This window comes from Pseudomonas sp. WP18 (assembly GCF_036689585.1).
Lineage (GTDB): Bacteria > Pseudomonadota > Gammaproteobacteria > Pseudomonadales > Pseudomonadaceae > Aquipseudomonas > Aquipseudomonas chlororaphis_E.
The window spans coordinates 4671909-4902594 of the sequence record NZ_CP144758.1; the positions used below are offsets into that span (position 1 = coordinate 4671909).

The 230686-nt window shown below is 61.7% G+C and carries 196 protein-coding genes, 8 tRNA genes and 2 riboswitches (2 of these 206 only partly in view); of the genes, 78 read left to right on the top strand and 126 right to left on the bottom strand.

Translation table 11 applies throughout. The features are described from left to right. The 6 genes from V5F23_RS20695 to V5F23_RS20720 all read left to right on the top strand — a co-directional run. Positions 1-229, top strand: the 3' portion of a protein-coding gene (locus V5F23_RS20695; RefSeq protein WP_042728949.1) for an ABC transporter substrate-binding protein. The gene continues 839 nt to the left of window position 1, outside the view; only the last 229 of its 1068 coding nucleotides appear in the window; its start codon lies beyond the left edge, outside the window; the stop codon is at positions 227-229. A 186-nt stretch (positions 230-415) separates the two neighbouring features. Next, positions 416-1222: an alkaline phosphatase family protein gene (locus tag V5F23_RS20700; protein ID WP_047736487.1), complete on the top strand. Its 807-nt coding sequence runs from the start codon at positions 416-418 to the stop codon at positions 1220-1222. A gap of 5 nt (positions 1223-1227) precedes the next feature. Then, on the top strand, positions 1228-2064 hold the full coding sequence (locus V5F23_RS20705) for an ABC transporter permease subunit (RefSeq protein WP_338498975.1): 837 nt from the start codon (positions 1228-1230) through the stop codon (positions 2062-2064). Beyond that, entirely contained in the window at positions 2051-2851 is an 801-nt protein-coding gene (locus tag V5F23_RS20710) for an ABC transporter permease (RefSeq protein WP_047736488.1), read from the top strand. Before V5F23_RS20705 ends, V5F23_RS20710 begins: the two co-directional genes overlap by 14 nt. Further along, positions 2848-3837, top strand: a complete 990-nt coding sequence (locus V5F23_RS20715; RefSeq protein ID WP_338496400.1) for an ABC transporter ATP-binding protein — start codon at positions 2848-2850, stop codon at positions 3835-3837. The genes V5F23_RS20710 and V5F23_RS20715 overlap by 4 nt, the downstream gene beginning before the upstream one ends. 34 nt (positions 3838-3871) lie before the next feature. Further along, a complete protein-coding gene (locus V5F23_RS20720) occupies positions 3872-4525 on the top strand; it encodes an HAD family hydrolase (protein WP_042728944.1) in 654 nt (217 codons plus the stop codon). Between the two features lie 147 nt (positions 4526-4672). Here V5F23_RS20720 and V5F23_RS20725 read toward each other — a convergent pair whose 3' ends face one another. Then, positions 4673-5635: a zinc-binding dehydrogenase gene (locus V5F23_RS20725; protein WP_042728943.1), complete on the bottom strand. Its 963-nt coding sequence runs from the start codon at positions 5633-5635 to the stop codon at positions 4673-4675. Between the two features lie 139 nt (positions 5636-5774). Between V5F23_RS20725 and V5F23_RS20730 the strand changes: the two genes are divergently transcribed. Beyond that, on the top strand, positions 5775-7853 hold the full coding sequence (locus tag V5F23_RS20730) for a carboxy terminal-processing peptidase (RefSeq protein WP_185057641.1): 2079 nt from the start codon (positions 5775-5777) through the stop codon (positions 7851-7853). Positions 7854-7980: 127 nt separating this feature from the next. Then, the gene (locus tag V5F23_RS20735; RefSeq protein ID WP_123578377.1) at positions 7981-9756 is read left to right on the top strand and encodes a bifunctional diguanylate cyclase/phosphodiesterase; all 1776 of its coding nucleotides are present in this window, start codon (positions 7981-7983) and stop codon (positions 9754-9756) included. A gap of 71 nt (positions 9757-9827) precedes the next feature. Here V5F23_RS20735 and V5F23_RS20740 read toward each other — a convergent pair whose 3' ends face one another. The 7 genes from V5F23_RS20740 to V5F23_RS20770 form a co-directional block, all read right to left on the bottom strand. Beyond that, positions 9828-10139, bottom strand: coding sequence for a contact-dependent growth inhibition system immunity protein (locus tag V5F23_RS20740; protein ID WP_080922035.1), 312 nt, complete (start codon positions 10137-10139; stop codon positions 9828-9830). Beyond that, entirely contained in the window at positions 10136-14809 is a 4674-nt protein-coding gene (locus V5F23_RS20745) for an RNase A-like domain-containing protein (protein ID WP_042728940.1), read from the bottom strand. Before V5F23_RS20745 ends, V5F23_RS20740 begins: the two co-directional genes overlap by 4 nt. Positions 14810-15029: 220 nt before the next feature. Further along, positions 15030-15431, bottom strand: a complete 402-nt coding sequence (locus V5F23_RS20750; RefSeq protein ID WP_042728939.1) for a hypothetical protein — start codon at positions 15429-15431, stop codon at positions 15030-15032. Next, positions 15432-15803, bottom strand: coding sequence for a hypothetical protein (locus tag V5F23_RS20755; RefSeq protein ID WP_003179080.1), 372 nt, complete (start codon positions 15801-15803; stop codon positions 15432-15434). Continuing rightward, the gene (locus tag V5F23_RS20760) at positions 15800-16141 is read right to left on the bottom strand and encodes a helix-turn-helix transcriptional regulator (RefSeq protein ID WP_042728960.1); all 342 of its coding nucleotides are present in this window, start codon (positions 16139-16141) and stop codon (positions 15800-15802) included. Before V5F23_RS20760 ends, V5F23_RS20755 begins: the two co-directional genes overlap by 4 nt. Positions 16142-16256: 115 nt before the next feature. Next, entirely contained in the window at positions 16257-16712 is a 456-nt protein-coding gene (locus tag V5F23_RS20765; RefSeq protein ID WP_053145990.1) for a YkvA family protein, read from the bottom strand. A gap of 290 nt (positions 16713-17002) precedes the next feature. Continuing rightward, complete coding sequence (locus V5F23_RS20770; RefSeq protein ID WP_003204577.1) at positions 17003-17716, bottom strand: FKBP-type peptidyl-prolyl cis-trans isomerase; 714 nt, start codon at positions 17714-17716, stop codon at positions 17003-17005. Positions 17717-17986: 270 nt separating this feature from the next. Here V5F23_RS20770 and V5F23_RS20775 point away from each other — a divergent pair, with 270 nt between their 5' ends. Further along, positions 17987-19792 (top strand): di-heme-cytochrome C peroxidase, encoded by a 1806-nt coding sequence (locus tag V5F23_RS20775; RefSeq protein WP_338496407.1) that lies wholly within the window; start codon positions 17987-17989, stop codon positions 19790-19792. Between the two features lie 31 nt (positions 19793-19823). Beyond that, on the top strand, positions 19824-20960 hold the full coding sequence (locus V5F23_RS20780; RefSeq protein ID WP_123578381.1) for a catalase family protein: 1137 nt from the start codon (positions 19824-19826) through the stop codon (positions 20958-20960). 140 nt (positions 20961-21100) lie between these two features. Here the strand turns inward: V5F23_RS20780 and V5F23_RS20785 are convergent. The 4 genes from V5F23_RS20785 to V5F23_RS20800 all read right to left on the bottom strand — a co-directional run bounded on the left by V5F23_RS20785 (position 21101) and on the right by V5F23_RS20800 (position 21616). Continuing rightward, positions 21101-21177: transfer RNA gene (locus V5F23_RS20785), tRNA-Asp, on the bottom strand. Positions 21178-21193: 16 nt separating this feature from the next. Continuing rightward, a tRNA-Val gene (locus tag V5F23_RS20790) sits at positions 21194-21269 on the bottom strand. Between the two features lie 175 nt (positions 21270-21444). Next, a tRNA-Asp gene (locus V5F23_RS20795) sits at positions 21445-21521 on the bottom strand. 19 nt (positions 21522-21540) lie between these two features. After that, positions 21541-21616: transfer RNA gene (locus V5F23_RS20800), tRNA-Val, on the bottom strand. A gap of 160 nt (positions 21617-21776) precedes the next feature. Here V5F23_RS20800 and rdgC point away from each other — a divergent pair. The 3 genes from rdgC (at position 21777) to sugE (ending at position 24255) form a co-directional block, all read left to right on the top strand. After that, the gene (rdgC, locus tag V5F23_RS20805; protein ID WP_042732579.1) at positions 21777-22697 is read left to right on the top strand and encodes a recombination-associated protein RdgC; all 921 of its coding nucleotides are present in this window, start codon (positions 21777-21779) and stop codon (positions 22695-22697) included. Between the two features lie 145 nt (positions 22698-22842). Further along, positions 22843-23811, top strand: a complete 969-nt coding sequence (locus V5F23_RS20810; protein ID WP_042732580.1) for a bile acid:sodium symporter family protein — start codon at positions 22843-22845, stop codon at positions 23809-23811. Between the two features lie 129 nt (positions 23812-23940). Continuing rightward, a complete protein-coding gene (sugE, locus tag V5F23_RS20815; protein WP_338496409.1) occupies positions 23941-24255 on the top strand; it encodes a quaternary ammonium compound efflux SMR transporter SugE in 315 nt (104 codons plus the stop codon). Positions 24256-24360: 105 nt separating this feature from the next. Here the strand turns inward: sugE and V5F23_RS20820 are convergent, their stop codons facing one another. From V5F23_RS20820 to V5F23_RS20830, 3 genes are all read right to left on the bottom strand, one after another. Further along, positions 24361-26235, bottom strand: coding sequence for an MFS transporter (locus tag V5F23_RS20820; protein ID WP_047736499.1), 1875 nt, complete (start codon positions 26233-26235; stop codon positions 24361-24363). Positions 26236-26336: 101 nt separating this feature from the next. After that, a complete protein-coding gene (locus V5F23_RS20825; protein ID WP_212802917.1) occupies positions 26337-27485 on the bottom strand; it encodes a TDT family transporter in 1149 nt (382 codons plus the stop codon). Positions 27486-27588: 103 nt separating this feature from the next. Continuing rightward, positions 27589-28785 (bottom strand): MFS transporter, encoded by a 1197-nt coding sequence (locus tag V5F23_RS20830; RefSeq protein ID WP_042732027.1) that lies wholly within the window; start codon positions 28783-28785, stop codon positions 27589-27591. A gap of 100 nt (positions 28786-28885) precedes the next feature. Between V5F23_RS20830 and V5F23_RS20835 the strand changes: the two genes are divergently transcribed. Continuing rightward, entirely contained in the window at positions 28886-29425 is a 540-nt protein-coding gene (locus tag V5F23_RS20835; protein ID WP_042732026.1) for a TetR/AcrR family transcriptional regulator, read from the top strand. A 245-nt stretch (positions 29426-29670) separates the two neighbouring features. After that, a complete protein-coding gene (locus tag V5F23_RS20840) occupies positions 29671-33141 on the top strand; it encodes a PAS domain-containing hybrid sensor histidine kinase/response regulator (RefSeq protein ID WP_212802918.1) in 3471 nt (1156 codons plus the stop codon). Positions 33142-33331: 190 nt separating this feature from the next. Here V5F23_RS20840 and rmuC read toward each other — a convergent pair whose 3' ends face one another. Continuing rightward, positions 33332-34708 (bottom strand): DNA recombination protein RmuC, encoded by a 1377-nt coding sequence (gene rmuC, locus V5F23_RS20845; RefSeq protein WP_338498978.1) that lies wholly within the window; start codon positions 34706-34708, stop codon positions 33332-33334. Between the two features lie 189 nt (positions 34709-34897). Beyond that, positions 34898-35221 carry a sel1 repeat family protein gene (locus V5F23_RS20850; protein ID WP_338496414.1) on the bottom strand — a complete coding sequence of 108 codons (324 nt, stop codon included), beginning with the start codon at positions 35219-35221 and terminating at the stop codon, positions 34898-34900. 954 nt (positions 35222-36175) lie between these two features. On the opposite strand from V5F23_RS20850, the gene V5F23_RS20855 reads away from it, so the two are divergent. The 3 genes from V5F23_RS20855 (at position 36176) to V5F23_RS20865 (ending at position 38639) form a co-directional block, all read left to right on the top strand. Further along, the gene (locus V5F23_RS20855) at positions 36176-36400 is read left to right on the top strand and encodes a hypothetical protein (RefSeq protein WP_016773719.1); all 225 of its coding nucleotides are present in this window, start codon (positions 36176-36178) and stop codon (positions 36398-36400) included. A 331-nt stretch (positions 36401-36731) separates the two neighbouring features. Further along, positions 36732-37214, top strand: coding sequence for a hypothetical protein (locus V5F23_RS20860; RefSeq protein WP_338496416.1), 483 nt, complete (start codon positions 36732-36734; stop codon positions 37212-37214). A 144-nt stretch (positions 37215-37358) separates the two neighbouring features. Next, complete coding sequence (locus V5F23_RS20865) at positions 37359-38639, top strand: outer membrane protein transport protein (RefSeq protein WP_042730079.1); 1281 nt, start codon at positions 37359-37361, stop codon at positions 38637-38639. Between the two features lie 89 nt (positions 38640-38728). On the opposite strand, the gene V5F23_RS20870 is transcribed toward V5F23_RS20865, so the two are convergent. The 3 genes from V5F23_RS20870 to V5F23_RS20880 all read right to left on the bottom strand — a co-directional run bounded on the left by V5F23_RS20870 (position 38729) and on the right by V5F23_RS20880 (position 41127). Beyond that, the gene (locus V5F23_RS20870; RefSeq protein ID WP_047736510.1) at positions 38729-39280 is read right to left on the bottom strand and encodes a glutathione peroxidase; all 552 of its coding nucleotides are present in this window, start codon (positions 39278-39280) and stop codon (positions 38729-38731) included. Positions 39281-39461: 181 nt separating this feature from the next. Next, positions 39462-40670, bottom strand: coding sequence for an MFS transporter (locus V5F23_RS20875; protein WP_042730081.1), 1209 nt, complete (start codon positions 40668-40670; stop codon positions 39462-39464). A 52-nt stretch (positions 40671-40722) separates the two neighbouring features. Beyond that, positions 40723-41127, bottom strand: a complete 405-nt coding sequence (locus tag V5F23_RS20880; protein ID WP_042730082.1) for a MarR family transcriptional regulator — start codon at positions 41125-41127, stop codon at positions 40723-40725. Between the two features lie 235 nt (positions 41128-41362). Here V5F23_RS20880 and V5F23_RS20885 point away from each other — a divergent pair, with 235 nt between their 5' ends. Continuing rightward, on the top strand, positions 41363-41638 hold the full coding sequence (locus V5F23_RS20885; protein ID WP_042730083.1) for a LuxR C-terminal-related transcriptional regulator: 276 nt from the start codon (positions 41363-41365) through the stop codon (positions 41636-41638). Positions 41639-41733: 95 nt separating this feature from the next. On the opposite strand, the gene V5F23_RS20890 is transcribed toward V5F23_RS20885, so the two are convergent. The 6 genes from V5F23_RS20890 to V5F23_RS20915 form a co-directional block, all read right to left on the bottom strand. Continuing rightward, positions 41734-43395 carry a fibronectin type III domain-containing protein gene (locus V5F23_RS20890; protein WP_148049541.1) on the bottom strand — a complete coding sequence of 554 codons (1662 nt, stop codon included), beginning with the start codon at positions 43393-43395 and terminating at the stop codon, positions 41734-41736. A 6-nt stretch (positions 43396-43401) separates the two neighbouring features. Next, positions 43402-47055 carry a sugar-binding protein gene (locus tag V5F23_RS20895; protein WP_338496420.1) on the bottom strand — a complete coding sequence of 1218 codons (3654 nt, stop codon included), beginning with the start codon at positions 47053-47055 and terminating at the stop codon, positions 43402-43404. A gap of 126 nt (positions 47056-47181) precedes the next feature. Next, positions 47182-50076, bottom strand: coding sequence for a hypothetical protein (locus V5F23_RS20900; RefSeq protein WP_338496422.1), 2895 nt, complete (start codon positions 50074-50076; stop codon positions 47182-47184). Positions 50077-50117: 41 nt separating this feature from the next. Then, positions 50118-52517: a hypothetical protein gene (locus tag V5F23_RS20905; RefSeq protein ID WP_338496424.1), complete on the bottom strand. Its 2400-nt coding sequence runs from the start codon at positions 52515-52517 to the stop codon at positions 50118-50120. 34 nt (positions 52518-52551) lie between these two features. After that, positions 52552-54945, bottom strand: coding sequence for a hypothetical protein (locus V5F23_RS20910; protein WP_338496426.1), 2394 nt, complete (start codon positions 54943-54945; stop codon positions 52552-52554). Positions 54946-54991: 46 nt separating this feature from the next. Further along, complete coding sequence (locus tag V5F23_RS20915; protein ID WP_338496429.1) at positions 54992-56797, bottom strand: hypothetical protein; 1806 nt, start codon at positions 56795-56797, stop codon at positions 54992-54994. 173 nt (positions 56798-56970) lie between these two features. On the opposite strand from V5F23_RS20915, the gene V5F23_RS20920 reads away from it, so the two are divergent. The 3 genes from V5F23_RS20920 to V5F23_RS20930 all read left to right on the top strand — a co-directional run bounded on the left by V5F23_RS20920 (position 56971) and on the right by V5F23_RS20930 (position 63120). After that, entirely contained in the window at positions 56971-57456 is a 486-nt protein-coding gene (locus tag V5F23_RS20920) for a hypothetical protein (RefSeq protein ID WP_123578393.1), read from the top strand. Positions 57457-57656: 200 nt separating this feature from the next. Next, entirely contained in the window at positions 57657-58130 is a 474-nt protein-coding gene (locus V5F23_RS20925; RefSeq protein WP_212802926.1) for a hypothetical protein, read from the top strand. 49 nt (positions 58131-58179) lie between these two features. Continuing rightward, the gene (locus V5F23_RS20930) at positions 58180-63120 is read left to right on the top strand and encodes an RHS repeat-associated core domain-containing protein (RefSeq protein WP_338496433.1); all 4941 of its coding nucleotides are present in this window, start codon (positions 58180-58182) and stop codon (positions 63118-63120) included. Positions 63121-63276: 156 nt separating this feature from the next. Here the strand turns inward: V5F23_RS20930 and V5F23_RS20935 are convergent, their stop codons facing one another. The 13 genes from V5F23_RS20935 to cobO all read right to left on the bottom strand — a co-directional run bounded on the left by V5F23_RS20935 (position 63277) and on the right by cobO (position 78520). Further along, positions 63277-64773 carry a hypothetical protein gene (locus V5F23_RS20935; RefSeq protein ID WP_212802928.1) on the bottom strand — a complete coding sequence of 499 codons (1497 nt, stop codon included), beginning with the start codon at positions 64771-64773 and terminating at the stop codon, positions 63277-63279. Positions 64774-64939: 166 nt separating this feature from the next. Continuing rightward, positions 64940-67144 carry an autotransporter outer membrane beta-barrel domain-containing protein gene (locus V5F23_RS20940; protein WP_042732427.1) on the bottom strand — a complete coding sequence of 735 codons (2205 nt, stop codon included), beginning with the start codon at positions 67142-67144 and terminating at the stop codon, positions 64940-64942. A 198-nt stretch (positions 67145-67342) separates the two neighbouring features. After that, on the bottom strand, positions 67343-69310 hold the full coding sequence (locus tag V5F23_RS20945) for a hypothetical protein (protein WP_338496438.1): 1968 nt from the start codon (positions 69308-69310) through the stop codon (positions 67343-67345). Between the two features lie 197 nt (positions 69311-69507). Then, complete coding sequence (locus V5F23_RS20950; protein ID WP_047736525.1) at positions 69508-70239, bottom strand: adenosylcobinamide-GDP ribazoletransferase; 732 nt, start codon at positions 70237-70239, stop codon at positions 69508-69510. A 4-nt stretch (positions 70240-70243) separates the two neighbouring features. Then, the gene (gene cobC, locus V5F23_RS20955) at positions 70244-70819 is read right to left on the bottom strand and encodes an alpha-ribazole phosphatase family protein (RefSeq protein WP_042728550.1); all 576 of its coding nucleotides are present in this window, start codon (positions 70817-70819) and stop codon (positions 70244-70246) included. Then, positions 70816-71871 (bottom strand): nicotinate-nucleotide--dimethylbenzimidazole phosphoribosyltransferase, encoded by a 1056-nt coding sequence (gene cobT / locus V5F23_RS20960; RefSeq protein WP_338496442.1) that lies wholly within the window; start codon positions 71869-71871, stop codon positions 70816-70818. The genes cobC and cobT overlap by 4 nt, the downstream gene beginning before the upstream one ends. Then, a complete protein-coding gene (gene cobU / locus V5F23_RS20965; RefSeq protein ID WP_338496443.1) occupies positions 71868-72389 on the bottom strand; it encodes a bifunctional adenosylcobinamide kinase/adenosylcobinamide-phosphate guanylyltransferase in 522 nt (173 codons plus the stop codon). The genes cobT and cobU overlap by 4 nt, the downstream gene beginning before the upstream one ends. 131 nt (positions 72390-72520) lie before the next feature. Beyond that, positions 72521-73972 carry a cobyric acid synthase gene (locus tag V5F23_RS20970; protein ID WP_338496444.1) on the bottom strand — a complete coding sequence of 484 codons (1452 nt, stop codon included), beginning with the start codon at positions 73970-73972 and terminating at the stop codon, positions 72521-72523. Continuing rightward, the gene (cobD, locus tag V5F23_RS20975; RefSeq protein WP_047736527.1) at positions 73969-74961 is read right to left on the bottom strand and encodes a threonine-phosphate decarboxylase CobD; all 993 of its coding nucleotides are present in this window, start codon (positions 74959-74961) and stop codon (positions 73969-73971) included. The genes V5F23_RS20970 and cobD overlap by 4 nt, the downstream gene beginning before the upstream one ends. Next, entirely contained in the window at positions 74954-75862 is a 909-nt protein-coding gene (gene cbiB, locus V5F23_RS20980) for an adenosylcobinamide-phosphate synthase CbiB (RefSeq protein WP_042728545.1), read from the bottom strand. Before cbiB ends, cobD begins: the two co-directional genes overlap by 8 nt. Further along, the gene (gene bluB, locus V5F23_RS20985) at positions 75859-76509 is read right to left on the bottom strand and encodes a 5,6-dimethylbenzimidazole synthase (protein ID WP_212802935.1); all 651 of its coding nucleotides are present in this window, start codon (positions 76507-76509) and stop codon (positions 75859-75861) included. The genes cbiB and bluB overlap by 4 nt, the downstream gene beginning before the upstream one ends. Beyond that, positions 76506-77882 (bottom strand): cobyrinate a,c-diamide synthase, encoded by a 1377-nt coding sequence (locus V5F23_RS20990; RefSeq protein ID WP_338498980.1) that lies wholly within the window; start codon positions 77880-77882, stop codon positions 76506-76508. Before V5F23_RS20990 ends, bluB begins: the two co-directional genes overlap by 4 nt. Positions 77883-77893: 11 nt before the next feature. Continuing rightward, on the bottom strand, positions 77894-78520 hold the full coding sequence (gene cobO / locus V5F23_RS20995; RefSeq protein ID WP_338496447.1) for a cob(I)yrinic acid a,c-diamide adenosyltransferase: 627 nt from the start codon (positions 78518-78520) through the stop codon (positions 77894-77896). A gap of 81 nt (positions 78521-78601) precedes the next feature. Beyond that, a riboswitch (cobalamin riboswitch) is annotated at positions 78602-78839 on the bottom strand. Positions 78840-78988: 149 nt separating this feature from the next. Here cobO and V5F23_RS21000 point away from each other — a divergent pair. Both V5F23_RS21000 and V5F23_RS21005 read left to right on the top strand, forming a co-directional pair. Continuing rightward, on the top strand, positions 78989-79573 hold the full coding sequence (locus V5F23_RS21000) for a hypothetical protein (protein ID WP_047736529.1): 585 nt from the start codon (positions 78989-78991) through the stop codon (positions 79571-79573). A 67-nt stretch (positions 79574-79640) separates the two neighbouring features. Then, on the top strand, positions 79641-80951 hold the full coding sequence (locus tag V5F23_RS21005; RefSeq protein WP_047736530.1) for a sorbosone dehydrogenase family protein: 1311 nt from the start codon (positions 79641-79643) through the stop codon (positions 80949-80951). Positions 80952-81118: 167 nt separating this feature from the next. Here the strand turns inward: V5F23_RS21005 and V5F23_RS21010 are convergent, their stop codons facing one another. The 5 genes from V5F23_RS21010 to V5F23_RS21030 all read right to left on the bottom strand — a co-directional run bounded on the left by V5F23_RS21010 (position 81119) and on the right by V5F23_RS21030 (position 85688). Next, the gene (locus V5F23_RS21010; protein WP_338496451.1) at positions 81119-81652 is read right to left on the bottom strand and encodes a C40 family peptidase; all 534 of its coding nucleotides are present in this window, start codon (positions 81650-81652) and stop codon (positions 81119-81121) included. Positions 81653-81817: 165 nt separating this feature from the next. Next, on the bottom strand, positions 81818-82444 hold the full coding sequence (locus tag V5F23_RS21015; RefSeq protein WP_042728539.1) for an NlpC/P60 family protein: 627 nt from the start codon (positions 82442-82444) through the stop codon (positions 81818-81820). Between the two features lie 212 nt (positions 82445-82656). Continuing rightward, complete coding sequence (gene hda, locus V5F23_RS21020) at positions 82657-83361, bottom strand: DnaA regulatory inactivator Hda (protein WP_042728538.1); 705 nt, start codon at positions 83359-83361, stop codon at positions 82657-82659. A gap of 156 nt (positions 83362-83517) precedes the next feature. Then, complete coding sequence (locus V5F23_RS21025) at positions 83518-84591, bottom strand: AI-2E family transporter (protein ID WP_042728537.1); 1074 nt, start codon at positions 84589-84591, stop codon at positions 83518-83520. A gap of 32 nt (positions 84592-84623) precedes the next feature. After that, positions 84624-85688 (bottom strand): DUF2066 domain-containing protein, encoded by a 1065-nt coding sequence (locus V5F23_RS21030; RefSeq protein ID WP_338496454.1) that lies wholly within the window; start codon positions 85686-85688, stop codon positions 84624-84626. A gap of 365 nt (positions 85689-86053) precedes the next feature. Between V5F23_RS21030 and purM the strand changes: the two genes are divergently transcribed. From purM to V5F23_RS21050, 4 genes are all read left to right on the top strand, one after another. Beyond that, complete coding sequence (purM, locus tag V5F23_RS21035) at positions 86054-87112, top strand: phosphoribosylformylglycinamidine cyclo-ligase (RefSeq protein WP_338496455.1); 1059 nt, start codon at positions 86054-86056, stop codon at positions 87110-87112. An 11-nt stretch (positions 87113-87123) separates the two neighbouring features. Next, positions 87124-87774 (top strand): phosphoribosylglycinamide formyltransferase, encoded by a 651-nt coding sequence (gene purN / locus V5F23_RS21040; protein WP_042728552.1) that lies wholly within the window; start codon positions 87124-87126, stop codon positions 87772-87774. 8 nt (positions 87775-87782) lie between these two features. Continuing rightward, positions 87783-88496: a DUF3108 domain-containing protein gene (locus V5F23_RS21045; RefSeq protein ID WP_042728534.1), complete on the top strand. Its 714-nt coding sequence runs from the start codon at positions 87783-87785 to the stop codon at positions 88494-88496. Between the two features lie 384 nt (positions 88497-88880). Then, the gene (locus tag V5F23_RS21050) at positions 88881-89075 is read left to right on the top strand and encodes a hypothetical protein (protein WP_042728533.1); all 195 of its coding nucleotides are present in this window, start codon (positions 88881-88883) and stop codon (positions 89073-89075) included. A gap of 132 nt (positions 89076-89207) precedes the next feature. Here the strand turns inward: V5F23_RS21050 and V5F23_RS21055 are convergent, their stop codons facing one another. The 7 genes from V5F23_RS21055 to V5F23_RS21085 all read right to left on the bottom strand — a co-directional run bounded on the left by V5F23_RS21055 (position 89208) and on the right by V5F23_RS21085 (position 97704). Further along, entirely contained in the window at positions 89208-89747 is a 540-nt protein-coding gene (locus V5F23_RS21055; RefSeq protein ID WP_042728532.1) for a DUF2058 domain-containing protein, read from the bottom strand. 26 nt (positions 89748-89773) lie between these two features. Then, positions 89774-90607: a nucleoside triphosphate pyrophosphohydrolase gene (mazG, locus tag V5F23_RS21060; RefSeq protein WP_047736534.1), complete on the bottom strand. Its 834-nt coding sequence runs from the start codon at positions 90605-90607 to the stop codon at positions 89774-89776. Between the two features lie 111 nt (positions 90608-90718). Beyond that, positions 90719-92965, bottom strand: coding sequence for a GTP diphosphokinase (relA, locus tag V5F23_RS21065; protein WP_338496457.1), 2247 nt, complete (start codon positions 92963-92965; stop codon positions 90719-90721). Between the two features lie 101 nt (positions 92966-93066). Then, positions 93067-94437, bottom strand: coding sequence for a 23S rRNA (uracil(1939)-C(5))-methyltransferase RlmD (gene rlmD, locus V5F23_RS21070; RefSeq protein WP_338496460.1), 1371 nt, complete (start codon positions 94435-94437; stop codon positions 93067-93069). After that, positions 94437-95339, bottom strand: coding sequence for a cysteine synthase CysM (gene cysM / locus V5F23_RS21075; RefSeq protein ID WP_042728528.1), 903 nt, complete (start codon positions 95337-95339; stop codon positions 94437-94439). Before cysM ends, rlmD begins: the two co-directional genes overlap by 1 nt. A gap of 225 nt (positions 95340-95564) precedes the next feature. Next, positions 95565-96995: a sensor histidine kinase gene (locus tag V5F23_RS21080; protein ID WP_338496463.1), complete on the bottom strand. Its 1431-nt coding sequence runs from the start codon at positions 96993-96995 to the stop codon at positions 95565-95567. Next, positions 96982-97704: a response regulator transcription factor gene (locus V5F23_RS21085; RefSeq protein ID WP_338496465.1), complete on the bottom strand. Its 723-nt coding sequence runs from the start codon at positions 97702-97704 to the stop codon at positions 96982-96984. The genes V5F23_RS21080 and V5F23_RS21085 overlap by 14 nt, the downstream gene beginning before the upstream one ends. 207 nt (positions 97705-97911) lie before the next feature. Here V5F23_RS21085 and V5F23_RS21090 point away from each other — a divergent pair, with 207 nt between their 5' ends. The 4 genes from V5F23_RS21090 to V5F23_RS21105 all read left to right on the top strand — a co-directional run bounded on the left by V5F23_RS21090 (position 97912) and on the right by V5F23_RS21105 (position 102674). Next, complete coding sequence (locus tag V5F23_RS21090) at positions 97912-100662, top strand: response regulator (protein ID WP_047736539.1); 2751 nt, start codon at positions 97912-97914, stop codon at positions 100660-100662. A 66-nt stretch (positions 100663-100728) separates the two neighbouring features. Further along, positions 100729-101718 (top strand): 2-hydroxyacid dehydrogenase, encoded by a 990-nt coding sequence (locus V5F23_RS21095; RefSeq protein ID WP_042728523.1) that lies wholly within the window; start codon positions 100729-100731, stop codon positions 101716-101718. Between the two features lie 117 nt (positions 101719-101835). Next, positions 101836-102273, top strand: a complete 438-nt coding sequence (locus V5F23_RS21100) for a hypothetical protein (protein ID WP_123578410.1) — start codon at positions 101836-101838, stop codon at positions 102271-102273. Then, positions 102270-102674 (top strand): META domain-containing protein, encoded by a 405-nt coding sequence (locus V5F23_RS21105; protein WP_042728521.1) that lies wholly within the window; start codon positions 102270-102272, stop codon positions 102672-102674. Before V5F23_RS21100 ends, V5F23_RS21105 begins: the two co-directional genes overlap by 4 nt. A 203-nt stretch (positions 102675-102877) precedes the next feature. Here the strand turns inward: V5F23_RS21105 and V5F23_RS21110 are convergent, their stop codons facing one another. Continuing rightward, positions 102878-103345 carry a TlpA disulfide reductase family protein gene (locus V5F23_RS21110; protein WP_047736541.1) on the bottom strand — a complete coding sequence of 156 codons (468 nt, stop codon included), beginning with the start codon at positions 103343-103345 and terminating at the stop codon, positions 102878-102880. Between the two features lie 112 nt (positions 103346-103457). On the opposite strand from V5F23_RS21110, the gene arsC reads away from it, so the two are divergent. The 3 genes from arsC to V5F23_RS21125 are packed head-to-tail and all read left to right on the top strand — an operon-like array spanning position 103458 to position 104831. Then, entirely contained in the window at positions 103458-103811 is a 354-nt protein-coding gene (arsC, locus tag V5F23_RS21115; protein WP_047736542.1) for an arsenate reductase (glutaredoxin), read from the top strand. Next, the gene (wrbA, locus tag V5F23_RS21120) at positions 103808-104413 is read left to right on the top strand and encodes an NAD(P)H:quinone oxidoreductase (protein ID WP_047736543.1); all 606 of its coding nucleotides are present in this window, start codon (positions 103808-103810) and stop codon (positions 104411-104413) included. Before arsC ends, wrbA begins: the two co-directional genes overlap by 4 nt. After that, positions 104406-104831: a DUF2069 domain-containing protein gene (locus V5F23_RS21125; protein WP_047736544.1), complete on the top strand. Its 426-nt coding sequence runs from the start codon at positions 104406-104408 to the stop codon at positions 104829-104831. The genes wrbA and V5F23_RS21125 overlap by 8 nt, the downstream gene beginning before the upstream one ends. Before the next feature lie 99 nt (positions 104832-104930). On the opposite strand, the gene V5F23_RS21130 is transcribed toward V5F23_RS21125, so the two are convergent. Both V5F23_RS21130 and ttcA read right to left on the bottom strand, forming a co-directional pair. Next, positions 104931-105605, bottom strand: a complete 675-nt coding sequence (locus V5F23_RS21130; RefSeq protein ID WP_047736545.1) for a DNA-3-methyladenine glycosylase I — start codon at positions 105603-105605, stop codon at positions 104931-104933. A gap of 67 nt (positions 105606-105672) precedes the next feature. Further along, positions 105673-106497: a tRNA 2-thiocytidine(32) synthetase TtcA gene (ttcA, locus tag V5F23_RS21135; protein WP_042733005.1), complete on the bottom strand. Its 825-nt coding sequence runs from the start codon at positions 106495-106497 to the stop codon at positions 105673-105675. A 424-nt stretch (positions 106498-106921) separates the two neighbouring features. Between ttcA and V5F23_RS21140 the strand changes: the two genes are divergently transcribed. Both V5F23_RS21140 and V5F23_RS21145 read left to right on the top strand, forming a co-directional pair. Then, positions 106922-107524, top strand: a complete 603-nt coding sequence (locus tag V5F23_RS21140) for a Yip1 family protein (RefSeq protein ID WP_047736546.1) — start codon at positions 106922-106924, stop codon at positions 107522-107524. 159 nt (positions 107525-107683) lie between these two features. Continuing rightward, positions 107684-108178 (top strand): SprT family zinc-dependent metalloprotease, encoded by a 495-nt coding sequence (locus V5F23_RS21145; RefSeq protein ID WP_053145879.1) that lies wholly within the window; start codon positions 107684-107686, stop codon positions 108176-108178. A 120-nt stretch (positions 108179-108298) separates the two neighbouring features. On the opposite strand, the gene V5F23_RS21150 is transcribed toward V5F23_RS21145, so the two are convergent. Both V5F23_RS21150 and V5F23_RS21155 read right to left on the bottom strand, forming a co-directional pair. Further along, positions 108299-109480 carry a CaiB/BaiF CoA-transferase family protein gene (locus V5F23_RS21150; RefSeq protein WP_047736547.1) on the bottom strand — a complete coding sequence of 394 codons (1182 nt, stop codon included), beginning with the start codon at positions 109478-109480 and terminating at the stop codon, positions 108299-108301. A 205-nt stretch (positions 109481-109685) separates the two neighbouring features. After that, positions 109686-111017, bottom strand: a complete 1332-nt coding sequence (locus V5F23_RS21155; RefSeq protein ID WP_042731781.1) for a dicarboxylate/amino acid:cation symporter — start codon at positions 111015-111017, stop codon at positions 109686-109688. Between the two features lie 332 nt (positions 111018-111349). Here V5F23_RS21155 and V5F23_RS21160 point away from each other — a divergent pair, with 332 nt between their 5' ends. Beyond that, the gene (locus tag V5F23_RS21160; protein ID WP_042731782.1) at positions 111350-112348 is read left to right on the top strand and encodes an AraC family transcriptional regulator; all 999 of its coding nucleotides are present in this window, start codon (positions 111350-111352) and stop codon (positions 112346-112348) included. A 124-nt stretch (positions 112349-112472) separates the two neighbouring features. Here V5F23_RS21160 and V5F23_RS21165 read toward each other — a convergent pair whose 3' ends face one another. From V5F23_RS21165 to V5F23_RS21175, 3 genes are all read right to left on the bottom strand, one after another. Beyond that, entirely contained in the window at positions 112473-113819 is a 1347-nt protein-coding gene (locus tag V5F23_RS21165; RefSeq protein ID WP_042731783.1) for an ATP-binding protein, read from the bottom strand. Beyond that, positions 113816-114493: a response regulator gene (locus tag V5F23_RS21170; protein WP_047736550.1), complete on the bottom strand. Its 678-nt coding sequence runs from the start codon at positions 114491-114493 to the stop codon at positions 113816-113818. Before V5F23_RS21170 ends, V5F23_RS21165 begins: the two co-directional genes overlap by 4 nt. A 105-nt stretch (positions 114494-114598) precedes the next feature. Next, complete coding sequence (locus V5F23_RS21175) at positions 114599-115198, bottom strand: membrane protein (RefSeq protein ID WP_042731785.1); 600 nt, start codon at positions 115196-115198, stop codon at positions 114599-114601. Positions 115199-115350: 152 nt separating this feature from the next. Between V5F23_RS21175 and V5F23_RS21180 the strand changes: the two genes are divergently transcribed. Beyond that, positions 115351-116142: a dienelactone hydrolase family protein gene (locus tag V5F23_RS21180; protein ID WP_042731786.1), complete on the top strand. Its 792-nt coding sequence runs from the start codon at positions 115351-115353 to the stop codon at positions 116140-116142. Positions 116143-116318: 176 nt separating this feature from the next. Next, positions 116319-117044 (top strand): 4'-phosphopantetheinyl transferase, encoded by a 726-nt coding sequence (locus V5F23_RS21185; RefSeq protein ID WP_202595572.1) that lies wholly within the window; start codon positions 116319-116321, stop codon positions 117042-117044. Between the two features lie 114 nt (positions 117045-117158). On the opposite strand, the gene V5F23_RS21190 is transcribed toward V5F23_RS21185, so the two are convergent. Then, complete coding sequence (locus V5F23_RS21190) at positions 117159-118769, bottom strand: ATP-binding protein (protein WP_212802942.1); 1611 nt, start codon at positions 118767-118769, stop codon at positions 117159-117161. Further along, on the bottom strand, positions 118766-119488 hold the full coding sequence (locus V5F23_RS21195) for a response regulator transcription factor (RefSeq protein WP_042729792.1): 723 nt from the start codon (positions 119486-119488) through the stop codon (positions 118766-118768). The genes V5F23_RS21190 and V5F23_RS21195 overlap by 4 nt, the downstream gene beginning before the upstream one ends. A gap of 858 nt (positions 119489-120346) precedes the next feature. Between V5F23_RS21195 and V5F23_RS21200 the strand changes: the two genes are divergently transcribed. Continuing rightward, a complete protein-coding gene (locus V5F23_RS21200; protein WP_047736553.1) occupies positions 120347-123238 on the top strand; it encodes a ribonucleoside-diphosphate reductase subunit alpha in 2892 nt (963 codons plus the stop codon). 350 nt (positions 123239-123588) lie between these two features. On the opposite strand, the gene flgE is transcribed toward V5F23_RS21200, so the two are convergent. The 6 genes from flgE to V5F23_RS21230 form a co-directional block, all read right to left on the bottom strand. Further along, positions 123589-124887, bottom strand: a complete 1299-nt coding sequence (flgE, locus tag V5F23_RS21205; RefSeq protein WP_042729794.1) for a flagellar hook protein FlgE — start codon at positions 124885-124887, stop codon at positions 123589-123591. Positions 124888-124917: 30 nt separating this feature from the next. After that, on the bottom strand, positions 124918-125640 hold the full coding sequence (gene flgD, locus V5F23_RS21210; protein ID WP_042729795.1) for a flagellar hook assembly protein FlgD: 723 nt from the start codon (positions 125638-125640) through the stop codon (positions 124918-124920). Positions 125641-125655: 15 nt separating this feature from the next. Then, entirely contained in the window at positions 125656-126099 is a 444-nt protein-coding gene (flgC, locus tag V5F23_RS21215; RefSeq protein WP_042729796.1) for a flagellar basal body rod protein FlgC, read from the bottom strand. Positions 126100-126102: 3 nt separating this feature from the next. Then, on the bottom strand, positions 126103-126510 hold the full coding sequence (gene flgB / locus V5F23_RS21220) for a flagellar basal body rod protein FlgB (protein ID WP_042729797.1): 408 nt from the start codon (positions 126508-126510) through the stop codon (positions 126103-126105). Positions 126511-126862: 352 nt separating this feature from the next. Further along, complete coding sequence (gene cheR, locus V5F23_RS21225) at positions 126863-127690, bottom strand: protein-glutamate O-methyltransferase CheR (RefSeq protein WP_042729798.1); 828 nt, start codon at positions 127688-127690, stop codon at positions 126863-126865. 54 nt (positions 127691-127744) lie between these two features. Next, positions 127745-128671, bottom strand: a complete 927-nt coding sequence (locus tag V5F23_RS21230) for a chemotaxis protein CheV (protein WP_042729799.1) — start codon at positions 128669-128671, stop codon at positions 127745-127747. A gap of 78 nt (positions 128672-128749) precedes the next feature. Between V5F23_RS21230 and flgA the strand changes: the two genes are divergently transcribed. The 4 genes from flgA (at position 128750) to V5F23_RS21250 (ending at position 131350) form a co-directional block, all read left to right on the top strand. Beyond that, a complete protein-coding gene (gene flgA / locus V5F23_RS21235) occupies positions 128750-129514 on the top strand; it encodes a flagellar basal body P-ring formation chaperone FlgA (RefSeq protein ID WP_042729800.1) in 765 nt (254 codons plus the stop codon). A 172-nt stretch (positions 129515-129686) separates the two neighbouring features. Beyond that, positions 129687-129995: a flagellar biosynthesis anti-sigma factor FlgM gene (gene flgM, locus V5F23_RS21240; RefSeq protein WP_042729801.1), complete on the top strand. Its 309-nt coding sequence runs from the start codon at positions 129687-129689 to the stop codon at positions 129993-129995. Positions 129996-130043: 48 nt separating this feature from the next. Continuing rightward, entirely contained in the window at positions 130044-130511 is a 468-nt protein-coding gene (locus tag V5F23_RS21245) for a flagellar protein FlgN (protein WP_042729802.1), read from the top strand. Between the two features lie 92 nt (positions 130512-130603). After that, positions 130604-131350, top strand: a complete 747-nt coding sequence (locus tag V5F23_RS21250) for a flagellar brake protein (protein WP_042729803.1) — start codon at positions 130604-130606, stop codon at positions 131348-131350. A 60-nt stretch (positions 131351-131410) separates the two neighbouring features. Here the strand turns inward: V5F23_RS21250 and V5F23_RS21255 are convergent, their stop codons facing one another. From V5F23_RS21255 to V5F23_RS21310, 12 genes are all read right to left on the bottom strand, one after another. Continuing rightward, entirely contained in the window at positions 131411-132784 is a 1374-nt protein-coding gene (locus V5F23_RS21255; RefSeq protein WP_123578415.1) for an MFS transporter, read from the bottom strand. A gap of 70 nt (positions 132785-132854) precedes the next feature. Beyond that, entirely contained in the window at positions 132855-134096 is a 1242-nt protein-coding gene (locus V5F23_RS21260) for a glutamine synthetase family protein (RefSeq protein ID WP_185057643.1), read from the bottom strand. A gap of 333 nt (positions 134097-134429) precedes the next feature. Beyond that, positions 134430-135122 (bottom strand): HAMP domain-containing sensor histidine kinase, encoded by a 693-nt coding sequence (locus V5F23_RS21265; protein WP_042729806.1) that lies wholly within the window; start codon positions 135120-135122, stop codon positions 134430-134432. Further along, a complete protein-coding gene (locus tag V5F23_RS21270; protein WP_042729807.1) occupies positions 135115-136722 on the bottom strand; it encodes a tetratricopeptide repeat-containing response regulator in 1608 nt (535 codons plus the stop codon). Before V5F23_RS21270 ends, V5F23_RS21265 begins: the two co-directional genes overlap by 8 nt. Positions 136723-137042: 320 nt before the next feature. Next, the gene (locus V5F23_RS21275; protein WP_042728501.1) at positions 137043-137939 is read right to left on the bottom strand and encodes a PoNi-like cognate immunity protein; all 897 of its coding nucleotides are present in this window, start codon (positions 137937-137939) and stop codon (positions 137043-137045) included. Between the two features lie 74 nt (positions 137940-138013). Beyond that, positions 138014-138928 (bottom strand): hypothetical protein, encoded by a 915-nt coding sequence (locus tag V5F23_RS21280; protein WP_234407984.1) that lies wholly within the window; start codon positions 138926-138928, stop codon positions 138014-138016. Positions 138929-139112: 184 nt separating this feature from the next. Beyond that, positions 139113-139709 carry a DUF1629 domain-containing protein gene (locus V5F23_RS21285; RefSeq protein ID WP_042728502.1) on the bottom strand — a complete coding sequence of 199 codons (597 nt, stop codon included), beginning with the start codon at positions 139707-139709 and terminating at the stop codon, positions 139113-139115. Positions 139710-139770: 61 nt separating this feature from the next. Further along, positions 139771-140667: a PoNe immunity protein domain-containing protein gene (locus tag V5F23_RS21290; RefSeq protein WP_042728503.1), complete on the bottom strand. Its 897-nt coding sequence runs from the start codon at positions 140665-140667 to the stop codon at positions 139771-139773. Next, a complete protein-coding gene (locus V5F23_RS21295; RefSeq protein ID WP_338496476.1) occupies positions 140668-149745 on the bottom strand; it encodes a hemagglutinin repeat-containing protein in 9078 nt (3025 codons plus the stop codon). 47 nt (positions 149746-149792) lie between these two features. Beyond that, entirely contained in the window at positions 149793-150311 is a 519-nt protein-coding gene (locus V5F23_RS21300) for a toxin-activating lysine-acyltransferase (protein WP_042728505.1), read from the bottom strand. 9 nt (positions 150312-150320) lie between these two features. Beyond that, positions 150321-152102, bottom strand: a complete 1782-nt coding sequence (locus V5F23_RS21305; RefSeq protein WP_042728506.1) for a ShlB/FhaC/HecB family hemolysin secretion/activation protein — start codon at positions 152100-152102, stop codon at positions 150321-150323. Between the two features lie 280 nt (positions 152103-152382). Continuing rightward, positions 152383-152459, bottom strand: a tRNA-Arg gene (locus V5F23_RS21310). A 525-nt stretch (positions 152460-152984) separates the two neighbouring features. On the opposite strand from V5F23_RS21310, the gene V5F23_RS21315 reads away from it, so the two are divergent. Next, on the top strand, positions 152985-153311 hold the full coding sequence (locus V5F23_RS21315) for an Arc family DNA-binding protein (protein WP_003178899.1): 327 nt from the start codon (positions 152985-152987) through the stop codon (positions 153309-153311). Positions 153312-153442: 131 nt separating this feature from the next. On the opposite strand, the gene mgtE is transcribed toward V5F23_RS21315, so the two are convergent. Then, complete coding sequence (gene mgtE, locus V5F23_RS21320; protein ID WP_042728507.1) at positions 153443-154885, bottom strand: magnesium transporter; 1443 nt, start codon at positions 154883-154885, stop codon at positions 153443-153445. Between the two features lie 322 nt (positions 154886-155207). On the opposite strand from mgtE, the gene V5F23_RS21325 reads away from it, so the two are divergent. Next, positions 155208-155711 carry a SmpA/OmlA family hypothetical protein gene (locus V5F23_RS21325; RefSeq protein ID WP_042728508.1) on the top strand — a complete coding sequence of 168 codons (504 nt, stop codon included), beginning with the start codon at positions 155208-155210 and terminating at the stop codon, positions 155709-155711. A gap of 40 nt (positions 155712-155751) precedes the next feature. On the opposite strand, the gene V5F23_RS21330 is transcribed toward V5F23_RS21325, so the two are convergent. From V5F23_RS21330 to ltaE, 7 genes are all read right to left on the bottom strand, one after another. Beyond that, a tRNA-Arg gene (locus V5F23_RS21330) sits at positions 155752-155828 on the bottom strand. Between the two features lie 72 nt (positions 155829-155900). After that, positions 155901-155977: transfer RNA gene (locus tag V5F23_RS21335), tRNA-Arg, on the bottom strand. 106 nt (positions 155978-156083) lie between these two features. Continuing rightward, positions 156084-156174 (bottom strand) — tRNA-Ser (locus V5F23_RS21340). A gap of 62 nt (positions 156175-156236) precedes the next feature. Then, entirely contained in the window at positions 156237-156425 is a 189-nt protein-coding gene (gene csrA / locus V5F23_RS21345) for a carbon storage regulator CsrA (protein WP_003178872.1), read from the bottom strand. A gap of 183 nt (positions 156426-156608) precedes the next feature. Further along, positions 156609-157850 (bottom strand): aspartate kinase, encoded by a 1242-nt coding sequence (locus V5F23_RS21350; RefSeq protein WP_042728509.1) that lies wholly within the window; start codon positions 157848-157850, stop codon positions 156609-156611. Positions 157851-157937: 87 nt separating this feature from the next. Further along, entirely contained in the window at positions 157938-160559 is a 2622-nt protein-coding gene (gene alaS, locus V5F23_RS21355; RefSeq protein WP_338496481.1) for an alanine--tRNA ligase, read from the bottom strand. 145 nt (positions 160560-160704) lie between these two features. Further along, complete coding sequence (gene ltaE, locus V5F23_RS21360) at positions 160705-161709, bottom strand: low-specificity L-threonine aldolase (RefSeq protein ID WP_042728511.1); 1005 nt, start codon at positions 161707-161709, stop codon at positions 160705-160707. A gap of 266 nt (positions 161710-161975) precedes the next feature. Next, positions 161976-162143, top strand: a riboswitch (FMN riboswitch). Positions 162144-162243: 100 nt separating this feature from the next. On the opposite strand from ltaE, the gene V5F23_RS21365 reads away from it, so the two are divergent. Further along, a complete protein-coding gene (locus V5F23_RS21365; RefSeq protein WP_042728512.1) occupies positions 162244-162750 on the top strand; it encodes a 6,7-dimethyl-8-ribityllumazine synthase in 507 nt (168 codons plus the stop codon). Between the two features lie 252 nt (positions 162751-163002). On the opposite strand, the gene astE is transcribed toward V5F23_RS21365, so the two are convergent. The 13 genes from astE to acs all read right to left on the bottom strand — a co-directional run bounded on the left by astE (position 163003) and on the right by acs (position 178159). Then, positions 163003-164010 carry a succinylglutamate desuccinylase gene (astE, locus tag V5F23_RS21370; RefSeq protein WP_042728513.1) on the bottom strand — a complete coding sequence of 336 codons (1008 nt, stop codon included), beginning with the start codon at positions 164008-164010 and terminating at the stop codon, positions 163003-163005. 12 nt (positions 164011-164022) lie between these two features. Then, positions 164023-164310, bottom strand: coding sequence for a hypothetical protein (locus tag V5F23_RS21375; RefSeq protein WP_042728514.1), 288 nt, complete (start codon positions 164308-164310; stop codon positions 164023-164025). A 69-nt stretch (positions 164311-164379) separates the two neighbouring features. Further along, positions 164380-165726: an N-succinylarginine dihydrolase gene (gene astB, locus V5F23_RS21380; RefSeq protein ID WP_042728515.1), complete on the bottom strand. Its 1347-nt coding sequence runs from the start codon at positions 165724-165726 to the stop codon at positions 164380-164382. Between the two features lie 130 nt (positions 165727-165856). Beyond that, positions 165857-167326 carry a succinylglutamate-semialdehyde dehydrogenase gene (gene astD / locus V5F23_RS21385; protein WP_185057644.1) on the bottom strand — a complete coding sequence of 490 codons (1470 nt, stop codon included), beginning with the start codon at positions 167324-167326 and terminating at the stop codon, positions 165857-165859. Further along, on the bottom strand, positions 167323-168348 hold the full coding sequence (astA, locus tag V5F23_RS21390) for an arginine N-succinyltransferase (protein WP_042728517.1): 1026 nt from the start codon (positions 168346-168348) through the stop codon (positions 167323-167325). Before astA ends, astD begins: the two co-directional genes overlap by 4 nt. A 43-nt stretch (positions 168349-168391) precedes the next feature. After that, positions 168392-169411, bottom strand: a complete 1020-nt coding sequence (gene aruF, locus V5F23_RS21395; protein ID WP_042728518.1) for an arginine/ornithine succinyltransferase subunit alpha — start codon at positions 169409-169411, stop codon at positions 168392-168394. Positions 169412-169623: 212 nt separating this feature from the next. After that, complete coding sequence (locus V5F23_RS21400; protein WP_042728519.1) at positions 169624-170844, bottom strand: aspartate aminotransferase family protein; 1221 nt, start codon at positions 170842-170844, stop codon at positions 169624-169626. 412 nt (positions 170845-171256) lie between these two features. Next, positions 171257-172237: a transcriptional regulator ArgR gene (argR, locus tag V5F23_RS21405; protein WP_042732895.1), complete on the bottom strand. Its 981-nt coding sequence runs from the start codon at positions 172235-172237 to the stop codon at positions 171257-171259. 113 nt (positions 172238-172350) lie between these two features. After that, positions 172351-173115 (bottom strand): ATP-binding cassette domain-containing protein, encoded by a 765-nt coding sequence (locus tag V5F23_RS21410; protein ID WP_042732894.1) that lies wholly within the window; start codon positions 173113-173115, stop codon positions 172351-172353. Between the two features lie 56 nt (positions 173116-173171). After that, entirely contained in the window at positions 173172-173870 is a 699-nt protein-coding gene (locus tag V5F23_RS21415) for an ABC transporter permease (protein ID WP_042732893.1), read from the bottom strand. Further along, complete coding sequence (locus tag V5F23_RS21420) at positions 173867-174556, bottom strand: ABC transporter permease (protein WP_047736556.1); 690 nt, start codon at positions 174554-174556, stop codon at positions 173867-173869. Before V5F23_RS21420 ends, V5F23_RS21415 begins: the two co-directional genes overlap by 4 nt. A gap of 90 nt (positions 174557-174646) precedes the next feature. Beyond that, positions 174647-175420 carry an ABC transporter substrate-binding protein gene (locus V5F23_RS21425; protein WP_047736557.1) on the bottom strand — a complete coding sequence of 258 codons (774 nt, stop codon included), beginning with the start codon at positions 175418-175420 and terminating at the stop codon, positions 174647-174649. Positions 175421-176203: 783 nt separating this feature from the next. After that, complete coding sequence (gene acs / locus V5F23_RS21430) at positions 176204-178159, bottom strand: acetate--CoA ligase (protein ID WP_042732387.1); 1956 nt, start codon at positions 178157-178159, stop codon at positions 176204-176206. A 427-nt stretch (positions 178160-178586) separates the two neighbouring features. On the opposite strand from acs, the gene V5F23_RS21435 reads away from it, so the two are divergent. The 3 genes from V5F23_RS21435 to V5F23_RS21445 all read left to right on the top strand — a co-directional run bounded on the left by V5F23_RS21435 (position 178587) and on the right by V5F23_RS21445 (position 181019). Further along, positions 178587-178850, top strand: a complete 264-nt coding sequence (locus tag V5F23_RS21435) for a DUF2790 domain-containing protein (RefSeq protein ID WP_042732386.1) — start codon at positions 178587-178589, stop codon at positions 178848-178850. A 497-nt stretch (positions 178851-179347) separates the two neighbouring features. Then, positions 179348-180595, top strand: a complete 1248-nt coding sequence (locus V5F23_RS21440) for a ribonucleotide-diphosphate reductase subunit beta (protein WP_042732385.1) — start codon at positions 179348-179350, stop codon at positions 180593-180595. 265 nt (positions 180596-180860) lie between these two features. Continuing rightward, positions 180861-181019 (top strand): hypothetical protein, encoded by a 159-nt coding sequence (locus V5F23_RS21445; RefSeq protein ID WP_042732384.1) that lies wholly within the window; start codon positions 180861-180863, stop codon positions 181017-181019. 97 nt (positions 181020-181116) lie between these two features. On the opposite strand, the gene V5F23_RS21450 is transcribed toward V5F23_RS21445, so the two are convergent. Further along, the gene (locus V5F23_RS21450; protein WP_047736558.1) at positions 181117-181467 is read right to left on the bottom strand and encodes a helix-turn-helix transcriptional regulator; all 351 of its coding nucleotides are present in this window, start codon (positions 181465-181467) and stop codon (positions 181117-181119) included. Further along, a complete protein-coding gene (locus tag V5F23_RS21455; RefSeq protein WP_047736560.1) occupies positions 181464-182780 on the bottom strand; it encodes a HipA domain-containing protein in 1317 nt (438 codons plus the stop codon). The genes V5F23_RS21450 and V5F23_RS21455 overlap by 4 nt, the downstream gene beginning before the upstream one ends. Positions 182781-182984: 204 nt before the next feature. Between V5F23_RS21455 and V5F23_RS21460 the strand changes: the two genes are divergently transcribed. Continuing rightward, positions 182985-183974 carry a hypothetical protein gene (locus V5F23_RS21460; protein ID WP_047736562.1) on the top strand — a complete coding sequence of 330 codons (990 nt, stop codon included), beginning with the start codon at positions 182985-182987 and terminating at the stop codon, positions 183972-183974. A gap of 46 nt (positions 183975-184020) precedes the next feature. On the opposite strand, the gene V5F23_RS21465 is transcribed toward V5F23_RS21460, so the two are convergent. After that, positions 184021-184716 carry a hypothetical protein gene (locus V5F23_RS21465; protein WP_047736563.1) on the bottom strand — a complete coding sequence of 232 codons (696 nt, stop codon included), beginning with the start codon at positions 184714-184716 and terminating at the stop codon, positions 184021-184023. Positions 184717-184738: 22 nt separating this feature from the next. Then, entirely contained in the window at positions 184739-185089 is a 351-nt protein-coding gene (locus V5F23_RS21470) for a hypothetical protein (protein ID WP_047736565.1), read from the bottom strand. A 148-nt stretch (positions 185090-185237) separates the two neighbouring features. Between V5F23_RS21470 and V5F23_RS21475 the strand changes: the two genes are divergently transcribed. Then, on the top strand, positions 185238-185555 hold the full coding sequence (locus V5F23_RS21475; RefSeq protein WP_042729484.1) for a helix-turn-helix transcriptional regulator: 318 nt from the start codon (positions 185238-185240) through the stop codon (positions 185553-185555). Between the two features lie 20 nt (positions 185556-185575). Here the strand turns inward: V5F23_RS21475 and V5F23_RS21480 are convergent, their stop codons facing one another. Then, complete coding sequence (locus V5F23_RS21480; RefSeq protein ID WP_047736567.1) at positions 185576-186634, bottom strand: MBL fold metallo-hydrolase; 1059 nt, start codon at positions 186632-186634, stop codon at positions 185576-185578. Between the two features lie 186 nt (positions 186635-186820). Between V5F23_RS21480 and V5F23_RS21485 the strand changes: the two genes are divergently transcribed. After that, positions 186821-187429: a TetR/AcrR family transcriptional regulator gene (locus V5F23_RS21485; protein ID WP_047736568.1), complete on the top strand. Its 609-nt coding sequence runs from the start codon at positions 186821-186823 to the stop codon at positions 187427-187429. Between the two features lie 31 nt (positions 187430-187460). On the opposite strand, the gene V5F23_RS21490 is transcribed toward V5F23_RS21485, so the two are convergent. After that, a complete protein-coding gene (locus V5F23_RS21490) occupies positions 187461-187994 on the bottom strand; it encodes a DUF1003 domain-containing protein (RefSeq protein ID WP_042729487.1) in 534 nt (177 codons plus the stop codon). An 86-nt stretch (positions 187995-188080) separates the two neighbouring features. After that, positions 188081-189028, bottom strand: coding sequence for a LysR family transcriptional regulator (locus V5F23_RS21495; protein WP_042729488.1), 948 nt, complete (start codon positions 189026-189028; stop codon positions 188081-188083). 14 nt (positions 189029-189042) lie between these two features. Here V5F23_RS21495 and V5F23_RS21500 point away from each other — a divergent pair, with 14 nt between their 5' ends. Continuing rightward, a complete protein-coding gene (locus V5F23_RS21500; RefSeq protein WP_047736570.1) occupies positions 189043-189753 on the top strand; it encodes a CTP synthase in 711 nt (236 codons plus the stop codon). Positions 189754-189788: 35 nt separating this feature from the next. On the opposite strand, the gene V5F23_RS21505 is transcribed toward V5F23_RS21500, so the two are convergent. Next, entirely contained in the window at positions 189789-190118 is a 330-nt protein-coding gene (locus V5F23_RS21505; protein WP_047736573.1) for a DUF2025 family protein, read from the bottom strand. 243 nt (positions 190119-190361) lie between these two features. On the opposite strand from V5F23_RS21505, the gene V5F23_RS21510 reads away from it, so the two are divergent. The 3 genes from V5F23_RS21510 to V5F23_RS21520 all read left to right on the top strand — a co-directional run bounded on the left by V5F23_RS21510 (position 190362) and on the right by V5F23_RS21520 (position 193126). Beyond that, on the top strand, positions 190362-191489 hold the full coding sequence (locus V5F23_RS21510; protein WP_047736575.1) for a glycerophosphodiester phosphodiesterase: 1128 nt from the start codon (positions 190362-190364) through the stop codon (positions 191487-191489). 138 nt (positions 191490-191627) lie between these two features. Beyond that, positions 191628-191933 carry a PepSY domain-containing protein gene (locus V5F23_RS21515; protein WP_047736577.1) on the top strand — a complete coding sequence of 102 codons (306 nt, stop codon included), beginning with the start codon at positions 191628-191630 and terminating at the stop codon, positions 191931-191933. Between the two features lie 170 nt (positions 191934-192103). Next, positions 192104-193126, top strand: a complete 1023-nt coding sequence (locus V5F23_RS21520; protein ID WP_042729493.1) for a transporter — start codon at positions 192104-192106, stop codon at positions 193124-193126. On the opposite strand, the gene V5F23_RS21525 is transcribed toward V5F23_RS21520, so the two are convergent. Continuing rightward, positions 193120-193251, bottom strand: coding sequence for a hypothetical protein (locus V5F23_RS21525; protein ID WP_338496490.1), 132 nt, complete (start codon positions 193249-193251; stop codon positions 193120-193122). The two genes, V5F23_RS21520 and V5F23_RS21525, sit on opposite strands and share 7 nt — an antisense overlap. Before the next feature lie 182 nt (positions 193252-193433). Between V5F23_RS21525 and V5F23_RS21530 the strand changes: the two genes are divergently transcribed. From V5F23_RS21530 to V5F23_RS21540, 3 genes are all read left to right on the top strand, one after another. Then, positions 193434-193577 carry a hypothetical protein gene (locus tag V5F23_RS21530; protein ID WP_185057640.1) on the top strand — a complete coding sequence of 48 codons (144 nt, stop codon included), beginning with the start codon at positions 193434-193436 and terminating at the stop codon, positions 193575-193577. Between the two features lie 36 nt (positions 193578-193613). Beyond that, complete coding sequence (locus tag V5F23_RS21535; protein ID WP_080964305.1) at positions 193614-193844, top strand: hypothetical protein; 231 nt, start codon at positions 193614-193616, stop codon at positions 193842-193844. A gap of 104 nt (positions 193845-193948) precedes the next feature. Further along, entirely contained in the window at positions 193949-195148 is a 1200-nt protein-coding gene (locus tag V5F23_RS21540) for an MFS transporter (RefSeq protein ID WP_042729495.1), read from the top strand. On the opposite strand, the gene arfB is transcribed toward V5F23_RS21540, so the two are convergent. Together arfB and V5F23_RS21550 are read right to left on the bottom strand one after the other, a co-directional pair. Then, positions 195145-195558, bottom strand: coding sequence for an alternative ribosome rescue aminoacyl-tRNA hydrolase ArfB (arfB, locus tag V5F23_RS21545; RefSeq protein ID WP_042729496.1), 414 nt, complete (start codon positions 195556-195558; stop codon positions 195145-195147). The two genes, V5F23_RS21540 and arfB, sit on opposite strands and share 4 nt — an antisense overlap. A gap of 220 nt (positions 195559-195778) precedes the next feature. Further along, positions 195779-197194: an amino acid permease gene (locus V5F23_RS21550; protein ID WP_047736580.1), complete on the bottom strand. Its 1416-nt coding sequence runs from the start codon at positions 197192-197194 to the stop codon at positions 195779-195781. 756 nt (positions 197195-197950) lie between these two features. On the opposite strand from V5F23_RS21550, the gene V5F23_RS21555 reads away from it, so the two are divergent. Both V5F23_RS21555 and V5F23_RS21560 read left to right on the top strand, forming a co-directional pair. Beyond that, positions 197951-198088 carry a hypothetical protein gene (locus V5F23_RS21555; RefSeq protein WP_042729498.1) on the top strand — a complete coding sequence of 46 codons (138 nt, stop codon included), beginning with the start codon at positions 197951-197953 and terminating at the stop codon, positions 198086-198088. Positions 198089-198180: 92 nt separating this feature from the next. Further along, complete coding sequence (locus V5F23_RS21560) at positions 198181-199146, top strand: leucyl aminopeptidase (aminopeptidase T) (protein WP_042729499.1); 966 nt, start codon at positions 198181-198183, stop codon at positions 199144-199146. Positions 199147-199416: 270 nt separating this feature from the next. Here V5F23_RS21560 and rluB read toward each other — a convergent pair whose 3' ends face one another. The 5 genes from rluB to V5F23_RS21585 all read right to left on the bottom strand — a co-directional run bounded on the left by rluB (position 199417) and on the right by V5F23_RS21585 (position 204320). Next, entirely contained in the window at positions 199417-200652 is a 1236-nt protein-coding gene (gene rluB, locus V5F23_RS21565) for a 23S rRNA pseudouridine(2605) synthase RluB (protein ID WP_042729500.1), read from the bottom strand. A gap of 371 nt (positions 200653-201023) precedes the next feature. Then, entirely contained in the window at positions 201024-201971 is a 948-nt protein-coding gene (gene scpB / locus V5F23_RS21570; RefSeq protein ID WP_047736581.1) for an SMC-Scp complex subunit ScpB, read from the bottom strand. Between the two features lie 11 nt (positions 201972-201982). Next, positions 201983-202681 (bottom strand): ScpA family protein, encoded by a 699-nt coding sequence (locus V5F23_RS21575; RefSeq protein ID WP_172679738.1) that lies wholly within the window; start codon positions 202679-202681, stop codon positions 201983-201985. 132 nt (positions 202682-202813) lie between these two features. Beyond that, on the bottom strand, positions 202814-203443 hold the full coding sequence (locus V5F23_RS21580; protein ID WP_042729509.1) for an L-threonylcarbamoyladenylate synthase: 630 nt from the start codon (positions 203441-203443) through the stop codon (positions 202814-202816). A gap of 13 nt (positions 203444-203456) precedes the next feature. Beyond that, on the bottom strand, positions 203457-204320 hold the full coding sequence (locus V5F23_RS21585; protein WP_042729503.1) for a PHP domain-containing protein: 864 nt from the start codon (positions 204318-204320) through the stop codon (positions 203457-203459). 87 nt (positions 204321-204407) lie between these two features. Here V5F23_RS21585 and V5F23_RS21590 point away from each other — a divergent pair, with 87 nt between their 5' ends. The 11 genes from V5F23_RS21590 to V5F23_RS21640 all read left to right on the top strand — a co-directional run bounded on the left by V5F23_RS21590 (position 204408) and on the right by V5F23_RS21640 (position 216859). Further along, entirely contained in the window at positions 204408-205004 is a 597-nt protein-coding gene (locus V5F23_RS21590) for a septation protein A (protein WP_042729504.1), read from the top strand. A 1-nt stretch (position 205005) separates the two neighbouring features. Next, positions 205006-205305: a YciI family protein gene (locus tag V5F23_RS21595; protein WP_042729505.1), complete on the top strand. Its 300-nt coding sequence runs from the start codon at positions 205006-205008 to the stop codon at positions 205303-205305. A gap of 107 nt (positions 205306-205412) precedes the next feature. Further along, positions 205413-205823: a translation initiation factor 2 gene (locus tag V5F23_RS21600; protein WP_042729506.1), complete on the top strand. Its 411-nt coding sequence runs from the start codon at positions 205413-205415 to the stop codon at positions 205821-205823. Positions 205824-205830: 7 nt separating this feature from the next. Further along, entirely contained in the window at positions 205831-206508 is a 678-nt protein-coding gene (locus V5F23_RS21605; protein ID WP_042729507.1) for a response regulator transcription factor, read from the top strand. Positions 206509-206787: 279 nt separating this feature from the next. Continuing rightward, positions 206788-207225, top strand: a complete 438-nt coding sequence (locus tag V5F23_RS21610; protein ID WP_338496496.1) for a Spy/CpxP family protein refolding chaperone — start codon at positions 206788-206790, stop codon at positions 207223-207225. A gap of 66 nt (positions 207226-207291) precedes the next feature. Continuing rightward, complete coding sequence (locus tag V5F23_RS21615; protein ID WP_042731588.1) at positions 207292-208632, top strand: HAMP domain-containing sensor histidine kinase; 1341 nt, start codon at positions 207292-207294, stop codon at positions 208630-208632. 245 nt (positions 208633-208877) lie between these two features. Beyond that, a complete protein-coding gene (locus V5F23_RS21620) occupies positions 208878-210305 on the top strand; it encodes a di-heme oxidoredictase family protein (protein WP_212802953.1) in 1428 nt (475 codons plus the stop codon). Between the two features lie 28 nt (positions 210306-210333). Then, positions 210334-211398, top strand: coding sequence for an imelysin family protein (locus V5F23_RS21625; protein ID WP_053148091.1), 1065 nt, complete (start codon positions 210334-210336; stop codon positions 211396-211398). A 2-nt stretch (positions 211399-211400) separates the two neighbouring features. Continuing rightward, complete coding sequence (locus tag V5F23_RS21630; protein WP_212802954.1) at positions 211401-212498, top strand: DUF1513 domain-containing protein; 1098 nt, start codon at positions 211401-211403, stop codon at positions 212496-212498. Positions 212499-212652: 154 nt separating this feature from the next. Further along, positions 212653-213801 (top strand): efflux RND transporter periplasmic adaptor subunit, encoded by a 1149-nt coding sequence (locus V5F23_RS21635; protein ID WP_042731592.1) that lies wholly within the window; start codon positions 212653-212655, stop codon positions 213799-213801. A gap of 13 nt (positions 213802-213814) precedes the next feature. Further along, positions 213815-216859, top strand: coding sequence for a multidrug efflux RND transporter permease subunit (locus V5F23_RS21640; RefSeq protein WP_338496504.1), 3045 nt, complete (start codon positions 213815-213817; stop codon positions 216857-216859). Between the two features lie 297 nt (positions 216860-217156). Here V5F23_RS21640 and V5F23_RS21645 read toward each other — a convergent pair whose 3' ends face one another. The 5 genes from V5F23_RS21645 to colR form a co-directional block, all read right to left on the bottom strand. Beyond that, positions 217157-217384, bottom strand: a complete 228-nt coding sequence (locus V5F23_RS21645; RefSeq protein ID WP_042729372.1) for a hypothetical protein — start codon at positions 217382-217384, stop codon at positions 217157-217159. Between the two features lie 2 nt (positions 217385-217386). Continuing rightward, complete coding sequence (locus V5F23_RS21650; RefSeq protein ID WP_042729371.1) at positions 217387-218097, bottom strand: lipopolysaccharide kinase InaA family protein; 711 nt, start codon at positions 218095-218097, stop codon at positions 217387-217389. Positions 218098-218101: 4 nt separating this feature from the next. Then, positions 218102-218770: a class I SAM-dependent methyltransferase gene (locus V5F23_RS21655; RefSeq protein ID WP_123578439.1), complete on the bottom strand. Its 669-nt coding sequence runs from the start codon at positions 218768-218770 to the stop codon at positions 218102-218104. A 115-nt stretch (positions 218771-218885) separates the two neighbouring features. After that, a complete protein-coding gene (locus V5F23_RS21660; protein WP_042729369.1) occupies positions 218886-220163 on the bottom strand; it encodes a HAMP domain-containing sensor histidine kinase in 1278 nt (425 codons plus the stop codon). Further along, entirely contained in the window at positions 220153-220836 is a 684-nt protein-coding gene (gene colR, locus V5F23_RS21665; RefSeq protein ID WP_024779529.1) for a two-component system response regulator ColR, read from the bottom strand. The genes V5F23_RS21660 and colR overlap by 11 nt, the downstream gene beginning before the upstream one ends. A gap of 231 nt (positions 220837-221067) precedes the next feature. Here colR and V5F23_RS21670 point away from each other — a divergent pair, with 231 nt between their 5' ends. Next, positions 221068-221811, top strand: coding sequence for a phosphatase PAP2 family protein (locus V5F23_RS21670; protein WP_338496509.1), 744 nt, complete (start codon positions 221068-221070; stop codon positions 221809-221811). Between the two features lie 235 nt (positions 221812-222046). On the opposite strand, the gene groL is transcribed toward V5F23_RS21670, so the two are convergent. The 4 genes from groL to V5F23_RS21690 all read right to left on the bottom strand — a co-directional run bounded on the left by groL (position 222047) and on the right by V5F23_RS21690 (position 225553). Beyond that, a complete protein-coding gene (groL, locus tag V5F23_RS21675) occupies positions 222047-223693 on the bottom strand; it encodes a chaperonin GroEL (protein ID WP_042729367.1) in 1647 nt (548 codons plus the stop codon). Between the two features lie 50 nt (positions 223694-223743). After that, a complete protein-coding gene (locus V5F23_RS21680) occupies positions 223744-224037 on the bottom strand; it encodes a co-chaperone GroES (protein WP_042729366.1) in 294 nt (97 codons plus the stop codon). Positions 224038-224278: 241 nt separating this feature from the next. Then, the gene (locus V5F23_RS21685) at positions 224279-224755 is read right to left on the bottom strand and encodes an FxsA family protein (RefSeq protein WP_047736591.1); all 477 of its coding nucleotides are present in this window, start codon (positions 224753-224755) and stop codon (positions 224279-224281) included. Between the two features lie 66 nt (positions 224756-224821). After that, entirely contained in the window at positions 224822-225553 is a 732-nt protein-coding gene (locus V5F23_RS21690) for a HugZ family protein (RefSeq protein WP_338496510.1), read from the bottom strand. A gap of 158 nt (positions 225554-225711) precedes the next feature. Between V5F23_RS21690 and V5F23_RS21695 the strand changes: the two genes are divergently transcribed. Beyond that, a complete protein-coding gene (locus V5F23_RS21695) occupies positions 225712-226470 on the top strand; it encodes an SDR family oxidoreductase (protein ID WP_338496512.1) in 759 nt (252 codons plus the stop codon). A 126-nt stretch (positions 226471-226596) separates the two neighbouring features. On the opposite strand, the gene apbC is transcribed toward V5F23_RS21695, so the two are convergent. Continuing rightward, positions 226597-227691, bottom strand: a complete 1095-nt coding sequence (apbC, locus tag V5F23_RS21700; protein ID WP_042729362.1) for an iron-sulfur cluster carrier protein ApbC — start codon at positions 227689-227691, stop codon at positions 226597-226599. Positions 227692-228005: 314 nt separating this feature from the next. On the opposite strand from apbC, the gene metG reads away from it, so the two are divergent. Then, positions 228006-230051: a methionine--tRNA ligase gene (gene metG, locus V5F23_RS21705; protein ID WP_123578443.1), complete on the top strand. Its 2046-nt coding sequence runs from the start codon at positions 228006-228008 to the stop codon at positions 230049-230051. A gap of 128 nt (positions 230052-230179) precedes the next feature. Next, positions 230180-230686 carry the 5' portion of an Rnf-Nqr domain containing protein gene (locus V5F23_RS21710; RefSeq protein ID WP_338496515.1) on the top strand. 66 nt of this gene lie beyond the right edge of the window, so the window shows 507 of its 573 coding nt (coding positions 1-507); it begins with the start codon at positions 230180-230182; its stop codon lies beyond the right edge, outside the window.

Below are 230686 nucleotides of genomic sequence, written 5' to 3' on the forward strand. Positions count from 1 at the left end.
GACCCGCGAATACATCTTCAGCGACGCCGGCCAGATCAACCTGGCCAAGGGCAACGCCCGGCCGATCCGCGCCGAGCACCTGACCCTGCCGGAAGAGGTCAAGGCCAAGCTGCTGCCGAACGAGCAGTACAAGCACGTCACGCCGATCAAGGACGCCGACGCCTGGGAGAAAACCTCCAAGGCCCTGCCACAGAAATGGCAGGAAGAAGTGATCATCAATATGCAGTGAGGCGCTAGTCAGCCCCGCTCGGATATCCAACGAAGATCCAATTGTGGGAGCGAGCTTGCTCGCGATAGCGGTGTATCAGCCAGCATTGATGTCGACTGACACGCCCTCATCGCGAGCAAGCTCGCTCCCACATTGGACCTGCGGTGAATCCGAGTTTTCTGGTGTCCATCCGGAGTTTTGGTATCCATGAAGCACAACGTCATCCTGGTGCTGCTCGACGGCCTCAATTACGAAGTCGCCCGGCACGCCATGGGACATTTGCAGGCTTATGTCGGCGCAGGACGCGCGGCGCTGTACAAACTGGAATGTGAACTGCCGGCCCTGTCCCGCCCACTCTACGAATGCATCCTCACCGGCGTCGCGCCCATCGACAGCGGTATCGTGCACAACAACGTCTCGCGCCTGTCCAACCAGCGCAGCATCTTCCACTACGCCACCGACGCGGGCCTGAGCACGGCGGCCGCGGCCTACCACTGGATCAGCGAGCTCTACAACGCCTCACCGTTCGCAGCCGGTCGGGATCGGCATGTCGAGAACCCCGGGCTGCCCATTCAATACGGGCATTTCTACTGGAATGACCACTACCCCGACTCGCACCTGTTCGCCGACGCCGAACACCTGCGCCAACGCCACCAGCCGAACTTCCTGCTGGTGCACCCGATGAACATCGACGACGCCGGGCACCAGCATGGCCTCGACACGCCGCAGTACCGCAACAGCGCCCGCTCGGCCGACATCAACCTGGCGGTCTACCTGCAAGCCTGGCTCGACGCCGGCTACCAGGTGCTGGTGACCGCCGACCACGGCATGAACAATGACCGCTCCCACAACGGCCTGCTGGCCGAAGAACGGGAAGTGCCGCTGTTCGTCCTCGGTGACGGCTTCAGCCTCGACCCCGCCGCAACGCCCCGGCAGCTCGAACTGTGCGGCACCGTGTGCCAGTTGCTCGGCATCGACCACGACAAACCCTATTGCCAGGAATTACTCAAGTGAACGCCATGACGCGCGGCAAATGGCTGGCAGCGTTGTGCCTGGTGCCCTTCGCGATTTTCTTCATCGTGTTCCAGATCGCCCCGCTGGTCTGGGTGCTGGTCAACAGCCTGGAATCGGAAGAGTTCGGCTGGGGCCTGGCCAACTTCAGCAAGATCTTCAGTTCCAAGTTCTACCTGCAGGCGATCCAGCACAGCCTGGAGATCAGTTTCTGGTCCAGCGTATTCGGCATCATCATCGCCGTGCTTGGCAGCTACTCCCTGCGCCGGGTCGATTCGCGGCTGCGCAACTTCGTCAACGCCTTCGCCAACATGACCAGCAACTTCGCCGGCGTGCCCCTGGCCTTCGCCTTCATCATCCTGCTCGGCTTCAACGGCAGCATCACCCTCATGCTCAAGCAGGCGGGGATTATCGAGGACTTCAACCTGTATTCGAAAACCGGGCTGATCATCCTCTACACCTACTTCCAGATCCCCCTGGGCGTGCTGCTGCTCTATCCGGCCTTCGACGCGTTGCGCGAAGACTGGCGCGAGTCCGCCGAACTGCTGGGCGCCAACGGCTGGCAGTTCTGGCGGCACATCGGCTTGCCGGTGCTGACCCCGGCGTTGCTGGGCACGTTCGTGATCCTGCTGGCCAACGCCCTGGGCGCCTACGCCACGGTCTATGCGCTGACCACCGGTAACTTCAACGTCCTGCCAATCCGCATCGCCGCGATGGTTTCCGGCGACATCTCCCTGGACCCGAACCTGGCCAGCGCCCTGGCCGTGGTGCTGGTGGCGCTGATGACCCTGGTGACCATCGTCCATCAGTTGCTACTCAAGAGGAGCTACCATGTCTCGCGCTGAATCGAGCCCCGCCGGGCTTTATCATCGGGCGGTGGTGTACCTGCTGTTCGCCGTCCTGCTGCTGCCCCTGGCCGGCACGCTGGTGTACTCCATCGCCAGCAGTTGGTCGGCCACCGTGCTGCCGGCGGGCTTCACCTTCAAGTGGTACGTGCAGCTGTGGAGCGACCCGCGCTTTCTCAGCGCCTTCGGCCAGTCGCTGATCGTCTGCGTGGGCGCGCTAGTGCTGTCGGTGGTGCTGATCCTGCCGCTGCTGTTCGTGGTGCATTACCACTTCCCGAAACTCGATGCGCTGATGAACATCCTCATCCTGCTGCCCTTCGCGGTGCCGCCGGTGGTGTCGTCGGTAGGGCTGCTGCAACTCTACGGCTCCGGACCGCTGGCGATGGTCGGCACGCCCTGGATCCTGATCGGCTGCTACTTCACCGTGGCCCTGCCGTTCATGTACCGGGCGATCACCAACAACCTGCAAGCCATCAACCTGCGTGACCTGATGGACGCCGCCCAACTGCTCGGCGCCAGCACGTTCCAGGCGGCCGTGCTGGTGGTGCTGCCAAACCTGCGCAAGGGTTTGATGGTAGCGCTGCTGCTGTCGTTCTCGTTCCTCTTCGGCGAGTTCGTGTTTGCCAACATCCTCGTTGGCACCCGCTATGAAACCTTGCAGGTTTACCTCAACAACATGCGCAACAGCAGCGGACACTTCACCAGCGCGCTGGTGATTTCCTACTTCTTCTTCGTACTGGTCCTGACCTGGGCGGCCAACATCTTGAACAAGGACAAAAGCCAATGAGCTACGTCAGCGTCCAACACCTGCAAAAGACCTACGCCGGCACGCCGGTGTTCAGCGACATCAACTGCCAGATCGGCCAGGGCGAGTTCGTCACCCTGCTCGGCCCGTCCGGCTGCGGCAAGTCCACGCTGTTGCGCTGCATCGCCGGCCTGACCGCCGTGGACGCCGGCCAGATCCTGCTGGACGGCCAGGACATCGTCCCACTGAGCCCGCAGAAGCGCGGGATCGGCATGGTGTTCCAGAGCTACGCCCTGTTCCCCAACATGACCGTCGAACAGAACGTCGCCTTCGGCCTGCGCATGCAAAAGGTCGAGGCCCAGGACAGCCGCCAGCGGGTGCTGGAGATCCTGCGCCTGGTGGAGCTGCACGATTTCGCCGCGCGCTATCCCCATCAGTTGTCCGGTGGCCAATGCCAGCGTGTCGCCCTGGCCCGCTCCCTGGTGACCCGCCCGCGCCTGTTGCTGCTGGACGAACCGCTGTCGGCCCTGGATGCGCGGATTCGCAAGCACCTGCGCGAACAGATCCGTCAGATCCAGCGCGAACTCGGCCTGACCACGATCTTCGTCACACACGACCAGGAAGAAGCACTGACCATGTCTGATCGGATTTTCCTGATGAACCAGGGAAAGATCGTACAGAGCGGCGATGCCGAAACCCTGTATACGGCGCCCGTCGATGTGTTCGCCGCCGGCTTCATCGGCAACTACAACCTGTTGGACGCCGACAGCGCCAGCCGCCTGTTGCAGCGGCCAGTGAACGGGCGCATCGCCATTCGCCCGGAAGCCATCGAGCTGAGTCGCAACGGCGAACCGAACGCACTGATCCGTAGCCACAGCCTGCTCGGCAACGTGATCCGCTATCGGGTCGAGGCCCGTGGCGTGGAATTGGTGGTGGACGTGCTCAATCGCTCGGCCGCCGACCTACACCCCGATGGCGCCCGCCTGGCGCTTTCCATCGATCCGTCGGCCCTGTGTGAGGTAGCCTGATGGCCTTGTTGATTCTGAAGAGAGAAGCGCGCTGATGGCCCTGGCAATTTTTGATCTGGACGAAACCCTGATCCACGGCGACTGCGCCACCCTCTGGAGCGAACAGATGGGACGCCTGGGCTGGGTCGATCCCGAGTCGTTCATGCGGCGCAACAACGAACTGATGGACGCCTACAGCCACGGCAAGCTGCGCATGGAAGCGTACATGGACTTCAGCCTGGAACCGATGATCGGCCGCACGCCGGAGGAAATCGAACACCTGGTGGCGCCGTGGGTGGAGGACGTCATCGAGCCGATCATCTTCAGCGACGCCACCCGTACCATCGCCGAACACCGCAAGGCTGGCGACCGGATCCTGGTGATCTCGGCCTCGGGCACGCACCTCGTCAAGCCGATTGCCGAACGCCTGGGCATCGACGAGGTCCTGGCGATCGAGCTTGAAGTGGCCCATGGGGTCTACAGCGGCAAGACCGTGGGCACCCTGACCTACCGCGAAGGCAAGATCACCCGGCTGCTGGACTGGCTGGACGCCGAGGAAGAAAACCTCGAAGGCGCCAGCTTCTACTCCGACTCACGCAACGACCTGCCGTTGTTGCAGCGGGTGGACCATCCCCATGTGGTCAACCCGGACCCGGTCCTGAAGGCCCATGCCGAAGCCGCCGGATGGCCGATTCACACCTGGAAATAACCCGGCCCACGTTGGGAGCAGTGAACGCAATACAACCTGAATCGCCCTGTGGGAGCGGGCTTGCTCGCGAAAGCGGTGGGTCAGCCTGAATCGATTTCGGATGGACCGCCGTCTTCGCGAGCAAGCCCGCTCCCACAGGCGCCAAACTCAACTCAAGCTCGCATCAACCACCAACACCACCTTCCCGGACACTTGGTTGGTCGCCAACTCCGCAAACGCCGCCTCCGCATCCTGGATGGCAAAGGTCTTGGCCAACTGCGGACTCAAGCGACCCTCGGCGAACAACGGCCAGACCTGCTGGCCCAACTCGCTGATCAGGTCGGCCTTGAACTGATCGTCGCGGCTGCGCAGGGTCGAGCCGAGCAACTGGATGCGCTTGCCCAACACCTGGCCCAGGTCGAACTCGGCCGTGCGACCGCCCATGAGCCCGATCATGACCCAGCGCCCGTCAACTGACAAAAGTTTCACGTTGAGCTGGGCATAGCTCGCCCCCACCGGATCGAGGATCACGTTGAAGGGGCCAAGGTCGTTCAGCCGCTCGATATCATCGGTGCGCACCACGCCGCCCTGGGCGCCCAACGCTTGGCAATAGGCCAGTCGATCAGCCGAGCCGACACTGACCCAGCACGGGTTGCCGAACGCCTTGCACAGCTGGATCGCGGCCGAACCAACGCCGCTGGCGCCCGCGTGCAACAGCACTTTTTCACCCGGCTTGAGCGCCGCCAGTTGAAACAGATTCAGCCACGCGGTGCTGTAGACCTCAGGCAGCGCGGCGGCTTCAGCCAAAGACAGGCCTTCGGGCACCGGCAACACATGGCGACCGTCGACCACCACTTCCTCGGCCATGCCGCCGCCGGCCAGCAACGCGCAGACGCGGTCGCCCACCTGCCAGGAGGCGCCCGGGCCGACCTCGCTGATCACCCCGGAACATTCCAGCCCCAACACCTGGCTGGCACCGGGCGGCGGCGGATAATGCCCGGCTTTTTGCAACAAATCGGCTCGATTCAAGCCAGCCGCCGCCACACGAATGCGCACTTGTCCTACATCGCACACGGGACTTGGCTCATCTGCCCATACCACTTGGCCTTCAACGCCTTGCAATGCTTTCACGGTGCCTCCATAGTGAGTCTCGACTGGGCCCGCTGCTGTAACGCCGGGCTTTCTTGCATTATGCGCCCGGGCCACATGGAACCGGCGACTTCAAAGACGGCCTAATATGCGTTATCAATTGTCCCTGCGTCGAATCAGCATGAAGCAACTGTTCCCCAGCACCGCCCTCGCGCTTGTCATTGGCCTCGGCCTGTTGCCACTGTCGAGCGATACGTTCGCAGCCAACAGCTGGGACAAGCTTCAGCCTGATCGCGACGAGGTGATCGCCAGCCTTAACGTCGTCGAATTGCTCAAGCGTCATCACTACAGCAAACCGCCGCTCGATGACGCGCGCTCGGTCATCATCTATGACAGCTACCTGAAGCTGCTTGATCCCTCGCGCAGTTATTTCCTGGCCAGCGATATCGCCGAATTCGACAAGTGGAAAACCCAGTTCGACGACTTCCTCAAGAGCGGCGACCTGAACGCCGGGTTCATCATCTACAAGCGTTATCTGGACCGCGTGAAGTCGCGCCTGGACTACGCCTTGGCCGAGCTGAACAAGGGCGTCGACAAGATCGACTTCAATGCCAAGGAAACCTTACTGGTGGACCGCAAGGACGCCCCTTGGCTCAAGAGCACCGCCGAACTCGATGACCTGTGGCGCAAACGCGTCAAGGACGAGGTGCTGCGCATGAAGATCGCCGGCAAGGAGCCCAAGCAGATCCAGGAAACCCTGACCAAGCGCTACAAGAACCAGTTGGCCCGCCTGGACCAGACCCGTGCCGAAGACATCTTCCAGGCGTACATCAACACGTTCGCCATGTCCTACGACCCGCACACCAATTATCTGTCGCCGGATAACGCGGAAAACTTCGACATCAACATGAGCCTGTCCCTGGAAGGCATCGGCGCCGTGCTGCAAAGCGACAACGACCAGGTCAAGATCGTGCGCCTGGTACCAGCCGGTCCGGCGGACAAGACCAAACAGGTCGCCCCGGCGGACAAGATCATCGGCGTGGCCCAGGGCAACAAGGAAATGGTCGACGTGGTCGGCTGGCGCCTGGACGAAGTGGTCAAGCTGATCCGTGGCCCGAAAGGCTCGGTGGTGCGCCTGGAAGTCATCCCGGCGAGCAATGCGCCGAACGACCAGACCAGCAAGATCGTGTCCATCACCCGTGAAGCGGTGAAGCTGGAAGAGCAGGCGGCGAAGAAGTCGATCCTCAACCTCAAGCAGGACGGCAAGGACTACAAGCTCGGCGTTATCGAGATCCCGGCCTTCTACCTGGACTTCAAGGCGTTCCGCGCCGGCGACCCGAACTACAAGAGCACCACCCGCGACGTCAAGAAGCTGCTGACCGAGCTGCAGAAGGACAAGGTCGACGGCGTGGTCATCGACCTGCGCAACAACGGCGGCGGCTCCCTGCAGGAAGCCACCGAGTTGACCAGCCTGTTCATCGACAAGGGCCCGACCGTACTGGTGCGTAACGCCGACGGCCGAGTGGATGTGCTGGAAGATGAAAACCCAGGTGCGTTCTACAAAGGCCCGATGGCGTTGCTGGTCAATCGCCTGTCCGCCTCGGCCTCGGAGATTTTCGCCGGCGCCATGCAGGACTACCACCGCGCATTGATCATCGGCGGCCAGACCTTCGGCAAGGGCACGGTGCAGACCATCCAGCCGCTCAACCATGGCGAGCTGAAACTGACCCTGGCGAAGTTCTACCGGGTTTCCGGCCAGAGCACCCAGCATCAGGGCGTGCTGCCTGACATCGATTACCCGTCGATCATCGACACCAAGGAAATCGGTGAAAGCGCCCTGCCCGAGGCGATGCCGTGGGACACCATCAAGCCGGCGATCAAGCCCGAGCTTGACCCGTTCAAGCCGTTCCTGGCCCAGCTCAAGGCCGAGCATGACAGCCGCACGGCCCAGGACGCGGAGTTCGTGTTCATCCGTGACAAGCTGGCCCTGGCGCAGAAATTGATGCTGGAGAAAACCGTCTCCCTCAACGAAGCCGACCGTCGCGCACAACACGCCGATATCGAGGCCAAGCAACTGGCCATGGAAAACCTGCGTCGCAAGGCCAAGGGCGAAGAGCCGCTCAAGGAACTGAAGAAAGAAGACGAGGACCTGATCACCGAGCCGGAAAAAACCAAGCCGGAAGACGATGCCTACCTGAGCGAGACCGGGCGGATCCTGCTGGATTACCTGAAACTCAACACGGCGATCGCCAAACACTGAAGATGATGGCCATTTAATGGTGACACTCGTCGAGCTGTCATCAAAATGACATCAGTCTGTCGTGAAATACAGGACGGGGCGCCCCGGCAGGGGTCGCCCGGTCCTTTTTTTATCGCCAGAGATCGCCATGACCACGACAGAACAGCTGAGTGCCTTGAGTTCAATTCTGGCTCAAAGCGGTTTGCACAGCCTGTTCCAACCCATCATCTGCCTCTCTGAACGACGCATCATCGGCTATGAAGCCCTGACGCGCGGCCCCTCGAACAGCCCGCTGCACTCCCCCATCGCCCTGCTCTCCGTCGCCCGCCAGGCCGGGCGTCTCAGCGAACTGGAACTGGCCTGCCGCCGCAGCGCCTGCCAGCGCTTCAACGAGCAAAAGCTGCCGGGCAAGCTGTTCCTCAACGTCTCACCCGAATCCCTCCTGGAATCGGCCCATGAGACCGGGCGCACGTTGCAACTGCTACAGGATTACGGCATCCCGCCCAGCCAGGTGGTGATCGAACTGACCGAACAAACCCCCATCGATGATTTCCAACTGCTGCAGACCGCCCTGCATCACTACCGGGCGATGGGGTTTTCCATTGCCCTGGACGACCTGGGCGCCGGCTATTCGAGCCTGCGGCTGTGGTCCGAATTGCGCCCCGACTATGTGAAGATCGACCGGCATTTCATCGACGGCATTCACCAGGATGCGCTCAAGCGCGAGTTCGTCGGCTCGATCCTGAAGATCGCCCGCACCTCGCGGGCCCAGGTGATTGCCGAAGGGATAGAACTGCCGGAAGAACTGGCGGTGCTGATCGAAATGGGCGTCGACCTGGTCCAGGGTTACCTGCTCGCCCGTCCCCATGAACAGCCTTCGCGCGATGCCCGGGCGTTGATGCCCCGCCAGGACGGCGGCGCGGTGACGCTGACCGATGAAGTCAACGACCTCGGCGCGTTGCTCAACGAACAACCGGCCGTGGCTCACAACACACCGACGGCCATCGTGCTGGACGCGTTCCGGCGCCAGGCCAATCTCAATTCCCTGGCCGTGCTGGACGACCAGGGCCAGCCCTGCGGCATCGTTCATCGCCATTCACTCTCGGACGCCCTGCTCAAGCCCTTCGCCACCGACCTGTTCGCCCGCAAGCCCATCAGTCGGCTGATGAGCGATGATTTTCTCGCGGTGGAGTTGAACCAATCGCTGCAGCAAGTCAGCCGCCTCATCACCAGCCGGGCCCGACAGCGCATCGAAGAAGACTTCATCATCACCCTCAATGGCGGCTACATGGGCCTGGGCCGGGTGATCGACGTGCTTAAGCTGATCACCGAACTGAAGATCCAACAGGCTCGCTACGCCAACCCGCTAACCCTGCTGCCGGGCAACGTACCGATCCAGCAATGCCTGACGCGCCTGCTCCAGCAGCGCCAAGAGTCGGTGATCTGCTACGTGGACATCGACAGCTTCAAACCCTTCAACGACATCTACGGCTACGGCCGCGGCGACGAAGTGCTGCTGTGCCTGGCCCAATGCCTGAACGAACGCATCGACCCCAGTCGCGACTTCGTCGGCCACATCGGCGGCGACGACTTCCTCCTGGTCCTCGGCCCGGAAGACTGGCGCAAACGCCTGGACCAACTCCTGACCGACTTCCAGACCCACTGCCGCCGCTTCTACCGCCCGGAACACCTGGAAGCCGGCTGTTTCACAGCGTTGAATCGACAGGGCGTACGCCAGGAGTTTGCACTGCTGTCGTTGTCCATCGGCGTCGTGCACCTGCGTTCGGACGCCTGCGAGGCGTTGGATGCCAGCCAACTGGCGGAACTGGCTTCGCAGGCGAAGCATCATGCCAAGGAGATTTTGGGGGGGAGTTTGTATTTGGTTGAGGCTGAGGCGTCAGAATGCATCGAAGCCACGGTGTAAGAAGAGTTACTGATCCGCGGTCCCATAACGCTATTTAGCAACCAAACTCAACATTACTCAGCGGATTCAGGCTACACAAAATGGTTAATCTTATCACTCAGCTTCCGAGCAATATGTTGCAGCCAAGCCTTCCCCGTCTTCCATGCGTTCCAATAGCTGTAATAACAACTCAGCTCCCTCAACAGATACTTCCGCAATTCCTCTTCACTCCACCTACGCTGAAGAAAAAAATTGAGCTCTAGCTGAACTGCCCTCAAACTTTCGAGATCAGATTCCGCTAAAAATGCATCAAGAACTTGCTCAGCAGTTTCATGTTCGACTGTCCAATCTTGGTGAAAATAAGCACCGAAAAAATCATGCAGCTCTGGAAATTCAGCATTCATACTTCTGGAAACCCTGTTAACAGAAAATAGCCTATTGGTCTTTGTGAATCCTTTTTCAAGACCAGCAACACTTTCGATGCAGGTAGATATTCACCATGCCCATTGAGCAAACTATTCCCTACTGGCTGGCCAAAAGTATGGGAAATCGTCATTTTTCCTTTCTTACTAGCTAAGAACTTATCTATTTTCTTTTCGTTTGCTGCTAAAGCTCTCGCAGCGGAGGACTCAGCCGTAGCTCGATCAGGGAACGTAGAAGCTGCTGGAATGTCTGGCTCCGCCTCTATCCTTTTAGCTAGTTGCGCATGGGTTCTACCTACATGTTTCTCAATCAGATGCCCACCTCTAGCCTCATGGGCAGCCAAACCGCCTCCCGGCACGATTTCGCTGAATGGACCATCGGCATCCACATCACCGGGACAATGACACTGCAACCCCAACGGATCCACCCACCCCGTCGGGTTCAGGGTGTATCGATACCCATTGAGCCCGCCCGCCAACTTACTCGGGTCGGGTGTCAGGTAGCGGCCGGTCTCGGGATTGTAGTAGCGATGCCGGTTGTAGTGCAGGCCGCTTTCCGGGTCGAAGTATTGACCCTGGAAACGCAGGGGCTGCTCGAGTTGTTGGCCGCCGCCGTGCTCGATTGCGATGAGTTTGCCGTAGCCGGTGTAGCGCGCCGACCAGACCACTTCGCCGGCGTGGTTGGTCAATTCCTGGGGGGTGCCCAGGTGGTCGAGGTGGTAGTAGAACGGGCAGGCGTTCAGGCCCTTGCCGTCGAGCATCGCCAGAGGGCGGAAGGTGCCGGGTTCGTAGAGGTAGCTGCGGTGGTGGCGCGGGCTGCTTTCGGCGACGATCTGGTCGCCTTGCCAGAAAAACTCCGTGGTCAGGCCGTCCACGGTCTTGCTGATGCGTCGGCCGAAGGCGTCGTAGCGGTAGGACGTTTCGCGACCGTCCGCCGTGGTAACGCCGATCAGGCGATGCTGGCAATCGTAGCGATAGTCGGCGACAAGGTTGGGGACGTTGCCACGGCGCTCGCGGATCAGGTTTCCAAAGGCGTCGTAGTCGTAGTGGCGGTCCCCCTCCGTCAGCAGGCGGTTGCCCTTGAGGGTGGTCGGGCCCGGACGGTCGTGCAGCAGCACGTTGCCGGCCGGGTCGTGGGCAAAGCGTTCCGGCGGGTCGGTGTGGGAATACTGGATGCTGATCAGGCGATCCAGCGGGTCGTACTGGTAGTGGCGGCGATTGCGGTGGTTGGCCAGGCTTTCAAGGTTGCCCTTGGCGTCGTAGGCATAATCGCGCCAGAACAGCTGCTGCTGGTGTTGCCACACAGTCTGGGCCTTGAGGCGACCCTGCTCGTCGTAACCGTATTCGCTGAGCAACAGGCCCTGTTGGCGTTGCACTTCCCGGCCGCCCTGGAATCGATGGTCGGTGAGTCGCTTGCCATTGAGGTCGATGGCGGTCAGCGCACCGCCCTTGGCGTGGTGGAAGTCGAGCTGGCTGTGATCCGGCAGGCGCAGGTGGTTGAGGCGCCCGCAGAGGTCGTAGCGATAGCGCAGGGTGCCCCAGCCCTGGTGTTCGGCGACCAACCGGTCCTGGGCGTCGTATTCGAAGGCCAGCGGATGATCGGTGCCGTCATCGACCTGCACCAGCCGGCCCCGGCCGTCGTAGCGATAGTGGATCGCCTGGCCGTCGGCCAAGGTCTTGACCAGCAATCGCCCGGTCGCATCGCGCTGGTAAGCGGTGACCCATTGCGTGCCGTCCTCGCCGTGCTCGGTTTTCTCTAGCAGGTGGCCGTTGAGGTCATAGACGTAGGCAGTACGCTGCCCGTCGAAACCGACTTGTTGTCGGATCAAACCGTTGGGCGTGTAGTCCAGCTGATATTTTTCGCCGGATTCGTTTTCGATTTCCGTCAGCAACAGCCGCGCCGAGTCGTAGCGGTACTTCAGTTCGCTGCCATCGGGATTGCGCCGGCGGCTGACCAGGTGCAGGTCATCGGCGTATTCGTAACGGGTGACACGCCCCAGTTCGTCGCGCTCGGAGGTAACCTTGCCGTAGGCGTTGTAGGTCCAGGCCCGGTTGGCGCCGTTGGGCAGGGTCGTCTTGAGCAGACGGCCCACGGGGTCCCACTGGTAATGCGTGAGGGCGCCGTGTTCGTCCTGGCGGGTCAGTAAGCGCCCCAGCACATCGTAGGAAAAACGCCGGCGACTGCCGTCGGGCATGACCTCTTCCGTCAGTTGGCCGAGCGGGTTCCAGGCGAAGTCATGAAAACTGCCGTCAGGGTGGCTGATCTCCACCAGGCAGCCGCGGGCATCGTATTTGTAGAAAGTGCTGTTTCCTTCGGGGTCGATGGACCTGACCACGTCGCCCTGGGCGTTACGCCGGTAAGTCCAGACAGACCTGTCGCGGCCTGTGCCTTGGGTGCGGGCGTGCAGGAAACCGTTGCGGTACTCGTAGGAGGTGGGCTCATCCACAGGCGGAATCAGCGCCACCAGTTGACCGACTTCGTCGTAGCGGTATTCGGTGACGGCCCCTAGCGGATCCTGCTCGGCCACCAATCGGCCTTGTTCGTCATAGGCCTTGAGATGTTCGCCACCATCGGGCTCGACCTTGCGCACCAACCGCGCGCGGTCATCGTGGACGTACACTTCTTCACTGCCGTCGAGGTGCCGGACCGTGACGCTGCCGTCGTCGCCCCAGGTGTAGCGGCTGTCCATCTGTGCGAACGAAGCCCAGTGCCGTACGCAGCGGGCCGCTTGCCCGACGCCCTGCCACTCCCAGTAGAAACTCGCGCCACCGGCCAGTTGCCGCTGGAGGATGATGTGCTGGTCGTCGTAGTCGTAGCGTTCGCTTTCACCTGCTGCATTGGTCGCCTCGATCAGTCGGAAACGTCCGTCATAGCGGTAGGACGCCAATGTCTGCTCAGTTCGCCAAGGGTCATCCAGGGTGGTGGCCGGCTGAAAAGACTGGTAATCGACGGCCATCAGGTGCCGCTGTTGATAACGCAGGCGCAGCGCGCGGCCGGCGCCGTTGTCCAGGCGGCAGATGTCGCCGTAAATGTTGCGCTGGATCGTCAGGCGGTTGTCGTAGCGGTCGCTGAGGGCGGCCAGGTGACCGTCGCGAAAATGCAGGAAAGGCGCCCGTTCGCCCGGTTGGGCGATGATCAGTTCGTCGGGCTCGCTGCCCAGGTAGATGGCCGCCCGCGCCAGGCTGTTATGGATGGCCGGGCGCCGGGCATTGGGCCGTGGGAACGTGGTGCGGCGGTTTTCCTGATCGATCCAGGTGACCTGCTCATCCTCCAGTTGCAGGCGATGCGCCAGGGCATGGCTCCAGCCGCGCCCCAGGCCGATGTCCAGTTCAACGGCGCTGGTGCGGTACAGGCGGGTGAAGATAAACGGCAAGCGCCCCTCGAGCGTGCCGTCCTCCAGGGTCAACAGCTCTTCGCCAGTGACCATCGACACCGGGCACCCGCTGGTACGGGTCAGGGCCGCGCTGTCGGCGCTGTCACCGTTGGGGTTCTTCGATTGGGCGGGGACATCGTCGTGGACTTCGTTTTTTTTCAGCGTGGTGTTGCGCTGGGCGTCCCAACGCAGTTGCATCCGGCCCTTTTTCACCGCGCTGGCAACGCCTCGGGCCGCGACGGTCTTGTAGCGGTCCACATAGACGATGAAGCCGTTGACCACGGCGAACATCGCGCTGACGAAGCGCTGGGCGGCTGCCAGCACACGTTCCCCCACGCGAACCAGGCGCAGCGACAGGTAAGCGATTGCGGCACCCGCGCCGGCAAAGGTCAGGACGACCCCGATCAGCAGGTCAATCACCAGTTGCACCGCCCCCATCGCCATGGCCTCGGCGGTTGCGCCGGCGACTTCGCTGGGCGGCAACATCTCCAGCCAGAGGCTGGCGGTGCGCACCAGCAGAAACAGCGCCGCTTCGTCGCTGGCCAGCATTTGCAGCTTGGCCATCACCTGCGGCGCGTCCTGCGCCAGGTCTTGCAACTGCGCGGCACTGGCGCCCAGGCGGTCAGGGAACCGGGCAGGATCCTTGAGGATGTCGCTGAGCAGGGTGATGCTGTCCCACACGCTTTCAATCGCTGCCCAACTGCCGGCAAGCAGGCCATTGCCGACCGCCGCCGCCGAGTTGGCCGCAGACTGCTGCGCCCACTGAGGCTTGAACCCCTGCCACTCGCCGCGCAGCCAGTCCGTGAGCTCCTTGCTCAGGCCATCGTAGGAAGAAAACAGGGCCTGGAGCTGCGCCGGTGAAACCTCGTCCTGGACATGCACCCGATAGCGCTTGCCCGCCTCGCCGTTGAAGGTGCCCAGGCCCTGGGCATCCAGGGTGACCGGCGTGACCTCGCCGGTGTCCACCGCTACCACGTGCACCACGATGTCGCCCAACGGAATGTCGTACACCGACTCCAGCTTGCTCTCGATGGTCATCACCCCGCCCTGTGGGCATTGGGTGACCGTGGAGAGAAAATCTTCGTCGCCGGTGCTCACCGCGGTGAGGCTGTCGCCGAAGCGGATCAGTCGCTCCATGCCCATCAGCGAGGGCACGTCGGCGGCATGACTGGCCCGGTCCGCAGCCCGGCTGTACCAGCGTTCGAGCTGTTCGCGGTAGACCGTCAGGGTGTCCTTGAAGCTGTCGAGCGCCCGCTCGACGCGACTCACCTGGTCCATCAGGCCATCGCTCGTTCAAGGATCAGCAGACAAAAACAGTCGAACATGGGCAGACGTCTCGCAGCGCTCAGGGAGCGCGAGACTTTGCCGGGGATAAAAAGGGAAATAAGTCAGGAAATACAGCAGGGACTGTAGGCCGATTCTCTAAATACACGCATCCAGAACAACCCGCAGTGGGGCGCTCGCGCAAACGGCGAGCGCCCGGCAAGCTGTGGATAACCTAACGGTCGCCGGCTTCGAGCGCTTTGAGCTTGTCCTCGGCCAACGGGTGCCCGGCCTTGGCTGCCAAGGTCCACCAGCGGGCGGCTTCGGCCGGATCCGGCGCCTTGCTGGCGCTGCCGGCCAGGCTGATCACGCCAACCTGATAGGCCGCCTTGCCATCCCCCGCCAGGGCCGCCAGCCGCAGCAGGCGCAGGCCTTCCTCACGTGCGCCAAGCCCCTGGCCACGGAACGTCAGGATATGCCCGTAAAAACTTTGCGCCCCTGCGTCACCCAGGTTCGCCATGCGCGCGAACTGGCCTTCGAGCCAAGCCCAGCCACGCGGCTGGCGGACGAACCATGACCAGTGAAACAAGCGTCGCGCCAGCCAATAGCCGGCCCGCGCCTTGAGTCGCCAGAGCACTCAGGCCTCCGCCGATTCGGGGTATTCGTATTCAAACACTCGGACCACTTCCGAGGCGTGCCAGGACGCGGCGGCCACACCATCGGAAGGCCCGGAAAACCGGCCCAGGCGCTCGACGCACTCGAAGAAACCGGTGCGCGGCAACCGGCTGGCGCCCTGGCTGATCACCAGCGAGCTGCGCAGCGGTTGTTCCGCCCGGGCGTCCAGTGCCGCCAGGTGCTCCAGGGCGGCGGTCAAGGTCTGCATTGCCGGGCTGGGCAGCTGCAGGCGCTCCAGCAAGGCGCGGTACGTCAACAAATGGCGCTGGCGGCGCGCCTGGTCCAACTCCCCCAACAACCCATCCCAATGCTGCCGACTGATGCGTACACTCACGACTCGTCCCTCCAACCCGGCACCGTCAACTCCCAGGCCAGACTGCGCCGAATCGCGGCATCGGGCTGACGCTCGCCGCTCTCGATCAAGGCCAGATAAGACGGGCTGATACCTACCGTGCGGGCCAGCGCCTCGATGGCGATGCCCTTCCCTTCGCGCAAACTGCGTAATTGATCCAGGCCAGGGAGAACCTGGTCGGGTGCCGCCGCGTGCCGGACAGAAGCTTCGCGCGACGGTGCTTGATCGAGGCCGGCGGCCTTCAACAACGACTGATACTGATCCCACGGCAAAACCGCGTACTCGGGCTCTCCGTCGCGGGTGATTATTTGAATATCCATGTCTACCCCGTAGGACAACAACACTTAGCGAGTCAGCCTTTTTCCTTGGAAGTGTAATCCTAAATGACGGCTGAGGTCGCGGGGCGATGAATTCTCTGGGGCAAGCGGCGCGGGATCAAGATTTTTCGTGGCGCTGGAGCTGGAGTTGCTCCGGCGTATCGGGCAGCCTTTCGACCCGGGCCAGCTTCTCGGGGGATTGTCGGTAACGCCAGGCCCGGAACGCTTCGAGTTCGGTGTCGAGGGTTTTCATGACCCAGGCCAGCACGGCGATGTCGTCGAACATGCCAAACATCGGCAGGATGTCCGGGATGGCGTCCAGCGGGCTGAGGAAATACATGAGCCCCGCCACCACCGACAACATCGACTTGGCGCTGACGGCCCGGTACTCGCCCCGCCAATAGGCCAGGCACAAGGCCTGCAACAGGCGCAGGTCCTCTTTGAGCTTGCCTAGCCGGCCACCCTCCCGGGCGCCTTTGCTGGCGACGGCGAACAACAGGGTGGGCAAACGACCACGGGCCAGCAGACGCCCGGCCAGCGGTAGAAATCGCGCAAAATTCCACGGCGCCTTCATTTTTTCTCCCACTGAAATGTTATCCACACAAATTGTGGATAACCTTGTGAACAGAGCTGCATTTCGCCGCTGAAGCCCCCGTATCATAAGGCCCCGGCTCAGATCGGGCGTTTTTTACTCACTAAAAAAAACCCAATATTTCATTGACTTGACCGGCTGTCTACGGCTAGCACAGCGCCCGTATTGCCTATGACTGTAGCCTGCGAGGTGCGTTCGGTTTTTTTACATTTCCAATGCCCGGATGCAACAACGCCCCGCATGAGCGAGGCGTTGTCTTGGCGCAGACGCGATTACTTGGCAGCGTCTTCCTTGGCCGGATCCTTGATCGCCAGCAGCTCCAGGTCGAACACCAAGACCGAGTTGGCCGGGATCGCCGGGCTCGGGCTCTGGGCACCGTAGGCCAGGTCACTTGGGATGTACAGCTTGTACTTCTCGCCGACGTGCATCAATTGCAGGCCTTCGACCCAACCCGGGATCACGCCGCTGACCGGCAGATCGATCGGGCTGCCACGCTCGACGGAACTGTCGAACACGGTGCCATTGGTCAGCTTGCCGGTGTAGTGCACTGTCACCACGTCAGTCGGCTTAGGCTGCGGGCCATCGGCTTTCTTGACCACTTCATACTGCAGGCCGGAAGCGGTGGTGGTCACGCCAGCTTTCTTGCCGTTTTCCTCGAGGAATTTCTTGCCGGCCGCTGCCGACTCCTCGCTCATCTTGGCCATGCGCTCTTCGGCACGTTTTTGCAGTGCGGCAAAAGCCTCGACCAGTTCTTCGTCTTTCAGCTTCTGTTCTTTCTTGCCGACGGCATCTTCAATGCCCTGGGCAACCGCTTTGGAGTCCAGGTCATCCATACCTTCCTGAGCCAGGCTCTTGCCCATGTTCAGGCCGATCCCGTAGGAAGCTTTCTGCGCCGGGGTTTTCAGCTCTACGCTGGTCTGCGAATCGCAACCCGCGAGTACCAGGCCAACCAGGGCCACCGCCGCCGCCAACCGATGCTGTTTCATGCTATTTCCTTGTTCATGCGCCTAAAGGGCAATCGAGTAAAGCCGCGAGCTTATCAGGCGGCCACGACCAATGGCTACCGGCATGTGAGCCACAAAGCGAGGATAAGTTCAGGTCGGCAAACGCTTTTTAATCCTCGGCAGATGAAGGCTCTGTCATCTGTTACCTACACAGACAAATGAGCACCTCGCCGCAACGCAAAGGATAATGGCCACTTGCCCGTAAAGCGGCACTGAGGCATAAGGGCATATCAAAAAAACAAGGACGTTATCGTGCGCCTTCTCTCTCGTCTTCTCTGGCTGCTCCTCGCGCTGCTGGTCATTGCCGTGGCCGTGGTGCTGTACTACGTTGCCAACCCTCGCCTGCCGTTCTACACGCCCGTCGAAAAGGTGCACTACCTGGATCAATGGAGCGCCGCCGAGCGTCAGACCTACTACTTCACCCCCCAAGGCACCCAGGTGAAAGGCCTGCGCTACAACTGGTTCACCGCCCTCGAACTGCCGTTTTCGCAACAGCGGTTCGCTTCGCCTGAGTACCTGGCGCGTTTCGGCTTCCTGGTGGACCCGGCGCAGAAAGCCTCGCCCGATAACCCCGGCAACCTGCCAGTGGGTTTCGCCCGGCACCAGAACCCGGGCGTTACCGACGAATACCTGGACATCACCTGCGCGGCCTGCCACACCGGTGAACTGCGCTTCAAGGGCCAGGCGATACGGATCGATGGCGGTTCGGCACAACACGTCCTGCCCTCCAGCGTGCCGACGTTGCGCGGCGGCAGTTTCGGACAGGCACTGGTCGCCAGTCTTGTTTCTACTTATTACAACCCGTGGAAATTCGAACGTTTCGCCCGCCAGGTCCTGGGTAACGACTACGACGCCGGTCATGAAGACCTGCGCAAGGCGTTCAAGGCCTCCCTCGACACCTTCTTGCGGGTGGCCTGGAATGACACCCATCGCGGCCTCTACCCGACCGAAGAAGGTCCCGGCCGTACCGACGCCTTTGGCCGCATTGCCAACGCCAGCTTCGGCGACGCCATTTCGCCGGCCAACTACCGGGTGGCCAACGCCCCGGTGGATTACCCGCAGTTGTGGGAAATGTGGACGTTCGACTGGGTGCAATGGAATGGCTCGGCCCAGCAACCGATGGCCCGCAACGTCGGCGAGGCGCTGGGCGTTGGCGCCACGTTGAGTTTCTTCGACGCCCAGGGCAAACCGCTGCAAGGCGACGCGCGCTACCCTTCCAGCGTACGCGTACGCGACCTGAACAAGATCGAAGAGACCTTGCAACTGCTCAAGCCACCCGCGTGGCCGGAGTCGCTGCTGGGCGCGATCGACAAACCCCTGGCCGCCAAGGGCCGCGCCCTGTTCAACGAAAATTGTGCAGGCTGCCATGTGCCCCAGGTGATCCAGGGGCCCGACCGGCCGGTGCAACAACTGCACATGCTGCCCGTGCAGGTGATCGGCACCGACCCGGGCACCGCCAATAACATCGCCGACCACCGCTTCGACCTGACCAGCCTGCAGTGGGATCCGGCCGAGCTGGCGAAGCTGGAGGTGCAACTGCACCCGACCCCGAAAGAGCCGCTGGACCTGAGCCAGCTCTCGGTCGCCAAGGGCTTGGCTTATGTCACCGCGTTCGTCGAGAACCGCGCCTACCGCGACGCCGGCGTCACCCCCGCCGAGCGTCCGGCCCTGGACGGTTTCGGCCTGCCCATCGGCGTGCGCGAGCTGCGCGCTTACAAGGCCCGGCCACTGGCGGGCGTCTGGGCCACGCCACCGTTCCTGCACAACGGCTCGGTGCCGACGATCTACCAACTGCTGTCGCCCCAGGACGAGCGGGCCACCACCTTTTATAAAGGCAACTTCGAGTACGACCCGCGACACCTCGGTTATCGCACCGAAGCCTTCACCAACGGTTTTCTCTTCGACACCCGCATAACCGGCAATCACAACAGCGGTCATGAGTTCCGCGCCGGTGAAAAGGGCAACGGCGTCATTGGCCGGCTGTTGCAACCGCAGGAACGCTGGGCTTTGCTGGAATACCTGAAAGTGCTGGGCGGACCGCTGGAGTCGCAACTGTAATGATGAACCTCACCCGCAAAAGGATTTCTCCATGTTGACCACGCTCTGGCTGCGCCTCGGCGCCTTCTTGGGCAAGACGCTCCTGTGGCTGCTGGGCCTGGGGCTGCTCGGCTGGGCACTGGCGACGGCCTGGTACGCCTGGCACCACAGCGGCCCGGTGCCTGACCAGGAGCAGGTACCGCCCGGCGAAGCCGCCATGACCCAGGAAATCATCCAGACGGCGATCCGCATCGTCGATCAACACCGCGAAGGCACGCGCTACCTGCGCGACGCCCACGCCAAGGCCCACGGCTGCGTCATGGCCGAGGTGCAGGTGCCGAACGATCTGCCGGCCGTGTTGCGCCAGGGTGTGTTCGCCGAGCCGGGCAAGGTCTGGCAAGCGACGATGCGCCTGTCCAATGGCAACGCTTACCCTCAATTCGACAGCCTGCGGGATGCGCGCGGGATGGCGATCAAGCTGCTGGACGTGCCCGGCAAGCAACTGCTGGATGACCGCCAATCACACGGCGAACAGGATTTCGTGATGTTCAACCATCCGAACTTCTTCGTCAGCGATGTCGCCGAGTACCGTCAGAATGTGGCTGCCCAGGCCGATGGAAAGAAAGCCATGGCCTTCTTTCCGAGCGTGGACCCGCGCAGTTGGCAGATTCGCCATCTGTTCATCGCCCTGGCGACCCTTTCACCACCACCGGCCAGCCCGACTCAGACCACGTACTTTTCGGTATCGCCCTACAAGTTCGGCGCGGCCAATGCGAAGTTTCGCGTGGCGCCAGACCCGGACAGTTGCCCGACCTATACCCTGCCCGCACAGAACCAGGCATTGCCCAACTTCCTGCGCAGCGCCCTCAATCAGCAGTTATCCACAGACCGCGTGCCGGCGTGCTTTGTCTTGCAGGTCCAGCGCCAGGACCCGCGCAAGTACATGCCGATCGAAGACACCAGCATTGAATGGCGCGAAAGTGATGCCCCGTTCGAGACCGTTGCGCGCATCAAGGTGCCCGCCCAGGACTTCGACACCCCCAAGCTGAACCTGGCCTGTGATAACCAGTCGTTCAATCCGTGGTTCGGCCTGGAGGCGCACCGCCCCATCGGTGGTATCAACCGTCTGCGCAAAGCGGTGTATGAAGCCGTCAGCGATTACCGGCACAGTCGCAATGCCGAGCAGTAGACACGCAAAGCATTCTGTCGAGGCGCTCCCGCGCTGGGCGTGGGAACGCCCTCTTGATAAACGCTAGGCAACAAAAAGCCCGCTCAATGAGCGGGCTTTTTGTGGGTGACCTGGCGTTCAGTGCTCCAGGTGACCGAATATGGCGCAGCGGACGGGACTCGAACCCGCGACCCCCGGCGTGACAGGCCGGTATTCTAACCGACTGAACTACCGCTGCGCGTAACATTGAAAGTTGGTGGGTGATGACGGGATCGAACCGCCGACATTCTGCTTGTAAGGCAGACGCTCTCCCGGCTGAGCTAATCACCCTGCACTTTCGATGCGGGGCGCATTCTCTCACAGTTTTTTGTAACGTGCTGATTTAATTGCAAAATTCAGCAAAAAAACTGAAGAACACGCACCGCGTAAACCACAGACAGCAAAAAGCCCGCGTTAGCGGGCTTTTCGGGGTGACCTGGCGTTCAGTGTTCCAGGTAACCAAATATGGCGCAGCGGACGGGACTCGAACCCGCGACCCCCGGCGTGACAGGCCGGTATTCTAACCGACTGAACTACCGCTGCGCGTAACACTTGAAACGAATGGTGGGTGATGACGGGATCGAACCGCCGACATTCTGCTTGTAAGGCAGACGCTCTCCCGGCTGAGCTAATCACCCTTCGCTTTCGGTGTGGCGCGCATTCTACGGAGCACTCTTCAAGCTGGCAAGCACTTTTTAAATTAATTTTTTCAGGCCTTCCAAAGGCTTAGCGAAGGGTTGGCCTATGGCGCCGCGCAGAGAATAATGCCCCCCTTTGTATAAAGGAGAGACTCACCCCATGTGGTTCAAGAACCTGCTTATCTATCGCCTGACCCAAGATCTGCCTGTTGATGCCGAGGCGTTGGAAACTGCACTGGCCAGCAAACTGGCGCGTCCATGTGCAAGCCAGGAGTTGACCACGTACGGTTTCGTCGCGCCGTTTGGCAAAGGCGAAGACGCGCCGCTGGTGCATGTCAGCCAGGACTTCCTGCTGATTGCCGCTCGCAAGGAAGAACGCATTCTGCCGGGCAGCGTCGTACGCGATGCCCTGAAGGAAAAGGTCGAGGAAATCGAGGCCGAGCAAATGCGCAAGGTCTATAAGAAGGAGCGTGACCAACTCAAGGATGAAATCATCCAGGCGTTCCTGCCACGTGCCTTCATTCGCCGCTCGTCCACCTTCGCCGCCATCGCGCCGAAGCAAGGGCTGATCCTGGTGAACTCCGCCAGCCCGAAACGCGCCGAAGACCTGCTGTCGACCCTGCGTGAAGTCATCGGCACCCTGCCCGTGCGCCCGCTGACGGTCAAAATGGCCCCGACCGCCATCATGACCGACTGGGTCAAGACCCAGAAGGCTGCCGACGATTTCTTCGTGCTGGACGAATGCGAACTGCGCGACACCCACGAAGACGGCGGGATCGTGCGTTGCAAGCGCCAGGACCTGACCAGCGACGAGATCCAGTTGCACCTGAACACCGGCAAGGTGGTCACGCAACTGTCCCTGGCCTGGCAGGACAAACTGTCCTTCGTGCTCGACGACAAGATGGTGGTCAAGCGCCTGAAGTTCGAAGACCTGTTGCAGGACCAGGCCGAGCAGGATGGCGGCGACGAAGCCCTCGGCCAATTGGACGCCAGCTTCACGCTGATGATGTTGACTTTCGGCGAGTTCCTGCCGGCGTTGGTCGAGGCGCTGGGCGGGGAAGAGATTCCGCAGGGAATCTAACGGCGGGTGATCTCAACGGTGGGAGTGGGCTTGCTCGCGAACGCGGTGTATCAGTCGACATAATGGTTAACTGATACACCGCGTTCGCGAGCAGGCCCGCTCCCACAATTGTTTGTGGGTTTCATTTGATAACAAGGATCTGGCCATGCGCGCATTGGCAGCATTGAGCCGCTTCGTCGGCAATACCTTCGCTTATTGGGTACTGATTTTCGCGGTGGTGGCGTTCCTGCTACCGGCCTGGTTCATCGGCCTGAAAGGCGCCATCGTGCCGCTGCTGGGGCTGGTGATGTTCGGCATGGGCCTGACCCTCAAACTCGAAGACTTCGCCGAGGTCGCCCGTCATCCCTGGCGCGTGGCCCTGGGCGTGGTGGCGCATTTCGTGATCATGCCCGGCGTGGCGTGGTTGCTCTGCCAGGTGTTCCACCTGCCGCCGGAAATCGCCGTCGGCGTCATCCTGGTGGGGTGCTGCCCGAGCGGCACCTCGTCCAATGTCATGACCTGGCTGGCCCGTGGCGACCTGGCCCTGTCGGTCGCCATCGCCGCCGTCACCACCCTGCTCGCGCCGCTGCTGACGCCGGCACTGATCTGGCTGCTGGCTTCGGCCTGGCTGCCGGTGTCGTTCATGGAGCTGTTCTGGTCGATCCTGCAAGTGGTGTTGCTGCCGATCGTCCTGGGCGTGGTCGCACAACGCCTGCTGGGGGACAAGGTTCGCCACGCGGTGGAAGTGTTGCCCCTGGTGTCGGTGGTGAGCATCGTCATCATCGTCACTGCGGTCGTTGCCGCCAGCCAGGCGAAAATAGCCGAATCGGGCCTGCTGATCATGGCGGTGGTGATGCTGCACAACAGCTTCGGCTTCCTGCTGGGCTATTTCACCGGCCACCTGTTCAAGCTACCGCTGGCCCAGCGTAAATCCCTGGCGCTGGAAGTGGGCATGCAGAACTCCGGGTTGGGAGCAGCCCTGGCCAGCGCGCATTTTTCGCCGTTGGCGGCGGTGCCCAGTGCGTTGTTCAGCGTCTGGCACAACATCTCCGGGGCCTTGCTCTCCACTTATTTCCGGCGCATGAGCGAAAAGCAGGACCGCGAGGCGCTCGCCGCGAAGCAGGCGGTGGATTGAACGCAGGCTTGATCGAGTGCTCGAGAATGGGCACTCTACCCCTTGAGCGCGGGGACGACCCCGCCACTTGAATCGTCCGTCGATCAAGTCTCAATCCGGGGACGACCCCATCTTCGATGGAGGTTTGCGATGTCCTGGATCATTCTGTTTTTTGCCGGCCTAGCCGAAGTTGGCTGGGCAGTCGGCCTGAAGTACACCGACGGTTTCAGCCGCCCGCTCCCCACTGCACTGACGATTGCCGCCATGGTGATCAGCCTCGGCCTGCTCGGCCTGGCCATGAAGGAACTGCCCCTGGGCACGGCCTATGCGATCTGGACCGGGGTCGGCGCCGTGGGCACGGTCATCGCCGGGATCATTCTGTTTGGTGAGTCGATGGCGCTGGTTCGGTTGGCCAGCGTGGCGTTGATCATTGCGGGGCTGATCGGGCTGAAGGTCAGCGCATAATCGTTGTGGGAGCGAGCTTGCTCGCGAACGCGGTGTATCAGTTAACCATTATGTCGACTGATACATCGCTATCGCGAGCAAGCTCGCTCCCACAGGAGCTCTGTGCTACCTGACACTCCCGCGCAACTCGCCTACCAACGCCTGCAACTTGGCCGGCTCCGCCAGCTCCACCGCCACTGCCGGCCCTGCCACCAGGGTCACCCGCGACCACAACCGGCGAAACAGCCCCTTGGCCGGGTCACGACTGAAGAAGCTGCCCCACAGGCCCTGCAATGCCAGCGGAATCACCGGCACCGGGGTTTCCTGGAGAATGCGGGTCAGGCCGCTCTTGAACTCATTGATCTCACCATCGGCGGTCAGTTTGCCTTCCGGGAAGATGCACACCAATTCGCCCTCCGCGAGGTACTGGGCGATGCGCTTGAAGGCCTTTTCGTAGATGTGGATGTCTTCCTGGCGCCCGGCAATCGGAATCGTCCCGGCCGTGCGGAAGATGAAGTTCAGCACCGGCAGGTTGTAGATCTTGTAGTACATCACGAAGCGAATCGGCCGACGCACCGCGCCGCCAATCAGCAAGGCATCGACGAACGACACGTGGTTGCAGACCAGCAACGCCGCGCCTTCATCGGGAATCGCGTCCAGGTTGCGATGCTCCACGCGGTACATCGAATGGCTCAGCAGCCAGATCATGAAGCGCATGCTGAACTCGGGCACGATTTTGAAGATGTAGGCGTTTACGCCGACGTTGAGCAGCGACACCACCAGGAACAGCTGCGGGATCGACAGCTTGGCGACGCTCAGCAACACGATGGACACGATGGCCGACACCACCATGAACAAGGCATTGAGAATGTTGTTGGCGGCGATCACCCGGGCCCGCTCGTTTTCGGCGGTGCGGGACTGGATCAGCGCGTACAACGGCACGATGTAGAAGCCACCGAAGACACCGAGGCCGAGGATGTCGATCAGCACCAGCCAGGCATGACCGAAGCCGAGCACCTCGAGCCAGCCATGCCCCTGGACGCTGTCGGGAATCCCGCCGGAGTGCCACCACAGCAACAGCCCGAACACCGTCAACCCGAACGAACCGAACGGCACCAGGCCGATCTCGACCTTGCGCCCGGAGAGCCGCTCACAGAGCATCGACCCCAGCGCGATCCCCACCGAGAACACCGTCAGGATCAGGGTGACCACGGTTTCATCACCGTGCATCCACTCTTTGGCGTAGGCCGGGATTTGCGTCAGGTAGATCGCCCCGACGAACCAAAACCACGAGTTGCCGACAATCGAACGGGACACCGCCGGGGTTTGCCCCAGGCCCAGTTTCAGGGTGGCCCAGGATTGGCTGAAGATGTTCCAGTTCAGGCGCATCTGCGGCGAGGCCGCCGCCGCGCGCGGGATGCTGCGGCTGGCCAGGTAGCCGAGCACGGCGATGCCGACGATGGCGCTCGACACCACCGGCGCGTAATGCGCCGAGGACATCATGATCCCCGCGCCGATGGTGCCGGCGAGGATCGCCAGGAAGGTGCCCATTTCCACCAGGCCATTGCCGCCGACCAGCTCATCCTCACGCAAGGCTTGCGGCAGGATCGAATATTTCACCGGGCCGAACAGCGCCGAATGGGTGCCCATGGCGAACAGCGCCACCAGCATCAGCGACAGGTGATCGAACAGAAAACCCACCGCGCCGACCGCCATGATGACGATCTCGCCCAGCTTGATCAGGCGGATCAACGCATCCTTGGCGAATTTTTCCCCAAACTGCCCAGCCAGAGCCGAGAACAGGAAGAACGGCAGGATGAACAGCAACGCACACAGGTTGACCCAAATCGAACGGTCGCCCTCGATGGTCAGCCGATAAAGGATCGCGAGAATCAGCGACTGCTTGAACACGTTGTCGTTGAACGCACCCAGGGACTGGGTGATGAAGAACGGCAGGAAACGCCGCGTGCGTAGCAAGGTGAACTGCGAGGGGTGACTCATCTTCCGTGTTCCTGAGTGGCCTGGACGCTTATTGGAATAACGTTTTTCGATCCAGGCCACACATTACCCCACGCCATGCATGGCTTGGAGAGGCGCGGCGATTATTTTGCCAATCCGGCAATGCACGGTGACACAAACAGCTCGCCGTGCCAGGCCCCCATCACCGTGCGCCGGCCGACAATCAGCCACATCAGCGCCAGCAACACCACCAGCACGCTGCCGAACACGTCGAAGAAACCCAACCCCAACAGGTCCGCCAGTTTCAGGGTGGTCAGCGCATACACCCCCAAGGGAAAGGTAAAGCCCCACCAACCGAGATTGAACGGGATGCCCTCACGCAGGTATCGCGCGGTGATCAGCAGGGCCATCAACATCCACCAGAACCCCAGCCCCCACAGGGTGATGCCGGCCACCAGGCCCAGCCCGGCAGCGATTTCACCCACACCCGACAGGCCATTGGCGGTGAAGATCAACGGAGCCTCGCCCCCCAGCAGCAACATGCCCAAGGCACCGGTGCCGATCGGGCCAAGGGCCAGCCAGCTCGACGCCGCCATGTTCTCGTGAGGCAGTTTGTGCAAGGCCATGCGCAGCAGCAGGATCGTCAGGATGCTGAACGCCACCGGCAGGGAAAAGGCCCAGAGCACGTAGCTGGTGATCAACATGATCAGTTGCGCGTGGGCGTCGGCCAAGTGCGGCGCCAACAGCCCGCCGCTGGCGGCGGCGACTTCAGCGGCCACCACCGGCAGCAGCCATACCGCGGTCATCTGGTCGATCCGGTGTTCCTGGCGAGTGAACATCAGGAAGGGAATCAGCACACCGCAGGCCAGGGACATGGCTACGTCAACCCACCACAGCGCTTGCGCCAACGGCACCACGGCGTCACCCCAGCGTGGCAGCCCGAACACCAGCAAGCCGTTGATGAGGGTCGCCAGCCCCATGGGAATGGTACCGAAGAACATCGAGACCGTTGAGTGGCCGAAAATCCTTCGCGCTTCATCGAAGAACAACAGCCAACGGGCCGCATACAGCCCGGCGAACAGGATGAACAGCAGCGTATTGAACACCCACAACCCTTCACCCACCACACGCAAGGCCGGCACGCTCCCCGGCCATTGCGCCAAGGCCAGCGCCAGCACGCCGGTGCCCATGGTGACGGCGAACCAGTTGGGGGTGAATTGGCGAATGGCTTCCAGTGGCCTGGGCAAATGGCTCAGGGGACGCAAGCGGGTCTTGGCGGCACAGCATGGCATGGCAGAACTCCTGTCCTCGGTTGAGGTGAGGCCATGCTATAGCCGACTCGAATATCTATATAACGGGTAATTTCTCTATCTGTTATCGATTTTGCAAATACCTTCAGGCACTGCTTCCAGTCTTTATGGCCACGGTTTGCGATTGGCGCAGCAAACCCCACAGTGCAGCGACCGCCAGCACGATCAACACAGCGCCATAGCCATCGGTGGTCGGGATCAGTCCGAACACGCGCACCAGGTTTCCGGCCAGCAGCGAAGGTAGGCTGAATGCCAGGTAACTGAGGACATAGAACGCCGACATCAAGCCGGCGCGTTCATGGGGCAAGGCCAGTGGCATGAGGCTGCGCAGCGCGCCGAGAAAGCCCCCGCCAAAACCGCTGCCGGTCACTAGCGTGCCGATGAAGAACAGCGCCAGGCTGGCGCTGTGAGCCGCGAGTAATACCAAGGTCAGGCCGATCACCAGCAAACCGGCCGACAGGCGCAGGATTCTCTCGGCCGCCTGGTTACGCAGCGTGAAGATGGACAGCGCGCCGCTGAGTGTCAGGACGGCCACCAGTGCACCACCGATCAGGTTGGAGGTCGATCCCGTCGCGGCCCGCACCAGGGACGGCGCCAAGGACAGGTAGAACCCGCCCACCGCCCAGGCCGACAGGTTCAAGGGCAGCGTCAACCAGAGGGCTCGACGCGCTTGCACCGGCACATGCAAGCTCGGGCGCAGGGAACGCCAGGCGCCCGGTTGTGGGCTGACACTTTCGACCAGGCGCCAGAGATAGATCGCCTGGCCCAGGAACAGCCCCAGCAGCAGCCAGTACGTCAATTGCAGCGGCAGCGGCGCGAACTCCGCGAGCAGGCCGCAGCCCAATGCCCCGCACGCCATGCCCAGCAAGGGCGCGACACTGGTGATCAGCGGCCCCTGGCGACGGTCGAAGTCCAGCAACGCAGCGCCCAGCACGCTGGTGGCCATGCCCGTGGCGAAACCCTGGATCAACCGGGCGCCGATCAGCCAGCCGATGCTGCCGGCATTGATGAACAACAACATGGCCACGATGTTGAGCAGCAGGGCCGCGAAGATCACCGGCTTGCGCCCCAGGTAATCCGACAGCGACCCTACGGTCAGCAGGGCCGCCAGCAGACTGAACGCGTAGACCCCGAAGATCAGCGTCAGCACCGCCGCAGAAAACTGCAATTGTTCTTGATAGAGGTGATACAGCGGCGTCGGCGCGCTGGACGCGGCGAGAAAACCGAGCAAGGTAAGCGCCAGGAACATCAGGCTCGCTCGCGTTGAAGCTGGACGGGACATGGGCACGCTCCATCAAATCCACAAAAGCTAATAATTTGCTTTTGTGGAGTCTGCACTCGCCCCCTGCTTAAAGCAAATTCTTTGTGTTAAGGTCCGCCTCATGGCTATCAAAGAAGGTTTACGCCCCGGCGGCAGAAGCGCCCGGGTACAGGAATCGATTCATTCGGCGGTCCGCGACTTGCTGCAAACGCAGGACCGCGCCACCCTGACCGTGCCGCAAATTGCTGCGCGCGCGGGGGTGACGCCGTCTACCATCTACCGGCGCTGGGGAGACCTGGCGGCGCTGCTGGCCGACGTTGCCATCGCCCGCATGCGGCCCGACAGTGAGCCGGCCAATACCGGCAGCCTGCGCGGCGACCTACGCGCCTGGGCCGAACAGTACCTGGACGAAATGAGCTCCGAACCGGGTCGCAACATGATGCGCGACATCCAGGCCTGCGCCACGCCGGGGCACTGCGTGGGCATCATCGGCGCTCAGTTGCAGGTCATCTTCGACCGCTACCCCGACGAACCCAACCCGGGTGTCGAACGGTGGATCAACCTGGTGGTGGCACCGACAGTGTTCCGCATCCTCTTTGCTACCGCGCCACTTGAGGTTGGGGAGTTGTATCGGTTAGTGGATATGGCTTTGGCTCAGTAAGACCGCCATCGCGAGCAAGCTCGCTCCCACATTTGATCTGCCGCGAACGCAAAATCTATGTTCGCCCAGGACGCAATGTGGGAGCGAGCTTGCTCGCGATGAGGCCCTCCCCTGCATAACCTAAGAGTCCCCCCGCCCGCGACAGCCCGCCACGCCTCGACCTTGGTCGACACTGACGAACCCGAGCGGGCATGCGAGACTGTCCTGCCGGGCCCGAGTCCCGGTGTCTTTGTCCGGGAGTCTCCATGTCGTTGTCCAGCGGGCTGATCGCCGTTGTCGCCCTGGCCTATATGGCCATCATGTTCGCCATCGCCTTCTACGGCGACCGCCGCAGCACGCCGCTGCCGCCGCGGGTGCGCGCCTGGGTCTACAGCCTGTCGCTGGCGGTGTACTGCACCAGTTGGACGTTCTTCGGCGCCGTGGGCCAGGCCGCCGAACAGCTCTGGTCGTTCCTGCCGATCTACCTCGGGCCGATCCTGCTGCTGGTGCTGGCGCCGTGGGTCTTGCAAAAGATGGTGATGATCAGCAAACAGGAGAACATCACCTCCATCGCCGACTTCATCGCCGCCCGCTACGGCAAGTCCCAATCCCTGGCGGTGGTGGTGGCGCTGATCTGCCTGGTGGGCGTGCTGCCGTACATTGCCTTGCAGCTCAAGGGCATCGTCCTGGGTGTGAACCTGTTGATCGGCGCTGGCGCCGACGCCATGGGCACCCGCGCCCAGGACACCGCGCTGATCGTCTCGCTGATCCTGGCGCTGTTCACCATCGTGTTTGGGACCCGCAACCTGGACGCCACCGAACACCACCGCGGCATGGTGCTGGCGATTGCCTTCGAGTCCCTGGTGAAGTTGTTCGCCTTCCTGGCGGTCGGCGCGTTCGTGACGTACGGCCTCTACGACGGCTTCGACGACCTGTTCGACCAGGCGATGCTCGCACCACGGCTGGAGCAATACTGGAAGGAAACCATCAACTGGCCGTCCATGGTGGTACAGACCGGCGTGGCGATGATGGCGATCATCTGCCTGCCGCGACAATTCCACGTGACCGTGGTGGAGAACATCGAGCCCCAGGACCTGCGCCTGGCCAAATGGGTGTTCCCCGCCTACCTGGCCCTCGCCGCGCTGTTCGTGGTGCCCATCGCCCTGGCCGGGCAAATGATGCTGCCGCGATCGGTGCTGCCGGACTCATTCGTCATCAGCCTGCCTTTGGCACAGGCCCATCCGGCGCTGGCGTTGCTGGCGTTCATCGGCGGCGCCTCGGCAGCCACCGGCATGGTGATTGTCGCCAGCGTGGCGCTCTCCACCATGGTCTCCAACGACATGCTGCTGCCCTGGCTGCTGCGCCGCAACAACGCCGAGCGGCCCTTCGAGGTGTTCCGCCAGTGGATGCTGTCGGTGCGCCGCGTGAGCATCGTGGTGATCCTGTTGCTGGCCTATGTCAGCTACCGGTTGCTGGGCTCGACCGCGAGCCTGGCGACCATCGGCCAGATTGCCTTCGCCGCCGTCACGCAACTGGCCCCCGCCATGCTCGGCGCGCTGTACTGGAAACAGGCCAACCGGCGCGGTGTGTTCGCCGGCCTCGCCAGCGGGATTTTCCTGTGGTTCTACACCCTGGTGCTGCCGATCGCCGCCCACAGCCTCGGCTGGTCCCTGGACAGTTTCCCGGGCCTGGCCTGGCTGCACGGCAACCCGTTGAACCTGCCGATCAGCCCGTTGACCCAGGGCGTGGTGCTGTCCCTGGCCGGCAACTTCACCCTGTTTGCCTGGGTCTCGGTGCTGTCGCGCACCCGCGTGTCGGAACACTGGCAAGCCGGACGCTTTATCGGCCAGGAAATCAGCGCCCGCCCCAACGCCCGCTCGATGCTGGCGGTGCGCATCGAAGACCTGTTGCAACTGGCCGCCCGCTTCGTGGGCGAGGAACGGGCCCGGCAGAGCTTCATCCGCTTCGCCTACCGCCAGGGCAAGGGCTTCAACCCGAACCAGAATGCCGACAACGAATGGATCGCCCACACCGAACGCCTGCTGGCCGGTGTCCTCGGTGCCTCGTCGACGCGGGCGGTGGTCAAGGCCGCGATCGAAGGCCGCGAGATGCAACTCGAAGACGTCGTGCGCATCGCCGACGAAGCCTCGGAAGTGCTGCAATTCAACCGCGCACTCTTGCAAGGCGCCATCGAGAACATCACCCAGGGCATCAGCGTGGTCGATCAGTCGCTGCGGTTGGTGGCGTGGAACCGCCGCTACCTGGAACTGTTCAACTACCCGGACGGCTTGATCAGCGTCGGTCGGCCCATTGCCGACATCATCCGCTACAACGCCGAACGCGGCCTTTGCGGCCCCGGCGAGGCGGAGGTGCACGTCGCCCGGCGTTTGCACTGGATGCGCCAGGGTCGCGCCCACACGTCCGAACGGATGTTCCCCAACGGGCGGGTCATCGAGCTGATCGGCAACCCGATGCCTGGCGGCGGCTTCGTCATGAGCTTCACCGACATCACCGCGTTCCGCGAGGCCGAACAAGCGTTGACCGAAGCCAACGAAGGCCTGGAGCAGCGGGTGGCCGAGCGCACCTGGGAACTGTCGCAACTGAACCTGGCGCTGACCGACGCGAAAAGCACCGCTGAAGCGGCCAACCAATCGAAGACCCGCTTCCTCGCCGCCGTCAGCCATGACCTGATGCAGCCGCTCAACGCCGCACGCCTGTTCTCCGCCGCGCTGTCCCACCAGCACGACGGCCTGCCGAGCGAAGCCCGGCAACTGGTGCAACACCTGGACAGTTCGCTGCGCTCGGCCGAAGACCTGATCACCGACCTGCTGGACATTTCCCGCCTGGAGAACGGCAAGATCAATCCCGAGCGCAAGCCGTTCGTCCTCAATGACCTGTTCGACACCCTCGGCGCGGAGTTCACCGTCCTGGCCCAGGAACAGGGCCTGAAGTTCCGGGTGCGCGGCTCGCGACTGCGCATCGACAGCGACATCAAGCTGCTGCGGCGCATCCTGCAAAACTTCCTCACCAACGCCTTCCGCTACGCCAAGGGGCCGGTGTTGCTGGGCGCCCGGCGACGCAACGGCGAGCTGTGCCTGGAAGTCTGGGACCGCGGGCCGGGTATCGCCGAGGATAAACAGCAAGTCATCTTCGAAGAATTCAAACGCCTGGACAGCCACCAGACCCGCGCCGAAAAAGGCCTGGGGCTGGGCTTGGCGATCGCCGACGGGCTATGCCGCGTGCTCGGCCACACCCTGCGCGTGCGCTCCTGGCCCGGCCAAGGCAGCGTATTCAGCGTCAGCGTGCCCCTGGCCGCGGCCCAGGCCAGCGCACCTGGCGCGGTGGTCGAACCCAACGGCCATCTGCCCAGCGGCGCGCGGGTGCTGTGCGTCGATAACGAAGACAGCATCCTGATCGGCATGAACAGCCTGCTGACGCGCTGGGGTTGCCAGGTGTGGACCGCGCGCAACCGTGACGAATGCGAGCATTGGCTGGCCCAGGGAGGCCGGCCGCAACTGGCGCTGGTGGATTTTCACCTGGACGGCGGTGAGACCGGCACCGAGCTGATGGCCTGGTTGCGCACGCGCCTGGGTGAACCGGTGCCTGGGGTGGTGATCAGCGCCGACGGTCGGCCGGAAACGGTGGCCCAGGTGCACGCCGCAGGCCTGGATTACCTGGCCAAGCCGGTGAAACCGGCGGCATTGAGGGCGTTGTTGAGTCGGCATTTGCCGTTGTAGGTACTGGAGTTCTCCAGCCGAGCACTGAGCCTGTGGCGAGGGGATTTATCCCCGTTGGGTTGCGCAGCGACCCCAGTCCTGGGCACTGCGATGCAGCAGATGAACCATACAAGCCGGTTTACGACTGCTGCGCAGCCGAACGGGGATAAATCCCCTCGCCACAGGTTTTGCACCAAACTCAAGGAGTTCATCAACCCTGGGTTTCTTCCGGCAACTCCGGCAACCCATCCCCATCCGTCATCGCCCGCTCCAGCAAATCGGCCGGCAGGTTCTTGCTGGCCCGGGCGCCGAGGAGCTTGAGTTGTTCGCTGCGGCTGATCAGGTTGCCGCGCCCTTGCGTCAGCTTGTTGCGTGCCGCGCTGTAGGCCTTGTCCAACTGCTGCAGACGACTGCCGATCTCGTCCAGGTCCTGGATGAACAACACGAACTTGTCGTACAGCCACCCGGCCCGTTCGGCGATTTCCCGGGCGTTCTGGCTCTGGCGTTCCTGTTTCCACAAGCTGTCGATCACCCGCAGCGTCGCCAGCAAAGTGGTCGGGCTGACGATCACGATGTTGCGGTCGAAGGCCTCCTGGAACAGGTTCGGCTCGGCTTGCAGGGCAGCGGAAAACGCCGCCTCGATCGGCACGAACAACAACACGAAATCCAGGCTGTGCAAACCGTCCAGGCGCTTGTAGTCCTTGCCGGCCAGGCCTTTGACGTGGGCCCGCAACGACCCCACGTGTTGCTTGAGGGCGAGCAGGCCAATGGCGTCATCCTCGGCGGCCACATACTGCTGGTAAGCCGTGAGGCTGACCTTGGAATCGACCACCACTTGCTTGTCGCCAGGCAGATAAATCAGCACATCAGGCTGGAAGCGCTCGCCATCCGGGCCCTTGAGACTGACCTGGGTCTGGTACTCACGACCTTTCTCCAGGCCGGCGTGTTCGAGTACCCGTTCCAAGATCAGCTCGCCCCAGTTGCCTTGGGTTTTCTGGCCCTTGAGCGCGCGCGTGAGGTTGGTGGCCTCGTCGCTCAGGCGCAGGTTCAGCTGTTGCAGCCGCTCCAGCTCCTTGCCCAGCGAGAACCGCTCCCGCGCCTCGGCCTGGTAACTCTCCTCGACGCGTTTTTCGAAGGACTGGATGCGCTCCTTCAAGGGGTCGAGCAATTGGCCCAGGCGTTGCTGGCTGGTTTCGGCGAAGCGCTGTTCACGCTCGTCGAAGATTTTCCCGGCCAGCTCGGCAAATTGTGCCCGCAGTGCGTCCCGCGAACCTTGCAGGTCATCCAGGCGTTGCTGATGGCTTTCCTGTTGCTCACGCAGCTCGGCTTGCAGCGACGCCGCCTGGGCATCGAGGCGGCGCAGTTCCGCTTCCTTGTTGGCACGTTCCAGGTTCCAGGCGTGGGCTGCGTCGCGAGCGTTGTCCCGCTCGATCTGCAACAGCTCGACTTCCCGGGACGCGGCGGCAAGCTCGGCCTGCTTGGCGGAGTTGGCCTGGCTGAGGTCGCTGATCTCGTCGCGGCAGGCATCAAGCTGGGCGTTGAGGCCGTCGTGGGCCATGTGCGCGGTGGCCAGGCGCTCTTCCAGCAAGGCCTGTTCGGCCTGCGCGGCGCTCGCCTGGCGTTGCAGGTGCCAGGCCAGACCCAGCAACGGCACCGCCGCGCCCGCCAGGCCAAACAACAGGCTGGTCAAATCCATCGCCATGACAATTCCCGCGTAAGAGATAAAGCCCGAAGGTTACCCAAGCTGGCGGGGCGTTGCCCAGCGCGGTCTTGGATTTCAGTCGTCGATTTCACCGAGGGCCTGACGGGCGCGAGAATCGCCGGCCCGGGCAGCCTGGCGCAACAGGTCATGCCCGATCCGCCGATCCCGGGCGTTTCCGCATTCACGGCACATCAACTGCCCAAGACGACTTTGCGCGGCGACCACACCTTCACGGGCCGGTTGCTTGAGCAAACGACCGGCCAAGTGCTTGACGCTGGGGTTTTCTCCCAGGCGCGGGCTGTCGAGCAGCCATTCGGCGACCCGCATCGAAATGCGCTTGGTTGGGGTAACACTGGAAGGGGTACCGGTAACAGGATTTGATACGGAGCGAAACTTCATAAAGCACTGCGGGACAGATCGAAAGGCGCGCCACTCTACTCCTTTTTTCCCACGGGTAAAGTCGAAAAAAACCGGCACGCCCGTGCTAGAGCAAGCGCTTGGGACAATCCACAGAAGCTGTGGATAACTCAGTGGACAACCCCCCTCGAACTCGCCGAAAGCCCTGTGGAACGGGGCCTGCGCTCAAACTGACGATTTTTTCACCAGTAAAAAAAAGCGATGTTTTTCATTGACTTAAATTTTCGATGCAGGCACTGGCAAGGGTTTGTTTCGACATGACAGTACGGTGACAAGTGGTGCAGCAAGTGTGCACAAGTAACACCCGAAGCGGTTATAAGCGCCTGCTTTTTTGTGTCATCGCGCAGTGGAAGCTGGGGATAACCCTGGTGTAACCCACGGCGGGCATGGCCTCGAGCCATCAGCGAACACTGCGCCGTTTGTGCTAGAGTTAGTGCCCCTTCGCCCTGTCTCTGCGGGCATTTGAATATTTTTTAACCAATTTCCTTTCCTTCGGTCATTCGATCCGTTACTATCCGCGGCGTTAGTACCAAGCTGAAAGTCAATTCCGGGTCGAACACTTCTCTGCGGTCAGCCATCCCAACACGGACGCCTGACCGAAAAAAAGAGACCGGCCCCCTCGATGGTTTCCAGGTAACGCTTGCGCCAACACAGCCTTTGATCGAATGCGAAGGGTGTTGCCAGGCTCACTGCTCTGACCGAACCAACCTGCAAATTGATCAGGATCTTCACCCCGGGCCCAGAACCTTTGCCCCTGATGTGTTGCCTGCCCTCCTAAGTACCTACCTGCCAGCCCAAGCGCGCACTGTCTATAGCGCTCAAACTGGCTGCTTTGTTCCAGTCGGGTTCTTCGTTCGACCAATGGTGGTCGACGTTACTGGAACGTTTTAACGTTGCACGGTTCTTAACCGTGTCATTTGTAGGAACACCCATAACATGTCGACTCAAATCCAGACCCAGGATGCCATCCGCACCCTAACCAACGCTTTTGCCCCAATGAACTGCCTGATCATGGCCGCTCGCAAAGGCTGCTTCAGCTTCACCGTAGTCAACGAACACGGCATCGCCCGTCACAGCGAACGCCTGTATCCCGATCAGTACTCCAGCGCAGAACCGCTGCAGGCCGTGATCGAGCGTACTCGTCAGGCACTGGTTGCCTGATTCGCCGCCAAGGCTGACACCCCAAAGGCCCCGCCCAGAAAGCGGGGCTTTTTATTGCCTCATCATTCCCACGCTGGGCGCGCAAACGCCTCGGCCAATGCCCAACATTCGGCCGTGCAAGGCCGGGAAAAGCGAAACGGCGTAAGCACCAAGGGATATAAGGGTTATAACCGTTGGCCGAAGATGTTTTAAAAACAGTCCTTTACAGCGCAAATATGACACTAGACTTCAACTCAAGCGGCATGATCCGCTTCCGGCGGAGCCTGAACCGATCCACCGCTGCCAAGCCCACACCCTTCAGGCTCCGCCCTTTTCACGCTTCGAGGGTCTTATGGGTATCGCTGCCAGCGAACTGTGTCGATATGTGATCCGCCCGACGCTCCTTTACCTGGAGCGCCACAGCGCAACGGCGGAATCCTTGTTACTGGGCATTGCCGCCAGCCAATCGGCCCTCGGTTCTGCACTGCACGACCGGCGCGGGCACGGCCTGTATCGCATCACCGAACCCCGCCACCGGGCGCTGTGGGACCATTACCTGGCGCTGGACCCGGAACGCGCCAGCCTGGTCCGTGGCCTGGCCAGCCAGCACGCCTTTCTCAGCGGCCCGCACCTGGAACTGACCGTCAACCTGCGCTACGCCACCGCCATCGCCTGGCTGCTGGTGGAAGAACAGAACACCGCCCTGCCCGACGCCGACGATCTGCTCGGCATGGCCCGCATCTGGCGCCAGACCTTTCACCCGCAGGGGCGCCTGCGAGACTTCACCTTCGCTTGGCAAAGCTGCGTTTCATCCATGAATCCGGTCGCTTGCTGATGGGGAATTTGGAAACTTCCTACAACGGACGTGAATCTGGTCGGATTGTCCTACAAAACCGCTCTAAATCAAGCCATACAGGCTATAGCGCTTGGACGAAAATGTTGGTAATTTTCGCCCCGGTGACCATCAGGAGTTCTAACAATGAAAAAAATCATGCTCAAAACCACCCTTGGCCTTGCCGTTACCTTGGCATCCACTCAACTTTTCGCCAGTGGCTTTGCCTTGAACGAACAAAGCATCAGTGGCATGGGCACTGGTTTCGCCGGTCGTTCTTCTGCTGCCGATGATGCGAGCACCGTGTTCGGCAACCCTGCTGGCATGTCGCGCCTCAAGCGCCAGCAAGTGACCGGCGGCTTCGCGGCTATTGATGCCTCCACCGATATCGACGATGCCAGCGGCACTCACGCCGGCACCAACAAGGGCGACATGGTCCCGCTCACCGGCGTTCCGATGGGCTTCTACGTCAAACCGATCGATGACCAATGGGCCTTCGGCCTCGGTGTGTACGCACCGTTCGGCCTCATCACCGATTATGAAAACGGCTTCCAGGGCGGCAACTTCGGCAGCAAGAGCGAAGTGAAGGTCGTGACCTTCCAGCCTACCGTCAGCTATGCCTTCAACGACAAGGTCTCGATCGGCTTCGGCCCGACCGTCAACCGTATTTCCGGCGCGCTGGAATCGACCCTGACCACCCCACTGTCGCCGAATGACGGTGATGTGAAAATCAAGGGCGACGACATCGGCTACGGCTACAACATCGGCTTGCTGGTCCAGGCGACCGACACCACGCGCGTCGGCCTGACCTACCACTCCAAGGTCAAGTACAAGCTCGAAGGTCACACTGAAGTGAACCCAGGCGCCGGTACCCCTGCCTTCCTGCTCAACAATGGCCGCTACGACGCCTCGCTGGACATCACCACCCCGGAATCGGTGGACTTCTCGGTGACCCAGGAGATCAACGATGCCTGGAAAGTCTATGCCGGCAGCACCTGGACCCGTTGGAGCCGCCTGAAAGAAATCACCGTGAACAACGAAGGCGTAACGGCAGCCGGCGGCGCCCTGGCCCCTGCGTTCCTGGGCAGCATCACCGAAGAACAGAACTGGCACGACACCTGGGCCTACGCCATCGGTACCTCCTACCAGTTGAACAAACAGTGGGTCCTGCGTACCGGCCTGTCCTTCGACCAGTCGCCTACCAACAATGAAGACCGCTCGCCACGCATCCCAACCGGCGACCGGACCATCTTCAGCCTGGGTGCTGGCTGGAGCCCGACTGACGACCTGACCATCGATGTGGCGTATTCCTACCTCAAGGAGGAAAAAGTCAGCATCAATCAAACCAACGCCCTGGGCCAATCCTACAGCGCTGAATACAAAAACAGCGCCAACGGCTTCGGTGTCGGTGCAACCTACCGCTTCTGATGGTTCACGGCGAAGCTGAACCCTCCGCCGACTGAAGCAAAAAAAGCCCCGCACTCTGCAAAGACGCGGGGCTTTTTCGTGGCCGGCGATCAGGGCTTGGAGGCGATGGCGGCTTCCACGGCCTTGATGAACTCGGGGTCATCGGGCTTGATGCGGCTGGAGAAACTGGCGACGACCTTGCCCTGGCGGTCGACGACGTACTTGTAGAAATTCCATTTCGGCGCGCCAGACTGTTCCGCCAGGTGCCTGAACAACGGGATGGCGTCGGCGCCGCGCACCGGTTGCGGCTCGGTCATGGTGAAGGTCACGCCGTAATTGACGTAGCACACCTTGGCCGTTTCAGCGCCGTCCTTGGACTCCTGCTTGAAGTCATTGGAGGGCACGCCCAGCACTTGCAGCCCTTGGTCCTTGTAGCGCTGGTTCAGCGCCTCGAGGCCTTTGAACTGTGGGGCGAAACCGCAGAAGCTGGCGGTGTTGACCACCACCAGCGGCTTGCCGGCGAAGCGCTGGCACAGGTCGATGGTTTCCTTGGCCCGCAGCTTGGGCAAGGAGCCCTCCAGCAACGGTGGGCAATCGGCGGCCCATAGGGGGCCGGCTACGGCCAGTAGGAGCGTCGGAACAGCAAGCCAGCGCATCAGCATGTCGGCATTTCCTTATAGGCATTCAGCCTACGACGTTACTCGCCGAGCCCGACCTCGTCCATCGTTCAACAGGTTCCCATGCCCAATTGCATCAACGCCAGGCCGCCCTGCTGCCAGCCCCACCAGGCGAAGGTCAGCAGCAAGCCGGCGCCGAGCGCCACCAACCACGGGCCGACGCGGCTCATGCGGCACCGGCCTGAACTTGCAGGCGCGCCACCGGACGTTCACGCACAGGCCAGTTCAATGCCGCCGCCAGCAGGCTGAGGAGGATCGACACCTGCCAGATCAAGTCATAGCTGCCGGTGCGGTCGTATACCACCCCACCCAGCCAGCCGCCGAGGAACGAACCCAACTGGTGGAACAGGAACACGATCCCACCCAACATCGAGAGATTTCGCACACCGAACAAGGTGGCGACGGTGCCGTTGGTCAACGGCACCGTGGACAGCCACAGCAAGCCCATCGCCATGCCGAACAGATAGGCCGTGGTGGTGGTCACCGGCAGCCACAGGAACAGGCCGATCACCACGGCCCGCAACAGGTACAACCCGGTCAACAAGCGCGGCTTGGACATGCGCCCGCCCAGCCAACCGGCGGTGTAGGTGCCGAAGATGTTGAACAGGCCCACCAAGGCCAGCACCGTCGTGCCAACGCTGGCGGCCAAATGCTGGTCCACCAGGTAGGCCGGCAAATGCACGCCGATGAACACCACCTGGAAACCACAGACGAAAAACCCCAGGGCCAGCAGCCAGAACCCCGAATGACTGCACGCCTCGCGCAGCGCTTCGGACAAGGTTTGCTCGGGGCCGGTCACCGGCAACGGCGCGTCCTTGAGCATGCTCACCAACGGCACGATCAATGCCACCAGCAGGCCCAGCACCAACAAGGCAGCCGACCACCCCAGCCAACCGATCAGCCCCAACGTGCCCGGCAACATGGCGAACTGGCCGAAGGAACCGGCGGCACTGGCGATGCCCATGCCCAGGCTGCGTTTCTCCGGCGGTACGGCCCGGCCGACCACGCCCAGGATCACCGAGAACGAGGTGCCGGACAGGCCGATGCCGATCAACAATCCCGCGCTCAACGACAACGACCAGGCCGAATCCGACAGCCCCATGAACACCAGGCCGAGGGCATACAGGACGCCCCCGACCAGCACCACTTTCGCCGCGCCGAAACGGTCGGCCAACGCCCCGGTGAAGGGCTGCGCCATGCCCCAGATCAGGTTCTGCAAGGCGATGGCAAAGGCGAACACCCCACGCCCCCAGCCGAACTCGGCGCTCATGGGTGAGAGGAACAGGCCGAAGCCATGCCGCACGCCCAGGGACAACGCCAGGATCAGCGCGCTGCCCACGAGGACCCAACCACAGGTACGCCACATCGATGTCATTATTATTCTCCGCTCGCGGGTATATACCCGCTTGTATTCGAACGAACCGGCGTTACGCCAGTTCGTCCAGCAAGGCCAGCAACGCCGTGCGCTTCTCGGCGCCCAGCTTATCGATCAAGCGTTGTTGCGCCGCCTCCCAGGCCGGCAGCGCCGCCGCCAACCGGGCATGCCCGGCGTCGGTCAGCACGACAATACGGTTACGCAGGTCCTCGCCCTCGGCCAGCGCCACCAACCCCTCGCCCTCCAGCACCCGTAGGTTACGCCCCAAGGTGCTGCGGTCCAGACCCATGGCCTCGGCCAGGGAAGAAATACTCGGTTGATCCAGGCGGGCCAGGTTGCTCAGTAAAGAATACTGGGCAACGTTGATCCCGAAGCCATCGAGGGCGCCGTCGTAATACCTGCTGACGCCACGGGCGGCGCGACGCAGGTTGATGCACAAGCATTGGGAAGCAAGCATGGGTGCGTGTATATACCCGCGTTGGACGGAATGCAAATTTTAACGACAGCAATCATCTGACCGAACACCACGACCTGTCATGTCTGACAGGTTTCAGGGGGCTTGAATCGGGATATAACAAACCCGTGCCTCAGCCCTGGCCAGGGGCCTGGAGAAAGGTCGTGCGAACCCAGCCATCAAACGGCAGGAAGACTTCGCCGGCCCACGTCATTAATGATGATTGGGAGTTGCAGTCATGTACCACACCACTGCGCATTCTGGACATTCTTCGTCGTATCAGACCCCCTTCGCAGCCACCGAAAGCAAGCCATCCCAAGTCGTCCGACTCACCAACCGGGAGAAGGAGTTCCTGCAATGGAGCGAGGTGGGCAAATCCTCCTGGGAGATTGCGGTGATCTTCGCCTGCAGCGAAGCCAACGTGAACTATCATTTCAACAACATTCGCCGCAAATTCGGCGTCAGCTCCCGTCATCTCGCGGGGAAGATTGCGCGTGAGCAGGGGTTGATCTAAGTGCCCTGCTGCCATTTTCCATGCAGGTCCGGACACCTGTGACGATACGCAAGTGTCGCACAGGCCTCTTCCCACCCGAACATCGCCTAGAACCATTAGCCCCCGACTTCAAACACTCTCGAAGCAGGCTCCGAAGCATTCCCGGAAGTGTCCAACGCACAGACGCCAAACGTATAGGAACCGGGAAGCAGGTCGACAACAGTGTAGTGAGTGAGCGGGGTGGTATCGAAATACTCGCGATCGTTGTAGATGACATAGCCGCACACACCGATGTCGTCCGTTGACGCATCCCAAGACAATGTCACCGAGTCGCCGGTCGAAGCCGTTTCTCGCAGATTTGCCGGGACGCTGGGCGGTGTTGTGTCCCTGGGTGTGTAGGTCAATGTAAAGGGTTCGGACAACTGCCCGAAATAGTCGAACGTTTGCAGTGTTATCGAATACTCGATGTCGGGGGTCAGGTCATCCAATCTGCACTCCCTGGAAAACCCTATATTTCTGTACTCTTCATTGATGCTGATCCTGGTTCCCGTCACCATTTCACCCTCGCCCTGCGTCCACTGCAACTGGGCTGAAGTCGACGTCAGCGGGGCGATGCTGACCGCTGTCGGCGCAAAGGGTGGCGGGACCGGTGCCTCGCCGGCGGTCTTGAATACCGTCACCGGCCCTGGCGTCGAAAGATTTCCATCGGCATCCAGCGCGCGCACAAACACCCAGTAATAGGCACCGTTGATCAATCCGAGGATTCGCTGGCTGGCAACAGGACTTGGGAAGATATAAGGAAAACCATTCACGAAAACCCTGTAGCCGGTCACCCCGACATTGTCGCTGGACGGTGGCCATTGCAGGTCCACCGAATGATCCGTGATGTTGATAGCCACGGGCTTTCCAGGCTGGGTAGGCGGCTCGACATCATTGAGGATCGTTTCGAACGTCGTGGTTTGCGACACCTGCTCTTCAAGCTTGGCATACACCTCGAATCTGAAGGCATGCGGCGGAGCACCGGGAGACAGTTCATCGAGATCGAAATTCAACCCGAGCGCCCCCGCTGAAAAATGCCTGCCGTTAATCGAAACCTCGTGGGTCGGCCAGGCACCGAACATGGGATCCCAGGACAGCCTGCACACACCGGCGCGGTGTTTCAGTTTCAGATTCGAGGGCGGCTTGAGCTGGGTTTTAAACGTGACAAAAGCAGGCTCTGATGAACCGGCTGCATTGAAAGCCACGACCTTCACGCGATAGAGCACGCCACTGCGCAGGTGCTGCAGGTTGAAAGTGGGTCGAGCAACCTGCCCGACAATGAAATCATTCAGATAAACCCGGTAACGAGCGGTATCGACGTTGCTACCGGACGGCACCCAATCAAGCTTCGCCGACCCAAACGACACTTCAGTGACCCTGAGATCTTCCGGTTGGCTGGGAGGCGCAGGCCTTATGCGCATAAAGTGCGCACTAGGCTCGGAAACAATATTCCCGGCTGCAATGGCCCGGATGTGAACGATGTAGGAAACATCCGCAATCAATCCCGTCATTACACAGGGCGAGCGCGCCACCGTTTTTACAGGAAAACCTTCTACGGCCACTTCATACCCAATTGCATTGGGGCACAAAGGGCACGTGGCATAAGGCTCATCCCAGCTCAGCGTGACAGCGGTCGGTGCCTGCGTGTGCCTGACAAGACCTGGCGCGCAGATCCTGGTCGGTGCTGCCGTGGCGACGACAGCACGCTGGCAAGGATCGTTGGTGGACGGGCGATCCATGGTTGCTCATCCGGCGACGCTGATTTGCGTCAGGCGCCCCAAGGCGTCGTACTCCAGATGACGACCTTCCTCGTCCTGAATCATATGCCCGTCTGCGTCGTATTCGAGCAGTATTTCGGGTGGATACCCGGGAACACCGGTATTGGTCACCTTGCGCAATTGCGCGGGGTCCCCCGCCGGGTTCTGGGTGTCGTAGGTATAGCGGGCCGTATTGATACCTTCGGGGGACGTCGTAATCACACGGGTCAGGTTGTCGATCGCATCGAAGCCGAATACCTGCGAGAGAATGATTTTGCCGTAAGGATCGACAGGCGGTTCACTGCCTTCACAGGTGTAGAGCACCAAACGCCCCCGCGGATCGTACTCGTAAACTTCCTTGCGCAATAACACCTGTCCCTGGCGCAAGGTTCGCTCGGTCAACGCATCCACTTCGTTGTACACCTGGGTCAGTTGCTGCTCGACGCCATCAAGGTCAAACGTGCGCTGTATTTCTCGCCCCATCCCGTCGTACTCCAGGCGGATGGTCACGCTTTGCCCGCTGCTACTGTCCTCGGTGCGGATCGAACTGAGCTGCGCCAGGCTATCGAAGGTAAAGTCCGAGGATGTCGTGCCCAGACGCGTCCGCTCAAGCAGGTTCGTTGTCCTGTCATAGGTGTATGACTGGGTTTGTGCCAGTACATCGGTGTAATTCAACAGCAGGCCCAGTCGGCTGTATTCATAGTTCATCGCATAAGTATTGCCCTCTTGCACGCGCGTCTCGGCCTTCAAGTCGCCGGTCGAAAAGTACTCGCGGGAGAGTTCCAGCCCACTTTCCTTGCAACTGACGAGTCGAGCGTTTTTTCCATCGCGTATGTATTCGGCCGTGACATCGCCGGGCAAGCGCCGCTGGCTGGGCTCCTCGCCCAACTGAGGTTGATAGACATAATGGATCAATTGATTGCTGGCAGTGGTCAGGGTCGCCGGTTGGGACTGCCCGGGCTCGTAGGTAAAACGCTGCGTGCGGCCACCCGTGGTCGATTCGACCATGCGCCCCAATCCATCGAAAACCTGTTGGCCCAATTCGATACCGTCGACACTTATTTCGGTCGGCAGGTCATCTGTACTGTGCAGTGCGTAACCGCGTCGGACGGTCGCGCCGCCGGGCAGGACGGTGGTCAGCATGCGATCGAAGGCATCGTAGGTGTACTCGGTCGTTGCATCACGGGCATCGGTCTCCTTGACGGTTCGCCCGAGACCGTCGTAACCGTATCGGTGCCGACTGATCAGCGTTCCATCGGTCTCGAAGCGCTCTATGCGATCAGGTTTTTCCAGCAGGTTCAGGTAGGTCACCGTCCTGCCACTGACTTTGGCATCGCTGCCACGACCCTCGCGCCATTGGATCTGGATGGGGCCTGACCATTGCGCAGATCCCATAGGGTTGGTTTCTTCATGGACCGTGACCCCGTCCGGCCCGGTGACACTGCGTTGCATGGCCCACCCGTCGTACTCGTACGTGGAGGTCAGCGCCACCTGTAGCGCCCCCCGCCAATCGTATTGCGTTTCCTCGATCAGGTTCCCCAATGGGTCATACTTGGCCGAGTACGTCTGCCGGTACTCCTGGGCACGCAGCGGGTTGTCGGCGTCATCGCGCTCTTCATGCACCGGGCGGTTGAGCCCGTCGACGAGGGTCCGGGTCCTGACGCCCTTGACGTCGGTCACCACTTGCTCGGCCCGTTGCCCATCCATCGCCGTCAGCAGGTACGAGTAACGGCGCGTGGCTTCGAACGCCGGTTCATCCGGTGCAACGGTTTCAGTTTCGACACGATTCAGCGCATCGTACGTGTAGCGGATCTTCACGCCATTGTCGTCGCGGGTCAGCAGAGGCTGCCCGTGAAGCAACGAGTCTTCGCTGACAACCTTTTTACGAACTTCGAAACCGGGCGCATCATCGTGCCCAATAAAGGTTTCGGTGGTCTCCAGCACCGTCTCACCGGCCATCACGCTGGTGAGGGTCGCGTACTCGTATCGTTGCATACGGGTGGTGCCATTGAGCATGACTCGCTGGTTGAGCAGCCGACCATGCAGGAAAGCGTCCCCTGGCAACTCGTGGTATTCGAACAGGGTCTGTTGCAAGGTCGTTTCCTGGGTGCCTTGCACCTGTACCAGGGTTTCACTGTCGACCGCCAGCCAGGCGTCCATCCCACTGTTGATCAGCGGCGGATGGCCCGTGTAGCGCAGGCGAGTGCGCAAGGTCGGTGCCCCAGGCTCGCCCTGGGACGAAGGGAACACGGTGGTGTCTTTGAGGTTGCGGGTAAAACGGTCCGGCGGACAACCGTCTTCCCCATTTTTCAAGTAGTAGGTGTAGACGGTCTTGATGCCATTGGGCTCGACCTGCTCGGTCTGGTTACCGTTTTCATCATAGGCACTGAGTGCGGTTTCGGCGCGGTACTGACTCGAGTCGTTGTCCAGCGCCCAACTGGTGTCGACCGCCTTGGGCATCTGGAACTGCGGAACCTGGCGCTCGAACGCCACGTTCTCAGCGTAATACTGGGTCGCAACACGCATGACGCAATGGTCCTGCGTGGTTTTTTCTTCGGTCAGCAAATGGAATCGGTTGTAGCGGCGCTCCACCTGGCGTACCGCGTTGCCACCGATCATCAGGCTGGCGGTACTGCCGTATTCGTAGCTGGCGCTCAGTTTGTACAGCGGGTCCATTCCTTCTTCCCAACTGACGGTTTCGCCGGCACCCAGGAAGTTGTGGGCGGTGTAGCTGTAAACCGTTTCGATCCGCGTGTCATCGGCGTGCCCTTGGCCAAAATCGGGGTAACTGCGATGGCGGGTGACCCGTGGCAGGTTGGGGCGCGTAACGCCACCGGGGTAGGGATGCCCGCTGTCGGCGTACTCGATGGTTTCACGGCCGCCGACCGGGGTCTTGACCTCGTGCAGGCAGAGGATGTTGCGAATCGGCCCGTTGCCGTAGCCAAAGCGCCAGGAGCCCTTGTCGGGGGTGGGCAGGATAATTTCGGTGACCCAGCCGCTGGCGTTGAGCTTCACTTCATAGCGCGCCAGCGCCGCGCCGCCGGGGCCGGCGTCGGGGCGCACGAGGATCTCCACCCACTCATCGCCGCCATGACGATTGATGCGCAGCAGTTCGCCCTGGGCGTCGCTGATGCTCTGCAGGCGCTGGCCACCGCGGAACAACACGTAGGCCAGGGTCAGGCTGTGGCCGGTGGGCGCGGTGATACTCACGGGCAAGGCCACCCGGTCGTTCTGGCTGCCACCGACCTGCAGGTGTTCGACCATGCCCGACTTGTGCAGCACGCGATAGCGTTCGTTGCCGAGGTTTTCGAAGTGGAAGGTGTCGAGTTTCTTCTCGCGAATGTCGGGAGTCGTCCCGCTGCCGGTGACCTTGAAGGTTTCGCCGGTGCTCAGGGCGAGGATGCCGTCATGGGGCGTGAATTGGGTCAGGTTGAGGTTCCAGCCGACCCCAAAGCCGGAGTCCAGGGTGTTGATCGGGTTGAAGGCCAGGCTCAATGGAAAGGCCGGGCCGTTCAGCCAATTGCTCTTGACCTCGGGCAAGTCGATGGACACGGTGTACTGGCCGGTGCGAGGGTCAACGCCACCTTGTACATAACTCATGAAACTGAATGCCTGGGAGTGCACGGCACTGGAAGTGGTCATGGTTTATCTTCCTCATTAAAGGCAACTACCGACATGCTTTATTCACACGAAAAAGAAAGGCGATAGCCGGCCTGTCTTGAATGGCAAACCGACTTGCATCAAACACCCACAAGCCATTCGGGCCGATCATCTTCGTGTCAGCACCAACTTGTTACGGCTGTCTTCATTAGTCGGTGATTCGAACGAAACCGCCAGCGAATGTCGATTGCCTTCTTCATCGAGCAGGACAAGATGGAGGCCGGGGTCCAGTTTCTGGCGATACAGTTTTCGCTTATCGCCGCCCGCCCGTCCGTCATACCAATATTCCACGTCATCCGTGCGGTGCAGGCTGATCACCAGTTCGCCTTGGGCCGGCCGTTCCCCGTCGAATGCGGTCTTCAGGTTCTTCTGCAAGCCCCTCATCATCCCCCACAAGTAAGGATCGAAAGACAACCCGTCGGGCGCCGGGCTGTCGCTATTCTCGAAGTTGGCGGGATTGAAGGCGTAACCGGTGTAGCTAAAGTAAGTCTCATCGATCAATTCACTTTCCCACTGTATCGTTGAAATATTGTTTTCAATCTGCAGCGTGCTGAAGAGAATCGGATCGATTCCGCGCCGCAAATAACTGAGGTACCAGTAATCAACGGATTGACGGTAATAGCCGAAGTAATCCCATTCCGGATTTGTCTGACTGGGCGGTTCATCATGCCCGTCGCTATCCTGCCACCTGCGCTCACGTTTAAACTCATAATTCGACAGCGCGGGAGTCGCGGGCCTGATGCCCTGCACCGTCACCTCATGGTTTTCCCCCCTATCGTCCGTGGAGTTATGGGTGCCATAGGGCGAATCGAATCGCGCAAAGAAGGTATGACTGCCTTCTCGTGCAACATGGATATAAAGCTCGCGATAACGCACGCCATTATTCTTGGGTGTAGGAGGCGCCAGCGCCTGCGTTCTGGCGGCGGTGGCCGAAAAGAACCTGAAACGATTCCTGGCCTTGCTGACCGCCCAGGGGATGTCGCTGCCATATTCAATGCCTTCCTGGCCTACCGGAATGAACGGCACGGTGTTGTTGGTCAATTTATCGACCAGCCTGAGCGTCGCCAGCTCGGCATCGCTCACTGGAATGTAGACTTCCTGGCCGCCGATGGTGACTGAACTGGTTGCAATGGTGACGATGACAGGTATCTGTTGAAAGCCGTTGCTGAAACAACGGTCCAGGCCGTTGTTGACCGCAACTGAAAATTCCGCAAGTTCCAGCCAGCGCGGTTCCGGTTGCACCTGTTGGGACAGCTGGATGATGCTGAAGCCGGCCGCCCTGGCCACGCCGTTGACCAGGTAGGAACACCTCACCACACTGACCCGGAATCGGGGTTGGGCCGGGGGGGTGAATACGCCATTGCCGTCCACACTCCCCTCACCGACCACCTCCCATAAAACATCATCCTCAGGGTGCACGTCGGCATACAATTGAATCGGATCGCTGGCGGTGATGGCGGCAACATAGGCCGGTTCGACCGGCAGTGTGTGCACGGCCCTGAGCAACACGATGCTCGCTTCAATCGTTTCGCCGGTCTGTGTATCGGTGACCAGGATTCTCTGGACGGCCAACGGGTCGGTCTGGCTGGCAGGCGGTGTGTAGGTGGCGTGGTTGTTATCAATGACCTCCAGCCTGCCTTGGTCCGGCGAAAGCGAAGGCCAGCGCAAACTCCCAGTGCCCAGGGTCGTCACAGTCAGCGCAACAGGCGTTGGGTTGCTCCCTACGCCACGCACGGACACCCGTGGCGAAATGTTCATGCTTTCAAAAACACTGAGTACCAGGGCTGAACTCTTTTGCGGCCTGCCCTCTTTCATGTATTGCGCGGTCACGACGACCGGTTGCTGCTCCTTGCCCATGCGTGTCTGGCTTGGCGGCGTATAAACCCCACTCGATGTGATATCGCCCACCGACAATGGGCTCAAGGGATTGCTGACACTCCATTGGGCGCTGACGCTGGACCCGTTGCTCTTACGCGCGACAAACGTCTGCGGGCCGCTACCACTTTTCAGGCTGACGAACGCCGGCTCGACGGTCACCGTTTCGGAGGTCGACTCGATATTGCCCAACACCAAGAGATCATGGGGCGTATGGCGGCCATTGGTACTTTCGACGAACACATTGTCGTTTGGAAAAAGCAGGTTCTTCAGCACGTCCAGCTGCACATCGTCGAGCAGTTCGATCCACTCACTGTTGAGCACCAGCGAAGCCGAGTACAGCGGCTTCCCTGCGGCTTTGTCGTCCGGGATCAGGTAAGGGAAATCGCTGCCTTCAACGGGCAGCCCGTCGCCGTTTTCGTCATGGATCTTCAGCCGAACGAACAGCAGGACCGCGCCATCTTCCGGGTTGGCGGACGCCGGGGCTTTTTGTGTGCGAATGTAGAAGCCGGTTGGGCTCAAGGGGTTATACCCACTGAAATCGAACAGCCCCAGTTCAAAAATTCGCTGGTCCTCGGGCAGCACGGCCAGGCGACTTTGGATCAAGGCCGCCAGGTGCTTATCGACCCCGGTCATGCCGCCCAGGTTACAGGTCATTTGCAGGTCGCTGGCCACATCCAGCGTCACCCGCCCGCGCTTATCCACTTCCCCCACGATGGGGTTGAGGCTGAGCTTCATCTGGATGTGGTAGCCCATCGCTTCAGTGATGGTGAAACTGGACAACAAGCGCACCGCACCGCCACCGACCGGATGACTCTTGGCGGTATAGGTGCCGCTGACGATGTTCATGGTCAATGTCACCATGGACTGGTTCAACGATGCCGAGGCGAATGACAACACTGGTTTGCCCAGGAGCAAACCGTCCAGCGTCATCGACTCCGTTCGATCATCGATGTACGCCACACCGCTGATGGGCGGGATGAAACGCCCCTCGTGCAACCAGGTCAGGTATTGCGTTTCCAGCAAACGATTGAGTTGCTCGCGACCAAACGCGACGATCGCCCCCCATCCATTCGTGATGGAGCGCCCCGTCATGCGAGTCAACAAACTTTCCAATGAGTTCGACATCATTATTCTCCAGCAATTAGCAGGAACGGTCGGTGACTGGCTCAGCCATCGGCGCGGAGCATCCGGATCGTCTCGGGCACGGTGAATAACGGCAGCGGTAGGATGATGTAGCCATCATCCGAAGCCATTTCCGGTCTAGGAGGGGGGGCTAGGACTGTGATGACCACAAACCTGTCCGGCCCCGCAGGGTCCAACGTCAGCACGCCGGTCACGGCATCAATTCGCGCAGAACCTCCGCCCAGCAACACTTGCCACTCCTCGTTCCAAGCACCGGGGTTGATTGGGCCGTTCACCCCCATGATCGACAACTGGAGTTGATTCTCCGGCAAAGTAACCGCCTCATTGATCACTACTTGAAGAAGCGCCCGCCGGTGCAGCACCAGCACACTGGTCGTCTCGCTCACCCGGGTCCGTGGGTTGGTGACCACAATCGTATCGACAGTAGGCGATGAATCGCCGATGGCAGGACCAGGCACATAGCTGTGGTCCTTGCCCTCGGCAGGGTTCGGCCGCACCTCGGCCCCCGAAGTCGGATCCTGGATGCTCCAGTCCAACCGCCCGCCATCCACGGCGCCGGCCGAGACGTCGTGGCCCAGGGAATCACCGGCCGTGGCGATCATGATCAGCGGGTTCACCGACAGGCTGCGTTTCGTGACGCTCACCAGCGCCGAGCTGGTGTGGCTGCCGTCGGTGGCGGTGATGACCACCCGGACGGAACTGCGCTGGATTTCAGCGGCGGTGGGCGGGGTGTAGAGGCCACTGGAAGTTATGACGCCCTTGGGCACGTTCTCACCGAGGATGTTTCGCACTGACCAGGTCAGGTCGTTGCGCGGCGGCTCGGTCCGAAATTGCAGCGGAACGGTATGAGGGATGATGGGCTCCAGCTCGGTGATGCTGAAGGCTGATTGATTGGGGCCGACATGGCCGAACAAGGCCCAGTCGGTCGGTGTATGCGCACTTTGAAGACTGATCGAGTTTTCGCCACGAAAAAGCAGGCTGTTCAGCGTGAAGACGTTGAGGATTGGCAAGTTAGAGATAAAACGCTCATAGGCGGGTTCCAAGGTAGCGACCATCTTGTTCTGGTAAATCTCTTCGAGCAGGGCCCAATCATCATCCGTAAAATACTCTCTCAGTTCACCCGAACTCAGCATGGATTGGTACGCACCGACCATCTCGGTCCGTCTTTCAAAGACCAAACTCCCATCCTTAATCAAAAGCTCAAAACTCAGTCCCCCACCGTACACGAAAAAAATGTTCGCAGGCACATTGTATGAAACACCTTTATACTTGCGCAAAACAATGTCAGTCTGAATTTGTGAGCCCACCACAGCCAAACCGCAATATTTTATCTCTCCGGGCCCTCCTAACCATGACGGATGACCGGGCGTCACAAACGAAAAATAGGACTGAAAAGGCTCAAACACGTCATAAAATTTTATTTCAAGATTAGGAATTTCAATATCAAACCTAGAATTACTCACCATCCCCCATGGTTCTTTTATCCCACCCTTCATCCCGCGAATACCATAAAACACATCATTAAGAACAATATCCCTGTACTCAAACTCAGGCAGCTGATTAACCTTTCTCAAACCATCGACCATGATTTTTTCTTTGACCATATCGCAAGCAAGCAACACCGTCACAGTATGGCCTTCTGGCAATAGATACTTCAGATCCGCATTATCGATAGGCACATAGCCATTCTCTTCCCCCTCCATGGCGACAAACACGACTACGGCACCTTCACCCTCGTCTTCGTCGGCCAACAGCCTGACGCCCGAGTCCTTTTTATTATGGGTGCGAATATAAAACTTAGAAGGTTTCAAGAACTGGTCCGGTTCAAACCTCAGCTCGTTCAACACGAAGACTCTCTGCGTTTCCGGCAACCCCTTGAAATGGTTCTTGAAGCGTTCGCCCGCCACCCGTTGTAAATGCTCGGAGGGCATATCAATCAAGCGGTAATTGCTGCCATTGGATATGTCCAGTTCCACCCGCCCCGCAGAGGTGACCGAGCCAGCGCTTGCCGTGAGATCAATGTCGAACTTCAACCCAGGCCCATCCAGTACATCTTTTTCGGACACCCGGGTGAGCGACCATTGTTGGGCACCTTCTTGCTTGGTGAAAGACAGGTGGGTGCCGCCCACTTCTTTCATTGTCAACTTGGCTGCAGACTTTTGCAGGTTGGAACCGGCAAATGACAGCCGTGGTGCGTCCATTTGATAATTGTGCAGAAAGTTCTTCTGGGTCGGTGTGGTACTGTCGCGTACCTCTTCGGTGATGGGCTGCATGAAGTCGCCGGTACTGAACCGGGTGATGTATTCCTGCAACAGGACCTTGTTGGTTTCGCTGCGCCCATACGCCAGAATCGCGCCCCAACCTAATGTCCGGGGTTTTTCCTTGAGCCAGTCCAGCAAGGTATCGACGGAATTGATGTCCATGACTGAATCCTCTCGTTGAGCATCGACCAGCTATTTATGGGTTATCGCGCAGCATCCGGACTGTTTCGGGGACGCTGAACAGTGGCAACGGCAAGATGATGTAGCCATCCTTCGAAGGGCTGTTCGGTCTCGGAGGCGGTTCCAGAACGGTAACCACCACAAACTTGTCTGGGCCGTCAGGGTTGAGCGTCAGCACGCCGGTCACGGCATCGATTCGCGCGGAACCGCTACCCAGCAGCACCTGCCATTCCTCCTCCCAATCACCAGGATTGATCGGGCCATCCATGCCCATGAGCGACAGTTGGAGTTGGTTCTCCGGCAAGGAGACCGCCTCATTGATCACCACCTGAAGCATTGCCGGCCGGTGCATGACCAGTACACTGGTCGTCTCGCTAACCCGGGTCCGTGGGTTGGTGACCACGATCGTATCGACGGTGGGTGATGACTGGCTAATGGCGGGCCCGGGCACATAGCTGTGGTCCTTGCCCTCGGCGGGGTTCGGCCGCACCTCGGCCCCCGAGGCCGGATCCTGGATGCTCCAATCCAACCGCCCGCCATCCACAGCACCGGCCGAGACGTCGTGGCCCAGGGAATCACCGGCCGTGGCGATCATGATCAGTGGGTTCACCGACAAGCTGCGTTTCGTGACGCTCACCAGCGCCGAGCTGGTGTGGGTGCCGTCAGTCGCGGTGACCACCACCCGTACGGAACTGCGCTGGATTTCAGCGGCGGTAGGCGGGGTATACACGCCCGTGTTGGTGATCGTTCCCTTGGGAACAGTCTCACCGAGAATGTTGCGCACCGACCACGTCAAATCGTTTCGACGCGGCTCAGTGGTGAACGTGTGTGCAACCGTATGAGGGATGATGGGCTCCAGCTCAGTGATGCTGAAGGCCGATTGTCTGGGGCCGACGTGGCCGAAAGCTGCCATGTCGCCAGGGCAATGAACACTGTCGAACCGGACGGCGTCTTCGTTGCGGAACAACAAGCTATTAAGCGTGAAGACATTAATTTCTGTCGTCGGGCTTATAAACGTTTCAATCGTCTGCCGTAGAAACGGAGCAATCATCCCCTCGAAACTTGCCTTGATCCGCGGAAAGTCTTGGATTAAAAGCGGCTGATCTTGATAGGTCCCAACACTTACATCGACCTTAAACAGCTCATTGCTTTCATCAACCGCCAACATTATCCTTCCGGTTTGCGGCTCCAGCTTATATTTAAATCGCCAAACACACTCCCATGCAGACCCCAGATTCCCACTGATAGTGGGTGGAAAGGTACTATAGAAAATAATGCATGATTGCTCTTTGGTCCCTCGCCAATCCAATACAATTTCTCCAGCCTCACGACGGACACGAAACGAAGCAAGACCTGGCTGCGGCCCTCCCCCGTGATCGGAGAAATTGGTAATCAAGGACACCACCTGGATAAATTTAATATAGCGATCAGCTGTAGGCGTACCGTCGTAAAAATGTTCAGCGTATTTCCCTTTCCCCCCAAAACCGATCATCTCAGTGAAACCGTTTACGGTTTCAAACTCTGCACGAAAGGCGTCTTCCAACGTGTGCGTCCGCCTGACGCCTTCAGCGATAATTCTTTTAAACAACATTTCGCTTCCCAAAAGCACCGTAGCCGAGTGCCCCTCCGGCAACAAATACCTCAGGTCCGCATTATCGATAGGCACGGTGCCATTCCCATCGCCTTCCATGGCGACGAACAGCAATACCTCGCCCTCGCCTTCATCTTCGTCAGCCAATAAGCTGACCCCCGACTCCTTCTTGCTACGGGTGCGGATATGAAACTTCGAAGGTTTCAGAAACTGATCCGGTTCGAACCTCAAATCGTTCAACACGAATACTCTCTGCGCTTGCGGCAACCCCTTGAAATGGTCTTGGAAGCGTTCCCCCGCTACCCGCTGCAAATGCTCGGACGGCATATCGATCAAGCGATAATCGCTGCCATTCGAAATGTCCAGTTCCACCCGCCCCGCCGAAGTGACCGAGCCGGTGCTCGTCATGAGATCGATGTCGAACTTCAACCCCGGCCCATCCAGTACATCCTTTTCGGACACCCGGGTAAGCGACCATTGCTGTGCGCCCTCCTGCTTGCTGAAAGACAAGTGGGTGCCGCCGACTTCTTTCATCGTCAACTTGGCCGAAGACTTCTGCAGTTTGGAACCGGCAAATGAAAGTCGCGGTGCGTCCATTTGATAGTTATGCAGAAAATCCTTATGGGTCGGCGTCATATTGTCGCGAATCTCTTCAGTGATGGGCTGCATGAAGTCGCCGGAACTGAACCGGGTGATGTATTCCTGCAACAACACCTTGTTGGTTTCACTACGCCCATACGCCAGAATTGCCCCCCAACCTAATGTCCGGGGTTTTTCCTTGAGCCAGTCCAACAAGGTATCGACGGAATTGTTGTCCATGATAAGTCCCTCTCTCACTAAAGCGGATCGGCAACGGCAGTTCGATTTATCTAACCAGCGTCGCCGTGGTATCTCTAAAGACCGTGAACGTTTCACCGCCGTCAAAACTGACACGTGCTTTTAATGAAAACTGTTCATTGAGCTGTAAGATTTCCAAAAAGCTTTTCGGTAACTTTTCCGTAATTTTCTTGTTTCTGAATTCGGCCTCTGACACAGGCAGGGCGTTACGCACCGGCAATACGACCGGGCCGGCATCGCTGATACCCGCGGCTTCCATCGTCAACAGTTGCCCCTCGGCCATGAAGGGCCAGGCGTCGTAGCCCGAGGACTCAATGACCAGATCGGCCCCGCTGAAGGGGACGTTGCTCCGAGACATCTGGTTGCCCGTAATATGCACGGAGCTCGTCGAGGGGTAGCGGTTGGCGTCCAGCGGCGTGACGAGCAGGTTGAAATGGACGGAGTCCTCGCCGTTCACTCGATAGAACACTGGAAAGTAACGACCTTGCGCGACCGTCGACATATTGGCCGCAATGGCGGTGGAGGGAATCTGAAAACACCTGCCCGAGACAGGTGTCGTTGTAACGTATCGCCCCCCATTGGGGTGACCCTGCCAATGCACTTCCACCGTGCCCGAGCCGATTTCCGCCGTGTCGGGCACGGTGACGAAAGTGCCGTTGGTGCTTGCCGGCCATGTGCCCTGGTTTTCCCCATTCGCGGTGGCGCCCTCGACACTCGGAGCCGGCAAATGCAGAGGCTTGCTGATCTCCAGCACCAGGGGTTCGGCCGTTTGGGCCGTGCCGGCTCGCGCGTACTGGTAAAGCACCTTCACCTGGCCATTGCTGTTGGCTGCCAGCCATTGAGGCTCGATGTGAAATTCGATGCGTGTGCTGTCCACGATCGAGGGATCGACCCGTAGCGCTTGAGTGACACTCTTGGCCGATTCGCTTCCCGTCCAGTACAGCACCACCCAGTCGTCTTCCTGGATGTCCGGATAGACCGGTTCGACCAGCAGCGTCAGACCGTCGGGATAGTGCCCGGGGTTGATCGGGCCACCGGTGTAGTCCTTGACGGTAATGGCGGGCAACAAGGCGGAGCCGGGCGCCACGATATCGATTCGCTGCTGTTGCGACTCGCTGTACCGGGCAGGCGCAGACTGCCCAGCGTACTCGACGCGGTAACTGACATCGGCGTAGTCACCCGCGATGCCGATAATTTCGATAAAGGGCACGGTAAACGTCAATGGCTGGCGCACGTGCTCGGCCCTGATTGCCCTGGTGTCCTCGTGCACGGGTTCCGGGCTGTCTGCAAAGTAGCCTTGCCAACGGAAGGTCACGGTATCCCCGACACTCATGGCCTGGTAAGGCGGTATCACCGCGATGGCACCTGACGAACCGATGGTCGCAGCGTCTATCGAACGGTCATGAGATTCCTTTATGTGCGGGACGGGAAGCTTGTTGACGGCTTCAGGGTGCCTTCCCACGTAGCAGAATACGCGAAGCGATTCCGGCCCCTTTGCATTGGGGTCGTTGGGGGCATCCAGCGAACCCACGGCATAGGAATAGAGCACCCATCCCTGGTCCAGGCGTTGAAGCAGCTCATTGGGCAGATTCACCGGCATGCCCCGCTCCGGGGTGTACCCACCCTCGCTACTCACCTGCACTCGAAAATCAATGAGATCGACCGCTTCGCCCTGGGCGCCGCACCCTTGCCAGTTCAGCCAAAGCGTGTCGCCGATGCCCATGCCGGGAAACTTGATATAGCTGAGCAGCGGAGCGCCGCGCATGTGCTCCAGATCGATCCAATCACCCGGTTGTAACGCCGGTATTTCCGGGCGAGGGTTCACATCCGCCATTTGATAGTCCTCGAAAATTCGAGTGCAACAGGACATCGGAGATCACACTCTAGGTTTCCAGGCGAGACACTGTCCACTAACAGAACTGCTAGGTTCCAGATCACCATGAAAGTGTTAACGTGAGGCTAATTACTGTTGTGCCGCCTTCTTTCATGATTGATATGGAACGTGCTATGCCTTCTATCAAAGCGATCGCTGTCGGCTTATTGCTAGGCAGCCAACTGCTTTATTCAGCCGCCGCCTTTTCAACGACGGGCACAATTATATTGAGGGATAACGAAAACGCTATTTGCTCTTTACCCGTGCCGGAACCTGGTAACACTAAAGCCTACAGTTTTGTCAACGCGCCACTGCAATGCGAGAGATGGAACGATAGAGCCCGCTCCATTCAACTGACGAACGTCCCTTCTGCCACGACCATTATCATGAGTGAATCAGGCGATTGCGGGCGATACTCCAGCAATTCATGGCTGGTCATGAAAACCACAAAAAAGCAGACCAACTCGACCATCATTGCCATTGAATACCTGACGACCTTTCAAAAGAACCAGATCATAGAACCAGGCTTGCAGATGATCGACCTGCAAATAAAAAACGAATTCAGGGACAAGGTTTCCTGCATCCATATCACCACCTCGGCCACACCGCCCTCGCCTTGATTGGACTGGGTAACCGGACGCTTTATGCGGCCCTTGGCGGCGGCTCAACCTCCAGGACATTGGAGACCACACTCTAGATTTCCAGGCGCGACACTGTCCACTAACAGAACTGTTAGGTTTCAGATCAACTTCGAGGTGATACCGTTGAGGCTAATGTTGCTTGTGCACTTTCCTTCTCTATCGATATGGACATGTCAATCATGAACCACATCAAAATAATGGCTGCCGGTTTATTATTAGGCAGTCAACTGATCTATTCGACCGCGGCCTTTTCAGAAATCATATTGAGGGACAAGGACAATGCGATTTGTTCCTTACCCGTACCGGGGCCTGGCGAAACCAAGACCTACAGCTTTCTTAGTGGACAGCCGTGCAAGGATTGGAGCGATAGGGCGCGTACAATCGAACTGGCAGAAGTACCGTCGGCCACCACTATTCTTCTGACCGACAACGTCTCATGTGCACTATTGGATAACTCTTCCTGGGTATTATTGAAAACCAAAAAAAAGCAGTCTAACACTACCATTATTGCCATTGAATACCTGACCACCTTTCAAAAAAGCGAGATCATCGAACCCGCCCTGCAAATGGTCGACCTGAATATAAAAACCGAATTCCGCGATAAAGTTTCTTGTGTCCAAGTCAAAACATCGGCCGCACCTCCTTCACCTTAAATCTTAAATCATGTTCAAGCATTGACTCTTAATAGTTGAGAAACGGACCATGACCACATCAAAAGCCGTGAACTCCCAGGCGTTCGGTTTCATGAGTTTTGTACAGGGCGGCGTTGACCCGCGCACCGGCCAGTACACCGTGTCCATCGACTTGCCCGAGGTCAAGAACAATTGGCTAAATGGCCCGGCCTTTCCATTGAGCCTGGCCTTCAACCCAATCAACACCCTGGACTCCGGCTTTGGGGTCGGCTGGAACCTCAACCTGACCCAATTCACGCCCCATGACGGCATCCTCGCCCTGAGCACCGGCGAAACCTTCAAGGTCACCGGCAGCGGGACGACTCCCGACATTCGCGAGAAGAAACTCGACACCTTCCACTTCGAAAACCTCGGCAACGAACGCTATCGCATCCTGCACAAGTCGGGCATGGTCGAACACCTGCAGGTCGGTGGCAGCCAGAACGACCGGGTGGCCTTGCCCGTGAGTATCACCGCGCCCACCGGCCACAGCCTGACCCTGGCCTACGTGTTGTTCCGCGGTGGCCAGCGCCTGCAGAGCATCAGCGACGCCCAGGGCGAACTGCTGCGCATCAATCGTCACGGCGGCAATGAATGGGTGGAGATCCTCGTGCGCCCCGACGCCGGCCCCGGCGGCGCGGCGCTGGCGCGCTATGAAATGAAGCTCAATGCCAGCGGCTGGGTCACCGAAATTATCCTGCCCACCCCCGACAAGGGCTCCTGGCGCTTTGGCTACGGCAACGGGCCGATTCGCAATATCCTCTGCCTGCACGAGGTCAAGACTCCGGTCGGCGGCCGTGAAACCATCGAGTACGCCGACACAGGGCACCCCTACCCCGGAGGCGTCGTGCGGCCCAACCTGCCACGGGTGACCCGTCATCGTAGCTACCCTGACTTTGGCCAGGATAACGCTGATGACACAATGATCGAGATCATGTTCAGCTACACCAGCCATAACTTTCTCGGCGCCGGTGAAACCGTCAGTTGGGAAGAGGGCATGGATCCGCTGTACAAGCTGAGCGCGCGCTATGAATACGGCAGCACCGCCAGCTTAATGGTCGGCGGCCACTCGGCGCGCCGGGTGGAACGCACCTACAACCGCTTCCACTTGCTGACTGAAGAAAAAACCACGCAGGAACATTGCGTCATGCGTGTTGCGACCCAGTATTACGCCGAGGACGTGGCGTTCGAGCGCCAGGTGCCGCAGTTCCAGATGCCCAAGGCTGTCACCACCAGTTGGGAGCTGGACAATGACGCAAGCCAGTACCGCGCCGAAACCGCCCTCAGTGCCTACGATGAAAACGGCAACCAGACCGAGCAGGTCGAGCCCAGCGGCATCAAGACTGTCTACACCTATTACTCGAAAAACGGGGAAGACGGTTGCCCGCCGGACCGTTTTACCCGCAACCTCAAAGACACCACCGTTTTCCCCTCTCCCCAGGGCGAGTCCGGCGCGCCGACGTTGCAGACTCGGTTGCGTTATGACGATCACGCTCCGCTGGCCAACAGCGAAGTGGACAATTGGCTAGCGGTTGACAGCGAAACCCTGGTGCAAATCGACGGTACCAGCGAAACCACCTTGCAACAGACGGTGCTCATTTACCACGAGCTGCCGGATGACGCGTTTCTGCATAGCCGCCTGCTCAGCCAGCAAACCACCCTCAATGGCACCACCAGTACGCAGCGCTATGAGTATGACAAGCTCAGCAGCGTACTGGCCGGCGAGACGGTGTTGGAGACCCGCGAACTGTTCACCGGTTTTGACGGCCTCGAAAAAATGCTGTCCCGGCAGGATTCACTGATCACCGGCGAAACCCTGCTGTCCGGTGACCTCGATGGCGTGCAGCTGCTTCGCGAGTACGATGCGCTGGGCCGGGTGATCAAGGAAACGGTCTCGCCAGGGTCAACCGACGCACAAGCCGAACGCAGCTTCACCTATACGTTGGTCAATGCCGACGGGCAAAAGTCCTCGCAGAGCGTGACCGACGTCAAAGGCGTTACGACCCGCAGCCGCTTCGATGGTCTGGGACGCATGGTTTATCAGGAACGCGCCGAGAAGGCAAAATTGCCGCGCCAGATCTTTGCCGCTGCTTACGACAAGCTCGACAACCTGATTGAAGAGGTCAACTACGACTGGCTGGAAGACAACCCCATGCCCCTACGCCAGGGCTTTGAATACGATGCGTGGGGTTTCGCCCACCGGGTGACCATGGCCGATGGTGTCGTGAGGTGCCGCCTCTGGTCGCCGTTCAGTAGCAAAGGGACGATCGAACACCACTGGCTGGAAACACCGGCGACAGAATCGACGATGATCATCAGCAACCTGAGTTCCAGCGAGTACAACGTATTCGGCAAGCCCGACCGCACCCAGCGATTCGACGCGCAGCCGCTGATCGAACGATGCAACGCAAACCCCGAGCGCCCGGTCACAGAGCATCTGCGTCAATTGCTTGAAACGACGGGGCTGCCGGTCGTAGGCGCGGTCGAATACGCCTACGACGGCAAGAGCAATTGCGTCCAACAAAAAGAGCTGCATGATGGAGAGGAACGTACGACACGCTTTACCTACGATGCCTATGACCGGGTGAAAACCACCACCCTTCCTGACAACACGGCCTTCAGCCGGACGTTCGCCGCGCACAGCGTTGACGAGCAAACCACCAGCCTGCGGGTAAAACCCAGCGCCAAGCCGGAGGTGGTGATGGGGGTGCAGTCATTCGATAGTTTGCAACGCCTCACTGAACGCCATGTCGGCTCGATGGGCAATCCGCGAATCGAAACGTTTCGCTACACCGGCAGCCAGATGCAGCCCCGTCAGCGGATCACACCGGCGAATGAAGTTTTCGATTACGAATACAAGCCCGAACTGACCCAACAGCCTTTAGCGATTACCACCTCCAAGGATGAGTCGGCGACCTATGTCTATGACCTCAAGACCGGCGCGATCATCCGTACACAAAACACCCATGGCCAGCGCGAATATCGCTACAACGACACCGGTGAGTTGGAGTATGAAAACTGGACCGACACCGACGGCACACGGATGGAAACCATTTACCGAACCTCCCTCCATGGGCGTCAGATCCATCGAAGCCACACAAATGGCCTGGATACGCTGTATACCTACGACGCCGCCGGGCGGGCCAAAACGGTCGTTCAAGGTGCGCTGCAAGGCGACTTCGACTACGACACACTCGGCCGCCTGTGCCGCACCACGACGCGCAGTCCGCACTCGACACTGACCGCCGACGTGGAATACGACACCCACGGACGGGAGATCGAGCGAACACTGCGACTCGACAATCAGCCTGCGCGAGTCATTACCCAGACCTGGCAAGACGACAATCAACTCAAAAACCGCCAAGTATTCCTGGACGGCCAAAGCCTGCTCCACGAAGCATTTGTCTATGATTCACGAAACCGGCTCGTCCAGCACACGTGCACGGGCAGCGTCCTGCCCAAGGATGCCTATGGCAACAGCATTATCGGCCAGCTGTTCAGGTTCGATGAGCTGGATAATATCCAGCGCGTGACCACGCAATTCGCTGATGGCCTTAGCGACATGGCGGTGTTCACTTATGCCGATGATCCTTGTCAGTTGGAGCGCATCACCCATACCTACACCAGCGGCGGCTATCCTGCACTCCTGGAATTCAGCTACGACGCCAATGGTCATATGCTCAACGACGACCAGAATCGACAGTTGATCCACGACAACCATGGACGCCTGATAGCGGTCAAGGATGCCCAAGGGCAAACCCTCCTGAGTTATCGCTATGACGGGCACAACCATCTGGTCGGCGTTCGCCGGGGCGATGAACAGGAAACCTTGAGGTTTTACCAGGGCTATACCCTGAGCCACACCCTGCAAAACGGCACCGGCACCCAATACCTGTTCCACGACGAGCGCCCTCTCGGCCAGCAATCCATCGATGATCATGACCAAGCCGTCTTGTTGATGACCGATGCCAGCCCTAACGTCATTAGCGAATGCTCGGAAACAGGGATGCGCGCAGCCGTCTACACCGCCTACGGTATCCGCAGCAGCGATGATGTCTTGCAAAGTCTGCTGGCATTCAACAGCGAGGTGTGCGAAGACAACGACTGGTACCTGCTGGGACGCGGTTACCGGGTCTACAACCCCAACCTGATGCGTTTCCACAGCCCGGATTCGTTCAGCCCGTTCGGCTCGGGCGGGGTCAATCCCTATGCGTATTGCCTGGGGAATCCAATTGCGTTCCGTGATCCGACCGGGCATAGAATCAGAGGGGGTCGTCCGGATAATCCGGATTATATCGACCCGATTGAACAGCCCAAGCAATCCATCTGGGGGAAAATAGCCACTTACGCCTTTGCAGCGATCGCCTTGGTTGGCGCGGTGGCAGCAATTATTGTTACCGGGGGAACAGCATTAGCAGTGGTCGGTTTCGCCATAGTTGCGGTAGGCGCAGCACTAACTGTATGGGGAACTGAAACAGGCAACGAGGCGATGAGTACAATTGGTATAATATTAACCGCTGTGGGTGGGCTTATAAGTGGTGGGGCTTACTTTACCCGGCCAGGCGCTGCCAAAGGTTCTCCCACGCCCTCGCCCTCACCTAGATCAAGCAGTTCAAGTAGCGGCAGTTCTAGATCCTTCCATATTCCCCGCCCCAAGTATGATGCGCCTACTAGTAGAGGCGCTACTTCGGGCCAGCCACATAATAACATCCGTAATACGAAGCCCACTCCCCAAGCTTCTGATAATGAGCCAATCGATTTAAATAACGCCCAACGTGGTCTCTACCTACCGCCGATGGAAGAAGGCCCTAACCGTAGGCCTTCGACCGCTTCTAGCGATTATGTTCCAGGTCCACCAGCACTAGAGGTATCCAATCGAAACTTAACACCCGAAAACTCAATACGCAGAAAGCAAGCACTAAGAGGGGTCGTTACCACTGACGGTTATTTTAGAAGAGCTCTATTTAACTGAATCAAAACTAGCGCAGCCCACCAAGTATGCGATAAAAACAATCACATACTTGGTGGCAACTACCTCACAGTATTGATAGACGAAAGCCATCACGATTTTCCACCCCACCTTATTTCCAATGGCTTACCTTGAATAGAGAGGCGCTCTTAGCGTTCCTCACCCCACCAACGTCAACTGCAACAACGGAAAATTAGGCGCCGCCAACGGCGGCCATGTCTGCCCGCCATCGAAACTCACATAAACCTTTCCGGTTAACGGCCTGTTGCGCTGCAGGGTGTTCAAGAAGACCTTGGACACCCTGACATCCGTGCTGAAACCAATCCCGGCAACCAGCTCCTGCGTCGTCACCGGGCGTTTTCTCACCGCTTCGAACGACGAGTCCTGGCCTGTCGTGCTGACGCCGGTCATCGTGATCAGGACCCAATGATCCGTGGTGATAAGCGGCCATTTCTTCAGTGTCAATCGAGCGCCTTCAGGCGCCACTGAGGTGTAGCTCAGGTTGCCACCGGAAAGGCCGTCGCACTGGACGGCCTCGAGTCGCTGGCTGGGAAGGGTTTGCACTTGCAACTGACGTATTGCGGACAGGTGTTCCTGCTCCCTGGCGTCAATCACCCCATAGGACACCGGTAACGCCCTGCCGATATGGGCGGCCAGGTACGGCATGTCGACCTGATAACGACGTGAACCGGAACTGACAGGCTGCTCCACCCGGGTCGCGCCCAGGGTCCCCGGTTCGCCCCACTGCACCCAGACTTTTTCGCCAGGGTAGATCACCGCCTCTGGCGGGACCTGCACAATGACCACGCCGTTAAGCGGCACCAACGGGTCCAGTGTCTGTTGCTGCCCGGCCCCCACGGCACCTTCGACGGCAGGCCACGGCAACACTCGCGGCACAGGCGTCGCGGAAACATCCAACTCGACCGGCTCGGAACGCAAGCTCAGGTTACCCGCACGGTCCTGCACCTGATACCACACGTAGCGCCAGCCCTCTCCCCTGTCCCGGATCAAGTCGCCCGGGATCGTGACGACCACCGGGTCGGAAAAATTCCGGTCATCCAGCTCGATGACGCCGGCCTGATCCTGGGTGCCCGGGGTGGTGCCCCAGTACCAGGTGATCCGGTCCCAGGGTCGCGGGATTGTGTAGGCTGGCAGATCGACCCGCACCTCGTCGTTGTTCAATTCGAGGTAATGGGCGGTGAGCTTGTTGGGAGGCAGGACTTCAGAGGGGAAAACCAGTTCGCTGTCGGCAGCCAGTATGGGAGGGGTTTTATCGATGGTGACGTTCACCGGGACGCATTCACGAGGTACCGAACCATTCCAGGGCAACACTTGGTAGTACAAGGAATGGACGCCCTCATCCAGCTCGGTGACAGGCACCCTCAACCAGAGGTCCGCCTCCTGGACCGGGCCCTGCAGGAATTTTTCGTCGACCTTAGCCCCTCTCCAAAACAACCGAACGGTATCGGTCATCCCGGGTTCTTGAGCGGCGTCACTCCATAGGTCGAACTCAACCCGTAGCGGCAACAGCCAGGCGTCCTTGCGCAGCAGGTTCTCTTCACCACCGGGAGCCGGGTCGAGCACTCCGATGATATCGGGCGGAGAGAGGTCCACTTTAGGTTCATTGAAACGCTGCTGGTCTCTGGAACTCGACATGGCTGTTGCCTCACTAAAAAGCGAGCCGGCTCATTAGCGTGGTCGGCCTGGCCGGCGGGCGTTGAAATATGAAATTCAGTTCTCACCCATTCACGTCTGGCCCTCATGACCGCACTTACAAACCACGCGGGCGGCCCCTGAGGCCCTCCCCTCGTGAGCGCTCAGATCACCAGTTGTAACGAACACCAAAATTGACACCCCACGGCTGTTCGATCTTGTCACCGTTGCTGTAGTCCAGATCCGCGTGCATCGAGACCTTGTCGGTCAGCGTCATGGACACGCCCGCGCCCAGCTCGCCCCGAGATCCCGACAAGTCGTTGTTGAACTTGTTATCGTTGACCCTGACTTCGTTGTTGTTGGCGAACTCATGGGCATAGGCGACACGCACATACGGCTGCACCACCTTGCCTTCGCCCAGATTGAAATTGCGTCCGGCTGTTGCCCCCAATTTGCCGAGCAGCGAATGAGCGCGGTCACCTTCAGCGGACAGACCGTTATCCAGGTCATAATCCTTGCCCTGGATAATCACGCCCGAGAGTTGGGTATAAGGTTCGACGAAATAATCGTCGGCCAGGGCAATGTGCCGGCCGAACTCCAGGGACCCACCGACGCCATGGTTGTCATAGTTGCCCTTGGTTTTCTTGCCGTCGCTCAGCTGCACCTTGGATTCATTCTGGAAGCGGTTGAACTTGATCACGCCGTCAAAGTAGTAGCCGCTTTCGTCATCCAGCCAGGTGGTGTAGGCGCCCAGGTAATAACTATCGACCGTACCGCTGGTGCCACGGCTCAAATCCAGGTCGGATTTGCTGTAGCCGCCCAACAAGCCGACCAGCCACTGTCCGTCCCCCATCGGCAACGGCGCATCTGCACCGAACGACAGCCCCTGTTGGGTCTGCTGATAGCCCACGCCGGAGCTGGCGCTGACATCGAACTTGTTGCCATAGGCACGCACCCAGCCACCCGCCTTGTTGGCATCCCTGCGTACTTCACCCATGCGACTGCGCAACGTGCTGAGCTCGCCATACCAGACCGTCGGCGCGGTGTTGAACAGCGCCAGCACCGACCGAGTGCCAGGGCTGATGATCCGCGAGGCAATGTCCAGGTACCAGTCATTGTCGCCCTGTTTGATCAGGTCGTAGGAATAGGCGCCCAGATCCACCGGCCCGTTCAGCATGGAGAACTGGGCATCACCGGCGGCAATATGGATAACCGGTATGGCGCCCGCTCCGGTCGGGTCGGCGCCACTGCTGCCCATTAGCACCGTGTGGTTGCCGGTGGCCGTACCGGTGACCTCAAGCGTATCGACCTGGCCGGTGGCGAAGTTGGCATCCATGATGAACGTGCCGTTGCCCGACAGATCACCGACCGACAGTTTATAGAACTCGGTCGGGCTGCCGAACTTGATCGACCCGCCATCCATGGACAGATTGCCCACGGCGCCGTTATCAACCATGTTCCATTGGGCCTGGCTATTGATTGCCAGGTTAGCGACATTCTCCAGCCGGCCGGTCAGGGTTGCCTGGTTTTGCAGAGTGACATTGGCCGTGGCCCCGCCGTCAGCGACGACATCACCGACCAACTGACTGTTGTCGACGGTCATGTTGGCGGTCGAGGAGCCTTTGACTTCCAGGATTCTGCCGTTGCCACCGATCAGGGTCGAACCGTTGCCGACATGAATGTCGGCCGTCGTGGCCGGCAGGCCAAAATCATTGACAACGATCGCTGAACCGGTCTGGCCCTGGACCGTCGTGCCATCGAGCACCAGCCGCCCGGGGGTCGATACGTTCTGGTCCGTGGTCATCACAATGCCATTGAGCCCACCACGAATCGTACTGGCGGTGGCCGATACCCGGCCATTGGCCAGTTGCAGCCCAAAACTGTTCGCGTTGGTGCCCGTCAGCACGGTTTGGTTCAGGTCCAACTGACTCAACCCACCGACCAATGCCCCCACATTACCGCCGGAAATAGTGCTGCCCGTGACGGTGGCTGCGGACCCTTGCAGACTGCCCGTCGCGTTGCCCAACGACAGCCCGGTGCCAGTGCCGGTGATGTTGCTGCCTTGGATGGTTGCGTTGCTGTCGAGCAAGTCGATGCCGATGCTGCTGGTACCCGAGGTCACGACCGAGCCGTTGAGCGTCAGGGACGATCCGCGCTCAGCCCGAATCTGATTCGTCGTCGCACCGTTGGCCGTCAGGCTGGCATTGTTTCTGAGCAGGTAGTTATCGGTGGCGACGCTGCCGTCGATCGCCAACGTGTCGTTGTCGATGATCCGCGCCAGCAAAGGCGTGCTGCCCATCAACAATGGCAGGAGGGCTACCCACTTCAAAGATATCGATAATGGGCTCAATACGAAGGAGTTCTTAGCTTTCATCAGACACCGCAAAAGTAAACTGTCAAAGAGTAGGTTCGCCGTGCCCGACGATCTGTGCTTGAACTTGCAAAGGCGGCGAATAATAGAGAGACAGCTCCTCAGGGTATGTAGGAATAATCCGAATTCAACCAGGAAGAATTACCCTGTCATCAGCAACAGGAGGACAACCGCCCTCCTGCTACCGAACGAGGCAACACGTCACAGCCTGGGAATCACACAGTGCCCCCCGTTTTCGAATACGGCGATCATCACGGTCACCAGATCAGAACTGACGTCCTGACCGCGGATGTTGATCGTGTACTTCACTTTTCCATAGCCGTACTGATCGCCGGTGTCATAGGTCGGTTTCAGATACTTGTCATACTCAATGAACCAATGAATGCCGTCTCTTTCCTGGTCCTCCGTCACGGTGATGTCTTCTTTAAGATCGGTGTTCGGCAACTCTACACTGCCGCTCTTATCGTAGGTTTTCCATTCGGCCTTGACCTCTACATCCTTCTTCACATGGACGGAGGGTGGAATAAGAACCCGGATCCCCCATACGCCGTTTTGCTCAACCAGCGCCTCGCAATTCAACGGATAAGGAACGTCTTGATCCGGGAAGGTAGGCTCTTCGAGATCAATAACTTCGACATTGACATCGACGAAGGTACGACGCGACTCCGGTTTGTTCGTGAAACCCGTCCGAGTCAGGGTGTAGTACATCGGCAATTGGGACATCACGGGCGTCTGTTGTATGACGCTCCAGGGAATGATTCTTTCAACTTCCTGGTTAGGCGTTTCACTGCCATCGACGATATAAGGGGAGGACACCGCCACGCCGTTCCAGTAAAGCGTCAACGTGTCGCCCACCTGCGGATCATCGTATAGCGTTATGAAAGCCGAGGCGGGTTCACCAATATCAGCCTCGATCAACTCGGTATCGCTGTTCGAGTGGCTCTTGAACCTGATCAACTCCAACGCTGGGTTAATGGGCCCCGGATCCCCGGTTCCCGGGCCAGGGATTGCCAAGTCCACGTTGACGTCGATTTTGCCCGGAGACGCAGTCGGGTACGGACCTCGCAGCACCTCATAATCCACTTCCGTCACCTGCACATTAGTGCCGTTAAAGTCATATTCATCCCTTATATGCGTCCAGGGCACGGTGATTTGCAGCGGGAACGGAAGGTGCGAGCCAACCGGCGTCTCAGCAAGCTTGGTGGTTCCCCATCGGATGACAATTCCGTCGTAGGCGTCCCAGTTCGTGTATTCGCCAATCTCCACCTTGGTTGGAAAACCCGCATCGACCCAATCAATGAGGTTGTCGGCAGCCAACGGGACGCTGGGAGCACGTAAATTGGTCGGTAGATTGCCCAAGGCGACCACGACTTCAACCGGGAACGGCATATCGCTGCGGTTACCCGCCTTGTCGAACAGGAAATACACGACATAGTGAAGTTTCGAGCCCAGGCGCGTCACGATATCTTTAGGCACCAGTATCTGCCGAGTCGGAGGGAGCAATCCCAGATACGCCAAGTCCGCAGGATCCATGTCCGAAGTCGGTGGCTTATCCAGCCAGGCTACGGCAACAGTGACAAACTCTTTCTTGTCTTCAGTGAAATCAGGAATCTCGCATCTGACGCCACCATCCTGATCCAGGATGGCCGTCGTGATCGGCTGTTGGGGCAGGATGATGATGCGCTCCGGTACGTCGGGCCTGATGGGCCCCGTCCTATCGATCGTAATCGGCGCCGTGAAAGATAGCGTTTCTGTGGACGAGTTCCACTCCTTCACTCGGTACCTGAGCTGAAACGTCCCTTCATAGCTTTCAAAGATCGTCAGCGGAATTTGCCGGTCCAGAGGAAATTGATCAGAGGGCAGCGCACCGCTGTCGGGAACATCTTCACTGTGAAACTCCAAAAACTCCGACGAACTGGCAGGTTTCCAATCCAAGTACAGCTTATTGAAGAACGGAAGTCCCGGATCCGGACGATTTGGCCATTCAGGAATCTTGATCTGCAAGGGCGCGTCGATTTTGCTGATGGGTATCAAACCGTCGGCGTCGCCGGGGATGGCATCCACCACGATGGGCGCTCTGAACTCCAGCGTCTCGCCTCCTTTGAAGAGTTGTTTGCGATAGTTGGCCCGTACCTGTTCCGCCGTTGGACGTGTGCTTGAACCTGCCATGCTCGCCGCTCCAAAACCGTTTGGGTTTAGCCATGAAGGGATTTCATGGCCTGTCAAAACGCGTTCGGCGGTTCGACTCACGGCCCAAAGGAAACACCAGCCCTGTCGCTCCGCCCGGCTCTAGAAGCCTGAGCAAAATTAAGCGCCGATTTTTCGAAGCACGATACTGTCAGAGTTGACAGGTCACCCAGCCCGGTTCAACCCAACACCACCCCCACTAACACCGCCACCTCCAGCAACTCCAACAACGCCCCCGCCGTATCCCCGGTGCAGCCCCCCAGCCGGTTGACCATCATCCGGCGCACGCCGATGAACGCTGCCGCGGCCACCAGCAGGGCCAGTACACCCAACCATCCCGCCAGCCACACGCAGCCCAGCGCAGCGCCTAGCAACACCTGCCAACCGGCGCGCCGTGGGAGATGATCGGCCAATGCCTGCCCCAACCCACCGGCGCGCACGTAAGGCGTGGTCAGAAACAAAGCGAGCAACGCGCCGCGCCCCAATACCGGGACGATGAGCAGCGCCAGGGACTGGCCTTGCTCGATCAGCGCCAGCAGCGCGGTGAATTTGAGCAGCAGTACCAGCACCAGCGTGATGACGGCGATAGGTCCGCTGCGTGGGTCTTTCATGATGAGCAAGGTGCGTTCACGGTCGCCGAAGCCGCCGAGCCAGGCATCGGCGCTGTCGGCCAGGCCGTCGAGGTGCAGGCCGCCGCTGAGCAGGACCCAGGCGCTCAACAGCAATGCGGCATGAAGCAGTGGCGGCGACCCGCCCAGCAGCGCATCGAGCAACCAGAGCAGGCCGCCGAACAACAACCCTACCAACGGATAGAACAGCAATGAGCGGCCCAGTTGTTCGGGCTCGGGCATGCCCGGCAAGCGCACTGGCAGACTGCTGAGAAATTGCAGGGCGATCCAGAACGGCAGCATCGGCTCAGGCCTCTTCCGTCAAGGTCGGGCCGGACGTCACCCGCAGGGCGAACAACGCGCCGTGGCCGACCTCGACATTGAGCAGTTGTTCGCGCGGCAGGCCCCGGGCCTGGGCCAGCAGCAAGCGCATCACGCCACCGTGGCTGACCAGCAGGACCCGCTGTCCGGCATAGGCGCAGTGCAAGCGTTCGATGGCCGCCAGGACACGACTGGAAAACGCCAGCACCGGCTCACCGTCGGGGGGCGTGAAGCCATAGGGGTCGGCCCAGAATCGGCCCAGGGCGTCGGCATCGGTGTCCATCAACGCCGCCGCGCTGCGCCCTTCCCAGGCGCCAAAATGCAGTTCCTGCAGGTCTTTGTCCACCTGCACCGGCACGCCGAGGCGGGCACCGAGCTGCTCGGCGAAACGGGCGCAACGTTGCAGTGGCGAACTCACCAGCCGATCCCACGGGCCGCCCGTTTCGACCGCCGCGTGCATCTGCGCCCAGCCCTTGGCGGTCAGGGCATCGTCGAGGCTGCCGCGCAAGCCGCCACCCAACTCGGTTTCGCCATGGCGCAGCAGGTCCAGGTGCAAGATCATGCCGGGCGGTCCGCCACGGCCGCTTCGGCAAACGTCGCCATCTGCCCGTGCAGGTCACAGGCCAGGCGCAACAACGGCACCGCCAGCGCCGCGCCACTGCCCTCGCCCAGGCGCAGGCCGAGGTCGAGCAGCGGTTCGGCGCCGAGGGTTTCCAGCACATGGCGATGGCCGGGCTCGGCGCCGCGATGGCTGAACAGCAGCCATGACCGACATTCGGGGTTCAGGCGCACCGCCAGCAACGCGGCGACGCTGCAAATGAAGCCGTCCACCAGCGCCGCGACACCCTGCTGGGCGCAGGCCAGGTAAGCCCCGACCAACGCGGCGATTTCAAACCCGCCGAGGTTGAACAACGTCTGCAACGGGTCGTGGCGCTGGGCCGCGTGCAACGCCAGGGCACGTTCGATCACCTGGGCCTTGCGATTGACACCGGCTGCGTCCAATCCGGTGCCGGGCCCGACCAGATGCGCCACCGGGCAATCGAGCAAGGCGCAGGCCAAGGCGCTGGCGGCCGTGGTGTTGCCGATGCCCATCTCGCCGCCGATGAACAACTGGCTGCCGGCGGCGACAGCCCGCAACACACTGTCGCGTCCGGCCTGCAATGCCTGCTCACCCTGGGCCACGGTCATGGCCGGGCCCAGGGCGAAGTTCGCCGTGCCAGGCCCGACGCGCAGATGGAGCACACCGGGCAGGTCCAGCGCCGGCGTCACCGTGCCCAGGTCCACCACCTCCAGCGTGGCTCCCAACTGCCGCGCCAGGACGCTGATCGCCGCCCCGCCGCTGACGAAGTTGAGCAGCATCTGCCCGGTGACTTCCTGGGGAAACGCCGACACACCTTCGGCCACCACGCCATGGTCACCGGCGAAGATCGCGATCGACACGGCCTCCAGCGTCGGCTTGACCCGCCCTTGCAGCCCCGCCAGCTGCACCGCGACCGTTTCCAGTTGCCCAAGGGAGCCGGCCGGCTTGGTCAATTGTTGCTGACGGGCCGCGGCCTGTTCCAGGGCCAGAGTGTCGAGGGGCTTGCACGGGTCCAGCCACCAGCGGTGATTCATAACGCACTACCTTTGAGAGTCAGGGGCAGGCCGGCGACGGTCAGCACGACGCGCTGACAACGTTCGGCCAGGGCTTGATGCAGCCAACCGGCTTCATCGACATAACGGCGAGTCAGCTCGCCCAGCGGCACGACACCCATGCCGGTTTCGTTGCTGACAAAAATGATTTCACCGGGCAGCGCGGCCACGCCATCGAGCAAGGCTTCGCGCTCGGCATTCAGGGTCTGCGGGTCGTCGAGCATCAGCAGGTTGGTCAGCCACAGGGTCAGGCAGTCCACCAGCAGGCAGCGACCAGGCGCGGCGTGTTCTCGCAGCACTCGGGCCAGGGCCAGCGGTTCCTCCACCAGCGCCCATTCGGCCGGGCGCCGGGCACGGTGCTGGGCGACGCGAGCGTTCATCTCGCCGTCCAGGGGTTGGCTGGTGGCGATGTAGGTCACGGGCAATTGGCTGTCGGCGGCGAGTTTTTCTGCCAGGCGGCTTTTACCGGAGCGGGCGCCGCCCAGGATGAGTTGGAGCATGGTGCATTACCTTCAAAAATTGGCGCCGTGGCGGCTGGCCTCATCGCGAGCAAGCTCGCTCCCACAGGAGATTGTGAACACCGTCCCATTGTGGGAGCGAGCTTGCTCGCGATGAGGGCCTCACAATCACCCTAAATCCCACAGAGTTCACGCAACACCCCAATATCCAGATGCTGCTCCACCAGGTCCGCCAACCGCTCGATGTCCCGCTCGCGCAACCTGTGGTAATCCACCGTCTGCACCTCCGCCAAACCGGCCCAACGCAACAAGGCGCTGCTGGCCGCAGGCGATTCGAACAATCCATGCAGGTAGGTGCCGAAAATCTGCCCGTCGAGGCTCTGGGCGCCATCGCAACGGCCATCATCCAGTTGCACCGCTGGGTGTTCCAAGGCTGGGCCTGTGGTCACGCCCGCGTGGATCTCATAGCCGCGGACCTCGGCGTCTTCCAGAGTCAGCCGTCCTCGCACATTGCGCAGTTGCTTCTCGCATTCCAGCGTCGTTTCAACGTCCAGCAAACCCAGGCCGGCACTGGAGCCCGCCGCACCTTCCAGGCCCAACGGGTCGTGGACCTGCTCGCCGAGCATCTGCAAGCCGCCGCAAATGCCCAACAGCTTGCCGCCGTAACGCAGATGCCGCTGCAACGCGGCTTCCCAGCCGTTGGCGCGCAGGTAGGCCAAGTCGCTGCGCACGCTTTTGGAGCCCGGCAGGATGATCAGGTCGGCCGGCGGGATCGCCTGGCCGGGGCCAATGAATTGCAGGTCGACCTGCGGGTGCAGGCGCAGCGGATCGAAGTCGGTGTGATTGCTGATGCGCGGCAGCACCGGCACCACCACTTTGAGCACCTGTTCGGCCTTGTCGGCCTGGCGCTGGTCGAGGCCGTCCTCGGCTTCCAGGTGCAGGTCCATCACGTAGGGCAACACGCCCACCACCGGTTTACCGGTACGCGCTTCGAGCCAGTCCAGCCCCGGTTGCAACAAGGCGATGTCGCCGCGAAAGCGGTTGATGACGAAGCCCTTGACCCGCGCCTGTTCGCTGGGCGACAGCAACTCCAGGGTGCCCACCAGATGGGCGAACACCCCGCCACGATTGATATCGGCGATCAGCAGCACGGGGCAGTCCACCGCCTCGGCAAAGCCCATGTTGGCGATGTCGCCGGCGCGCAGGTTGATTTCCGCCGGAGAGCCCGCGCCTTCCACCATCACGACGGGGTAGGCCGCGCTCAAGCGCGCGTGGGAGGCCAGCACCGCCTGCATCGCGATGGCCTTGTAATCGTGGTAGGCCACGGCGTTCATGCTGGTGACGGCGCGGCCATGGATGATCACCTGGGCGCCGGTGTCGCTGTTGGGCTTGAGCAGCACCGGGTTCATGTCGGTGTGCGGCTCAAGGCCGGCAGCCTGGGCCTGCACCGCCTGGGCGCGGCCGATCTCGCCGCCGTCGGCCGTCACCGCGCTGTTGAGGGCCATGTTCTGCGGCTTGAACGGCACCACGCTGATGCCTTGGCGCCGAACCCAGCGGCACAGCGCCGTGACCAGGGTACTTTTGCCGGCATCGGAGGTGGTGCCTTGCACCATCAGGGTGGTCATGGAGTGTCCTTGGCGTAGGCCTCTAAAGCCTGTTCGAGGCGCAGGAATTCGCGGTCATCGGCCGGGAGCCCGAAGCGAAGGCTGCTGGTGTTCACGAACACGCGCAGGAGAATGCCGCGCCGGGCCATGAACCCGTGAAGCGGTTGGGCGTGTTCGGTCACCAGCCATTGGAACAATCCGCAACCGCCCTGGGGCTTGAAGCCATGCCGCTCCAGCGTGGAGGCCAGGCGCTGGCTGGTGTGCTCGCAGCGTTGGCGCTGGCGCAGTTGGGCGGCGGTGTCCAGCAGGCACGTCTGGCCCAGCACCCGGGTCGGCCCGCTGACGGCCCACGGCCCGACTTGTTCAGCGAGCAGCCTGAGCAAATGCCGCTCGGCCAGGACAAACCCCAGGCGCACCCCGGCCAGGCCAAAAAACTTGCCGAAGGAACGCAGCACGATCAGCCCGACCTGATGGCTGTGCCTGGCCAGGCTGTGTTGCGGGGTGACGTCCATGAAGGCTTCGTCCACCACCAGCCAGCCACCGCGCTGGGCCAGCCGGGCGTGCCAGTCCAGCAGGCGCTCGGGGTCCAGGCTCACGCCGGTGGGGTTGTTCGGGTTGACCACCACCAACACGTCGAGGCTGTCGAGGAAAAAATCCACTTCGGCTTCGAGCACTTCGCGCACGATGTAGCCGCTGCGACGCCAGGCTTCGGCGTGCTCGGCATAGCACGGCGACAACACGCCGACCTTGCCGGCCCGGCGCAAGCGCGGCAGCAGTTGGATCGCCATCTGCGAACCGGCCACCGGCAGAACCTGCGCCGCGCCATAGTAGTCGCAGGCTGCCTGCTCCAGGCCGTCGTCGGTCTCCGGCAAACGAGCCCAGGCGCGCGGCGGTATCGGCGGAATGTCGAATGGCCACGGCGCAAGGCCACTGGACAAGTCGAGCCAGTCAGCCTCGGCGATGCCATAGTGCAGGGCCGCGTTGCGCAGGCGCCCACCGTGCTCAAGCATAGAACTCAGCTCCCAGGCAAAGAATCAGCAACCACAACCATACCCCCCGCTGGACCAATTGCCAGCCGCGATCGATGGAGTCGGCACTCGCCGGCACGCCCTCGCCCAGCGGCGGGCGCTGGTGCAGTTCGCCGTGATACACCGCCGCCCCGCCCAGCTCGACCCCCAGGGCACCGGCACCGGCGGCCATCACCGGCCCGGCATTCGGGCTGTCCCAGGTCGGGCCCTGGCGGCGCCAGCACGTGAGGGCCAGGCGGGTCTTGCCGAGCAGCGCGTAGGTCAGCGCCACCAGGCGCGCCGGAATGTAGTTGAGCAAGTCATCGATTTTTGCCGCCGCCCAACCGAAGCGCTCGAAGCGTTCGTTGCGGTAGCCCCACATGGCGTCGAGGGTATTGCTCAACCGGTACAACACCACGCCAGGCGCGCCGGCCACGGCGAACCAGAACAGCGCGGCGAACACCGCGTCGCTGCCGTTTTCCAGGACCGATTCGGTGGCGGCGCGGGCCACGGCGGTTTCGTCCAGCTCGCGGGTTTCGCGGCTGACCAGGTAGCCGACGCGCTGGCGCGCCTTTTCGAGATCGCCGCTGCGCAACGCCTGGGCCACCGGTTCGACGTGCTCACCGAGGCTGCGCAGGCCAAGGGCGCAGTACAACGCCAGGATCTCCACCAGCCACCCCACCATCGGTGCCCAGGACAGTGCCGTGGCGAGCAATGTCAGCGGCACCACGGCGATGATCCAGGCCGTCACCCCATGGCTGCGCCAGCCCCGCCCTCCAGCATTGAAACGCCGTTCGATACGCTCGGCGAAACCGCCGAACGCCACCAGTGGATGGCCGCGCCGGGGCTCGCCCAGCAGCGCATCCAGGGCCACCGCGGCGGCACTGAGCAACGCCACGCTCATGGGCTCACTCCCCAACGGTTTTCATACAGCAGTTCATTCAGCGGACGCGGCTGCGCCCAGCCTTCGAGGGCGAGCATCGGCGCCGGATAAAACCCCTCGACCGGGCCCAGGCAGAGGATCGCCAGCGGCTTGGCGCCGGCGGGCAAGCCCAGCAGATCGGCCAGGGCCTGGGGCTCAAACAGCGACACCCAGCCCATCCCCAGCCCTTCGGCGCGGGAGGCCAACCACAGGTTCTGGATCGCGCAGGACAGCGAGGCCAGGTCCATTTCCGGCAAGGTCCGGCGACCGAAGATGTGCCGCTCACGGTCGTCCATCAACGCTGCCACCAACACTTCGGCGCAATCGTTGATGCCTTCGACCTTGAGTTTCATGAATGCATCGCTGCGCTCGCCCAGGGCCTCGGCGGTGCGCACACGCTCCTGCTCCACCAGCCGATGGATGTCGCGGCGCAAGGCGCGGTCGCTGATGCGGATGAAGCGCCAGGGTTGCATCAGGCCGACGCTGGGCGCCTGGTGCGCAGCCTCCAGCAAGCGGCGCAACAAGGCCGGCTCGACCGTGCCGCCGCTGAAATGGCGCATGTCGCGGCGCTCGGCGATGGCGCGGTAGACAGCGTCGCGTTCGGCCTGGGAGAAAGCGGTGTCGGTCATGAGCTCTTCGCGAGCAAGCCCGCTCCCACAGGGGTCAGGTGTTCAAATGTGGGAGCGGGCTCGCTCGCGAAGGCGGCCTCAAGATCAGGCGCAAACAACGCGGCAATCGCCCGCGGATTGGACGGAAAATAAAAATGCACATAGGAAGCCGTCATCCGCCCTTGCCGGAAAACCGCTTCCGCGCCACGCCCGCCATTGGGACTGTGCCCCCGGGCAATCGGCGCAAGCTCCGTGCTGGTCAACGAATGATGATAAGTGTGCCCGCGCAAGGTGCCTTCCGGCAGTTCCACCGATTGCAGCGCCAGGGCCGCCAGGCGTTTTTGCATCTGCGCTTCGCCGGCCAGCAAGCCCAGCAGTTCAGCGCGGGTGCCGTCGACGTCGGTCAAGGAATCCAGCAGATACAGCATGCCGCCACACTCCGCGAGCAATGGCTTGCCGGCTGCATGATGAGCCCGGATCGCCGCCAGCATCGCGGCATTTTCAGCCAACGCAACGTGGTGCAGCTCGGGGTAACCGCCGGGCAAGTAAAGGCTGTCAGCCTCAGGCAGCTCGGTGTCATGAATCGGCGAAAAGAAGTGCAGTTTCGCGCCCATGGCCCGCAACAGGTCCAGGCTCGCGCCGTAGGTGAACGCAAACGCTTCGTCGCGGGCCACAGCGATGCGCACGCCGTCGAGCCAGGGCTCGGGGTTGATGACTTCAGGCGCGGCGAACTCGACGGCGGGCGGCAACGCGACCTCGCAACTGCCGGCCAGGGCATCGGCGGCGGCATCGAGGCGCAGGTCGAGGTCATTCAATTCGCTGGCCTGGACCAGACCGAGGTGGCGGCTGGGTAACTCGATGCCGGTTTCCCGCGAGAGCGCCCCGTACCAACGCAGGCCTTCGGTCAAGCTGCCTTCGAGCAACTGCGCGTGGCGCAAGGTGCCGACACGGTTGGCCAGCACTCCGGCGAATGGCAGGTCCGGCTGGTAGCGCGCCAAGCCCAGGGCCAGGGCGCCGAACGTCTGGGCCATGGCCGTGCCGTCGATGACCGCCAGTACCGGCACGCCGAAATGCCGCGCCAGGTCGGCACTGGACGGGGTGCCGTCGAACAAACCCATCACCCCTTCGATCAGGATCAGGTCCGCCTCGGCGGCGGCTTCCCATAGCAGTCGCCGGCTTTCCTGCTCGCCGACCATCCACATATCCAACTGGTAGACCGGCGCGCCGCTGGCACGCTCGAGGATCATCGGGTCGAGGAAGTCCGGGCCGCACTTGAAGACGCGCACCTTGCGCCCTCGATTGCGATGCAGGCGCGCCAGGGCGGCGGTGACGGTGGTCTTGCCTTGGCCCGAAGCGGGGGCCGCGATCAGCACCGCCGGACAATGGCGGTTCAGGGCGACATCACTCACAGTTCGACGCCCTTCTGCGCCTTGATCCCGGCCTGGAACGCATGCTTGATCATGCCCATCTCGGTCACGGTATCGGCCAGCTCGATCATCTCAGGCTTGGCGCCGCGTCCGGTCACTACGACATGCTGCATCGGCGGACGCGCCTGCAAATCACTGAGAACCTGATCGAGGTCGAGGTAACCGTGCTTGAGGGCGATGTTCAACTCGTCGAGCACCACCAGGCCGATGGCCGGATCGCTGAGCAATTGCCGCGAGACGGCCCAGGCCGCTTCGGCGGCGGCGATGTCGCGCTGGCGGTCCTGGGTTTCCCAGGTGAAGCCTTCGCCCATGACGTGAAAGCGCACCTGCTCGGGGAAACGGCGGAAAAACAGTTCCTCGCCGGTGCTGTTGCGCCCCTTGATGAACTGCACCACGCCGCATTGCATGCCGTGGCCCATGGCCCGGGCCAGCATGCCGAACGCCGAGCTGCTCTTGCCCTTGCCGTTGCCGGTCAGCACCAGCAGCAGGCCACATTCATTCGGCGAGTTGGCGATGCGTTCGTCGATCACCGCCTTCTTGCGCAGCATGCGCGCCAGGTGGCGCTCGTCGCGATCGGGCGCGTCGGTGGGGGGGGAACCGGACATGGGGGAAGCCTCCGTTGGGATGGAATAACGGCGGGCAGGCACGAAAAAGGACGGCAACAAAGCCTGGCATCGCCCACCGTGACGCCGTTGGATGAATCAGGCCGGTCTCCGGGCTCATGAGTGGCGTGTGCCGGGCTGCGCGCCTTCCCATGGCTAGGCTATGTAACTATTTCGTACACATCCTAGGACACAGTGGCTTGTGGGCAACCTTGACTCATTTACCGTTGCGGGGGCAGCGCCGGGTTCGTGTGCACTCACCGGCTTCCCTGTTTCACTCTGTCGGCCATGGCCACAAAGCACCTGAAACAAGCGGCGAAGGTTAGAGGGTTGGGGGTGGAGCGTCAATTAAAGCTGGTTCACCGGTCATTGGCCCGGATCAATAAAGTGACGCCAATCTTGTGTCAGGCTGCAGCAAGTGATATCAAATAGACATTACCCCGATATCACAAGAATAAGAGGGCAAAATGTATGCAAGGCATGATCATCAGCAATCCGAAGCTGGAATTCCTGCGCCCGATGCTGGAGCGCTGGTTTGACTGCATCGACCGCTACAACGCCCTGCGCGGCGATAACGACACGCCCTACTGGCACGATGAAAAGGCCAACCTCGGATTGCTGTCGGCCGCGGCTTGGATGGCCGAGATGGTCACGCTGCAAGACACTCCCACCCGCAAGCAGAACGAAGAAGGCGAACGCAACGCCAGCGCCGATCTGTTCATTGCCAGCAGCGAGGAGCGCGCCTTCATCCAGGCCACCCAGCGCTGGCCCAAGGTCAGCCACCTGAACCTGACCCAGCCTCTGGCCGAAATCACCAGCGATGCCAAGCGCATCAGCTATGCCAGCGACTTGAAGCTCGGCTGCCTGTTCGTGGCGCCGCAAAAAGCCCAGCAGAGCGCCACGCCGGAAGAATTGCAGGACATGCTCGACGACCTGCAGAAGGAAAACACCTGCGCCGTGGCCTGGTACTTCCCCTACGCCTATCGCAAGTTGCGCAACGAGAGCGGCCATTACCATCCGGGCATTGCCGTGCTGTTCAAGCAGGCCCACGGCTGATGGGTTGAACCATACGGGCATCTACGCTTCTCTATGAATAACCACATGCATTCATAGGGAAGCCAGCATGCTCAAGCCACCCCATTTACTGATCCTCGCCCTTGCCGTCGGGCTCGCCGCCTGTGGCGAGTCTTCTACCTTGCAGGTGTCCGACGGCACCGGCCCGGCGCCGAAACTGCCCGAGCCGAACAAGACTCTGATTCCCACCGTCAACATTGCCGAAGCCATCGGCTGGCCACAGGGCGCCAAGCCGACCGCGGCACCGGGCCTGCAAGTGGGCGCGTTCGCCGAAGGGCTGGACCATCCGCGCTGGCTCTACGTCCTGCCCAATGGCGATGTGCTGGTGGCCGAGACCAACGCCCCGCCCAAACCGGATGACGCCAAGGGCATCCGTGGCTGGGTGATGAAGAAGGTCATGGGCCGCGCCGGTGCCGGGGTGCCCAGCCCCAACCGCATCACGCTGCTGCGCGACGCCAATCACGATGGCGTCGCCGAGACCCGCACCGTCTTCCTGGAGAACCTCAACTCGCCGTTCGGCATGACCCTGGTGGGCAACGACCTGTACGTGGCCGACACGGACCGGCTGATTCGCTTCCCCTACAAGGAAGGCGACACGCAAATCACCGCTCAGCCGACCAAGGTCGTCGACCTGCCCGGCGGCACCCTCAACCATCACTGGACCAAAAACGTCATCGCCAGTCGCGACGGCAGCAAGCTGTACGTCACCACCGGCTCGAACAGCAACGTGGCGGAGAACGGCATGGAGGCCGAAGAAGGCCGGGCGGCGATCTGGGAAGTCGATCGGGCCAGCGGCAGCCACCGCATCTTCGCTTCGGGCCTGCGCAACCCCAACGGCCTGGCCTGGGAGCCGAGCAGCGGCGCGCTGTGGACGGCGGTGAACGAGCGGGATGAGATCGGCAGCGACCTGGTGCCGGACTACATCACCTCGGTCAAGGACGGCGCCTTCTATGGCTGGCCCTACAGCTACTACGGGCAGAACGTCGATGTGCGCGTCGAACCGCAGAACCCGGCGCTGGTGGCCAAGGCCATCGCCCCGGACTACGCCGTCGGCCCCCACACGGCGTCACTGGGCCTGACCTTCGCCGAAGGCAGCCGCTTGCCCGCGCCCTTCACCGAAGGTGCCTTCATCGGCCAGCACGGTTCCTGGAACCGCAAGCCTCACAGTGGCTATAAAGTGATTTTCGTACCGTTCAGCGGCGGCAAGCCGGTAGGACAACCGGTGGATGTGCTGACCGGGTTCCTCAATGCCGACGAAAAAGCCCAGGGCCGGCCGGTAGGCGTGGTAATCGATAAACAGGGCGGGCTGTTGGTGGCTGACGACGTGGGGAACAAGATCTGGCGGGTGTCGGGTAAGTAACGCCGCTCACCTTTGTGGCGAGGGGATTTATCCCCGTTGGGCTGCGCAGCAGTCCTAAAGCCGGAAACCCCGTTGTGTCGGGTTCTCGCGGTTAGGCAGCTATTTTTAGGGCTGCTTCGCAGCCCAACGGGGATAAATCCCCTCGCCACAAAGGTCAGCGCAACCACTCAGGGATTACGCGCCAGATGCTCCGGCTGCAATACCCGCTTGGCACCCAGGTAGGCTTTCTGCCAATAGGCCTTGGACAGGCTGTCGAGCTTGACCGTCCCGCCTGTGGCCGGCGCATGCACGAAACGCCCCTCCCCCACATAGATCCCCGCATGGCTGACCTGTGAGCCGCCATTGGTGGCGAAGAAAACCAGGTCACCGGACTGCAACGCCTCCTTGCCGACGTCCGGCGCGCGCATGCCGATCATTTCGCGCGTGGAGCGCGGCAACAAGATACCGGCGGCGTCGCGGTAGACGTAGCCGATCAGGCCACTGCAATCAAACCCCGAATCCGGCGTATTGCCGCCCCAGCGATACGGCGTGCCCACCAGGCCCAACGCCCGGAAGAGCACGTCTTCAGCGGCCGGGGAAAAGGTTTGTGAGGGGGCAAAGACCACCGGAGCCCGTACCGGCACGGGTGGCGGAGTACGGCTGGCGCAAGCGCTGAGCAGCGCGGCGAGACACATGAGAGCAAGGCGGGCCGACGTCGACATATGCAGAACAATCCTGATCTGGATGCGGCTTTTCTGCCGTGGGCATGAAAACAAATCCGCCTGCGAGGTACGCAGGCGGATTGCCATCAATCAATGATCATGGATTCTAGCGGCTATGAGGCAAACTTCAAGTAAGACTTTAAGTTTGCCTTACAAACTGTGCGCTTACTTGCGAGCGGTGACCACAGTCGGAGCCATGGCGAGGGCGCGCTTGGCTTCGATGAAGGTCTTGCTCCAGTAGCTGTCGCCCAGGCTGTCGATTCGCACGCCGCCGCTGCGGCGGCTGCTGGAATGGATGAACTGGTTGTCGCCCAGGTAGATACCGGCGTGGCTGACGCGCCCGCGACGGCCGCTGGTGCTGAAGAACAGCAGGTCACCAGGTTCCAGTTGATTGCGCGCTACCAGCGGGGCGTTCACGTTGATCATTTCCCGCGTCGAACGTGGCAGGCTCATGCCGGCCTCTTCGCGGAACAGGTAGCCGATGAAACCGCTGCAATCGAAGCCGGCTTCGGAGGTGCCGCCAAAGCGGTAACGGGTGCCGATCAACGACATGCCGCGTTCCAGGATGCTGTCGGCCAGCACCGGAAGCTGGTAAGGCTTGTTGCCGGCGAACGCTGCCAGCTCTTTGTCGTTGGCCATCTCTTCCTGGAAGGACACGGAGGAAGACTGGGCGGTAACGGTGTTCTGAACCTGTGGTTGTTGTACTTGCTGAGACACTGGAGTGTGGGCAGCGCAACCGAACAACAGGGTAACGAGTGCGAGAGGCACGAGGGGTGCGAAGCGATTTAGCATGGGCACGACCGTGGCTGAAGTAGTAAAGATGGCGAGACTATGCCCTCTATCAACCTCATTTGCAAATTCAATCGATGAAAATGTGACTTCCCGGTTTTGCTTTTACATCTAAGAGCTTAAGCCCATTTTGAATGTCACGTAGCCTGCAACCCAGCAGGACCGCGGGTTTCGTCGCGTCCGGACACGGCCAAGGGCCACTACAGACAACGGTTCTACCAGCCCAAAGTTTCTTTCAAAAAAGGAATAGTCAGCTTGCGCTGAGCCTGGAGGGAAGCCTGGTCGAGACGTTCGAGCAATTCGAACAGCGCGCTCATGCTGCGGGTGCCACGGGTGAGGATGAAATGCCCGACTTCGTCGGTCAGGTGCAGGCCACGACGGGAAGCTCGCAGTTGCAAGGCACGCAGCTTGTCTTCATCGGACAGTGCGCGCATCTGGAAAATCAGTGCCAGGGTGAGCCGGGACTTGAGATCCGCCAGCTTCACCGGCAGCTCCCGTGGCGACGTCGAGGCGGCGATCAGCAAGCGCCGACCGCTGTCGCGCAAGCGGTTGAACAGATGGAACAGGGCTTCTTCCCAGTCGGCCTTGCCGGCAACGGCCTGGAGATCATCCAGACAGACCAGTTCGTACTGCTCAAGGTTGTCGAGGATTTCCACACCGCGGTCCAGCAACTCGGCCAGCGGCAGGTACACCGCCGGCTCGCCCAACTGCTCGAACCGCAGGCAAGCGGCCTGCAACAGGTGCGTGCGCCCTACTCCGTCCTTGCCCCACAGATAAATCAGACTCTCGGTCCAGCCAGCGTCGGCTTCGCAAAGCCGCTCGACATAGCCGAGTGCAGCGGCATTGGCGCCTGGGTAGTAGTTGATAAAGGTGGCGTCATCACGCAGACGCACACCTAGGGGCAGCTGAATCGGTTTCATGCTGACTGAACGGCTGCGGGGAGCCGCGAGTGGCCTCTGTGTAAAGTTGGCAAAGTTTATACCCGTGGCGCGGACCGCACAATGCGCCGGACCACGAGCAAAATCAAAGGTTTGCAGCGACAGCACCAGGGATCGACGGTTTTCCTGACGTTGCTCCTACAGCTCGGGGTCTTCGGTGCCGCTGTAGATGTCCGAATCCTTGTACAGGTCGTGCATGTGTCGCACCAGCACCATGATCACCGCCGCCACCGGTAGCGCCAGCAGGATCCCGGTGAAGCCGAACAACTCGCCGCCCGCCAGGATCGCGAAGATCACTGCCACCGGATGCAGGCCGATCCGGTCGCCCACCAGCAACGGTGTCAGCACCATGCCTTCCAGCGCTTGGCCCACCATGAACACCGCCACAATGCCCACCATGGGGTACAGGTCGCCGCCGAACTGGAACAACCCGGCAATCAATGCCGCGCCGATACCGATCACGAAGCCCATGTACGGCACGATGGCCGCCAACCCGGCGATCATGCCGATCAACAGGCCCAGTTCCAACCCTACCAGCATCAACCCGGCCGCATAGATGAAGCCCAGCGCGACCATCACCAGCAGTTGCCCACGCACGAACGCCCCCAGCACCTCGTGGCATTCGCCGGTCAGGGCCATGATGTGTTCTTCGCGATGACGAGGCAGCAGGCTGCGGATCTTCGCCATCATCAGGTCCCAGTCCCGCAACAGGTAGAAGGCCACCACCGGAATCAGCACCACGTTCGCCAGCCAGCCGATCAGCGCCAGGCTCGAGGCCGTGGCCTGGCTCAGCACCACGCCGACGATGTCGGTGGTCTGGCCCATGTGCTCGCTGATCGCCGCCTTGACCTTGTCGAACTTCCAGAAGCCGTCCGCCAGCCCCAGCTTCGACTGCACCCAAGGCATCGCGGTGTGCTGCAACCAGTCCAGCATCTGCGGGGCCAACTCATACAGGCGCACCAACTGCTTGGCGAGCATCGGGACCAGCACCAACAACAAGGCGCTGACAATCAAGGTGAACAGGGCGAACACCGCCACCACGCCCCAGGTTCGCGACAGGCCGAATTTTTCCAGGCGATCGACCACCGGATCGAACAGATAGGCCAGCAGCAACGCAACCAGGAACGGCGTGAGGATCGGGTGTAGCAGATAGATGAATGCAAACAGCAGGGCGATCCCACCCAACCAGAACCAACGCCGCGTATCGCCCATGAACCACTCCTAGCTATATAAAGAAAGAAAACCTACCAGCGGAAACGCAGATTGGCGGTTGGCGCCGGCGCCGCCACCGGGGCCGCGCCATCGACGGCGGGTGGCGTCTGCGTCTGCGTCTGCGGTGCGGGTGCAGGGGCTTCACCGGCCGGGACCTCTTGCAGTTTCGCCAGGGCCAATTGCGCCTTCAACTGGTCGGCACTGCCGTTGACCCGATAGAGGACCCGGTCAGCGTCGACCCGCTGCAACTGCCCAGCGAACGGTTCGAGCAGGCGCGACAGCGCCGCGTAGCGCTCAAGGTTCATGCCCTGCACTTCCAGCAGTTGCTCGCTGGCCAGGCCCGGCTTGGCGACGAAGCGCGGCGCCAGGCGTTGGCTCACCGCCAGCATGACCGCGTCGGCCAGCGCCGCCGGATCGGCCCCTTGGGCCGTGCCTTGCTCGCGCTGGTCGCCCAGCCACAGGCGCCAGGTGCCGTGCCACTGCCCGCCCTCTTCCTTGGCATGGACTGCCAGCAACGCATCCGCCGCGTAACGCTCCGACGCTGCCTGCAACGGCGCCGGGTCGGTGCCTTCCAGGTTCGGCGCGGTGGCGACGATCTGCTCGCTCAGGTCCGCCAGCGGCAGGTGCAACGCCAGGCCCCGATGTTGCGCGGCACGCCGTAGTGGCGCCGCGCTGGCCTGGCCATCACCCACCAGGCTGGAGCCCTCGACCGAATCGTTCAGCCACCAGCCCAGGATCGACGGCCGGTTCGCGCTCCACAGCGACAACCCCGCCGAGCGCAACGCACGGTCGGTGCTCGCCGGGTCGAAGTCGACCTTCAGGCTTTCCGGAGGGCCTGCGTCGTAGCCGTACTGGAGAATGATTTGCTGCGGGTCCTTGCGGACCGCCGCCAGGCCGGGATTCTGTGCGGCCTTGGCGTCGCCAGTCAGGCGCAGCACCAGCGTGTCCAGGGCGCGCAGCGTCGCCTGGTTGCGCTCCTCCGGCGTCTGGTTGCTGACCGGTTCGAACACTTGATAGAGGCCATTGACGGTTTCGGCATGGCTCGCCAGGCTGATCAGCGACAGGCAACCCACGGACAAGAATTTGAACAAACGCATGGAAGATTCCCGGACATAACGGCTGGAACAGGCCGTGTGGAGAAGATTGAGCATGGCTGTGACCACGGCATCGGGCAAAACATTCACCCACCCGATGGAAGTTTCGCACTGTCATCACCATAGCCGGTTACCGCTACACCTTATACAGCCGCGTCGCGCAGTACCAAAATAAGAAATATCGGTTTTTTTCCGTGGATATGTCCCTGCCCGTCGGCGCGAGGATGGCCGCTGCCCCACAAGCCTGATAAAATCGCGCGCCTTCGCAGACCGGCAACCGTCGGGCATCCGGAATAATTCGTACAACGGTTATTCAATGGCCCCGGCAGTCGGTCGTTACCCAGAAATCCCCCCTAAAGGCCTGGATCATGAGCAAGCAACCCTCCCTGAGCTACAAGGACGCCGGTGTAGACATCGACGCCGGTGAAGCATTGGTCGAACGCATCAAGAGCGTCGCCAAGCGCACTGCGCGCCCGGAAGTCATGGGCGGCCTGGGCGGTTTCGGCGCCCTCTGCGAGATCCCGGCCGGCTACAAGCAACCGGTGCTGGTGTCGGGCACTGACGGCGTCGGCACCAAGCTGCGCCTGGCCTTGAACCTGAACAAGCACGACAGCATCGGCATCGACCTGGTCGCCATGTGCGTGAACGACCTGGTGGTCTGCGGCGCCGAGCCACTGTTCTTCCTCGATTACTATGCCACCGGCAAGCTGAACGTCGACACCGCCGCCCAGGTCGTGACCGGCATCGGTGCCGGCTGCGAACTGTCGGGTTGCTCCCTGGTGGGCGGCGAAACCGCTGAAATGCCTGGCATGTACGAAGGCGAAGACTACGACCTGGCCGGCTTCTGCGTCGGCGTGGTCGAGAAAGCCGAGATCATCGACGGCTCGAAAGTCGCCGCCGGCGATGCCCTGCTCGCCCTGCCGTCTTCCGGCCCGCACTCCAATGGCTACTCGCTGATCCGCAAGATCATCGAAGTCTCGGGTGCCGATATCGAGAACACCCAGCTCGACGGCAAGCCGCTGACCGACCTGCTGATGGCCCCGACCCGCATCTACGCCAAGCCTCTGCTCAAGCTGATCAAGGACACGGGCGCCGTCAAGGCCATGGCCCACATCACCGGTGGCGGCCTGCTGGACAACATCCCGCGCGTGCTGCCAAAAGGCGCCCAGGCCGTGGTCGACGTGGCGAGCTGGACCCGCCCGGCGGTGTTCGACTGGCTGCAGGAAAAAGGCAACGTCGACGAAACCGAGATGCACCGCGTGCTGAACTGCGGCGTGGGCATGGTCATCTGCGTGGCCCAGGAGCACGTCGAAACCGCCCTGAACGTGCTGCGTGAAGCCGGCGAACAGCCTTGGGTGATCGGCCAGATCGCCACCGCCGCCGAAGGCGCTGCCCAGGTCGAGCTGCAAAACCTCAAGGCGCACTGATGCACGAACGGATGCCTGCAACCTGTAACGTCGTGGTGCTGCTGTCCGGCACCGGCAGTAACCTGCAGGCCCTGATCGACAGCACGCGGACCGGCGACAGCCCGGTCCGTATCCGCGCGGTGATTTCCAACCGCGCCGACGCCTACGGCCTGCAACGCGCCCGGGACGCGGGTATCGACACCTGCGTCCTCGATCACAAGGCCTTCGAAGGCCGCGAAGCCTTCGACGCCGCGCTGATCGAACAGATCGACACCTTCAATCCGCAACTGGTGGTGCTGGCCGGCTTCATGCGCATCCTCAGCGCGGGCTTCGTGCGGCACTACCAGGGCCGCTTGTTCAACATCCATCCCTCGCTGCTGCCCAAATACAAAGGGTTACACACTCACCAGCGTGCCCTGGAGGCCGGAGACACGGAACACGGCTGCTCCGTGCACTTCGTCACCGAGGAACTCGATGGCGGACCACTGGTCGTACAGGCAGTAATACCGGTAGAGTTGCACGACACGCCGCAAAGCCTGGCGCAACGGGTTCACGCCCGGGAGCACCAGATCTACCCGATGGCCGTGCGTTGGTTTGCCGAAGGACGGCTTACCCTCGACGATCGTGGGGCCTCACTGGACGGCCAGTTGCTCGCCGCCAGCGGCCATTTGATTCGACACTAGGAGATTTTATGCGTCGCGCCCTGCTCTTCGCTTGCGCTCTGCTTGCCCTGCCCCTGGCACAGGCTTCGGAACTTCAACCGTTCTCCGCCAGCTACACCGCCGACTGGAAACAGCTGCCCATGAGCGGCACCGCCGAACGCAGCCTGACCAAGGAAGCCAACGGCACCTGGAAGCTGAGCTTCAAGGCTTCGATGATGATCGCCAGCCTGACCGAAGAAAGCACCCTGACCCTGGACAAGGACACCCTGCTGCCCCAGTCCTACCACTTCGAACGCGGTGGCCTGGGCAAGGCCAAGAAGGCCGACCTGGACTTCGACTGGAACACCAAGATGGTCACCGGCACCGACCGTGGCGATGCGGTCAAGCTGCCGCTCAACCGGGGCATGGTCGACAAGTCCACCTATCAACTGGCCTTGCAGCACGACGTCGCGGCCGGCAAGAAAAGCATGAGTTATCAGGTGGTCGACGATGGCGAAGTCGACACCTATGACTTCCGCGTGCTGGGTTCGGAAAAAGTCGAGACCAAGGCCGGCCAGATCGACGCCATCAAGGTCGAGCGCGTGCGCGACCCGACGCAAAGCAAGCGCATCACCGTGCTCTGGTTCGCCAAGGACTGGGACTACCTGCTGGTGCGCCTGCAACAGGTCGAGACCGACGGCAAGGAGTACAACATCATGCTCCAGGACGGTACGGTCAACGGGAAGGCTGTGAAAGGCAGCTGATCCACACCGCGATCAAGAGAGCCCCGCCAACGCGGGGCTTTTTGTTGCCTGGATTTCATGACCACCCAATGACCCTGTGGGAGCGGGCTTGCTCGCGAAAGCAGTGTGTCAAACAACATTGAGGTCGACTGACACTCCGCCTTCGCGAGCAAGCCCGCTCCCACAGGGTTGCGCTTTCACTCAAGGTTTACCGCTGCAACATGAAAACTTCTTCATGAAAAACCACCTGCGACCGAATGCCGCGCCCTGCCTGGCCTGCAGGATTGCTGCACTTTTCATGAAAACTTCTTAACGCTTCCAGGCATTTACTTAGCTGGCTATCAAAATCTATAACAAAGTCCTGCACACGCCTTGCTGCAGATGATCGAGATTGGAGCTTGCAAGATGACTGTGAAAGTAAATGAACGCGACGACGCCCACATGTCCCACGAAGCCATTGCGGCGGGTATCCGGATCTGGGATGTGCATCAACAGGATTTGCTGGTGGGGATGTTCCACTCGGAGACCGAGGCCAACCGTTACAAGGCCGAGCTGGAATACCAGGAAATGACGCGCTCGCGGGAGACGGCTGAATCCTGAGGTCAGCACTGAACTTGTGGGAGCGGGCTTGCTCGCGATAGCAGTGGGTCAGTCGACACAATCGTTGCCTGACACACCGTCTTCGCGGGCAAGCCCGCTCCCACAGGCTCCGCGTTTACCTCGCCGTCCGGCTTACCACATCAAATCATCAGGAATCTGATACGCCGCGTACGGATCGTCCGCGTCCACTTCTTCGGTCTGGGTGTTGAGCTGGACGATGCGCTTGGGGTCGCGCTCCTGAATCTTCAGGGCCGCCTCGCGCGGAATCACTTCGTAGCCGCCGGCATGATGGACGATCGCCAGCGAGCCGCTGCTCAGCTTGTTGCGCATCAGGGCGTTGACCGAGAGGCGCTTGACCTTCTTGTCGTCGACGAAGTTGTAGTAATCCTCGGTGTTCAGCTTCGGCAGGCGCGAGACTTCGATCAATTGCTTGATCTGCGCGGCCCGGGCCTTCTGCTCGGCTTTTTCCTGCTGCTGGCGATTAAGCTCCTGGTCGCGCTTGACCTTCTCGGCCATGGCTTCCTGGGCGGCACGCTGCTGGGAGTCATCGAGCTCGATCTGGCCTTTGTGGGCCAGGCGCTGCTGCTTCTGTTTCTCTTTGCCGACCTGCTTGGCCTGCTTTTGGTTGACCAGCCCTGCTTTGAGCAACTGGTCGCGAAGGGAAAGGCTCATGGTGCTTACTCACTTAGGCAACGGCCTCAGCCACAGCTGGGCAAATTCTTTTCCTGACGTTTGGCTTCGCCCCACAAGGCGTCCAACTCTTCGAGGGTGCAATCTTCCATGGGACGGCGGGTGTCGCGCAATGCCTGTTCGATAAATCGGAACCGCCGCTCGAACTTGCCATTGGCACCGCGCAAGGCTGTTTCCGGGTCCACCTTGAGGTGGCGGGCCAGGTTCACCACGCTGAACAGCAGGTCGCCGATCTCGTCGCTGATGGCCGCCGCGTCGTTGTCGGCCATGGCTTCAAGCACTTCGTCCAGCTCCTCCCGGACCTTGTCGAGCACCGGCAACGGGCCGGGCCAGTCGAAACCGACCTGGGCGGCACGCTTCTGCAATTTCGCCGAGCGCGACAGCGCCGGCAAGGCACCGGGCACATCGTCGAGCAACGACAATTGCTCGGGCGCCGAGGCTTTCTCGGCCCGCTCCTCTGCCTTGATCGCTTCCCAACGCTGCTTGACCTGTTCTTCATTCAGGCGCGGCACATCCAGCGGTGCGTACAGGTCGCCAGTGGGAAACACATGGGGATGGCGACGAATCAGCTTGCGGGTGATGCTGTCGACAACGCCGGCGAATTCGAAACGGTTTTCTTCCCGCGCCAACTGGCTGTAATACACCACCTGGAACAGCAGGTCGCCCAACTCTCCCTGCAAATGATCGAAGTCCCCGCGCTCGATGGCATCGGCCACTTCATAGGCTTCTTCCAGGGTGTGGGGGACGATGGTTGCGTAGGTTTGCTTGACGTCCCACGGGCAGCCGTATTGCGGATCCCGCAGGCGGTTCATCAGGTGGAGCAGGTCTTCAAGGCTGTACATAAGTAACCCTGTGGGAGCGGGCTTGCTCGCGAAGGCGGTGGGTCAGTCAACATTAGTGTTTCTGACATACCGCCTTCGCGAGCAAGCCCGCTCCCACAATCAGTGAGGGGCTCAACCCGGCGTCCGATTACGCCGGGTCTCGATGATGTTCGGCAACTGGGAAATCCGCCCCAACAACCGCCCCAGCGCATCCAGCCCCGGAATCTCGATGGTCAGGGACATCAGCGCCGTGTTGTCCTCCTTGTTCGAGCGGGTGTTGACCGCCAGCACGTTGATCCGCTCATTGAGCAACACTTGAGACACGTCACGCAGCAGACCGGAGCGGTCGTAGGCGCGGATGACGATGTCCACCGGGTAGGTGAGCACCGGCACCGGGCCCCAACTGACCTGAATGATCCGCTCCGGCTCGCGGCCGGCCAGTTGCAGCACCGAGGCGCAATCCTGGCGGTGGATGCTGACGCCACGGCCCTGGGTGATGTAGCCGACGATCGCGTCCCCCGGCAACGGCTGGCAGCAGCCGGCCATCTGTGTCATCAGGTTGCCCACGCCCTGGATCTGGATGTCGCCGCGCTTGCCGGGCTTGTAGCCGGTGGCCTTGCGCGGGATCAGCTCCAGTTGCTCGTTGCCGCGTTCCGGCTCCACCAGTTGCTGGGCCAGGTTGACCAGTTGCGCCAGGCGCAGGTCGCCAGCACCGAGGGCGGCGAACATGTCTTCGACGGTTTTCATGTTGGCCTTTTCGGCCAGCTTGTCGAAATCCACCTGGGGCAGGCCCAGGCGACTGAGTTCGCGCTCGATCAGGGTCTTGCCGGCGGCGACGTTCTGGTCGCGGGCCTGCAACTTGAACCAGTGGACGATCTTCGCCCGTGCCCGCGAAGTGGTGATGTAGCCCAGGTTCGGGTTCAGCCAGTCGCGGCTCGGCGTACCGTGCTTGCTGGTGATGATCTCGACCTGCTCGCCGGTCTGCAGGCTGTAGTTGAGCGGCACGATCCGCCCGTTGATCTTGGCGCCACGGCAGTTGTGGCCGATCTCGGTGTGGACCCGGTAGGCAAAGTCCAGCGGCGTCGCGCCCTTGGGCAGGTCGATGGCGTGGCCGTCGGGGGTGAAGATGTAGACCCGGTCCGGCTCGATGTCCACGCGCAGTTGTTCCGCCAGGCCACCGATGTCGCCCAGTTCCTCATGCCACTCAAGGACCTGGCGCAGCCAGGAGATTTTCTCTTCGTAGTGGTTGGACCCGGACTTGACGTCGGTGCCCTTGTATTTCCAGTGCGCGCAAACACCCAGCTCGGCTTCCTCGTGCATGGCGTGGGTGCGGATCTGCACTTCCAGCACCTTGCCCTCGGGGCCGATCACCGCGGTGTGCAGCGAGCGATAGCCGTTTTCCTTGGGGTTGGCGATGTAGTCGTCGAATTCCTTGGGGATGTGCCGCCACAAGGTGTGGACGATCCCCAGCGCGGTGTAGCAATCGCGCATTTCCGGGACCAGCACCCGAACGGCGCGAACGTCGTAGATCTGGCTGAATTCCAGGCCCTTGCGCTGCATTTTGCGCCAGATCGAATAGATGTGCTTGGCCCGGCCGCTGATGTCGGCTTCCACGCCGGTGGCCTGCAGCTCTTCGCGCAACTGGGTCATCACGTCGGTGATGAAGCGCTCGCGGTCCAGGCGCCGCTCATGCAACAGCTTGGCGATCTGCTTGTACTGATCCGGCTCCAGGTAGCGGAAAGACAGGTCTTCCAGCTCCCACTTGATATGACCGATGCCTAGGCGGTGGGCCAGGGGCGCATAGATGTCGAACACCTCCCGGGCGACCCGGTTGCGCTTTTCATCGTCCGCCGCCTTGACGGCGCGGATGGCGCACGTGCGCTCGGCCAGCTTGATCAGCGCGACGCGCACGTCATCGACCATCGCCACAAGCATCTTGCGCAGGTTCTCCACCTGGCCCTGGGTGCCCAGGACCATGGAGTGGCGCGGGCTGAGACTGGCGCTGATAGCGGCCATGCGCAACACGCCGTCGATCAGCTTGGCGACCACCGGGCCGAAGCGCTGGCTGACCACCGAGAGCTGGATCTGGCCTTCGCGCACGCCACGGTACAAGACCGCCGCCACCAGCGAATCCTGGTCGAGCTTGAGGTCGGCAAGGATCTCGGCGATCTCAAGCCCCGTCTGGAAACTCGAGGTGCCCTCGGACCAGAGGTTCTTCGCCGCATTGTGTTGTTGCTCGGCCTCACGAGCGAACTCGCAGGCCTCTTTCAAGGCTTCACGATCGAGCACCATGTCGATACTGACCGTGTGATCGAGCCAAGCCTCGAGATTGATACTGCCGTCGGTGTTGATCGGCTGGTGCGCTCTCACCTGTACCATCTTTGCTTACCTTCCCTACGACGCAGATTCAATGCGTCAACATCGCTGACCTTCATTGCCCGTGTGTCCGCCCAGGACCGTGGCGGGGTGGCACGAACGGGTCAGTCGGACAAGCCATCCTGGCTCGCTTCAAATAACGCCATGGCCTCGACATGCGCCGTCTGAGGAAACATATCGAGAATCCCGGCACGTTTTAACCGGTAGCCCTGCTTGATCAGTTCGACCGTGTCCCGGGCCAAAGTTGCCGGGTTGCACGATACATAAACCAACCGTTTGGCGCCCAGGGACGCCAGCTTGCGTACCACCTCGAAAGCGCCGTCACGGGGTGGGTCCAAGAGTACCGCAGAAAAGCCTTCGCCGATCCACTGCGCAGCCATCAGGGGCTGGGATAAATCGGCCTGAAAAAAGGCAGTGTTATTCAAATTGTTGCTGACAGCGTTGGCCGCCGCACGGTCCACCATGGTCTGCACGCCTTCCACGGCTACCACTTCACGCACCGTCCGGGCCAGCGGCAAAGCGAAATTGCCCAGGCCGCAGAACAGGTCCAGCACCCGCTCATCGGGCTGCGGCGCCAGCCATTGCAAGGCCTGAACGATCATCGCCTCATTGACCTGGGCGTTCACCTGGATGAAATCCCCCGGCCGGTAGGCCAGCTCCAGCGCCCAGGTGTCCAGGCGGTAACCCAGGGCCTGGCCCGGCGCCACCGGTTGCGGCTCGCCCTCGCCGTGCAGCCACAGCTGGGCCTGATGGAAGTCGCAAAAATCCTTGAGGATCGTCAGGTCGGCCTCGGACAGCGGCGCCATGTGCCGCAGCAGCACTGCCAGGGACGAACCGGCGAACAACTCCACATGTCCCAGCGCCTGGGGTTTGCTCAAGCGCCTGAGCATGTCCGGCAAGCGGCTCATGATCGGCTGCAAGGGCTGTACCAGCACCGGGCAATCATCAATGGCGACGATGTCCTGGCTGCCAGCGGCGCGAAACCCCACCTCGAGTCGTTTCGCCTTCTGATCCCAGCGCACGGCCACGCGGGCACGGCGCCGATAAGCGAATTCGGCGCCACTCAGTGGCGCGGCCCATTGCTCCGGTTCCACACCGGCCACCCGCGACAATTGCTCGGCGAGCATGCGCTGTTTCAGGGCAAGCTGTTCGGCGTGGGGCAGATGCTGGACGCTGCAACCGCCACAGCGACCGGCGTGCACGCAAGGCGCCGGGCGCCGCAGTTCACTGGGCAGGAACACCCGCTCGGTACGGGCCTCGACCACTTTGCCGTGGGCCCCCAGCACCCGTGCCTCGACCTCTTCGCCGGCCAGCGCGCCGATGACGAACCAGGTGCGCCCGTCGACAAAGGCGATGCCCCGGCCATCGTTGGCCAGGCGCTCGATGGTCAGGCGCTGCTTCTTACCGGTGGGCACTTGCGGGGCCCGGCTTCCACCGCTGGGCTGGAAGCGCAGGCCTCTTTCTTGCTTGGCCATCAGTTGGGCGCGTCGAAAATGCCGGTCGACAGGTAGCGGTCGCCGCGGTCGCAGATGATCGCGACGATCACCGCGTTTTCAACCTCCTTCGACAAGCGCAGCATGCCTGCCACGGCACCGCCCGAAGAAACGCCGCAGAAAATGCCCTCCTCGCGCGCCAGGCGACGAGTCACGTCTTCGGCTTCGGCCTGGGCCATGTCGATGATGCGGTCCACACGATCGGCCTGGTAGATCTTCGGCAGGTATTCCTCGGGCCAGCGACGGATGCCGGGGATGGCCGCGCCTTCCATCGGCTGCAGGCCGATGATCTGCACGTTCGGGTTCTGTTCCTTCAAATAGCGCGAGGTGCCCATGATGGTGCCGGTGGTGCCCATCGAGCTGACGAAATGAGTGATGCTGCCGCCGGTCTGGCGCCAGATCTCGGGGCCAGTGGTGGTGTAGTGGGCCTCGGGGTTATCGCCGTTGGCGAACTGGTCGAGCACCTTGCCACGGCCCTCGGCCTGCATGCGCTCGGCCAGGTCCCGGGCACCTTCCATGCCTTGCTCCTGGGTGACCAGGATCAGCTCCGCACCGTAGGCGGTCATGGCCGCCTTGCGCTCGGCGCTGGAGTTGTCGGGCATGATCAGGATCATCTTGTAGCCCTTGATCGCGGCCGCCATGGCCAGGGCGATGCCGGTGTTGCCGGAGGTCGCCTCGATCAGCGTGTCACCCGGCCGGATCTGCCCGCGCAATTCACCACGGGTGATCATCGACAATGCCGGCCGGTCCTTGACCGAACCCGCCGGGTTGTTGCCTTCGAGCTTGAGCAAAAGCGTATTGCTGGTGGCGCCGGGCAAGCGCTGCAAACGGACCAGCGGAGTGTTGCCGACGCAATCGGCGATGGTGGGGTACTGCAAAGTCATGGCGTATTCGCAATCCGGGCTGCGGGGGCGCCTATCATACCGGCAAACCCGGCGAGGCCATATCACGCAAAGTGAGGTGGTTATGGCTTATGGGAATAAGCGCATAAGCTGCAAGCTGCAAGCTGCAAGCAAGGAGCGCAGTGCACACATTTTTTTGTGGCGAGGGGATTTATCCCCGTTGGGGCGCGAAGCGGCCCCCGATAACCGATCTGACACACCGAGGACTCAGGCCTGAGGGCTGCTTCGCAGCCCAGCGGGGCGGTGCGACGTTTCGCTAAATCCCCTCGCCACAGGGGCCGTGCAGGGCTCACTGGCGATTAGCAGCAGGTTAAGGCGTAATCCCTTTCTCGCGTTCTCGGCCCACATCCCCCCGCCCTGACGCAGCACCGCATTGCGCGCGATGCTCAGGCCCAACCCGAAACCACCGTCCCCCGGACGGGAGCCGTCGAGGCGGATGAAGGGGTCGAAGATGCGTGAAAGATCCTGCTCGGCCACCCCGCCGCCCTCGTCCTCCAGCCACAGATGCCAGTGGGCGCCGTCGCGTTGGCCGGCCAACCGCACGACGCCGCCGGGCGGTGAGTGGCGGATGGCGTTGCGCAAGACGTTTTCCAGGGCCTGGGCCAGGGTGTTGAGGTTGCCCTGGACCCAGCAATCGGCAGGCACGCTGCAATGCAGTTGGTCAGCGGGCCAGCCGCTTTCGTAGCAGGCATTTTCGCTGAGCATTTCCCACAGCGCCTGGACCTGGATCGCCTCGCCTGGCAACGGCGCGCGCTCGGTGTCGAGCCAGGCCAGTTGCAACGTGTCGTCCACCAGCCGCTGCATGCCGGCGACTTCCCGCGCAACGCGTTCGCGCAGTTGCGGCAGCGCCTGCTCGCTTTCGCTGGCCACCTGCAAGCGGCTGAGCGGCGTGCGCAGTTCATGGGACAGGTCGCGCAACAGCTGTTGTTGCAGGGCAACCGTGGATTGCAGGCGCTCGGACATGTGATCGAAGGCGCGTCCCAGCTCGCCCAGTTCATCGGTCCGGTTGGTCGTGTGGCTGGACAGGCGCACGTTCAATTGGTCGGCCCGCCAGGCGTTGGCCTGTTCGCGCAGTTGGTTGAGCGGCACCACCAGCAGGCGATACAGGCCCACACACAGCAGCAGGGTGAACAAGCCCGGAATCACGCCGTTGGTGATCACACGCCAGAACACCCGGTACTGCCCTGGCAGGAAACGCTCGGGCAGTTCGATCACCAGGCTACCGACGGACGGGTCACCGGGAAACGGCACCCGCAGCCACGGACGGCCCTTCTTGTGAATCGGCCAGTCGAGCCCGCGCAGGAACGTCAGGCGTTGGGTTTCACTGTCGGTCAGCGGGCGGTCGCCGAGCGATTGCAAGTCACCGCCAATGACCCCGACCCAACTCGCTTCCCGCTGCTGCATGCCTTGCAGCCATTGCTCGACGCCCGCCTGCTGGCCGGCAGACCAGGCTTGCTCGGCCTCGGCGGCATAATGGCTCAGTGTGTGGCGGGCTTCGTCAGAGAGGAACTGGTTGCGCACCTCCATGTAGCGGCCCCAGGACCAACTCAGCCAGATCATCAGCAGACAGAACGCCATCAGCAGGCACGCCAGTTTCCAGAACAGCGAGTGCCGGCCCGGCAGGTCAGACCATTTCATCGTCGGCACTCAACACGTAGCCCTTGCCCCACACCGTGCGCACCTGGCGCGCGCTGTAGTCGATCGCCTTGAGCTTGCGCCGGATCTGGCTGACGTGCATGTCCAGGCTGCGGTCGTGGGGGGCGTAGCCGCGTTGCAACACATGCTGATAAAGGAAGGCCTTGCTCAACACTTCATCGCCGCTGCGCTGCAGGACATCGAGCAGGCGGTATTCGCTGCGGGTCAGGCCGGCCCATTGCCCGCCGACGTGTACATCGCCACGCTCTTCGTCGAAGGCCAGGTCCCGGGCCTGGCGACCGCTCGCCGCCAGCGCCGGTCGTCGGTCCAGCGCCACCCGCCGCAGGATGGCTTCGATACGCACGTGCAGCTCTGCCATGCTGAAGGGCTTGGGCAAGTAATCGTCGGCGCCCAGGCGAAAACCACTGATGCGATCGGCCTCGGCCCCCAGCGCCGACATCAACAGCACCGGGGTCGAGTGGCTCTGGCGCAGGCGGGTCAACGCCGCGAGGCCATCCAGGCCCGGCAACAGGATGTCCATCAGCACCACGTCGAAAACCTGCTGACAGGCGATGTCCAGGCCTTCCTGGCCATTCTGGCACCAGGTCACGTCGAACCCGCTGCGGCCCAGGTGCTCATGCACGTAGGCGCCCAGCACGGGATCGTCTTCGATGGACAGGATGCGCGGGTGAACGGCGGAAGTGGGAGTCATGACTATCTGCAAATAATTCTCAGTTGGCGATTATTCAAGATCACCCCCAAAGAGGCAACCATCGCCTACGCCCTTCGCCCGGCGGCCGCGATGCGCGGCGACTTGAATTTTACGAAGATTGCCCGCCTGCAAATCGCTACACTGCGCAGGTACTGCGTGCCGGATGCGCGCAACGCTTAATCGAACCGCTGGATGCAGGAGACAAGTGTGCTCAAGAAACTGGGAATCAAAGGCCGCGTGCTGTTGCTGACCCTGTTGCCGACCAGCCTGATGGCGTTGGTTTTGGGCGGCTATTTCACCTGGATGCAGCAATCTGACCTGCATGCCCAGTTGCTGCAACGTGGCGAAATGATCGCTGAACAACTGGCCCCGCTGGTCGCCCCCGCCATGAGCCGGCAAGACACCGAGCTGCTGGAGCGCATCGCCACCCAGTCGTTGGAACAAACCGACGTACGCGCCGTGACCTTCCTCGCCCCCGACCGCTCGCCGCTGGCCCACGCCGGCCCGACCATGCTCAACCGGGCGCCTGAGGGCAACAGCACGCAATTGCTGCAACGCACCGGTAACGACGCCACGCGCTACCTGCTGCCGGTCTTCGGCAAGCACCGCAACCTGGCGGGCGAACTGATTCCCGAAGAAGCCGACCGCCTGCTGGGCTGGGTCGAGCTGGAGCTGTCCCACAGCGGCATGTTATTGCGCGGTTATCGCAGCCTCTTCGCCAGCCTGTTGCTGATTGCCGCCGGCCTGGGCCTGACCGCGCTGCTGGCCCTGCGCATGGGCCGCACGATCAACCGCCCGTTGAGCCAGATCAAGCAAGCCGTGGCCCAGCTCAAGGACGGTCACCTGGAAACCCGCCTGCCGCCCTTGGGCAGCCAGGAGCTGGACGAACTGGCGTCGGGCATCAACCGCATGGCCGGCACCTTGCAGAACGCCCAGGAAGAACTGCAGCACAGCATCGACCAGGCCACCGAGGACGTGCGCCAGAACCTGGAAACCATCGAGATCCAGAACATCGAGCTGGACCTGGCGCGCAAGGAAGCCCTGGAAGCGAGCCGGATCAAATCCGAATTCCTGGCGAACATGAGCCATGAGATCCGCACCCCGCTCAACGGCATCCTCGGCTTCACACACCTCTTGCAGAAAAGCGAGCTGACCCCACGCCAGCTCGACTACCTGGGCACCATCGAAAAATCCGCCGACAGCCTGCTGGGCATCATCAACGAGATCCTCGACTTCTCGAAGATCGAGGCCGGCAAGCTGGTGCTCGACAACATCCCGTTCAACCTGCGGGACCTGCTGCAAGACACCCTGACCATCCTCGCCCCCGCCGCCCATGCCAAGCAGCTGGAGCTGGTGAGCCTGGTGTACCGCGACACGCCGTTGTCGCTGGTGGGCGATCCGTTGCGCCTCAAGCAGATCCTCACCAACCTGGTGAGCAACGCCATCAAGTTCACCCGCGAGGGCACCATCGTCGCCCGGGCCATGCTCGAAGACGAACACGAAGACAGCGTGCAGTTGCGCATCAGCATCCAGGACACCGGCATCGGCCTGTCCGCCCAGGACGTGCGGGCGCTGTTCCAGGCGTTCAGCCAGGCCGACAATTCGCTGTCGCGCCAGCCGGGCGGCACCGGGCTGGGCCTGGTGATTTCCAAACGTCTGGTGGAACAGATGGGCGGCGAGATCGGCGTGGACAGCACGCCGGGCGAAGGCTCGGAGTTCTGGATCAGCCTGCGCCTGCCCAAGACCCGCGACGACGCCGAGGACCTGCCCGGCCCGCCGTTGCTGGGCCGACGCGTGGCGCTGCTGGAAAACCACGAGCTGGCGCGCCAGGCCTTGCAACACCAGCTCGAGGACTGCGGCCTGCACGTCACGCCCTTCAACACCCTGGAAAGCCTGACCAACGGCGTCACCGTCGCCCACCCGACCGACCAGGCGTTCGACCTGGCCGTGCTGGGCATCACCAGCAACGACATGCCGCCGGAACGCCTCAACCAGCACATCTGGGACCTCGAACACCTGGGCTGCAAGGTGCTGGTGCTGTGCCCCACCACCGAACAGACGCTCTACCACCTCTCGGTGCCCAACCCCCACAGCCAGTTGCAGGCCAAGCCCGCCTGCACCCGCAAGTTGCGCCGCTCGCTGTCCGACCTGGTGAACCCACGGCCAACCCGCAGCGAGCCGAACGAGCCGGTGGCCAGCCGCGCGCCCAAAGTGCTGTGCGTGGATGACAACCCGGCCAACCTGTTGCTGGTGCAGACCCTGCTCGAAGACATGGGGGCCAAGGTGCTGGCGGTGGAAAGCGGCTATGCCGCGGTCAAGGCCGTGCAAAAGGAAACCTACGACCTGGTGCTGATGGATGTGCAGATGCCCGGCATGGACGGGCGCCAGAGCACCGAGGCGATCCGCCAGTGGGAAAGCGAGCGCCACTGCACGCCGTTGCCGATCGTAGCCCTCACCGCCCATGCCATGGCCAACGAAAAGCGCGCCCTGCTGCAAAGCGGCATGGACGATTACCTGACCAAGCCCATCAGCGAGCGGCAACTGGCCCAGGTGGTGCTCAAATGGACCGGCCTGGCCTTGCGCAATCAGTCGCCGGAGCGCCACGGCGACGCCCAGACCGGCGGTGAACTGCTGGTGCTCGACCACGAGGAGGGCCTGCGCCTGGCCGCCGGCAAGGCCGACCTGGCGGCGGACATGCTGGCGATGTTGCTGGCGTCCCTGGAAGCCGACCGCGAAGCGATCCGCCAGGCCAGCGAGGCCAACGATCACAACGCCTTGATCGAACGAGTCCATCGCCTGCACGGGGCGACGCGCTACTGCGGGGTTCCGCAACTGCGCGCCGCCTGCCAGCGCAGCGAAACCCTGCTCAAGCAACAGGACCCCAAAGCCGCCGCCGCCCTGGAAGAACTGGAGCGCGCCATCAATCGGCTGGCGAGCGAGGCCCGTATCAGCGCCTGACCCAGCGCAATAACCGTCGGGGCCATCACGGCTAAGCTGATGCCATCCAAGCCTCAGGAGGCCGCCATGCGTGTGATTCTTTTCAGCAGCCAGACTTACGACCGCGACAGTTTCAGCAAGGCTGTAGCCCCCGCCGGCCTTGAACTGCAGTTCCAGCCGGCGCGCTTGAACCTGGACACCGTCGCCCTGGCCGAACACCACGAAGTGGTCTGCGCCTTCATCAACGACGACCTCAGCGCCCCGGTGCTGGAGCGGCTGGCAAGCGGCGGGACCCGGCTGATCGCCCTGCGCTCGGCCGGCTACAACCATGTCGACCTGATGGCCGCCCAGCGCCTGGGGCTGGCCATCGTCCGGGTGCCTGCCTACTCGCCCCACGCCGTCGCCGAACATGCGGTGGCGCTGATCATGGCCCTCAATCGCTGCCTGCACCGCGCCTACAACCGTACCCGCGACGGTAACTTCAGCCTGCATGGCCTCACCGGCTTCGATCTGGTGGGCAAGACCGTCGGGGTGATCGGCACCGGGCAGATCGGCGCGACGTTCGCGCGAATCATGGCCGGCTTCGGTTGCCGGTTACTGGCTTACGACCCCTACCCCAATGCCCAGCTCGAAGCGCTGGGCGCCCATTACTTGCCGCTGCCGCAACTGTTGGAACAGGCGCAGATCATCAGCCTGCACTGCCCGCTCAACGAACAGAGCCGCCACTTGATCAACGCCCAGTCCCTGGCCGCGATGCAACGCGGCGCCATGCTGATCAACACCGGGCGCGGCGGGCTGGTGGATACGCCGGCGCTGATCGAAGCGCTGAAGAGCGGTCAGTTGGGCTACCTGGGGCTGGATGTCTATGAAGAAGAGGCCCAACTGTTCTTCAAGGACCGCTCCGACCAGCCCCTGCAGGACGATGTCCTGGCCCGGCTGCTGACCTTTCCCAACGTGATCGTCACCGCCCACCAGGCCTTCCTGACCCATGAAGCGCTGGCGGCGATCGCCACCACCACTCTGGACAACATCGCCGCCTGGGCGGCTGGCACGCCACAGAACCTGGTAGATGGCTGACCTGCTCTATCAGCCAACACATAACTCCCACAGGATGGAGTTTCGTCGGCAAGACTCGTGGTTGCCCATCCCCAGCCATGCCCCCGTGCTAGCATGTCGCGCCTATTTGGAGGACCCATGGCCGAACACGATTTCCGCTACACCCTGATGAACCCGCAGCACACCCTGACCGAAGTCCGCGCCTTGGCGCCGGGCCGCTATCAGGTGACCGGTAATGGCGGCTCGATCCAGGCCAACGATGTCTTGCTGGTCACCCTCAAGGGCAGCAAGGACCTGTCCATGCGACTGACCGTGGACACCGTCCGGCACCTGCTCAAGCCCATGGGCCAATGGACTGCCATGACCACCGGCCCAGTGTTCGGCGAACTGGCGATCCACACCTGGCAGGTCAACTGCGACGGCTGCGCCAAGGCACTGAGCTTCGAGTTCGCCGTCGATGCCCAGCTGGGCGTCAAGGCCCAGAAGCCAGCCGCCAACGCGCGTATCGCCGAGTTGGGCTGGACCACGGTCGGTGAAAAACACCTGTGCCCGAAATGCCAGGAAGCAGCCCGATGAAACACACGGCCCTGGCCGCGTTGATCGGCATGAGCCTGATGGGTTGCGCCGCTGAACCTGTGCAACTGCAGCACAATCGCAGCTACATCCTGGAGTGGATCGGCGAACGGCCGTTGATGGACTACAGCCACCTGACCATCACCCTCGGCGACGATGGTCGCGCCTATGGCAACGGCGGCTGCAACCACTGGTTTGCCGCCTACACCCTGGAAGGCCACCGCTTGAACTTCGGCAAGATCGGCAGCACCCGCAAGCTCTGCGCCCCGGCCGTGATGGAGCAGGAAGGCCGCTTCTTGCAGGCGCTGGAAAAGGTCGAGCGCTGGGACATCGCGCCCAACGAGCAGATGCGCTTCTGGCCCGCCCAGGGCAAGCCGCTGCGCTGGTGGCTAGAAGAAGGCTGAGACCGCCCCCCCTGTGGCTAGCAACACTAATGAGCTGATGTAGATGCGATGATTGTGGCGAGGGGATTCATCCCCGCTGGGCTGCGTAGCAGCCCCCTTGCGTTTGGTCTGATATATCGCGGTGGCATTGATATATGGGGGCCGCTTCGCAGCCCAACGGGGATGAATCCCCTCGCCACAAGGTATCCACCTTGCAACAGGTCTTATTTGAGCGCCTGCAACGCCTCCAGCTTCGCCATCACCCCCGCCGCCGTCTGCTCCCCGAGCAACTGCTCGCGCAGCTTGCCCTGGTTGTCGATGATGTAGGTCACCGGCAGCCCTTCACTGCGTGGCAGGTCGAAGATCTCGGCCGGGTCGCGAGCCAATACGGTGAAGCGGATGCCCATCTTGTCGCTGGCGCTCTTGAGCTCCTCGCCCTGCACCTGGTCGAAATTGACCCCGAACACGCCGACGTTGCGGCCCTTGAGCTGGTCGGCCAGGGCATTGAACTCGGGAATTTCGGTGCGGCACGGCGCGCACCACTCCGCCCAGTAGTTGAGCACCAGCCATTGCTTGTCCAGCCGCTGCGAGGCGACGGCCTGGCCGTTCTGGTCTACCCCGTAGTCGTTGCCGCAGCCGGCGAGCAACAAAATGCCCATGAATGTCATTGCCGCCGTCAGTCGCCTTACCATGTGCCGATCCTTGTCTGAATGTGAGCTGCCGCGACCCGTTGCCTCTGTTGGGTGCTTGGGGCCTCGCGGCACAGTAGAATAGCCGCCACCTTACGCAAGATGCGACCCGCTCATGACCGATCTGACGCTTTATCACAACCCGCGCTGCTCGAAATCCCGCGGTGCGCTGGAACTGTTGGAGGCCCGCGGCCTGACGCCCACCGTGGTCCGCTACCTGGAAACCCCACTGGACGCCGCGCAACTGGAACGCCTGCTGGGCAAGCTCGGCATTACCGCCCGGCAACTGCTGCGCACCGGTGAAGAGGCCTACACAGACCTGAACCTGGCCGACGAAAGCCTGAGCCAGGCGCAGTTGATCGCCGCCATCGCCGCCCACCCGAAACTCATGGAACGGCCCATCCTGGAAACCGCCGACAAGGCCGTGATAGGTCGTCCGCCGGAGAAAATCCTGGAGATCCTGCCGTGAGCACACCGTACATCCTGGTGTTGTATTACAGCCGCAGCGGCTCGACCCATGAGATGGCCCGGCAGATTGCCCGTGGCATCGAGCAGGCCGGGCTGGAAGCCAGGCTGCGCACGGTGCCGGCGATTTCCACCGAATGTGAAGCGGTGTCGCCGGACATCCCCGAGCAAGGCCCGCTTTACGCCACTCTCGATGACCTCAAGCACTGCGCCGGCCTGGCCTTGGGCAGCCCGACCCGTTTCGGCAACATGGCCGCGCCGTTGAAGTATTTCCTCGACGGCACCAGCAACCTGTGGCTGACCGGCGCCCTGGTGGGCAAGCCGGCCGGGGTGTTCACGTCCACGGCCAGCCTGCATGGCGGCCAGGAAACCACCCTGCTGTCGATGATGCTGCCGCTGTTGCACCACGGCATGCTGATTACCGGCCTGCCCTACAGCGAGTCGGCGCTGATCGACACCGAAGGCGGCGGCACGCCCTATGGGCCGAGCCATCACGCGGGAAGCGACGGCAAGCGCGGCCTGAACGAACACGAAGTCGCGCTGTGCCGGGCCCTGGGTTCGCGCCTGGCGAAGACGGCACAGTTGCTGGAGAAAGGCCGTGGCTAAGAAGCCCAAGATCCTGCCGCCCATTGCGTGGCTGGAACCGCGGGTGCGCATCGCCCGCCTCCTCAGCCTGCTGTGCTTCTTTGGCCTGGTGGGGTTACTCAGCGCCTATTACCTGCTGATCGCTGACCTGCACGGTGCGCGGCCCTGGGTCATCCTGCTGATCGAGCTGGTGCCGCTGCTGATCCTCGCCCCCGGCATGCTCACCGGCAGCGCCCGCGGCCACTCGTGGATGTGCTTCGTGGTGAACCTGTACTTCATCAAGGGCGCGCTGGCGGCCTATGACCCGAACCGGCAACTGTTCGGCCTGCTGGAAATGGCGGCGAGCCTGGCGGTGTTCTGCTCGGCGTTGTTGTATGTGCGGTGGCGGTTTCAGTTGAACCGGCGGTTGGCGGGGGAAGGCGAGGTCCCTGTCGCCTGAGAGGCCGCCATCGCGAGCAAGCTCGCTCCCACATGAGGTCTGTGGTGTTCACAAATCCCCTGTGGGAGCGAGCTTGCTCGCGATGGGCGCGACGCGGTCTCAATGATTGACGGTGTAGGCCAGCATCATCGAAATCTGCGACATCGGCCGCCCGCCGCTCTCTTCATGCCAGCGGTTGAAAGCATTCTGCACCGTCGCCAGGTCCCGCAGGCTGGTGGGGACTTTGTCGATGATCTCCTGGGCATTGAGCGCGGCCACCACGTCATAGCTCGGCACAAAGGTGTCCTTGCCCATCATCCGCAGGAAGCGCGGCGCCGACAGGCCGCCCAGTTGATGGCCGTGTTTCTTCAGGTAGGTCCACAGGCCGACGATGTCGGTCACCGGCCAGTCGGCGATCAGCGCGCCGAAGCTGCCTTTTTCGTGGGCCACATCCAGGATCAGTTGGGCGTTGCGCGGCACGCTCTTGAGCTTGCCCAGGTGGCGGATGATCCGTGCGTCCTGCATCAGTCGCTCCAGGTGCTCGGCACTCATGAGCACGACTTTTTCCGGGTCGAACTTGAAGAACACCTCTTCGAACGCCGGCCACTTGGCATCCACCAGGCTGTGCTTGAGGCCCGCGCGAAAGACCCGCAGCGCCATGGTCGAGAGGTAGCGGTCGTCACTGATCTTGCGCAATTGCGCCGGGGTCTTGGGAACAGGCAGGTGGGCTTCCAGTTCAGCCGCCGAACCGAAGCGGTTCAGACAATACTCGTGCAGCCACTTGTAATCGCGCATGCCCTCTCCTGGGGTCAGAAATGAAAACGGCGCTCGCGAGCGCCGTGAAATAGAGGCCTTGGTCGCGTCAGAGGTTCACCACGTTGACGAAGCGCGGCGTGGCGTTTTCGTCGATGCGCAGGTTGGTGAAGTCGAACAGGTTGCGATCCGCCAGTTGCGATGGGACAACGTTCTGCAGGCCACGGAAGATGCTCTCGGTACGCCCAGGGGTCTTGCGCTCCCACTCCTGGAGCATTTCCTTGACCACCTGGCGCTGCAGGTTCTCCTGGGAACCGCAAAGGTTGCAGGGGATGATCGGGAATTGCTTGAAGTCCGAATAGGCCTGGATGTCCTTCTCGTTGCAATAGGCCAGCGGCCGGATCACCACGTTGCGCCCGTCATCGGCCCGCAGCTTGGGCGGCATGGCCTTGAGGGTGCCGTTGTAGAACATGTTTAGGAAGAACGTCTCGACGATGTCGTCGCGGTGGTGCCCCAGGGCCATCTTGGTCGCGCCGATCTCGTCGGCAAAGGTGTAGAGCGTCCCGCGCCGCAGGCGTGAACACAACGAGCAGGTGGTCTTGCCTTCGGGAATCAGTTCCTTGACCACCGAATAGGTGTCTTTCTCGACGATGTGGTATTCCACGCCCAGCGACTCGAGGTAGGCCGGCAGCACGTGCTCGGGGAAACCGGGCTGCTTCTGGTCCATGTTCACGGCGACGATGTCGAACTTGATCGGGGCAACCTTCTGCAAGTGCATCAGCACATCGAGCAAGGTGTAGCTGTCCTTGCCGCCGGACAGGCAGACCATGACCTTGTCACCGTCCTCGATCATGTTGAAATCGGCGACCGCCTCACCGGCCAGGCGGCGCAGGCGCTTTTGCAGTTTGTTCTGGTTGACCGTAAGAGTGCCCATGACGCGAAATCCGTGAGGTGTGACGAAAGGCCGGCATTTTACGCAAAAAATCCACTTTCGGCGAAGGCTCATGACGGGCGCTATTGTGGCGAGGGGATTTATCCCCGTTGGGCTGCGCAGCAGCCCCTCATTAACGACTGGGTTACTGGGGGAGCCAATGGATGGGGGGTGCTTCGCACCCCAGCGGGGATAAATCCCCTCGCCACAGGCGGATTCTTCCAGCCGGAGCGGTGCACAGACCCATCGGCGATTAACCCGCCAACCGACAGCGCAATTTGCTCTAAGCCTCCCATCCCGCTGGCGATAACTCCTTTCTATACTGCGGCATAAGGTCGCACACACATACAGACCTTTACTTACTTGGCCATTTGGCCCGTAGGCGCTCCGTTGGGGGGCGATGGCAATAACAAAGGAGTGACTGACTATGATCCATCATGTCGTGGGACTCTTTACCCACCCTGATCAAGAATGGAAGGAGATCCGTGGCGATCAGGAGGAAAGCATCAGCCACATGTACCTGACCCACACGCTGATCCTGGCGGCCATCCCCGCCATATCGGCGTTCATCGGTACCACGCAGGTGGGCTGGGTCATCGGCAACCGCCCTCCGGTGATGCTGACGCAGGAAAGCGCGCTGTGGATGACGGTCATGTCATACCTGGCGATGCTGGGCGGCGTGGCGGTGATGGGCGCCTTCATCCACTGGATGGCCCGCACCTACGACGCCAACCCGAGCCTGGCCCGTTGTGTCGCGTTTGCCACCTACACGGCAACCCCTTTGTTCATCGGTGGCCTGGCGGCGCTCTACCCGCACATGTGGCTGGGGATGATCGTCGGCACGGCGGCCATCTGCTACACGGTCTACCTGCTGTACGTGGGCCTGCCGACCTTCATGAACATTCCCCAGGACGAAGGCTTCCTCTTCTCCAGCTCGGTGCTTGCCGTCGGCCTGGTGGTGCTGGTCGCCATCATGGCGTTCACGGTGATCGTCTGGGGCCTGGGCGTTGGCCCGGTGTATACCAATTAACCGCAAGAAGCCCCTCCGATAACAAGCAATCCTGCCAACACAGGCCGCCGCAAGGCGGCCTTCCTGTGTTGGCAATGGCGAAAACGACCGCTGGGCGCCCCGGCGATTCGCAACGGTCGATGCTTGCGGCATACTCGGGTTTCTGGAGATCCGTACAGCATGCTCGAGCAACTCAATACCCGCGTCGAAGAGTGTTACCAACAAGCCGAAACCTTTTTCAAACGTCCTTTCAAACGCCCGGTGGTCAGCTTCAAATTGCGTGGCCAGAAAGCCGGGGTCGCTCACCTGCATGAGAACCTGCTGCGCTTCAACCCACAGTTGTACCGGGAAAACGCCGATGACTTCCTCAAGCAGACCGTCGCCCACGAAGTCGCACACCTGATCGCCCACCAACTGTTTGGCGAGCGCATCCAGCCCCATGGCGAAGAGTGGCAACTGATCATGCGCGGGGTGTACGAACTGCCGCCCAATCGCTGTCACACCTACGCCATCAAACGCCGCAGCGTGACCCGCTACATCTACAAATGCCCGTGCGACGGCAGCGACTTCCCGTTCTCGGCCCAGCGCCACAGCCTGGTACGCCAGGGACGCAGGTACTTGTGTCGCAGTTGCCGGGGGACGTTGGTGTTCAGTGGGGAGACGCGGGTGGAATAGCCTGATTTTGCGGTGCCTGGACTGACCTCTTCGCGAGCAAGCCCGCTCCCACAGGGGACTTGTGTACACCGTAGGTCCGATGTGGGAGCGGGCTTGCTCGCGAAGGGGCCCTAAAAAGCACTACAAAATCACCTTGTCACCGCGCAATTGGGCAATCTGCTGCGCACTAAACCCCAGCTCCCCCAACACCTGGTCCGTATGCTCCCCAACCTTCGCGCCAATGTGCCGGGGCGCGGGCAGCCCATCCGAAAACTTCAGCGGACACGCCATCTGCGCCTGGCGCGAACCATCGCCCCGAGGCACCTGGGTCACCACCTCGCGCGCCTGCAACTGCGGGTGTTGCAACGCTTCGTCCAACCCCAGCACCGGCTCGACACAGGCATCGATGCCCGCGAACAACTGGCACAACTCGGCGAAATCATGTTTTTCGAACTCGACCTGCAGCGCCTGCTTGAGCGCCCGCTGTTGCGCGGGGTCGGGCGAGAGGCCCTGGGTCGCCAGTTCCGGTCGCCCCAAGGCCTCGCACAGGGCCTGCATGAAGCCCGGCTCCAGGCTGCCCACCGACATCCAGCGGCCCTCCCGCGTGCGGTAATAGTCATAGAAACTGCCGCCATTGAGCATCTGGCTTTCAAACCCTGGCACCTGACCGCAGGCCAGGTACCCGGCACCGGCCAGGGCGTTCAGGCTGAAGACACAGTCGGTCATGCTGACGTCCAGGTGCTGGCCCCGCCCGGTCTGCTGTCGGGCAATCACCGCCGCCAACAGCCCGATCACTCCATGCAGCGAGCCACCGGCGATATCGGCTGCCTGGATCCCCAGCGGCAGCGGCCCGCTGTCGGCGCGACCGGTGTGGCTGGCCAAGCCTGCCACGGCCAGGTAGTTGATGTCGTGGCCGGCACGTTCCTTGTACGGCCCGGTCTGGCCGTAGCCGGTGATCGACACGTAGATCAGCCGCGGATTGATGGCCTTTAGCGCTTCGTATCCCAGGCCCAGTCGCTCCATGACCCCGGGCCGGAACTGCTCCAGCAGGATGTCATGGTCGGCGAGCAAGGCCTCGATCACCGCCAGCGCCTGTGGTTGCTTGAGGTCCAGGGCGAGGCTGCGCTTGTTGCGGTTGAGGTACGCGTGGCTGGCAGACACCCCGTGGTCATGGGGCGGCAGCATCCGCAACAGATCCGCACGGTTCGGCGACTCGATGCGCAGCACCTCGGCGCCCATGTCGGCCAGCAGCAACGAGGCGAACGGGCCGGGCAGCAGGGTCGAAAAGTCCAGAACCTTGAGCGATGCCAGTGGGCCTTGCATGAGCGATCTCCGAGGGGTGATGGCTCAAGCCTAGGCAGGGATGAGAGGCGGGGCAATTACCGCGGGTGTTGTTTGGGGTGACCAATGCGCTCAAGAAGCGAGCCGTGGCGAGGGAGCAAGCTCCCTCGCCACAGGGGATGCAGTGGCCTTTTCGTCAGTCATGAAAAAACCCGCCGAGGCGGGTCTTTTCAGTGCAGGCTGACGCTTACTTCACAGCGCCCGGTGCTTCGGCTGCCGCAATCTGCTCGTCCTCTTCGCGGACGTCGGAGATGCCGCGACCACCGGAAGCCAGTTCGGCGTGCAGTTGGTCTTCGTCCAGTTCCTTGACCCACTTGGCAACCACGACCGTGGCAACGGCGTTGCCCACCAGGTTGGTCAGGGCGCGGGCTTCGGACATGAAGCGGTCGATACCCAGGATCAGCGCCAGGCCAGCCACCGGCAGGTGACCCACGGCCGACAGGGTGGCGGCCAGTACGATGAAGCCGCTACCGGTCACACCGGCGGCCCCTTTGGACGACAGCAGCAACACCAGCAGCAGGGTGATCTGGTGGGTGATGTCCATGTGGGTATCGGTGGCCTGGGCGATGAACACCGCGGCCATGGTCAGGTAGATCGAAGTACCGTCCAGGTTGAACGAGTAGCCGGTCGGGATGACCAGGCCAACGACAGACTTCTTGGCGCCCAGGCGTTCCATCTTGATCAGCATGCGTGGCAGGGCCGATTCCGACGAGGAGGTGCCCAGCACGATCAGCAGCTCTTCACGGATGTAGCGAACCAGCTTGATCACGCTGAAGCCGTGGATGCGGCAGATGGCACCCAGCACGACCAGCACGAACACCACGCAGGTGATGTAGAAGCAGATCATCAGCTGGCCCAGTTGCACCAGCGAACCGACACCGTAGGCACCGATGGTGAAGGCCATGGCACCGAATGCACCCAGGGGCGCCAGTTTCATGATCATGTTGATGATGATGAACATGACGTGGGCGAAGCGGTCGATGAAGTCCAGGACCGGCTTGCCGTAGGCGCCCAGGCGATGCAGGGCGAAACCGAAGATCACCGAGAACATCAGCACTTGCAGGATGTCGCCGTTGGCGAACGCGCCGACGATGGTGTTCGGGATCACGTTGAGGATGAAGGCAACGATGCTCTGGTCTTTACCGGCGGAGATGAAGCCGGCGATCTTGCTGGTGTCCAGGGTCGACACGTCGATGTGCATGCCGTTACCCGGTTGCACGACGTTGACCACGACCAGGCCGATCAGCAGGGCGATGGTGGAGACGATCTCGAAGTACAGCAGCGCATAGCCGCCAGTTTTGCCGACCGACTTCATGTTCTGCATGCCGGCGATACCGCTGACGACGGTACAGAAGATGATCGGGGCGATGACCATTTTGATCAGTTTGATGAACCCGTCACCGAACGGCTTGAGGGCAACACCGGTCTGCGGGTAGAAGTGGCCGAGCAAAATACCGATGGCAATGGCTACGATCACCTGGAAATACAGGGATTTGTACAGGGGCTGACGAGTCGTCATGGCAAACCTTCCTCAAGCGTCCCGTGCGACAACATCCACCTGTCGTCCACGAAACCTCAATTGCGAACCCTCCTGCACTGGAGGGATTTGTTTTGTCGGCTGCACGCGGCAGACCTACCTAACGCATCGCAAAGCGCGTGCCATTTTTGCGAAACCTCCTACATCCGGTATAGCAGACGGGTTGGCGCATTCCACAAGGGTTTAAACAGGGCGTGTAAGGTGGCGGATTTCCGCCTGCTGGCCGCTTCCCGCTCCGGAATTTGGCGGATATCCGCCTTGTCCAGGTCCGTCCCGCTGCTACCATCGCCGGCTTAACGGACGGATTTCTTGCCATGCGCCAACGCACGATCGCCAGCCATTTCGCCCGCGCAGCCCTGGGTGGCGCGCGCCGGCAAGGCTTCGATTACCTTCCCCTGCTGCAACAGTTGGGCATCAGCCCCCAATTGCTGGAGGAATCACGGGCGCGCATCGCGCCGGAACAGTTCGCGCGCCTGCTGCAGTCGCTGTGGCAACAACTGGACGATGAATACCTGGGGTTCGGCCGGGCGCCGAGTAAACCCGGGACGTTTGCAATGATGTGCCACGCGTTGATCCACTGCCGAACCCTGGGCAAGGCGCTCCAGCGCGGCCTGTTGTTCTACGGCCTGTTCCCCGACGCCCCCCGCCTGTCGCTGGAAGCCGAAGGCGAGCGGGTCCGGCTGGTGCTGGACGACTCGACGCTGTGGGACCCGGATCACTTCCTGAGCGAAAGCCTGCTGGTGATCTGGCATCGCCTCGGCAGTTGGTTGATTGGCCAGCGGATCGGTCTGGAACAGGCGACGTTCGGCTACGCGAGGCCCGCCCACGCGGCCGAGTACGACTTGCTGTTCCCCTGTCCGTTGGTGTTCGGGGCTCCCAGCAGCAGCCTGTTGTTCCACAGCCGCTACCTGGACATGCCGCTGCTGCAGGACGAACGCACCCTCAAGCATTTTCTCGAACGCTCCCCCGCCGACCTGCTGTCGCGCCCCGACGATGGCCACAGCCTGAGCAGCCAGCTGCGGCGCCTGCTCAGCCGCGACACGGCACGTTGGCCCGACCTGGACACCGTGGCGAGCCACCTGCACATCAGCCCCCAGACGCTGCGCCGGCACCTGCGCGAGGAAGGCACCAGTTTCCAGGCGCTCAAGGACCAATTGCGGCGGGATATCGCCATCTATCACCTGGGGCATGCGCAGCTGTCGTTGCAGGAGATTGCCGAGCAGTTGGGGTTCTCGGAACCGTCGGCGTTTCATCGGGCGTTCAAGAAGTGGACGGGGGTGACACCGGGGGCTTATCGGGAGCAGGAGAACTGAGTGGCAGCATCCGGTTTTGGTAGGCCTCTTCGCGGGCAAGCCCGCTCCCGTGAGCACCGCAAATCCCCTGTGGGAGCGGGCTTGCCCGCGAAGAGGCCAATAGCCACACCGAAAAAAAACCCAGTCATACCACCGGAAAATGAATCCGGAACGCCGCGCCGCCCAGTTCCGAATCCCCCAGGGTCAACGTGGCGCCGTAGCTTTCGATGATGTCCTTGACCACCGCCAGGCCAATCCCCTGCCCCGGGTGCTGGCGGTCGAGCCGTTCGCCACGCTGGAGAATCCGCGCCCGCTGATCCGGCGGTACGCCCGGCCCATCGTCCTCGACGCACAGCTCCATGCCGCCGAGGGTCTGGTGGACGCTGACGCGCACCTGCCCCAGGCAGAGTCGATAGGCGTTTTCCAACAGGTTGCCGAGCATTTCCAGCAAGGCGCCCTGCTCGATCGGCACCTGGCAGTGCTCTGGCAGGTCGAAACCGACATCGACCCGTTTATCGCGATAGACCTTGTCCAGGGTGTCGCACAGGCTTTGCAACACCGGGCGCAAGGGCACCTGGTGGCGCACCAGCCCGCTCTTGCGCAGGCTGGCACGCTGCAACTGGTAGCCGATCTGCTGACTCATGCGTTCGATCTGGGATTGCAGGACCCAGGCCTGGTCCCGGTCCGCGGGGCGCCGGGCCATGTCTTCGCTGACGCCCTGCAGCACCGCCAGCGGGGTTTTCAGGCTGTGGGCCAGGTCATCGAGGGAGTCACGGTAGCGGCTGCGCTGCTCGCGCTCGCTGTACAGCAGGCGGTTGAGGGAGCCGGTCAGGCGCAACAGCTCGCGGGGGTGCTCGGTGCTGAGGCTGTCCCGGGCCCCGCTTTCGATCTCGTCCAACTCCTGGCTCAAGCGCCGCAAGGCCCGCAGGCCCCAGGTCAGGCCGATCCACAACAGCGCCAGCAATACCAGCAGGGCCGCGCCAAAACCCAGGTAGAGATTGTCCCGCAGGCCTTGCAGGGTCACCTCGTAGTCGCGGACCGGTTGCAGGGTGACGATACTGAAGGCCGCGTTCTGCCCGCCGAGCAGTTGGATCTCGACGTCATAGACGAAAAACTCCTGGCCATCGTTCTCGCGGATTCGCGCGAACTGGTTGCCCTGGCCGTCGTAGCGCGGCGTGTAGTTGATGTTTTCTTCCCGCGTGGCCTTCGAGCGCCACACCAATCGCCCGTCGCGGTCATAGATGTAGCCCAGCAACCGGGCATCGGCGAGGTTGAAGCGCTCGTCGGGCAGTTGCGTCGGCATCTTCAAGCGGTTGTTTTCCACCCGGGCGGCGGAAATCAGCGTGGTCACGTCCGACGCCAGGCGCTGCTCGATGGACTCCTGCAACGCCAGGCTGAACGCACCTTGCATCGCCGGCAGCAGCGCCAGCATGAACAACACCGCCAGGGTCATGGCGGCCAGCATCAAGCGCAGGCGTAGCGAACGAATCACTGGCAGCGCTCGTTGAACAGGTAGCCCAGTCCTCGCACGGTGTCGATCGGCTTGAAGCCACCGGGGGCCTCCAGCTTGCGGCGCAGGCGCCCGACCAGCACTTCGATGACATTCGGATCGCGCTCGTCGTCATCGGGATACAGCTGTTCCATCAAGCGGTCCTTGGCGACCACCTGCTGGTGATGACGCATCAGGTACTCGAGGATGCGGTACTCGTAGGCGGTCAGGGCCAGGGGTTCTTCGTCGAGGGACGCCTGCTTGCGGTTGAGGTCCAGCAGCAATGGTCCGGCGACGATGGTCGACTGGGTGAAGCCGCTGGAGCGCCGCAACAGCGCATTCAGGCGGGCTTCCAGCTCTTCGAACTGGAAGGGCTTGACCACATAGTCGTCGGCCCCGGCGGCCAGGCCCTCGACCTTGTCCTGCCAGTTGCCGCGGGCGGTCAGGATCAGGATCGGAAACGTCTTGTCCTGGGAACGCAGCCGGCGGATCAGCTCCAGGCCGCTGATGCCCGGCAGGCCCAGGTCGACGACGGCCAAGTCGTGGTTGAATTCCGCGACCTGGTACAAGGCCTCTTCAGCGTTGGCGACGGCCTGCACCACGTGGCCGCTGTCGGTGAGACGGGTTTGCAGGTGATGACGCAGCAGAGCCTCGTCTTCGACGACCAGTAATTTCATGAAGCCTCTCCCCAGGCAAATCAAACGATCCAGTGCTGTGTACCACAACGAAAGGCGCCGGATCGTTTTGGACCGATCCGGCGGGATACGCTCACCCCACGCCGCTTAGAACGTGTAGTTGGCCGACAGGTAGGTCTGGGCGCTGCTGGTCAGGTCCAGCGAGCCGACCTTGTCGCCGCCGTGGGGGCTCATCTCGGTGCTGGCGTTGCTGCGCAAGTAACGGTAACCCAGTTCTACCGAGGTGTTCTGCGAAATTTGTTGCAGGACGCCGCCCTGCAAGCCCACGGCGTAACCGATGTCGCTGTCGCGGCTGTAGCCGGGGGAATCCTGGGTCAGCTTGGTCAGGCCCGCTGTGCCACCGCCGAACAGCTTGGTGGTGCTGGTGACCGGATAGAACACGTCGTAGCTGCCCAGCAGGTTTTCCTGGCGCAGCTTGATGCCGTTGTGAGTACCCGAGACATTGTCATAGGTGGCGTAGTAGCGACCCTGATCGTTCTGCTTGCCCAGGCGAATGCCATAGGTGGTGTCTTTACCGATGATGCCGTCGGCGTTCGGGTGGTTCAGGTTGTCGTTCAAGGCATCGGACTTCTTGACCTTGTCGCTGGTCTGGCCCAGGGTCAGGCTGGCGAAATTGTCATCGGCGTGGGCCATGGCGCTGGCGCCCAGCACGGTGAAAGCCAGCAGCAGTTTCTTCATCGCAGTCATGATCAAATTCCTTTCAAGCGTGGGTGGTGGGTGAAGTCGCAGTCACGTTAACCAGCGGTCCCTGAACACCCCTTGAACGTTCTCTGAACCTTGGCTGAATGAATCGGCTAGAGTGTCTTGTCCCATACGCCCCCCTCTCAAGGAGATCCACCATGCGCAGGTTGCTTGCCGTTGCACTTCTGGCCCTCAGTGGCATGAGCCACGCCGCTGTCCAGACCCAGGAGATTCCCTACACCAGTGCCGACGGCACGAAGCTGATCGGCTATTACGCTTTCGACGACGCCGTCAAAGGACCGCGCCCGGGCGTGGTGGTGGTGCACGAGTGGTGGGGGCTGAACGATTACGCCAAGCGTCGCGCCCGTGACCTCGCCGGCCTGGGCTACAGTGCCCTGGCCATCGACATGTACGGCGACGGCAAGAACACCGAGCATCCGAAGGACGCCATGGCGTTCATGCAGGCCGCGCTCAAGGATGGCAAGGCCGCCAGTGCGCGCTTCCAGGCCGGGCTCGACCTGCTGAAGAAGCAGCCCCAGACCGACCCGGACAAACTCGCCGCCATTGGTTACTGCTTCGGCGGCAAGGTGGTGCTGGACGCCGCGCGCCAGGGCGTGCCGCTGGCCGGCGTGGTGAGTTTCCACGGTGCCCTGGTGACCAACACCCCGGCCACGCCCGGCAGCGTCAAGGCCAAGGTGCTGGTTGAGCACGGCGCGCTGGACAGCATGGTCACTGAAGAGAACGTGAAGGCGTTCAAGAGCGAGATGGACAAGGCCGGCGCCGACTATAAGTTCGTCAGCCTCGACGGTGCCAAGCACGGCTTCAGCAACCCTGACGCCGACCGCCTGAGCCACGGCGAGCACGGCGGGCCGGACATTGGCTACAACAAGTCGGCCGACGAAAAATCGTGGGCGGACATGCAGGCGTTCTTCAAGAAAATCTTCGATTGATCCTGTAGATCCGTGGCGAGGGAGCTTGCTCCCGCTCGGGTGCGCAGCGCCCGCAAATTTCGGGGGCCGCTGCGCAGCCCAGCGGGAGCAAGCTCCCTCGCCACAAAAGCCTTGTTCACTCAGGACATCATGGCTCCCACTACCCAGCTCCCGGGCAACCCGGCAAAATGCCCGCCATGAACGCACTCCCCACCCTACCCGCCTGCTGCTCGCCCCTGGATGAACACTGGCCGTTACCCGAAACCCTGCCCGGTACGGTGCTGCTGAGCACCCGCTTCGATCCAGCACGGCTGGGCGCGGATGACTTCCTGAACAGCGCCATCGAGCCGCCGGCGAGCATCCAGCGTTCGGTGGCCAAGCGCCAGGCCGAATTCCTCGCCGGGCGCATCTGTGCCCGGGCCGCTTTGCAACGGCTCGATGGCCAGCCTTGCGTGCCGGCCATTGGCGAAGACCGGGCCCCGGTGTGGCCGGCCCATGTCAGCGGCTCGATCACCCACAGCAACGGCCACGCGGCCGCCATCGTCGCCAGGAAAACCCACTGGCGAGGACTCGGCATGGACCTGGAAAACCTGCTGGAACCCGAGCGCGCCGAGCGCCTGTGCGGTGAAATCCTCACCCCACCCGAGCTGCTGCGCATGGCCACCCTAAGCCGCGATGACCGGGCCCTGCTCGTGACCCTGACCTTTTCCGTGAAGGAAAGCCTGTTCAAGGCGCTGTACCCCCTCGTTGGGCAACGCTTTTATTTCGAGCATGCCGAGGTGCTGGATTGGACGCGCGATGGACAAGTGCACCTGCGCCTGCTGACGGACCTGTCGACCGAATGGCGCCATGGCAGTGAGCTGCAGGCGCAGTTTGGGGTGCGGGATGAGCAGCTATTGAGCCTGGTGGCGATCAAGGCCTGAGGTTGTTGGGTTTGGGAAGGCCTCATCGCGAGCAAGCTCGCTCCCACATTGGCGCGCGCTCGACTTGTGGGAGCGAGCTTGCTCGCGATGAGGCCAGTACAGACACCCCACCTATCAAGACCGATCCTGATGCCGCGGCCAGCTCAAGCTGAAACATGCCCCGCCCAGGCTCTTGCTCTTGCCGATCAACGCCCGGCCGTCGTGCCAGTGGATGATCCGCCGCACGATCGACAGGCCCAGACCATGCCCGCCCGAAGCGCGGGCGCGGCTGTCGTCCAGGCGCAGGAAGGGCTTGAAGATGCGCTCCCAGGCCGCCTCCGGCACGCCTGGCCCGTCATCCTCCACGTCTACCCGACAACGCAACTGGCCCACCTGGTAGCTGACGGTCACCCGCGAGCTGGCGTGGCGCATGGCGTTGCCCACCAGGTTCTGCAAGGCCCGGTGCAGGAACCGTGGCTCGGCCTCGACCCAGGCGCCGTCACAATCGGCGGCCGACAGGCATAGCCCGCGCTCGACGGTGATACCAGCGCGCAACGGGCCCAGTTCATCGATCACCTGATTGACCAGCGCGTCCAGGTCCACCCGCTGGAAATTCAACGCCGGCGAACCCTGCTCCAACCGGGCGTAGGTCAGCATCTCGTCCACCAGCCGGTCGAGGTCTTCGATGTCGTGGTCCATGCCCGCCAGGTATTTGTCCCGGGCCTGGGGCGTGGAGGCCGTGCCGAGCATTTCCAGGCCGAAACGCAGGCGGGCCACCGGGGTGCGCAGTTCGTGGGACACCGCTCGCACCAGTTCGCGCTGGATCGCCAACAGTTGTTGCAAGTGCTCGGCCATGCCGTTGAACGCAGCGGCCAGGCGCCCGACCGAGTCGGCGCCGCGAGCCGGCACCCGGGTTTCCAGGCTGCCCTGGGCGATTTGCGTAGCGGCCGACTCCAGGCCACGCAGGCGCCGCTCCAGTTGGCGCACCAGCAGGTAGACGATCAGGCCGATGAGGCTCAACCCCAACGCCGCGATCAGCACCAGCCATTGCGGCGGATAAGGGTTCATCTGGTACAGCGGCCCGATCTCCAGGACCCACGGCGTGCCGACCATGCCGGCGAACACGCGGATCGAATCGCCGCCCTTGCCCAAGGCCATCACCGTATCGCCCTCGGACACGCGGCGGCGCTGGTCTTCGTCCATGTCCGCCTGCTCGGCGGTCATGAGGCGCAAATCGAAACCAAAGCCTTTTTCCTCCTTGAGTTGGGCGAGCCTCCGGGGTTGCTCGGCCACCGGGTAGCGCACCAGTTCGTCGGCCAACAGGTAGATGGTCGCCCGCGCCAGTTGCTCGCTGATCTGCTGGACTTCCCCCACCAGCACCAATTGCTCGCCATCGCTGACCAGGCGGTAGACCTTCGCCGCGTGGGGCCCGGTCTGCTCGACCAACGCCTGGCCCCGCAGCACGCGGGTGCGTTGACTGAGGTCCAGGTGGGTCTGGTTGAACGTCTGCACCGTCAGGGGAATGCCCAGCAGGCGCTCCCAGACCAACAGCGCCCGGTGCCGTTCGGTGTCGTTCATCGGCCGCAGGTTGTCGGCCATCAACGAAAACGTGCCGTGGGCCAGGCGCTCGCGGTATTGCTCGCTGCGGGCCTGGTTGAGCAGGTGCAGGGCCAGCACGCCCAGCACCGCCACCAGCACCAGGGCCGCGCACATGCCGCCATAGATACGCAGGAAGATCGAGTTCACGGCGCCGCGTCTACACAGGCTTCGGGCACGAACAGGTAACCTTTGCTGCGCACGGTCTTGATCAGTCGTGGATGGTCCGGGTCGTCGCCGATCTTGGGACGGATGCGCGAAATGCGTACGTCGATAGACCGGTCCTGGCCGTCATAGCCGATGCCGCGCAGCGCGGTGAAGATTTCTTCCCGGGACAGGATGCGCCCGGCGTTCGACACCAGCAGCCACAGCAGGTCGAACTCGGCGCTGGTCAATTCGATGCCATTGCCCTGCAACCAGGCTTCGCGCAGGGCATTGTCCACCACCAGCGGGCCGAACTCCAGGCGGCGCGGCTTTTGCGTGGCGGACGGTTCCGGCTCACTGCGTCGCAGCAGGGCCTGGATCCGCGCCAGCAGCAGGCGCGGGCGCACAGGCTTGCAGACGTAATCGTCGGCGCCCAGGTCCAGGCCCTGGATCTGGTCGGTGTCGTCAGTGCGGGCCGTGAGCATCAGGATCGGTCCGTCATACTGCTCACGCACCTTGCGGCAGATGCTCAGGCCGTCTTCGCCGGGCAGCATCAGGTCGAGGATCACCAGGTCCGGTTGTTCGGCAATGATCCGCGCCGCCGCCACCGCCCCATCGCCCTCGATGGCGACGCGCAAGCCGTTGCTTTCGAGGTACTCACGGGTCAGCTCGGCCAGACGCTGGTCATCCTCGACGATCAATACCTGCCAGGCTTCTTGTTCCACTGGGGGCCTCGTCTTGCTGTGAGTATAAAAAAGAAGGATCAGCACTTACCTGTGGCGAGGGAGCTTGCTCCCGCTCGATTGCGCAGCAATCGCAAAAAGCCGGGCCGCTTCGCAGCCCAGCGGGAGCAAGCTCCCTCGCCACAACAGTGCTCGCTCCAGAGGTTCGAATACAGCCCCCTCTTTTTGTCATATCAAAGGAGGATAAACATGCCAGCACACCGGCCGATTGTATAAACGCCACCCCCGGAGAAAACAAGCCATTAAATGCGTGCGGTCAGCCGGGTTTTGTGTGGTAACGTCCGCGCCCGCAAAAACCACCGGACTGTTTTCGACTGGTTGAAAACGATGAAAAAAGCCTCGCTCCAGCTAGGTCGCGGCCTACAGCGTAGTTCCATGTTTCGCACACAAATTACGCACAGGCTTATCCACAGGTAGTACGTTGCATCACCCCCCAAAACGCATTATCTTGTAGCCCGCCGCGCAAAAAACCCTACATGTAGGGGTTCAGGCCAAAAACCAAACACTAGTTGGACAGAGATTTCAAGCGCTTTTCTTGCTTCTGTCCAACTGAAGTACCGCGTTTCCCCAAGCCCAGACCGCCCCTGCGGATGGCGACCGTTTCGAGGTCGAAAACGACCGCAACGGTACGGGTGTTGCAGTCCATTGCTGCCACCCGCAAATCCGGTTCCGAGCCCCGGCTCGCAACCCGAGAACTTCGGATGGAAACAGCGCCATACGCCTGTTTCCTACTGTCCCGAAGTTGTTATACCCGGCGCCCCAGCCGGTTGTAGTGCTTCAGGACGGAACGGTGGGCACCGTGATGGTGCCCAAACAAACATAGAGACTGTGGAGACACCCATGCACACCGACACAACTCGCGAGAACCCGCAGGGCACCGCGCCGCTGGCCGCCGATTCGAGCCCGGATCTGTCCGCCACCGCACCGGGCCAACTGCGTGTGATCAAGCGTAACGGCACTGTCGTCGCTTACACCGATGACAAGATCACCGTCGCCATCACCAAGGCCTTCCTCGCAGTTGAAGGTGGCACCGCCGCCGCTTCGTCGCGAATCCACGACACCGTGGCCCGCCTGACCGAACAGGTCACCGCGACCTTCAAGCGTCGCATGCCATCGGGCGGCACCATCCACATCGAGGAAATCCAGGACCAGGTCGAACTGGCCCTGATGCGTGCCGGCGAGCAGAAAGTGGCCCGCGACTACGTGATCTACCGCGACTCCCGCGCCAAGGAACGCGCCACCCGCGCCCCCAGCGAAGCCCCGGTACAAGCCCACCCGTCGATCCGCATCGCCCGCGCCGATGGCAGCCTGGCGCCGCTGGACATGGGCCGCCTGAACACCATCGTCACCGAAGCCTGCGAAGGCCTGGAAGAAGTCGACGGCGACCTGATCCAGCGCGAAACCCTGAAGAACCTCTACGATGGCGTCGCCCTCAAGGACGTCAACACCGCCCTGGTCATGACCGCGCGGACCCTGGTGGAGCGCGAGCCGAACTACTCCTTCGTCACCGCCCGCCTGCTGATGGACACCCTGCGTGCCGAAGGCCTGAGCTTCCTGGACGTCGCCGAGAGCGCCACCCACCACGAGATGGCCGACCTGTACGCCAAGGCGCTGCCGGCCTATGTGGCCAAGGGCATTGAGTTCGAATTGCTGAACCCGGTCCTGGCGTCCTTCGACCTGGAAAAACTCGGCAAGGCGATCAACCACGAGCGTGACCAGCAGTTCACCTACCTGGGCCTGCAAACCCTGTACGACCGTTACTTCATCCACAAGGACGGTATCCGCTTCGAACTGCCGCAGATCTTCTTCATGCGCGTGGCCATGGGCCTGGCCATCGAAGAGAAGCAGAAAGAAGACCGTGCCATCGAGTTCTACAACCTGTTGTCGTCCTTCGACTACATGGCGTCGACCCCGACCCTGTTCAACGCCGGCACCCTGCGTCCACAGCTGTCCAGCTGCTACCTGACCACCGTTCCGGACGACCTGTCGGGCATCTACGGCGCGATCCACGACAACGCCATGTTGTCGAAATTCGCCGGCGGCCTGGGCAACGACTGGACCCCGGTGCGCGCATTGGGCTCGTACATCAAGGGCACCAACGGCAAATCCCAGGGTGTCGTGCCGTTCCTCAAGGTAGTCAACGACACCGCCGTTGCGGTCAACCAGGGCGGCAAGCGCAAAGGCGCGGTCTGTGCGTACCTGGAAACCTGGCACATGGACATCGAAGAGTTCATCGAGCTGCGCAAGAACACCGGTGACGATCGCCGTCGTACCCACGACATGAACACCGCCAACTGGATCCCCGACCTGTTCATGAAGCGCGTCTTCGACGACGGCAAGTGGACCTTGTTCTCGCCGTCCGAAGTACCGGACCTGCACGACCTGACCGGCAAGGCCTTCGAAGAGCGCTACGAGTACTACGAAGCCCTGACCGAGTACAACAAGATCAAGTTGTTCAAGGTCGTCCAGGCCAAGGACCTGTGGCGCAAGATGCTCTCGATGCTGTTCGAGACCGGCCACCCATGGCTGACCTTCAAGGATCCGTGCAACCTGCGCAGCCCGCAGCAACACGTGGGCGTGGTCCACAGCTCGAACCTGTGCACCGAGATCACCCTGAACACCAACAAAGACGAGATCGCCGTCTGCAACCTGGGCTCGATCAACCTGCCGAACCACATCGTCGACGGCAAGCTGGACACCGCCAAGCTGCAACGCACCGTGAACACCGCCGTGCGCATGCTCGACAACGTGATCGACATCAACTACTACTCGGTCCCACAGGCGAAGAACTCCAACTTCAAGCACCGTCCGGTCGGACTGGGCATCATGGGCTTCCAGGATGCGCTGTACCTGCAACACATCCCGTACGGTTCCGATGCCGCGGTCGAGTTCGCCGACAAGTCCATGGAAGCGGTCAGCTACTACGCGATCCAGGCGTCCTGCGACCTGGCCGACGAGCGCGGTGCCTACGAGACGTTCCAGGGTTCGCTGTGGTCCAAGGGCATCCTGCCGCTGGACTCGCAACAGATCCTGATCGCGTCCCGTGGCGAGAAGTACATCGACGTTGACCTGAACGAATCCCTGGACTGGGCACCGGTTCGCGCCCGTGTGCAGAAAGGCATCCGTAACTCCAACATCATGGCCATCGCACCGACCGCCACCATCGCCAACATCACCGGCGTGTCGCAGTCGATCGAACCGACCTACCAGAACCTGTACGTGAAATCGAACCTGTCGGGCGAGTTCACCGTGATCAACCCGTACCTGGTCCGCGACCTCAAGGCCCGTGGCCTGTGGGACTCGGTCATGATCAACGACCTGAAGTACTACGACGGTTCGGTGCAGCAGATCGAGCGCATCCCGCAGGAGCTCAAGGCGCTCTACGCCACCGCGTTCGAAGTGGACACCAAGTGGATCGTCGACGCCGCCAGCCGTCGCCAGAAGTGGATCGACCAGGCTCAGTCGCTGAACCTGTACATCGCCGGCGCCTCGGGCAAGAAGCTGGACGTGACCTACCGCATGGCCTGGTACCGTGGCCTGAAGACCACCTACTACCTCCGTGCCCTGGCCGCTACCAGCACCGAGAAGTCGACCATCAACACCGGCAAGCTGAACGCTGTTTCCAGCGGCGGCAACCACGGTGACGATTCGGTCCTGGCCGCTCCCGCCGGCCCGGCGCCAGTGCCAAAGGCCTGCGCGATCGACGAGCCGGATTGCGAAGCTTGCCAATAAGCTGAGCCGGCGGGCGTTGCAAAGCGCCCGCTGAAAGAAGCCCCCGATAGACCGCTGGTTTATCGGGGGTTTTCTTTTGGGTGGAGGAAAGTAGCGCCTGACCTGGCCCCATCGCGAGCAAGCTCGCTCCCACAAGGGAACGCATTCCAATGTGGGAGCGGGCTTGCTCGCGATGGCGTCGGTACATCCAACAATTGTCATTGACTGAACCACCGCTTTCGCGAGCAAGCCCGCTCCCACAGGGATCTGAATGAACACAGGTCTATTCGCGATACGGCCAGAACAAGCGGAGCAGAAAAAAGCCCCTCTTGCGAGGGGCTCCTTGTGCAGCCTTCAAGCCACCTGAGGCATCAGGTCATCTGAATGATGGTCTGCATGATGGTGCTTTGGGTGGAGATGGTCTTGGCGTTCGCCTGGTAGTTGCTCTGCGCCTTGATCAGCTCGACCAGTTCGTTGGTCAGGTTGACGTTGGACTCTTCCAGGGAGTTGGAGACGATCGAACCCAGGGTGCCTGTGGTTGGAGCGTCGTAGCCCGGGATACCCGAGTCGAAGGTTTCCTTCCAACTGGTGCCACCTACCGGTTGCAGGCCCTGCTCGTTGGTGAAGCTGGCAAGGGCGAGCTGGCCGATCGGCTTGGTCTGGTTGTTGCTGAAGTTGGCCAGCAATACGCCGCTGCCGTCGATGGTCAGGTTGGTGATCTGGCCGGTGGCGTAGCCGTTCTGGGTCGGGATCGAACGCGCAGTGTCGGCGTTGAACTGGGTGGTGTTGGTCATCGAGATCGTGATGCTTGGCGCACTCGCAGCCCCGTTGGCCGCCCACACGCCGTTGGTCACGGTGCCCGGCACCCAGCCCGTCAGCACCAGGTCGTTGTTGATGGTCGCAGGAGGCGTGCTCACCTGGGTCAGCTTGCCGCTCGAATCGAAGGTCATGGTCGAAGGCACCGGTGCGGTCGCCCCCGTCGTGGTCGGCAAGCTGCCGTTGAGGTTACGACCGTCGATCAGCGTATAGACGTTCCAGGTGTTGCCAGCCGTCTTGACCATGTACTGGTCCATGGAGTGCTGGTTGCCCTGGGTGTCATAGACCGGGGTGGTGAACTGCTTGGTGAAGGTCGCCGTGTCGCTCGGGTTGAACGCCGCGGTGATCGCCGGCGCCGTCGAGTTCAGGTTGATGGTCGACGACACCAGGCTGGTCGCTTGCGGCGGCAGGTTGGAGGTGTCGATGCGCAGGTCGGTCAGGATGCCGTTCTGGATCTTGCCGTTGGCGTCCACACCGTAGCCTTGCAGGCGCGAAGTGCCATCGGTGTTGGTGATGAAGCCTTCCTTGTCGGTCTTGAAGGTACCGGCACGGGTGTAGCTCAGCGAACCGTCGTTGCTCAGGACGAAGAAGCCCTGGCCCTGGATGCCCATGTCCAGCACGTTGCCGGTGTTGTTGACGTCACCCTGGCCGAACTGTTGGGAAACGTTGGCCAGGCGCACGCCGTTGCCGACGGTCTTGCTGCCCGAACCCAGCTTGGTGGCCGAGTAGACATCTTCGAATTCCGCGCGAGACGATTTGAAACCGGTGGTCGCCACGTTGGCGATGTTGTTGCCGGTAACGTCCAGCTGCTTGTTGGCTGCATAGAGACCGCTAAGGCCGATGTTGAAAGACATTTTCCACTCCTTTGCCGGGTTAGTCGGCTCTTACATACCAATAGTTTGTACTTTGGACAGGGCGATGCTGCCCAGCCCGGCGAGGTTGAGCATCAACTCACCGCCCGTCTGGCTGATCGTCACGCTGCTGACCGTTGCCGGCAGGTTGGTGATCAGCGACGTGGCCTGGCCGTCGATAGTCGTCGAGGCCGCGAAGGTATAAGTGCCCGATTCGACCGTCGTGCCCGCGTCGTTCTTGCCATCCCAGATGAAGGCGGAATTGCCGGCCTTCTGGCTGCCCAGGTCGATGGTGCGCACGGTCTTGCCGTCCTTGTCGACGATCTTGACCGCGACGGAGGAAACCGATGCCGGGACCACCACCGTGCCGTTGAGGCTCTTGGAGGTATCGACCACGGCCTTGTCGCCCGGGGCAATGACCGAGCGCCCGACCAGCGACGACGCCTGCAAGGCCTGGGACGAGTTGTAGTTGCCGGCGATACCGCTCACCGTCTGGTTGAGGGTGGTGATGCCTTCCAGGCTGCTGAACTGCGCCAGTTGGGCCACGAACTCGCCGTTGTCCTGGGGCTCCAGCGGGTTCTGGTTCTTCAGTTGGGTAACGAGCAGTTGCAGGAACGCATCCTTGCCCAGCTCCTTCTTGCCGGTCGCCGCGCTGGTGGCCGAGGTCAGGCTGTCGCTGGCGCTAGTGGTCTTGACCGACGAGTTCGCCAGGATCTCGTTGAGACTCAGACCACCGGTGGTGTTGGTAACACTCATGTGACTCGCCCCTTATCACTGACCGAGGGTCAGGACCTTCTGCATCATGGTTTTGGCGGTGTTCATCATTTCGGCGTTGGTCTGGAACGAACGACTGGCGGAAATCATGTCGGCCATTTCCTCGACGACGTTGACGTTCGGGTAGTAGACGTACCCCTTGGCGTCGGCAGCCGGATGGTTAGGCTCGTAACGTGCTTCGAGGTTGCTCTGGTCTTCGACCACGCCCAACACCTGCACGCCCTGCCCGGCCGCGTCCTGCTCCTGGAACAGCGAGTCGCTGCCGCCGTTCTGGCCAGCCTGGAACATGGTGGCGAACACCGGGTGACGAGCACGGTAGGTCTGGTCGATGCTCGACGACACGGTTTCGGCGTTGGCGATGTTACTGGCGACGGTGTTCAGGCGAGTGGTCTGGGCACTCATGGCACTGCCGGCGATGTTGAATACGCTCGCGATCGACATGGATTACTCTCCGCGCAGGGCCGATACCAGCCCTTTGAATTTGCTGTTGAGCAGCGTGAAGCTGGCCTGGAAGTTCACGGAGTTCTCCGCGTAGTTGGACTGTTCCAGTTGAGCGTCCACGGTGTTCTGGTCGATGGACGGTTGCATCGGCGTGCGATACATCAGCGACTCGTCGCCATTGCCCAGGCCCTCGGCCTCGATATGACGGCTGTTGGTCATGTTCAGGGCGAAGCTGCCGTTCTTGGTCTTCTCGTTCTGCTCGGCGAGCACTTTGGAGAAGTCCAGATCCCGGGCCTTGTAGTTCGGGGTATCGGCGTTGGCGATGTTGTTGGCCAGGACTTCGGCACGCTGGGCGCGGAAGCCCAGGGCCTTTTCATGGATACCGAGCGCTTTATCGAAGCTGATGCTCATGGCACAAACCTTTGGGTGACCAATGTACGTACGATGGCTATAGCAAGCGTCGTGCCACTTTCCAAAAGCCCATAAACCGGGGCTTTGCGGGCAGCGGCAAGGCGGCAATGCCAGAAAAGCGGCAATGGGTTTCCGCTTGGCTGCCGCTTTTCTGCCGCTCTCAGCGTCAACGGCGATTAATGGTGGGAGCGGGCTTGCCGCGAAAGCGGTGTATCAGTCGGCATCAATGTCTCTATTGGATCGCCTTCGCGGGCAAGCCGCTCCCACAGGAGATTGGGGGGATTTGATGAAAGGTGGCAGGCAAAAAAAAAGGGAGCCTTAAAGGGCTCCCGTTTTTTGACACACCGGCCAATCACTTCGCCTGGTAGATGATCCCCGGGCTGCACTGGACCATCTGGTAATGATCCGGCAAGCCGTTCAACGCCTCGGAAGCCCCGAGGAACAGGTAGCCACCGGGCTTCAGGGTGCCGTGGATACGCATCAGGATGTCCTTCTTCACTTCGGCCGAGAAGTAGATCAGCACGTTGCGGCAGAACACGATGTCGAACTTGCCCAGGCTGGCATAGCTGTCCAGTAGGTTGAACGAGCGGAACTCCACCCGGTTCTTGATCGGTGCCTTGACCACCCAACGCCCCGGCCCCTTCGGATCGAAGTAGCGCTGCAAGCGATCGGGCGACAGGCCGCGACCGATGGCCAGGCTGTCGTACTCGCCGGTCTTGCAGTTGTTGAGCATGGTCCCGGACAGGTCGGTGGCGACGATCTGCACGCCCCCCTTCAACTGGCCGATGTTGGTCCGCTCGAACTCGTCGATGGACATCGACAGCGAATACGGCTCCTGTCCCGACGAGCAGGCCGCCGACCAGATCCGCAGGCGCTGGCCCGGACTGGCCTTGATGGCCGCCGGCAGCACTTTGTTCTTCAACACCTCGAACGGATAGGTGTCGCGAAACCACAAGGTTTCGTTGGTGGTCATGGCGTCCACCACCATCTCGCGCAAGCCACTGCGCGGCTGGGTCTGGATGCGCTGCACCAGCTCGCCCAACGTCTTGAGGCCCTGTTGCTCCATCAATTTGTTGAGACGGCTCGACACCAGGTATTGCTTGTTTTCACCAAGCAATATGCCACAGGCTTTTTCCAGGAAGACCCGGAACTGTTCGAAATCCAAATTACCCGTAGACAAGATACCGCCTCTTTCATTGTATTGATGTGCCGGGCGCACAATGCGCCCGACCTTTTATTCTACTGACTTGATTCGATCGACCACCCGGGACGCCAGGTCATCGGGCCGGAATTTTGCCAGGAAATCGTCGGCACCGACCTTCTTGACCATCGCCTGGTTGAACACCCCGGACAACGACGTGTGCAAGATGATATGCAGTTTCTGCATACGCGGGTCGCTGCGGATCTCCGAAGTGAGGGTGTACCCGTCCATCTCCGGCATCTCGATGTCGGAGATCATCATCAGGAACTCCTCTTCCGGCTTCTTGCCCTCGTCGACCAGCGTGCGCAGGTAATCCAGCGCCTGCCGACCGTCGTTCAATGCAATCACCTCGACGCCGATAGTTTGCAGGCAACGGGTCACCTGCTTGCGCGCCACCGACGAATCATCCACGGTCAGCACCCGCAGCGAAATCGCCTTGTGCTGGGTTTCGGCATCCACCACACCCTGGGAAATCGTTTCCGTGGTCGGCGCCACTTCGGCGAGGATTTTCTCCACGTCGATGATTTCCACCAACTGGCTATCGACCCGGGTCACCGCCGTCAGGTAGTGATCGCGACCGGTGCCCTTGGGCGGCGGATGGATCTCCTCCCAGTTCATGTTGACGATGCGTTCCACCGAGCGCACCAGGAAACCCTGGGTCTTGGTGTTGTACTCGGTGATGATCACGAACGGATTGCTCTGGTCCATCAACCGCCCCGAACCGGTCGCCATCGCCAGGTCGAGGATGGGGATGGTCGCTCCCCGAATGTTTGCCACACCGCACACCACGGGACTGGACTTGGGCATCAGGGTCAGCTTGGGGCATTGCAGCACCTCGCGCACCTTGAATACGTTGATCCCGTACAACTGCTGGCCGTCGAGACGGAACAGCAACAGCTCCAGGCGATTCTGACCGACCAGCTGTGTCCGCTGGTTTACCGAGTCCATTACTCCCGCCATGCCCTGACTCCTACCTAACGCTAATGGGTCCGACGCGCATTCATCACTAAACGGCACGGGGCTTGCTATTCAACCGGCATGAACGCACAAACGACATTTTCTCGACGCCTGACCACTCACTGCCGCCACTGGCTCGGTGCACTGTTGGCTGCCTGCCTGTTCACCTGGGGCAACCCGGCTCTCGCGGAGGCTCCGGTTACCTTGCCTGATCTCCTTATCGGCGTCACTCAAGGCTTTCTTGAATTCACCGTAGAAGACTATCTGGCAACCAGTCAAACCGAAGGTCGCTACGAAATCGAAGTCAACCAGCTCGACCCACGCCTGCGCATGCCGATGTGCGACAAGGAATTGACTGCCTCGCTGGAAAGCCCGGCCCGCCCGCTGGGCCGCGTCACGGTGAAGGTGCGCTGCGACAGCGCCGCGCCCTGGACGGTGTTCGTGCCCGCCCAGGTGCGCCTGTTTCGTGAAATCGTCACGACCACTCGTCCGCTCAAGCGGGCCGGGATCGTCGAGCCGCAGGACGTGGTGCTGCGCGAACGTGACGTCAGCCAGATCAGCCAGGGCTTCCTGACGTCGGTGGATGAGGCCATCGGGCAGAAACTTGTCCGACCAATGGTCGCCGACCAGGTCATCACCCAGGTGCACCTGGAACAGGCCGAAGTGGTCCGCAAGGGCGACCAGGTGGTCATCACCGCCCGCAGCGGCACCCTGGCCGTGCGAATGCCCGGCGAGGCCCTGTCCAACGGCGGCATGCGCGAGCAGATCCGAGTGAAGAACCTCAACTCCCAACGGGTGATCAAGGCTCAGGTCATCGCCCCCGGCCAGGTGGAAGTGGCCATGTAGTACTTTACGCAGGCAGGTAGAAAGCTGGCGCTTGACCTCGCTGTTCCCTAGACTGTGCCTTACGCAAAGGCAAGCGCAGACGTGCGCACGTTCATTGGATAAATGAGCCTAAAGTTTTTTTAGGGATGGCCGAAAACATGGCAAGCGTCCAAATATCCAGAGGTTTTCTACCATGGTCATCGACTTCAATCGTTTAAACAGCTCTTCACCGTTGACAGGCACTACGCGTACCAGCGCCAGCAAGGAAGCCGACAAATCCGCGCCGTTGTCTACGCCGGCCGAACAAGTCAGCAATGGAGAGTCGGTTCACCTCAGCAATGAGGCTCAGCAGTTGCAGAAGGTCACTGACAAGCTGCGCGATCAACCTGTCGTCGACAACGCCCGCGTGGCCGAGTTGAAAGCAGCCATCGCCGATGGCAGCTATAAAGTCGACAGCAACCGCGTAGCCAGCAAACTGCTCAACTTCGAAGCCCAGCGCTAGGCCGCCGCCTGCGCCAGGCTTTTGGACGCTTAAGACCTAAGGCCAGCCATGCACGACACGACTTTATTGCAACTGATCATCGACGACTTTGTCCCAGCGCAACAATTGCTGGAACTGCTGCAGACCGAATCACTGGCGCTGCACGGTCGCGACATGCCCTTGCTGGAAAACATCCTGGCACAGAAGCAGGCATTGATCATTTTGCTCGACCAGCATGGCCGCAAGCGCAGCGAAATCCTCGCCAGCCTCAACCTGCCCGCCAGCCCCGACGGCCTCGAGCAGTTGGCCAGCCAGTCGTCGATCGGCGACCAGCTCCTCGCCCAGAGCGCTGTCCTGACTGACCTGCTCGCCCAATGCCAGGCCGCCAACGCGCGCAATGGCCAGTCGATCCAGGTCCAGCAGGCCGCCACCGCCAATCAGTTGCGCATCCTCAATGGCGGTGAAATCCCGACGCTGTATGACGCTCGCGGTTCGACCGCCAAGATGGTCAAGCACCGCCCGCTCAGCCAGGCATGAAACGAACCATGCCGGCGCTCTATCAACGCGCGATACATGCTGGCAAAATGCTGGCTCTTTGTAGTCGTATTTTGCCTGGAGATTGACCCACCGTGTTCAATGCCTCAAACGCGGATGATGCTCCGCAACCGCCCAAGGTCCTTACCACGCCCCTGGAAATCTCCGGCAACCTGCGGATGCTGCAAGATAGCCATGACCCGCTGATCATCACCTTCCACGAACGCACCCAACGCTTCCAGAGCTACCTGGTGGACGTGAACCGCGAGAACAACTCCCTCGCCCTCGACGAAATGATCCCCCGGGACGGTGAACGGTTCCTGCTGGCGGGCGAGCCATTTCGCGTCGAGGGCTTCCACGACGGCGTGCGCATCGCCTGGGAAAGCAACGGCCCGCTGACCATCAGCGACACCAGCGACGGCCGCTGCTACCGCGGCGCCCTGCCTGACGAAGTGGTCTATCATCAACGTCGCAACGCCTTTCGTGCCGCCCTGAAGCTGGCACAACTGGTGGACGTCGAACTGGGCGGCGAAAAGCTCAAGGCGGCAGTAAACGGCAAGTTGCTGGACATTTCCGCCACCGGCTGCAAGCTGCGCTTTGACGGCGACATCACCGAACGCCTGCAACTGGGCCAGGTCTACGAGCGCTTCATCGCTGCCCTGCCCTTCGGCAACATGACGGCCCCGGTCGAATTGCGCTACCTGCATTTCGAAGAAAGGATCAACACCACCTTCGCTGGCGTGCGCTTCCACAACATCAGCGGCCTGGTGCAGCGCCAGGTCGAGCGGTTCGTCTACCAGCTCCAGCGCGAAGCCCGTCGTTTCGACAAAGATGATCTCTGATCCGCCGCATTAAAAAAACGGGCAGCCCCTTGCGGTGACTGCCCGTTTTTTTATGCGCAATTACGGCCTGGCTTGAGTAAAGCTGGGGGCCTGCGGCTCGTCATCGGCCGCTTCGGCTTCTGCAACCGGTTCAGGCTCGGGCTCAGGCTCGGGCTCAACGTCCGATGCGGCCGGCGCCTGCATCTGCTCCTGCACCACCTGCTCATCCACCCGAGGGTCAAGGCACGCTACCAGCGGCGAGCTCGACATGCTGTCGGGCATGGCCACGTGGTGCAGCGGAGCGTCGTCGACCTGGTGCAGGTTGGTGACCGCTTTCGGCCGAATCCGCCACACCAGTATCAAGGCGAAGAAGGCGGAAAACGCATACAGCATGTGGCTGCCGAACAGCTTCATCAGTACCCCGGCCACCAACGGCCCGATACTGGCACCGACGCCATAGGTCACCAACAGCATCGCCGTCAGCGACACTCGCCGATCCGCCTCGACGTGGTCATTGGAGAACGCCACTGCCAGCGGATACAGGCAGAACTGGACCAGCGAGCAGAAGAACCCGGCGATGAACAGCACTTCCAGCGGCACACTCGACAGGATCGCCAATGGCATCGCACAGATTGCCAGGGCCAATGCAAAGCAGCGGATCAGCAACGCCCGGTCGTAGCGATCGGACAGCCAGCCCAAAGGCCACTGCACCAGCAGGCCGGCGAAGATGCAGCTCCCCATGAACAGGCCGACCTGCTCGGTCGACAGGCCCTGCTGGGAGGCATACAACGGCGCCAGGCCATAGAAGGAACCGACGATCAACCCCGAGCCCAACACCGTGCTGAGCGACTGCGGGACGCGCTTGATGAAGAACCGCGGCTCCATCGGCGCCGGACGCAGCGGCGCCGGGTGAATCCGTCGGGTCAGCGCCACCGGCACCAGGCACAAGGTGAAGCACAGCGCCACCAGCATCAGCAATTCCAGGCCCAGGGCCGGATGGATCACCAGGATCAACTGGCCCAGCACCATCCCCAGGTACGAGGCGATCATGTAACCGCTGAACACCACCCCGCGCTGCTTGGCGTCGGCCTGCTCGTTGAGCCAGCTCTCGATGACCATGTACTGGCACATCATGCCGAGGCCGACAATCATCCGCAGCACGATCCAGGCCGGCAGCCAGTTCACCAGCCCGTGGCCCAGGACTGCCGCCCCGACGATCCCGGCGCAGGCCGAGTAGGCGCGGATATGCCCGACGCGGGCAATCAGCCGATGGCCGATCTTGCCGCCCAGCACCAGGCCGAAATAGTTGGCCGCCATCAGCGCACCGACCCACAGGCTGTCCACGTGGTCGGCGGCCAGGCGCAAGGCCAGGTAGGTACTCAAGAGGCCCGAGCCGATCAACATCATCAGCGAGGCGAAATAAAGCGCTCGAAAAGGTTTCCAGACTTGGCGCATCGGCGTTCCGAGCGGCTCCTTGAGGTGGGGTAAGGGCTACCCTTGAAGATAGCCCGGATACAACGATTCGTTATGCCTGGGCCGCCAGAATGCGGCGTTCCCAGGGTGTGATCTCATCGAAGAAGCTGGCCAGCTCAAGGGTCTTCGAAGCAACGTAGCCTTCGATGAACTCCTCACTGAACAGTTCCTTCGCCAGATGACTACGTTTCAGACGCTCCAACGCGGCATGCAAGGTACATGGCAGCGAGAGATTATCCGGCACGTCGAATTCACCCTGGATCGCCTCGCTGGGCTCCAGGCGATTTTCAATGCCATGCAGCCCGGCGGCCAGGCTCGCGGCGATCGCCAGGTACGGGTTGGCATCCGCCCCGGGCAAGCGATTCTCGACCCGACGGGCGACCGGTGAACTGGCGGGGATCCGCAGCCCGGCCGAACGGTTGTCATGGGACCAGCAGGCATTGTTCGGCGAGGCGCACGGCTGGTAGAGGCGCTGGTAGGAGTTCACGTTCGGCGCAAACAGGGCGGTGAAGTCGGCCAGGCCGGCCTGTTGCCCACCGATGAAATGCCGGAAAGTGGCCGTCGGCTCGCCAGCCTCGTCACTGAAGACGTTGCGACCGCTGCCCAGTTCCACGACGCTCTGGTGGATGTGCATCGAACTGCCCGGCGTATTCGCCAGGGGCTTGGCCATGCAGACCACGATCAGCCCATGCTTGAGGGCCACTTCCTTGAGCAGGTGCTTGAACAGGAAAGTCTGGTCGGCCAGCAGCAGCGGGTCGCCATGGAGCAGGTTGATCTCGAACTGGCTCACGCCCATTTCGTGCATGAACGTATCGCGGGGCAGGCCCAGTGCCGCCATGCAGGCGTACACCTCATTGAAGAAAGGTCGCAGGCCATTGTTGGAACTGACACTGAACGCCGAATGCCCGTCCTCGCGTCGCCCATCCAGGCCCAGCGGCGGCTGGAACGGCTGGGTCGGGTCCGGGTTGGGCGCGAACACGAAAAACTCCAGCTCGGTCGCCACGACCGGCGCCAGGCCACGGGCGGCATAACGCGCGATCACGGCCTTGAGTTGGCCGCGCGTGGAAAGCCTTGAGCTTTCACCGGTCAGTTCATCGGCATCGCAAATCGCCAGGGCGCGGGGCTGTTGGCTCCAGGGCAGGCGGTGGATCTGTTGCGGGTCGGCCACCAGGGCCAGGTCGCCGTCGTCGCTGCCGTAGAATCGCGCCGCCGGGTAACCGCCCATGATGCATTGCAGCAGCACCCCCCGCGCCAGCTGCAACCGTCGGCCCTCGAGGAACCCTTCGGCGGTCATCACCTTGCCTCGCGGCACGCCGTTCAAATCCGGCGTAACGCATTCAATCTCATCAATGCCCGTCAATCGCTGCGCGAGTGAACACTGGCCATCGGTCGTCATGACACAATCCTTGTTATATGCGAGCCGCGAACGGCAACCCGTACAAAATAGGCTTCGGCTGTTCGGAATATCAAGCAGGCTGGACGAATAAAAACCGTCAGAAAATACACAGCCTACACCGTAGGAGCGAACCTGCTCACGAAGGCAGTCTGTCAGCCTTTGCGTAGCGACTGATGCACCGCCTTCGCGAGCAAGCTCGCTCCCACAGAGGGGTTATGCGCAAGGAATACCTCAGGGCAGGTAGATCCGGAACACCGCGCCGCCCAGCACACCGCCATTGGCGATCTCGGTTCGCCCGCTCACGCCGCCGCGCTGGTGCAGCCCGGCGATACGCGCCGCGAAGTACAGGCCCAGCCCGGTGCTGCCGCTGCTGTGGTTGATGCCTTGCACGTACTCAGCCTGGCGTTCGATCATCTCGGCCGGATAGCCCTCGCCGTCATCGTTGATGGTCAGCACCAACTGCCCGGCCTCATCGCTCGCGCTGATCAACAAGGCCTGGCGCCCATGGCGAATGGCGTTGGTGATGCAATTGTCGAGCACCGACGCAATCAACTCGCGGTCGAAAAAGCCCAGCGGGCTGAGGGGGTCGACTTCATAGGTGGCCATGATCCCGCGGCTGCGGAACACGTCCTCATGGCCGGCCAGTTGCGCCTCGATGAAATCGTCCAACTCGTGGTAGGCCGGATGCAGGGGCAACTGGTTGACGCCGAGCTTGTACAGCCCCAGCAGTTGCACCAGCAACCCATTGAGGTGGGCGAATTCGAAGTCCATGACGCCCTGCTCCGGGGTCTGGCGCTCGGCGTCGGGCAAGCGCTCGAGCCACTGCGCATGCGCCTGCATGAGCAGGGTCAGGGAGTTCTTCATGTCATGCACGGTCGACGCGATCACCGTGGAAAAATCGAGTGCCTGTTCGCTGTCATTCATCGCCAAACGCCTTGCTTCGCAGTTTCTGGTAACGCGCAAACCGCGCGTCGGTGTCGGGCATCATGCCCACCAGCTTCAGACAAGCGCGGCACTCCTGCAGCAGTTCCGATTCCACGCTGGTATCGGTGCCGTGCAGCAGGGACTGCGCCATGTTCAGGGCAATACTGATGTTCTTCGGCTGCATCTTCAGGGCGCGGCGGAACAGCTCCCGCGCCTCCGGCAAGGCGCCGGTCTTGTAGACGCGCACGCCTTCGCGGTTCAGCTCGGCCGCCGCATTGCCCTGGTTGAGGATGTTCGGGTCGTCGGTGAGCTTGGCGATGCCTTGCATCACCGTCGGGTCATCGCCGTAGATTTCCGCGCAGTTTTTGAGCATCGACTCGCCGGCGCTGGCCTGACCAAGCATTTGCAGTTGCTTGGCCACCAACAAGGCCGCCTCCGCGCTCATGAACTGCTCCATGCCGTCGAGGCGCTGCAAGGCCTGCTCGGTGAGCTTCTCGGCGGTTTCGGCATCGTTGAGCAGCAGGCTCGTGGCTTTCATCAGGCGCGCCCGGACCTGCAGGCCCGGGTCGTTGAGGTTTTCCTTCGCCACGGCGCTGAGGGTCGTGTTGATCTCCAGCCGCGTGCGCGTATCGAGGCCCTTTTCGCTGCCCTTGCTGATCAACGCATGAGCCAGGCCCAGGTTGGTCTCCGGATCCTTGAAGCGCGACTGCGCGCCCTGCCCGACCGCCTGGCGATAGGCCCTGGACGCGGTGTCGTAGTCTTCGTTGGTCATCGCCAGCTTGCCCAGCAGCGCTTGTCGACGCACCGCCAGGGGCGACAGGCGAACCGCCTCTTCCAGCACCCGCTGCGCCTGTTTCGTGTCGCCTTCGGCCACCAGCACATCGGCCATGCCGTCGTACAAGGCCGGCATCATCGGAAAGGTTTTCAGTGCCTTTTCGTAGACCTCCTTGGCCTGCGCCACCTGGCCGCGCTTGAACAGCAACTTGCCCAGGCCCGCATAGGCCCAGGGCAGCGGACGGTCGGCCAGGATGGTGTTGTACAGGCGCTCCAGGGCTTCGTTCTGGTTCAGGTCGCGCAACGCGTCGGCCCGATAGCGCAGGCACAGCGGCCCGTAGCGCGGATCCTGCTTGCACAGGGCGATGCAGGCATTGAGCACTTCCAACGGTTTTTCGCGATCCAGCGCCTGGAGGATCGGCTTGAGCAAAGTCTTGCGCTGCTCCAGCCGTTCCAGCCGCTGGGCCAGGCCGGAGCGGTTGAACGGCTTGGTCAGGTACGCGTCGGGCTCATGCTCCAAAGCGCTGAGCACCATCGCCTGACTGGTCTCGGCGGTCACCATGAGGAACACGCTTTCATGGCTGATCAGCTTCTCGACCATCAGGTCTTCAAGCACCTGCTGACCGTTCTTGCGCCCGTCGCCGAGGTGATAGTCCTGCAGGATGAAGTCATAGCGCTTCTGCGAGCACATGCGCAACGCCACTTCACCGGTGTCGGCGGTATCCACGTCCTTGACGCCCAGCTCACGCAACATGGAGCGGATCGAACTGCGGAAATCCGAGAAATCATCGACGATCAGAAAACTTTTTTGGTGGTACGCCAGCATCGAGGATGTCCAGGCAAGTAAAAAAGATGCGCCCAAACGGGTGCTCATCAGCTTATCGGCCGCAAGTGGCGTTCCGTTAACCGATCGTATGGGAGAGGTTTAGTGCGAGAAAGGCGCCAATGCCAGTCCGCCAGAAGGAACTGGCAGCCCCCAGTGGAATCCGTGGCGAGGGAGCTTGCTCCCGCTGGGGCGCGAAGCGGCCCTTGCCTTGTCGGGCCGCTGCGCAGCCCAGCGGGAGCAAGCTCCCTCGCCACAGCGTGCCCACTTTGGATTCGCTGAAACGGCAGTGCCATGCCCGGCTTTGCTCGTCAGATCGTCACTTAGCGACGTCCCAACAGCCTTCCCCAAAATCCCACTTTAGTCTCCGCGACCACTGGCGCAGGTGGCACGATCTCTTGCCTTACCGGATGCGTACTCGGACCATCGGGCCGGAGTAGATCCCCTGGATAATGCTCAAGCCCCAGGCACTGTGAATCATCCAGCCCAAAAGCCTTCACCGCCGCCACAGCTTCCACGCACCAGCGACCGAAATATGCGCCACCTTCAAAATTCTCGTCGCCATAGGTGTACCAGTAGGGATGCTTGTAACTGACTGCCTGGGGATCGGAGCCGGATTTCGCCCCTGTTCGGACTTCCTGATACCAGTGACTGACAAAGGCTTCCAACTTGGAAGCCTGCGTCTCCACCGGCGCATCCACCGCCGCCAACAGTCGTCCATAAGGTTTGGGATAAAGGAGAGCGGCCCCCACTTTGCGCTCGGGACTGCGACTCGCGATGACCCGGTCGAGCAACACGTCCTCGCCTTCATTGCCGATAAGGGCCAGCAGCCTTCGCCATTGATCATCGGGAATCTCCAGAGCCAACCCCAGGCCCACCAGCCAGAAGCAGACGATGTAATGGTCATAGTTGACGCGCCAGCTGTGGCGGGTGAACTGTTGCTCAGGGGTCCAGACCGATGCACCTAGGCGTTCGGCCTCTTCCCAGGCATCGAGTAGCCCAGGGAAATAAGGAGGCAAGTCGGCGACAGGGCATCCGGCAGAGTAGCGACTTAGCATCTGGTGCCAGTGGTCTTGGGCAATGGTATAGACGTACTGCGGCGCGTAGTCGGGATCGCGTGCCGGGGCCCGCGCGTTCTCCAGCGCTCGGGCAATGCGTTCGTCACCATACGCAACCCATTCAGACCAGTAGCGGGAATCTCCCAGTGGTGCCCGAACCATTTAAGTTTCCTTCACAACCCAATATCGTGGAAATTTCTGGCATTTAAATTAGGAACCAGTAACCACTCTCGCTGCTAAAGTACGAAGAAACCCTCGTAGGCTGCCTCCACCCGCTCAACAAGCTGATCAGAAATGATGCCCACGCTCTCTAACTCGGCAGCTTCGGCGAATAACAAAGGACTCGACACAACTGGCGTAGTCAAACCTAATTGTTGTCGCACACGAAAAATTGCGTGAATCTCTAAAGGTAGCAGATCGAAAGGCGCATATTTGAATTCAGGGTCCCACGCCCCACCGCTGTCCTCAAAATTGGAGAGATGATACTTACATAGTTTTTCCAGCGCTTGAGCGAGCCCTTGCTCATTACTCCATTCGTTTATCACCTCTTGATAAACACCTAAATTCATCGACTTAATTTCTGGAAGCGTCTCTCCTTGCGAATAGACTGAATAAAGCCAGAGCATGAAAGGTTCGAATCGACGCTGTTCAAGATAGCTAGCATCGACAGCGCCATTGATAGCCAGCATCCCGGCCAAAACATCGGCTACGGAGGCGGCCAGGTCTCGACGATCAGCCACTATCAATCCTGCCAATAGGCATCCAGCGAGGCTCAATTGATTAGTCAAATTGGGGACAGTTTTGACGCCTTGCAGAAAACTCGTCTTGGAGAAAGCCTTCGCTTTGAGCATCAGGGCCCAATAACGGTACATCATCGAACGCGAGACGTGCTCCCAGCCAGCGGGATCTCGATCACTAATAGCAACTTCTCCCTGAACACCGTAGTAGGTCGCCAGCATCCCCAACGAATCAGCCACGTTGTCCAATCCACCTAACGAGTCGCTAGCCAGATCCTCATCAATGTAGGCAAGCTCTTGAGCCGTCATGTCTCCCGACTGGGATAGCCAACGTCGATGCTGTTCAAGCAGAGTATTGATTTTTTCCATTTCAGTGCGGTTCCCATGTAACTCAAAAACGTCTTGCGTGCCCAAGGAAAACTCTTAGTACTTCTCCCTTCAAATCAACGCCGATCAAATTTCCGCTCACACTTTCAGGTGATTGCCTAAGTTCAGGCGCTTGGCGGCAGCATCAATTAACGGGGAGTTGGTGTCCGGTTTGGTAGGGGCAAGTCCACTTGCTCCCTCGCACAAAAGGATGGTGTCAAGCTTCATCCCATCAGCAAATAACTTCACCCTCACCATTCACCCCCTCCAATAGCATGCCTCTGAGACCCGCACGCTCCAGCCGAAGCTTCACATCCTCGCTAACGATCAATGCTCCCAAGTGTTTCTTGATACGAAAAATATGTTTTCCCTGGGCCTTGGCAGGATCAATGACAAGATTCAGAAAAACGCTGTATTCGCCAGCTCGATCAGGTCGTACGGGATCATTGACCTCATATTTTTTGAAAGCGGAGCGTGATTCGTCTACGCAATCCAATTGGGTCTCGACAATCATCACATAGTAACGACCATGAGCTTGCTCGCCTGCAACCGACACAGGCTCGAGCACGACATTCATATACGGTTCATCAACATCGGGAAAGCCCAACAATGCATCCCTGGCTTTTTCACTCAAAACCGGCACAGAGGCATAGCCAGCCAAGGAAAAATCCAGACTCCCACCTTCCTCAAGAACCTCAAGGGTGTAGGTACACGGCTCCATGTACTCAGAAGGGGGGTCGATGAAGAGCCAGTTGTTGCAGTGCTTTATATCTCCCAAATACCAGCGTTCAGGAAACTGCACATCTTCCCGCAACAAGTAATACTTCATTTCAGCTCATCGCATGTCGTTGCTTAACTGAAAAAGGGGCCTGTAAACCTGCTCGAAACCGCTAACGACGCCCCAACAACTTCGACCAAAAACCAACCTTATTCTCAACAACCACCGCAATAGGCGCTTCAGCGTCCTGCCTGAGCGGGTGTGTACTCGGGCCGTCGGGTCGGAGTAAATCCCCGGGATAATGCTCAAGCCCCAGGCACTGTGAATCATCCAGCCCAAAAGCCTTCACCGCCGCCACGGCTTCCACGCACCAGCGACCGAAATATGCGCCACCTTCAAAATTCTCGTCGCCATAGGTGTACCAGTAGGGATGCTTGTAACTGACTGCCTGGGGATCGGAGCCGGATTTCGCCCCTGTTCGGACTTCCTGATACCAATGACTGACGAACGCTTCCAACTTGGAAGCCTGCGTCTCCACCGGCGCATCCACTGCCGCCAGCAGTCGTCCATAGGGTTTGGGATAAAGGAGAACGGCCCCCACTTTGCGCTCGGGACTGCGACTCGCGATGACCCGGTCGAGCAACACGTCCTCGCCTTCGTTGCCGATAAGGGCCAGCAGCCTTCGCCATTGATCATCGGGAATCTCCAGCGCCAACCCCAGGCCCACCAGCCAGAAGCAGACGATGTAATGGTCATAGTTGACGCGCCAGCTGTGGCGGGTGAATTGCTGCTCAGGTGTCCAGACCGATGCACCCAGGCGTTCGGCCTCTTCCCAGGCATCAAGCAAGCCCGGAAAGTAGCGCGACAAATCAGCTATAGGATTGCCAGCGCTGTAGCGACGCAGGATCTGGTGCCAATGTTTCTTTGCAGTGTTGAAGGCGTATTGCGGCGCGTAATCCGGGTTACCCGCAGGTTCCCTCATGATTCTTTGAGATTCCAGGAGATAGCCGTCATTGTCCTCGACGACCTGATTCCAATAACTGACATTGCCAAGAGGAGCACGGATCATCTACTTGTTTCCTAGAAGCTTGGACGCTGCAACTGGGTCAGCGAAAAACTTTCCGCGGGCATCCAGTACACCCACTGTGACATTACCAAAAGGGTCGGTATGTACTAACCATTTTTCCACCCGCCCAGCCTGCAAGGCGTTTTCAATACTTTGCGCCATTCCACCGTTACCACTGACCGACTCCAGAATACGATCATAATTTGTGGCAGTCCCCTGCAACCAGCTATCGCTCATCTGCAAACCATCCTTGGTCGGTTTCAACGCAGACGAACCAAACTTGTACTCCACGATCAGGTAATCCACACCCGGCTTGTTGACCTTGTACAGGTCATCAATACCAGTCTGCCCGATGTCCGGCGCTCGGCCGATTTTCTCGGCACCCGGCACCAGGGATTTGATCCGCTCGCCGCCCATGACATCACCGATGATGCTCTTCTGCGCGTTGGTCAACGCCCGGAAATCCATCAGCGGCGTGCCATTGGGGTTGAACTGCCCGCCACGGGCGACCAGCTTGTCGAACTTGGCCAGGCCAGCCATCGCCTCAAGCCCTTCGGCCCCGACCCTGATCCCGGCCTTCGCCAGCGCCACGCCACCTTTGGCGGCGCCGCCGACACCCGTCGCAATACTACCCACCTGCCAAACCAGTTCGCCAAGGTCCTGGCCCAACTGCACAGCGCGGTCGTCGCCGCCATTTTCCAGGGCATCCTTGACGCGATCGAGTTTGGCGTTGAGCTCATTGACCACGCCATCGCCGAACTGCTTGCGGGCCTCGGGGTCGTTGATCAGGGCCTTGAGGCCGTTGATTCCGTCAATTGGATGAAGAAGGAACTGCGCCAGGCCTTCGACGTCGCTCCATCCCGCCTGCACCAGGCCTTTGCCCACGCCGAAGCGGGTCAGTACGTCTTGCTTCTGGTTGATGTACGCCCATTTGGCGATCACCTGCGCCTTGGCCGCCAGCCCATCGGCTGCGCTGTATTCCTTCTCGGCCTGGACCAGTTGCTGGGTCGCCAGCCAGTTGTTGTCCACCGCCGCGCCAGCCGCGCTGTTGGCGGTGGCCGGGTCGAGCGAGGCGCTGCTCGCGGCCAGCCCGGTGACCAGGCTGACGATCAGGTTTCGCTTGGCTTCGCGCTGGGCTTCGCTTTCGTTGGGGCTGGCTTCGGAAAACAGGCCGGTGAGCAGGCTCGACGCCGCCGCGCCCGCTGCGCCACTGCCGCAGCTCTGACTGCTGGCCGCGGCGCCCGCGCAGGCAACGATGCCATGCAGCGCGGCATGCAGCGGCGAGCCTTCGGTGAGTTTGCCGTCCGCCACCAGGTCGCCGATGTAGCCCGCGCCTTGCTGTTGCACGTAGTTGACCACCAGGCTCTGGACGAATGCGCCGTTGCTGCCGCTGATGTTGCCGCTGGCCGCGCCCACCAGGGCGGTGGTGATCTGGCGGTAGGTGCCGCCCGCGCCCCACTTGTCGGCGATACCGCGGGCTTCGACAGTCAGTCGCTGGGAGTTGTTGAGCAACGCCAACCGCTCGGCATCGGTCAGGTTCGCATTCGGATCGAGGGCCTTGGCCCTGTCTTTCTCGGCCTGGTTGCGCTTGGCATCGACCTCCTTGGCCTTGTTGGCGAGCAAAGTGCTGGCTTCGTTGGCGAACGCGCCGACAATCTCGAAACCGGCCCGGATCTCATCTTCGTCGAAGATCGGCTTGAGCGTGTTGCTGGTATCGCGGTCGCTGGAGACGTCGCGATTGAGGCTGGCGACGGTTTGCTCGCCATTTTTGCCGGTGCGCTTCTGCTGCTCGGCATCGTCGGTGATGACGACCGTGCCGCCACTGATGCCGCTGCGGGTGACGCTGCTGGCGTCGTCGCTGGCACTGATGGCAATCGGCATGGTGGCGCTGAGCTCATTGCCGTTCTGCGGCAGCCCGGTGCCCGGGGTTTGCGTGCCGCCGCTGGTGGCATTGCCCTGTTGGTCCTTGCCGACTTCGCGATAGCCGCCCCCGACGCTGACGGAGCTGGCGTCGTACTCGGCCTTGTTCTTGATGTCGCGGCTGGTGAGACTGGCGGTGACCAGGCGATTCTTGCCGTCCTGCACGGCCTTGTCGCTGCTGGCGATCACCCCGCCGACCAGGTCGGTGTTGCCGCCCACGCGAATGTCGAAGCCCTCGTCGCCGGCCTTGATCCCGGATTGCTCGATCACGCTGGCGTAGTTGGAGTCGATGTCCGTGGCCCCGAAGCTGCCACTCATGCCGTTGACCGAACTCATGCCGTAGCAGAACGGCGGGACACACAAGCTGATGCCAACACCCAGGCTCTTCTCATCGACGACGTAGGTGTTGGTGTCTTGCAGGCTTTCGATGTTCAGGTTGCCGCCAACGTCGGCCAGTACCTGTTTGCCACTGGCCACCGCGCCCTTGAGGTTTGTGTCACCGCCCGAGGACAGCAGCAACTGGTTGCCCGCCTGGACATGGGTATTGGTGTGGGTGAGGCCATCGCCGTCTGCCTGGCCACGGCTGCCGGACGCTCCCAGGTCCAGGGTGAAACCGTTGCGAGCACCGAGGGAAAAGCCGATGCCGATGCTCGCGCTGCTGCCTTTGCTGTCGGTCTCCTGCTTGTCGACATTGCGGGCGGCGAGCAAGTTGATGTCGCCGTCCGCCAGCAGGCTGGCGTTGCGTCCGGCCTTGATATCGCTGCCTTGCACGGTGATGTCGCTGGCCGCCCCCGCGCCAGTGGCACGCAGGCGGATGTCGTTGCCGGCGGTCATGGTCGAGCCGGCCGCGCTGTCGCTGGTGTAGGTAGTGGTGCTTTCGTTTTTCTTGGTGCCCAGCGACAGGCTGATGTTGATCCCGCCGGCCGAGCCTGGGTCCATCGCCACGGCGGTAGCGGCGTTGTTGGTCGCCAGCACGGCGGTCGCGGCGGCCAGGGCCTTCATGCGTCCGTCGTCGGTTTTCTCCGAGGCCCGTTTCATCTGCTGGTTGGTTTGAATCGCGCTGATCACCGGGTTGGTCACGGTGAGGGTGAACCCGGTTTGCTTGAACAGGGTTTCACGCTCGCGTTCACGGGTGTTACGGGCTTCGACGACATCAATGGTCTGCGCCGTGACGTCGATGTTGCCTTGGGGCGCCGACACCTGGCTGCCCACCTGACGGTAACCCTTGCCCGCTTCGATCAGCACATCGCCGGTGGTCGAGCCCACGGTGCTTGCCACGGCCGTGTGCTCCGTGGCGAGGTCCTTGACGCTCTGTTTCTGAGTACCGAGGGTCACGGCGATGCCGCCGCCGCTGAACAGGCCGCTTTTCTTGACGGTCTTGTCGTGGCGTTCGCTGCTGCTGGCGGTGGCCGCTTCGATGTTGACGTTGTTGTCCGCCACCAGGATGGTCTTGGTGGTGGAGACCACGTTGCTGCCACTCAGGTTGATGTCTCGACCGGCCTGCACATACGTCTGCTCGCCACTCAGGGTGGAGCCTTCGGCCTGGGTCTGGCTGACGGTGTCGCGGGTGGTGGTGGTCTTGCTGGAGAACCACCCACTCTTGCCTTTGACCTTGTGCGCTTCGTCGGCGAACTGGTAGTTCTGGGCCGTGGTGAGGTTGACGTCACGCTTGGCCTCGGCAAACACCGCGCCCTGCTCGCTGGTCACGTGGGCGGCGCGGGCGTTGAGGTCCTGGCCCGCGCTCAGGCGGACATCGCCCTGGCCCTGGATCAGCGAGCCGACTTCGGTCTGGCTGGCGTCGTTGCGCCAGTTGCTGCTGTTCCAGGTCAACGCTTGCTGATGCGCCTCGCCCACGGTGCCGAGGTTGAGGTTGTTGCCGGCCTCCAGAGACGTGCTGCCGCCCTGGCCTGCATTGACGACCTGGGCCCCGGTGAGATTCAAGTCCTTGCCGGCGCTGACATTCATCGTGCCCTGGGCACCGCTGACGAACAGCCCGGCCACCCGTGACAACTGCGTCCGGGTGCCTTGGGCGCTGCTGCTGTCGCGACTGCTGGAAATGACGTTGATGTCCTGCCCAGCCTTCACCGACAGGTTGTCCACGGCGCCGATCAGGCCACCGAGGTTGTTGAGGTTGTCCCTGGCGGTGACCGAGGCGTTGTCGGCCTGGATACGCCCACCCAGGTTCTGAATGTTCTGCGCGGTGATCGCCATGACACTGCGCCCGGCCAGGCTGCCGCTATTGACCAGGTCGCCGGCGATGTTCAGGTTCAGGCGCTGCCCGGCGATCAGCGCACCGGAGCCGTTGAGGTCGCCTTCCTGGACCCGCACGTAGACCTGCGGCACCAGCACGTTGCGGGTGTCGCCGTTAGGGAGGGTCACTTGCTTTTGCACCAGCCAGACGATGTCACTGGTCAGCTGGGCCATCTGCTCGGACGTCAGCGCCACGCCGGGCACCAATTGCCATTGGTTGGCAACAGTGACGGCGTTGTCGATCAGGGCACGGTATTGCAGTTCATCATTGGCGTAGCCATCGAGGAAACGTCGGCCGGTGAGTTGCGCCACTTGTTCGCGAATCAGCTTCTGTTCGTAGAAGCCGTCACCCAGGCGTTGTTGGGTCAGGGCCGGGTCGACTTGCAGGCGTTGCAGCATGTAGTCCGAGGACAACCAGGTGCGGTAGCTGGCAAAGCGCGGGTCGGTTTCGATCAGATAGCCGCCGGTGTTCTGCGGGTTGGTGTTGAACAGGCTGTTGTTCGGCAACGCCAGGGACGGCCCGCCGCTGCGGATCTGCTCAGCCACGCCTTTGCTGTTCAGGGTGGTCTGGGCGGCGACCTGGACGATCGGCGCGACCTGGTGGGTGCGGCTGCCCGTGGCGTTGACCGCGCCTGTGGCGGCGACCTGCTCGGTGACGCCCTGGGTGGCGCGCGCGGCGATCTGGGTGCCGGTGCCATTGCCCGCGGTGTTCTCGGCGAACACGGTTGGTTGCAGGGTGATGTCCTGGATCATCGGCGCCGGCGTGTAGTCTGTGACGGCCGTGCCCTGGCGGTCGCGCCCCTTGCGCTGGATGCGATAGAAGTGGGTGGCGGTGCCGCTGTCGGTGGTGGTGCGCTGGCCCGTCAGCTCAGTGTTGGTCAGGCTGCCGATGTCGGCCTGTAGCAGTCCGCCGGCAATGATCCGGCTCTTGTCGTTGAGCACGTCGCCGGCGCTGATCTGCATCGTCCCACCGGAGAGGATCTGCGCCGGTGCCGAGGTGGCGATCTGGGTCTCCGCCACCACCCGGGTGTAGTCGTAGCGGTTCCAGTTGTCCTCGCGGCCTTCGGGGGTGGCCAGGTAGAGCACTTCGTCGCTGCTGACCGAAACCTGGTTGCCCTGGTAGCGGTTCGTCGAACCGGTGAGTTGGAATTCCTGCAAGGCGGTACGACTGACCTCCACCTGCCGGGTGCTGAAATGCTCGTTGGTGTTGCGCACGCTTTGCACGTTCAGCGACAGGTTGCCGAGGGCCTCGATGGTCGCGCTGGCGTTGGTCAGCAACTGGGCGCGGTCCTGGGCCTTGTCAGCCGCGCTCAACGCGCCGCCGATGGCGAGGTCGCCAGCGCTGAAGATCAGGGCCTGCTCGCGGTTGTCCAGGCTACCGGCGCCGATGTCCAGCGACTCGCGGGCGGCGATGGTCGCGCCGATGCCGTTTTCGTCCCGGTTGTTCAGCGTCGAAGCGCTGATCGCCAGACGGTCGCCGTAGAGCCGGCCCGTGCCCAGGTTGTTGAGCGAGAGGGCCTGCACCCGCACTTGCTGGCCGTCGATCAGGCCACGGTTGGTCAGGCTGTCGTTGACGGTCAGGCGAACCTGGCCGGCGCTGATCTCGCCGCTGCCGGCATTGTCCAGCGTCTGCGCGCGGACCGTCAGCAGGTTGCCGGCCAGCAATTGCCCGCTGTTGTTGAAGGCGCCCTCGGTACTCAGGTCGACCTGACCGTTGGCCTGGATCTGGCCGCTCAAGTCCAGGCCGCCTTGCAGCCTGAATGTCAGGTCGCCCAGGCTCAGGGCCCTGCCGGTGCCACCGTAGTAGGCCGCATTGAGCGACAGCAGGCTGCCCGCGAGCAAGGTGCCGCCCTGGTTGTGCACGGCCTGGCGCCGTTGCGCCGGGTCACGGTCGCTGATGCTCAACCCGGCGCCAGAGGAAATCAGCCCGCCTTCGTTGTTCAACGCCTGGCTGATCCCCAGGCTCAGCCCCTGGTCGGCGCGAATCGCACCGGACTGGTTGGAAAGCGTATTGACCGCCAGGCTCATGGCGCGGCCTTCGAGGCCTTGCTGGGTGCCTCGGGTGGCGCCGTTGTCGAGCACGTCGGCGCTCACGTCCAGCGTTCCCGCACTGCGGATCAACCCGCCCTGGTTATTGAGCGTCTCCCCCAGCACCATCTGGACATCGCCGAGGCCTTGCAACTGACCGCCGCGATTGTCCACCCGGACGCTTTCGACCCGTACGGTTTTCTCGCCGATGATCTGGCCGCCGCTGCCATTGCCCAGGTCGGTGGCCTTGAGCAACAGGGAGCCCTTGGCTCCCAGGAAACCCGCACTGTTGTCGAGGCTGGCCGTGCGGATTTCGACGCTGTCCTGGCCGCTGATCCCTTGGGTGGTGCCCGACTGCAGGTTGTTCAGCGCCTGGTTGCCGGTGTCGATGAGCAGCTTGCCCTTGGCCTGGATCAAGCCGGCGGCGTTATGCAATTGGCCGCTGCGCAGGTCGAGGGTCGCGGTGGCGTTCAGCGTGCCCTGGCTGTTGTCCACTCGGTTGCCGTGGCTGTCCAGGTCCAGGGCGCCGCCGCTGATCACGCCACTTTGGTTGTTCAGGCCCAGGGCCGACAGCGTGATGTCACCCAGCGCTTCAAGACGCCCGCCGCTGTTATTCAGCCCATCGCCGGAGACGCTGACCCGCAGCCCGGACTGCACCGAGCCCAGCACGCCATTGGTGTTATTGAATTGCCCGGCGATGATCTCCATGCGCTGGGTGGCGGCCATCGTGCCGCCGATGTTGTTCAACTGATCGAACGTCGCCCGCAACTCGCCTCCGGCACTCACGGTGCCCTGGCTGTTGTCCAGGCGGGCTCCCTTCACCTGGGCGTTGCCGCTGGCGGCCAGGGTGCCTGAACTGTTGTCGATCCGTTGGCCGGCGGTCACCGTCAGCGCCCCGCCGTCGGTGGCGACGACTTTGCCGCCCTGGTTGTTCAGCGTGCCGACATCAAGGTTCACCGCGCCGGGGCTGCTGACGCGCCCGTCCTGGTTGTCGAAGCGCTCACGGGCGGTCACCTGCAAGGGCTGCGCGCCGGTCTGCACAATCTGTCCGCGCTGGTTGGACAGGGTCTGGGTGTCGAACGTGATCTGCTGGCCCTGGGTCAGGCCGTCGTCCACCACCACGTCGGTGGCCTTGATCGTCACCTTGCCGTTGCTGGCCACGCTGCCTTTGCCGCCGGCCAACTGGTTGGCCTGGATATCCAGGGTGCCTTTGCCGGCGTGCTCGACCTTGCCCTTGCCGTTGTCCAGACGACTGGCGCCCAGCTTCAGGTTGTCGGCATTGGAGGCGATGCGCCCGTCACGGTTGTCGAGGGTCGCGCTGGCCTTGATCGAGGTGTCTGCGGTGCCGGTCTGGATCAACTCACCGCCGGTGTTGGCAATGTCCCGGGCGCTCAATTGCAGGTTGCCGGCGTTGACCTTGGCCGCGCCGGTGCGCAGGGTCTTGGCCGCCGTTGCGCTCAGCACCTGGGTGGCATCGACCTGGCTGCCGGCGAGATTGGCGTCGCCCGTGCTGGCGGTCAGGGTGACATTGCGCCCCTGGGTCTGGCTGCCGCTCAGGTCCAGGTCCGCGGCGGCGACGCTGACGTCCCCGGACGCCAGGTTCTGCCCTTGTGCCTTGACCGTGCCGGCCCGCAGCGCGAGGTTGCCCGCGCCGGCCAGCTTGCCGTCCGCGCCGACACCCGCCGCCACGCTGGACGCCTGGGTGCTGCGGATGTTGCGGGCGGTCAGCGTCGTGTGGTTCTGGCTGGCAACGGTGCCGCTGTTGTCGATGTCGCCGGTGCTGTCGAGCGTCAAGTCGCCCTTGGCGTAGAGCGTGCCACTGTTGTCGACCTCGGCGGCCTTGATACGGGTCGCGGTGGCGCTGCTGATCGCGCCCTGGTTCTGCAACTTGCCGTCGGCGCTGACGACCACTTCACCGGCCATGGCGCCAATCTGCCCGGCGTTGCGCACACCCACGCCGGACTCGGTGCCCACCAGCATGATTTTGCCGGCGTACATGCCACCCAGCTTGGCGACGTCGATGGCCACGCTGGGCTTTTCCCCGTCGTCACCGGGCAGTGGCGTGGCCTGGGTGTTATCGGCGTTGACCTGGTTGCGTCCGGTCGTGACCTTCAGGTCGTTGGCCCAGACCCCGGCGTTGACCTGCACGCTACGAGCGATCAGGTCCGTGTAGTCGGTCTCGCGAGCATCCAGGCCCTTGCCTTCGATGTTGATCGTCCCGCCCTGTACGGTGTAGCCGCTGATGCGTCCGTTCTCCAACTGCGCCCGACCGGTGCTGAGGGTCGCCCGGTCGGCATTGATGAAGCCGCAGCCGTTGCAAGTAATGCCGGACGGGTTGGCAATCACCACTTCGGCGCGCTGGCCCGCGACTTCGACATAGCCACGCAGTTGGCTGGGGTTGGCGGAATTGACTTCGTTGAGGATGACCCGCGCGCTGCCATTGCCCAGCATCGGGTTGCCTTCGATCCAGCCGCCCAGTTTGGTCTGGCTGTTGGTCGTGGCGTTGTTGAGGATCACGCCACGGTTGTCGACGTCGAACTGGCTGTAGGTATTGCGCGAAACGCCCCCCGCGCTGGGGGCCTGGATATTCACCTGGGGCGTACCGTTGGCGCTTTCGATCACACCGGGACGCTGGCCGGCCGGCGCGCCGGGATCCGCCACGATGGTCGCGGCCCAGGCAGGCGCCACGCTCAAGGACACCAATCCGATCGCCGCCATCACGGCAAAGCGCAACGGCCCGAGCGTCGCCGCGCAGGCCACCGGTCCCGGCGTCGGGCCGCTACGGGTCCCCGGAGCCTTGACCTGACTGGTGACATTCTCGGCCACCACCATCAGCAGTCCGCGAGCCTTGTTGAAAACGATTCGGTACAGGTGCTTGTTCATGGCAATTCCATTTGCGGTTCTGGCCCGCAATTAACTCGGGGTTAGCGTTACGGTGCGACTGCCAGCGGGTGAGCGGCAAACCAGGCCTTGGCCTGTTCAGGGATGACACCGATCCCTTGGAATGTCTTGACCCGCAGGCCGCGTTCCTCGCCTCGGTGATAGAGCGCACGCCCACACCGGTTGGCGAACAACTGTCGATGCAGCAGGCGGGTGACCACGCCGGTGTGGCCGAACGGCGCCACCCAGTCGTTGAGCCAGAGGCGCTCGCCGCTGTTCCAGTCGGCTTCTGTCAGGGTCAGTGGCGATTGCCTTAGGTAGCGTTGCTCGGTGGCCGCGTCGAGGTTGAGCCAGGACAGGTAGAACACCGGTTTTCCCTGTTCGCTGGCGAGCACGAACTGGCGATGCTTGAGGGCCGGCAACAACAACGTCGGCAAGCTGTGCAACGGCGCATCGCGGTGAGCCTTGGAATGCATCCACAGCCAGGTGGCCGAGCCGAACACGGCAGCCTCGTTCCAGGGCTCATCGATCAAGCCGGGGGCAATGATGTCTAGCGTCTCGAACTGCATGGGATCACCTCAGAATGACCAGATGACGGTGAACGCGCTGGTCACGTTGGCCGTTTCGAAGCCATCGGGCTTCTTCAATGGCGTACCAAACGACCAGTCATAGGACAGGCCCTTGTAGCCGCCCCGCAGACCCACCACGGCCCCCGCCAGGCGCTTGCCGATCAGGAACTCGCTGGAAGGACCACTGACTTCGCCATAGTCGATGCCGGTGTAGAGCTCCTGGCCGGTCTGTCCCAAAAACAGGCCGACTTCGTTGCGCAGGGTCCAGCCACGGTCGGCGGACAGAATGTTTTCCCCGTCGAAGCCCCGCACGCTGTAGCGCCCGCCAATCGAGAAGCGGTCCTGGGGCACCAGCGGCGTCCGGTTCCATTGCGCGCGCCAGCCGCCGATGTAGCGCAGGCGCTGGTCACTGACCTGGAACGGCACCTGCAACTGGGCATCGGCAGTGATGATCTGCGAGCGTGAAGTGCCTGCGTCGAAATCTTCTTCGGGTGCCCTGAGCGCGTCATGGGCCCCGGTGCCGCGGCGGTAGGCGGCGCCCAGGTCGAGAATCGAGGCGCCGATGAACTCGCGATGGTTCAGCCCCAGTTGCCAGCCGGCCATGCGCCGTTTCTGGTTGCCGATCTCGGTGTCATCGATGAAGTTCTCCGAAGAGCGCGTCCACAGGCTGCCCCACGCGGTGGTCTTGCGAACGGCGTCGCGGTACAGCAGGCGTGACAGGCGCAGTTCGTTGTTACGACTCTCGCCACGGTACTGGTAGGTCTGGTTGGCGCCGGCGACGGACTGTTCGTAGTTGTATTCACTGGTGGTGAAACCCAACTGCCAGTAACCGAACGGCAGCGAATAATGCAGGGTGTTGCCATCGGAACCGCGATGGCCGGACTCGCCACCACCCAAGTCGTGGTTGACGCTGGCGTAGAACAGGTCGTTGAGCGACAGCAGGTTGTCCAGGGACAGCGACACATTGCCCTGGTACTTGCCGGTGGTCTTGCTGCCCGAATTGTCCACCGACAGGCTGACGCGGGCCGGGAACCGCTGGGTCCAGGCAATCACCACGTCGCTCTCACCGGGCTTGGCGTCGGCGGCACGGGCCGGTGCGATCTGGATATCGGCTTCGGCGGTCGGCACGCGCTTGAAGTTTTCCAGCGCCTGCTCGATGTCCCGCAGGTTGAGCAAGTCGCCGGGACTGGCCGGCATCGCATTCCAGGCATTGGCCCGGGAACTGGTGCCCTCCTGGAAGCGAATCTCGCGGATGCGCCCCGGCACCAGGGTCAACACCAGGACGCCACTGTTCAAGTCCTGGGCTTCGGCAAGCACCCGAGTGGTGACATAGCCAGCCTCGATGATCGCATTCTGCATGCGCTTCATCGTCAGGTTGATCCCGGCGCCCCCCAGGCAACGCCCGATGGCCGGGTCATGCTTGGGGTTGGCGGCGCGCAAGGCCCATTGGAATTTTTCCGACGCCTCGCCAATCAGCCGGATGTCATCGATGGCGAAGCAGGGGCTTTCCTTGGCGGGCAGGCGATCGGCACCTTCCGCGACGGGTGCCGCTTGCAGGCGCACATCCGGCCGGGACTCCAACTGATCACGCAGCACCCGCTCACGCTCACGCTGACGCAGCAACTCTTCCTCCGGCCCAGCCGCCTGCGCAAGGCTCCCCGCCCCCACCGTCCAGGCGGCCAGCAACAGCAGCGCAAGCCGCTGGGCGTTGGGTGAAGAAGAACGAGCGCCGTCGACAGGGCGACGAGCAGTGCGTGATTGACGCGTTCGGCAGGGTGCGGCTGCGCGCATGACACATCCTTGTGGCTTGAGTTCAGGAATACGGTGAGCATCGGCACTGATGCCCCTCAAAAAGGCGCGTAATTAGGAAGTTTCCTACAACGTACCGAGACGGTCAGATTGCCATCAGGTGAGAAAGTTTCGCACCAGGCACACACGTTTGTTACACAGTCGAAAAAATGGGCACTGGTTCACAGCACCGGGCCGCAGGAAGGCCGTGCTGGGGCGACGTCACGCCAATCGATCATGTGAATATAAGGAGGGGTATGCGGCAGGAGGCCGGCTGAAGTAATGGTGTCCCAGGGCAGGTTCGAACTGCCAACCTTCCCCTTAGGAGGGGGATGCTCTATCCAATTGAGCTACTGAGACACGAGTCGACCGCGAGAAACGCGGTGCGCGGAACGGCGTGCATGTTAGCGACCTGCCCTGCGTTTGTCATGTCGTCGCTGTTTTTAAGTGTAGGCAAATGGTGCGGCGGGCCCGCTTCGATGATTCCAAGCGTTGAATGGCAGTCGCCATTCATCCGTCCTTGAGCGGTTTAACCTAGTAAATCGGCCAATTGCCACTATCCTATACAAGACAAGGACAGTGCGTGTTTTTTGTACCAGGCGGGTTATCCGCCAGACGGTATGGCACAACGACACGATACGGCGGTCACACATCCTGACCTGTTGATTTTTCCAACCAGTCCGCATTTTTTGACGAAGGGTACTGGCATAACGCCTTTACGCGGATCAGAATTTGTCACAGAATTGGCGCCAATGATCTGGCAATTTTGAGGCATGATGCGGGCCTCTTAACGATTCAGGTTGAACATTTGGCTTTGGAGCTTGTCCTATCGACATCCTGCGGCCAATCCCGAGAACCGCTCCCCTGAACTAACCGGTTAAATATATGCGCCCATTGAAACAGGCAATTTATTCCAGCCGTACGGCTGACAAGTTCGTCGTACGTCTGCCAGACGGAATGCGGGAACGCATTGCCGAGGTGGCTCGCAATCATCACCGCAGCATGAACTCTGAAATCATCGCGCGCCTTGAGCAAAGCCTGATCCAGGAAGGCGCGTTGGGTGAAGAGTTGAGCATGCGCCTGGACAGCCCGGAGCTGTCGTTGCATGAGCGCGAGTTGCTTCAACGCTTCCGACAACTCTCTCACCGCCAGCAAAACGCCCTCGTTTCGCTGATTGCCCATGACGCAGAGATGGCCGCAGACGCGTCCTGATCGAACGCATGAATCAAAAGCCAGCCTTGCGCTGGCTTTTTTTTGCCCGGAATTTGCCCCGGCGCGTACAAGGGATGAATGCAACGGTGGCGAGGGAGCGAACGCCCTCGCCACCGTGAATCAGGCGAATGTCAGAGCAGGAAGATCGTCGCCAACCCCAGGAAGATGAAGAACCCGCCACTGTCGGTCATGGCGGTAATCATCACGCTGGCCCCCATGGCCGGGTCGCGTCCCATCCGCGCCAGGGTCATGGGAATCAAGACCCCCATCAAGGCTGCCAACAACAGGTTAAGCGTCATCGCGGCGGTCATCACCACCCCCAGCGACCAACTGCCATAGAGCAGATAAGCCACCACACCGATCACGCCGCCCCAGATCACGCCATTGATCAAGGCCACCGCCAACTCCTTGCGCATCAAGCGCGACGTGTTGCCGGTGCTGACCTGGTCCAGCGCCATGGCGCGGACGATCATGGTGATGGTCTGGTTGCCGGAGTTGCCGCCAATCCCGGCAACAATGGGCATCAATGCCGCAAGCGCCACCAGCCTCTCGATGGAACCTTCGAACAGGCCGATGACCCGCGAGGCGACAAACGCCGTGATCAGATTGATTGCCAGCCAGGCCCAACGGTTACGCAGGGATTTCCAGACCGAGGCAAAGATGTCTTCTTCTTCGCGCAGACCGGCCATGCTGAGGACTTCGCTTTCGCTTTCCTCACGAATCAGGTCAACCATTTCATCGATGGTCAAACGGCCGATCAGCTTGCCGTTCTTGTCGACCACCGGCGCAGAAATCAAGTCATAACGCTCGAACGCCTGGGCGGCGTCATAGGCGTCTTCGTCCGGGTGAAAACTCACCGGATCGCTGGCCATGACCTCGGCCACCTGTTTTTCCGGATCGTTGACGAGCAGGCGCTTGATGGGCAGCACACCCTTCAACACGCCGTCGTAATCGACCACGAAGAGTTTGTCGGTGTGCCCTGGCAGTTCCTTGAGGCGACGCAGATAACGCAAGACCACTTCAAGGCTGACGTCCTCGCGGATCGTCACCATCTCGAAGTCCATCAGCGCACCGACCTGCTCCTCGTCATAGGACAGCGCCGAGCGCACGCGCTCGCGTTGCTGGCCGTCGAGGGTTTCCATCAGTTCGTGGATAACGTCCCGAGGCAGCTCGGGCGCCAGGTCGGCGAGTTCGTCGGCGTCCATCTCCTTGGCCGCCGCGAGCAACTCGTGATCATCCATGTCGGCGATCAGGGTTTCTCGGACCGAGTCGGACACTTCGAGCAGGATGTCACCGTCGCGGTCGGCCTTGACCAGCTGCCAGACCGTCAGGCGCTCTTCCAGCGGCAAGGCTTCAAGGATGTAGGCGACGTCGGCGGAGTGCAGGTCATCGAGCTTGCGCTGCAGCTCGACGAGGTTCTGCCGGTGGACCAGGTTCTCGACCCGGTCATGGTGCGGACCTTCCTGGCGATGCGTCAGGTCTTCGACGACCCGCTGGCGCTGCAGCAGCTCGACGACTTGAGCGAGGCGGTCCTGAAGGCTTTCTTGTGTTTTCTTTACTTCTACTTGGGTCATAGGCGAACTCCACTCCCAGCAGTGGAGCACGCCGGAAGGATCAATCAGTCAATTCATGATTGGCAAAACGGGATATTGAGTAACTACTGGGTAAGTCCATGGAGATATTCCAAAGCCCCGGCGGGGCTGACGGGCGCAATCATACACCGCTTGACGCTTTAAAACGTTAAAAAATCATGGCAAGAACAAGCGCTTGCGACACAAACCTGAACCCTGGCTGAACCTGTCCCGTTACGACGACTTATCCTGAAAAGAAAACACACGCCCTGCGGTAAATGTAGCGGCTACCCTTGTTTTTTTCAGCGCCAAGGAGGCCGCCCGGATGCCTGTCAGCCACTACCTGCTTCTGCTCGCCAGCCTACCCTGCCTGCCCCTGTGGGCGGCCGGGCAAACGGTGCATCGCTGCGAGAACAGCGCCGGGCAGGTGACGTACACGACCCTGAGCTGCGGGCCGGGAGAAAACCTTTCGCTGCAACGGATCAATCCGTATCAACCTGGCACGGTCTCGCCGACGACCGAATCGATGCTGCCGGAAGCCGAGCACCGGCAACTATCCGGCAACAAACCGCCGCGCAAGGAACCGACCGTGGTCGGCCAGTTCGAAGACCGCTGCGCCAACCTCATCACCGCCCGGCAACGCCGCGAAGCCATCATAGGCCGAAGGATTCTCGCCGGCATGAGCCAGCAGGATGTGGAGAGCGCCTTGGGCAAGCCGCACTCGATCAAGGTCAGGAATTCGAGCACGCGGTACACCTACGCAACGAAGAAAGGCCGCAGCGCCGAGATCGTGTTCGATGAGAAAGGATGCGTGAAAGGCAAATCGTAGACAGCAAAAAGCCCGCGTTAAACGCGGGCTTTTTGGTGTTTGGTGCACTCGACAGGATTCGAACCTGTGACCGCTCGGTTCGTAGCCGAGTACTCTATCCAGCTGAGCTACGAGTGCAAGTTGTGGTTTTATACCAGATCACAACTGGTTGAAGCCAAGTTATTTGCATCGCTGCAAAAAACTCTTAAATGGTGCACTCGACAGGATTCGAACCTGTGACCGCTCGGTTCGTAGCCGAGTACTCTATCCAGCTGAGCTACGAGTGCATTTGTTGCCGCGCATTATAGGTCGTCAAATCCTTTTGTAAAGCGCTTTTTTCAGTAATTTCAAGCACTTACTAAACAAGCCAGGTTTGACGCACTAAACGAATAATGGCGGAGAACGGGGGATTCGAACCCCCGACACCCTTTTGAGGTGTACTCCCTTAGCAGGGGAGCGCCTTCGGCCACTCGGCCAGCTCTCCGCAACACGGGGCGTATATTAACCACCTTCCTCCCCGTTTGCAAACATAAAAATCGATAAAAATTAATGGCTTGGTTCGTCGTCCTTCTCTTTCTTGATACGCAGGTAAATTTCCTCCCGGTGTACAGCGACCTCTTTCGGGGCGTTGACGCCGATACGCACTTGGTTTCCTTTGACGCCGAGCACGGTCACGGTGATTTCGCCATCGCCAATAATCAGGCTTTCTGCACACCGACGAGTCAGAATCAGCATACCTTTCTCCTCACGCAATTCAGTTCAGGGACAACAGTCGGCAAAAAAAGGCATTGGACCTGCAACCGAAACGGTCGAAGCCTCCAAGCCTAGTATTGACCAGCGCGGGCAAAAGAACAGTTTTGGGACGCGCCATTCAAAAAAACAAAGGGCGCGGCCCAGCCGCGCCCTCAAGGACAACGCTTACTCGCCCTGTCGGGCAGCGGCGTCGAGTTCGAAAGCCGTGTGCAGGGCGCGCACGGCCAGTTCCAGGTACTTCTCTTCGATCACCACGGACACCTTGATTTCCGAAGTGGAGATCATCTGGATGTTGATGGTTTCCTTGGCCAGGGCTTCGAACATACGGCTGGCCACGCCCGCGTGCGAGCGCATGCCGACACCGACGATCGAGACCTTGGCGATCTTGGTATCGCCGACCACTTCCCGGGCACCGATCTCGCCTGCGGTTTTCTTCAGGACTGCTTCGGCAGCCGGGTAGTCGTTGCGGTGCACGGTGAAGGTGAAGTCGGTGGTGTTATCGTGCGAGACGTTCTGCACGATCATGTCGACTTCGATGTTCGCGGCACTGATCGGGCCGAGAATCTTGAACGCCACGCCGGGGGTGTCTGGCACGCCACGGATGGTCAGCTTGGCTTCATCGCGGTTGAAGGCGATGCCGGAAATGATCGGCTGTTCCATGGATTCCTCTTCATCGATAGTAATGAGGGTGCCCGGACCCTCTTTGAAGCTGTGCAGGACGCGCAGCGGAACGTTGTACTTGCCGGCGAATTCGACCGCCCGGATCTGCAACACTTTCGAGCCGAGGCTGGCCATTTCCAGCATCTCTTCGAAGGTGATTTTGTCCAGGCGCTGGGCTACAGGCACCACCCGTGGGTCGGTCGTGTAGACGCCATCCACATCGGTGTAGATCTGGCATTCGTCAGCCTTGAGGGCCGCCGCCAGCGCCACGCCGGTCGTGTCCGAACCGCCACGGCCGAGGGTGGTGATGTTGCCGTGCTCGTCCACGCCCTGGAATCCGGCGACCACGACCACGCGGCCCGCCTTCAGGTCGCCGCGAATCTTCTGGTCGTCGATCTGCAGGATACGCGCCTTGTTGTGCGCGCTGTCCGTCAGGATACGAACCTGGTTGCCGGTGTAGGACACCGCCGGCACGCCACGCTTGATCAGCGCCATGGCCAGCAAGGCGATGGTCACCTGCTCGCCGGTGGAAACGATCACGTCCAGCTCGCGGGGAACCGGTTGCTGGTCGCCGCTGATTTGCTTGGCCAGATCGATCAGACGGTTGGTCTCGCCGCTCATTGCCGACAGCACAACCACCAGGTCATCGCCCGCATCACGGAATTTCTTAACCTTGTCGGCGACCTGTTCGATTCGTTCGACAGTGCCGACCGAAGTGCCGCCAAATTTCTGTACGATCAAAGCCATTTCAAAGCCGCCTCTGCCCATGAAGGGCGCCCAATAATCACAACAGCGACCGGGCCCGCCACTAGACCGCGAACCCGGGGCGCTGCCTTAAATACCCTGCTCTACAAATGCAACGGTCTGGGCCAGTGCCGCGTCCAGTGCGCCGACGTCGGTACCGCCGCCTTGCGCCATGTCCGGACGACCACCGCCCTTACCGCCCACTGCCGCAGCGGCCTGCTTCATCAAATCACCGGCCTTGAGTTGGCCAGTCAGGTCCTTGGTCACGCCTGCGACGAGAACGACCTTTTCCTCATGGACACTGCCGAGCAGGATCACTGCGCGGCCGAGTTTGTTTTTCAGTTGATCGACCAGCGCCAGCAGGCCCTTGCCGTCCTGGCCGTCGAGACGCACGGCCAGCACTTTCACGCCCTTGACGTCCACGGCCTGGGCCGACAGATCGTCGCCCGCGGCGCTGGCGGCCTTGGCCTGCAACTGCTCCAGTTGCTTTTCCAGCAAGCGGTTGCGCTCCAGCACAGCCGACAGCTTGTCGATCAGGTTGTCGCGGCTGCCCTTGATCAGGCTTGCCGCTTCCTTGAGTTGTTCTTCGGCCGCGTTGAGGTACGCCAGGGCCGCAGCGCCGGTGACCGCCTCGATACGGCGCACGCCGGAGGCCACGCCGCCTTCGCTGACGATCTTCAGCAGGCCGATGTCGCCGGTCCGGTTGGCGTGGATACCGCCGCACAGCTCCACGGAGAAATCCCCCATGCTCAGCACGCGCACGCTCTCGCCGTACTTCTCGCCGAACAGCGCCATCGCACCCTTCTGTTTGGCGGTTTCGATGTCGGTTTCTTCGGTCTCTACCGGGGAGTTCTTGCGGATCTCGGCGTTGACGATGTCTTCCAGCGCCTTGAGCTGCTCCGGCTTGATGGCTTCGAATTGGCTGAAGTCAAAGCGCAGACGCTGGCTGTCCACCAGCGAGCCTTTCTGCTGGACGTGCTCGCCCAGTACCTGGCGCAGCGCCGCGTGCAGCAAGTGGGTGGCGGAGTGGTTCAGCGAGGTGGCATGGCGCACCTCGGCGTCGACATGGGCTGCCACTGGAGCGGCGACCATCAGGCTGCCGGAAGCCAGCACGCCGTGGTGCAGGAACGCGCCGCCGGTCTTGGTGGTGTCACGCACGTCGAAGCGCGAATTGCCGGCCTGCAGGTAGCCGCTGTCGCCGATCTGGCCGCCGGACTCAGCGTAGAACGGTGTCTTGTCCAGCACGATCACGCCTTCCTGGCCTTCGCTCAGGATGTCGACCGATTGCCCGTCCTTGTAGATGGCCACGATCTTGGCCGAACCGGTGGTACCGGCATAACCGGTGAATTCGGTGGCCACGTCGACCTTGACCAGGCTGTTGTAGTCCATGCCGAAGGCGCTGGCCGAACGCGCACGTACCCGCTGGGCTTCCATCTCGCGCTCGAAACCTTCCTCGTCGAGGGTCAGGTTGCGCTCGCGGGCGATGTCGCCCGTCAGGTCCATCGGGAAACCGTAGGTGTCGTACAGCTTGAACACCACATCGCCCGGCACCACGGTGCCCTTGAGCTCGGCCAGGTCCTGTTCGAGGATCTTCAGGCCTTGTTCCAGGGTCTTGGCGAACTGCTCTTCCTCGGCCTTGAGCACGCGTTCGATGTGCGCCTGCTGGGATTTGAGTTCCGGGAAGGCATCGCCCATCTCGGCAGCCAGGGCCGCCACGATCTGGTAGAAGAAGCTGCCCTTGGCGCCCAGCTTGTTGCCGTGACGGCAGGCACGACGGATGATCCGGCGCAGCACGTAGCCCCGACCTTCGTTGGACGGCAGCACGCCGTCGGCAATCAGGAAGCCGCAGGAGCGGATGTGGTCGGCGACCACTTTCAGCGAAGCCTGGTTGTCGTTGGTGCAACCAATGGCCTTGGCCGAAGCGTCCAGCAGGCTCTGGAACAGGTCGATTTCATAGTTGGAGTGAACGTGCTGCAACACCGCACTGATCCGCTCCAGGCCCATGCCGGTGTCGACCGACGGCGCGGGCAGCGGATGCAACACGCCGTCGGCGGTGCGGTTGAACTGCATGAACACGTTGTTCCAGATCTCGATGTAGCGGTCGCCGTCTTCTTCCGGCGAGCCGGGTGGGCCGCCCCAGATGTCGGCGCCGTGATCGTAGAAGATCTCGGTGCAAGGGCCGCACGGGCCGGTGTCGCCCATGGTCCAGAAGTTGTCGGAGGCGTAAGGCGCGCCTTTGTTGTCGCCGATGCGCACCATGCGCTCGGCCGGGACACCGACCTCTTTGGTCCAGATGTCATAGGCTTCGTCATCGGTGGCGTAGACCGTGACCCACAGCTTGTCCTTGGGCAGGTTCAGCCACTTGTCGGAGGTCAGGAAGGTCCAGGCGAACGTGATGGCGTCGCGCTTGAAGTAGTCACCGAAGCTGAAGTTACCCAGCATTTCGAAGAACGTGTGGTGACGGGCGGTATAGCCGACGTTTTCCAGGTCGTTGTGCTTGCCGCCGGCGCGCACGCATTTCTGGCTGCTTACCGCACGGGTGTAGGCACGTTTTTCCTGGCCCAGGAAGCAGTCCTTGAACTGGTTCATCCCCGCGTTGGTGAACAGCAGGGTCGGGTCATTGCCCGGAATCAAAGAGCTGGAGGCTACTCGGGTATGGCCTTGCTCTTCGAAGAAGCGAAGGAAGGCTTCACGGATTTCTGCGCTTTTCATTAGGTTCTTCCACGGAGGCTGCGGCCAAAGGCCTGTGCAAAACGTCGACAGACGAAGCAACGGCAAAGGGCCGCATTATATCGGCCCTTCGCCTGGGGTACAGCGTGTTATGCGATAGAAACTGTCAATTGGCTCGCTTGGGCGATCAGTTGCCGGAAAATTCGACGAAAGTGGCGATCACCTGGTCGATTTGCGCGCGACTGACATCCAGGTGAGTCACCATCCGCAAACGTGGCGCAGCACTGAGCTTGATGCCCCGCTCGGCGGTAAACGCCTTGAGCGCCTCGGCGCGCTCGCCCATTTGCACGTAGACCATGTTGGTCTGCACCGGCTCGACCTCATAGCCCGCCGCGCGCAAGCCCTCGGCGAGTCGCAGGGCGTTGGCGTGGTCATCGGCCAGGCGCTGGACCTGATGGTCCAGGGCATACAGCCCCGCCGCTGCCAGGATCCCGGCTTGGCGCATGGCGCCGCCGACCATCTTGCGCAACCGGCGCGCCTTGCCGATCAACTCGACACTGCCGCACAGGACCGAGCCAACGGGCGCGCCCAGGCCCTTGGAGAGGCACACCGAGACCGAATCGAAATACTGGGTGATGTCCCGCGCATCGACCCCAAGCTTGACCGCCGCGTTGTACAACCGTGCGCCGTCCAGGTGCAGCGCCAGGCCGTGCTCGCGGGTGAAACGCCGGGCCTGGGCCAGGTAGTCCAGCGGCAGCACTTTGCCCTGCATGGTGTTTTCCAGGGCCAGCAGGCGGGTCCGGGCGAAGTGGAAGTCGTCGGGCTTGATGGCCGCAGCCACCTGGGCCAGGTCCAGGGAGCCATCGGCTTGCACTTCAAGCGGCTGCGGCTGGATCGACCCGAGCACAGCCGCCCCGCCGCCTTCGTATTTATAGGTGTGGGCCTGTTGGCCGACGATGTACTCATCGCCGCGTTCGCAGTGGGCCATCAATCCCAGCAGGTTGCTCATGGTGCCGCTGGGCACGAACAATGCCGCCGCAAAGCCCAAGCGCCCGGCAAGTTCGGCTTCGAGGCGATTGACGGTCGGGTCTTCGCCATACACATCGTCGCCGGTCGGGGCGCTGGCCATGGCATCGAGCATGCCGGCGGAAGGTTGGGTGACCGTGTCACTGCGAAGATCGATAACACTCATGAATCTGGCCTCGGGTTCTGGTGGCGGGAATTCCCTTTCGAAGGGCAATTACTGCGGTCATGGGCAGGAATAATCAAGCCTGACCCCAGGAAAACACCACCTGTACCTGAAGATTAATCAAAACACTCCTGTGGGAGCGAGCTTGCTCGCGATAGCGGTAGTGCATCCAGCATCAACGCAAGCTGAACTACCGCTATCGCGAGCAAGCTCGCTCCCACAGTAGGTTATGTGTTAAAAATCCTCCGCAGCCAAAAACCATGGCGGCAAAACGTTCTCAGGGCGGGGTGTAATTCCCCACCGGCGGTAATTGCACGCAAGGTGCATAGCCCGCGAGCGCTTGGCGCTACACGGCTTCTGCGGTGTGGCGGCAAGGTCAGCAGACCCGGTGTGATTCCGGGGCCGACGGTCATAGTCCGGATGAAGAGAGAACGGGATTGACACCCAAGGGCCGCTTGCGACCTTCTGTTCGCGGCGTACCCTCGAATCCCCTTCGATTCATGACGCCCTGTTTTTCACACAAACAGGAACCAGAACATGCAACCCACTGCAATCGATAGCAAAACCAAACACTCGGGCGAGCGCGTCGCGTTCATCCAGGCCTGCTGGCACAAGGAAATCGTCGACCAGAGCCGCAACGGCTTCGTCGCTGAAATGATCAATCAGGGCTATCAGGAAAGCGATATCGACTTCTTCGAAGTCGGCGGCGCCTTCGAAATCCCGCTGCACGCCAAGCTGCTGGCCAAGTCGGGCCGCTACGCCGGCATCGTCGCCGCCGGCCTGGTGGTGGATGGCGGTATCTATCGCCACGAGTTCGTTGCCCAATCGGTGATCAGCGGCCTGATGCAGGTTCAACTGGAAACCGAAGTGCCGGTGTTCTCGGTGGTGCTGACGCCCCATCACTTCCACGCCGGGGAAGAGCACCAGAAGTTCTTCTTCGAACATTTCGTGCACAAGGGCCAGGAAGCCGCGAAGACCTGCGCCGACACCCTGCACAAGACCCGGGCATTGCGCCGTACCGAGCCGCGTGCGGTAGCGGTCTGACGACCCCTTCCCTGTGGGAGCGGGCTTGCTCGCGAAAACGGTGTGTCAGCCGTCGCATAGGTGGCTGACCTGACGCCTTCGCGGGCAAGCCCGCTCCCACAGGTTTTCTGCTTGCCGCAGATATCGCAGCTACCGCAAAAGTAAGTGTGGGAGCGGGCTTGCCCGCGAAGGCGTTGTGTCAGCCAACTAAAATGTTGCTGTCATACCGCTTTCGCAAGCGAGCCCGCTCCCACAGTTGGAATCCGCCGCCCTTCAGGCCAGGTTCTCGTCAGTCGCCGGCACGATCAGGATCCCGGCCCGCAAGCCGTTCTTGACCTTGGGGTTGGGGAAGATGATGCGGGCGCCCTCTTCCTCGATCACCCAGCGGGTCTGGGCGATGTCTTCGGCCAGCACATAGCCTTTTTCCAGTTCCGAGAAGTTCTCGATGTCCGCCGGCAGGTTCAGGCGAAAGTTGTCGCTGTGCTTGATGATTTCCCGCGCCACATTGAACAGTTGCAAGCCGTCGAGCCCGTCATCCAGCTCTGGTTCGTTGCCTTCGATGATCTGTTGCAGGCGGGTTTCCAGCAGGCTGACGTTGACACCGTCGTTCTGCCCGAATGGCCGCGCCTTGCCCAGCTCCAGGGTGAAGGACTCGGCACCCAGCTGTTCGTAGGTGTAGGCGCTGAAGACGATGGACGGTTTGTTCTGCAACAGCACCGCCTCCATCCCCGCCGCCCGCAGGCGCGCCAGTTCACGGCGTGAGTGCGGGCGACCTTCCTTCCACGGGTACAGGGCAAACTGCTCGATTTTCGAGCCGCGGATGGCGGTGTGCAGGTCATAATGCAAGCGACTGCGTTCCGGGCGATTGAAGAAACTGGCGGCCAGTCGCTCCAGTTCGCAGGCGCGCAACGCCTCGGGGCCGCCGCTCAGTTCGTGACGCCCGTTGAACAGCCGGTTGACGTCCTGCTCGACGAAACGCTCGCCCCGCCGAATGGCCTCGGGGTTGCCGAACAGGAACAGAATGCGTGCCCGGGGCTTGAGGACTCCACGGGCGATGTCATGCAGCAAGCGGTCGAGCAACTCGATCGGCGCGGTCTCGTTGCCATGGATACCGGCCGACAGCAGCAGGTCCAGGCCGTTATCCCGGGCTTCGGGCGGCTTGACCTCCAGCGCGCCCTCGCTCAACCAGCGCATCCGTACGCCTTCGACTGTCAGTTGAGTCTTCTCCGCCGGTTCACGGCCGGCGAGGGTCAGTTCAAGCAGTTTGCCGAGGGCGAGCATAGCGCGGTTTCCTTAATGGTCGTGGCCGCAATCCGGGCCATGGACATGGTCATCGTCGCCGACGTCCGCCGGTTCCATTTCCAGTTGCAGGCTGACCAGGTTGGTCGCCAATGGACGCAACAACAGGTTGGCGTATTCCTCGTCCCCTTCCTCGACGTCCACGCCGATCAGCAACTGGCCGCGGCCGTCCTGCTGGATCCACAGCTCCTTGCCTTGCCACATCACCGCGACGCGGGTGCAGGAGGTTTCCAGTTGGGTGCCATCGGTGTCTTCAAGAATCAGCTGCAGGCCATCGCTCATGTTTTTACGTTCTCGTCTGGGGATAAGGCAACGCGCCCTGCTTTGACTGTAGTCAGGTCGCGCGCGCTTTCAATTGATCTGGAAAGGATAAACCGCGCCAAGTTTAAGGATTTGTGTCAGTTCATCCAGTGCCGCACGGCATTCGAGCAGCAACTGCGGGTCTGCCAGGTCGTTTTCGGTCATGCGGTCGCGGTAGTGCCGTTCGACCCATTGGGTCAGCGACTCGTACAACGGCGCGGTCATGATAACCCCTGGGTTGACGGCCGCCAGCTCGGTTTCATTGAGCGCCACGCGCAACCTCAGGCACGCCGGGCCACCGCCGTTCTGCATGCTTTGCTTGAGGTCGAAGACCTTCACTTCGCGAATCACCCCGCCCGAGGCCAGCAAGCCTTGCAGGTACTGCCAGACGCGCTCGTTGCTACGGCATTCTTCCGGCACGATCAACAGCATCGAGCCATCGGCACGCGACAGCAGTTGGCTGTTGAACAAGTAGGAACGGACCGCATCATCGACCGTCACCGCCGAACGCGGCACGCACACGGCCTGGAACTTCCCGCCGACCTTGGCGAGCTTGTCGCCCAGCTCGGCCAGCAGCTTGTCAGTCTCAAGGAAGGCATCCTCGTGGTAGAACAGCACTTCGCCGTTGCCGACCGCGATCACGTCGTTGTGAAACACGCCCTGGTCGATCACCGACGGGTTCTGTTGTGCATACACCACACCGTCCTCGCTCAGCCCGTGCAGGCGCGCGACGGCGCGGGACGCTTCGAGTGTCTGGCGCGCCGGGTACTTCTGCGGGGCCGGGTAACGCATGTCGAAGGCGCTGCGGCCGAACACGAAGAACTCCACGCCGGCTTCGCCGTAGGCGCGGCAGAAACGCGTGTGGTTGGCGGCGCCTTCATCGCCGAACTGCGCCACCGCCGGCAAGGCGGCGTGATGGGCGAAGTGTTTCTGGTCGGCGAACATCGCGCCCAGCACGCGACTGGTGGTGGGGTGCTCGATGCTGCGGTGGTACTTGCAGTTCAGGTTGGCGGCGGTGAAATGCACGCGCCCGTCAGCAGTGTCGGCACTCGGGCTGACGGTGGCGGCGTTGGCCACCCACATGCTGGAAGCCGAGCAACTGGCGACCAACAGGGGCATCGCTTCCTTCGCCGCCTGCTGGATGACCTGGGCATCGCTGCCAGCAAAGCCCAACCGACGCAGGGCAGCCACGTCTGGACGTTCTTGCGGCGCCAGCACGCCTTGCGTAAAGCCCATGTCCATCAGCGCCTTCATCTTCGAAAGGCCCTGCAACGCCGCTTCCTTGGGGTTGGAGGACTGCTGGCTGTTGCTCTGGGACGCGACGTTGCCGTACGAGAGCCCGCCGTAGTTATGGGTCGGCCCCACTAGACCGTCAAAGTTGACTTCATAGGATTTCATCAGCGAGGCTCCACGAGAATCTGTTTTTATAGGCATCAAGTAACATCGGCGGCGCTTCTATCGCGAGCAAGCTCGCTCCCGCAGGGCCTTGCACTGTCCTTGTGGGAGCGAGCTTGCTCGCGATCGTGGTTCACACCATTCTCACGCCGGGGGTCAGGGCAGCCGGCATGACGAGGCTCGGCGTTTCCAGGGATGCCACCGGGTATGCGCAATAATCGGCCGCGTAGTAAGCACTGGCGCGATGGTTGCCCGAGGCACCCACACCACCGAACGGCGCGCTGCTGGCGGCGCCGGTCAGTTGTTTGTTCCAGTTGACGATACCGGCACGGCTTTGCAGCCAGAACTGCTGGTAACGTGCCTCCGAGTCCGACAGCAACCCGGCGGCCAGGCCATATTGCGTGTTGTTGGCCTCGGCGATCGCCGCGGGGAAATCCGCGTAGCGAATCACTTGCAGCAACGGCCCGAACAGCTCTTCGTCCGGACGCTCGGCCACGGCCGTCACGTCGAGGATGCCTGGGGTCAGCAAGGCCGCCTGGGCCTGGGGCTGGGTCATGGCCAGCAGCGGCACGGCGCCCTTGCCCAGCAGGTGGTTCTGCGCATCCATCAGCGCTTTCGCGGCGCCGAGGGAAATCACCGAGCCCATGAACGGCGCCGGTTGCTGGTCGAAGGCCCCCACCTGCAGGGCCGCGCTGACCGCCACCAGGCGCGCCAGCAACGCATCGCCCCAGGCGCCTTCCGGCACCAGCAGGCGGCGCGCGCAGGTGCAGCGCTGCCCGGCAGAAATGAAGGCCGACTGGATGATGGTGTAGACCGCCGCCTCGACGTCCGCCACCTCGTCCACCACCAGCGGGTTGTTACCGCCCATTTCCAGCGCCAGGATCTTGTCCGGGCGCCCGGAGAATTGTTGATGCAGCAGATTGCCAGTGCGGCTCGAACCGGTGAAAAACAACCCGTCGATGCCCGGGTTCGCCGCCAGGGCGATGCCGGTTTCCCGCGCACCTTGCAGCAGGTTCAGCACGCCCGCCGGCAGGCCGGCCTCGACCCAGCACTGGACCGTCAGCTCGGCGACTTTCGGCGTCAGCTCACTGGGCTTGAACAGCACGCTGTTGCCCGCCAGCAGTGCCGGCACGATGTGCCCGTTCGGCAGGTGACCGGGGAAATTGTACGGGCCGAACACCGCCACCACGCCGTGAGGCTTGTGCCGCAGCACGGCCGTGGCATCGCCCAGGGGGGCGCTCTTTTCCCCGGTGCGCTCACGGTAGCTCTGGATCGAGATCGCCACCTTGTTGACCATGCTGGTGACTTCGGTGGCCGCTTCCCACAACGGCTTGCCCGTTTCTTCACCGATGCAGCGGGCCAGTTCGTCGGCGCGATTTTTCAGGGTCGCGGCAAAGGCTTCCAACACCTGGATGCGCTCATCCAGCGAACGCCGGGCCCACTCCGGGAACGCCTGGCGCGCCGCCTGCACGGCTGACTCCACTTGCGCCGCCGTGGCGCCCTTGCCTGCCCACAACACCTGCTGGGTCACCGGGTTCAACGACTCGAAGACGTCACCCTGGCCTTCCAGCCAACTGCCTGCGATGTACAGCGAATTCATTATTTCGACTCCCGAGCAGCGGACAACGCAACGGCACGTACCTGGTCGCCGGCGTTGAGTTGAAGGCGTTTGGCGGTCAGCGGATCGACCACCAGGGTGCCCGCGGCGAAGCGCGCCGGGGCTGCCGTGATGCGGCAGTCTTCGCGCTTGCGGTTATGGATGAGGAACGGCGTGGCGTCATCGCCCGGGGTGCCGATGGCGAGCACCAGCGCCTGGCTGTCGCGAATCGCGCGGATCTTGCCGGTCTCGCATTCCACGGCCGGGCCGGCGTCGAAAATGTCGACGTAGCCCTGGTAACTGAAGCCTTCGCTCTTGAGCATCGACAGCGCCGGCTCCGTGTCCGGATGCACCTGGCCAATCACGGCCCGGGCGTCTTCGGACAGGAAGCAGGTGTAGAGCGGGAACTTGGGCATCAGTTCGGCGATGAACGCCTTGTTGCCCACCCCGGTCAGGTAGTCGGCCTGGCTGAATTCCATCTTGAAGAAGTGCCGGCCCAGGCTTTCCCAGAACGGCGAGCGGCCGTGGTCGTCGGACATGCCGCGCATTTCGGCGATGATCTTGTTGCCGAACAGATGCGCGAATTCGGCGATGAACAGCATCCGTGCCTTGGCCAGCAGGCGGCCGTTGAGGCCATTGCGGTAGTCGGCGTGCAGGAACAACGAGCAGAGTTCGGAATTACCGGTCAGGTCGTTGGCCAGGAACAGCGTCGGGATCTCCCGGTAGATGTTCAACTCCTGGGAAGCGCTGACCGTCAGGCCGACCCGGAAGTTGTACCAGGGCTCACGCAGCCCCACGGCACCGGCGATGGCGGAGATCCCCACCACCCGACCGTCGTCGTCTTCGAGCACGAACAGATAGTCCGCGTCACCGCGCCCCGCTTCACCGCGAAAGGTCTTCTCGGCCCAGCCGACCCGATGGGCCAGGCGCTCTTCGTTGGCCGGCAAGGTGGTCAGGCCGGTGCCGGTGCTACGGGCCAGGGCGATCAGAGCGGGTAAATCGCTGCTGCGTACGGGACGAACGATCATGCTATCTCCTCAGACGGGCCGCTCACGCCACCCGCGAAACTCATTAAACCGCCACCAGGCGTACGCTGGCACCTTCGCCGACACCCAGGGCCTCGGCCGCTTCCATGTCCAGCGTCACAGGCTTGCCCGGCGCGTAATCCAGCTCCAGCAGCACAGCGCGGTAATCCTGCAACAGGGCATTGGCCACCAGGTATTGCCGGCCGGCGCCCTTGACCGGTTCGCCGATCTTGACCGGCACCACGCGGCTCTGGGCAATCGAGCGGATCCCCGAGACACGGGCATGCAGGGTCGGGCCGCCATCGAAGATGTCGATGTAGTGATCGGTCTCGAAACCCTCGCGCATCAGGATGTCGAAGGTGATCTGCGCGCGCGGGTGGACCTGGCCCATGGCTTCCTGGGCGGCGTCCGGCAACAGCGGCACGTAGATCGGGTAATGGGGCATCAGCTCGGCGAGGAAGGTGCGGCTTTTCAGCCCGCACAGACGCTCGGCGGCGGCGTAGTTGAGGTCGAAGAAATTGCGCCCGATGGCGTCCCAGAATGGCGAATCACCGTTCTCGTCGCTGTAGCCGACGATCTCGGTCACCACCGAATCGGCGAAGCGCTCCGGGTGGCTGGCGACGAACAGCAGGCGTCCACGGGAGTTGAGTTCCGACCACGGCGAGCCGACCAGTTCCGGGACCACGTAGAAGCTGGTCAGCAGGCTGTTGCCGGTCAGGTCGTGGCACTGGGAGAGCACGTGGATCTTGTTGTGGATCTTCAGCTCACGGGAGGCGTGGACGAAGGTTTCATTGCGAAAGCTGTAGAACGGTTCGGAATAGCCCGCCGACGCGACGATCGCCGAACAGCCCGCCAACTTGCCGGTGGCGGTGTCTTCAAGAACAAAGAAATAGCTCTCCTCGCCGTTGAAACTGACTTCGGCGGCAAACGAGGCTTCGCTCGCGGCGATCTTGTCGCTCAAGCGTTCCACGTCATCCGGCAAGGAAGTGACACCGATCGGACTGTCCGCAGCCAGACGCTGTACCTCGCCCAGATCAGCCATTTGCGCGGGGCGCATCACCAGCATGGTGTCACTCCTTAACTTGAAATAAAGGGTTCGACCGAAAGGATCGATACACAAGAAAAAATACCGGGTTTACTGCCCGTCTGTGACCACCGCCCTCTGTGGGAGCGAGCTTGCTCGCGATGGCGGTGGCACATTCAACATTGATGCAAGCAGGACCACCGCTTTCGCGAGCACGCTCGCTCCCACAGTGGACCCGGTTCAGCTGAAATGGATCAAGCCTGGGTCAGCTTCGCCGCAGCCTTCTCGAAACGGTCCAGGCCGGCGTCGATGTCGGCGTCTTCCACCACCAGGCTCGGGGCGAAACGAATCACGTCCGGGCCGGCTTGCAGGATCATCAGGCCTTCCTGTTCGGCGGCGTTGAAGATGTCCTTGGCCTTGCCTTTCCAGGCATCGTTCAGCACGCAGCCGATCAACAGGCCCAGACCGCGCACCTCGGTGAACAGGCCGTACTTCTGGCCGATCTGCTCCAGGCGGGTCTTGAACTTGTCATGCTTGGCCTTGACGCCGCCGAGCACCTGCGGGGTATTGACCACGTCGATCACCGCTTCGGCCACCGCGCACGCCAACGGGTTGCCGCCGTAGGTGGTGCCGTGGGTGCCAACCACCAGGTGCTTGGCCAGCGCCTCGGTGGTGAGCATCGCCGCGATCGGGAAACCACCGCCCAGGCTCTTGGCGCTGGTGAGGATGTCCGGGATCACGCCGTAGTGCATGTAGGCGAACAGCTCGCCGCTGCGGCCCATGCCGGTCTGCACTTCGTCGAACACCAGCAGTGCATTGTGCGCATCGCACAGCTCGCGGGCGCCTTGCAGGTAGGCCAGCTCGGCCGGCAGCACACCGCCCTCGCCCTGGATCGGCTCCAGCACCACGGCGCAGGTCTTGTCCGAAACAGCCGCTTTCAACGCGGCCAAGTCGTTATAAGGAACGTGGGTGATGCCGGTGATTTTAGGCCCGAAACCGTCGGAGTACTTCGACTGCCCGCCGACGTTGACGGTAAACAGCGTGCGGCCATGGAAACTGTTGAGTGCGGCGATGATTTCGTACTTCTCGCTGCCATAGCGATCGAACGCCACGCGACGGGCCAGCTTGAAGGCGGCCTCGTTGGCTTCGGCGCCGGAGTTGCAGAAAAACGCGCGCTCGGCGAAGGTCGCGTCGATCAGCTTGTGGGCCAGGCGCAGGGCCGGCTCATTGGTGAATACGTTGGACACGTGCCACAGCTTGTTGGCCTGCTCGGTCAGTGCACCGACCAGCGCCGGGTGGGCATGCCCCAGCACGTTGACTGCGATACCGCCGGCAAAGTCGATCAGCTCGCGACCAGACTGGTCCCACACGCGCGAACCGGCGCCACGCACAGGTATGAAGGCAGCAGGGGCATAGTTGGGCACCATGACCTGGTCAAAATCGGCGCGTTGTACCGCGGCTTGCTCAACGGACATCGGAGTCTCCTGAAGAGAAACACTCGCCTGGAATGGCGAGCGATGAAGGGATTGTAAGGACAGTTTTCAGCCCGGCCTTGTCGCCAAGCGACAACTTCTTATAGCGCCAACCCACGTTTTCAGCGGGTTTACGGCAATGCGACAAATTGCGTCGCAAAGGCGCAGTTTAAACGTTGCCAGGGGGTTTGAGGCACTCGCTTCCACATTTCCCTTGTCGGGCGCAACTGTAGCTTGGGAGGGGCTTATCTGTGGCGAGGGGATTTATCCCCGCTGGGCTGCGAAGCAGCCCTGAAACAGTCAATCTAATCTGTCTGGCACACCGAGGTGCCGGGTTTTGGGGGCGCTTCGCGCCCCAGCGGGGATAAATCCCCTCGCCACAGAGTAAGCTGCCACCACGAGGACCGCGCCAGTGCTAGCCGCGCTCGGACGGCACCGACGACAATTCGAACGGGCTGCTGCTGCGTCGCTGGTTGCGGTCTTCGCGGGGGGTCGCGCCGAAGAAGTTGCGGTAGGCGCTGGAGAAATGCGGGCCCGAGGAGAACCCGCAGGACAAGCCGATCTGGATGATGGATTTGCTGGTTTGCATCAGCATCTGCCGGGCCTTGTTCAGGCGCAGCTCCAGGTAATACTGGCTGGGTACGCGGTTGAGGTACTGCTTGAAGATCCGCTCCAGTTGCCGTCGGGACACGCACACATGCTGGGCGATTTCGTCGGTGGTCAGCGGCTCTTCGATGTTCGCTTCCATCAGCAACACCGCCTGGGTGAGCTTCGGGTGACTGGAACCGAGGCGGTTCTGCAACGGGATGCGCTGGCGCTCGCCGCCCTCGCGGATGCGCTCGACCACCAGCTCTTCCGACACCGCACCGGCCAGTTCCGCGCCGTGGTCCCGGGCCAGCACCGCCAACAGCAGGTCGAGCACCGACATGCCGCCGCAGGCGGTCAGGCGATCGCGGTCCCAATCGAACAGATGGCTGGTGGCAATGACCTTGGGAAAGCGTTCGGAGAAATCATCCTGCCAGCGCCAGTGCACGGCAGCGCGGTAACCGTCGAGCAGCCCCAATTGGGCCAGGGGATAGACACCGGCGGACAAGCCCCCGATCACGCACCCGGCCCGCACCAACTGCTTGAGGGCGCTGCCCAGGGAAGAGGCGAGCACGGTCGGCGGCTCATCGGCCAGCAGGAACAGCTTCTGGAAGCCTTCGAGCTTGCCGGCCCAGGGTTCGCCGGGCAATTGCCAGGCGCCTTCGACCGCCGGCTCGGCTTGCAGGAACGAGAGCTCGTAGACCACCTCTGGATGCACCCGCTGGGCAACACGCAAGGCCTCCTCGGCCAGCGCCAGCGTCAAGGCTTTCGTGCTGGGCCAAATCAGGAAACCAATTCGATGGGCGGTCATGGCGGGCAATCCAAAGCGAAAACAGTGTTAAAGCCAGAAGCGGCTGCAACCAAGTTAGACCATCTGGCGCGCGGTGCGCAGCATGACCTAAATCGGGTGCGAAACGGGAGCGATTACTTGAGGCTGCCCGAAAGAAATTGCTGCAGGCGCTCCGATTGCGGATTGACCAGCACTTCACGCGGGTTACCGCGCTCTTCGACGATACCCTTGTGCAGGAACACCAACTGGTTCGACACTTCGCGGGCAAAGCCCATTTCGTGGGTCACCACCACCATCGTCCGCCCTTCCTGGGCCAGGGCCTGCATCACCTTGAGCACATCACCCACCAGCTCCGGGTCGAGGGCCGATGTCGGCTCATCGAACAACATCACTTCCGGCTCCATCGCCAGCGCCCGGGCAATCGCCACGCGCTGTTGCTCGCCGCCGGACATGTGGCCCGGGTAGGCGTCCTTGCGATGAGCCACGCCCACTTTGTTCAGGTAGTGCTCGGCCTTCTCGCGGGCCTCGGCCTTGGCAACGCCCAGCACATGCACCGGCGCTTCCATGATGTTTTCCAGGGCGGTCATGTGCGACCACAGGTTGAAATGCTGGAACACCATCGACAGCCGCGAACGCATGCGTTGCAGTTGCTTGGGGTCCGCGGCCTTCATCGCGCCATCCTTGCCCGCCACCAGCTTCAACTCTTCGTTGTTGAGCAGGATCTTGCCGGCATGGGGTTGCTCAAGCAGGTTGATGCAACGCAGGAACGTGCTCTTGCCGGAGCCACTGGAGCCGATGATGCTGATCACATCGCCAGCGGCAGCCTTCAGGGACACGCCCTTGAGCACTTCGTGACTGCCATAGCGTTTATGCAGGTCTTGGACTTCAAGCTTGTACATGCGGTCGGTTCTCACAAAACGTCATTCGTTGAGCAGTCGATCGGATCGATGCGTTATCAGTGCTTGCGCGGGGCCAGGTAAACCAGCCAGCGGCGTTCGGCCAGTTTGAACAGGCGCACCAGGATGAAGGTCAGGCACAGGTAGAAGACACCGGCCGTGATGTAGGCCTCGAACGGCAGGTAATACTGCGCATTGACCGTGCGCGCGGCACCCGTGATGTCGATCAGGGTCACGATGGACGCCAGGCTGGTGGTCTGCAGCATCATGATCACTTCGTTGCTGTATTGCGGCAGCGCCCGGCGCAGGGCCGACGGCAGCAGGATCCGGCGATACAGCGTGAAGCGCGACATGCCCATGGCCTTGGCCGCCTCGATTTCACCGTTGGGCGTGGCCCGCAGGCTGCCGGCGATGATCTCGGCGGTGTAGGCACTGGTGTTGATGGCGAACGCCAGGCACGCGCAGAAGGTCGCACTGGACAGCCAAGGCCAGAGGAAGCTCTCGCGCACGAACTCGAACTGTGCCAGGCCGTAGTAGATCAGGAACAACTGCACCAGCATCGGCGTGCCGCGAATCACGTAGGTGTAGAGCCAGGCGCTCATGTTCACGACCGGCTGCTTGGACACCCGCATCAGCCCCAGGGGCAGCGCCGCCAGCAGGCCGAAGAACAGCGACAGCGCCAGCAGCTTGAGGGTGGTCAGCAAGCCACTGAAATACAGCGGCAAGGCTTCATAGATGACGTTGTAGTCGAAGATCATAGATCAGCCGCCCTTACGCCTACCGAGTAGCGCTTCTCAAGGTGACGCAGTGCCAGCAACGAGACGCTGGTGATCACCAGGTACATCGCCGCCACCGCCAGGAAGAAGGTGAAAGGCTCGCGAGTGGCATCCGCCGCCTGCTTGGCCTTGAACATCATGTCTTGCAGGCCCACCACCGAAATCAGCGCGGTCGCCTTGGTCAACACCAGCCAGTTGTTGGTGAAGCCGGGAATGGCCAGGCGAATCATCTGCGGCACCATCACCCGGAAGAACACCTGCAAGCCGCTCATGCCATATGCCATGCCCGCCTCGGCCTGCCCCTTGGGGATGGCCATGAACGCGCCGCGAAAGGTTTCCGACAGGTACGCACCGAAGATGAACCCCAGGGTGCCGATACCGGCCGCCAGCGGATTGAGGTCGATGTAATCGTCATAACCGAGCATCGGCGCCAAGCGATTGAGCAGGTCCTGGCCGCCGTAGAAAATCAGCAGAATCAGCACCAGGTCGGGAATGCCGCGAATGACCGTGGAATACAGGTCGCCCAGCCACGCCAGCCAGCGCACCGGCGAAAGACGCAACGCGACACCGATCAGCCCCAGGACGATGGCCAGGGCCATGGACGACAAGGCGAGCTGAAGCGTCAACCATGCGCCATCGAGGATGACAGCCCCGTAGCCTTTCAACATGATTCAGGTCCTCGAAAATGGGATGAAAAAATGGCGCAAACCGCAGGGAGCCTGGTGCTTGCGCCATTTCTCACGAGTGGCGGGACGGTGTTACTTGCCGTAGATGTCGAAGGTGAAGTACTTGTCCTGGATCTGCTTGTACTTGCCGTTCTCGCGAATGGCGGCAATCGCACTGTTGATCTTGTCTTTCAGGGCGTCGCCCTTGCGCACCGCGATACCGATACCGTCACCGAAATACTTCTCATCGGTGAAGGCCGGACCAACGAACGCGAAGCCCTTGCCGGCGTCGGTCTTCAGGAAGCCGTCATCCAGCAGCGTTGCGTCGGCCACGGTGCCGTCGAGACGACCGGCAGCGACATCCAGGTAGATTTCGTTCTGCGAGCCGTACGGTTTGATCTCGGCACCCAGCGGGGCCAGGACTTCACGGGCGAAACGCTCGTGGATCGAACCGCGCTGCACGCCGATGTTCTTGCCCTTGAGCTCGGTCAGGCCTTCGCTGACCTGGGTGCCGGCCTTCATGACCAGGCGGGCCGGGGTGTTGTAGTACTTGTTGGTGAAATCAACGGATTTCTTGCGGTCTTCGGTGATCGACATGGACGACAGGATCGCGTCGATCTTGCGGACCTTGAGCGCCGGGATCAGGCCGTCGAACTCTTGCTCGACCCACACGCACTTGACCTTCATCTCTTCGCACAGCGCATTGCCGATGTCGTAGTCGAAACCGACGATGCTGCCGTCCGGGGCTTTCGAGGCGAACGGAGGGTACGCCGCCTCGATACCGATCTTCAGGGGCTTTTCATCAGCGAATGTCGGCAGGGACAGCACGGACAGTGCCAGGGCGCCAAGCAGCACGAGTTTCTTCATCTTGGAACTCCATCGGTAAAGGGCAAAAACGGCAGAGTGAGCAACAGCCCAATATGCGAATGAGTGAAACGAATTCCGGTGCTGCGTCCTAGGAAGCGAACGTTTTATTCAACGCACGCCACGACGAGCGAGTGATCGGCATTCTAACGACAGGCCCGAGGCCGATATTTCTTCAATGCGACAACAAATTACAGAAGCACCGAGAAAGCCTTTCAAGGACATTGACAGCCCCGCAAATTCATGCGAGAGCAAAAGAAGGGAAACCGATCTATGCTGCAAATTGCGGGCCCATTATTCGCAAACCCTTCTAATCCGGCAAGCACAGCGTGTCGGCTAATTTTGTCCACGGGCTGAAAATGCCCTGGAACAGGGCTCGGCGTTTCCCATCGCCTCGGACTGGCGCGTTTGGTTACACATTTCGAAACATCGGTAACGCCTGCAAGCGTCTGACGTTGAAGATCGATATTTATTCATTCCTCCTGTGGCGAGGGAGCTTGCTCCCGCTGGGTTGCGCAGCAGCTCCAAAGCCAGATGCCAGAGTCTTTCGGGCACCGAACCCTTTGGCGAGGGGATTTATCCCCGCAGGGCTGCACAGCAGCCCCAAGACAGGCGGCTCAATCTGTCTGGCAGACCGAGGTGTCAGGGTTTAGGGCCGCTTCGCAGCCCAGCGGGGATAAATCCCCTCGCCACAAAAGCATCCTCGCCACATGGGAATGCGCACATACAAAAAAAGCCCGGAACGGCTCACACCGTTCCGGGCTTTCAGGGATCACAAATCCGCCGTCAGGCGACGTTCATGGTCTTGTGCGTCTCGATCAGATGCGCCACCACGCCTGGGTCGGCCAGGGTGGAAATGTCACCCAGCGCGTCGTATTCCGCCGTGGCGATCTTGCGCAGAATGCGGCGCATGATCTTGCCGGAGCGGGTTTTCGGCAGGCCCGGTGCCCACTGGATGACATCTGGCGAGGCGATCGGACCGATTTCCTTGCGCACCCAGTTCTTCAACTCCAGGCGCAGGGCCTCGCTGCTTTCCTCGCCCGCATTGAGGGTCACGTAGACGTAGATGCCCTGCCCCTTGATGTCGTGCGGCACACCCACCACCGCCGCTTCGGCGACTTTCGGGTGGGCGACCATGGCGCTTTCGATCTCGGCGGTGCCCATGCGGTGGCCGGACACGTTGAGCACGTCGTCCACGCGACCGGTGATCCAGTAGTAGCCGTCCTCGTCTCGACGCGCACCGTCACCGGTGAAGTACATGCCACTGAAGGTCTTGAAGTAGGTGTCGACGAAGCGGTCGTGGTCGCCGTACAGCGTGCGCGCCTGGCCTGGCCACGAATCGAGGATCACCAGGTTGCCTTCGGCGGCGCCTTCGATCAGATTGCCGAGGTTGTCCACCAGCGCCGGCACCACGCCGAAGAATGGACGAGTGGCCGAGCCCGGTTTCAACGCCGTGGCGCCCGGCAACGGACTGATCAACACGCCACCGGTCTCGGTTTGCCACCAGGTGTCGACGATCGGGCAACGTTCCTTGCCGACATTCTTGTAGTACCAGTCCCACGCTTCCGGGTTGATCGGCTCACCCACCGACCCCAACAGGCGCAGGCTGCTGCCATCGGCGCCTTCGACGGCGGCGGTGCCCGACGCCATCATCGCGCGGATCGCGGTCGGCGCGGTGTAGAGGATGCTGACCTTGTGCTTGTCGATGACCTTGGCCACCCGAGTGATGTCCGGGTAGTTCGGTACGCCTTCGAACAGCACCGTGGTCGCGCCATTGGCCAACGGGCCATAGACGATGTAGCTGTGGCCGGTGACCCAACCGACGTCGGCGGTGCACCAGTAGACTTCGCCCGGCTTGTAGTCGAACACGCGCTCGTGGGTCAGGGCCGCGTAGAGCAGGTAGCCGGCCGTGGTGTGTTGCACGCCCTTGGGCTTGCCGGTGGAGCCGGAGGTGTAGAGGATGAACAGCGCTTCTTCGGCGCCCATTTCCTTCGGCGCGCAAACGGTGCCGGCGACTTTCATCAGGTCTTCGTACCAGATATCCCGGTGCTGGTTCCACTTGATGTTGCCCGCGGTGCGCTTGCACACGATGACTTTCTGGATGCTGCTGGTTTCCGGGTTGGTCAGCGCGTCGTCGACGTTGGCCTTGAGCGGGATCTTCTTACCGGCGCGAATGCCTTCGTCGGCGGTGATCACCACTTTGGATTTGCAGTCGATGATCCGGCCGGCCAGGGCCTCGGGGGAGAAGCCACCGAATACCACCGAGTGGATCGCGCCGATCCGGGCACAGGCCAGCATGGCGACCACAGCTTCCGGGATCATGGGCATGTAGATGGTCACCACGTCGCCGCGGTGCACGTCCTGGCCACGCAGGGCGTTGGCGAACTTGCAGACTTCTTCATGCAGTTCGCGATAGGTGATGTTGCGACTCTCGGACGGGTCATCACCCTCCCAGATGATCGCGACCTGGTCGCCACGCTCGGCCAGGTGGCGGTCGAGGCAGTTGTAGGAAACGTTCAAGGTGCCATCGGCAAACCACTTGATGTCGACATGGTGATCGTCAAAGGACGTCTGCTTCACCGTGGTGAAGGGCTTGATCCAGTCCAGGCGCTTGGCCTGCTCGCGCCAGAAGCCATCCGGGTTGACGACTGACTGCTGGTACATCGCCTTGTAGGTCGCCTCGTCAGTCAACGTACTGGCCGCAACCTCGGGGCGAACGGGATACAGAGAAGCCGCACTCATGTTTCTTACCTCGGTGACATAGTTGTTTTTGTATGGTCCCGTTGTAGCCTGGGGCGGGCCTATAGAACCATTCGACGATGGTAGTAACAAGTCCCTACAAAATGTCGGTACTAACGTGCAAGACCACTTTCACAGCCCATTCCTGTGGGAGCGAGCTTGCTCGCGAAGACAACAGCACAGCCAGAACAGATCCAACAGCCAGCCTCCAACATCAGCCGATTATTACCAAATCAACCAAAAGTCTTTATCAAAACCCAGTCTGTTTGCATCCACCCTGCCCCTCTAGAATCAGCCCCGCCAACCGGCAAACACGATTGACGCAACACAGCCCCCACGAAGGCCGTTGATCAAATTTCCAATACTTGCTCCACACGCAACCCCAAAAAGGTTGCGTGACCCCACTCGACCTCAAAAAAGGTGAAATCAGATGAAAGCTTTATGGGTTCTGGTCCTCGGCAGCCTGTGCGCCACCGCGATGGCAGACGAGGCCCCGAGCGATGTCGCCCAGCAAAAACCCGCCGTTGAGGAGTACACCTACTCCACTCACCTGGACATCGCCAAAGTCATTTCCATGAGCGAGATCCCGAATGTCTGCGAAGTAGTCCCGGCGAAGATGGTCTACGACGATTCCAAGGGCCAGCGCCACATCCTGCGCTACAGCGTGATGGGCAACGGTTGCTCCAACGGCTGATCACTACCGGTATTTTCCAGGGCCCGATTTCGATCGGGCCCGGTTGTGTCTGGAGCCGTCGAAAACCCTTTTCAAACACAACATGTAGTGTAAAAAGGCAAAAACAGCTCATTTTTTGAGCAAAAAAGCCTGCCATCCGACCCAGGCAAAAAAAATCTTCGGCAGCCGGATCCGGCCAAAGCCTTGTAAACCCTCGCTCCAACGCGGATGAGCCGTCCGTCAGCTCCTCCGTGGGCGATTTCGCCGCACCACGTAGGCAAAAAAGTCCTTATAATGCCGCCTTAAACGGGCCTGCAATATTCCCTTACAGGGGATCAAGCCAGCCTGAAGCCCACGCCAAGACCCATGACCTCTTCGCGTTCACCGCCGCTTCAGCACGACCCGTACATTTTTCTGTTTATTGCCTGCGTCAGCTGCAACAAACGATTTTTCCAAGATCCACCGCCGCCAGCCGACCTCCCCCGGGTTGCTGGCCCTCACGCAGGAGACGACACGTCATGCTGAGCTGGGACGAATTCGACAAAGAAGACGGCGAAGTCGCTGTAAAAAGCGCCAATGCCGGCCACGCTTCTGAAGCCAACATGGACCGCCTCGACAGCGCCGGCGGTGCCGCCGCGCTCGAAGCCCGCGCCGTGACGGCCAGCGACTCGGCCGCGATCATTCGCGCCAAGGCCGCCCTCGACAAACTCGACATCGCCGAAGGCCTCGCCGAACTCGAAGGCGCCTCCGCCCGTGTCGCCGTCGATGAAAAGCGCATGATCAACTGCCGCGCCGACCTCAACCAGCTCGTGCCCTTCAAATACGACTGGGCCTGGCAGAAGTACCTGGACGGCTGCGCAAACCACTGGATGCCGCAAGAAGTCAACATGACCGCCGACATCGCCCTCTGGAAAAACCCGGAAGGCCTGACCGACGACGAGCGCCGCATCGTAATGCGCAACCTGGGCTTCTTCTCCACCGCCGACTCCCTGGTGGCCAACAACCTGGTCCTGGCCGTGTATCGCCTGATCACCAACCCGGAGTGCCGCCAGTACATCCTGCGCCAGGCGTTCGAAGAGGCGATCCACACCCACGCCTACCAGTACTGCATCGAATCGCTGGCCATGGATGAAGGCGAGATCTTCAACATGTACCACGAGATCCCATCGGTCGCGAAAAAAGCCGCCTGGGGCCTGAAGTACACCCGCTCGATCTCCGATCCGAAGTTCGAAACCGGCACCCCGGAAACCGACAAGGAGTTGCTGCGCAACCTGATCGCCTACTACTGCGTCCTGGAAGGCATCTTCTTCTACTGCGGCTTCACTCAGATCCTCTCCATGGGCCGCCGCAACAAGATGACCGGCGTCGCCGAGCAGTTCCAGTACATCCTGCGCGACGAATCCATGCACCTGAACTTCGGCATCGACGTGATCAACCAGATCAAGATCGAAAACCCGCACCTGTGGGATGCCGAGATGAAGGAAGAAGCGACCCAGATGATCCTGCAGGGTACGCAGCTGGAGATCGAATACGCCCGTGACACCATGCCTCGCGGCGTATTGGGTATGAACGCGGCGATGATGGAGGACTATCTGAAGTTCATCGCCAACCGTCGTCTGTCGCAGATTGGTCTGAAAGAGGAGTATCCAGGCACGACGAACCCGTTCCCTTGGATGAGCGAGATCATGGACTTGAAGAAAGAGAAGAACTTCTTTGAGACGCGCGTGATTGAGTATCAGACGGGTGGGGCTTTGAGCTGGGATTGATAAATCCTAAGTTGAACCTGTCAGTTGACGCTCGACTAAAAACCCCGTGAAAGCGGGGTTTTTTGCATTTAACTGCCATCGGCGGTGTCATCTTGCCAGTGATCGGGAGGCGTTTACCCTGTCGTTGTATCAGAGGGTTGGGCGGCTGATTGCTGAGTGACTACATTTAGTTAAAGAGGGTCTGCTGCGCAGCCCAGCGGGAGCAAGCTCCCTCGCCACGGTGATGGAGCAAGGCTTCAGTCCAACTTCTACTGGAGATAATTGAATGGCTAACGCGTTTAAAAGTGAGGCCTTCGAGTCGATTCACAGTTCGGCAGAAGCACTGCTGAAAATCGGCGCTATCGACGAGGCCGCCATGGGCGAGTTCGACGAGGCCTGCATTGGCGAGGCGCCTGCTGAAATCCCGCCTGCTCAGATTGAGTAAATCTGGCTAGTAGATGAGGAAGGGGCTTTTACTCATCCGGCTGGACCCTTCCACTCAATTGGCTCGCAGAGCAACCACTCCACGGAGCGCAACCCGTCTACTTGCGCCGAGGCTTAGCCCCACGAGTCAGCGTGTAAGTGGCCGGTTTGTGCGGCTCAGGCTGCGGCGCATGAATGGGCTGGAGCGCTGTGGTCAGCCCCAGGCGAAGACCGAATTTCCGCAAGATGGATTCGATGGTGCTGAGGGTCGGATTGCCCTTGTCCTTCTCGATCTGGTACAGGGCTTTGGTCGACATCTTGCACATCAGCGCGAAGGTGTCCTGATCCAGACCGGTTACCTCGAGCCTTAACCGGCGAACAGCGGTTCCGAGGGTTTCATTCCCCAGCGCATGCTGCATCACGATGTCTTCGATGATTTCCTTGCGCCGTTCGGGGGTGTTATCTGTCATCGAAGCCCCCACTCGGCCAGGCGCTTGTCCAGATTGTTCATCGGGATAGACTGAGCGCGCCTCACTTCGTCTGGAAGATCGACCAGCAGATCCGGCAACGCCCGAAACGTCTCAGCCGCTCCGCGCAGACGTTCGAAGAGCACGTCTGTGCTTACCAGGTCCTGAAAGTATCCGCAGATCGTTTTCCAGTCGGGACTTCCCATGTGCTCGGACTCCCATTTAGTGGCTCGCGTAACGCCCTCCGGGTCGAGCACCATCGGCGCGAGGTCGTAGATCGGCGCCAGCTCGAATGTGTTCTGATACCTGAAAATGGCCATGTTGCGTCCATGATTGTCCGAGTTCCCAAGGATGCGGTTAAGCAAGTCACGGCGCAGATACTCGAACACCAAATCCTCAAGCTCTGCGTCCTGCCCGTTCATGCGCCACAGATTCACCAGACGGCGGAGCACGTCCTCATGGTTCATCCTCGAGCCCGGTTCGGTGTTCCCGCACACCGAATAAATCGACTCGACTGGAATCCTTTCTACCTCGCCGTCAGCGACCCGCCGATCAAAACGTGGCATCCACAGGCTCGGCTTGTCGGCTTCCTCAAGCACCAGCCCATCTGTGGCTATCGTGTTCAAACCAAGCTGAGAGATCGCTTTGTAATAATGGTATTCCGTTCGCAGGATGTTCTTGTCGCGTTCAGTGCCCTGGTTGCGAGCAAACTTTACCAGCCAATGACGGCGCGCATGCTCGTCGCAAAGCATGGCGTCGGCATATAGGTCGCCATCCTCTCCCTCGACCATAGTCAGCTTCGGCGCTTCGCCCTGAGCGCCAGTGGCACCGCCTAGGGCAGCGCCGGACTCATAAGCGTATTCGAGAAAATCACTTGTCCTCTCTACGACCTCTTTGCGGGCAAAGGCCTCCTTGCGGGTCTGATCGATTTGCTCGAAAGACTCCTTCACGCGCAAGTGCCCTATGGGCGAAGGGGTGCAGCGGCTCAAAAGGAAAAAGCCCATGTCCATCCCAACCGGTCTTTCTCCACCAAATCGCCGCTGCAACGATTTACGGGCGGCGCCGGCCGGTATGATGTCGTACACAAACGGGGGGTACCCTTTGCTATCGACAGGGTTCCAGCTCAACGGAAGGTTGACGCTGACGGCAGGCTCGAAGAGCGTCTCGAATTTATCGATGAATTCGACCAGGTAACTCTGAGCGTAAGATGCGGCGCAACGCGACTCATCGACCTTTTGAGCGTCCGATACAGAGAGCACCATTGCGTCGTGCCAATGGCCTTTGATATAGGCCTGGATCGTGAGCTGTCCTACCATAGCGCGCCATACAATCGGAATTATGATGCCGACTAATGTGACTCATACAGGCTTTCTCAGCAATATAATTCTGACTAACGACATGCATGTGGAGTTAATCGGCATTTTGATACCGACTCACCTAAGCTCGATAGCCAAATCATTCAGTACTCCCCCACCACCCGCTATTAATACCCTCCCCCCACTCAAGGACCCGAGCCCCTCATGAAATTCGACCTCGCCTACTGCCGCAGCCTCGACGACAAGCTGTCGATCTATGACGTGCGCGATTTGAATTTCGACGAGACGGTGGGCTTCGATTCCGCGAAGGAACAGTTCCAGTGCCCCAACGACGCCTGTCGGGCGGCGTTCGATGCGGCGAATGTGTTGGGGACGTTCAATGCCAAGAATGTGAACTACGTGCGCACGCCGCACTTCAAGAACATTCCCAGCACGCGGCATGTCGAGGGTTGTCCTTATGCGAGCCTGAAAACTCCGACTACCGGCCTGGAGGCGGATGCTGCGCAATTGGATGACGGTCGAGAGGAACACTTCCCTTCGGAGCTATTGCTGACCCGGCGTGAGTATCTGCGTAAGCCGTCCAGCCCGGCAGTGGCGGCAGACGTCATGCGCGAGGAGCGAGTGCCTTCAGCCGGCAATAACGTCGAGCACCCGAGCCGTGATTCAGCGCCGGACAAGACCCATGTGTTCGCCCATCCAGTGGAATGTTTTGTGTCGAACTTCGCCGACAAGGATCTGCTCAAGCGCATGCCGTTGAAGATTGGCGAGCACACGGCGCCCTATGCATCGTTCTTCAAGAAGATCGAATACTTGCTGGACAACAAGGGGCTGATCTACTGGGGCAAGATCAAGAAGATCGAGGATTATCACAGCGCCAGTTTTCGCGTGGACTTCGAGCAGAAGGTCTGGACCCAGCTACCGGGCGAGGCGAAGAAAAAGCCTTATTCGGTCAACGTTTACCTGAGCAAGAAGCTGATCGACAGCTACCGCAAGCGTAAGGCGTTTCTGCAAGAGATCAAGCATGCCGCCGAGAGCGAACGGGATTTGTACTGCTTCTTCTACGGCGTGACGCCGGAGCTGAAGCAGGTGCCGAGCAAGAAAAACCCCGAACAGACGTTCGGGGTGTTCAGCGCCAACATAGAGAACCTGGACCACTTCATTATTCGTGAAGCGCCGGGGTTGGCCGATAACTGATCTCGGCTTGGGCTGACAGCAACCCTACACGCGCCGGTGTTTCAGTTCATAGTCCATCTTGGACAAGCTGCCGCTCAAACGCCCGCATCTCCCGTCTCACTTCCATCCGTCGTTCACGGGCTTTCTGAACGCTGGGCTCATCCAGTCCACCATAACGCCGCAACCAGTGAATAATCATTTCCTCATCTGGGAAGTAATAGTCCTTGTGCCCCTTGCTGCCTCTCGGGGTGTTGTTCATATCACCATCAAAGCGGCCTGCGGAGAATTCATCAGAAGGCAACGTTCCCCACTCAGCGGCGCAATCCTCGAAAACCCAGGAGATTTCATTGATGTGCTTTTGCGCACCGCGATGGCCGCGCTTGTAAAAAACGGACTCATGACAACTTTCCTGGAAGCGGGCCATCATTGGCTCGTCATCGACCCAGTGCAAAAGGTCATATTGCCCGGCGTGGCGCATCAAGCCGTTGATCCAACGCTCGGAAAACCGATGAATAAAACCTTCCACGTCAGCTTTTTTGGCGTCAGCGAAGATCATGCAATAACGGGTTTGCACATGGATGACGAACAACACATGTTTACGTTGGACAGTAATGGCATGGACCAACCACTGTTCTGCGAATCCATCCACCTCATCGTCCTCGATAACGGGTGACGGAGGCTTCTCCACTGGAGTGATTTTCTTGCCTTTGTGCACGCGGCTAAAGAAGTTACAAGCCGCTTCGGTGCAATTGAAGATCAACATGGTGTGCTCTGCTTGAAAAGGACTATGCGTCTGTGGCCCATTCTATTTCATAGGGCTGACGAACAGCGTCGGAAATCCGTTCTCGTAACTCGTCGCTCAGAACCATCAGCTCCTGATCGCTCAGCAGGTCATAGGCGACCATCAGCCTCAAAGATAGGGAAACTTCTTTGCGTCGACGTCCGTTGAAGGCCATCGACAGGTCTTTGTCTCGATTGCGTATGAGACCATACAGCGTTGCGTATCGAGCGTGGGCCGATAAAGTTTCGTTCTGAGCGATCGTCTGGGCATCAGCAAGAACCCCTTTGCAGAAGCGGTCCAGCGCCAGTTCGTAGAGCTCGTTGTAACTTTTCCAGTCACTATCGGAAATAGACATACCACCCCTCCTCCGTTAGACGCCAGGGTACACCGAGCGCTTGGCTGAAGCCGACCACTGGTCACCCATCAAAAAAATGAGATTGATCCGGTTTCAAAACAACTGTACAAAAACACAGTATTTTGAATCCACTGCTTTGGAGCATCCCATGGCCTCTCTCGCACTCAAAACCACCCTGGAACGCATCGCTGTCTATCAATTCACCCCTGCCCACAGCGCGCAAGCCCGCGCCATGCTGGGGTGGAGTGTCGAGGAGTTGTCCCGTCGGTCGGGCGTCTCGGTACCCGCCATCCAACGCTTCGAAGCCGGGGGTGAACTGCTCGATGTAACCCGACTGGCGCTGGCGTTTCGCTTTGAAGCCGAAGGCCTGGTGTTCTTCCCTGGCTTTGCACCGGGGCGTGGCATGAACATCAAGGGTGCTACACCGGACCCGATGGGACGGGCCGACTACGCGATGATCGAATAGCCGGGCCGCTGCGGCGGGCGTCAGGCCGCGCCAGTCTGGTTCTGATAGGCCGACGCCTCTACCTCCAGCCACCAGGCCCGGCCACGGTGCGGATGGGTCAGGGTGAAGGCTTCGCCCATCTGTGGCGTGGTAATGAGCACGTTGCGCTCCCAGGCCAGCGCCAGGATGCGGTCGAAGGGTTCAAACCAGGCATGCATCGCCAGGTCGAATGTACCGTTGTGGATCGGCAGCAGCCAACGCCCACGCAGGTCGATATGAGCCTGCAATGTCTGCTCGGGCTGCATGTGCACGTGAGGCCAGTCGACGTTATAGGCGCCGGTTTCCATCAGGGTCAGGTCAAAGGGGCCGTATCGCTCGCCGATGCGCTTGAAACCGTCGAAGTAACCGGTGTCGCCGCTAAAGAAAATCCGCGCGCCGCCATCGATCATCACCCAGGAAGCCCATAACGTGCTGTTGCCGTTGAACAGCCCGCGACCGGAAAAATGCTGTGATGGTGTGGCGATGAACTCGATACCGTCCACTTCGGTACTTTGCCACCAATCCAGCTGACGCACCTTGCTGGCCTCGATACCCCATTTGACCAGGATGTCACCCACGCCAAGGGGTGTGAGGAAGTGCCGGGTCTTGGCGGCAAGCTTGAGGATGGCCTGATGGTCGAGGTGGTCGTAATGGTCATGAGACAGGATCACCGCCTCGATCGGCGGCAGATCCTCCAGGCTGACGGGCGGCTGGTGGAAACGCTTGGGGCCGGCCCATTGCACGGGCGATGCACGGTCGGAGAACACCGGGTCGGTGATCCAGAACTTGTCGCGCAGTTTGAGCAGAACCGTGGAGTGGCCGAGACGGAACACACTCTGGTTCGGTGCTGCCAGCAGCTCGGCGCGGGTCAGCGGCTGGACGGTGATGGCCCCTGCCGGACGGGTGGTACGGGGCTTGTGGAGGAGCATGTTCCAGATGATGCGCAGCATCTGGCCAAACCCTTCTCGCGGTGTATGGGCGTGATTGTGATACTTCCCTTGTTCGTGTCGGGAGGCCGGGTTGGCAGCTGCGTTATCGGTCGTGGAAGAAGGAATACTCATGGTGCGATAACTCCAGGAACGTCGTCGAATTACGCTTCGTCTTTGTAGGACGTTTGATGGCTGCGACGTGCACGCTCAGCCGTTCGCGACAAAACTACACCACTCGGTGTAGTTTCTAGATTGCATGAATCCCGGGAGCAAGTAAACTGCCGAGTGTAATTTGCCCTTCTCAACCGACGAATGCCCATGACCGTACCGCAGCGCCTCACCGAACGAAAACGCGAAGCCATCCTCCAGGCCGCGATTGCCGAATTCCGCATCAACGGTTTCGAGATCACCAGCATGGACAGGATCGCGGCGACGGCCGGCGTGTCGAAGCGCACGGTGTACAACCACTTTCCGAGCAAGGAAGAGCTGTTTGCCGAAATTCTGAGTCGGCTATGGGAGAGCATCACCGCTGAACAGGAGATGGCCTATGACCCGTTGGAGCCTTTGCGTGAGCAGCTACGTCGGTTGCTGCAAGCCAAGCTACAACTCTTATCGGAGGAAAACTTCCTCGATCTGGCGCGTATCGCCATTGCCGCAACCATTCACTCACCCGAACGTGCCCAAGACATGGTGTCGCGCATGGGCCAGCGTGAAGAGGGCCTCACCACCTGGATTCGCCAAGCCCAGGTCGATGGCCGGCTAAAGCCGGTGGAGCCGGAATTCGCTGCCCAGCAAATGCACGGTTTGATCAAGACCTTCGCCTTCTGGCCACAGATTTCCATGGGGCAACCAAGCCTGACCCATGAGGAGCAAGTGCAGGTGATCGAGTCAGCCCTCGACATGTTCCTGGTTCGCTATCAGGCTTGAGTGCCCACCACCGGGAGTCGCGTCACGAGGGTCATTGCGCCGAGGAAGTGTTCACGAATTTCTGATGCATTTCGGTGGTCAGGCTGTCGATGCGCTCGGTCAGTGCCTTGGTCATTTCCGTCAGGCGGGTGTTCTGCTCCAACAACTCGAGCAACTGCGCCGTATTGTGCGCGGCCTGGGCTTGGCGCTCAGTGTTGGCAATGGCCAGGGCTTCGCGATGTTGCGCATCGGCTTCCGCCTGGGCTTTGTCGCGAGCGGCCTGGCGAGTTTGCGCCAGCAGGATCAGCGGGGCGGCGTAGGCCGACTGCAGACTGAACGCCAGATTGAGCAAGATGAACGGATAAGCGTCGAAATGCACGATGCCCGACAGGTTCAAGCCTACCCAGATCAGCACGATCAGGGTTTGTGCGCCGAGGAACATCGGCGTGCCGAAAAAACGCGCGAACGCCTCCGCTCGCAACGCAAAGCGATCATTCCCGAAGGTGGGTGCCAGATGCGCGTGAGGCCGATGAAAACGCAAGTGATCCACGGGGGCCGCGGGGGTGGATGGGTAAGGGGTCGCCATGATGTTCTCCGCCTGGGGCTGGTGCTGAAGGCACTATAACCGCTGGGCGATCATCATCTATCTCGGCACGCTTGGCTCATGAAACATCAGCGCTGCCGCAAATTACGCCCCAACTCGTCGAACAATGTCACCACCGAACGCAAGGCGCGGCAGTCTGGTCGTGTCAGCAGCCAGAGCGACGTGTCATACCCCGCCAACGGTTCGCCGAAGGGGATCAAGCCCTGGCCTTCACCGATCAGAAAATCCGGCAAGGCGGCGACACCCAGGCCGGCCCGCGCCAACTCGGCGACCGAGAGCATGCTGTTGCAGCGATAGGCTGGCATCACGGCGGGCAGATGTTGTCGGCGCCAGGCCACGGTGGGGTGATCGGGGAGGAAGTCGTCCGGCGCAATCCAGGTCAGGGACGCCAAGTCATCCAGATTCGCGCCGGACAGGAAGACCGGACTCCCGCAGACTCGGTAGACGACACCACCAAGGTGCCGCCCCACCAAATGTTCCGGCGGCGAGCGGGTCAGGCGCAAGGCGATGTCAGCATCGCGACGGCTCAGGTTGGCGAAGTCGTTCGACGTACTCAGGTCCAGGTTCAACGCCGGATACGCGGGCATGAACCGCGCCAGCGCCGGCAACAACAGCACCTGCAGGACCGAGTCGGAGCACGTCAGGCGCACCGTGCCGCTGACGACCTCGCCGCCCTGCTCCACGCCGATGCGTGCCGCCTCCAGGGCCTGTTCGGCGCGCTCAGCCTGCTCGGACAGCGTCTGGGCCAAGCTCGTGGGCAGATACCCGGCACGGCTTTTTTCGAACAGGGGTTGGCCCAGGGCCGCCTCGAGTCGGCGCACCGAACGAAACACGGTGGACACGTCTACGTCCAGCAACCGCGCCGCCCGAGCCAGCGAGCCTCCACGCACCAACGCCAGGATCAGGGAGAGGTCGGGATAGTCCAGTCGATAGTGCGTGGATGCATTGAACACTTGGGTAAACGCCAATATTGATTGCGTGAACGCCAATCTATAGTGGCCGCCAGCAATCAACAAGCGGCGAGATTTCCATGGAAAACCAGCGTCCTTTGCACATCGCCCTGGTCGGCGATCATGACCCACAAATCACGGCCCACCGGGCGATCCCCCTGGCCCTTGAACAGGCCAGCCAGCAAACAGGCCACGGGCTTCGTTTTCAGTGGCTGGCCACCGACCTGATCGAGCACAGCACGCTGATGAACGACTTCGACGGCATCTGGTGCGTACCGGGCAGCCCTTACCGAAATGAAGACGGCGCTTTGCACGCCATTCGGTTTGCCCGTGAACAACGTCGTCCGTTCCTCGGCACCTGCGGCGGTTTCCAGCATGCGGTGTTGGAATACGCGCGCCACGTGATGGGCTGGACCGATGCCGCCCACGGCGAGAACTCCCCCGAGGCTGAACGGCTCGTGGTGACGCCGCTGAGCTGCGCCTTGATCGAAACCCTCGACAGCCTTCAGTTCGACGCGGGGTCACTGATTGCCCGGGCCTATGGACGCCAGACAGCGTTCGAAAGCTATCGCTGCCGCTTCGGGCTCAACCCGGCCTTCGAAAAAGACCTGCTCGGCCAGCGCCTGCACGCCGTCGCCCGGGACTCGACCGGTGACTTGCGCGCGGTGGAACTGCGCGATCATCCGTTCTTTGTCGCGACATTGTTTCAGCCCGAACGAGCCGCGCTGGAAGGCCGCACGCCGCCGCTGGCGAAGGCATTTGTCGAGGCATGCGCCAAGACCCGCGCCTGAGTGTCACCGGGTATCGATCAACTGATCCGTGGGGATCAGCCCTCCACGACCAACTGCCGCACCGCTACGATTTCAGGCAGGTCGGTGCGGGCCATGTAGACCCGCAGCGGATCAGTGAGGTTGATCCGGTCGTCGACATGCTGGTCCAGCAGCAGTTGGATCCGCTCGCGCTTGAGGGCCATGGTGCCGTCTGCCACCGGCCCCCAGACAAATTCACAGGTGGGGATGATGCCGTCGTCGGCCACGTCCATGCCGAAGGCGTCTTCGCTGAAACGCACGATGTACTGGCCGGTCTTGCGGTTCAGGCCGACAAAACCCTTGAGCTGGTCGGCGGCCTGGCAGATGAGTGTCGAAGTGGTGCGCATGGTAAACCTCATGGATGCGTCCCCTGGGGACGGCTGATCGATGGTTTACACGCAGGGCGGCGAATGCTGATTCAAGGTCTCCCTCTGCCGGGGAAACTGGTGCGACCAAGGGTACTGCAAAGCGGTGCGCCAATGCGTGGGAAAAATCTGCTTCGCACGCATTTATGTCGGTATGGCGATAGCGCCGACGGCGTTCAGTTGTTAAAAGATAGGTTTTTGCACACCCACGAAAGGAACTCGAGCATGCCTGTCACCTTCACCCGCAGCGCCTTGATGCTGAGCCTGGTGCTCGGCTTCGGCCAGGCCCACGCCGCCGAAGCGTTGAGCCCCAAGGCCCTGGCAGCTCGCCAGGGCATCCCTCATCCAGCGGTCATCGCCCACCGTGGCGCCTCGTTCGACGCGCCGGAATCCACCGCGGCTTCCTACACGCTGGCTCGCGACCTGGGGGCGGACTACCTGGAACTGGACCTGCAACGCAGCAAGGATGGCGTGTTGTTCGTGCTGCATGACGACAGCCTGCTGCGCACCACGGACGTCGCGAGCAAATTTCCCGAGCGAAAGGACAGCACCGCCAACGCCTTCACCATGGCAGAGCTCAAGACCCTGGACGCCGGCAGCTGGTTCAACACGACCTACCCGGACCGCGCGCGCCCCTCGTTCGCCGGCCTGAAGATCCTGACCCTCGATGAAGTGATCGACATTGCCGAAGGCAACCCGCAGCACAAACCGGGGCTGTACATCGAAACCAAGGAGCCGAAGCTGTTCCCCGGCATCGAGCGTGACCTCAAGGACAAGTTGCAGGACCGTGGCTGGCTGAGTCCGTCCGGGTCCAAGCTTGCCAAGAGCGCCACCGGCGTCGGCCAAGGCAAGGGCAAGGTGGTCTTGCAGACCTTCGAGAAGAGCAGCCTCGAACTGTTGCAAAAAGAGATGCCGAAGGTGCCGAAGATCCTCTTGCTGTGGGTCGGCGAAGGCAACATCGAGCCCAAGTCCAAGGTGCCGTTTGCCGAGTCCGGGGAAACAGACAAGGCGGCCTACTACGCCAAACAGGAACCCAAAGACAAGGCCGAGTTCGAGAAATGGGTCCAGTACGCCAAGGCCCAGGGCGCCATCGGCACCGGGCCGTCCGCCGCACTGACCCATGGCGGTAGCCAGAGTTACGCGGACCTGGTCAAACCCTGGATGAACCAGTACACCCATGACCAGGGCCTGCTGGTGCACGTCTACACCGTGGATGAGGCAGTGGACTTCAAGAAAGTGCTGGATGCCGGCGTCGATGGCATCTTTACCAACCGCGCCAGTGAACTGCTCAAGTACTTCAAGCGTCCCGAGACTGGCAGCGTGGCACAACTGCTGAAAAAGAACGGGTATTGAAACCGAAGAGGCCTTTGGGGAACCACAGGCCTCTGGGTGCATTCCAAGTTATTGCAAATTAAGGGTGAATTAAGTTGCCAGCGTTAGCCTGAACCCACTTAAACGAATCACCCCTTTAATGACACAAGGAAAGCACTTATGAAAACGTTGACTGCCCTCTTTACCGCCGCTGCCCTGACCCTCACCGCCGGCCTGGCACAAGCCGACGTCCGGATCGACCAGATTCCCCAGTTGGTCAAGGAAGGCAAAATCAAGTCCCTTGAGTCGATGAACGCAGAAGCCCTGAAGTTGCACCCGGGCGCGACCATCACCGACACCGACCTGGACAATCACTTCAACGGTTATGAATATGAAGTTGAACTGAAGACCGCTGACGGCAAAGAGTTCGACGTCGACTTCGATGCCACCACTGGCGAAGTTCTGAGCAACAAGCAAGACACTTGATTGACCTGCAAAAAGAGCCGCGCAACTTCCCGTTGCGCGGCTCTTTTTTTTGCCTGGATTTAAACCTGTCGGTCCCCTCACAACTGTCACAAAACCATCAAGAAAGCTTGCGATGATGCCACTCAAGTGAACCTGTAGCCGCGACAGGCACTTCCCGCCAGCGAGCCTTCATGAATCACAGCATCGATCAAAGCCACCGCGATCCGGACCTGTTCGGCCTGCTCTACGGGTTTCGTTTCCGTCCCGGCCAGCGTGGACAGGAAATCGACTCGGCCCAAGCCCTGCGAAGCCTGCAACACCCCCAGGACGCCGATGAGTTCCTCTGGCTGCACCTGAATCTGGCCCATGCCGCGTGCGAGCGCTGGATGAAAAGTCACCTGGCCTTGCCACAGGAATTCTTCGAAGCCCTGCATGAAGGCTCGCGCTCGACCCGCATCGAACACGTGGATTCGGCGTTGCTGGCGGTGGTGAACGACGTGGTGTTCAACCTCAGCAACCTGGTGTCTTCGGACGTCTCCACGTTGTGGGTGTGCGTTCACAGCCGTTTGATCGTCAGCGCCCGCCTGCAACCCCTGCACTCGGTCGACAAGCTGCGCTCCTCGGTCAAGGCCGGCGAATGCTTTCGCTCACCACTGGAGTTGCTCGTGCACCTGCTGCGCGACCAGGGTGAAGTACTGACCCAGATCGTGCGCAAGACCAGCCTAGGCGTCGACCAGATCGAAGATCAGTTGCTGTCTTCGCGCCTGTCCACCAATCGCGCCGAGTTGGGCAGCCAGCGCCGGGTGCTGGTGCGCCTGCAGCGCCTGCTGGCGCTGGAGCCCGGTTCGTTGTTGCGCCTGCTCAACCGCCCGCCGCAATGGTTGCAGAAAGAAGACGTCAAGGAACTGCGCAAATCCACCGAGGAATTCGCCCTGATCATCAACGACCTGACCGCGCTGGGCGAGCGGATCAAGCTGTTGCAGGAAGAGATCGCCGCCAACCTCAATGAACAGAGCAACCGTACCCTGTTCACCCTGACGGTGGTCACGGTGCTGGCCTTGCCCATCAACATCATTGCCGGTTTCTTCGGCATGAACGTCGGCGGCGTGCCATTGGCCACCGATCCCGAAGGTTTCTGGATCCTCGTGGCACTGGTGGCGACCTTCACCCTGATCGCCGGTCGCTGGGCGTTTCGCAAGCGACGCGACTATTGAGCCGGTGGCGCGGGCGTTGGCTGCTCGATGCGCCTCTTGATGTTCGCCGGGACGCCTTGTTCACGCGCGATCAACTCACCCAGGATGCCCTGGACGTCGTGCTGGCGTTCCTCGAATGGCTTCATCCGATTGTCGGCGGCCTTTGCAAGCCTGTCGACAAGCTTGCCTTGCCTGTCCAGACAATCCCATCTGTCGGTGCAACAGGATTTAAACGTCTTTTTGTCATTTCTCCTGCTGTATCCTGCCCAGGCTTTTTTAAAAGCGCGGATCTACCAGATCTATCCACAGACTTTGCGAGGAGCGCGATATGCACGAGATCCCTAATCTCCCCTTCCCAAGCCTGCACGACACTGAGCAGACGACCACGCTACAAGCCGGGGGGCCGGCAGACGCCCAGCAACCCGAACCCAAAGAAGCCACTGAACGCCGCCAGGCCGACAGCCAAGACTGATCCACCGCGTAACCAGACCGTGTGGAAAGCGCTAAGATGCGCTTTCCACACTGCCTGAATCCGAGCCCTGCGATGACCGATGACACCTCCCCCTTCAGCGAAGCCCAGGCCAGCGTACTGATCGGCACCGCCGAGAAAATGGTCGAGATCTGGACGCGCTTGTCGCCTGAAAAACAAGCCGCGCTGCTGGCCCGTTTCGGCACCGAGGAAAACGCCCTGGCCGCCCTGGTCACCAGTCACCTGGTCAGCGAACAAGGCACTGACTGAACAAGCCGCCGGGCAAATAGTTTTACTTTTCCGCACCCTGCCCCCACGGTCGCCGTTATCATAAGCAGCCTATCTATTGTTGCTGCTCCGTGGACCCTTTCCCCATGTCAGATTCTCAGCGCCCCCTGGCGGTCACGCTGCAAGTTGTTTCCATCGTCCTATTCACCTTCATTGGTTACCTGAACGTCGGTATCCCGCTCGCCGTGCTGCCCGGGTACGTCCATGGCGAGCTGGGTTTCGGTGCGGTCATTGCCGGGCTGGTGATCAGCGTCCAGTACCTCGCCACCCTGCTCAGCCGCCCTTACGCGGGCCGGATCATCGATAACCTGGGGAGCAAGCGCGCGGTCATGATCGGCCTGGCCGGTTGCGGGCTGAGCGGGGTGTTCATGCTGGTGTCGGCCTGGACGCCGAGCCTGCCGATGCTCAGCCTGGCCAGCCTGTTCATCGGCCGCCTGGTGCTGGGCAGCGCCGAAAGCCTGGTGGGCTCGGGCTCCATCGGCTGGGGGATTGGCCGGGTCGGCGCGGCGAATACCGCCAAGGTCATCTCCTGGAACGGCATTGCCAGCTACGGTGCGCTGGCGATCGGCGCGCCGCTGGGGGTGTGGCTGGTCAATACGCTGGGACTGTGGAGCATGGGCGTCAGCATTATCCTGCTGGCCTCGTTGGGCCTGGCATTGGCCTGGCCGAAACTGGCCGCGCCCATCGTCGCCGGTGAACGCCTGCCCTTCATGCACGTGCTGGGTCGCGTCCTGCCCCACGGCTGCGGCCTGGCCCTGGGCTCCATCGGATTTGGCACCATCGCCACCTTCATCACCCTGTACTACGCCACCCAGCACTGGGAAAACGCCGTGCTCTGCCTGAGCCTGTTCGGCGCCAGCTTCATCGGTGCGCGGCTGTTGTTCGGCAACCTGATCAACCGCCTCGGTGGCTTTCGCGTGGCGATTGCCTGCCTGTCGGTGGAGGTCCTGGGGCTGTTGCTGCTATGGCTGGCGCCCGATGCCCACTGGGCGTTGGCGGGGGCGGCGTTGAGCGGTTTCGGTTTTTCCCTGGTGTTCCCGGCGTTGGGCGTGGAGGCGGTCAACCTGGTGCCGGCGTCCAGTCGCGGCGCGGCGGTGGGTGCCTATTCGTTGTTCATCGACCTGTCACTGGGGATCACCGGTCCCTTGGCCGGTGCCATTGCCGCAGGCTTTGGCTTCGCGTCGATCTTCCTGTTCGCGGCGCTGGCCGCCTTGGGCGGGTTGGCCCTGAGCGTGTACTTGTACCGGCAAGCGCCAAGGCAGCGCGAGGCACGGACGCGCAACTAGAAATCCACCTTGCCGCGTCCGGCCTTGATCGAGCCGCGCTTGGTCTTGGATTCCAGCCGACGTTTCTTCGAGCCCAGCGTCGGTTTGGTGGGACGCCGCTTCTTCTCGACCTTGGTGGCCCCGAGGATCAGTTCGACCAGGCGCTCCAGCGCATCGGCCCGGTTCTGTTCCTGGGTGCGGTATTGCTGGGCCTTGATGATCAACACACCGTCGCTGGTGATGCGGCTGTCGCGCAGGGCCAGCAACCGTTCCTTGTAGAACTCGGGCAAGGACGAAGCCGGGATGTCGAAGCGCAGGTGCACGGCGCTGGACACCTTGTTGACGTTCTGCCCCCCGGCGCCCTGGGCGCGGATGGCCGTCAGCTCGATCTCGGCGTCGGGAATGTGCACGGTGTTGGAAATCGCCAGCATTGGGAAAAGGTCCGGTATTCAGGCCGCCAAGAATACCCCGAATCGCCAGCGCAACACCCATCCTGCTGTGGCATCGGGCTTGCTGGCGACAGCGCTGTGTCAGTCGACGAAGCATTGAATGTAACGACGCTTTCGCGGGCAAGCCCGCTCCCACAAAGGATCGCGTGAGCCAGAAAAACCAGACCCGGCACGCGGCCGGGTCTGGTGTGTTTCGGGGCGCCTACTTGGCCGCTGCCACAGCCAGTTCCTGACGGGCACTGCGCTTGTTCTTGATCACGTAGCACACCCCCATGAACGCCAGCCACACCGGAATCGCGTACACCGAGACCTGGATGCCGGGGATCAGCAACATCACGCCAAGGATGAACACCACGAACGCCAGGCAGATGTAGTTGCCGTAGGGATACCACAGCGCCTTGAACAGCGGCACCTGGCCGGTCTGGTTCATGTGCTGGCGAAACTTGAAGTGTGAGTAGCTGATCATCGCCCAGTTGATCACCAGGGTCGCGACCACCAGCGACATCAGCAGCTCCAGCGCGTGTTGCGGGATCAGGTAGTTCAACAGCACCGCCACCAGCGTGATCGCCGCCGACGCCAGGATCGAGCGCACCGGCACGCCGCGCTTGTCGATCTTGGCCAGGGCCCGTGGAGCATCGCCCTGCTCGGCCATGCCCAGCAGCATGCGGCTGTTGCAGTAGGTGCCGCTGTTGTACACCGACAGCGCAGCGGTCAGGACCACGAAGTTGAGGATGTGCGCCGCCGTGTTGCTGCCCAGCATCGAGAACACCTGCACGAACGGGCTGCCGCTGTAGGCGTCGCCGGAAGCGTTGAGGGTGCTCAGCAGGCTGTCCCAAGGCGTCAGGGACAACAGCACCACCAGGGCGCCGATGTAGAAAATCAGGATCCGGTAGATCACCTGGTTGATGGCCTTGGGGATCACGGTTTTCGGCTTGTCGGCCTCGGCGGCGGTGAAGCCGAGCATTTCCAGGCCACCGAAGGAGAACATGATGATTGCCATGGCCATCACCAGGCCGCTGACGCCGTTGGGGAAGAACCCGCCGTGCGACCACAGGTTGGTCACCGACGCTTGCGGCCCACCATGGCCGCTGACCAGCAGATAGCTGCCCAGGGCAATCATGCCGACAATCGCCACCACCTTGATGATGGCGAACCAGAACTCGGCCTCGCCGAACACCTTGACGTTGGCCAGGTTGATGGCGTTGATCAGGATGAAGAACGCGGCCGCCGAAGCCCAGGTCGGAATGTCCGGCGCCCAGTAGTGGATGTACTTGCCCACCGCGGTCAGCTCGGACATGCCCACCAGGATGTAGAGGATCCAGCAGTTCCAACCCGACAGGAAGCCGGCGAAACCGCCCCAATACTTGTGGGCAAAGTGACTGAAGGAACCGGCCACCGGCTCTTCGACGATCATTTCGCCCAACTGGCGCATGATCATGAAGGCGATGAAGCCGCAGATGGCGTAGCCGAGGATCATCGACGGACCGGCCGACTTCAGCACCCCGGCCGAACCCAGGAACAGACCGGTACCGATGGCGCCGCCGAGGGCGATCAATTGGATATGGCGATTTTTCAGGCCGCGTTTCAGCTCGCCTGAATGCGAGTTTTGTCCACTCATGAAAAGGGTCTCACGCAAGGTTTGATGATGTTCGTAGGACGTTGCCGCTCAAATGGATTTCAAGCAGCGCCCATCAAACCCCAGCGCAGGCACCAGGAATTCAGCGTATTTACAACGGTCATGCGTCACCTGTTTGTTTTTATCTGTGACGAAATCGAACCCGACACGCTTGTGACGTGGCGGAATGAGCAAGGCGGATAACCTTGAAGGTGCGTGGGTACGCGAAGGGTCACAGTAAAACGCGGCGCATTGTACACCGCCGACCTTTTGCCGCCAGACACCCTCACAAGGCATGGCACGCATCTGACCCTGCCCCAGGAGCGGAAACAAGGCGCCCCATTCCCTGGAAAACTCCGTTTGAAGGGCTTGATGGAAGCTTTTTCTTACATTCGTCGGTACAGGTGTTTGGGATCGACGCGGCACTGGCTTTTCGTCAGCTTTTCTTTACAAGGCGTAACGCATTTTTTCCATGTAGGAAATTTCTGTCATCCGTCTGGAAATTGACGGTAGGAAGCTAGCTAATGAATAAACCTCACAGCCAATTGTTTTACCTCAGCAAAAAAACCCGCCGAAAATGGAACAAAAAGTTCATCTGAAAAAATAAAAATTATTTTTTGCATTCCAAAAAACCCTCGACTAGGTTTTCACCGACTTGCCAAGGCATCGTGCCGACAAGTTTTGCGGTGCCCCCTGCGGCCAGTTTCCACTCGCCGATCGGCCCGCTCATTTCCGTAAAAGTCCTCTAGGAGATTCACTATGCAAACACTGGACAAAGACTTGGAAACCGAACTGCAACTGGACGAATGGTTTGAAGCGCCAACCCATGAAGCCGCTGTTGAAATGATGCAAGCCGACGCGGTCGTTCCGTTCGGCACGGCGATGTGGCCTCTGTAGGCACAGCCCGGCGGAGGCGGTCCGGCCGGTCGACTCCGCCACTTTTTGCCGTTGTCAGGGAAGCCAAATAGATTTGTCAGGGAAGAACAAGCATGGACACACAACGAGCCATCTCACATTTCCTTTACTACCTCGATCACCATCCAGCCCTGGCCGGCATCCAGCCCGCCAAGGTCTTGCTCGGCCACACCGCCGACTACGAGGCACTGACCGGCGCCATCGTCGAACAGGCGGGCAGCGGTTCACCTTTGCAGTTCAGTGCCATGCGCCTGGACCTCGAATCCACGGAGCGCCTGTCCAAGGCCATTGCCGACAGCGATCTGTACATTTTCTTCTACGACTCCTCCACCCTGCCCAACCCCCGCCCGGACGGCCCGGACTTTGTTCGCGCGCTGCAAGGCGTGATGGCGGACAACTGGAGGAAATCGCTGCTGTTCAAGGACTACGGCGATTATTTCTACGACACCTTCAGCGTCATCCCCCAGCGGATCGCCGGGCTCAACAGTCACCTGATCCGGCGCATGTCCCAAGCCACGACGTTGAGCTTCCAGGATGAGCACGGCTCGTATTTCGACACGGCCCTGGACAGCGTGAAGAAGTGGACCGACATCAACGGCGTGGGCAACTACGACCTGGCCCCCGGTGAAATCGCCACTCACAGCGACACCATCAACGGCCGGGTCAAATTCGTCGGCACGTTCCTCAGCACCATCCCGTTTGCGCGCAAGTACGGTGTGCTGCAATCGCCGCTGGAGCTGTGGATCGAAGACTCCACCATTCAGAAAATCGCCACCGACGTGCCGGGCCTGGAACACGACTTCAACAAATACCTGGACGCCAATCCGTCCAACCGTCGCATCGAGGAACTGGGAATCGGCACCAATGAAGGGATCAAAAGCCTGTACGCGCGCAACGCCGGCTTCGAGGAACGTCATTGCGGCCTGCACCTGGGGCTAGGCGGCGGGGCCAAGGGCAGCCATCACCTGGACCTGATTTTCGAAAGTGGTGTGCTGGCGCTGGACAATGAAGCGATGTTCGATGGGCGGTTTGTGCTTTAGAAGCCGCTTTAAGGGCAGCTTCGAGCGGCAAGCGAGGGAGGTCTGGCAAAGAGTGGTTGAGGCGGCTGGCCCCTTCGCGGGCAAGCCCGCTCCCACAGTTGATCTCAGTGAATGGAAGATCTTTGAACGCCGCCGCCCCAATGTGGGAGCGGGCTTGCCCGCGAAAGCGGTTTCATCAGCACCCCACCCCTTAAGCCGAACCCAAAAAAAACGCCAACCCAACGGTTGGCGTTTTTTCTTGCCGCTTGCAGCTAGAACCTCAACGCGGCCTCACTCGGGCTTGCGGCGCCCGAAGCCTGGACGCTGTCCCGAACCGGCCGGTGCCCCACGACGCTTGCCCGAAGGCGCGTCACGGTCCACCAGCGCGATGCCAGGGCGCTTCTTCGGCGCCGGCTTGGCTGGACGCTTGGTGTCGGCCGGGCGATCGGCAACTGGGGTGCCACGACCTGCCGGAGCACTGCGGCCTTCGCCGCGCTCGGCCCGACCGTTAGCCGGACGCGGGCTGCGTGGGCCGCGCTCGCCATCCTGGCGAGGCGCCGGTTTGCGCGCCGGACGCTCGCCTTCGATCTGCGGCTCGCGCGAAGGACGCGGGCCAGGCGCCGCACCTTCGACTGGCGGACGCAGGGTGCGCACGCGTTCGGTCTTGGCCATCGGCCGCGAGGACTTGCGCTGCATCCGCTCCAGCTTGTCCTTGCTCTTGGCGGTCATCTGCGGCATTGCCACGGGCGTGAGGCCCACTTCGGCAGCCAGGATGTCGACTTCGTACTGGCTCATTTCACGCCAGCGGCCCATCGGCAGGTCGGAGTTGAGGAACACCGGGCCAAAACGCACGCGCTTCAGGCGACTGACCACCAGCCCCTGGGATTCCCACAAGCGGCGCACTTCACGGTTACGGCCCTCCATCACCACGCAGTGGTACCAATGGTTGAAACCTTCACCGCCGGGCGCCTGCTTGATGTCGGTGAAACGCGCCGGGCCGTCTTCCAGCACGACGCCGGCCTTCAGGCGCTCGATCATCTCGTCATCGACTTCGCCCCGTACACGCACGGCGTATTCGCGGTCCATTTCGTAGGACGGGTGCATCAAGCGGTTGGCCAGCTCGCCGTCGGTGGTGAACATCAGCAAGCCGGTGGTGTTGATGTCGAGGCGACCGATGTTGATCCAGCGACCTTCCTTGGGACGCGGCATCTTGTCGAACACGGTCGGACGGCCTTCCGGGTCGTCACGGGTGCAGATCTCACCGTCGGGCTTGTTGTACATGATCACGCGGCGCACCGTTTCGGCGGCCTCTTCGCGCTTGATCACCTTGCCATCGATGGTGATGGCGTCATGCATGTCGACACGCAGGCCCAAGGTGGCGTCTTTGCCGTTGACCTTGATGCGGCCCTGAGTGATCCAGGTTTCCACGTCACGGCGCGAACCGACGCCGATACGGGCGAGGACTTTCTGCAGTTTCTCGCCGGCTGGACGGATTTCCTGGCTGTCGTTCTGGTCTTGGTCTTTCATTCTGGGCACCTCCCGGTGTGGTCGGCCAGGCGTGGCCTGACGCGTTGAAAACAGGTCCATGGCGAAGGGATCGCCAAAGGGTCGCGAATCATACGCTCGTTGAGACGTTTGCGCATCAGAGACTAGCTGATCGACGAACGCCCGACGCTTTTTCCGCCGACCGGTGACACGCCGCACCCTCCAATGTGGGAGCGGGCTTGCTCGCGAAGGCGTCATTCACATCACCCTCTTCATTGACTGACCCACCGCTATCGCGAGCAAGCTCGCTCCCACAAGGGTTCTGTGGGTATTCGGACCCCATGAACACTGAAGATCAATTGTGGGAGCGAGCTTGCTCGCGATGGCGGAGGTCTAATCACCAAAAAATCGGATCAGTCGTCGAACTCGCGCCGTTCGTTTTCGATCGCTTCAGCCAGGGCGCGGGCTTCGGCTTCTTCGTCGCTCAATTCGAGTTCCGGCGGTTGAAGGGCGGCGACGGCGGCCAGCAGTTTTTCCCGGGCTTCGGCCACGCCGAGGATGTCTTCTTCCGGCTCTGGCTCTGGCTCAGGTTCCGACTCGCTGTCAGGCTCAGGCAACTCATCCGTCTCGCCTTCAGGCCCCGGGCCCTCGCGCAGCAGGTCGTCGAAATCGGTCTTCAGGCCCTCCTCCATGGTGTCCAGTTCCAGCAGCAATGAGTGGAAACTGGTCTCCTCCTTGGGCTCCTCCGGCTCGGCGCTGGCATCGGCCAGGTCCTGCAGGCCCTGGGGCACAGGTGCATCGTCGAACTCCAGCACCGGCTCAGGCTCGATTTCCCGAAGCTCGGCCAAGGGCGGCAAGTCATCCAGGTTCTTCAGGTTGAAATGATCGAGGAAGGCCTTGGTGGTGGCGAACATCGCCGGTTTGCCCGGCACGTCGCGATAGCCGACCACGCGGATCCACTCCCGCTCTAGCAGCGTCTTGACGATGTGGCTGTTGACCGCCACGCCACGCACATCCTCGATCTCGCCGCGGGTGATGGGCTGGCGATAGGCAATCAGCGCCATGGTTTCGAGCATGGCCCGGGAATAGCGCTGCGGCCGCTCTTCCCACAGGCGCCCGACCCAGGGGGCGAACTTCTCGCGGATCTGCAGGCGATAGCCAGACGCCACTTCCTTGAGCTCGAAGGCCCGTCCCTCGCAGGATTTACCCAGCAGCGCCAGGGCTTTCTTGAACACGGCCGGCTCTGGCCGCTCGCCTTCCTCGAAAAGCTCGAACAGGCGCTCCATCGATTGCGGCTTTCCCGAAGCCAACAGGAAAGCTTCAAGCAAGGGGGCCAGCTCGCGGGGTTCAGTCAGATTCATTGATTTGCTCGTTATTCGGCTCGTGCCCGCACGTGGATCGCTGCGAACGGCTCATTCTGCACCAGCTCGACCAAGGATTCCTTGACCAATTCCAACACCGCCATGAACGTCACCACCACGCCCAGCCGCCCTTCCTCGGCGGTGAACAGCTCGACGAACGGCACGAAGCCGCCGCCTTTAAGCCGCTCCAGCACGTCGCTCATGCGCTCGCGGGTGGACAGCGCTTCGCGGCTGACCTGGTGACTTTCAAACATATCGCCTCGGCGCAGGACCTCGGCCATGGACATCAGCAGCTCTTCCAGGCTGACATCCGGCAACAACTTGCGTGCCCGGGCCTCGGGCGCATCCAGCTTGGGCACCAGCACGTCGCGGCCGACACGGCTCAAGCCGTCGATGCCTTCCGCCGCCACCTTGAAGCGCTCGTACTCCTGCAAGCGGCGGATCAATTCGGCGCGCGGGTCGTCCTCTTCTTCCTCGACCTCGGCCGAACGCGGCAACAGCATCCGCGACTTGATCTCGGCGAGCATGGCCGCCATCACCAGGTACTCGGCCGCCAACTCCAGGCGCACCGACTGCATCAGCTCGACATACCCCATGTACTGGCGGGTGATTTCCGCCACCGGGATGTCGAGGATGTTGATGTTCTGCTTGCGAATCAGGTACAGCAGCAGGTCGAGCGGGCCCTCGAAGGCTTCGAGGAACACTTCCAGCGCGTCCGGCGGAATGTACAGGTCCAGGGGCATTTCCAGGACCGCCTGGCCGTAGACCATGGCGAACGGCAGCTCCTGTTGCGCACCGGCCTGGCTGTCCGCGCTGTTCACAGGGGTTTGCACAGCCGACATTCAGGCCTCGGCCATGAACGGGGCCGGATCGCCGCAGCCGACCCGCACCACCTGCGGCTCGCCGTCGGCCAGGTTGATCACGGTGGACGCCTTCATGCCGCCGAAGCCACCGTCGATGATCAGCTCGACCTGGTGCTCAAGCAACTGGCGAATCTCGTAGGGGTCGGTCATCGGCTCGGTGTCACCGGGCATGATCAGCGTCACGCTCATCAGCGGCTCGCCCAGCTCGGCCAACAGCGCCAGGGCAATGGGGTGGCTCGGCACCCGCAGGCCGATGGTGCGTTTCTTCGGGTGCAGCAAAAGCCGCGGCACTTCCCGCGTGGCGTTGAGAATGAAGGTGTACGGCCCCGGCAGGTGGGCCTTGAGCAGGCGGAAGGTGCCAGTGTCGATCTTGGCGAACAGGCCCAGCTGGGACAGGTCGCTGCAGATCAACGCAAAGTTGTGCTTGTCGTCGAGCTGGCGCAGGCGTCGAACCCGTTCGACGGCGTTCTTGTCACCGATCTGGCAACCGATGGCGTAGGCCGAGTCGGTGGGATAGACCACCACGCCACCGCTACGGATGATCTCGACGGCCTGTTTGATCAGGCGCGGTTGCGGGTTTTCCGGATGAATCTGGAAAAATTGACTCACGTGTTCTACCTGTTCAGACGGCGGCGGTAACGGGATCATGTTTGAATCTACACCATAGTGGTGGCAGATCTTCCGGCAACGGGCGATATTCGCCGATCTCGGACCAGCCCCCAGGGCCATGGAAATCACTTCCGGCGCTCACCAGCAAACCGAATTCACGGGCCAGGATCGCCAGGCTGCCGACCTGCTCGGCCGGTTGGTGACCATTGACCACCTCGATGGCATGGCCCCCTGCTTGAATATAGTCGGCAACCAGGCGGCGACGCTTGCTACGGGTGAAATCATAGTGCCACGGATGCGCCAGGCTGACCCAGGCACCCGCCGCTCGCAGGGTCTGGACGGTCTCTTCCAGGGTCGGCCAATGCTGCTTGACGTCCCCCAGCTTGCCGGCCCCCAGCCATTTGCGAAACGCCTCGGCGCGATCCTTGACGAACCCCTCGCGCACCATCCAGTCGGCAAAGTGCGGCCGGGCCGGCGCGTTACCGCTGTCGCCCAGTTCCTGCTGGACCTGCCGGGCGCCCTCCAGCGCACCGGGCATGCCCTTGAGCTCGAGCTTGCGGCTGATCTCCTGCGCCCGCAGCCAGCGGCCGTCGCGCAGTTGCGCAAGGGCCTCGACCAGCGCTGGCGCATTCACATCGAAACCATAGCCCAGCACGTGAATGGTCGCCCCGCCCCAGGTGCAGGACAGCTCGACCCCGTTGACCAGTTGCATGCCCAACGCCGTGGCGGCGTCGCGGGCCTCATCGAGGCCTTCGAGGGTGTCGTGGTCGGTTAGGGCCAGGACTCGCACGCCGTGCTCGAACGCCCGCGCCACCAGAACCGCAGGCGCCAGGGCGCCATCGGAGGCCGTGCTATGGCAGTGCAAATCAACATTCACGAGAGTTTGTTACCTCAAATCAGCTGGCCCTATCGCGGCCAAGGATGTTTGTTATTATGCCGCCACATCCCGCTCCTGGCTGCCACTGTGAAACAATTCATCGATTTCATCCCGCTGCTGCTGTTTTTCGTCGTCTACAAACTTGATCCGCGCAGCGTCGACATCGCTGGTCAATCCTTGACCGTAGGCGGTATCTACAGCGCCACCGCGGTGCTGATCATCAGTTCCCTGGTGGTCTACGGCGCGCTGTTCATCTCCCAGCGCAAGCTGGAAAAGAGCCAGTGGCTGACCCTGATCGCCTGCCTGGTGTTCGGCAGCCTGACCCTGGCCTTCCACAGCGAAACCTTCCTCAAATGGAAAGCCCCGGTGGTCAACTGGCTGTTCGCCCTGGCCTTCATCGGCAGCCACTTCATCGGCGACCGCCTGCTGATCAAGCGCATCATGGGCCACGCCCTGAGCCTGCCGGACGTGATCTGGACCCGGCTGAACATCGCCTGGATCGCCTTCTTCCTGTTCTGCGGGGCCGCCAACCTGTTCGTGGCGTTCACATTCCAGGACTACTGGGTCGACTTCAAGGTCTTCGGCAGCCTGGGCATGACGCTATTGTTCCTGATTGGCCAGGGCATCTACCTGTCCCGTCACTTGCACGATACCGACACCACCACGCCAAACACCGAGGACTGACATGCTCTACGCAATCATTGCCACCGACGTCGCCAACTCCCTGGAAAAACGCCTGGCCACTCGCCCCGCGCACCTTGAGCGCCTGCAACAGCTCACCGCCGAAGGCCGCGTCGTGCTGGCCGGCCCGCATCCGGCCGTAGACAGCAATGACCCGGGCGCCGCCGGTTTCACCGGCAGCCTGACCGTGGCCGAGTTCGACTCCCTCGCCGACGCGCAAGCCTGGGCCGAGGCCGACCCGTTCGTGAAGGCCGGCGTCTACGCCAGCGTCGTGGTCAAGCCGTTCAAGCAAGTCCTGCCGTAAATCCCCCAGGTGCAATGAGCCTGCACGGCTCATTGCGCTCAATTGCTCATTGTTCTCGTTTGCCTGCCGACAACCTGTCTAATCTCGATTGGAATCCAGGAGTTGCAATGCGCAAAGGTCCGTTGTGCCTGTTGTTGGTCACGTTGGCGATCGGGGCCCCCGCCCATGGCGAGGAAAGCACCGAGGGCAGTCATTCGGCGCCCTTGTCCCTGAGCGCCGGTAGCCAGATCGCCGAGCTGCAACAGCGCTTGAAAGACAGCGAGCGCCAGCGTGAAGAACTGAGCAAACAACTGCAAAACGCCGACGGCGAGCGCGAAAGTGCCTTGCTGGGCCGGTTGCGCCAGGAAAACCAGCGCCTGAAACTGCAACTCAAAGAAGCCCAGGCGAGCCCGCTGCCGCGGCTGCTGACCGATCAGCAACAATGGTTCGTGATTGGTGCCGGGGTAGCGCTATTGGCCCTGCTCTGCGGTATCTTTGCCAGCGGTGGACGCAGACGACGTCGGCAATGGCTAAATTGAGTGAGTCATGAGCGAGCTGTTACTGATAGATGATGACCAGGAGCTGTGTGAGCTCCTGGTGAGCTGGCTGGGCCAGGAAGGTTTTCAGGTCCGGGCCTGCCACGATGGCCAGAGTGCCCGCAAGGCGCTGGCCGAGGCCTCCCCCGCGGCGGTCGTGCTGGATGTGATGCTGCCCGATGGCAGCGGCCTGGAACTGCTCAAGCAATTGCGCAACGACCACCCGGAATTGCCGGTGGTGATGCTCTCGGCCCGGGGCGAACCGCTGGACCGCATCCTGGGCCTGGAGCTGGGCGCCGACGATTACCTGGCCAAGCCCTGCGACCCACGTGAACTCACCGCCCGCCTGCGCGCCGTGTTGCGTCGCAGCCACCCGACGGCAGTGTCCAGCCAGATCGAACTGGGCGACCTGACCTTCAGCCCGGTACGCGGCGTGGTCAGCATCGACGAACAGGAACAGACCCTCACCGTTTCCGAAAGCCGCCTGCTCGAAGCCTTGCTCAAGCAACCGGGCGAGCCGCTGGACAAGCAGGAACTGGCGCAGATCGCCCTGGGCCGCAAGCTCACCCTCTACGATCGCAGCCTCGACATGCATGTCAGCAACCTGCGCAAGAAAATCGGCCCCCACCCCGACGGCCGCCCGCGCATCGTGGCGCTGCGCAGCCGAGGCTATTACTACAGCCTCTGAACCGATCCCCTTGTGGCGAGGGGATTTATCCCCGCTGGGGTGCGAAGCGCCCCCAAAGTCTTTCTGACTCCCGGTTATATCCGGCAGACCTCAGGGGGCCGCTGCGCAGCCCAGCGGGGGATAAATCCCCTCGCCACAGGGATTTGTATCGCCTGTTTTGTCAGGCTCGCACCCAACCGTCTTTACCCAAGCTTTACGCCCCCCTGACCGCCGCTGACCTTGCTCTGCGTAATCTGCACACATCCGGAACTGACCGGGAACGAGACAAGGAGAAACACCATGCGCAAGACCCTTATCGCTCTGATGTTCGCAGCTGCCCTGCCCACCGTTGCCATGGCCATGCCTGAAGGCCCCGGCCCGATGGGCCCGATGGACGGCCCGCGTCACGGTGGCCAGATGCACGACAAAGGCCCGTACAGCCAACTGGACCTGAGCCGCGAACAGCGCCAGCAGATCCGCAAGATCATGGACGAACAACGCCACGAACGCCGCGAGCTGGTAGAAAAGTACCTGGCCAAGTTGTCGCCCGCCGATCAGAAGGCCATGCAGGACGAAATGGCGGCCCGGCATGGAAAAGTCGACGCCCAGATCCGCGGGCTGCTCAAGCCTGAACAACAGAAAGAGTTCGACGCGATCCAGAAGAAACAGGCCGAGCGTCGCGCCGAATGGGCCGAATTCAAGGCCTGGAAAGCGCAACAGCCGCAAAAAGCGCAATAATGCGCTGAAGTCATCCAGCCCAACGGCAAACCGCCGTTGGGCTTTCTTTGTTTTCGAGGATTTACCGTGCGTTCATTGTTCTGGCGCATCCTGGCCAGTTTCTGGCTGGCCATCGCCCTGGTTGCCGGGCTGTCTATTCTCATGGGCCACATGCTAAACCAGGACGCATGGATCCTCAGTCGCCACCCGGGGCTCAACACCCTGGCTGAAGAATGGACGCAAACCTATGAAAGCCAGGGCGAGGACGCCGCGCAAGAGATCCTGCAACAGCGCAAGCGCCAGTACCACATCGACGTCCAGGTGCTCAACGAAAGCGGCGACCCGGTGGTGCGCGGCACCTTCCCGCGTCGCGCCGCGGCGTTCGAGGCCCGGCAGAACAACGACGACCGGCGCCTGCCCTGGCGGCGGCTGACCGACGAATTCACCAGCGCCAAGAGCGGCGACACGTACCTGTTCATCTATCGCATTCCCCACCCCGAACTGGATGCCTGGCACCGTGGAAGCCTGCTCTGGCCCCTCAGTGCCCTGGGAATCGCGCTGGTGGTGCTGACCTTGTTCAGCCTGCTGGTGACGCTCTCCATCACTCGCCCATTGAGCCGCCTGCGGGGCGCAGTGCACGACCTCGGCCAGGCCACCTACCAACAGAACAGCCTGGCCAAGCTGGCTGCCCGGCGAGACGAGTTCGGCGTGCTGGCCACCGACTTCAACCGCATGGGGGCCCGCTTGCAAAGCCTGATCGGCAGCCAGCGGCAACTGTTGCGCGACGTATCCCACGAGTTACGTTCGCCCCTGGCGCGACTGCGCATTGCCCTGGCGCTGGCGGAACGGGCAAGCCCCGAGGAACGCGAAAAACTCTGGCCGCGCCTGACCCGCGAATGCGACCGCCTGGAAGCGCTGATCAGTGAGATCCTGGTCCTGGCCCGGGTCGATGCCGACAACGCCAGCGCCGAGGACATCGAGCTGAACAGCCTGTTGGTCAACCTGCAAAAAGATGCGCAGTTGGCGTCGACAGAACAAAGCGTGCAGTTGAACGCTGAGCCGAACCTGAACCTCAAGGGCTGGCCGACCATGATCGAACGGGCCGTGGACAACCTGCTGCGCAACGCCCAGCGCTTCAACCCCGTCGGCCAGCCGATCGAAATGCGCGCGCTGCGCCAGGGGGAGCGGATCATCATCAGCGTGCGTGACCATGGGCCGGGGGTGGAAGCCGAACACCTGGGCCAGTTGGGCGAACCGTTCTACCGCGCGCCCGGGCAGACCGCCGCCGGCCACGGCCTGGGCCTGGCCATCGCCCGCCGCGCCGCCGAGCGTCACGGTGGCGCGCTGGTGCTGGCCAATCATCCTGGGGGCGGCTTCATCGCCAGCCTGGAGCTGCCATTGGTGCCCGGCGCGGTCGTTCAGCCTTAAGCGATTGGCTACGCTGCTCCACACAGGGCCTGCGGCGAACGCGGCGCCCTGTGGGAGCGGGCTCGCTCGCGAAGACACCAGCGCAGCCAGCATCCACGCAACCTGACCCACCGATTTCGCGAGCAAGCCCGCTCCCACATGAAACCGTGTCCGTCGCACTGAACCAAACGATAATCCCTCTTATTCAAACTGCCCCGCCCTGTTAGACTCTGCGCCCTCGTTTCATTCATCTCCCAGGTTGCCCGATGCCGTCGTTGCCTCTTCGTCTATGCGCACTGTTCATGGCCCTGGGCCTGAGTGCCTGCGACGATGCCCCGCGTTTTACCCAGGCCGAGCCCGGTGAAGCGCGGTCCGGTGGCGCAGCGACGGTCCGCAAGACCGACCAGAACGCCTTCTCCCTGCCCTCGGCCAACCTGCCGCCGTCGAGGCGCGTGGATTTCAGCGTCGGCAACAGCTTCTTCCGCAGCCCCTGGGTGATCGCCCCGTCGACCACCACCGCCCGCGATGGCCTCGGGCCGTTGTTCAACACCAACGCCTGCCAGAACTGCCACATCAAGGACGGTCGCGGTCATCCACCCGCGCCGGACGCCACCACGGCGGTGTCCATGCTGGTGCGCCTGTCGATTCCCGACGCGCCGCCCTACGCCAAGGTCATCGAACAGTTGGGGGTGGTGCCCGAACCGGTCTATGGCGGCCAGTTGCAGGACATGTCCGTGCCCGGCGTGGTGCCCGAAGGCAAGGTGCGGGTCGACTACAGCCCCGTCCCGGTACGCTTCAAGGACGGCACCCTGGTCGAACTGCGCAAGCCCACCCTGCAGATCACCCAGCTCGGCTACGGGCCGATGCACCCGGACACGCGTTTCTCCGCCCGCGTCGCACCGCCGATGATCGGCCTTGGGTTGCTGGAGGCCATCCCCGAGCAAGCCATCCTGGCGAACGCCCAGGCCCAAGCGCAGGCGAAGAACGGCATCGCGGGCCGCCCCAACCAGGTCTGGGACGATGCCCAGCAGAAAACCGTTCTGGGGCGATTCGGCTGGAAGGCCGGGCAACCCAACCTCAACCAGCAGAATGTCCACGCCTTCTCGGGCGACATGGGCCTGACCACCCGCCTGCGTCCCTTCGACGACTGCACCGAAACCCAGGTCGATTGCCGGCGAGCGCCCAATGGCAACGGCCCGGACGGTGAGCCGGAGGTCAGCGACAACATCCTTCGGCTGGTGCTGTTCTACAGCCGCAACCTCGCCGTGCCAGCCCGCCGCGAGGTGAATTCGCCCGACGTGCTGGCGGGCAAGAATCTGTTTTTCCAGGCCGGCTGCCAGTCCTGCCACACACCCAAATACACCACGTCCGCCAATGCGGCCGAGCCGGAGCTGGCCAACCAGGTCATCCGCCCCTACACCGACTTGCTGTTGCACGACATGGGTGAGGGCCTGGCTGACAACCGCAGCGAATTCAAGGCCGGTGGCCGCGACTGGCGCACGCCGCCGTTGTGGGGAATCGGCCTGACCGAAACCGTCAACGGCCATACCCAGTTCCTGCATGACGGGCGCGCCCGCAACCTGCTCGAAGCCGTGCTGTGGCATGGCGGCGAAGCACAAGCGGCGCAGCGCCAGGTTCTATCGTTCGATGCCGGGCAACGCGCCGCGTTGCTGGCCTTCCTGAATTCCCTTTAAACGTATTCTCCGACCACGGGAGCCCGACATGTTCCGTCCCAAGCTGTTGTTCACCAGCCTCGCCGCCCTGGCCCTCGGCGCCTGCTCGCCCCAGGACCCGCAAGCGGTCACCTCGGCGGCCATCGCCAAGCAAGTGATCCTGCCGACCTACAGCCGCTGGGTCGACGCCGACCGGCAGTTGGCGAGCAGTGCCCTGGCGTTTTGCCAAGGCAAGGAAACTCTGGAAACCGCCCGCGCCGACTTCCTCAAGGCCCAGAAAGCCTGGGCCGAGTTGCAACCGCTGCTGATCGGCCCGCTGGCCGAAGGCAACCGTGCCTGGCAGGTCCAGTTCTGGCCGGACAAGAAAAACCTGGTGGGCCGTCAGGTCGAGCAACTGATCAATAGCGAACCGCAGATCGACGCCGCTGGCCTGGCCAAGTCCAGTGTCGTGGTCCAGGGCCTGTCGGCCTACGAGTACCTGCTGTTCGACGCCAAGATCGACATGGCCGACGCCACGCAGAAGGCCAAGTACTGCCCGTTGCTGATCGCCATCGGCGAACGCCAGAAACAACTGGCCGAAGAAATCCTGTCGCGCTGGAACACCAACGACGGCATGCTCGCCCAGATGAGCAAGTTCCCGAACCAGCGTTACGCCGACTCCCATGAAGCCATCGCCGATCTGCTGCGGGTCCAGGTCACCGCCCTCGACACCCTGAAGAAAAAACTCGGCACGCCAATGGGCCGCCAGAGCAAAGGGGTGCCGCAACCGTTCCAGGCCGACGCCTGGCGCAGCCAGTCGTCGCTGCAAGGCCTGGAAGCCAGCCTGAGCGCGGCCCGGACCGTCTGGGCAGGCGTGGACAACAAGGGTCTGCGCGGCCTGTTGCCCAGCGAGCAGAAGCCACTGGCCGACAAGATCGATGCCGCCTACGATGCCTCACTGAAACTGTTCGCCAGCAGCCAGCGTTCGCTGACCGAAATGCTCAACGACGACGCCGGGCGCCAGCAACTCAACGATTTGTACGACAGCCTCAACGTCGTCCACCGCCTGCACGAAGGCGAACTGGCCAAGGCGTTGGGCGTTCAACTGGGCTTCAACGCCAACGACGGTGACTGATCATGCTTCGACGTCAGGCCCTGGCCCTGGGCAGCTTGCTGCTCGGCGCCGTTACCCTGGGTGGCTGGACGCTGTTCAAGCAAAAGGACAAGCAACCGCTGCTGCTTTCGGCGCGGGACGATGGTGATGGCCGGCATTACGCCGTGGGCTATCGACTGGACGGCAGTCGGGCGTTCGCCACCCAGGTCGGCCAGCGCTGCCACGACATCATCAACCACCCCACCCGGCCGATCGCCTTGTTCGTCGCCCGTCGCCCAGGCACCGAAAGCTACCTGATCGACCTGCGCGACGGTACGCTGCTGCAAACCGTCACCTCGCTGCCCGACCGGCATTTCTATGGTCACGCAGTGATCCACCGCGGCGGCGAGTGGTTGTACGCCACCGAGAACGATACCCGCGATCCGGGGCGCGGCCTGTTGGGCGTGTACCGATTCGAAGGCGAACGGCTGGTCCACAGCGGCGAAATCTCCACCCACGGCATCGGCCCGCACCAGGTGTCCTGGATGCCCGACGGCGAGACCCTGGTGGTGGCGAACGGTGGCATCCGGACCGAAGCCGAGAGCCGGGTCGAGATGAACCTCGATGCCATGGAACCGAGCCTGGTGCTGATGCAGCGTGACGGCACGCTGCTAAGCAAGGAAACCCTGCCCCAGTCGATGAACAGCGTGAGGCACCTGGGCATCGCCAGCGACGGCACCATCGTTTCCGGCCAGCAGTTCATGGGCGATGCCCACGAGTCTTCGCAACTGGTGGCGATCAAGCGACCGGGCGAGCCGTTCCAGGCCTTCCCGGTGCCCGAGCAGCAATTGCAGGCGATGGGGCACTACACCGCCAGTGTCGCCGTGCACAGCGAGCTGCGCCTGGTAGCCCTGACCGCACCCCGTGGCAACCGCTTCTTCATCTGGGACCTGGACACCGGTGAAGCGCGCCTGGATGCCCCCCTGCCAGACTGCGCGGGCGTGGGCGCCGTGGCCGACGGTTTCGTCGTCACGTCGGGTCAGGGGCGTTGCCGCTACTACGATTGTCGGCAGACACAACTGGTTGCAAAGCCATTGGATCTGCCCGCAGGGCTCTGGGACAACCATTTGCATCTGGTCTGAAGCCAATGTGCAGCTTACGGGCGCCAAGCGCCCGTAAATCCAGGAATAATCCCACACGACACAGCGCCCATGTCCGTCTGGAAACCCCGCCGCACTCGGAGTAATGTGCCCGCCTGATTATCTTTTCTCTCGGTTCTTTCCAAGGAAGTGGAACATGCTGCGACGCCGCATGCTGATCATGTTGGGTGTTGTCCTGCTGGTGGTGCTGTTGCTGGCCGGCTACAAGGCCTTCTCCGTCTACCAGCAGATCCAGATGTTTTCTGCGCCGAAACCACCGGTCAGCGTGGCCGTGGCCACGGCTACCGAGCAGCCCTGGCAGGCCCGCCTGCCCGCCGTCGGCAGCCTAAAGGCCTTGCAAGGCGTCGACCTGAGCCTGGAAAATTCCGGGACCGTGCAGAAGGTGCTGTTCCAGTCCGGGCAGAAGGTCAAGGTCGGCCAACCGCTCCTGCAACTCGACAGCGACGTCGAAAGTGCCTTGCTGCAAACCGCCGAGGCCGATCTAGGCCTGTCGCAACTGGACTTCGGACGCGGCCGACAACTGGTCGGCAGCCAGGCGATTTCCAAGGGCGAGTTCGACCGACTCTCGGCGCAAATGAAAAAGAACCAGGCCACGGTCAATCAACTCAAGGCCTCGCTGGCCAAGAAACAGATCCTCGCGCCCTTCAACGGCACCATCGGCATTCGCCGGGTGGACGTCGGCGACTATCTGGCCAGCGGCACGGTCATCGCCACCCTGCAAGACCTCAGCAGCCTGTATGTGGATTTCTACGTGCCCGAGCAAACGGTGCCCAGGCTTGCCGTTGCCCAGCCGGTCAATGTCACCGTAGCGGCCTATCCCGGGCAAACCTTCGTCGGCGCCATCAGCGCGATCAACCCCAAGGTCGAGGACAGCACCCGCAATGTGCTGGTGCGCGCGACCCTGGCCAACCCCGATGGCAAGCTGCTGCCGGGCATGTTCGCCGACCTGCAGGTGATCCTGCCGGAGGTGGCCAATGCTGTCGTCGTGCCGGAAAGCGCCGTGACCTACACCCTCTATGGCAACTCCATGTACGTGGTCACGCAAAAGAAGGCCGCCGACGGCAGCGTCGAGAAGGATGACAAGGACCAGCCGGTGCTGATCGCCGAGCGGCGCTTCGTCGAGACCGGTGAGCGCCGTGATGGAAAGGTCCTGGTTTCCAAGGGCGTGCAGAGCGGTGAACAGGTCGTGATCGCCGGCCAGATCAAGCTCGACAACGGTACGACCATCGCCATCGGCGACGACAAGACCCTGACCGAACAGAACAGCCCGCCGCGCGCGGACTGATCAAGGAATTCCCATGGCTTTTACCGATCCGTTCATCCGCCGCCCGGTGCTCGCCACCGTGGTCAGCCTGTTGATCGTGCTGCTGGGCTTCCAGGCCTGGAGCAAGTTGCCCTTGCGCCAGTACCCGCAGATGGAAAACGCCCTGATCACGGTGACCACCGCCTACCCCGGGGCCAACGCCGAGACCATCCAGGGCTACATCACCCAGCCGATGCAGCAAAGCCTGGCCAGTGCCGAAGGCATCGACTACATGACCTCGGTCAGTCGCCAGAACTTCTCGGTGATCTCGGTCTACGCCCGCATCGGTTCCAACAGCGACCGGCTCTTCACCGAACTGCTGGCCAAGGCCAACGAGGTCAAGAACCAGTTACCCCAGGACGCTGAGGACCCGGTACTCAGCCGTGAGGCCGCCGACGCCTCCGCGCTGATGTACATCAGCTTCTTCAGCAAGGAACTGAACAACCCGCAGATCACCGACTACCTGTCACGGGTGATCCAGCCCAAGCTGGCGACGTTGCCGGGCATGGCCGAAGCCGAGATCCTCGGCAACCAGGTCTTCGCCATGCGCCTGTGGCTCGATCCCGTCAAGCTCGCCGGTTTCGGCCTGACCGCCACCGACGTGACCAATGCCGTGCGCCAGCAGAACTTCCTCTCCGCCGCCGGCGAGGTAAAAGGCGAGTACGTGGTCACCAGCATCAACGCCAACACCGAACTCAAGTCCGCCGAGGCCTTCGCCGCGATCCCACTCAAGACCGAGGGCGACAGCCGCGTGTTGCTGCGGGATGTGGCGCGGGTGGAAATGGGCGCCGAGAACTACGACACCATCAGCTCCTTCGGCGGTACGCCGTCGGTGTACATCGGGATCAAGGCCACGCCTGGCGCGAACCCGCTGGACGTGATCAAGGAGGTGCGCAAGCTCATGCCGGAGCTGGAGGCCCAGCTACCGACCAACCTCAAGGCCGAGATCGCCTACGACGCCACCCTGTTCATCCAGGCCTCCATCGACGAAGTGGTGAAGACCCTGTTCGAGGCGGTGCTGATCGTCATCGTCGTGGTGTTCCTGTTCCTGGGCGCCCTGCGCTCGGTGCTGATCCCGGTGGTGACCATCCCGCTGTCGATGATCGGCGTGATGTTCTTCATGCAGTTGATGGGCTACTCGATGAACCTGCTGACGCTGCTGGCCATGGTGCTTGCCATCGGCCTGGTGGTGGACGATGCCATTGTGGTGGTGGAAAACATCCACCGGCACATCGAGGAAGGCAAGAGCCCCTTCGACGCCGCATTGGAAGGTGCACGGGAAATCGCCATGCCGGTGGTCTCGATGACCATCACCCTGGCGGCGGTGTATGCGCCGATCGGCCTGCTCGAAGGGCTGACGGGGGCCTTGTTCAAGGAGTTCGCCCTCACCCTGGCCGGGGCGGTGGTGATTTCCGGGATCGTCGCCCTGACGCTGTCGCCCATGATGTGCGCCATGCTGCTGCGCCACGACGAAAACCCCACGGGGTTGGCCCACCGCCTCGACATGGTCTTCGAACGCCTGAAGGGCCGCTACCAGCGCATGCTCCATGGCACCCTCGATGCGCGCCCGGTGGTGCTGGTGTTCGCCGTGATCATCCTGCTCCTGATCCCGGTGCTGATCATGTTCACCAAGTCCGAACTGGCCCCCGACGAGGACCAGGGCATCATCTTCATGATGGCCAACTCCCCGAAGACGACCAACCTCGACTACCTGAACGCCTACACCGATCACTTCATCACGATCTTCAAGGAGTTCCCCGAGTACTACTCCTCGTTCCAGATCAACGGCTATAACGGCGTACAGTCCGGCATCGGCGGCTTCCTGCTCAAGCCCTGGAACGAGCGCAGCCGCACCCAGATGGAAATCCTGCCCGAGGTCCAGGCCAAGCTCGAAAGCATCCCCGGCTTGCAGATCTTCGGCTTCAACCTGCCATCGCTGCCGGGCACCGGCGAAGGCCTGCCGTTCGCCTTCGTCATCAACTCTCCGAAGGATTACGCCACCTTGCTGCAAATCGCCGAACGGGTGAAGAACCGCGCGATGGCGTCCGGCAAGTTCGCCTTCATGGACATCGACCTGGCGTTCGACAAACCTGAAGTCGTGGTCGATATCGACCGCGCCAAGGCGGCCCAGATGGGCGTCTCGATGCAGGACCTGGGCGGCACCCTCGCGACCCTGCTGGGGGAAGCCGAGATCAACCGCTTCACCCTCGAAGGACGCAGCTACAAGGTCATCGCCCAGGTTGAACGGCCGTTTCGCGACAACCCCGACTGGCTGAACAACTACTACGTGAAGAACACCCTGGGCGAACTGCTGCCGCTGTCGACCCTGATCAAGGTCAGCGACCGGGCACGGCCACGGCAGTTGAACCAGTTCCAGCAGCTCAATGCGGTCACGATCTCGGGCTTTCCCGTCGTGAGCATGGGTGAAGCCATCGAAACGGTCCGCCAGATCGCCCGGGAAGAAGCGCCGGCAGGGTTCGCCTTCGATTACGCCGGGGCTTCGCGACAGTTCGTACAGGAAGGCAGCGCCCTGTGGGTCACCTTTGGCCTGGCCCTGGCGATCATCTTCCTGGTGCTGGCCGCCCAGTTCGAAAGCTTCCGCGACCCGCTGGTGATCCTGGTGACGGTGCCTCTGTCGATTTGCGGCGCCTTGATTCCGCTCTTCCTGGGCTGGTCAAGCATGAACATCTACACCCAGGTGGGCCTGGTGACGCTGATCGGCCTGATCAGCAAGCACGGCATCCTGATCGTCGAGTTTGCCAACCAGTTGCGCAAGGAACAGGGCCTGAGCCCAAGGGAAGCCGTGGAACAGGCCGCCTCGATCCGTCTACGGCCGGTGCTGATGACCACCGCGGCAATGGTATTCGGCATGGTACCGCTCATCCTCGCGACAGGCGCAGGGGCGGTGAGCCGCTTCGACATCGGCACGGTCATCGCCACCGGGATGTCGATTGGCACCTTGTTCACCCTGTTCGTGCTGCCCTGCGTCTACACGCTGCTGGCCAAACCGGACAAGAACCGAGAACACGCCAGTCTCTGATCTTTTGCGCTGGGGCCTCTAGCTCTTGGCTCTGGCTCTGGCTCTGGCTCTGGCTCTGGCTCTGGCTTTGGCTTTGGCTTTGGCTTTGGCTTTGGCTTTGGCTCTTGTGGCGAGGGAGCTTGCTCCCGCTGGAGCGCGAAGCGGTCCCCTCCGACCAACGGTCTCCCCACGGCAACGGCTTCGCAGCCGAACGGGAGCAAGCTCCCTCGCCACAGATCCAGCCGTGACGGATGAAAATCAAACGCCCAAAGATAAAGGCCTCGCATATGCGAGGCCTTTATCTAGACATCATCATCCTCAACTCTGCGGCCTCATCCCTTGGGAAAGACTGAACATGAACAGCAGCAGGTCATTGTCCGGCCGGGTCACTTCGCTGACCTTTGCCACCCGTGGCAAAGGGCACTGCGCATCCACCTTGGAAACGTTGAGGATCTGCGAGCGTGGCTGCTCCCACACAGCCACCGCCATCGACGCAACTGCCAGGGCTCCAACTAAAAACACACCTCTAGCAATTTCTAGTTTCATCGCTATAAACCTTTGATAGCGCTGCCAAACGCCGTCTCGTAAAAGTAGACGAGTTTTTTCCAGTCGGCGTCGCTGAACGACGAATGGCGCCGCAACTGCTTCATGTCATGGGAGGCCGCCTGCCGGGCCGTCATGCGCCGGCGGCACTTCTCCAGGTCCAGCAGCGCCACCTCCGGCTTGGCCGCCTCGCCCTCCCCAGTCACGCGCACGAAGACGTGCTTGATGTAGATGCAGCTGTGTTGCCAACGCCCCCTGTGCATGCGGGCCAGGTTCCCGGCCAGTTCCTGGAGGATCTGGTCATGCACCGCTTCGCCATGACGCTCGCGACCGCCACCGGCATACCAGTGTTCGATCTCCTCGAAACCTTCGAGCGCACGGGTCACCAATAACGCCCGCCATTTATGCTCGGGGTCCGGCTGGGCTCCACAGAACACCAGCTCGGGCACCCGGACATTGAGTCGAGGCAACGCCAGGAGCGCGTCCTGCTCGCGTAATACCGTCGGACGCCCGAACGGGTGCAGCCAACTGCGATAGATGTGCCCGGTCTGGCGCTTGGCATACAGCAACTCGCCGTCCTTGCTGGTGATCCGTTGTACGCCGCTCTCGCCGCCACGTCGTACGTTGGGCTCCTCCACCCACTCACCCTGCAAGCTCCAAAAATAATCGAAACTGTCGCGGGGGATACCTGATGCCTCTGCTACCTGCACAACCATGCTTTTACCTCTTGCGTAATACGTAAACTCGCCACATGGCATAGAGCGGTAGGAAATCCAGTCGTTCCTGAATACGGAACCCGGCCTGGCGAAATTCCTCTTCTACTGTAGCAACCGGTAACACAAATCGATTTTGGTAGTCTTTCTGCCCACGGGTGCGTTCCTGGCGCTTGCGTTTCCAGGCCTTGAAATTACCGTCGACCCACAATGAAACAATCACGCTGTCGCGGCTGACCCGCTCGAATTCCTTGAGGATCGCCAGGCGGTGCGCGGATTCACCGATGTGGTGCAGCAGCCGCATGCAAAAAATGCTGTCGACGGCGTTATCAGGCAAGGCAATGTCGAACGCAGATGTGTGCAAGGGTTGTACCCGTTTCACCACATCGGCCGGTTGAGATGTCATGGCCGTCTTGAGCATGGCCTCGGAATTGTCGGCGCCAATGATCACCCGGTTCGGTTTTTCGGCCAGCAAAGGCCAGAAACGCCCGGCACCGCAAGGCAGGTCCAACACCAGCCCCGGATCGCCGACAAGCGCCAACGCTCGGCGAGCCAGCTGTTGATCCCGCTGGTTGGACAGGCGACGACTTATGCCGCTGCGATGCTTATGGAAATATTTGCGAGCATGCTGCTCGTCGTATTTCTCGGAAAAATCCAGCTTGATGGGTTTGGACATTGAGGGGGCCTCCATTACAGATGGGCCCCACCTTATGAATCGGCATGTCATCTCTTTGTGAAAACAAAGTCATGTTGATGCCACCAATAGTTACAAGATTTGTCCACAAGCCCACTTATCCCGTCGGGTTCAACTGCACTTCAAAACGGCAGCCGTTAGGCTCCATCGTGCTGAGGCTCACGGTCCAGCCCTGGTTTTCGCAGATCCGCTGCACCAGCGACAGCCCCAGCCCCAGGCCCTCGCCGCGCTGCTCGTTACCGCGAACGAACGGCTCGAACATCGCCTCGCGCTTCTCTTCGGGGATGCCCACGCCGCTGTCTTCCACCACGAAACCGGTGGCGGTCAGCGAAAGACGGATAAATCCCTGGTCGGTGTAGTGCAGGGCATTGCGCAGCAGGTTTCCCATCACGGCGGTCAGGAAGGTGGCGTTGTAGAGTGTCTCAAGGGTCTGCCCCGGTTCGAAGATCAGCGTCAGGCCCTTGGATTCGATGGGCGCGCGCCACACCCCGAGAAGGTTCTCGGCCACCTGCGCGAGGGTCGCCCGAGGGGACATGCCGTTGTCTTCGCGCCGAGCCCTGGCGAGCATCAGGAAGGTCTGGACCAACTCACGCATTTCCTCACTGGCGCGGTTGATCCGCTCGACCTGGGTGCGACCGCGCTGATCCAGCGCCGGGTTTTCCAGCAACAGTTCGCACGAGGTCGCCAGGACCATCAACGGCGTACGCAACTCGTGGCTCACATCACTGGTGAACAAACGCTCGCGGGTCAGGGCCTGGCGCAGCTGGCCCAGCGTGGCGTCGAACGCCACGGCCAGTTCGCCCACTTCATCGGCCGCGTAATCCGGCGCCAGCGGTGGGGCCAGACCAAGCAACTGGTCGCGGTGCCGCACTTGCCGGGCCAGGCGAACCACAGGCGCCATGACCCGACGGGCCAGGACCCACCCCAGGAACACCGCCAGCGCCAGGCTGAGCACAAAGCCCACCAGCACCACGGCGAACAGCACCCGTTCGCGCTCTTCGAAGTCGCTCTGGTCCTGGAGCAGGACGTAGTGGCGGCCGTCCACGATCTCGACCATGGCGTGATAGGACAGCTGTTCGCGAAACACTTCGTGGAATCCGCGCTCCAGATGGCGCAGGTCCTTGGGCAGCTCGAAATCCCCGGGGCCGCCGCTGAAATAGAACAACTGGTCGGGTTCCGGGCGATGGTTCCAGTCCGAGACGCTGTCCATCAACAACAGGCGCTGCAGGTCGCCACCGAGCCCGGCGGAAATCAGTTTTTCTTCAACCAGGTGGACCGTCGCCACGATCCCCATGGCGAACGCCCCTGCCACCAATGCGCTCATCAACGCAAAGGCGATGATGATCCGCTGGGCAAGGCTTTGCTTAAACTCCATCGCGCCCCTCGGCCAAGCGATAACCGACGCCGTGCACAGTGTGCAGCAAGGGTTTTTCGAACGGTTTGTCGATCACCTGGCGCAGTTGATGGACATGGCTGCGCAGGCTGTCGCTGTCCGGGCAATCATCGCCCCAGAGCGCTTCTTCGAGGATTTCCCGGCGCAACACATGGGGGCTTTTCTGCATCAGCACCGCCAGCAGCTTCAGGCCGACCGGGTTGAGCTTGAGCAGCTTGCCTTCGCGGGTCACTTCCAGGGTGTCGAGGTCGTAGCTCAGGTCACCGACCTGCAACGCCCGCCGTCCACCCCCCTGGGCCCGGCGCATGACCGCCTCGATCCGCGCCGCCAGTTCCGACAGGGCAAAAGGCTTGATCAGGTAATCGTCGGCCCCGGACTTGAAGCCTTGCAGGCGATCGTCCAACTGGTCCCGGGCGGTGAGCATGATCACCGGCGTGTCGCGGCGGGCGTCTTCACGCAGGCGCTTGCACAAGGTGTAGCCGTCGATGCCCGGCAGCATGATGTCGAGCACGATCAGGTCGTAGTGCTCGGTCGCCGCCAGGTGCAACCCCGACAGACCGTCCTGGGCACAATCGACGGTGTAGCCCTTGAGCCCCAGGTAGTCGGCCAGGTTGGCCAGGATGTCGCGGTTGTCTTCGACCAATAGAATTCGCATGGGCACCTCTGCGTATACGGGGAACGGCCGTCTTGGCCCGCGCAGCTTACGGCCAAGTGTGGCTCACCGCTAGGATTGTGTCTGCTCGTGTCTTCACTGGACCGCTCCCGAACACAGCCTTGGGCAAGCCTTGACGACTTTTTCACCCAACCTTCACACCCCTCCCACGCAACACCGGTCAGACTGCGCGAAACGCGCTGTTCATCGAAGACTCCCAGCAAAGGTACTTTCATGGTTTCCACCGCCATCCGCCCTGCTTCCAGGCCGCTTAACCTGCGGATCGCCCTGGGGCTGCCCGCCGCCGTCGCGGTCATCCTGGTGCTATTGGAACTGACCACCCTGGACATGGATCTGGCCCACCTGTTCTATGACGCCACCGGTGGCGGGTTCATTGGCCGACACAGTTACTTTTTGGAAGACATCCTCCACGACCGTGCCAAGGAGGTAGTCATCGCCTTTTCCGTGGTGGCGGTCCTGGGGTTTATCGCCACGTTCTTCAACGCTCGACTCAAGCCGTTCAAACGCGAACTCGGCTGCCTGGTCCTGTCCCTGGCACTGGCCACGTCGTTCGTCACACCGATGAAGGCCGTGACGGCCGTGCAATGCCCCTGGAGCCTCAAGGAGTTCGGCGGCAAGGAAACCTACAGCGAATTGCTGAGCCCGCGACCGGCCACCGACAAGCCTGGCCGATGCTGGCCCGGCGGCCATGCCGCGACCGGCTTCACCCTGTTTGCCCTGTTCTTCGTCCTGCGTGACCGCCGGCCACGCCTGGCTCGACGCGCGCTCGTCCTGGCCCTGGGCCTGGGCACGGTGTTTTCCATCGGCAGGATGATGCAGGGGGCGCACTTCTTTTCCCACAACGTCTGGACCGCAGTGTTCTGCTGGCTGATTTGCCTGGGTTGCTACTACTTCATTCTTTACCGACCCGCCACCACGACGGATCGCGTAGCCCTGCCCGCCCCCGCCCGGGGCTGAGGATCGTTCAGAGGGGGGCGAGCCTGCGATAACGATGCTGGGGCTGCTGGCCCTTCGCGAGCAAGCCCGCTTCCACAGGGGACCAGGGTGGGCGCAAATCCGGTGATCGCCCAAGATCACCTGTGGGAGCGAGCTTGCTCGCGAAAGCGGCGTAACGCTCGCTCCCCAATAAGCGGCAATAAAAAACCCCGCCTGCTTTCGCAGGCGGGGTTTTTCGCTACAGGGTAAGGCTGGCTTACATCATGCCGCCCATGCCACCCATGCCGCCCATGTCTGGCATACCGCCGCCAGCTGCACCTTCTTTCTTCGGTGCGTCAGCCACGGCTGCTTCGGTGGTCAGGATCAGACCGCCGATGGAAGCCGCTGCCTGCAGGGCCGAACGGGTGACCTTGGTTGGGTCCAGGATACCCATTTCGATCATGTCGCCGTACTCGCCCGACGCAGCGTTGTAGCCGAAGCTGCCTTGGCCGTTCTTGACCTTGTCGACCACGACGCTTGGCTCGTCGCCGGAGTTGGCAACGATCTGACGCAGCGGCGCTTCAACAGCGCGACGCAGAACAGCGATGCCCACGTTCTGGTCAGCGTTGTCGCCCTTGAGTTCGGTCAGGGCTTCCAGTGCGCGGATCAGCGCAACGCCACCGCCAGGTACCACGCCTTCTTCAACGGCTGCACGGGTAGCGTGCAGGGCGTCTTCAACGCGGGCTTTCTTCTCTTTCATTTCGACTTCGGAACCGGCGCCAACCTTGATCACCGCAACGCCGCCGGACAGCTTGGCCAGGCGCTCTTGCAGTTTTTCACGGTCGTAGTCCGAGGAAGTTTCGGCAACCTGGGCACGGATCTGGCTGATGCGCGCTTCGATGTCGCCTTGAACGCCAGCACCGTCGACGATGATGGTGTTTTCCTTGGACAGGGTGACGCGCTTGGCGTTACCCAGGTGCTCCAGGGTGGTGCTTTCCAGGCTCAGGCCGATCTCTTCGGAGATCACGGTACCGCCGGTCAGGACGGCGATGTCCTGCAGCATGGCCTTGCGGCGGTCGCCGAAGCCAGGGGCCTTGACCGCAGCAACCTTGACGATGCCACGCATGTTGTTCACGACCAGGGTCGCCAGGGCTTCGCCTTCAACGTCTTCGGCCACGATCAGCAGAGGACGGCCAGCCTTGGCAACGGCTTCCAGCACCGGCAGCATTTCGCGGATGTTGGAGATTTTCTTGTCGACCAGCAGGATCAGCGGGCCGTCCAGCTCGGCCACCATGGTGTCCGGCTTGTTGACGAAGTACGGCGACAGGTAGCCGCGGTCGAACTGCATGCCTTCGACGACCGACAGTTCGTTTTCCAGGCCCGAGCCTTCTTCAACGGTGATCACGCCTTCTTTACCGACTTTTTCCATGGCTTCGGCAATGATGTCGCCGATGGAGTTGTCGGAGTTGGCGGAGATGGTGCCTACCTGAGCGATGGCCTTGAAGTCAGCGCAAGGCTTGGACAGGCCCTTGAGCTCCTTGACGATGGCGATGGTCGCCTTGTCGATGCCGCGCTTGAGGTCCATCGGGTTCATGCCGGCAGCGACGGCTTTCAGGCCTTCGTTGACGATCGACTGGGCCAGGACGGTGGCGGTGGTGGTGCCGTCGCCGGCGTCATCGTTGGCACGGGAGGCAACGTCTTTGACCAGCTGCGCGCCCATGTTCTCGAAACGGTCTTCCAGTTCGATTTCCTTGGCTACGGAAACGCCGTCCTTGGTGATGGTCGGAGCGCCGAAGCTCTTCTCGATGATCACGTTGCGGCCTTTCGGGCCCAGGGTCGCTTTTACTGCGTCAGCCAGGACGTTGACACCGGTGAGCATTTTCTTGCGGGCGGAATCGCCGAATTTAACTTCTTTAGCAGCCATGATCGATATTCCTTAAATACTGTGTAGTAGCGGGAAAATGAGCGGGGAAATCAGCCTTCGATAACAGCGAGGATCTCGTTCTCGCTCATTACCAACAGGTCTTCGCCGTCGACTTTCACGGTGTTGCTGCCGGAGTAAGGGCCGAACACAACCTTGTCACCCACTTTCACGGCCAGCGCACGCACTTCACCGCTGTCCAGCACGCGGCCGGTACCTACAGCGAGAACTTCACCGTGGTTGGCTTTTTCAGCAGCCGAACCTGGCAGGACGATACCGCCAGCGGTTTTCTTCTCTTCTTCGCTGCGACGGATGACGACGCGGTCATGCAGAGGACGAAGCTTCATTGTCGATCTCTCCTAATTTTGGGTTTTCATCGGCCGGTGTAGTCCCGGCGGGTTTAACAAAGCCGGCGAAGCCGGTTGCGGTTCGTCAGTCGAACCGCGGAAGTCTGTCCGGTGTTGCCACCGGAAACCTTGCGGTGACCCATACATAGGGGCGCGCAAGGCGATTACAAGGGCCGGGTGGAAAAATTTTTACGTCCACGCCTGAACGAACACGGCGCCCGAAGGCGCCGTGCTGAAGGGTTTACTTGGAGTCGCGGTGTTCGAATTCACCTTCGATCACCGTCGGCTCGCGGCCCACCGGCTCTCGTGGGGCCGGGCCGCCACGGGGCTGGAGGTCATCGGCGAACGCGCGCTGACGCATCGCCTGCTCCTCGGCGCGCTGGCGCATCTTGTTGGCGAGCATGCGCCGGGTGAACGGCAGCAGCAGGACCAGGCCCAGCACGTCGCTGATGAAGCCTGGCAGGATCAACAGGCCGCCACCCAGGGCCAGCATCAGGCCTTCGAGCATGGTCTGGGCCGGCAGTTCGCCGCGGTTCAGGCTTTCACGGGCACGCAATGCCGTGGCGAGGCCGGCGATGCGCAGCACGAACACGCCGAGCATCGAGCCGAGAATGACCAGCAGCAGCGCCGGGAAAAACCCGACCGCACCGCTGACCTTGACGAATACGAACAGCTCCAACACCGGGAACAGCAGAAAGAGCAACAAAAAAGGGCGCATCAAAAGGTTCCTCAACGCAAGAATGCCTTGCTATCAAACCCTAAATGACGTCGTCCTTTCGTGAATTCAAGCGTTCGCCTCTGCATTTTTCGGCCATTGCTCGGCGTGAGCCAGGTAAACCAAGGCTTCGCGCACTTGTGTCGGCGTGTTGCAAGGACTGGGAAACGCCAGCCAGTACAGCCCCTGGCCAATGCGCAGGTGCATGCCTTCGCTGTCGATGCCGACCATCTGTGCCGGCTCGCAGTCCGGCAGTCCGGCCAAGGCGACGTAGTGGGCGATGGCCTTGGCGTGATCGGCGTTCATGTGTTCGATCATGCTCGCCTCGGCCTGGCCGGCAAAGGGATTGGCCAGGGTGACCTGGTCGATCCAATGAATCGCACCGAAGCCGCCGATGTAGCGATGACGCACCGGGTCGAGCACCCAGAAGTCGAAATCGTGGGCCTTGTGGTAGTTCTGCGATTCGGGAAAATAACGGTAATAGCGCTCGGCAGCGGCCTCGATGGCGGCGCTGTCCTGGAGTTTGCGTGCCTGTGCCACGCATGTCAGGCGCCCCACGGCCTGCACGTCTTGCGCCCCCCGCTCGCCCACCAGCATCGAACACTTGGGGTCTTTCTGCAGATTGTGGGTGTGCTGGGCAATGCGGCTGATCAGGATCAGCGGCTGGCCCTGCGCATCCAGGCAATACGGCACGACGGAGCCGAACGGGAACCCGGGCATGGATTTGGAATGGGTGGATAACACTCCACGGTATTCCTTGAGCAGCAGCTCTCGGGCAAGCTTGGCAGCTTCAACGCTCAATTTATGACTCCTTCGACTAAATTCGTCTTGAATACGATCAGGCAGCTGGACTATGTTTCCAGGTGCCATCGGGCAACTCTATGCCGCGCTCCAGCCGCTACAGAAGAGAGGCCCGCAACCGAACTCCCTCAACCGCTCCGCCATCCCGGGACACGCACATGCAACTCACTGACAAAGTAATCATTATCACTGGCGGTTGCCAGGGCCTGGGGCGCTCCATGGCCGAGTACCTGGCGGACAGGGGCGCGAAGCTTGCCCTGGTCGACCTCAATCAGGAGAAGCTCGACCAGGCCGTGGCCGCGTGCGTGGCCAAGGGCGTCGAGGCCCGGGCGTACCTGTGCAACGTGGCCAATGAAGAACAGGTGAGCGACATGGTCGCCCGAGTGGGCGAGGATTTCGGCGCGATCCACGGCCTGATCAACAATGCCGGGATCCTGCGCGACGGCCTGCTGCTCAAGGTCAAGGACGGCGAAATGAGCAAGATGAGCCTGGCCCAATGGCAAGCCGTGATCGACGTCAACCTCACCGGCGTGTTCCTGTGCACCCGCGAAGTGGCGGCGAAAATGGTCGAGCTGAAGAACAGCGGCGCGATCATCAACATTTCCTCGATTTCCCGCGCCGGCAACGTCGGCCAGACCAACTACTCCGCCGCCAAGGCCGGCGTGGCCGCCGCCACCGTGACCTGGGCCAAGGAACTGGCGCGCTACGGCATTCGTGTCGCCGGCATCGCCCCGGGCTTCATCGAGACTGAAATGACCCTGGGCATGAAACCCGAGGCCCTGGAAAAAATGACCTCGGGCATCCCGCTCAAACGCATGGGCAGGCCCGAGGAAATCGCCCATTCGGCGGCGTACATCTTCGAGAACGACTACTACACCGGCCGGATCCTGGAAATGGATGGCGGGTTGCGGATCTAAGGTCACCGCAACCCAAATGTGGGAGCGAGCTTGCTCGCGATAGCGTCAGTTCAGTCAGCCTTGATGCGACTGATACGCCGCTATCGCGAGCAAGCTCGCTCCCACAGTGGGTAGGGTTTCACTCTATCAGTCGTCGCTGATGGTGATGTTCGGCATCGCCGGCATGGCGGCTTCCTGCAACACGATCCGCGCGCCTACGTGGCGAGCCAGTTCCTGGTAGACCATAGCGATCTGGCTGTCCGGCTCGGCGCTCACGGTGGGCTTGCCGCCGTCGGCCTGCTCACGGATCAGCATCGACAGCGGCAGCGAGGCCAGCAGTTCGACGCCGTACTGGGTCGCCAGTTTTTCCCCGCCGCCTTCGCCGAACAGATGCTCGGCGTGCCCGCAGTTAGAGCAGATGTGCACGGCCATGTTTTCCACCACGCCCAGCACCGGGATGTTGACCTTGCGGAACATCTCCACGCCCTTGCGCGCATCCAGCAGGGCCAGGTCCTGGGGCGTGGTGACGATCACCGCGCCGGCCACCGGGACTTTCTGCGCCAGGGTCAGCTGGATATCGCCGGTGCCTGGCGGCATGTCGATCACCAGGTAATCCAGGTCGCCCCAGGCGGTCTGCGTCACCAGTTGCAGCAAGGCGCCAGACACCATCGGCCCGCGCCAGACCATCGGCGTGTTGTCATCGGTCAGGAACGCCATGGACATGACTTCCACGCCATGGGACTTGAGCGGCACGAACCATTTCTGGTCCTTGACCTGCGGCCGGGTGCCTTCGGCGATACCGAACATGATGCCCTGGCTCGGGCCATAGATATCGGCGTCGAGGATCCCCACCCTGGCCCCTTCACGGGCCAGCGCCAAGGCCAGGTTGGCGGCGGTGGTGGATTTGCCCACGCCGCCCTTGCCGGAGGCCACGGCGATCACGTTCTTGACGTTCGCCAGCCCCGGCACCTGGGCCTGGGCCTTGTGGGCGGCGATCACGCTGGTGATGTCGACTTGGGCGGCCGCCACGCCATCCAGGCCTTCGATCGCCATCTGCAGCATTTGCGCCCAGCCTTTCTTGAACAGGTCGGCGGCGTAGCCGATTTCCAACTGGACGTGGACGCGATCGCCCTGGACATCGATGGCACGCACGCATCCGGCGCTGACCGGGTCTTGGTTCAGGTAGGGGTCGGTGTACTGGCGAAGGACGGCTTCCACCGCTGCGCGATTGACGGCGCTCATGGGCAACTCCGATAGCAAGACTGGAAAAACAGGCGGCTATCCTACGCCGCCCATTCTTTTGTGGCGACCCAAACACTGCTGTGTGAATGTCCCTGTGGCGAGGGAGCTCGCTCCCGCTCGACTGCGCAGCAGTCGCACCAAGGCTGACGTTGTCAGGGTACACAAGCCTTTTAAGGGCGGCTTAGCCACCCAGCGGGAGCAAGCTCCCTCGCCACACAGGCCCTGCGAGCATCCGGAAACAGGCTCATAGGGTGAAAAAAAGCCGCCGGCGCTTTATAGTGGCCGACCTCCGTTTCATCAAGTAGCCGAGCCCCATGTCCGAGCCACGCAAGATCCTCGTCACCAGCGCCCTGCCCTATGCCAATGGTTCGATTCACCTCGGCCATATGCTGGAATACATCCAGACCGATATGTGGGTGCGCTTCCAGAAGCATCGCGGCAACCAATGCATCTATGTCTGCGCCGACGACGCCCACGGCTCGGCCATCATGCTGCGCGCGGAAAAGGAAGGCATCACCCCGGAACAACTGATCGCCAACGTCCAGGCCGAACACAGCGCCGACTTTGCCGAGTTCCTGGTGGACTTCGACAACTTCCACTCCACGCACGCCGAGGAAAACCGCGAGCTGTCGAGCCAGGTCTACCTCAAGCTGCGTGATGCCGGGCACATCGCGACCCGCTCGATCACCCAGTATTTCGACCCGGAAAAGAAAATGTTCCTGGCCGACCGCTTCATCAAGGGCACCTGCCCGAAATGCGGCACCGAGGACCAGTACGGCGACAACTGCGAAAAGTGCGGCGCCACGTATGCACCCACTGACCTGAAAGACCCGAAGTCGGCGATTTCCGGGGCCACGCCGGTGCTCAAGGATTCCCAGCACTTCTTCTTCAAGCTGCCGGATTTCCAGCAGATGCTGCAAGCCTGGACCCGCAGCGGCACCCTGCAGGACGCCGTCGCCAACAAGATCGCCGAATGGCTCGACGCCGGCCTGCAACAGTGGGACATCTCCCGCGATGCGCCGTATTTCGGCTTCGAGATCCCGGATGAGCCCGGCAAGTACTTCTACGTCTGGCTGGATGCGCCAATCGGCTACATGGCCAGCTTCAAGAACCTGTGCAACCGCACGCCGGAGCTGGACTTCGACGCGTTCTGGGGCAAGGACTCCACCGCCGAGCTGTACCACTTCATCGGCAAGGACATCGTCAACTTCCACGCCCTGTTCTGGCCCGCAATGCTCGAAGGCGCGGGTTTTCGCAAGCCGACCGGCATCAACGTCCATGGCTACCTGACCGTCAACGGCCAGAAAATGTCCAAGTCCCGCGGCACCTTCATCAAGGCCCGGACATACCTGGACCACCTGTCCCCGGAATACCTGCGCTACTACTACGCGGCCAAGCTGGGCCGTGGCGTCGATGACCTGGACCTGAACCTCGACGACTTCGTGCAGAAGGTCAATTCCGACCTGGTGGGCAAAGTCGTCAACATCGCCAGCCGCTGCGCCGGTTTCATCCACAAGGGCAATGCCGGCGTGCTGGTGGCAGGCAATGCGGCACCGGAGCTGACCGAAGCGTTCCTGGCCGCCGCGCCGAGCATCGCCGAAGCCTATGAGGCCCGCGATTTCGCCCGGGCCATGCGCGAGATCATGGCCCTGGCCGACCGCGCCAACGCCTGGATCGCCGACAAGGCACCGTGGTCGCTGAACAAACAGGAAGGCAAGCAGGAAGAAGTCCAGGCGATCTGCGCCCTGGGCGTGAACCTGTTCCGCCAACTGGTGATTTTCCTCAAGCCGGTGCTGCCGTTGCTGGCCGCCGACGCCGAGGCGTTCCTCAATGTCGCGCCGCTGACCTGGAACGATCACCAGACCCTGCTGAGCAACCATCAACTGAACGAGTTCAAGCCGTTGATGACCCGCATCGACGCCGCCAAGGTGCAAGCCATGACCGACGCCTCCAAGGAAGACCTGGCCGCCAGCCAGACCGACACCGGCGCCCCGACCGGCAATGGCGAACTGGCCAAGGATCCGCTGTCGCCGGAAATCGAGTTCGACGCCTTTGCCGCCGTGGACCTGCGCGTCGCGCTGATCGTCAAGGCCGAAGCCGTCGAGGGTGCCGACAAACTGCTGCGCCTGACCTTGGACATCGGCGATGAACAGCGCAACGTGTTCTCCGGCATCAAGAGTGCCTATCCGGACCCTGCCAAGCTCGAAGGCCGGCTGACGATGATGATCGCCAACCTCAAGCCGCGCAAAATGCGCTTCGGCGTGTCCGAAGGCATGGTGATGGCGGCGGGCCCTGGTGGCGAGGAAATCTACCTGCTGAGCCCCGACAGCGGCGCCAAGCCAGGCCAGCGGATCAAGTAACGCGACCGCACGCTGCACCGATCCCACAGTCGCTTTGCAGGCGGCTGTGGGATTTTCATATCTGGCCCGCCCTGCCCGCGTGGCGGATAATGCCTCATCGTGTAACAGGCCCTTTCACCCATACGCCCATGACCGACCTCCTTCTTACATTGTTCAGCGCGGCCCTGATCAACAACCTGGTGTTGCATTGGCCGCTGGGCGTCGATCCGCTGCTGACGACCGATGGCAGGCGGCGGGTGCACGCCCTGGGGCTGGCGACGACGTGCCTGATGCTGGTGGTCGGCACCCTGGGCTATCTGCTCGATCACTGGTTGCTGGCGCCGGCCCAACTGACGGCGTTGCGCCTGCTGGTCTGGCTGCCCTTGAGCATATTGCTCATCGCCCCCCTGCTGCGCGGGCTGGCACGCTGGCGGCCGACATGGCCGTTCGACGGCTTGTGGCCACTGCTGCTGGGCAATGCCGGCGTCCTCGGCGTGACGCTGCTCAATGGCGAGGACGACCAGGGCCTGGGCCACGCCGTCGCCCTGAGCCTGGGCGCCGGGCTGGGCTTCTGGCTGGTGCTGGGCCTGTTCGAGGACCTGCGCCAGCGCACCTTCACTCACGCTATTGCCCTGCCCTTCCGCGGGCTGCCGATT

Coding starts and splice junctions, on each gene's coding strand:
- V5F23_RS21555 (WP_042729498.1), top strand. CDS start 197,951: ATGCAAACACTGGACAAAGACTTGGAAACCGAACTGCAACTGGACGAA.
- V5F23_RS21635 (WP_042731592.1), top strand. CDS start 212,653: ATGCTGCGACGCCGCATGCTGATCATGTTGGGTGTTGTCCTGCTGGTG.
- V5F23_RS21650 (WP_042729371.1), bottom strand. CDS start 218,097: ATGGTTGTGCAGGTAGCAGAGGCATCAGGTATCCCCCGCGACAGTTTC.
- scpB (WP_047736581.1), bottom strand. CDS start 201,971: ATGAATCTGACTGAACCCCGCGAGCTGGCCCCCTTGCTTGAAGCTTTC.
- V5F23_RS21605 (WP_042729507.1), top strand. CDS start 205,831: ATGAGCGAGCTGTTACTGATAGATGATGACCAGGAGCTGTGTGAGCTC.
- V5F23_RS20930 (WP_338496433.1), top strand. CDS start 58,180: ATGACCACATCAAAAGCCGTGAACTCCCAGGCGTTCGGTTTCATGAGT.
- V5F23_RS21045 (WP_042728534.1), top strand. CDS start 87,783: ATGCGTCGCGCCCTGCTCTTCGCTTGCGCTCTGCTTGCCCTGCCCCTG.
- V5F23_RS21445 (WP_042732384.1), top strand. CDS start 180,861: ATGGCTAACGCGTTTAAAAGTGAGGCCTTCGAGTCGATTCACAGTTCG.
- V5F23_RS21050 (WP_042728533.1), top strand. CDS start 88,881: ATGACTGTGAAAGTAAATGAACGCGACGACGCCCACATGTCCCACGAA.
- sugE (WP_338496409.1), top strand. CDS start 23,941: ATGTCCTGGATCATTCTGTTTTTTGCCGGCCTAGCCGAAGTTGGCTGG.
- V5F23_RS20710 (WP_047736488.1), top strand. CDS start 2,051: ATGTCTCGCGCTGAATCGAGCCCCGCCGGGCTTTATCATCGGGCGGTG.
- V5F23_RS21525 (WP_338496490.1), bottom strand. CDS start 193,251: ATGAAGCCATTCGAGGAACGCCAGCACGACGTCCAGGGCATCCTGGGT.
- V5F23_RS21540 (WP_042729495.1), top strand. CDS start 193,949: ATGTCAGATTCTCAGCGCCCCCTGGCGGTCACGCTGCAAGTTGTTTCC.
- V5F23_RS21365 (WP_042728512.1), top strand. CDS start 162,244: ATGCAACCCACTGCAATCGATAGCAAAACCAAACACTCGGGCGAGCGC.
- V5F23_RS21400 (WP_042728519.1), bottom strand. CDS start 170,844: ATGTCCGTTGAGCAAGCCGCGGTACAACGCGCCGATTTTGACCAGGTC.
- V5F23_RS21620 (WP_212802953.1), top strand. CDS start 208,878: ATGCCGTCGTTGCCTCTTCGTCTATGCGCACTGTTCATGGCCCTGGGC.
- V5F23_RS21640 (WP_338496504.1), top strand. CDS start 213,815: ATGGCTTTTACCGATCCGTTCATCCGCCGCCCGGTGCTCGCCACCGTG.
- V5F23_RS20875 (WP_042730081.1), bottom strand. CDS start 40,670: ATGACATCGATGTGGCGTACCTGTGGTTGGGTCCTCGTGGGCAGCGCG.
- V5F23_RS20825 (WP_212802917.1), bottom strand. CDS start 27,485: ATGCCATGCTGTGCCGCCAAGACCCGCTTGCGTCCCCTGAGCCATTTG.
- hda (WP_042728538.1), bottom strand. CDS start 83,361: ATGAAACCGATTCAGCTGCCCCTAGGTGTGCGTCTGCGTGATGACGCC.
- V5F23_RS20945 (WP_338496438.1), bottom strand. CDS start 69,310: ATGGCAGGTTCAAGCACACGTCCAACGGCGGAACAGGTACGGGCCAAC.
- V5F23_RS21460 (WP_047736562.1), top strand. CDS start 182,985: ATGAAATTCGACCTCGCCTACTGCCGCAGCCTCGACGACAAGCTGTCG.
- V5F23_RS20920 (WP_123578393.1), top strand. CDS start 56,971: ATGCCTTCTATCAAAGCGATCGCTGTCGGCTTATTGCTAGGCAGCCAA.
- V5F23_RS21275 (WP_042728501.1), bottom strand. CDS start 137,939: ATGGTTCGGGCACCACTGGGAGATTCCCGCTACTGGTCTGAATGGGTT.
- V5F23_RS21440 (WP_042732385.1), top strand. CDS start 179,348: ATGCTGAGCTGGGACGAATTCGACAAAGAAGACGGCGAAGTCGCTGTA.
- V5F23_RS21415 (WP_042732893.1), bottom strand. CDS start 173,870: ATGATCTTCGACTACAACGTCATCTATGAAGCCTTGCCGCTGTATTTC.
- V5F23_RS20870 (WP_047736510.1), bottom strand. CDS start 39,280: ATGCTGATGCGCTGGCTTGCTGTTCCGACGCTCCTACTGGCCGTAGCC.
- V5F23_RS21015 (WP_042728539.1), bottom strand. CDS start 82,444: ATGCTAAATCGCTTCGCACCCCTCGTGCCTCTCGCACTCGTTACCCTG.
- V5F23_RS20860 (WP_338496416.1), top strand. CDS start 36,732: ATGGGTATCGCTGCCAGCGAACTGTGTCGATATGTGATCCGCCCGACG.
- V5F23_RS21025 (WP_042728537.1), bottom strand. CDS start 84,591: ATGGGCGATACGCGGCGTTGGTTCTGGTTGGGTGGGATCGCCCTGCTG.
- V5F23_RS21350 (WP_042728509.1), bottom strand. CDS start 157,850: ATGGCTTTGATCGTACAGAAATTTGGCGGCACTTCGGTCGGCACTGTC.
- V5F23_RS20765 (WP_053145990.1), bottom strand. CDS start 16,712: ATGAAGGCGCCGTGGAATTTTGCGCGATTTCTACCGCTGGCCGGGCGT.
- V5F23_RS21455 (WP_047736560.1), bottom strand. CDS start 182,780: ATGGTAGGACAGCTCACGATCCAGGCCTATATCAAAGGCCATTGGCAC.
- V5F23_RS21535 (WP_080964305.1), top strand. CDS start 193,614: ATGCGCTTTCCACACTGCCTGAATCCGAGCCCTGCGATGACCGATGAC.
- V5F23_RS21500 (WP_047736570.1), top strand. CDS start 189,043: ATGGAAAACCAGCGTCCTTTGCACATCGCCCTGGTCGGCGATCATGAC.
- V5F23_RS21485 (WP_047736568.1), top strand. CDS start 186,821: ATGACCGTACCGCAGCGCCTCACCGAACGAAAACGCGAAGCCATCCTC.
- colR (WP_024779529.1), bottom strand. CDS start 220,836: ATGCGAATTCTATTGGTCGAAGACAACCGCGACATCCTGGCCAACCTG.
- ltaE (WP_042728511.1), bottom strand. CDS start 161,709: ATGAGTGTTATCGATCTTCGCAGTGACACGGTCACCCAACCTTCCGCC.
- V5F23_RS21160 (WP_042731782.1), top strand. CDS start 111,350: ATGCGCCAACGCACGATCGCCAGCCATTTCGCCCGCGCAGCCCTGGGT.
- V5F23_RS21285 (WP_042728502.1), bottom strand. CDS start 139,709: ATGAAGTATTACTTGTTGCGGGAAGATGTGCAGTTTCCTGAACGCTGG.
- V5F23_RS21130 (WP_047736545.1), bottom strand. CDS start 105,605: ATGCGCGATTACAAGTGGCTGCACGAGTATTGTCTGAACCGCTTCGGT.
- cobC (WP_042728550.1), bottom strand. CDS start 70,819: ATGATCTTGCACCTGGACCTGCTGCGCCATGGCGAAACCGAGTTGGGT.
- relA (WP_338496457.1), bottom strand. CDS start 92,965: ATGGTACAGGTGAGAGCGCACCAGCCGATCAACACCGACGGCAGTATC.
- V5F23_RS21030 (WP_338496454.1), bottom strand. CDS start 85,688: ATGCGTTTGTTCAAATTCTTGTCCGTGGGTTGCCTGTCGCTGATCAGC.
- V5F23_RS20715 (WP_338496400.1), top strand. CDS start 2,848: ATGAGCTACGTCAGCGTCCAACACCTGCAAAAGACCTACGCCGGCACG.
- csrA (WP_003178872.1), bottom strand. CDS start 156,425: ATGCTGATTCTGACTCGTCGGTGTGCAGAAAGCCTGATTATTGGCGAT.
- alaS (WP_338496481.1), bottom strand. CDS start 160,559: ATGAAAAGCGCAGAAATCCGTGAAGCCTTCCTTCGCTTCTTCGAAGAG.
- V5F23_RS21695 (WP_338496512.1), top strand. CDS start 225,712: ATGCAACTCACTGACAAAGTAATCATTATCACTGGCGGTTGCCAGGGC.
- V5F23_RS21145 (WP_053145879.1), top strand. CDS start 107,684: ATGCTCGAGCAACTCAATACCCGCGTCGAAGAGTGTTACCAACAAGCC.
- V5F23_RS20810 (WP_042732580.1), top strand. CDS start 22,843: ATGCGCGCATTGGCAGCATTGAGCCGCTTCGTCGGCAATACCTTCGCT.
- V5F23_RS20880 (WP_042730082.1), bottom strand. CDS start 41,127: ATGCTTGCTTCCCAATGCTTGTGCATCAACCTGCGTCGCGCCGCCCGT.
- V5F23_RS20915 (WP_338496429.1), bottom strand. CDS start 56,797: ATGGCGGATGTGAACCCTCGCCCGGAAATACCGGCGTTACAACCGGGT.
- V5F23_RS20950 (WP_047736525.1), bottom strand. CDS start 70,239: ATGCTGCCGTTCTGGATCGCCCTGCAATTTCTCAGCAGTCTGCCAGTG.
- V5F23_RS21425 (WP_047736557.1), bottom strand. CDS start 175,420: ATGAAGAAACTCGTGCTGCTTGGCGCCCTGGCACTGTCCGTGCTGTCC.
- V5F23_RS21095 (WP_042728523.1), top strand. CDS start 100,729: ATGCGTGTGATTCTTTTCAGCAGCCAGACTTACGACCGCGACAGTTTC.
- V5F23_RS20850 (WP_338496414.1), bottom strand. CDS start 35,221: ATGAAGTTTCGCTCCGTATCAAATCCTGTTACCGGTACCCCTTCCAGT.
- flgC (WP_042729796.1), bottom strand. CDS start 126,099: ATGTCGATCGCGAGCGTATTCAACATCGCCGGCAGTGCCATGAGTGCC.
- V5F23_RS21150 (WP_047736547.1), bottom strand. CDS start 109,480: ATGCAAGGCCCACTGGCATCGCTCAAGGTTCTGGACTTTTCGACCCTG.
- V5F23_RS21005 (WP_047736530.1), top strand. CDS start 79,641: ATGCTCAAGCCACCCCATTTACTGATCCTCGCCCTTGCCGTCGGGCTC.
- cobO (WP_338496447.1), bottom strand. CDS start 78,520: ATGTCCGGTTCCCCCCCCACCGACGCGCCCGATCGCGACGAGCGCCAC.
- V5F23_RS21510 (WP_047736575.1), top strand. CDS start 190,362: ATGCCTGTCACCTTCACCCGCAGCGCCTTGATGCTGAGCCTGGTGCTC.
- V5F23_RS20970 (WP_338496444.1), bottom strand. CDS start 73,972: ATGACCACCCTGATGGTGCAAGGCACCACCTCCGATGCCGGCAAAAGT.
- V5F23_RS21185 (WP_202595572.1), top strand. CDS start 116,319: ATGAACGCACTCCCCACCCTACCCGCCTGCTGCTCGCCCCTGGATGAA.
- V5F23_RS21480 (WP_047736567.1), bottom strand. CDS start 186,634: ATGAGTATTCCTTCTTCCACGACCGATAACGCAGCTGCCAACCCGGCC.
- V5F23_RS20745 (WP_042728940.1), bottom strand. CDS start 14,809: ATGGACCAGGTGAGTCGCGTCGAGCGGGCGCTCGACAGCTTCAAGGAC.
- flgM (WP_042729801.1), top strand. CDS start 129,687: ATGGTCATCGACTTCAATCGTTTAAACAGCTCTTCACCGTTGACAGGC.
- V5F23_RS21260 (WP_185057643.1), bottom strand. CDS start 134,096: ATGACCGCCGAAGGGTTCCTCGAGGGCCGACGGTTGCAGCTGGCGCGG.
- flgD (WP_042729795.1), bottom strand. CDS start 125,640: ATGAGTGTTACCAACACCACCGGTGGTCTGAGTCTCAACGAGATCCTG.
- V5F23_RS21550 (WP_047736580.1), bottom strand. CDS start 197,194: ATGAGTGGACAAAACTCGCATTCAGGCGAGCTGAAACGCGGCCTGAAA.
- acs (WP_042732387.1), bottom strand. CDS start 178,159: ATGAGTGCGGCTTCTCTGTATCCCGTTCGCCCCGAGGTTGCGGCCAGT.
- V5F23_RS20840 (WP_212802918.1), top strand. CDS start 29,671: ATGTCGTTGTCCAGCGGGCTGATCGCCGTTGTCGCCCTGGCCTATATG.
- V5F23_RS21010 (WP_338496451.1), bottom strand. CDS start 81,652: ATGTCGACGTCGGCCCGCCTTGCTCTCATGTGTCTCGCCGCGCTGCTC.
- V5F23_RS21300 (WP_042728505.1), bottom strand. CDS start 150,311: ATGCAGTTCGAGACGCTAGACATCATTGCCCCCGGCTTGATCGATGAG.
- arfB (WP_042729496.1), bottom strand. CDS start 195,558: ATGCTGGCGATTTCCAACACCGTGCACATTCCCGACGCCGAGATCGAG.
- V5F23_RS21595 (WP_042729505.1), top strand. CDS start 205,006: ATGCTCTACGCAATCATTGCCACCGACGTCGCCAACTCCCTGGAAAAA.
- V5F23_RS20900 (WP_338496422.1), bottom strand. CDS start 50,076: ATGTCGAACTCATTGGAAAGTTTGTTGACTCGCATGACGGGGCGCTCC.
- V5F23_RS20700 (WP_047736487.1), top strand. CDS start 416: ATGAAGCACAACGTCATCCTGGTGCTGCTCGACGGCCTCAATTACGAA.
- V5F23_RS21245 (WP_042729802.1), top strand. CDS start 130,044: ATGCACGACACGACTTTATTGCAACTGATCATCGACGACTTTGTCCCA.
- V5F23_RS21230 (WP_042729799.1), bottom strand. CDS start 128,671: ATGGCGGGAGTAATGGACTCGGTAAACCAGCGGACACAGCTGGTCGGT.
- V5F23_RS21645 (WP_042729372.1), bottom strand. CDS start 217,384: ATGAAACTAGAAATTGCTAGAGGTGTGTTTTTAGTTGGAGCCCTGGCA.
- V5F23_RS20820 (WP_047736499.1), bottom strand. CDS start 26,235: ATGAGTCACCCCTCGCAGTTCACCTTGCTACGCACGCGGCGTTTCCTG.
- astB (WP_042728515.1), bottom strand. CDS start 165,726: ATGAAATCCTATGAAGTCAACTTTGACGGTCTAGTGGGGCCGACCCAT.
- cysM (WP_042728528.1), bottom strand. CDS start 95,339: ATGACTTTGCAGTACCCCACCATCGCCGATTGCGTCGGCAACACTCCG.
- astE (WP_042728513.1), bottom strand. CDS start 164,010: ATGCTCGCCCTCGGCAAACTGCTTGAACTGACCCTCGCCGGCCGTGAA.
- V5F23_RS21670 (WP_338496509.1), top strand. CDS start 221,068: ATGGTTTCCACCGCCATCCGCCCTGCTTCCAGGCCGCTTAACCTGCGG.
- V5F23_RS21505 (WP_047736573.1), bottom strand. CDS start 190,118: ATGCGCACCACTTCGACACTCATCTGCCAGGCCGCCGACCAGCTCAAG.
- flgB (WP_042729797.1), bottom strand. CDS start 126,510: ATGAGCATCAGCTTCGATAAAGCGCTCGGTATCCATGAAAAGGCCCTG.
- V5F23_RS21420 (WP_047736556.1), bottom strand. CDS start 174,556: ATGTTGAAAGGCTACGGGGCTGTCATCCTCGATGGCGCATGGTTGACG.
- V5F23_RS21625 (WP_053148091.1), top strand. CDS start 210,334: ATGTTCCGTCCCAAGCTGTTGTTCACCAGCCTCGCCGCCCTGGCCCTC.
- V5F23_RS21155 (WP_042731781.1), bottom strand. CDS start 111,017: ATGACGACTCGTCAGCCCCTGTACAAATCCCTGTATTTCCAGGTGATC.
- purN (WP_042728552.1), top strand. CDS start 87,124: ATGCCTGCAACCTGTAACGTCGTGGTGCTGCTGTCCGGCACCGGCAGT.
- V5F23_RS20865 (WP_042730079.1), top strand. CDS start 37,359: ATGAAAAAAATCATGCTCAAAACCACCCTTGGCCTTGCCGTTACCTTG.
- cbiB (WP_042728545.1), bottom strand. CDS start 75,862: ATGAGCGTGGCGTTGCTCAGTGCCGCCGCGGTGGCCCTGGATGCGCTG.
- arsC (WP_047736542.1), top strand. CDS start 103,458: ATGACCGATCTGACGCTTTATCACAACCCGCGCTGCTCGAAATCCCGC.
- astA (WP_042728517.1), bottom strand. CDS start 168,348: ATGATCGTTCGTCCCGTACGCAGCAGCGATTTACCCGCTCTGATCGCC.
- V5F23_RS20830 (WP_042732027.1), bottom strand. CDS start 28,785: ATGTCCCGTCCAGCTTCAACGCGAGCGAGCCTGATGTTCCTGGCGCTT.
- V5F23_RS21055 (WP_042728532.1), bottom strand. CDS start 89,747: ATGAGCCTTTCCCTTCGCGACCAGTTGCTCAAAGCAGGGCTGGTCAAC.
- V5F23_RS21530 (WP_185057640.1), top strand. CDS start 193,434: ATGCACGAGATCCCTAATCTCCCCTTCCCAAGCCTGCACGACACTGAG.
- V5F23_RS21410 (WP_042732894.1), bottom strand. CDS start 173,115: ATGTACAAGCTTGAAGTCCAAGACCTGCATAAACGCTATGGCAGTCAC.
- bluB (WP_212802935.1), bottom strand. CDS start 76,509: ATGACCGACACCGCTTTCTCCCAGGCCGAACGCGACGCTGTCTACCGC.
- V5F23_RS20705 (WP_338498975.1), top strand. CDS start 1,228: ATGACGCGCGGCAAATGGCTGGCAGCGTTGTGCCTGGTGCCCTTCGCG.
- V5F23_RS21315 (WP_003178899.1), top strand. CDS start 152,985: ATGCGCCCATTGAAACAGGCAATTTATTCCAGCCGTACGGCTGACAAG.
- V5F23_RS21085 (WP_338496465.1), bottom strand. CDS start 97,704: ATGACTCCCACTTCCGCCGTTCACCCGCGCATCCTGTCCATCGAAGAC.
- V5F23_RS21490 (WP_042729487.1), bottom strand. CDS start 187,994: ATGGCGACCCCTTACCCATCCACCCCCGCGGCCCCCGTGGATCACTTG.
- V5F23_RS20885 (WP_042730083.1), top strand. CDS start 41,363: ATGTACCACACCACTGCGCATTCTGGACATTCTTCGTCGTATCAGACC.
- V5F23_RS21295 (WP_338496476.1), bottom strand. CDS start 149,745: ATGAACAAGCACCTGTACCGAATCGTTTTCAACAAGGCTCGCGGACTG.
- cobU (WP_338496443.1), bottom strand. CDS start 72,389: ATGCTCCAACTCATCCTGGGCGGCGCCCGCTCCGGTAAAAGCCGCCTG.
- V5F23_RS21680 (WP_042729366.1), bottom strand. CDS start 224,037: ATGAAGCTTCGTCCTCTGCATGACCGCGTCGTCATCCGTCGCAGCGAA.
- V5F23_RS20855 (WP_016773719.1), top strand. CDS start 36,176: ATGTCGACTCAAATCCAGACCCAGGATGCCATCCGCACCCTAACCAAC.
- cobT (WP_338496442.1), bottom strand. CDS start 71,871: ATGAATCACCGCTGGTGGCTGGACCCGTGCAAGCCCCTCGACACTCTG.
- V5F23_RS20905 (WP_338496424.1), bottom strand. CDS start 52,517: ATGGACATCAATTCCGTCGATACCTTGCTGGACTGGCTCAAGGAAAAA.
- V5F23_RS20720 (WP_042728944.1), top strand. CDS start 3,872: ATGGCCCTGGCAATTTTTGATCTGGACGAAACCCTGATCCACGGCGAC.
- V5F23_RS21200 (WP_047736553.1), top strand. CDS start 120,347: ATGCACACCGACACAACTCGCGAGAACCCGCAGGGCACCGCGCCGCTG.
- V5F23_RS21520 (WP_042729493.1), top strand. CDS start 192,104: ATGAATCACAGCATCGATCAAAGCCACCGCGATCCGGACCTGTTCGGC.
- V5F23_RS20760 (WP_042728960.1), bottom strand. CDS start 16,141: ATGGATATTCAAATAATCACCCGCGACGGAGAGCCCGAGTACGCGGTT.
- V5F23_RS21265 (WP_042729806.1), bottom strand. CDS start 135,122: ATGAATGACAGCGAACAGGCACTCGATTTTTCCACGGTGATCGCGTCG.
- argR (WP_042732895.1), bottom strand. CDS start 172,237: ATGACCGCCCATCGAATTGGTTTCCTGATTTGGCCCAGCACGAAAGCC.
- V5F23_RS21655 (WP_123578439.1), bottom strand. CDS start 218,770: ATGTCCAAACCCATCAAGCTGGATTTTTCCGAGAAATACGACGAGCAG.
- V5F23_RS21255 (WP_123578415.1), bottom strand. CDS start 132,784: ATGCGCCAAGTCTGGAAACCTTTTCGAGCGCTTTATTTCGCCTCGCTG.
- V5F23_RS20770 (WP_003204577.1), bottom strand. CDS start 17,716: ATGAAACAGCATCGGTTGGCGGCGGCGGTGGCCCTGGTTGGCCTGGTA.
- V5F23_RS21515 (WP_047736577.1), top strand. CDS start 191,628: ATGAAAACGTTGACTGCCCTCTTTACCGCCGCTGCCCTGACCCTCACC.
- V5F23_RS21110 (WP_047736541.1), bottom strand. CDS start 103,345: ATGGTAAGGCGACTGACGGCGGCAATGACATTCATGGGCATTTTGTTG.
- V5F23_RS20935 (WP_212802928.1), bottom strand. CDS start 64,773: ATGTCGAGTTCCAGAGACCAGCAGCGTTTCAATGAACCTAAAGTGGAC.
- mazG (WP_047736534.1), bottom strand. CDS start 90,607: ATGTACAGCCTTGAAGACCTGCTCCACCTGATGAACCGCCTGCGGGAT.
- V5F23_RS20735 (WP_123578377.1), top strand. CDS start 7,981: ATGACCACGACAGAACAGCTGAGTGCCTTGAGTTCAATTCTGGCTCAA.
- groL (WP_042729367.1), bottom strand. CDS start 223,693: ATGGCTGCTAAAGAAGTTAAATTCGGCGATTCCGCCCGCAAGAAAATG.
- V5F23_RS21610 (WP_338496496.1), top strand. CDS start 206,788: ATGCGCAAGACCCTTATCGCTCTGATGTTCGCAGCTGCCCTGCCCACC.
- V5F23_RS20940 (WP_042732427.1), bottom strand. CDS start 67,144: ATGAAAGCTAAGAACTCCTTCGTATTGAGCCCATTATCGATATCTTTG.
- V5F23_RS21290 (WP_042728503.1), bottom strand. CDS start 140,667: ATGATCCGTGCTCCTCTTGGCAATGTCAGTTATTGGAATCAGGTCGTC.
- V5F23_RS21630 (WP_212802954.1), top strand. CDS start 211,401: ATGCTTCGACGTCAGGCCCTGGCCCTGGGCAGCTTGCTGCTCGGCGCC.
- cobD (WP_047736527.1), bottom strand. CDS start 74,961: ATGCTTGAGCACGGTGGGCGCCTGCGCAACGCGGCCCTGCACTATGGC.
- rluB (WP_042729500.1), bottom strand. CDS start 200,652: ATGAAAGACCAAGACCAGAACGACAGCCAGGAAATCCGTCCAGCCGGC.
- V5F23_RS21100 (WP_123578410.1), top strand. CDS start 101,836: ATGGCCGAACACGATTTCCGCTACACCCTGATGAACCCGCAGCACACC.
- V5F23_RS21175 (WP_042731785.1), bottom strand. CDS start 115,198: ATGACTGCGATGAAGAAACTGCTGCTGGCTTTCACCGTGCTGGGCGCC.
- flgA (WP_042729800.1), top strand. CDS start 128,750: ATGAACGCACAAACGACATTTTCTCGACGCCTGACCACTCACTGCCGC.
- V5F23_RS21435 (WP_042732386.1), top strand. CDS start 178,587: ATGAAAGCTTTATGGGTTCTGGTCCTCGGCAGCCTGTGCGCCACCGCG.
- V5F23_RS21465 (WP_047736563.1), bottom strand. CDS start 184,716: ATGTTGATCTTCAATTGCACCGAAGCGGCTTGTAACTTCTTTAGCCGC.
- V5F23_RS21140 (WP_047736546.1), top strand. CDS start 106,922: ATGATCCATCATGTCGTGGGACTCTTTACCCACCCTGATCAAGAATGG.
- flgE (WP_042729794.1), bottom strand. CDS start 124,887: ATGTCTTTCAACATCGGCCTTAGCGGTCTCTATGCAGCCAACAAGCAG.
- V5F23_RS21685 (WP_047736591.1), bottom strand. CDS start 224,755: ATGCGCCCTTTTTTGTTGCTCTTTCTGCTGTTCCCGGTGTTGGAGCTG.
- aruF (WP_042728518.1), bottom strand. CDS start 169,411: ATGCTGGTGATGCGCCCCGCGCAAATGGCTGATCTGGGCGAGGTACAG.
- V5F23_RS20740 (WP_080922035.1), bottom strand. CDS start 10,139: ATGAATGCTGAATTTCCAGAGCTGCATGATTTTTTCGGTGCTTATTTT.
- rlmD (WP_338496460.1), bottom strand. CDS start 94,437: ATGGCCAAGCAAGAAAGAGGCCTGCGCTTCCAGCCCAGCGGTGGAAGC.
- V5F23_RS21325 (WP_042728508.1), top strand. CDS start 155,208: ATGCCTGTCAGCCACTACCTGCTTCTGCTCGCCAGCCTACCCTGCCTG.
- V5F23_RS21375 (WP_042728514.1), bottom strand. CDS start 164,310: ATGAGCGATGGCCTGCAGCTGATTCTTGAAGACACCGATGGCACCCAA.
- purM (WP_338496455.1), top strand. CDS start 86,054: ATGAGCAAGCAACCCTCCCTGAGCTACAAGGACGCCGGTGTAGACATC.
- V5F23_RS21170 (WP_047736550.1), bottom strand. CDS start 114,493: ATGAAATTACTGGTCGTCGAAGACGAGGCTCTGCTGCGTCATCACCTG.
- V5F23_RS20890 (WP_148049541.1), bottom strand. CDS start 43,395: ATGGATCGCCCGTCCACCAACGATCCTTGCCAGCGTGCTGTCGTCGCC.
- V5F23_RS20730 (WP_185057641.1), top strand. CDS start 5,775: ATGAAGCAACTGTTCCCCAGCACCGCCCTCGCGCTTGTCATTGGCCTC.
- V5F23_RS20835 (WP_042732026.1), top strand. CDS start 28,886: ATGGCTATCAAAGAAGGTTTACGCCCCGGCGGCAGAAGCGCCCGGGTA.
- metG (WP_123578443.1), top strand. CDS start 228,006: ATGTCCGAGCCACGCAAGATCCTCGTCACCAGCGCCCTGCCCTATGCC.
- V5F23_RS20910 (WP_338496426.1), bottom strand. CDS start 54,945: ATGGACAACAATTCCGTCGATACCTTGTTGGACTGGCTCAAGGAAAAA.
- V5F23_RS21080 (WP_338496463.1), bottom strand. CDS start 96,995: ATGAAATGGTCTGACCTGCCGGGCCGGCACTCGCTGTTCTGGAAACTG.
- V5F23_RS21475 (WP_042729484.1), top strand. CDS start 185,238: ATGGCCTCTCTCGCACTCAAAACCACCCTGGAACGCATCGCTGTCTAT.
- V5F23_RS21660 (WP_042729369.1), bottom strand. CDS start 220,163: ATGGAGTTTAAGCAAAGCCTTGCCCAGCGGATCATCATCGCCTTTGCG.
- V5F23_RS21180 (WP_042731786.1), top strand. CDS start 115,351: ATGCGCAGGTTGCTTGCCGTTGCACTTCTGGCCCTCAGTGGCATGAGC.
- V5F23_RS20925 (WP_212802926.1), top strand. CDS start 57,657: ATGAACCACATCAAAATAATGGCTGCCGGTTTATTATTAGGCAGTCAA.
- V5F23_RS21600 (WP_042729506.1), top strand. CDS start 205,413: ATGCGCAAAGGTCCGTTGTGCCTGTTGTTGGTCACGTTGGCGATCGGG.
- V5F23_RS21470 (WP_047736565.1), bottom strand. CDS start 185,089: ATGTCTATTTCCGATAGTGACTGGAAAAGTTACAACGAGCTCTACGAA.
- ttcA (WP_042733005.1), bottom strand. CDS start 106,497: ATGGGCACTCTTACGGTCAACCAGAACAAACTGCAAAAGCGCCTGCGC.
- V5F23_RS20895 (WP_338496420.1), bottom strand. CDS start 47,055: ATGACCACTTCCAGTGCCGTGCACTCCCAGGCATTCAGTTTCATGAGT.
- V5F23_RS21270 (WP_042729807.1), bottom strand. CDS start 136,722: ATGCTGGCGTACCACCAAAAAAGTTTTCTGATCGTCGATGATTTCTCG.
- mgtE (WP_042728507.1), bottom strand. CDS start 154,885: ATGACCCAAGTAGAAGTAAAGAAAACACAAGAAAGCCTTCAGGACCGC.
- V5F23_RS21000 (WP_047736529.1), top strand. CDS start 78,989: ATGCAAGGCATGATCATCAGCAATCCGAAGCTGGAATTCCTGCGCCCG.
- V5F23_RS20780 (WP_123578381.1), top strand. CDS start 19,824: ATGTTGACCACGCTCTGGCTGCGCCTCGGCGCCTTCTTGGGCAAGACG.
- rdgC (WP_042732579.1), top strand. CDS start 21,777: ATGTGGTTCAAGAACCTGCTTATCTATCGCCTGACCCAAGATCTGCCT.
- V5F23_RS21450 (WP_047736558.1), bottom strand. CDS start 181,467: ATGACAGATAACACCCCCGAACGGCGCAAGGAAATCATCGAAGACATC.
- V5F23_RS21305 (WP_042728506.1), bottom strand. CDS start 152,102: ATGCGCGCAGCCGCACCCTGCCGAACGCGTCAATCACGCACTGCTCGT.
- V5F23_RS21560 (WP_042729499.1), top strand. CDS start 198,181: ATGGACACACAACGAGCCATCTCACATTTCCTTTACTACCTCGATCAC.
- apbC (WP_042729362.1), bottom strand. CDS start 227,691: ATGAGCGCCGTCAATCGCGCAGCGGTGGAAGCCGTCCTTCGCCAGTAC.
- V5F23_RS21105 (WP_042728521.1), top strand. CDS start 102,270: ATGAAACACACGGCCCTGGCCGCGTTGATCGGCATGAGCCTGATGGGT.